The organism is Staphylococcus sp. FW104-15G4D, assembly GCF_058790135.1.
The window spans coordinates 344952-563935 of the sequence record NZ_JBYTCH010000001.1; the positions used below are offsets into that span (position 1 = coordinate 344952).

The 218984-nt window shown below is 32.7% G+C and carries 224 protein-coding genes, 2 tRNA genes, 6 pseudogenes and 2 riboswitches (1 of these 234 only partly in view); of the genes and pseudogenes, 174 read left to right on the forward strand and 58 right to left on the reverse strand.

Features of this window, described 5'->3' with window-relative positions:
* Together argH and AC3WQX_RS01750 are read right to left on the reverse strand one after the other, a co-directional pair.
* Window positions 1-1122, reverse strand: the 5' portion of a protein-coding gene (gene argH / locus AC3WQX_RS01745) for an argininosuccinate lyase (RefSeq protein ID WP_023350602.1). Its footprint begins 255 nt before the window's first position; only the first 1122 of its 1377 coding nucleotides appear in the window; it begins with the start codon at window positions 1120-1122; the stop codon falls past the left edge of the window.
* Window positions 1112-2317 carry an argininosuccinate synthase gene (locus tag AC3WQX_RS01750; RefSeq protein WP_002433255.1) on the reverse strand — a complete coding sequence of 402 codons (1206 nt, stop codon included), beginning with the start codon at window positions 2315-2317 and terminating at the stop codon, window positions 1112-1114. Before AC3WQX_RS01750 ends, argH begins: the two co-directional genes overlap by 11 nt.
* 350 nt (window positions 2318-2667) lie before the next feature.
* Here AC3WQX_RS01750 and AC3WQX_RS01755 point away from each other — a divergent pair, with 350 nt between their 5' ends.
* The 8 genes from AC3WQX_RS01755 (at window position 2668) to AC3WQX_RS01790 (ending at window position 14917) form a co-directional block, all read left to right on the forward strand.
* Window positions 2668-3999 carry a glucose-6-phosphate isomerase gene (locus tag AC3WQX_RS01755; RefSeq protein ID WP_023350601.1) on the forward strand — a complete coding sequence of 444 codons (1332 nt, stop codon included), beginning with the start codon at window positions 2668-2670 and terminating at the stop codon, window positions 3997-3999.
* A gap of 246 nt (window positions 4000-4245) precedes the next feature.
* A complete protein-coding gene (locus tag AC3WQX_RS01760; RefSeq protein WP_002433402.1) occupies window positions 4246-4821 on the forward strand; it encodes a TVP38/TMEM64 family protein in 576 nt (191 codons plus the stop codon).
* Window positions 4822-4825: 4 nt separating this feature from the next.
* Entirely contained in the window at window positions 4826-5344 is a 519-nt protein-coding gene (gene lepB, locus AC3WQX_RS01765) for a signal peptidase I (RefSeq protein WP_023350600.1), read from the forward strand.
* A gap of 21 nt (window positions 5345-5365) precedes the next feature.
* Complete coding sequence (gene lepB, locus AC3WQX_RS01770) at window positions 5366-5941, forward strand: signal peptidase I (RefSeq protein ID WP_002433408.1); 576 nt, start codon at window positions 5366-5368, stop codon at window positions 5939-5941.
* Between the two features lie 130 nt (window positions 5942-6071).
* The gene (addB, locus tag AC3WQX_RS01775) at window positions 6072-9539 is read left to right on the forward strand and encodes a helicase-exonuclease AddAB subunit AddB (protein WP_023350599.1); all 3468 of its coding nucleotides are present in this window, start codon (window positions 6072-6074) and stop codon (window positions 9537-9539) included.
* Window positions 9539-13195: a helicase-exonuclease AddAB subunit AddA gene (gene addA / locus AC3WQX_RS01780; protein ID WP_037560603.1), complete on the forward strand. Its 3657-nt coding sequence runs from the start codon at window positions 9539-9541 to the stop codon at window positions 13193-13195. Before addB ends, addA begins: the two co-directional genes overlap by 1 nt.
* Window positions 13196-13393: 198 nt before the next feature.
* Complete coding sequence (locus AC3WQX_RS01785) at window positions 13394-14299, forward strand: fumarylacetoacetate hydrolase family protein (protein WP_002433262.1); 906 nt, start codon at window positions 13394-13396, stop codon at window positions 14297-14299.
* A gap of 216 nt (window positions 14300-14515) precedes the next feature.
* Entirely contained in the window at window positions 14516-14917 is a 402-nt protein-coding gene (locus tag AC3WQX_RS01790) for a YisL family protein (RefSeq protein WP_002433419.1), read from the forward strand.
* Window positions 14918-15051: 134 nt separating this feature from the next.
* On the opposite strand, the gene AC3WQX_RS01795 is transcribed toward AC3WQX_RS01790, so the two are convergent.
* Both AC3WQX_RS01795 and AC3WQX_RS01800 read right to left on the reverse strand, forming a co-directional pair.
* A complete protein-coding gene (locus AC3WQX_RS01795; RefSeq protein ID WP_023350597.1) occupies window positions 15052-16368 on the reverse strand; it encodes a CoA-disulfide reductase in 1317 nt (438 codons plus the stop codon).
* Between the two features lie 81 nt (window positions 16369-16449).
* The gene (locus tag AC3WQX_RS01800; protein WP_023350596.1) at window positions 16450-17271 is read right to left on the reverse strand and encodes a Cof-type HAD-IIB family hydrolase; all 822 of its coding nucleotides are present in this window, start codon (window positions 17269-17271) and stop codon (window positions 16450-16452) included.
* A gap of 112 nt (window positions 17272-17383) precedes the next feature.
* Between AC3WQX_RS01800 and AC3WQX_RS01805 the strand changes: the two genes are divergently transcribed.
* From AC3WQX_RS01805 to AC3WQX_RS01820, 4 genes are all read left to right on the forward strand, one after another.
* Window positions 17384-17692, forward strand: a complete 309-nt coding sequence (locus AC3WQX_RS01805; protein ID WP_002433201.1) for a metal-sulfur cluster assembly factor — start codon at window positions 17384-17386, stop codon at window positions 17690-17692.
* Between the two features lie 461 nt (window positions 17693-18153).
* Window positions 18154-19974, forward strand: a complete 1821-nt coding sequence (locus AC3WQX_RS01810; protein ID WP_002433383.1) for an acyltransferase family protein — start codon at window positions 18154-18156, stop codon at window positions 19972-19974.
* Between the two features lie 233 nt (window positions 19975-20207).
* On the forward strand, window positions 20208-22820 hold the full coding sequence (gene clpB, locus AC3WQX_RS01815) for an ATP-dependent chaperone ClpB (protein WP_023350594.1): 2613 nt from the start codon (window positions 20208-20210) through the stop codon (window positions 22818-22820).
* Window positions 22821-23420: 600 nt separating this feature from the next.
* The gene (locus tag AC3WQX_RS01820; protein ID WP_023350592.1) at window positions 23421-23936 is read left to right on the forward strand and encodes a YbhB/YbcL family Raf kinase inhibitor-like protein; all 516 of its coding nucleotides are present in this window, start codon (window positions 23421-23423) and stop codon (window positions 23934-23936) included.
* A 111-nt stretch (window positions 23937-24047) separates the two neighbouring features.
* Here the strand turns inward: AC3WQX_RS01820 and AC3WQX_RS01825 are convergent, their stop codons facing one another.
* On the reverse strand, window positions 24048-24242 hold the full coding sequence (locus AC3WQX_RS01825; RefSeq protein ID WP_002433216.1) for a YjzD family protein: 195 nt from the start codon (window positions 24240-24242) through the stop codon (window positions 24048-24050).
* A gap of 305 nt (window positions 24243-24547) precedes the next feature.
* Between AC3WQX_RS01825 and AC3WQX_RS01830 the strand changes: the two genes are divergently transcribed.
* The 7 genes from AC3WQX_RS01830 to opp4C all read left to right on the forward strand — a co-directional run bounded on the left by AC3WQX_RS01830 (window position 24548) and on the right by opp4C (window position 32734).
* Window positions 24548-25489: a beta-ketoacyl-ACP synthase III gene (locus tag AC3WQX_RS01830; RefSeq protein WP_002433345.1), complete on the forward strand. Its 942-nt coding sequence runs from the start codon at window positions 24548-24550 to the stop codon at window positions 25487-25489.
* 11 nt (window positions 25490-25500) lie between these two features.
* Window positions 25501-26745 carry a beta-ketoacyl-ACP synthase II gene (fabF, locus tag AC3WQX_RS01835; RefSeq protein ID WP_023350591.1) on the forward strand — a complete coding sequence of 415 codons (1245 nt, stop codon included), beginning with the start codon at window positions 25501-25503 and terminating at the stop codon, window positions 26743-26745.
* Between the two features lie 402 nt (window positions 26746-27147).
* Window positions 27148-28860, forward strand: a complete 1713-nt coding sequence (opp4A, locus tag AC3WQX_RS01840) for an oligopeptide ABC transporter substrate-binding protein (protein WP_023350590.1) — start codon at window positions 27148-27150, stop codon at window positions 28858-28860.
* A gap of 52 nt (window positions 28861-28912) precedes the next feature.
* Window positions 28913-29905, forward strand: a complete 993-nt coding sequence (locus tag AC3WQX_RS01845) for an ABC transporter ATP-binding protein (protein ID WP_023350589.1) — start codon at window positions 28913-28915, stop codon at window positions 29903-29905.
* A complete protein-coding gene (locus AC3WQX_RS01850; RefSeq protein ID WP_023350588.1) occupies window positions 29898-30881 on the forward strand; it encodes an ABC transporter ATP-binding protein in 984 nt (327 codons plus the stop codon). The genes AC3WQX_RS01845 and AC3WQX_RS01850 overlap by 8 nt, the downstream gene beginning before the upstream one ends.
* Entirely contained in the window at window positions 30874-31836 is a 963-nt protein-coding gene (opp4B, locus tag AC3WQX_RS01855; RefSeq protein ID WP_023350587.1) for an oligopeptide ABC transporter permease, read from the forward strand. Before AC3WQX_RS01850 ends, opp4B begins: the two co-directional genes overlap by 8 nt.
* A gap of 7 nt (window positions 31837-31843) precedes the next feature.
* Entirely contained in the window at window positions 31844-32734 is an 891-nt protein-coding gene (gene opp4C / locus AC3WQX_RS01860) for an oligopeptide ABC transporter permease (protein WP_023350586.1), read from the forward strand.
* Window positions 32735-32790: 56 nt separating this feature from the next.
* Here opp4C and trpS read toward each other — a convergent pair whose 3' ends face one another.
* Window positions 32791-33780 (reverse strand): tryptophan--tRNA ligase, encoded by a 990-nt coding sequence (trpS, locus tag AC3WQX_RS01865; RefSeq protein WP_002433373.1) that lies wholly within the window; start codon window positions 33778-33780, stop codon window positions 32791-32793.
* A 290-nt stretch (window positions 33781-34070) separates the two neighbouring features.
* Between trpS and spxA the strand changes: the two genes are divergently transcribed.
* The 4 genes from spxA (at window position 34071) to pepF (ending at window position 38388) form a co-directional block, all read left to right on the forward strand.
* Complete coding sequence (spxA, locus tag AC3WQX_RS01870; protein WP_001829294.1) at window positions 34071-34466, forward strand: transcriptional regulator SpxA; 396 nt, start codon at window positions 34071-34073, stop codon at window positions 34464-34466.
* Between the two features lie 253 nt (window positions 34467-34719).
* On the forward strand, window positions 34720-35442 hold the full coding sequence (gene mecA, locus AC3WQX_RS01875; RefSeq protein ID WP_002433124.1) for an adaptor protein MecA: 723 nt from the start codon (window positions 34720-34722) through the stop codon (window positions 35440-35442).
* A gap of 103 nt (window positions 35443-35545) precedes the next feature.
* Window positions 35546-36535: a competence protein CoiA gene (locus AC3WQX_RS01880; protein ID WP_023350585.1), complete on the forward strand. Its 990-nt coding sequence runs from the start codon at window positions 35546-35548 to the stop codon at window positions 36533-36535.
* Between the two features lie 44 nt (window positions 36536-36579).
* Window positions 36580-38388, forward strand: coding sequence for an oligoendopeptidase F (gene pepF, locus AC3WQX_RS01885; protein WP_492739741.1), 1809 nt, complete (start codon window positions 36580-36582; stop codon window positions 38386-38388).
* Window positions 38389-38725: 337 nt separating this feature from the next.
* On the opposite strand, the gene yjbH is transcribed toward pepF, so the two are convergent.
* The 3 genes from yjbH to AC3WQX_RS01900 form a co-directional block, all read right to left on the reverse strand.
* Window positions 38726-39517: a protease adaptor protein YjbH gene (gene yjbH / locus AC3WQX_RS01890; RefSeq protein WP_002433191.1), complete on the reverse strand. Its 792-nt coding sequence runs from the start codon at window positions 39515-39517 to the stop codon at window positions 38726-38728.
* Window positions 39518-39533: 16 nt separating this feature from the next.
* Window positions 39534-39905 (reverse strand): truncated hemoglobin YjbI, encoded by a 372-nt coding sequence (locus AC3WQX_RS01895; protein ID WP_030065104.1) that lies wholly within the window; start codon window positions 39903-39905, stop codon window positions 39534-39536.
* 84 nt (window positions 39906-39989) lie between these two features.
* On the reverse strand, window positions 39990-40577 hold the full coding sequence (locus AC3WQX_RS01900; protein WP_023350582.1) for a CYTH domain-containing protein: 588 nt from the start codon (window positions 40575-40577) through the stop codon (window positions 39990-39992).
* A 290-nt stretch (window positions 40578-40867) separates the two neighbouring features.
* Here AC3WQX_RS01900 and AC3WQX_RS01905 point away from each other — a divergent pair, with 290 nt between their 5' ends.
* The 7 genes from AC3WQX_RS01905 (at window position 40868) to fabI (ending at window position 47932) form a co-directional block, all read left to right on the forward strand.
* Window positions 40868-41215, forward strand: a complete 348-nt coding sequence (locus tag AC3WQX_RS01905) for a UPF0738 family protein (protein ID WP_002433336.1) — start codon at window positions 40868-40870, stop codon at window positions 41213-41215.
* 16 nt (window positions 41216-41231) lie between these two features.
* Window positions 41232-41867 (forward strand): GTP diphosphokinase, encoded by a 636-nt coding sequence (gene yjbM, locus AC3WQX_RS01910; protein ID WP_002433078.1) that lies wholly within the window; start codon window positions 41232-41234, stop codon window positions 41865-41867.
* A 13-nt stretch (window positions 41868-41880) separates the two neighbouring features.
* Complete coding sequence (locus AC3WQX_RS01915; protein ID WP_030065108.1) at window positions 41881-42690, forward strand: NAD kinase; 810 nt, start codon at window positions 41881-41883, stop codon at window positions 42688-42690.
* Entirely contained in the window at window positions 42687-43541 is an 855-nt protein-coding gene (locus AC3WQX_RS01920) for an RluA family pseudouridine synthase (RefSeq protein WP_023350580.1), read from the forward strand. Before AC3WQX_RS01915 ends, AC3WQX_RS01920 begins: the two co-directional genes overlap by 4 nt.
* A 25-nt stretch (window positions 43542-43566) precedes the next feature.
* Window positions 43567-44952, forward strand: a complete 1386-nt coding sequence (gene mgtE / locus AC3WQX_RS01925) for a magnesium transporter (protein ID WP_023350579.1) — start codon at window positions 43567-43569, stop codon at window positions 44950-44952.
* Window positions 44953-44960: 8 nt separating this feature from the next.
* Window positions 44961-46805, forward strand: a complete 1845-nt coding sequence (locus tag AC3WQX_RS01930) for a monovalent cation:proton antiporter family protein (protein ID WP_049307386.1) — start codon at window positions 44961-44963, stop codon at window positions 46803-46805.
* A gap of 356 nt (window positions 46806-47161) precedes the next feature.
* Window positions 47162-47932, forward strand: coding sequence for an enoyl-ACP reductase FabI (gene fabI / locus AC3WQX_RS01935; RefSeq protein WP_002433356.1), 771 nt, complete (start codon window positions 47162-47164; stop codon window positions 47930-47932).
* Window positions 47933-48114: 182 nt separating this feature from the next.
* On the opposite strand, the gene cozEa is transcribed toward fabI, so the two are convergent.
* Window positions 48115-49206 (reverse strand): lipoteichoic acid biosynthesis protein CozEa, encoded by a 1092-nt coding sequence (gene cozEa / locus AC3WQX_RS01940; protein WP_002433349.1) that lies wholly within the window; start codon window positions 49204-49206, stop codon window positions 48115-48117.
* 263 nt (window positions 49207-49469) lie between these two features.
* Here cozEa and AC3WQX_RS01945 point away from each other — a divergent pair, with 263 nt between their 5' ends.
* Together AC3WQX_RS01945 and AC3WQX_RS01950 are read left to right on the forward strand one after the other, a co-directional pair.
* Window positions 49470-50216 (forward strand): esterase family protein, encoded by a 747-nt coding sequence (locus AC3WQX_RS01945; RefSeq protein WP_023350577.1) that lies wholly within the window; start codon window positions 49470-49472, stop codon window positions 50214-50216.
* 158 nt (window positions 50217-50374) lie between these two features.
* Window positions 50375-50884: a YjcG family protein gene (locus AC3WQX_RS01950; RefSeq protein ID WP_023350576.1), complete on the forward strand. Its 510-nt coding sequence runs from the start codon at window positions 50375-50377 to the stop codon at window positions 50882-50884.
* Between the two features lie 152 nt (window positions 50885-51036).
* Here AC3WQX_RS01950 and ltaA read toward each other — a convergent pair whose 3' ends face one another.
* A complete protein-coding gene (gene ltaA / locus AC3WQX_RS01955) occupies window positions 51037-52227 on the reverse strand; it encodes a lipoteichoic acid biosynthesis MFS flippase LtaA (protein WP_023350575.1) in 1191 nt (396 codons plus the stop codon).
* The gene (locus tag AC3WQX_RS01960) at window positions 52205-53380 is read right to left on the reverse strand and encodes a diglucosyl diacylglycerol synthase (protein ID WP_002433223.1); all 1176 of its coding nucleotides are present in this window, start codon (window positions 53378-53380) and stop codon (window positions 52205-52207) included. The genes ltaA and AC3WQX_RS01960 overlap by 23 nt, the downstream gene beginning before the upstream one ends.
* Before the next feature lie 538 nt (window positions 53381-53918).
* Between AC3WQX_RS01960 and AC3WQX_RS01965 the strand changes: the two genes are divergently transcribed.
* The 7 genes from AC3WQX_RS01965 (at window position 53919) to AC3WQX_RS01995 (ending at window position 63540) form a co-directional block, all read left to right on the forward strand.
* Window positions 53919-55403: a UDP-N-acetylmuramoyl-L-alanyl-D-glutamate--L-lysine ligase gene (locus AC3WQX_RS01965; RefSeq protein ID WP_023350574.1), complete on the forward strand. Its 1485-nt coding sequence runs from the start codon at window positions 53919-53921 to the stop codon at window positions 55401-55403.
* The gene (locus tag AC3WQX_RS01970; RefSeq protein WP_023350573.1) at window positions 55393-55632 is read left to right on the forward strand and encodes a YueH family protein; all 240 of its coding nucleotides are present in this window, start codon (window positions 55393-55395) and stop codon (window positions 55630-55632) included. The genes AC3WQX_RS01965 and AC3WQX_RS01970 overlap by 11 nt, the downstream gene beginning before the upstream one ends.
* A 14-nt stretch (window positions 55633-55646) precedes the next feature.
* Window positions 55647-57209, forward strand: a complete 1563-nt coding sequence (locus AC3WQX_RS01975; RefSeq protein ID WP_002433266.1) for a peptide chain release factor 3 — start codon at window positions 55647-55649, stop codon at window positions 57207-57209.
* Window positions 57210-57336: 127 nt separating this feature from the next.
* Window positions 57337-57457: riboswitch (yybP-ykoY riboswitch) on the forward strand.
* A gap of 69 nt (window positions 57458-57526) precedes the next feature.
* Complete coding sequence (locus tag AC3WQX_RS01980) at window positions 57527-58327, forward strand: TerC family protein (protein WP_002432975.1); 801 nt, start codon at window positions 57527-57529, stop codon at window positions 58325-58327.
* A gap of 215 nt (window positions 58328-58542) precedes the next feature.
* Window positions 58543-60477 carry a trypsin-like peptidase domain-containing protein gene (locus AC3WQX_RS01985; protein ID WP_023350572.1) on the forward strand — a complete coding sequence of 645 codons (1935 nt, stop codon included), beginning with the start codon at window positions 58543-58545 and terminating at the stop codon, window positions 60475-60477.
* Window positions 60478-60494: 17 nt separating this feature from the next.
* A complete protein-coding gene (locus AC3WQX_RS01990; RefSeq protein ID WP_002469916.1) occupies window positions 60495-61853 on the forward strand; it encodes a TrkH family potassium uptake protein in 1359 nt (452 codons plus the stop codon).
* Window positions 61854-62031: 178 nt separating this feature from the next.
* Entirely contained in the window at window positions 62032-63540 is a 1509-nt protein-coding gene (locus AC3WQX_RS01995; RefSeq protein ID WP_023350571.1) for a bifunctional metallophosphatase/5'-nucleotidase, read from the forward strand.
* A 96-nt stretch (window positions 63541-63636) separates the two neighbouring features.
* Here AC3WQX_RS01995 and AC3WQX_RS02000 read toward each other — a convergent pair whose 3' ends face one another.
* Both AC3WQX_RS02000 and AC3WQX_RS02005 read right to left on the reverse strand, forming a co-directional pair.
* Window positions 63637-64239 (reverse strand): CPBP family glutamic-type intramembrane protease, encoded by a 603-nt coding sequence (locus tag AC3WQX_RS02000; RefSeq protein WP_002433304.1) that lies wholly within the window; start codon window positions 64237-64239, stop codon window positions 63637-63639.
* A gap of 5 nt (window positions 64240-64244) precedes the next feature.
* Window positions 64245-64430 carry a YkvS family protein gene (locus AC3WQX_RS02005; protein WP_002433441.1) on the reverse strand — a complete coding sequence of 62 codons (186 nt, stop codon included), beginning with the start codon at window positions 64428-64430 and terminating at the stop codon, window positions 64245-64247.
* Window positions 64431-64634: 204 nt separating this feature from the next.
* Here AC3WQX_RS02005 and lplA point away from each other — a divergent pair, with 204 nt between their 5' ends.
* A complete protein-coding gene (gene lplA, locus AC3WQX_RS02010) occupies window positions 64635-65621 on the forward strand; it encodes a lipoate--protein ligase (protein ID WP_023350570.1) in 987 nt (328 codons plus the stop codon).
* 80 nt (window positions 65622-65701) lie between these two features.
* Here lplA and AC3WQX_RS02015 read toward each other — a convergent pair whose 3' ends face one another.
* Window positions 65702-65920: an IDEAL domain-containing protein gene (locus AC3WQX_RS02015; RefSeq protein ID WP_023350569.1), complete on the reverse strand. Its 219-nt coding sequence runs from the start codon at window positions 65918-65920 to the stop codon at window positions 65702-65704.
* Window positions 65921-66139: 219 nt separating this feature from the next.
* Between AC3WQX_RS02015 and AC3WQX_RS02020 the strand changes: the two genes are divergently transcribed.
* The 3 genes from AC3WQX_RS02020 to AC3WQX_RS02030 all read left to right on the forward strand — a co-directional run bounded on the left by AC3WQX_RS02020 (window position 66140) and on the right by AC3WQX_RS02030 (window position 67066).
* Window positions 66140-66715 (forward strand): competence protein ComK, encoded by a 576-nt coding sequence (locus tag AC3WQX_RS02020; RefSeq protein WP_023350568.1) that lies wholly within the window; start codon window positions 66140-66142, stop codon window positions 66713-66715.
* A 184-nt stretch (window positions 66716-66899) separates the two neighbouring features.
* Window positions 66900-66974 (forward strand) — tRNA-Asn (locus AC3WQX_RS02025).
* Between the two features lie 3 nt (window positions 66975-66977).
* Window positions 66978-67066, forward strand: a tRNA-Ser gene (locus tag AC3WQX_RS02030).
* Window positions 67067-67226: 160 nt separating this feature from the next.
* Here AC3WQX_RS02030 and AC3WQX_RS02035 read toward each other — a convergent pair.
* The 6 genes and pseudogenes from AC3WQX_RS02035 to AC3WQX_RS02060 form a co-directional block, all read right to left on the reverse strand.
* Window positions 67227-67784, reverse strand: coding sequence for a site-specific integrase (locus AC3WQX_RS02035; protein ID WP_413492055.1), 558 nt, complete (start codon window positions 67782-67784; stop codon window positions 67227-67229).
* 57 nt (window positions 67785-67841) lie between these two features.
* Window positions 67842-68288: pseudogene (locus AC3WQX_RS02040) on the reverse strand (phage integrase SAM-like domain-containing protein); the annotation flags it as partial.
* 59 nt (window positions 68289-68347) lie between these two features.
* Window positions 68348-68995, reverse strand: coding sequence for a hypothetical protein (locus tag AC3WQX_RS02045; protein ID WP_023350566.1), 648 nt, complete (start codon window positions 68993-68995; stop codon window positions 68348-68350).
* A gap of 14 nt (window positions 68996-69009) precedes the next feature.
* On the reverse strand, window positions 69010-69534 hold the full coding sequence (locus AC3WQX_RS02050) for an Ltp family lipoprotein (protein WP_023350565.1): 525 nt from the start codon (window positions 69532-69534) through the stop codon (window positions 69010-69012).
* An 18-nt stretch (window positions 69535-69552) separates the two neighbouring features.
* Window positions 69553-70014: an ImmA/IrrE family metallo-endopeptidase gene (locus tag AC3WQX_RS02055; protein ID WP_492739748.1), complete on the reverse strand. Its 462-nt coding sequence runs from the start codon at window positions 70012-70014 to the stop codon at window positions 69553-69555.
* A gap of 11 nt (window positions 70015-70025) precedes the next feature.
* Window positions 70026-70355 carry a helix-turn-helix domain-containing protein gene (locus AC3WQX_RS02060; RefSeq protein WP_002469947.1) on the reverse strand — a complete coding sequence of 110 codons (330 nt, stop codon included), beginning with the start codon at window positions 70353-70355 and terminating at the stop codon, window positions 70026-70028.
* Window positions 70356-70548: 193 nt separating this feature from the next.
* On the opposite strand from AC3WQX_RS02060, the gene AC3WQX_RS02065 reads away from it, so the two are divergent.
* From AC3WQX_RS02065 to AC3WQX_RS02080, 4 genes are all read left to right on the forward strand, one after another.
* The gene (locus tag AC3WQX_RS02065; protein ID WP_492739750.1) at window positions 70549-70788 is read left to right on the forward strand and encodes a helix-turn-helix domain-containing protein; all 240 of its coding nucleotides are present in this window, start codon (window positions 70549-70551) and stop codon (window positions 70786-70788) included.
* A 15-nt stretch (window positions 70789-70803) separates the two neighbouring features.
* Window positions 70804-71760, forward strand: coding sequence for a ParB N-terminal domain-containing protein (locus tag AC3WQX_RS02070; RefSeq protein WP_049307539.1), 957 nt, complete (start codon window positions 70804-70806; stop codon window positions 71758-71760).
* Entirely contained in the window at window positions 71757-72527 is a 771-nt protein-coding gene (locus AC3WQX_RS02075) for a DUF6551 family protein (RefSeq protein ID WP_023350560.1), read from the forward strand. The genes AC3WQX_RS02070 and AC3WQX_RS02075 overlap by 4 nt, the downstream gene beginning before the upstream one ends.
* Before the next feature lie 82 nt (window positions 72528-72609).
* Window positions 72610-72786 carry a hypothetical protein gene (locus tag AC3WQX_RS02080; protein ID WP_023350559.1) on the forward strand — a complete coding sequence of 59 codons (177 nt, stop codon included), beginning with the start codon at window positions 72610-72612 and terminating at the stop codon, window positions 72784-72786.
* 213 nt (window positions 72787-72999) lie between these two features.
* Here AC3WQX_RS02080 and AC3WQX_RS02085 read toward each other — a convergent pair whose 3' ends face one another.
* A complete protein-coding gene (locus AC3WQX_RS02085; protein ID WP_023350557.1) occupies window positions 73000-73176 on the reverse strand; it encodes a hypothetical protein in 177 nt (58 codons plus the stop codon).
* Window positions 73177-73258: 82 nt separating this feature from the next.
* On the opposite strand from AC3WQX_RS02085, the gene AC3WQX_RS02090 reads away from it, so the two are divergent.
* The 68 genes and pseudogenes from AC3WQX_RS02090 (at window position 73259) to AC3WQX_RS02425 (ending at window position 116096) form a co-directional block, all read left to right on the forward strand.
* A complete protein-coding gene (locus tag AC3WQX_RS02090; protein ID WP_023350556.1) occupies window positions 73259-73453 on the forward strand; it encodes a hypothetical protein in 195 nt (64 codons plus the stop codon).
* 101 nt (window positions 73454-73554) lie between these two features.
* Window positions 73555-73722 (forward strand): hypothetical protein, encoded by a 168-nt coding sequence (locus AC3WQX_RS02095; RefSeq protein ID WP_023350555.1) that lies wholly within the window; start codon window positions 73555-73557, stop codon window positions 73720-73722.
* Between the two features lie 3 nt (window positions 73723-73725).
* Window positions 73726-73938, forward strand: coding sequence for a DUF771 domain-containing protein (locus tag AC3WQX_RS02100; protein WP_002436465.1), 213 nt, complete (start codon window positions 73726-73728; stop codon window positions 73936-73938).
* A 477-nt stretch (window positions 73939-74415) separates the two neighbouring features.
* Window positions 74416-74634, forward strand: a complete 219-nt coding sequence (locus tag AC3WQX_RS02105) for a hypothetical protein (RefSeq protein ID WP_023350553.1) — start codon at window positions 74416-74418, stop codon at window positions 74632-74634.
* Between the two features lie 21 nt (window positions 74635-74655).
* Window positions 74656-74937, forward strand: a complete 282-nt coding sequence (locus tag AC3WQX_RS02110; RefSeq protein WP_023350552.1) for a hypothetical protein — start codon at window positions 74656-74658, stop codon at window positions 74935-74937.
* The gene (locus AC3WQX_RS02115; protein ID WP_023350551.1) at window positions 74903-75124 is read left to right on the forward strand and encodes a DUF2483 family protein; all 222 of its coding nucleotides are present in this window, start codon (window positions 74903-74905) and stop codon (window positions 75122-75124) included. The genes AC3WQX_RS02110 and AC3WQX_RS02115 overlap by 35 nt, the downstream gene beginning before the upstream one ends.
* Window positions 75117-75770: an ERF family protein gene (locus AC3WQX_RS02120; RefSeq protein WP_023350550.1), complete on the forward strand. Its 654-nt coding sequence runs from the start codon at window positions 75117-75119 to the stop codon at window positions 75768-75770. Before AC3WQX_RS02115 ends, AC3WQX_RS02120 begins: the two co-directional genes overlap by 8 nt.
* Window positions 75763-76176 (forward strand): single-stranded DNA-binding protein, encoded by a 414-nt coding sequence (ssb, locus tag AC3WQX_RS02125; protein ID WP_023350549.1) that lies wholly within the window; start codon window positions 75763-75765, stop codon window positions 76174-76176. The genes AC3WQX_RS02120 and ssb overlap by 8 nt, the downstream gene beginning before the upstream one ends.
* A gap of 13 nt (window positions 76177-76189) precedes the next feature.
* Window positions 76190-76870, forward strand: a complete 681-nt coding sequence (locus AC3WQX_RS02130) for a putative HNHc nuclease (protein WP_023350548.1) — start codon at window positions 76190-76192, stop codon at window positions 76868-76870.
* Window positions 76857-77612 carry a conserved phage C-terminal domain-containing protein gene (locus AC3WQX_RS02135; protein WP_037560596.1) on the forward strand — a complete coding sequence of 252 codons (756 nt, stop codon included), beginning with the start codon at window positions 76857-76859 and terminating at the stop codon, window positions 77610-77612. Before AC3WQX_RS02130 ends, AC3WQX_RS02135 begins: the two co-directional genes overlap by 14 nt.
* Before the next feature lie 10 nt (window positions 77613-77622).
* Window positions 77623-78393 (forward strand): ATP-binding protein, encoded by a 771-nt coding sequence (locus AC3WQX_RS02140; protein ID WP_002470008.1) that lies wholly within the window; start codon window positions 77623-77625, stop codon window positions 78391-78393.
* Window positions 78387-78542, forward strand: a complete 156-nt coding sequence (locus AC3WQX_RS02145; protein WP_002469952.1) for a hypothetical protein — start codon at window positions 78387-78389, stop codon at window positions 78540-78542. Before AC3WQX_RS02140 ends, AC3WQX_RS02145 begins: the two co-directional genes overlap by 7 nt.
* A gap of 2 nt (window positions 78543-78544) precedes the next feature.
* The gene (locus AC3WQX_RS02150) at window positions 78545-78790 is read left to right on the forward strand and encodes a DUF3269 family protein (protein ID WP_002469995.1); all 246 of its coding nucleotides are present in this window, start codon (window positions 78545-78547) and stop codon (window positions 78788-78790) included.
* 8 nt (window positions 78791-78798) lie between these two features.
* Window positions 78799-79209: a DUF1064 domain-containing protein gene (locus AC3WQX_RS02155; RefSeq protein ID WP_023350546.1), complete on the forward strand. Its 411-nt coding sequence runs from the start codon at window positions 78799-78801 to the stop codon at window positions 79207-79209.
* Window positions 79199-79390, forward strand: coding sequence for a hypothetical protein (locus AC3WQX_RS02160; RefSeq protein WP_023350545.1), 192 nt, complete (start codon window positions 79199-79201; stop codon window positions 79388-79390). Before AC3WQX_RS02155 ends, AC3WQX_RS02160 begins: the two co-directional genes overlap by 11 nt.
* Window positions 79391-79738: an SA1788 family PVL leukocidin-associated protein gene (locus AC3WQX_RS02165; protein WP_023350544.1), complete on the forward strand. Its 348-nt coding sequence runs from the start codon at window positions 79391-79393 to the stop codon at window positions 79736-79738.
* Window positions 79739-79936, forward strand: coding sequence for a hypothetical protein (locus tag AC3WQX_RS02170; RefSeq protein WP_023350543.1), 198 nt, complete (start codon window positions 79739-79741; stop codon window positions 79934-79936).
* Between the two features lie 2 nt (window positions 79937-79938).
* Entirely contained in the window at window positions 79939-80493 is a 555-nt protein-coding gene (locus AC3WQX_RS02175; protein WP_023350542.1) for a nucleoside 2-deoxyribosyltransferase, read from the forward strand.
* Entirely contained in the window at window positions 80477-80674 is a 198-nt protein-coding gene (locus AC3WQX_RS02180; protein ID WP_023350541.1) for a hypothetical protein, read from the forward strand. Before AC3WQX_RS02175 ends, AC3WQX_RS02180 begins: the two co-directional genes overlap by 17 nt.
* 1 nt (window position 80675) lies before the next feature.
* Window positions 80676-81101 (forward strand): dUTP diphosphatase, encoded by a 426-nt coding sequence (dut, locus tag AC3WQX_RS02185; protein WP_049388193.1) that lies wholly within the window; start codon window positions 80676-80678, stop codon window positions 81099-81101.
* A 36-nt stretch (window positions 81102-81137) separates the two neighbouring features.
* Window positions 81138-81314 (forward strand): hypothetical protein, encoded by a 177-nt coding sequence (locus AC3WQX_RS02190; protein WP_023350538.1) that lies wholly within the window; start codon window positions 81138-81140, stop codon window positions 81312-81314.
* Window position 81315: 1 nt separating this feature from the next.
* Complete coding sequence (locus AC3WQX_RS02195) at window positions 81316-81456, forward strand: DUF1381 domain-containing protein (RefSeq protein WP_002475527.1); 141 nt, start codon at window positions 81316-81318, stop codon at window positions 81454-81456.
* Window positions 81457-81461: 5 nt separating this feature from the next.
* Entirely contained in the window at window positions 81462-81632 is a 171-nt protein-coding gene (rinB, locus tag AC3WQX_RS02200) for a transcriptional activator RinB (RefSeq protein ID WP_002469957.1), read from the forward strand.
* A gap of 70 nt (window positions 81633-81702) precedes the next feature.
* Window positions 81703-82119, forward strand: coding sequence for a DUF722 domain-containing protein (locus AC3WQX_RS02205; RefSeq protein WP_492739757.1), 417 nt, complete (start codon window positions 81703-81705; stop codon window positions 82117-82119).
* Window positions 82120-82396: 277 nt separating this feature from the next.
* Window positions 82397-82738: a phBC6A51 family helix-turn-helix protein gene (locus tag AC3WQX_RS02210; protein WP_049307394.1), complete on the forward strand. Its 342-nt coding sequence runs from the start codon at window positions 82397-82399 to the stop codon at window positions 82736-82738.
* Window positions 82731-84023, forward strand: coding sequence for a PBSX family phage terminase large subunit (locus AC3WQX_RS02215; protein ID WP_023350535.1), 1293 nt, complete (start codon window positions 82731-82733; stop codon window positions 84021-84023). Before AC3WQX_RS02210 ends, AC3WQX_RS02215 begins: the two co-directional genes overlap by 8 nt.
* Window positions 84024-84036: 13 nt before the next feature.
* Entirely contained in the window at window positions 84037-85533 is a 1497-nt protein-coding gene (locus AC3WQX_RS02220) for a phage portal protein (RefSeq protein WP_492739759.1), read from the forward strand.
* 6 nt (window positions 85534-85539) lie between these two features.
* Window positions 85540-86490: a minor capsid protein gene (locus AC3WQX_RS02225; protein WP_049399435.1), complete on the forward strand. Its 951-nt coding sequence runs from the start codon at window positions 85540-85542 to the stop codon at window positions 86488-86490.
* Window positions 86491-86509: 19 nt separating this feature from the next.
* Entirely contained in the window at window positions 86510-87055 is a 546-nt protein-coding gene (locus tag AC3WQX_RS02230) for a hypothetical protein (protein ID WP_023350531.1), read from the forward strand.
* Entirely contained in the window at window positions 87048-87191 is a 144-nt protein-coding gene (locus AC3WQX_RS02235) for a hypothetical protein (RefSeq protein ID WP_002436512.1), read from the forward strand. Before AC3WQX_RS02230 ends, AC3WQX_RS02235 begins: the two co-directional genes overlap by 8 nt.
* 252 nt (window positions 87192-87443) lie before the next feature.
* On the forward strand, window positions 87444-88058 hold the full coding sequence (locus AC3WQX_RS02240; protein WP_023350530.1) for a capsid assembly scaffolding protein Gp46 family protein: 615 nt from the start codon (window positions 87444-87446) through the stop codon (window positions 88056-88058).
* 16 nt (window positions 88059-88074) lie between these two features.
* Entirely contained in the window at window positions 88075-88989 is a 915-nt protein-coding gene (locus AC3WQX_RS02245) for a phage major capsid protein (RefSeq protein ID WP_023350529.1), read from the forward strand.
* Window positions 88990-89011: 22 nt separating this feature from the next.
* Window positions 89012-89281 carry a hypothetical protein gene (locus tag AC3WQX_RS02250; protein WP_023350528.1) on the forward strand — a complete coding sequence of 90 codons (270 nt, stop codon included), beginning with the start codon at window positions 89012-89014 and terminating at the stop codon, window positions 89279-89281.
* 1 nt (window position 89282) lies between these two features.
* Entirely contained in the window at window positions 89283-89612 is a 330-nt protein-coding gene (locus AC3WQX_RS02255; RefSeq protein WP_002436519.1) for a phage head-tail connector protein, read from the forward strand.
* Window positions 89609-89911: a hypothetical protein gene (locus AC3WQX_RS02260; protein WP_492739763.1), complete on the forward strand. Its 303-nt coding sequence runs from the start codon at window positions 89609-89611 to the stop codon at window positions 89909-89911. The genes AC3WQX_RS02255 and AC3WQX_RS02260 overlap by 4 nt, the downstream gene beginning before the upstream one ends.
* Window positions 89911-90159, forward strand: a pseudogene (locus AC3WQX_RS02265) (HK97-gp10 family putative phage morphogenesis protein); the annotation flags it as partial. The gene AC3WQX_RS02260 and the pseudogene AC3WQX_RS02265, both read left to right, overlap by 1 nt.
* Window positions 90160-90282: 123 nt before the next feature.
* The gene (locus AC3WQX_RS02270; protein WP_023350525.1) at window positions 90283-90969 is read left to right on the forward strand and encodes a hypothetical protein; all 687 of its coding nucleotides are present in this window, start codon (window positions 90283-90285) and stop codon (window positions 90967-90969) included.
* Between the two features lie 172 nt (window positions 90970-91141).
* A pseudogene (locus AC3WQX_RS02275) lies at window positions 91142-91252 on the forward strand (HK97-gp10 family putative phage morphogenesis protein); the annotation flags it as partial.
* Between the two features lie 10 nt (window positions 91253-91262).
* Window positions 91263-91652: a hypothetical protein gene (locus AC3WQX_RS02280; protein ID WP_023350524.1), complete on the forward strand. Its 390-nt coding sequence runs from the start codon at window positions 91263-91265 to the stop codon at window positions 91650-91652.
* 46 nt (window positions 91653-91698) lie between these two features.
* Window positions 91699-92253 (forward strand): phage major tail protein, TP901-1 family, encoded by a 555-nt coding sequence (locus tag AC3WQX_RS02285; RefSeq protein WP_002436441.1) that lies wholly within the window; start codon window positions 91699-91701, stop codon window positions 92251-92253.
* A 62-nt stretch (window positions 92254-92315) separates the two neighbouring features.
* Window positions 92316-92675: a tail assembly chaperone gene (locus AC3WQX_RS02290; RefSeq protein ID WP_023350523.1), complete on the forward strand. Its 360-nt coding sequence runs from the start codon at window positions 92316-92318 to the stop codon at window positions 92673-92675.
* A 41-nt stretch (window positions 92676-92716) separates the two neighbouring features.
* Entirely contained in the window at window positions 92717-93061 is a 345-nt protein-coding gene (locus AC3WQX_RS02295) for a hypothetical protein (protein WP_023350522.1), read from the forward strand.
* 14 nt (window positions 93062-93075) lie between these two features.
* A complete protein-coding gene (locus tag AC3WQX_RS02300; protein WP_049399432.1) occupies window positions 93076-97005 on the forward strand; it encodes a tail protein in 3930 nt (1309 codons plus the stop codon).
* Window positions 97006-97016: 11 nt separating this feature from the next.
* A complete protein-coding gene (locus AC3WQX_RS02305; RefSeq protein ID WP_023350520.1) occupies window positions 97017-97973 on the forward strand; it encodes a phage tail domain-containing protein in 957 nt (318 codons plus the stop codon).
* Between the two features lie 11 nt (window positions 97974-97984).
* Window positions 97985-99445: a tail tube TT1 domain-containing protein gene (locus AC3WQX_RS02310; protein ID WP_023350519.1), complete on the forward strand. Its 1461-nt coding sequence runs from the start codon at window positions 97985-97987 to the stop codon at window positions 99443-99445.
* Window positions 99446-99447: 2 nt separating this feature from the next.
* Entirely contained in the window at window positions 99448-101334 is a 1887-nt protein-coding gene (locus AC3WQX_RS02315) for a M14 family metallopeptidase (RefSeq protein WP_023350518.1), read from the forward strand.
* A 12-nt stretch (window positions 101335-101346) separates the two neighbouring features.
* Complete coding sequence (locus AC3WQX_RS02320) at window positions 101347-102534, forward strand: BppU family phage baseplate upper protein (protein WP_023350517.1); 1188 nt, start codon at window positions 101347-101349, stop codon at window positions 102532-102534.
* Window positions 102535-102547: 13 nt separating this feature from the next.
* Window positions 102548-102970, forward strand: a complete 423-nt coding sequence (locus AC3WQX_RS02325) for a hypothetical protein (RefSeq protein WP_023350516.1) — start codon at window positions 102548-102550, stop codon at window positions 102968-102970.
* Entirely contained in the window at window positions 102951-103349 is a 399-nt protein-coding gene (locus AC3WQX_RS02330) for a hypothetical protein (RefSeq protein ID WP_492739926.1), read from the forward strand. The genes AC3WQX_RS02325 and AC3WQX_RS02330 overlap by 20 nt, the downstream gene beginning before the upstream one ends.
* Before the next feature lie 53 nt (window positions 103350-103402).
* Window positions 103403-103534: a hypothetical protein gene (locus tag AC3WQX_RS02335; RefSeq protein WP_023350514.1), complete on the forward strand. Its 132-nt coding sequence runs from the start codon at window positions 103403-103405 to the stop codon at window positions 103532-103534.
* A 311-nt stretch (window positions 103535-103845) separates the two neighbouring features.
* Window positions 103846-104085 (forward strand): annotated as a pseudogene (locus tag AC3WQX_RS02340) (CHAP domain-containing protein); the annotation flags it as partial.
* A gap of 648 nt (window positions 104086-104733) precedes the next feature.
* Complete coding sequence (locus AC3WQX_RS02345) at window positions 104734-105936, forward strand: N-acetylglucosaminidase (RefSeq protein WP_080978319.1); 1203 nt, start codon at window positions 104734-104736, stop codon at window positions 105934-105936.
* 52 nt (window positions 105937-105988) lie between these two features.
* Window positions 105989-107647 carry a BppU family phage baseplate upper protein gene (locus AC3WQX_RS02350; RefSeq protein ID WP_023350511.1) on the forward strand — a complete coding sequence of 553 codons (1659 nt, stop codon included), beginning with the start codon at window positions 105989-105991 and terminating at the stop codon, window positions 107645-107647.
* 11 nt (window positions 107648-107658) lie between these two features.
* Window positions 107659-108003, forward strand: a complete 345-nt coding sequence (locus AC3WQX_RS02355; RefSeq protein WP_023350510.1) for a hypothetical protein — start codon at window positions 107659-107661, stop codon at window positions 108001-108003.
* Window positions 107996-108142, forward strand: a complete 147-nt coding sequence (locus tag AC3WQX_RS02360; RefSeq protein WP_023350509.1) for an XkdX family protein — start codon at window positions 107996-107998, stop codon at window positions 108140-108142. The genes AC3WQX_RS02355 and AC3WQX_RS02360 overlap by 8 nt, the downstream gene beginning before the upstream one ends.
* A gap of 41 nt (window positions 108143-108183) precedes the next feature.
* The gene (locus AC3WQX_RS02365; protein WP_023350508.1) at window positions 108184-108699 is read left to right on the forward strand and encodes a hypothetical protein; all 516 of its coding nucleotides are present in this window, start codon (window positions 108184-108186) and stop codon (window positions 108697-108699) included.
* Window positions 108699-109232 (forward strand): hypothetical protein, encoded by a 534-nt coding sequence (locus AC3WQX_RS02370; protein ID WP_023350507.1) that lies wholly within the window; start codon window positions 108699-108701, stop codon window positions 109230-109232. The genes AC3WQX_RS02365 and AC3WQX_RS02370 overlap by 1 nt, the downstream gene beginning before the upstream one ends.
* A 44-nt stretch (window positions 109233-109276) precedes the next feature.
* Window positions 109277-109687 (forward strand): phage holin, encoded by a 411-nt coding sequence (locus tag AC3WQX_RS02375; RefSeq protein WP_023350506.1) that lies wholly within the window; start codon window positions 109277-109279, stop codon window positions 109685-109687.
* The gene (locus AC3WQX_RS02380; protein WP_023350505.1) at window positions 109662-111125 is read left to right on the forward strand and encodes an SH3 domain-containing protein; all 1464 of its coding nucleotides are present in this window, start codon (window positions 109662-109664) and stop codon (window positions 111123-111125) included. Before AC3WQX_RS02375 ends, AC3WQX_RS02380 begins: the two co-directional genes overlap by 26 nt.
* Window positions 111126-111271: 146 nt before the next feature.
* A pseudogene (locus AC3WQX_RS02385) lies at window positions 111272-111423 on the forward strand (hypothetical protein).
* A 70-nt stretch (window positions 111424-111493) separates the two neighbouring features.
* Window positions 111494-111604, forward strand: a complete 111-nt coding sequence (locus AC3WQX_RS02390; protein ID WP_049307399.1) for a hypothetical protein — start codon at window positions 111494-111496, stop codon at window positions 111602-111604.
* Between the two features lies 1 nt (window position 111605).
* Complete coding sequence (locus AC3WQX_RS02395; RefSeq protein ID WP_023350504.1) at window positions 111606-111791, forward strand: hypothetical protein; 186 nt, start codon at window positions 111606-111608, stop codon at window positions 111789-111791.
* A 949-nt stretch (window positions 111792-112740) separates the two neighbouring features.
* Entirely contained in the window at window positions 112741-112938 is a 198-nt protein-coding gene (locus tag AC3WQX_RS02400) for a hypothetical protein (protein WP_023350503.1), read from the forward strand.
* Between the two features lie 785 nt (window positions 112939-113723).
* Window positions 113724-114170: a hypothetical protein gene (locus AC3WQX_RS02405; RefSeq protein WP_023350501.1), complete on the forward strand. Its 447-nt coding sequence runs from the start codon at window positions 113724-113726 to the stop codon at window positions 114168-114170.
* A 461-nt stretch (window positions 114171-114631) separates the two neighbouring features.
* Window positions 114632-114820: a hypothetical protein gene (locus AC3WQX_RS02410; RefSeq protein WP_023350500.1), complete on the forward strand. Its 189-nt coding sequence runs from the start codon at window positions 114632-114634 to the stop codon at window positions 114818-114820.
* Between the two features lie 32 nt (window positions 114821-114852).
* Window positions 114853-115041 carry a hypothetical protein gene (locus tag AC3WQX_RS02415; RefSeq protein ID WP_023350499.1) on the forward strand — a complete coding sequence of 63 codons (189 nt, stop codon included), beginning with the start codon at window positions 114853-114855 and terminating at the stop codon, window positions 115039-115041.
* Between the two features lie 218 nt (window positions 115042-115259).
* The gene (locus tag AC3WQX_RS02420; protein ID WP_226859622.1) at window positions 115260-115799 is read left to right on the forward strand and encodes a hypothetical protein; all 540 of its coding nucleotides are present in this window, start codon (window positions 115260-115262) and stop codon (window positions 115797-115799) included.
* A 30-nt stretch (window positions 115800-115829) separates the two neighbouring features.
* Window positions 115830-116096 (forward strand): hypothetical protein, encoded by a 267-nt coding sequence (locus AC3WQX_RS02425; RefSeq protein ID WP_023350497.1) that lies wholly within the window; start codon window positions 115830-115832, stop codon window positions 116094-116096.
* Window positions 116097-116829: 733 nt separating this feature from the next.
* On the opposite strand, the gene AC3WQX_RS02430 is transcribed toward AC3WQX_RS02425, so the two are convergent.
* The gene (locus tag AC3WQX_RS02430; RefSeq protein ID WP_023350496.1) at window positions 116830-117414 is read right to left on the reverse strand and encodes a hypothetical protein; all 585 of its coding nucleotides are present in this window, start codon (window positions 117412-117414) and stop codon (window positions 116830-116832) included.
* A 537-nt stretch (window positions 117415-117951) separates the two neighbouring features.
* On the opposite strand from AC3WQX_RS02430, the gene AC3WQX_RS02435 reads away from it, so the two are divergent.
* From AC3WQX_RS02435 to AC3WQX_RS02445, 3 genes are all read left to right on the forward strand, one after another.
* A complete protein-coding gene (locus AC3WQX_RS02435) occupies window positions 117952-118086 on the forward strand; it encodes a gallidermin family lantibiotic (protein ID WP_002469996.1) in 135 nt (44 codons plus the stop codon).
* Window positions 118087-118182: 96 nt separating this feature from the next.
* Window positions 118183-121164, forward strand: coding sequence for a lantibiotic dehydratase (locus AC3WQX_RS02440; protein WP_023350494.1), 2982 nt, complete (start codon window positions 118183-118185; stop codon window positions 121162-121164).
* Window positions 121157-122401 carry a lanthionine synthetase C family protein gene (locus AC3WQX_RS02445; RefSeq protein ID WP_065423663.1) on the forward strand — a complete coding sequence of 415 codons (1245 nt, stop codon included), beginning with the start codon at window positions 121157-121159 and terminating at the stop codon, window positions 122399-122401. The genes AC3WQX_RS02440 and AC3WQX_RS02445 overlap by 8 nt, the downstream gene beginning before the upstream one ends.
* Before the next feature lie 136 nt (window positions 122402-122537).
* Here AC3WQX_RS02445 and AC3WQX_RS02450 read toward each other — a convergent pair whose 3' ends face one another.
* Both AC3WQX_RS02450 and AC3WQX_RS02455 read right to left on the reverse strand, forming a co-directional pair.
* Window positions 122538-123152, reverse strand: coding sequence for a winged helix-turn-helix domain-containing protein (locus AC3WQX_RS02450; protein ID WP_002435460.1), 615 nt, complete (start codon window positions 123150-123152; stop codon window positions 122538-122540).
* Between the two features lie 471 nt (window positions 123153-123623).
* A complete protein-coding gene (locus AC3WQX_RS02455; protein WP_002435341.1) occupies window positions 123624-123752 on the reverse strand; it encodes an SAR1012 family small protein in 129 nt (42 codons plus the stop codon).
* A 196-nt stretch (window positions 123753-123948) separates the two neighbouring features.
* Here AC3WQX_RS02455 and AC3WQX_RS02460 point away from each other — a divergent pair, with 196 nt between their 5' ends.
* Window positions 123949-124500 (forward strand): GNAT family N-acetyltransferase, encoded by a 552-nt coding sequence (locus AC3WQX_RS02460; protein WP_023350492.1) that lies wholly within the window; start codon window positions 123949-123951, stop codon window positions 124498-124500.
* 55 nt (window positions 124501-124555) lie between these two features.
* Here the strand turns inward: AC3WQX_RS02460 and AC3WQX_RS02465 are convergent, their stop codons facing one another.
* Window positions 124556-125494: a 1,4-dihydroxy-2-naphthoate polyprenyltransferase gene (locus AC3WQX_RS02465; protein ID WP_023350491.1), complete on the reverse strand. Its 939-nt coding sequence runs from the start codon at window positions 125492-125494 to the stop codon at window positions 124556-124558.
* Window positions 125495-125672: 178 nt separating this feature from the next.
* Here AC3WQX_RS02465 and AC3WQX_RS02470 point away from each other — a divergent pair, with 178 nt between their 5' ends.
* The 4 genes and pseudogenes from AC3WQX_RS02470 to menB all read left to right on the forward strand — a co-directional run bounded on the left by AC3WQX_RS02470 (window position 125673) and on the right by menB (window position 130294).
* On the forward strand, window positions 125673-127034 hold the full coding sequence (locus AC3WQX_RS02470) for an isochorismate synthase (RefSeq protein WP_037560647.1): 1362 nt from the start codon (window positions 125673-125675) through the stop codon (window positions 127032-127034).
* Window positions 127021-128694, forward strand: a complete 1674-nt coding sequence (gene menD / locus AC3WQX_RS02475) for a 2-succinyl-5-enolpyruvyl-6-hydroxy-3-cyclohexene-1-carboxylic-acid synthase (protein ID WP_023350489.1) — start codon at window positions 127021-127023, stop codon at window positions 128692-128694. Before AC3WQX_RS02470 ends, menD begins: the two co-directional genes overlap by 14 nt.
* Window positions 128695-128734: 40 nt before the next feature.
* Window positions 128735-129403: pseudogene (gene menH / locus AC3WQX_RS02480) on the forward strand (2-succinyl-6-hydroxy-2,4-cyclohexadiene-1-carboxylate synthase); the annotation flags it as partial.
* 72 nt (window positions 129404-129475) lie between these two features.
* Entirely contained in the window at window positions 129476-130294 is an 819-nt protein-coding gene (gene menB / locus AC3WQX_RS02485; protein ID WP_002435362.1) for a 1,4-dihydroxy-2-naphthoyl-CoA synthase, read from the forward strand.
* Window positions 130295-130401: 107 nt separating this feature from the next.
* On the opposite strand, the gene AC3WQX_RS02490 is transcribed toward menB, so the two are convergent.
* A complete protein-coding gene (locus AC3WQX_RS02490; protein WP_023350487.1) occupies window positions 130402-131574 on the reverse strand; it encodes an aminotransferase class I/II-fold pyridoxal phosphate-dependent enzyme in 1173 nt (390 codons plus the stop codon).
* Window positions 131575-131722: 148 nt separating this feature from the next.
* Window positions 131723-132730: an acyltransferase family protein gene (locus AC3WQX_RS02495; RefSeq protein ID WP_002435427.1), complete on the reverse strand. Its 1008-nt coding sequence runs from the start codon at window positions 132728-132730 to the stop codon at window positions 131723-131725.
* Window positions 132731-132885: 155 nt separating this feature from the next.
* Between AC3WQX_RS02495 and AC3WQX_RS02500 the strand changes: the two genes are divergently transcribed.
* Entirely contained in the window at window positions 132886-133305 is a 420-nt protein-coding gene (locus tag AC3WQX_RS02500) for a MarR family transcriptional regulator (protein WP_002435477.1), read from the forward strand.
* A gap of 216 nt (window positions 133306-133521) precedes the next feature.
* Here the strand turns inward: AC3WQX_RS02500 and AC3WQX_RS02505 are convergent, their stop codons facing one another.
* The 4 genes from AC3WQX_RS02505 to AC3WQX_RS02520 all read right to left on the reverse strand — a co-directional run bounded on the left by AC3WQX_RS02505 (window position 133522) and on the right by AC3WQX_RS02520 (window position 140589).
* Entirely contained in the window at window positions 133522-137553 is a 4032-nt protein-coding gene (locus tag AC3WQX_RS02505; protein WP_492739927.1) for a glucosaminidase domain-containing protein, read from the reverse strand.
* Between the two features lie 617 nt (window positions 137554-138170).
* Window positions 138171-138596 (reverse strand): GNAT family N-acetyltransferase, encoded by a 426-nt coding sequence (locus tag AC3WQX_RS02510; RefSeq protein ID WP_023350485.1) that lies wholly within the window; start codon window positions 138594-138596, stop codon window positions 138171-138173.
* A gap of 200 nt (window positions 138597-138796) precedes the next feature.
* Window positions 138797-139267: a DUF2538 family protein gene (locus AC3WQX_RS02515; RefSeq protein WP_002435360.1), complete on the reverse strand. Its 471-nt coding sequence runs from the start codon at window positions 139265-139267 to the stop codon at window positions 138797-138799.
* 56 nt (window positions 139268-139323) lie between these two features.
* Entirely contained in the window at window positions 139324-140589 is a 1266-nt protein-coding gene (locus AC3WQX_RS02520) for an LCP family protein (RefSeq protein WP_002435451.1), read from the reverse strand.
* Between the two features lie 440 nt (window positions 140590-141029).
* Here AC3WQX_RS02520 and AC3WQX_RS02525 point away from each other — a divergent pair, with 440 nt between their 5' ends.
* Together AC3WQX_RS02525 and AC3WQX_RS02530 are read left to right on the forward strand one after the other, a co-directional pair.
* Window positions 141030-142682, forward strand: coding sequence for a phospho-sugar mutase (locus AC3WQX_RS02525; protein ID WP_023350483.1), 1653 nt, complete (start codon window positions 141030-141032; stop codon window positions 142680-142682).
* A 30-nt stretch (window positions 142683-142712) separates the two neighbouring features.
* A complete protein-coding gene (locus AC3WQX_RS02530; RefSeq protein ID WP_023350482.1) occupies window positions 142713-143936 on the forward strand; it encodes a serine hydrolase domain-containing protein in 1224 nt (407 codons plus the stop codon).
* Window positions 143937-144078: 142 nt separating this feature from the next.
* On the opposite strand, the gene rihC is transcribed toward AC3WQX_RS02530, so the two are convergent.
* The 6 genes from rihC to AC3WQX_RS02560 form a co-directional block, all read right to left on the reverse strand.
* A complete protein-coding gene (gene rihC, locus AC3WQX_RS02535; RefSeq protein ID WP_049326399.1) occupies window positions 144079-144987 on the reverse strand; it encodes a ribonucleoside hydrolase RihC in 909 nt (302 codons plus the stop codon).
* 150 nt (window positions 144988-145137) lie between these two features.
* Entirely contained in the window at window positions 145138-145428 is a 291-nt protein-coding gene (qoxD, locus tag AC3WQX_RS02540; protein WP_002435478.1) for a cytochrome aa3 quinol oxidase subunit IV, read from the reverse strand.
* Complete coding sequence (qoxC, locus tag AC3WQX_RS02545) at window positions 145425-146030, reverse strand: cytochrome aa3 quinol oxidase subunit III (RefSeq protein WP_002435471.1); 606 nt, start codon at window positions 146028-146030, stop codon at window positions 145425-145427. Before qoxC ends, qoxD begins: the two co-directional genes overlap by 4 nt.
* A complete protein-coding gene (qoxB, locus tag AC3WQX_RS02550; RefSeq protein ID WP_002435303.1) occupies window positions 146020-148008 on the reverse strand; it encodes a cytochrome aa3 quinol oxidase subunit I in 1989 nt (662 codons plus the stop codon). Before qoxB ends, qoxC begins: the two co-directional genes overlap by 11 nt.
* Window positions 148008-149132 (reverse strand): cytochrome aa3 quinol oxidase subunit II, encoded by a 1125-nt coding sequence (qoxA, locus tag AC3WQX_RS02555; protein WP_002435296.1) that lies wholly within the window; start codon window positions 149130-149132, stop codon window positions 148008-148010. Before qoxA ends, qoxB begins: the two co-directional genes overlap by 1 nt.
* 304 nt (window positions 149133-149436) lie before the next feature.
* A complete protein-coding gene (locus AC3WQX_RS02560) occupies window positions 149437-149754 on the reverse strand; it encodes a DUF5011 domain-containing protein (protein ID WP_002435347.1) in 318 nt (105 codons plus the stop codon).
* Window positions 149755-150015: 261 nt separating this feature from the next.
* Here AC3WQX_RS02560 and AC3WQX_RS02565 point away from each other — a divergent pair, with 261 nt between their 5' ends.
* Complete coding sequence (locus AC3WQX_RS02565) at window positions 150016-151161, forward strand: globin domain-containing protein (protein WP_023350481.1); 1146 nt, start codon at window positions 150016-150018, stop codon at window positions 151159-151161.
* Between the two features lie 90 nt (window positions 151162-151251).
* Here AC3WQX_RS02565 and folD read toward each other — a convergent pair whose 3' ends face one another.
* Window positions 151252-152109, reverse strand: a complete 858-nt coding sequence (folD, locus tag AC3WQX_RS02570) for a bifunctional methylenetetrahydrofolate dehydrogenase/methenyltetrahydrofolate cyclohydrolase FolD (RefSeq protein WP_002435335.1) — start codon at window positions 152107-152109, stop codon at window positions 151252-151254.
* 203 nt (window positions 152110-152312) lie between these two features.
* On the opposite strand from folD, the gene purE reads away from it, so the two are divergent.
* Genes purE through purD form a run of 11 tightly spaced genes read left to right on the forward strand, consistent with a single transcriptional unit; the run spans window position 152313 to window position 163542 of the window.
* Window positions 152313-152795, forward strand: coding sequence for a 5-(carboxyamino)imidazole ribonucleotide mutase (gene purE / locus AC3WQX_RS02575; protein WP_002435312.1), 483 nt, complete (start codon window positions 152313-152315; stop codon window positions 152793-152795).
* Window positions 152782-153909 (forward strand): 5-(carboxyamino)imidazole ribonucleotide synthase, encoded by a 1128-nt coding sequence (gene purK / locus AC3WQX_RS02580; RefSeq protein ID WP_023350480.1) that lies wholly within the window; start codon window positions 152782-152784, stop codon window positions 153907-153909. Before purE ends, purK begins: the two co-directional genes overlap by 14 nt.
* Window positions 153910-154614, forward strand: a complete 705-nt coding sequence (gene purC / locus AC3WQX_RS02585; RefSeq protein ID WP_002435397.1) for a phosphoribosylaminoimidazolesuccinocarboxamide synthase — start codon at window positions 153910-153912, stop codon at window positions 154612-154614.
* A complete protein-coding gene (purS, locus tag AC3WQX_RS02590) occupies window positions 154614-154874 on the forward strand; it encodes a phosphoribosylformylglycinamidine synthase subunit PurS (RefSeq protein ID WP_002435433.1) in 261 nt (86 codons plus the stop codon). Before purC ends, purS begins: the two co-directional genes overlap by 1 nt.
* Before the next feature lies 1 nt (window position 154875).
* Window positions 154876-155547: a phosphoribosylformylglycinamidine synthase subunit PurQ gene (purQ, locus tag AC3WQX_RS02595; protein ID WP_023350479.1), complete on the forward strand. Its 672-nt coding sequence runs from the start codon at window positions 154876-154878 to the stop codon at window positions 155545-155547.
* Window positions 155540-157729, forward strand: a complete 2190-nt coding sequence (gene purL / locus AC3WQX_RS02600) for a phosphoribosylformylglycinamidine synthase subunit PurL (protein WP_023350478.1) — start codon at window positions 155540-155542, stop codon at window positions 157727-157729. The genes purQ and purL overlap by 8 nt, the downstream gene beginning before the upstream one ends.
* On the forward strand, window positions 157708-159192 hold the full coding sequence (gene purF, locus AC3WQX_RS02605; protein ID WP_002435420.1) for an amidophosphoribosyltransferase: 1485 nt from the start codon (window positions 157708-157710) through the stop codon (window positions 159190-159192). Before purL ends, purF begins: the two co-directional genes overlap by 22 nt.
* Complete coding sequence (gene purM / locus AC3WQX_RS02610; protein ID WP_037548668.1) at window positions 159185-160219, forward strand: phosphoribosylformylglycinamidine cyclo-ligase; 1035 nt, start codon at window positions 159185-159187, stop codon at window positions 160217-160219. Before purF ends, purM begins: the two co-directional genes overlap by 8 nt.
* Window positions 160216-160782, forward strand: coding sequence for a phosphoribosylglycinamide formyltransferase (gene purN, locus AC3WQX_RS02615; protein WP_023350476.1), 567 nt, complete (start codon window positions 160216-160218; stop codon window positions 160780-160782). Before purM ends, purN begins: the two co-directional genes overlap by 4 nt.
* Before the next feature lie 15 nt (window positions 160783-160797).
* A complete protein-coding gene (purH, locus tag AC3WQX_RS02620) occupies window positions 160798-162276 on the forward strand; it encodes a bifunctional phosphoribosylaminoimidazolecarboxamide formyltransferase/IMP cyclohydrolase (RefSeq protein ID WP_023350475.1) in 1479 nt (492 codons plus the stop codon).
* A gap of 27 nt (window positions 162277-162303) precedes the next feature.
* Window positions 162304-163542: a phosphoribosylamine--glycine ligase gene (gene purD / locus AC3WQX_RS02625; protein WP_002435343.1), complete on the forward strand. Its 1239-nt coding sequence runs from the start codon at window positions 162304-162306 to the stop codon at window positions 163540-163542.
* Between the two features lie 88 nt (window positions 163543-163630).
* Here purD and AC3WQX_RS02630 read toward each other — a convergent pair whose 3' ends face one another.
* The 4 genes from AC3WQX_RS02630 to graF form a co-directional block, all read right to left on the reverse strand.
* A complete protein-coding gene (locus AC3WQX_RS02630) occupies window positions 163631-164437 on the reverse strand; it encodes an energy-coupling factor transporter transmembrane component T family protein (RefSeq protein ID WP_002435305.1) in 807 nt (268 codons plus the stop codon).
* Window positions 164430-165833, reverse strand: a complete 1404-nt coding sequence (locus AC3WQX_RS02635; protein ID WP_030065184.1) for an ABC transporter ATP-binding protein — start codon at window positions 165831-165833, stop codon at window positions 164430-164432. Before AC3WQX_RS02635 ends, AC3WQX_RS02630 begins: the two co-directional genes overlap by 8 nt.
* Before the next feature lie 13 nt (window positions 165834-165846).
* Complete coding sequence (locus tag AC3WQX_RS02640) at window positions 165847-166422, reverse strand: ECF transporter S component (protein ID WP_002435415.1); 576 nt, start codon at window positions 166420-166422, stop codon at window positions 165847-165849.
* Between the two features lie 87 nt (window positions 166423-166509).
* Window positions 166510-166611, reverse strand: a riboswitch (TPP riboswitch).
* Between the two features lie 155 nt (window positions 166612-166766).
* Window positions 166767-166901 (reverse strand): glycopeptide resistance-associated protein GraF, encoded by a 135-nt coding sequence (gene graF, locus AC3WQX_RS02645; RefSeq protein WP_002435469.1) that lies wholly within the window; start codon window positions 166899-166901, stop codon window positions 166767-166769.
* Between the two features lie 155 nt (window positions 166902-167056).
* Between graF and auxA the strand changes: the two genes are divergently transcribed.
* The 5 genes from auxA to ptsP all read left to right on the forward strand — a co-directional run bounded on the left by auxA (window position 167057) and on the right by ptsP (window position 172420).
* A complete protein-coding gene (gene auxA, locus AC3WQX_RS02650) occupies window positions 167057-168352 on the forward strand; it encodes a lipoteichoic acid stability factor AuxA (protein WP_002435336.1) in 1296 nt (431 codons plus the stop codon).
* Window positions 168353-168503: 151 nt separating this feature from the next.
* Entirely contained in the window at window positions 168504-169676 is a 1173-nt protein-coding gene (locus AC3WQX_RS02655; protein WP_023350473.1) for a class I SAM-dependent rRNA methyltransferase, read from the forward strand.
* 59 nt (window positions 169677-169735) lie between these two features.
* Window positions 169736-170275: a hypothetical protein gene (locus AC3WQX_RS02660; protein ID WP_002435405.1), complete on the forward strand. Its 540-nt coding sequence runs from the start codon at window positions 169736-169738 to the stop codon at window positions 170273-170275.
* Between the two features lie 157 nt (window positions 170276-170432).
* On the forward strand, window positions 170433-170699 hold the full coding sequence (locus AC3WQX_RS02665) for a phosphocarrier protein HPr (protein WP_002435387.1): 267 nt from the start codon (window positions 170433-170435) through the stop codon (window positions 170697-170699).
* A 2-nt stretch (window positions 170700-170701) separates the two neighbouring features.
* Complete coding sequence (gene ptsP, locus AC3WQX_RS02670; protein ID WP_492739775.1) at window positions 170702-172420, forward strand: phosphoenolpyruvate--protein phosphotransferase; 1719 nt, start codon at window positions 170702-170704, stop codon at window positions 172418-172420.
* Window positions 172421-172562: 142 nt separating this feature from the next.
* On the opposite strand, the gene AC3WQX_RS02675 is transcribed toward ptsP, so the two are convergent.
* On the reverse strand, window positions 172563-172805 hold the full coding sequence (locus AC3WQX_RS02675) for a glutaredoxin family protein (RefSeq protein WP_002435401.1): 243 nt from the start codon (window positions 172803-172805) through the stop codon (window positions 172563-172565).
* 206 nt (window positions 172806-173011) lie between these two features.
* Here AC3WQX_RS02675 and AC3WQX_RS02680 point away from each other — a divergent pair, with 206 nt between their 5' ends.
* The 4 genes from AC3WQX_RS02680 to AC3WQX_RS02695 all read left to right on the forward strand — a co-directional run bounded on the left by AC3WQX_RS02680 (window position 173012) and on the right by AC3WQX_RS02695 (window position 177072).
* On the forward strand, window positions 173012-174367 hold the full coding sequence (locus AC3WQX_RS02680) for a cytochrome ubiquinol oxidase subunit I (RefSeq protein ID WP_023350472.1): 1356 nt from the start codon (window positions 173012-173014) through the stop codon (window positions 174365-174367).
* On the forward strand, window positions 174364-175380 hold the full coding sequence (locus AC3WQX_RS02685) for a cytochrome d ubiquinol oxidase subunit II (RefSeq protein WP_023350471.1): 1017 nt from the start codon (window positions 174364-174366) through the stop codon (window positions 175378-175380). Before AC3WQX_RS02680 ends, AC3WQX_RS02685 begins: the two co-directional genes overlap by 4 nt.
* A gap of 85 nt (window positions 175381-175465) precedes the next feature.
* Window positions 175466-176125: a potassium channel family protein gene (locus AC3WQX_RS02690; protein WP_002435479.1), complete on the forward strand. Its 660-nt coding sequence runs from the start codon at window positions 175466-175468 to the stop codon at window positions 176123-176125.
* 335 nt (window positions 176126-176460) lie between these two features.
* Window positions 176461-177072 (forward strand): DsbA family protein, encoded by a 612-nt coding sequence (locus tag AC3WQX_RS02695; protein ID WP_002435464.1) that lies wholly within the window; start codon window positions 176461-176463, stop codon window positions 177070-177072.
* A 290-nt stretch (window positions 177073-177362) separates the two neighbouring features.
* Here AC3WQX_RS02695 and rnjA read toward each other — a convergent pair whose 3' ends face one another.
* The 3 genes from rnjA to def form a co-directional block, all read right to left on the reverse strand.
* Window positions 177363-179102 carry a ribonuclease J1 gene (gene rnjA / locus AC3WQX_RS02700; protein WP_023350469.1) on the reverse strand — a complete coding sequence of 580 codons (1740 nt, stop codon included), beginning with the start codon at window positions 179100-179102 and terminating at the stop codon, window positions 177363-177365.
* Complete coding sequence (locus tag AC3WQX_RS02705; RefSeq protein WP_002435438.1) at window positions 179102-179320, reverse strand: DNA-dependent RNA polymerase subunit epsilon; 219 nt, start codon at window positions 179318-179320, stop codon at window positions 179102-179104. The genes rnjA and AC3WQX_RS02705 overlap by 1 nt, the downstream gene beginning before the upstream one ends.
* A gap of 432 nt (window positions 179321-179752) precedes the next feature.
* The gene (def, locus tag AC3WQX_RS02710; protein ID WP_023350468.1) at window positions 179753-180304 is read right to left on the reverse strand and encodes a peptide deformylase; all 552 of its coding nucleotides are present in this window, start codon (window positions 180302-180304) and stop codon (window positions 179753-179755) included.
* Between the two features lie 216 nt (window positions 180305-180520).
* Between def and AC3WQX_RS02715 the strand changes: the two genes are divergently transcribed.
* The 13 genes from AC3WQX_RS02715 to AC3WQX_RS02775 all read left to right on the forward strand — a co-directional run bounded on the left by AC3WQX_RS02715 (window position 180521) and on the right by AC3WQX_RS02775 (window position 193191).
* The gene (locus tag AC3WQX_RS02715; protein WP_023350467.1) at window positions 180521-181147 is read left to right on the forward strand and encodes a YkyA family protein; all 627 of its coding nucleotides are present in this window, start codon (window positions 180521-180523) and stop codon (window positions 181145-181147) included.
* Window positions 181148-181318: 171 nt separating this feature from the next.
* On the forward strand, window positions 181319-182431 hold the full coding sequence (pdhA, locus tag AC3WQX_RS02720; protein WP_002435429.1) for a pyruvate dehydrogenase (acetyl-transferring) E1 component subunit alpha: 1113 nt from the start codon (window positions 181319-181321) through the stop codon (window positions 182429-182431).
* A 3-nt stretch (window positions 182432-182434) separates the two neighbouring features.
* Window positions 182435-183412 carry an alpha-ketoacid dehydrogenase subunit beta gene (locus tag AC3WQX_RS02725; protein ID WP_002435445.1) on the forward strand — a complete coding sequence of 326 codons (978 nt, stop codon included), beginning with the start codon at window positions 182435-182437 and terminating at the stop codon, window positions 183410-183412.
* 149 nt (window positions 183413-183561) lie between these two features.
* Complete coding sequence (locus AC3WQX_RS02730) at window positions 183562-184887, forward strand: dihydrolipoamide acetyltransferase family protein (protein ID WP_002435418.1); 1326 nt, start codon at window positions 183562-183564, stop codon at window positions 184885-184887.
* Between the two features lie 4 nt (window positions 184888-184891).
* On the forward strand, window positions 184892-186298 hold the full coding sequence (gene lpdA / locus AC3WQX_RS02735; RefSeq protein WP_002435425.1) for a dihydrolipoyl dehydrogenase: 1407 nt from the start codon (window positions 184892-184894) through the stop codon (window positions 186296-186298).
* Between the two features lie 164 nt (window positions 186299-186462).
* A complete protein-coding gene (locus AC3WQX_RS02740) occupies window positions 186463-186738 on the forward strand; it encodes a UPF0223 family protein (RefSeq protein ID WP_002435331.1) in 276 nt (91 codons plus the stop codon).
* Between the two features lie 166 nt (window positions 186739-186904).
* Entirely contained in the window at window positions 186905-187444 is a 540-nt protein-coding gene (locus AC3WQX_RS02745; RefSeq protein ID WP_002435290.1) for a helix-turn-helix domain-containing protein, read from the forward strand.
* A 12-nt stretch (window positions 187445-187456) separates the two neighbouring features.
* Window positions 187457-188551, forward strand: coding sequence for an ABC transporter ATP-binding protein (locus tag AC3WQX_RS02750; protein WP_037548702.1), 1095 nt, complete (start codon window positions 187457-187459; stop codon window positions 188549-188551).
* Window positions 188544-189347 carry an ABC transporter permease gene (locus tag AC3WQX_RS02755; RefSeq protein WP_023350465.1) on the forward strand — a complete coding sequence of 268 codons (804 nt, stop codon included), beginning with the start codon at window positions 188544-188546 and terminating at the stop codon, window positions 189345-189347. Before AC3WQX_RS02750 ends, AC3WQX_RS02755 begins: the two co-directional genes overlap by 8 nt.
* Window positions 189348-189352: 5 nt before the next feature.
* Window positions 189353-190165: an ABC transporter permease gene (locus tag AC3WQX_RS02760; RefSeq protein WP_037560592.1), complete on the forward strand. Its 813-nt coding sequence runs from the start codon at window positions 189353-189355 to the stop codon at window positions 190163-190165.
* Window positions 190162-191235, forward strand: coding sequence for an ABC transporter substrate-binding protein (locus AC3WQX_RS02765; protein WP_049307288.1), 1074 nt, complete (start codon window positions 190162-190164; stop codon window positions 191233-191235). Before AC3WQX_RS02760 ends, AC3WQX_RS02765 begins: the two co-directional genes overlap by 4 nt.
* A gap of 75 nt (window positions 191236-191310) precedes the next feature.
* Entirely contained in the window at window positions 191311-192543 is a 1233-nt protein-coding gene (auxB, locus tag AC3WQX_RS02770; protein ID WP_023350462.1) for a lipoteichoic acid stability factor AuxB, read from the forward strand.
* Between the two features lie 120 nt (window positions 192544-192663).
* On the forward strand, window positions 192664-193191 hold the full coding sequence (locus tag AC3WQX_RS02775) for a DUF4064 domain-containing protein (protein ID WP_023350461.1): 528 nt from the start codon (window positions 192664-192666) through the stop codon (window positions 193189-193191).
* Between the two features lie 159 nt (window positions 193192-193350).
* On the opposite strand, the gene AC3WQX_RS02780 is transcribed toward AC3WQX_RS02775, so the two are convergent.
* Both AC3WQX_RS02780 and AC3WQX_RS02785 read right to left on the reverse strand, forming a co-directional pair.
* On the reverse strand, window positions 193351-194697 hold the full coding sequence (locus AC3WQX_RS02780) for an Nramp family divalent metal transporter (RefSeq protein ID WP_023350460.1): 1347 nt from the start codon (window positions 194695-194697) through the stop codon (window positions 193351-193353).
* 136 nt (window positions 194698-194833) lie between these two features.
* Window positions 194834-195445, reverse strand: coding sequence for a YktB family protein (locus AC3WQX_RS02785; protein WP_002435449.1), 612 nt, complete (start codon window positions 195443-195445; stop codon window positions 194834-194836).
* Between the two features lie 175 nt (window positions 195446-195620).
* On the opposite strand from AC3WQX_RS02785, the gene AC3WQX_RS02790 reads away from it, so the two are divergent.
* Window positions 195621-196451, forward strand: a complete 831-nt coding sequence (locus AC3WQX_RS02790) for an inositol monophosphatase family protein (RefSeq protein WP_002435395.1) — start codon at window positions 195621-195623, stop codon at window positions 196449-196451.
* 70 nt (window positions 196452-196521) lie between these two features.
* On the opposite strand, the gene AC3WQX_RS02795 is transcribed toward AC3WQX_RS02790, so the two are convergent.
* Window positions 196522-196713 (reverse strand): DUF5325 family protein, encoded by a 192-nt coding sequence (locus AC3WQX_RS02795; protein WP_002435391.1) that lies wholly within the window; start codon window positions 196711-196713, stop codon window positions 196522-196524.
* Between the two features lie 99 nt (window positions 196714-196812).
* Between AC3WQX_RS02795 and typA the strand changes: the two genes are divergently transcribed.
* Window positions 196813-198660 (forward strand): translational GTPase TypA, encoded by a 1848-nt coding sequence (gene typA / locus AC3WQX_RS02800; protein WP_023350459.1) that lies wholly within the window; start codon window positions 196813-196815, stop codon window positions 198658-198660.
* A 52-nt stretch (window positions 198661-198712) separates the two neighbouring features.
* Here the strand turns inward: typA and AC3WQX_RS02805 are convergent, their stop codons facing one another.
* Both AC3WQX_RS02805 and AC3WQX_RS02810 read right to left on the reverse strand, forming a co-directional pair.
* Window positions 198713-198922 (reverse strand): DUF2197 domain-containing protein, encoded by a 210-nt coding sequence (locus tag AC3WQX_RS02805; protein ID WP_002435364.1) that lies wholly within the window; start codon window positions 198920-198922, stop codon window positions 198713-198715.
* Window position 198923: 1 nt separating this feature from the next.
* Window positions 198924-199406 carry a hypothetical protein gene (locus AC3WQX_RS02810; protein ID WP_023350458.1) on the reverse strand — a complete coding sequence of 161 codons (483 nt, stop codon included), beginning with the start codon at window positions 199404-199406 and terminating at the stop codon, window positions 198924-198926.
* Between the two features lie 144 nt (window positions 199407-199550).
* On the opposite strand from AC3WQX_RS02810, the gene AC3WQX_RS02815 reads away from it, so the two are divergent.
* From AC3WQX_RS02815 to AC3WQX_RS02825, 3 genes are all read left to right on the forward strand, one after another.
* Window positions 199551-199826: an Fpa/YlaN family protein gene (locus AC3WQX_RS02815; protein WP_002435383.1), complete on the forward strand. Its 276-nt coding sequence runs from the start codon at window positions 199551-199553 to the stop codon at window positions 199824-199826.
* Window positions 199827-200161: 335 nt separating this feature from the next.
* The gene (ftsW, locus tag AC3WQX_RS02820; protein WP_002435326.1) at window positions 200162-201385 is read left to right on the forward strand and encodes a cell division peptidoglycan polymerase FtsW; all 1224 of its coding nucleotides are present in this window, start codon (window positions 200162-200164) and stop codon (window positions 201383-201385) included.
* Window positions 201386-201744: 359 nt separating this feature from the next.
* On the forward strand, window positions 201745-205194 hold the full coding sequence (locus AC3WQX_RS02825) for a pyruvate carboxylase (protein ID WP_023350457.1): 3450 nt from the start codon (window positions 201745-201747) through the stop codon (window positions 205192-205194).
* A gap of 213 nt (window positions 205195-205407) precedes the next feature.
* Here the strand turns inward: AC3WQX_RS02825 and AC3WQX_RS02830 are convergent, their stop codons facing one another.
* Window positions 205408-206316: a COX15/CtaA family protein gene (locus AC3WQX_RS02830; protein WP_002435308.1), complete on the reverse strand. Its 909-nt coding sequence runs from the start codon at window positions 206314-206316 to the stop codon at window positions 205408-205410.
* A gap of 326 nt (window positions 206317-206642) precedes the next feature.
* On the opposite strand from AC3WQX_RS02830, the gene cyoE reads away from it, so the two are divergent.
* The 4 genes from cyoE to AC3WQX_RS02850 all read left to right on the forward strand — a co-directional run bounded on the left by cyoE (window position 206643) and on the right by AC3WQX_RS02850 (window position 209732).
* The gene (cyoE, locus tag AC3WQX_RS02835; RefSeq protein WP_002435363.1) at window positions 206643-207554 is read left to right on the forward strand and encodes a heme o synthase; all 912 of its coding nucleotides are present in this window, start codon (window positions 206643-206645) and stop codon (window positions 207552-207554) included.
* A 25-nt stretch (window positions 207555-207579) separates the two neighbouring features.
* Window positions 207580-208041 carry a DUF420 domain-containing protein gene (locus AC3WQX_RS02840; RefSeq protein WP_492739780.1) on the forward strand — a complete coding sequence of 154 codons (462 nt, stop codon included), beginning with the start codon at window positions 207580-207582 and terminating at the stop codon, window positions 208039-208041.
* A gap of 190 nt (window positions 208042-208231) precedes the next feature.
* Window positions 208232-209278: a CAP-associated domain-containing protein gene (locus AC3WQX_RS02845; RefSeq protein ID WP_023350455.1), complete on the forward strand. Its 1047-nt coding sequence runs from the start codon at window positions 208232-208234 to the stop codon at window positions 209276-209278.
* A gap of 19 nt (window positions 209279-209297) precedes the next feature.
* Complete coding sequence (locus AC3WQX_RS02850) at window positions 209298-209732, forward strand: YlbF/YmcA family competence regulator (protein ID WP_002435434.1); 435 nt, start codon at window positions 209298-209300, stop codon at window positions 209730-209732.
* Window positions 209733-209960: 228 nt separating this feature from the next.
* Here the strand turns inward: AC3WQX_RS02850 and AC3WQX_RS02855 are convergent, their stop codons facing one another.
* Window positions 209961-210887: a lysophosphatidylglycerol phospholipase D gene (locus AC3WQX_RS02855; RefSeq protein ID WP_023350454.1), complete on the reverse strand. Its 927-nt coding sequence runs from the start codon at window positions 210885-210887 to the stop codon at window positions 209961-209963.
* Window positions 210888-211118: 231 nt separating this feature from the next.
* Here AC3WQX_RS02855 and AC3WQX_RS02860 point away from each other — a divergent pair, with 231 nt between their 5' ends.
* Window positions 211119-211370 (forward strand): DUF2129 domain-containing protein, encoded by a 252-nt coding sequence (locus AC3WQX_RS02860; protein WP_002435298.1) that lies wholly within the window; start codon window positions 211119-211121, stop codon window positions 211368-211370.
* An 11-nt stretch (window positions 211371-211381) separates the two neighbouring features.
* Here AC3WQX_RS02860 and AC3WQX_RS02865 read toward each other — a convergent pair whose 3' ends face one another.
* The gene (locus tag AC3WQX_RS02865) at window positions 211382-211771 is read right to left on the reverse strand and encodes a DUF7147 family protein (protein ID WP_002435389.1); all 390 of its coding nucleotides are present in this window, start codon (window positions 211769-211771) and stop codon (window positions 211382-211384) included.
* Window positions 211772-211838: 67 nt separating this feature from the next.
* Here AC3WQX_RS02865 and rsmD point away from each other — a divergent pair, with 67 nt between their 5' ends.
* Window positions 211839-212381 (forward strand): 16S rRNA (guanine(966)-N(2))-methyltransferase RsmD, encoded by a 543-nt coding sequence (gene rsmD / locus AC3WQX_RS02870; RefSeq protein WP_002435311.1) that lies wholly within the window; start codon window positions 211839-211841, stop codon window positions 212379-212381.
* A gap of 1 nt (window position 212382) precedes the next feature.
* On the forward strand, window positions 212383-212868 hold the full coding sequence (gene coaD, locus AC3WQX_RS02875) for a pantetheine-phosphate adenylyltransferase (protein ID WP_002435417.1): 486 nt from the start codon (window positions 212383-212385) through the stop codon (window positions 212866-212868).
* A gap of 68 nt (window positions 212869-212936) precedes the next feature.
* Here the strand turns inward: coaD and AC3WQX_RS02880 are convergent, their stop codons facing one another.
* Complete coding sequence (locus AC3WQX_RS02880) at window positions 212937-214070, reverse strand: nucleotidyltransferase (protein ID WP_002435309.1); 1134 nt, start codon at window positions 214068-214070, stop codon at window positions 212937-212939.
* A 126-nt stretch (window positions 214071-214196) separates the two neighbouring features.
* On the opposite strand from AC3WQX_RS02880, the gene AC3WQX_RS02885 reads away from it, so the two are divergent.
* Window positions 214197-214751, forward strand: a complete 555-nt coding sequence (locus AC3WQX_RS02885) for a YceD family protein (protein ID WP_002435440.1) — start codon at window positions 214197-214199, stop codon at window positions 214749-214751.
* Between the two features lie 76 nt (window positions 214752-214827).
* Window positions 214828-215001 carry a 50S ribosomal protein L32 gene (gene rpmF, locus AC3WQX_RS02890; protein ID WP_002435373.1) on the forward strand — a complete coding sequence of 58 codons (174 nt, stop codon included), beginning with the start codon at window positions 214828-214830 and terminating at the stop codon, window positions 214999-215001.
* Window positions 215002-215145: 144 nt separating this feature from the next.
* On the opposite strand, the gene AC3WQX_RS02895 is transcribed toward rpmF, so the two are convergent.
* Window positions 215146-218463, reverse strand: a complete 3318-nt coding sequence (locus tag AC3WQX_RS02895; RefSeq protein ID WP_023350453.1) for an NEAT domain-containing protein — start codon at window positions 218461-218463, stop codon at window positions 215146-215148.
* Between the two features lie 172 nt (window positions 218464-218635).
* On the reverse strand, window positions 218636-218984 hold a 349-nt coding region (locus AC3WQX_RS02900), incomplete at its 5' end, for an LPXTG cell wall anchor domain-containing protein (RefSeq protein ID WP_285158495.1).

The window sequence follows — 218984 nt, forward strand, 5'->3', positions numbered from 1 at the left end:
GTAATCTGCAAGCTCAGTGGCATTTGAAAAATCTTTTTTTACAGTTTCACTTAATCGATCAGTATTAACAGTCATTGAAGCTATCATACCTTCAAAGATACGTAGAGAACCTTTGACCGTATGAATTGCATCGAATAAACCTTCTTTATCTTCTTGTAAATCTTTGTTGTAAGCTAGAGGCAAACCTTTAAGCGTAACTAGCATACTCATTAAGTGACCTGCCGTTCGTCCAACTTTCCCTCTAATTAATTCTGCCATGTCTGGGTTCTTCTTTTGAGGCATAATAGATGATCCAGTTGAAAAAGCATCTGATAGTGTTATAAATTTAGCTTCATCCGTAGACCAGAAAATAATTTCTTCAGCAAAACGAGATAGATGAACCATAGTTAATGAAATATTATGCAACGTTTCGATAATGTAATCACGGTCGCTCACTGCATCGAGACTATTTTCATAAATATTAGCAAAATCTAAAAGGGCTTGTGTTTCATGTCTATCTATTGGGTGAGTTGTACCACTTAAAGCAGCAGCGCCTAGTGGTGATATATCGATACGTTTCAGACTATCATTGAAGCGTCCTTTATCACGCTCTAACATCCAGAAGTAAGTCATTACATGATGTGCAAAAGAAATAGGTTGTGCACGTTGGAGATGCGTATATCCTGGCATTATCGTATCTACATGTTCTTCAGCAAGTTTAATTATTTCATGTTGAAATGATTTGATTAATTCGATAATATTTTGAACTTCTTCTTTTGTATATAAATGCATATCTGTAGCAACCTGATCATTTCTACTACGTCCTGTATGCAATTTACCACCAGTTTCCCCAATACGTTGAATCAACTCATGCTCAATATTTAGATGTATATCTTCTAATGATGCTTTGAATTCAATATTACCTTCATTAAAATCCTTTTGAATATTTTTTAGTCCTTGAATGATAGACTGAGCTTCATCCTGTGTAATGATATGTTGATTCGCAAGCATTGTGGCATGTGCAATACTACCTTGAATATCTTGATTAATTAAATTTTTATCAAATTCGATTGAAGCATTAAAGTCATCAACCCAATCTTCTGGTTGAGCTTCAAATCTACCTCCCCAAGCTTTACTGCTCATCACTATAACCTCCATGTAACATTGCATTTACTTGTGTTGGTAATCCATAGATGTCAATAAATCCTACTGCCGCTTCTTGATTGAATGCATCTTCTTTAGTGTAAGTAGCAAGTTTCTCATCATATAAAGTAAATGGTGATTTTCTACCGTTCACTATTGAGTTGCCTTTAAATAATTTAACTCTTACGTCACCTTCTACATATTGTTGCGTACTATCAATAAAGAGTTTCAAACTATCTGTAAGAGGTGAGAACCATAGTCCATTATAGATTTGTTCTGAAAATTGCTTTTCAATAACTGGTTTAAAGTGAGCAACATCCTTTGTTAAAGTAATTGTTTCTAGCGCCTTGTGAGCTTTGAGTAATACTTCAGCACCAGGAGTCTCATAAATCTCTCTAGATTTAATACCCACCATTCTATTTTCAACGTGGTCAATTCTTCCAATACCATGTTTACCAGCTAATTCATTTAAGTAAAGAATAAGGTCATCGAGTTGATAATCTTTACCGTCAATTTGAACTGGAAGTCCTTTTTTAAATGAAATAATAATCTCATCTGCTTTATCAGGTGTCTGTTCTAGAGGTGTAGTTAAGTCAAATGCATCCTCAGGTGGAGCAGCATAAGGATCTTCTAAAATACCACATTCATTTGCTCTTCCCCATAGATTTTGGTCGATAGAGTAGGGAGAATCGTGATTGATTGAAACTGGAATGTTATGTTTGATTGCGTAATCAATTTCTTCTTCTCTACTCCAAGCCCACTCACGTACAGGTGCAAATGCTTTTAAATTAGGGTTTAATGCTTTAATAGCCACTTCAAAACGTACTTGATCATTTCCTTTACCAGTACATCCATGTGCAATTCCAATAGAATTAGTTTTCTCAGCGATTTCCACTAGCTTTTTAGCAATTAATGGACGAGAAAGTGCAGAAACTAGGGGATATGCATTTTCATACATTAAATTTCCTTTAATTGCATAACTTACATAATCTTCACTAAATTCTTTTGTTGCATCTATAATGTGACATTCAATAGCTCCCATATCTAATGCTTTTTGATATACAACATCAAGATCTTTACCTTCTCCTACGTCTAAGCAACATGCTACGACGTCGTATCCTTTATCAATTAACCATTGCACTGCAACGCTTGTATCTAAACCGCCAGAATAGGCTAAAACAATTTTTTCTTTCATAAGTTTACACCTCTAATAAATTTTCAGAATTTTAATATGGATACATCATAGCAGATTACAGATGAAAATAAAACCATTTTATTACATAAATATTCAAAATGCGATAATGATGTAATGGGTGTATCAATTATTAAACTTTGTAATAACGGTATTTTTAATATATTTAAAAATTCTGTAAAATGAATATAAGATTAATAAAGAAATTAATGATAAAAACTATAAATAACTTGTAATTTAACTTAAAAATTCACAGAACAATCATTTTTCAGTCATTGAGATAGTCTTTGGAATTGAATAGCTCATTTAAACTTAGTAGAATTAAAATAGTACACATCATAGGAGGCAATAAGATGACTCATATTCAATTAGATTATGGTAAAACCTTAGAATTTTTCGACAAACATGAATTAGAACAACAAAAAGAAATCGTTAAAACGATTCATCATACAATTCATAAAGGTAATGGTGCAGGTAATGACTTTTTAGGTTGGTTAGACTTACCAGTAGATTATGACAAAGAAGAATTTTCAAGAATAGTGGAAGCATCAAAACGTATTAAGTCTAATTCTGATGTACTTGTTGTAATTGGAATCGGTGGTTCATATCTAGGTGCGAGAGCAGCTATTGAAATGCTAACTTCATCATTCAGAACAAGTAATGAATATCCAGAGATTGTATTTGTAGGTAATCATTTATCATCAAGTTATACTCAAGAATTAGTAAATTATTTAGCTGATAAAGACTTTTCAGTAAATGTAATCTCTAAATCAGGAACAACTACTGAACCAGCAGTTGCATTTAGATTATTTAAACAATTAGTCGAAGATAAATATGGAAAAGATGAAGCGAAAAAACGAATTTTTGCGACTACAGATAAATCAAAAGGTGCTTTAAAACAATTAGCAGATAATGAAGGATACGAAACTTTTGTAGTACCTGACGATGTAGGTGGAAGATATTCAGTTTTAACTGCAGTAGGTTTATTACCAATCGCAACAGCTGGTATTAATATCGAATCAATTATGATTGGTGCAGCTAAAGCACGTGAAGAATTATCATCTGAAGATTTAGAACAAAATATTGCATATCAATACGCAACTATTCGCAATATTTTATATAGCAAAGGTTACACAACAGAAATGTTGATAAACTATGAGCCTTCTATGCAATATTTTAATGAATGGTGGAAACAATTATATGGTGAATCTGAAGGTAAAGATTTCAAAGGTATCTATCCTTCAAGTGCCAATTACACAACAGACTTGCACTCTTTAGGACAATACGTACAAGAGGGTCGTCGTTTCTTATTTGAAACAGTTGTGAAAGTTAATCATCCTAAACATGATATTACTATTGAACAAGATAGTGAAGATTTAGATGGATTAAATTATTTAGCTGGTAAAACAATTGATGAAGTTAATACGAAAGCTTTTGAAGGAACACTATTAGCGCACACTGATGGTGGTGTTCCTAATATCGTAGTTAACATACCTCAACTAGACGAAGAAACATTCGGCTATGTCGTGTATTTCTTTGAACTTGCGTGTGCAATGAGTGGTTATCAATTAGGAGTTAATCCATTCAACCAACCTGGTGTAGAAGCTTATAAACAAAATATGTTTGCATTACTAGGTAAACCAGGATATGAAGATAAGAAAAAAGAATTAGAAGATCGCTTATAATTTTTCGATTGTAAGTTATCATTCGAATATAGTAATTTTATAGCCAAGGCTTGAGAATATTTCTTAAGTTCTTGGCTTTTTTCATACTCTGTTTGAGATTTTATAATTAATTTTCATATAAATACCAAAAAGAGTATTTATCACTAAAATTTGATTTATGTTGTGAACAAAATTTAGTTGTTTCAAAAAGCGTAAAATACCACTATAATAATAAAGTAATATTAACCCTAGAAAGGATTTGATGTTTTGTCGTTTCATCAATTAGAAGAATGGTTTGACATATTTCGGCAATTCGGATACATTCCTGGGTTCATTATGCTCTATTTAAGAGCAATTGTACCTGTGTTACCTTTGACACTCTATGTTGTGTTATTAATGCACGCTTATGGGTCAATTCCGGGAATTATCATCAGTTGGTTAGGCATCGTAACTGGTACATTTACTGTATTTTTAGTGTGTAAGAAATTAATTAATACTGAAAAAATGAAAAATGTGAAGAAAAGAAAATCTGTACAAAGACTTATAAGTTTTATAGATAGACAAGGTTTAATACCTTTATTTATTTTACTATGTTTTCCATTTACACCTAATACATTGATTAATTTAGTAGCAAGTTTATCTCATATTAAGGTAAAGTATTATTTTATTGTTTTAACTATTTCAAAACTTATTTCAATTACTATTTTAGGAGTAATGGGAAGAGAAGTAACTACTATTTTTACTAATCCTATTCGCGCATTAATAATGTTATTATTACTCGTTGCACTTTGGTTTATTAGTAAAAAAGTGGAAAAATATTTTATGGGTTCTACTAAGGAGTGACAATGTGCAACGCACGATTAAATATTTGATTTCCTTAATTTTTGCAATTATTATTGTACTATTCATTCAAACATTTATTGTTGTTGGGGCGGTTATACCAAATCATGATATGTCTCCAACTATGAAGAAGGATGATAGAGTAATTGTTAATAAAATAAAGGTGACTTTCGATTTACTTAAAGATGGGGATGTTATCATGTATAGTCGTGACAATAAAATCCATTTTAGTAGAATTGTTGGTAAACCTGGAGAATCAATTGAAATTAAAAATCATAACTTATATAGAGATGATAGACGCGTCAATCAACAATATGGTGAAAATAGACAAATAAATAATATTGCATTACGAGATATTAAAGATTCAGATGGAGATACTGTACCACCTGATTCATATTTTGTATTAAATGATAATGATGATAAAAAATCAGACTCAAGACGCTATGGTTTAATTGATAAAAAAGATATCATTGGCGATGTGAGTTTAAAATATTATCCTTTTAAAGACTTTGCCTATGATTTTTAGAAATTAGAAGAGGTGTGAAAATTGAAAAAAGAAATAGTAGAATGGATTGTCGCCATTGCCGTAGCGCTAGCACTTATATTTGTAATTGGGAAATTTATTGCTAAGCCGTACACTATTAAAGGTGATTCAATGGATCCTACACTTAAAGATAGTCAACGTGTAATGGTAAATATTATTGGTTATAAAATTGGTGGCGTGAAAAAAGGTAACGTCATTGTTTTCCACGCTAATAAAAAGGATGACTATGTAAAACGTGTTATTGGAACGCCAGGCGATAGTGTTCAGTATAAAAATGACACTTTATACATCAATGGAAAGAAACAAAAAGAACCATATTTAAATTATAATGAAAAGCGAAAACAAACCGAATATATTACAGGAACATTTAAAGTTAAAGACTTACCAAATGCTAATCCTAAAACAAATGTAATACCTAAAGACAAATACTTAGTTTTAGGTGATAATCGTGAAGTAAGTAAGGATAGTCGCTCATTTGGTTTAATTGATAAAGATCAAATTGTTGGTAAAGTATCATTTAGATTCTGGCCGTTTAACGAATTTAAATCAAATTTTAATCCGGAAAATACCAAAAATTAAAAAGTATACAAAATGATTTTAATAATGGGGATGTCTATAATTAAAAATTATAGACGTCTCCATTTTTTTATTAATATTAGAACCTAACTTTGATGTGATAATATAAAGGATAAAGGAGTGAGGGAATGTTATGGAATTAAATACATATATCGGTAGAGCTGGTACGGGCAAATCAGCTTCGATGTTAAATTATATAAAGAATGAAATGAAACATGATCCTTTAGGCGATCCCATCGTATTAATCGCTCCAACTCAGAGTACGTTTCAATTAGAACAAGCTTTTGTAAATGATTCAGAACTTAATGGAAGTTTGAGAACAGAAGTCCTTCACTTTGAAAGATTAAGTCATCGTATTTTTCAAGAAGTAGGGGGATATACAGAACAAAAATTATCTAAAGCTGCTATGCAAATGATGATTTATCATATCGTTCAACAATATGATTCAGAACTTAAATTATACCGTTCTCAATCTAAATATTATGGCTTTAGTGAAAAACTTGCTGAACAGATTCAAGATTTTAAAAAATATAGTGTTACACCGGACCATTTAGATCAATTTATTACAGAACATCAATTACAAACAAGAACGCAACATAAACTAGAAGATATTACTCTAATTTATAAAGAATTAGAATCTCGCATGAGCGGTGAATTTATAACTACTGAGGATAGTTTAGAGCGTTTTATTGACCAAATGTCTAAATCTGAGTGGCTCAAACGGGCAGAAATATTTATCGATGGTTTCTACAACTTCTCAACACTTGAATATAGGATTATTGAAGCTTTAGTACAACATTCTAAGAGTGTCACAGTTCTACTAACAACAGATGGTAATCAAGACCCATTCAGTCTATTTAGAAAGCCATCAGAAGTTTTAACACATCTTGAAGACATTGCGAATCAATTAAATATTCACTTAAATAAAACCTTATTTCAACAAAAGTTTCGATTTGAAAATGATGATCTCAAACATTTAGAAAGTGATTTTGATGCTTTGCAAATGACACCTCAATCTCATTCAAATCATGTGGAAATACTTGAATCTTCAAATATGCGTGAAGAAGTAAATGAATTAGCAAGACGAATTATTAGAGATGTTCGTGATCATCATTTGAGATTTCAAGACATTGCTATCTTATATCGTGACGAATCATATGCATATTTATTCGAATCTATTTTTTCTTTATACGACATTCCCTTTAATATCGATACTAAAAAGTCAATGTCACACCATCCAATTATGGAAATGATTCGTTCTTTAATAGAGGTCATACAGTCAAATTGGAATATTAACGCAATGTTGCGTTTATTTAAAACAAATGTACTAACTTCACAATTTAAGAATAGTAGCTACTTAATAGATTTATTGGAGAATTTCGCATTAGAGCGCGGTGTATATGGTAAACGTTGGTTGGATGAGGAAGTATTTCATGTTGACCAATTTAATAAAATGGGACGTAAATCTCATGCTCTAACCCCTCAAGAAAAAGAAACTTACGAAGAGGTAGTTCGTTTAAAGAATAACGTCATTAATAAAGTTCTTTACTTTGAAAAAGCGATGAGTGACGCTACCACTGTGAGAGATTTCGCGACTGCTTTTTACGAAAGTATGGAATATTTTGAGCTGCCAAACCAACTCATGACTGAGAGAGATGAGTTAGATGTAGAAGGTAAGCATCAACAAGCGGAGGAAATCGATCAAATTTGGAACGGATTTATTCAAATTTTAGATGATTTGGTAACAGTTTTTGATACTCAAGAGATGACTTTGAAACAATTTCTTGAAGTGTTTGATATAGGATTAGAGCAACTAGAATTTGTCATGATACCACAGACCTTAGATCAGGTAAGTATTGGTACAATGGATTTGGCTAAGGTCGATAATAAACGACATATATACATGGTAGGTATGAATGATGGTTCATTACCTCAACCGGTATCTTCATCTAGCTTGATTACAGATGAAGAAAAGAAATATTTTGAACAAAATGCACAAATTGAACTAAGTCCGACATCAGATATTTTACAAATGGATGAAGCATTTGTTTGTTATATTGCTATGACACGCGCACGAGAAAAAGTAACTTTTTCATATAGTTTGATGGGAAATTCAGGCGATGAAAAAGAAATAAGTCCATTTTTATCACAAATTAAAGATTTATATCATCATTTAGATATAGTTAATATTCAACAAGAACATGAAGAACAACCAATAAGTCTTATGCAACATGTGCATCAAACTAAAATTGAATTATTTGATGCATTGCGTACATGGTTAGACCATGAGGACGTGGATATAAGATGGCTAGATGCATACCAAGTGATTCGAGATGATGAGCAATTAAATGATGGATTGGATTATCTTATCACTTCTCTAACTTATGATAATGAAACAGTACAATTAAATGAGACACTTACAAAGCAATTGTATGGAACAACTATTAATGCAAGTGTGTCACGTTTTGAAGGCTATCAACAATGTCCATTTAAGCATTATGCCTCCCATGGTTTAAGGTTAAATGAACGTTCGAAATATGAATTACAAAACTTTGATTTAGGAGATATATTCCATTCAGTGCTCAAACATATTTCTGACCGTGTAGAAGGTGACTTTAAAAACTTAGATCGTAAGAAGATTAAAGCGCTAACTGAAGAAGCATTAGAGTTGATACTGCCTAAAGTTCAATTCAACTTATTGAATTCAACAGCCTACTATAAGTATTTATCTAGAAGAATAGGTTCTATAGTAGAAACAACTTTAAATGCATTAAAGTATCAAACAGGCTTTTCAAAATTTATACCGCAAAGGTTTGAGACAGGATTCCGAAAATCACCTAGAAATAAAGATGAATTAGTTGCGCAACCTCTACATACTAAACAGGGAATCCCAATTAACATAAGAGGTCAAATCGATCGGATTGATACGTATACTAAAGGCGATCACAGTTATGTAAATATCATTGATTATAAATCTTCAACTGGTAGTGCGACTTTAGATTTAACGAAGGTGTACTATGGTTTGCAAATGCAAATGATGACTTACATGGACATCGTCTTACAAAATAAAGATAGATTAGAACTTACTGATATCGTTAAACCTGGTGGATTACTTTATTTCCATGTCCATGAACCACGTATTAAATTTGATAACTGGTCTAAAATTGATGAAGATAAATTAAATAAAGAACTAATTAAAAGTTTCAAAATGAGTGGTCTTGTAAATAGTGATGAGGAAGTAATAGATGCTTTAGATAAGCGTTTGGAACCAAGCTTTAATTCAGATATCGCCCCAATTGGTTTAACTACTAAAGGTGCCATAAGTAAGAATACGAGTCGTGTAGCGAATGAAAACGTTATTCGTCAATTTATTCAGCACAACAAAAATAACTTTATCGATACGGCTACTCACATTATGGATGGCCATACAGAGGTAGCCCCTTTAAAATACAAAAATACTTTACCATGTCAATTCTGTAGTTATCAGTCAGTATGCCATGTGGATAGTATGATAGATAGTAAACGCTATAGAACTGTAGACGAGTCTATTAAACCTATAGAATTAATCCAAAATATGATTGACGAAGGTGGTGACCAGTGATGATACCAACTAAACCTAATGACGTAATTTGGACTGACGCACAGTGGCGTAGTATATACGCTAAAGGTCAAGATGTACTCGTCGCTGCTGCCGCTGGTTCAGGTAAAACTGCCGTATTAGTTGAACGTATTATTCAACGTATTCTCCGAGATAATATGGACGTTGATCGTTTACTAGTTGTAACATTTACAAATTTAAGTGCGCGTGAAATGAAGCATCGCGTAGATCAACGTATTCAAGAAGCTTCTCTTGCAGAACCTGAAAATGAACATTTAAAAAATCAACGTGTTAAAATTCATCAGGCTCAAATTTCTACATTACACAGTTTTTGTTTAAAATTAATTCAACAACATTACGATGTTTTAGATATTGATCCTAATTTTAGAACAAGTAGTGAAGCTGAGAATGTCTTATTATTAGATCAAACAATTGACGATGTTCTTGAACGTCATTATGACATTTTAGACTCAGATTTTATCGAGTTAACTGAGCAATTATCCTCAGATAGAAATGATGACCAATTTAGAAATATTATTAAACGTTTGTACTTCTTTAGTATTGCGAATCCTAATCCATTCGAATGGTTAGATCAGTTATCTCAACCTTATAAAAATGAAGGCCAACAAGATCAATTGCTGAAATTACTTAATGATTTGGCAATGATATTTCTTAAAGCTGCTTATGAAGAGATTATAAAAAGTTTTAATTTGTTCTCAATGCTCGACAATGTGGAAAAGCAATTAGAGGTAGTGGAAGATGAACACCGCTTTGTTTCTAAAGTGATCGAAGGTGACATGATTAATTCTGAATTATTGGTCTCACATGAATTTGTGAGCCGTTTCCCTTCAATTACCAAAAAGATTAAAGAAGCAAATGAAGGTATGGAAGAAGCGTTAGATGACGCTAAGAAACATTACGATAAATACAAAAGTCTAGTTAGTGACGTAAAAAATGATTATTTTTCAAGAAGTGCGGATGATTTGAAGTTAGATATGCAGAAATTGGCTCCCAGAGTAGCCTATTTAGCTCAAATCGTAAAAGATGTGATAGAGGAATTTAGCAAGCAAAAACGAAGCCGTAATTTACTGGACTTTGCAGATTATGAGCATTTTGCCTTGCAAATACTCACTAATGATGATGGTACGCCTTCACATATCGCAAAAACGTATCAAGAACATTTTGAAGAAATCCTAGTGGATGAGTATCAAGATACAAACCGTGTTCAAGAAAAGATTTTATCTTGTATTAAAACAGGTGAAGAGTACAACGGAAACCTATTTATGGTAGGTGATGTTAAGCAATCAATCTATAAATTTAGACAAGCTGATCCAAGTCTATTTATTGAAAAATATAATCGGTTCACTAGTGAAGGGGAAGGTACAGGTATGGTCATCGACCTATCTCAAAACTTCCGTTCTAGACAAGAGGTACTTTCTACCACAAATTATTTATTCAAACATATGATGGACGATAACGTAGGAGAAATAATATATGATGATGCGGCTCAATTATATTATGGAGCACCATACGATCAAACTGATAATCCTGTACAACTTCGTGCATTAATTGAAGCGGATAAAGAAACGAGTGAATTGACTGGAAGTGAGCAAGAAGCCAACTACATCGTAGAACAAGTAAAAGATATAATTGCAAATGAACAAGTATTTGATATGAAGACTGGAACATATAGAAGTTCAACATTCAAAGATATTGTAATACTTGAGAGAAATACTGATAATGCGCGTAATTTGCAACAAGCTTTTAAAAATAGTGATATTCCCTTCCATGTTAAAAGTAAAAAAGGATATTTTGAACAAACTGAAGTACAACTTGTTTTATCATTTTTAAAAACTGTTGATAATCCCTTACAAGATATATATTTAGTAGGGCTCATGCGTTCAGTTATTTATCAATTTACTGAAGATGAATTAGCAGAAATTAGAGTAGTTAGTCCTAACGATATTTATTTTTATCAATCGATTCAAAATTATATTGAGGATGATAATTCTAAAACTCATTTAGTTCATAAACTACAAAGATTTATAAAAGATATAAAAAATTATCAAGATTATAGTCAAAATCAACCTGTTTATCAGCTAATAGATAAATTTTATAACGACCATTTCGTAATACAGTACTTTAGTGGTCTTATTGGTGGTAAAGGTCGACGTGCAAACCTTTATGGCTTAATTAATAAGGCTATCGAGTTTGAGAACTCTAGCTTTAGAGGTTTATTCCAATTTATTCGATTTATTGATGAATTGATTGATAGAGGAAGAGATTTCGGTGAAGAAAATATAGTTGGACCAAATGATAATGTTGTTAGAATGATGACCATTCATAGTAGTAAAGGATTAGAGTTTCCGTTCGTTATTTATTCAGGACTTTCTAAAAAATACAATGAAAAAGACCTGACTCAGCCTGTAATTCTAAACCAACAATACGGATTGGGAATGGATTATTATGATACTGATAAAGAAATGGTTTATCCATCATTATCCTCAGCAGCCTATCGCGCTATTAATAGAAAAGAGCATATTTCTGAAGAAATGCGTCTTATTTATGTAGCATTAACTCGCGCTAAAGAACAATTAATTTTAATAGGTAGAGTCAAAAAAGAACAAGAATTGACAGAACTTGAACAATTACCTATATCTGCAGATCTTATTGCAGTGAATGAGCGCTTGACGGCTAAAAATTCATTTAAATTTATTTACAGTATTTTATCCAAACATCAATCAGCATCTTTACCTGATGATCAGAAATTCGAACGAGATATTGAAACACTTAATTCTGAAGTGAAACCACGCGTAACGATTACAATTGATCACTACGAAGATGTATCTACAGAAGAGGTCACGCCTGAAAATGAACGTCGAACAGTTAACGATATTGACGACATTAACAGTGGAAATGATGACGTAAAAGCTAAGATTCACCATCAATTAGCATATAGATACCCTTATCAAGAAGATACTTTAAAACCTTCAAAGCAGTCTGTATCTGAACTTAAACGTCAACTTGAAACTGAGGAAAGTGACACAAATTATGATAGAGTTAGACAATACCGTATCGGCGTAGCGACATATGAGCGACCTAGATTTTTGAGTGAAAATAAGAAACGTAAAGCCAACGAAATTGGTACGTTAATGCACACAGTCATGCAACATCTCCCTTTTAATGAATCAGGATTAACAAGAGAAGAGCTAGATTCATATGTTGATAAGCTGATTCAACTTAATATCATTGAAGAGGATGCCAAAGCTGATATTAAATATGATGATATTATGAGATTTATTGAAAGTTCCTTGTATTTGCAAATTGCACAAGCAGACAAAGTGTATACTGAATTGCCGTTTGTAGTTAATCAAGCTATGGTCGATCAATTACCTGAAGATAATCAAGACGTTTCAATTATCCAAGGTATGATTGATTTAATTTTCCAAAAGGATGGAAAATACTATTTCGTTGATTATAAAACAGATGCATTTAATCGACGAAAAGGGATGACTGATGATGAGATTGGTCAACAACTCAAACAGAAATATCAAATCCAAATGGAGTATTACCGTAATACGTTAGAAACTATACTCAAACAGCCGGTTCAAGGTTATCTATATTTCTTTAAATTTGGTATGTTAAAGATAGATGAATAAAAATGTGTTTCAATTAGTTAGAATAAATATTCGCTATGTCAGTCATAAGTGTAAGGCTTATGATGACGTAGCGTTTTTATTTATTGATATCAAATATCCTATTAAGAAATTTCTTAATTTTCTTACTTATATGTTTGTTATTTGAACTTAGATATAGTTATAATATGTAATAAGATATAGATGAGGAGTTGATTATGAATGAAATTTTTATCATTCAAACACAATGACAGAACTTCATACGGGGTAAAAGTTAAACGTGAAGATGCTGTTTGGGATTTACCAATGGTTTTTGCTGAATTTGGTGAAGAAGATTTTCATCCCAAAACATTACTACAAGGATTACAACAAAACCAGACTTTAGATTTTCAAGAACAAGTACGTAAAGCAGTTGTGGCTGCTGAAGATAGCGGTAGAGAAACAGAGTTTAAAATTTCGTTTAATGATGTAGAGTTTTTACCTCCAGTTACACCTCCAAATAATGTTATTGCATTTGGGCGTAATTACCAAGATCATGCGAGCGAATTAAATCATGAAGTTGAACGTTTATATGTATTTACTAAAGCTGCTTCATCTTTAACTGGTGATGAATCAACAATTCCTAATCATAAAGATATTACAGACCAATTAGATTACGAAGGTGAACTTGGTATTGTCATTGGTAAATCAGGTGAGAAGATTCCTAAAGGTTTAGCTTTAGATTATATCTATGGTTATACAATTATTAATGATATAACTGACCGCACAGCTCAAAATGCGCATGACCAAGCATTCTTATCTAAAAGTTTAACTGGTGGCTGTCCAATGGGACCTTATATCGTCACTAAAGATGAATTACCAACCCCTGAAAATGTTAACATCGTAACTAAAGTGAACAACGATATCCGTCAAGATGGTAACACTGGACAAATGATTCTTAAAATTGATGAGTTAATTGAAGAAATTTCTAAATATGTAGCACTACATCCAGGTGATATTATCGCGACAGGTACACCAGCAGGCGTAGGAGCAGGTATGGAACCGCCACAATTCTTGCAACCTGGTGATGAAGTTAAAGTTACAATTGATAACATTGGTACGTTAACGACTTACATTTCAGAAAAATAATTAATTACTACTAAATTTTAAAAGCTTGTTGTATATAGATAGGCTGTCGATAAAATTACTTTTATCGACAGCTTTTTAGATTTGAGTTAACTCATCATTTATATTTCTTACTACATACAAAATGATAGAGTTATAAAATTTAAAAGTGCTGCTACATTTATAATTTCTAAATATGTTATGATAGTTGAGAAAATAAATATATGGGGGGACACAAGCATGTTACATGTCCATATCTTAAGTTGGGTATTAGCAATAGTATTATTTATCGCAACTTATTTAAACTTTTCAAAAATACAAGGTCCTTCACCTTACTTTAAACCATTACATATGGCATTAAGACTATTTATGTTACTCACATTATTTACTGGTTTCTGGGAATTAATTAAAGAATTTATCGCAGCAGCTCATGGCGATGGTGGAAACCATATGTTACTTACTTTGAAAATGCTATGTGGTTTAGCGGTTATTGCTTTAATGGAAGTAACCATAGCTAAAAGAAAGAAAAAAGAAGAAGGACATAAATTCTTTTGGATTACAATCGCGCTAATTATTATAACAATGGCTATTGGCATCATCTTGCCATGGGGCCCATTAACTAAAATGTTTGGTTTAGGTTAAAGTAATTAAAACAAGAAACTGCGTCTATACGTCATTGTATAGTACGCAGTTTTTTTATGTTCTTTTGGTTACATTATAGATTTTAAATATTACTTTATTAGATAGAGCAAGGTTATGAGCGATGTAAATGTGCTTTATCTAGCTTTGTAACCAATCATATTAATTAAATCTTTTGGGTGACTATATGGTGGAGCATAAGCAACTTCAAATTCTGTTAATTCATCAACTGTCATTTGGTTCATCATTGCTATAGACAAGACATCAATCCTTTTATCTACGCCTTCTTGTCCAACTGCAGCGGCGCGTAAAAGTTTACGTGAAGTTTTGTCATAATATACTCTTAAATGTAGGGGAGTATTTCCTGGGTAATAACCAGCATGAGCTCCTTGTTTAACTTCTACCATTTCATAATCAAAATGAGAAAGTTCATTTGGTTTAACACCCACACTTGCGAATGTATAATCAAAGAATTTAACAATATTAGATCCTAAATACCCTTTAAATGTAATTGATTTATCTCCAGCTAATTGTTCTGCAATAATGCTAGCCCCTCTGTGTGCTCCCCATGCCAATGGTACTTGAGCTTGTAAATCAACATGTCGATAAAATGAAGTTATAACATCACCTAAAGCGTAAATATTGGGTATATTTGTTTGAAATTTATCATTTACTGGTATGAAGCCGTGATCATCTAAGTGAATATTAGAAGATTGAATAAAGTTCGAATGCGGATGTGTTCCTACGCCTTCAATAATAAGGTCGTATTTTTCAGTTATCCCAGATGTAAAAGTAACTTCATTACCTTTAATTTGATGAATTTCTTCGTCAAATCTGTAAGAGATATTTCTTTTTTCTAATTCATCGATAATAGGGTGATTCATATCTTGATCCATTAGTTTATTAATTTGCTCTGAACGATGAATTAATGTGACGTCGAGCCCACGAGTATATAAGTTCTCTAATACTTCTAGTGATATATAACCAGCACCGACTACCAACGCATTTTTAGCATGGTTATTAGAGATAAACTGATCAATTGCATCAGTATCTTCTAAATTTCTTAAATTAAATGAAATATTGCTATCAAATCCTAGATTATTAGCCCCAGCACCAGGACTTAAAATAAGCGTGTCATATGATTCTTCAAATGTTTCTCCGGTTTGTCTATTCACAACAGTGACTGTTTGATGCTTATCATTAATTTCAGTTACTTCATGATAGGTTTTAACTTTAATTTGCTTTTTATCATAAAATGATTCTGGTGTATAAGCTAATACTTTTTCCCTTTCAGTAACAAGCTGACCAATATAATAAGGTAGGGCACAGTTAGCAAAGCTCATGTCTCTATCTTTCTCAAATACAATAATCTCGCTTTCTTTATCTAAACGACGAATCTGACTAGCGCAAGTTGCACCGCCTGCAACAGCACCAATAATGATTATTTTATTCAAATTGTGAACTCCTTTTATAAAAAATTAAAAAAATAAAAAGGGATACATCATCCATGTCATCCCCTTTAATACTTATCTTTATTAATAATAACGAATATTCAAATCAAAGAACTCATTTAAATAGCGACCTATACCATCTTCGTTATTACTATATGTCGTATCATTTGCGACATCTTTTAATTCCTGTAAACCGTTATTCATTGCAATACCATGTGATGCATATTTAATCATTTCTATATCATTATCTTCATCACCGAAAGCAATCACTCGTTCATCTGCGACATTAAGATACTGTTTAACGCATTTGATGCCTCGTGCTTTATTAATACCACGTTTAACGATTTCTATAACAGGAAATGGTGCACCCCAACGACGATGTTCAATATTCTCAGCGTAAAAATGAGTTAACATATCCTTTATTTTAGGAATATTATCTTCTTCTGCTTCAACAAGTAAAGAAGTTGGAGGTTCTGTTAGTTGCTCTAATAAATTACCTGTTTGTATTTTAGGATTCCCCATTGAAAATCCTTCAAATAGGCGTGGATCATGATTATTAATGAATACATAATCTTTTACTTCAGCTATGATATTTGTAACATGAGATTGTTGAAGGGCAGTTATTATATTTTTTGAAATTTCTACATCTAAAACTTCATGTATTGTAGTAAAATCGTTAGCTTTAGGATGATGGACGTAAGCGCCATTGAAATTGACAACCGGTGTATTCATATTTAATTCATGATAATAGATTTGACTTGCTCTATATGGACGACCAGTAGCAATCATAATATGATGGCCACGTTGTTGTAGTTCAGTTAAAACTTGTTTTGTATAGGATGAGATTTCTTTGTTGTCATTTAATAATGTTCCATCTAAATCTAGACAAATTAAATAAGGTTGCATATAAGACTCCTTGTGTATCAATTGTTCATGTAACAGTATCATAGCATTTTATTGGCGTTTTGTCGGATATTTGATATATTAGTATAAAGATAATTTTAAAGAGGTGATACTAATGGAGGAAGCATTAAAAGATAGTATCCTAGGGGCTCTTGAAATGGTAATCGACCCTGAATTAGGCATTGATATTGTCAATTTAGGTTTAGTATATAAAGTTGATGTAGACGATGAAGGTCTATGCACAGTTGAAATGACTTTAACTTCTATGGGCTGTCCTTTAGGACCACAAATTATTGAACAAATTAAAGGTGTATTAGCAGAAATTCCTGAGATTTCTGATACAGAAGTAAACATTGTTTGGAATCCGCCTTGGAATAAAGACATGATGTCTCGTTATGCTAAGATTGCTCTCGGTGTTGGATAACTAATAAATGACTAGGAATAGTTACACATTTTTACTTTTAAAATGTGTGTAGCTATTCTTTTTTGTTTAAACATATAAATTTTTTATGATAGCGCTATTTAAGATTAAAGTGAGTTAAGAAATTTTTAATAAATTGACATTACTATTTAAATTGAATTAATGTTACAAATATATTACAATACATAAGGCTTACTACATTTCGGGAAATGAAAATTCTTGCATAAAAGTGTTTAGATTTGCGCGTTATATAGTGCATGTTTAATGAAAATGTGAGGTATTTGACATAAATTTATTAAGTTAATAAGAATGAAACAGTAATTTTCAATATTTAATATGTATGGAAAATTGAATAAGAAGTGTATTAGATGAACTGAAAAGCATTTGTTTTATCATGGGAAATTATAAAAAACTCAATTTAACTGTCTAACGAATTAACTACTTATAGGGAATGAATGTTAACAATGGAAAAAGAATTAAAGAAAGGTCATCAACGCGGTAAAAAAATGCGTTATATGCCTGGACTTGATGGTTTGCGAGCAATTGCTGTTATTGGAATTATAATATATCACTTAAATAAAAAATGGCTTACTGGCGGTTTTTTAGGAGTGGATACATTCTTCGTAATTTCTGGTTATTTAATTACTAGTTTATTATTAAAAGAATACGAAGAAACTGGAATAATTAATCTCAAAAACTTCTGGATTAGACGTATAAAGAGATTGTTACCCGCAGTTTTAGCATTGCTAATTGTTGTTGGACTTGCAACACTGATACTTGAACCGGATAATATTGTAAGAGTTAAACATGATATTGTTGCAGCGATATTCTATGTTTCAAACTGGTGGTATATTGCTAAAGATGTTAATTACTTTGAACAATTTTCATTTATGCCATTAAAACATCTGTGGTCACTGGCTATTGAAGAACAATTCTATTTGTTCTTTCCTGCGATATTGATATTATTATTGCTTACGATTAAGAAATATAGAAATGTGGCAGTAATATTTTGGATTATATCATTAGTATCACTTTTATTGATGGTAATTATCTCACAGCCACATATGAATCACTCACGTGTCTATTTTGGTACAGATACCAGATTACAAACGCTTTTATTAGGTGTACTTCTTGCATTTATGTGGCCACCATTTAAACTCAAGACTCAACCACCTAAAGCATTAAGAGCAACAATTGATACTGCTGGAATAGTCGGGTTAATATTTTTATTCATTCTATTCCTTACCGTTAAAGATGATAGTGATTGGATTTATAACGGTGGATTTTATATTATTTCAACGATGACCTTGCTTATTATAGCAAGTGTAGTTCATCCTGCAACTTTAGTTTCTAAAGTATTAGGTAATCCAGTTTTTGTTTATATAGGCAAACGTTCATATAGCTTGTATTTATGGCATTTTGCAGTGATTAGTTTTATCCATAGTCACTATATAGATGGTCAAATACCAATATATGTCTATCTACTTGATATCATTTTAACGATAGCGTTAGCTGAGTTATCTTATCGATACGTCGAAACACCATTTAGAAAGCAAGGTTTCAAAGCATTTGCTATAAACAAACGTTTCAAGCCTCAGTTTATTAGAACAATTATTACTATTGTATTAGCTTTGCCACTTATTTTAATACTTGCAGGTGCGTTTGATAAATTAGGTAAAGATAACATTAATGATAAAGCGCAAACATTTAACACTAGCGAAAATGATAAATATCTTATCCGTATGTTACCTATCGATGACATTAAACTTACTGCTGACGGAAGAACTGAAGAGGGTAAAGAGGATGAAGTATATTCTAATATTAAACCATTGCTAATTGGTGACTCGGTCATGGTAGATATAGGTGAGCAATTTAAATCTAGAGTTCCTAAAGCAAATATTGATGGTAAAGTAGGAAGAAATTTATATCAAGCATTACCTTTAGTAGATAGTAATTATAAACATTATAATCAGCCTTCAGATCAAGTTGTCCTTGAATTAGGTACAAATGGTGATTTTACTGAAGATCAACTTGATAATTTAATCGAAAAATTTGGTAAAGCTCAAGTGTATCTCGTGAACACTAGAGTACCTCGTTCATATGAAGGCCATGTAAATGAATTAATGGCTGATGCTGCTAAAAAACATAAAAATGTAAAACTTGTTGATTGGTATCAACGGTCGGAGGGGCATACAGAGTATTTTGCTCCTGATGGTATTCACCTTGAAAATAGTGGTGTTGAAGCACTCACTGATGAAATTCTAAAAAATATGAAAAAGAAATAGCTTAAAATAAGGAACTAGTTTGACGTATAAATTACGTTAGGCTAGTTTCTTTTTGTGGTAAAAATGAGAGTGATGGATATAAATATCTACTTCAAGAAAAAAATAAAAAGGTCAAAAAGTAAGTGTAAATCATTGAATTAAAAGTAAAGAAGGTCTATAATGTAATTAAGGTCAAAGAAAGTCAAAGTCAAAAATCAATTTTGACCTACTCTAAATAATAGAGGTGATAACAATTGGATATTAATCAAATGACGTATGCTGTTCAAGGAGCTTTACAAAAAGCCGTTGAAGCAAGCAAAGAATATGAATTACAAAATATTGAAATCGAAGCTTTATTAAAAGCTGCTTTAGAAGAAAATGAAAGTTTGTTTAAAAGCGTATTAGAAAGAGCAAATATTGATGTTGATCAATTAACGAAAGCTTATGAAAATAAATTAAAAAATTATCCAACAGTACAAGGCGATAATGTTCAATATGGTCAGTATATAAGTCAAAAAGCGAATGATTTACTAAATAAAGCTGAAACTTATATGAAAGAATATGATGATGAATTTATTTCTATGGAACATTTATTGCGTGCTGCAATGGATATTGATGAAACGACTCAACAATATGTCGGAAATAAAACTGAAGTTATTAAAGAAATCATTACTAAAATTAGAGGAGGAAATCATGTGACATCTCAAAATCCTGAAGTAAATTACGAAGCTTTAGAAAAATATGGTCGCGACTTAGTAGAAGAAGTTCGCCAAGGAAAAATGGATCCTGTTATTGGTAGAGATGAAGAAATACGTAACTCTATCCGTATTTTAAGTCGTAAAACTAAAAACAATCCCGTACTTATTGGTGAGCCCGGTGTAGGTAAAACAGCTATAGTTGAAGGTCTAGCACAACGTATAGTTAAAAAAGACGTTCCTGAATCATTGTTAGATAAAACCATTTTCGAATTAGATTTAAGTGCCTTAGTAGCTGGAGCGAAATATAGAGGGGAATTCGAAGAACGACTTAAAGCTGTGCTTAAAGAAGTAAAAGAATCAGAAGGTCGAATTATTCTCTTCATTGACGAAATTCACATGTTAGTAGGCGCTGGTAAAACTGATGGCGCAATGGACGCTGGGAATATGCTTAAACCAATGTTAGCACGTGGTGAATTGCATTGTATTGGAGCAACTACACTTAATGAGTATCGAGAATATATTGAGAAAGATTCCGCTTTAGAACGTCGATTCCAAAAAGTTGGTGTGAGTGAACCTGATGTAGAAGATACTATATCCATTTTACGTGGTTTGAAAGAACGCTATGAAGTTTATCATGGTGTGCGTATTCAAGACCGCGCTTTAGTTGCAGCTGCAGAATTATCCGATAGATATATAACTGATAGATTCTTACCTGATAAAGCAATTGACTTAGTCGATCAAGCTTGCGCTACAATTCGCACTGAAATGGGATCTAACCCAACTGAATTAGATCAAGTCAACCGTCGTGTAATGCAATTAGAAATTGAAGAAAGTGCTTTAAAAAATGAATCAGACAACGCAAGTAAACATCGTTTAGAGGAATTGCAAGAAGAGTTATCTAATGAAAAAGAAAAACAAGCTTCTTTACAATCTCGTGTAGAACAAGAAAAAGAAAAAATTGCAAAAGTACAAGGAAAACGTGCAGAATTAGACCGTAGCCGACAAGCTCTAGAAGATGCTCAAACTAAAGGTAATCTTGAAAAAGCTGCCGAACTACAATATGGTACAATTCCTCAATTAGAAAAAGAATTAAAAGAATTCGAAGAGGCTTATCAAGATGAAACAGGTGAGGATAGCGAAAGAATGATTCGTGAAGTTGTATCAGATGAAGAAATTGGAGATATTGTAAGCCAATGGACAGGCATTCCAGTATCTAAACTTGTAGAAACTGAAAGAGAAAAACTTCTTAGCTTAAGTGACATCTTGCACGAACGTGTCGTAGGTCAAGATAAAGCAGTTGATTTAGTATCTGATGCCGTTGTTCGAGCACGTGCAGGTATCAAAGATCCTAATAGACCTATCGGTAGTTTCCTATTCTTAGGACCAACTGGGGTAGGTAAAACTGAATTAGCCAAATCACTTGCAGCATCATTATTTGATTCTGAAAAACACATGATTCGTATTGATATGAGTGAATATATGGAGAAACATGCTGTCTCTCGTTTAATTGGTGCGCCTCCAGGTTATGTAGGCCATGATGAAGGTGGACAATTAACTGAAGCAGTCAGACGAAATCCTTATTCAGTTATTTTATTAGATGAAGTAGAAAAAGCGCACAGCGATGTCTTCAATGTGCTACTTCAAATATTAGATGAAGGTCGACTTACTGACTCTAAAGGACGCAGTGTTGATTTCAAAAATACAATTATCATCATGACAAGTAATATTGGATCACAAGTGTTACTTGAAAACGTTAAAGACGCTGGAGAAATTAGCGAAAGTACTGAGAAAGCGGTAATGGATAGTTTACATGCTTATTTCAAACCTGAAATCTTAAACCGTATGGATGATATTGTATTATTTAAACCATTATCAGTTAGTGATATGAGTATGATTGTCGATAAAATCTTAACTCAATTAAACATTAGATTATTAGAGCAACGAATCTCAATTGAAGTATCTGATAAAGCTAAAAAATGGCTAGGTGAAGAGGCTTATGAACCACAATTCGGTGCTAGACCATTAAAACGCTTTGTTCAAAGACAAATCGAAACACCACTTGCCCGCATGATGATTAAAGAAAGCCTACCTGAAGGTACAACAATTAAAGTAGATTTAAATTCTGACAATGAATTACAATTTGACATTGAAAAACCAGAAAGAATTTAATTAAATAGAATGAATCAAACAAAGATCCAAGAAAGTGTGTGCAAGTCACTTTCTTGGATTTATTTTTTAAAGTTGCTCTTTCTTTATAAATGATTTAAATGTATCAATAAAATTCTCCAAATATTTGGTTTTCTTTCTATAATAAATATAAGTATAAGAGACAGGAGGAACAATATGTTCTGATTTATTAATTAATAAGTTGAAATCGTTTATATATTATCTTGCTATACTATATCTGGGTACTTAGCTTCTAAATATTTAATAGAATATTTAAACTTTAAATATCTTTCGGAGATATCTTTATTAGCGTTTTTAGTGTTATTTTTTACTGGTCAAATAAAATTAATTATAATAAGTATGGTATTTTTAGGTATATCTTCAGGATTAACCCGACCTCAAACTATAAAAGGAATATCAAATACTTCTTATTTAAAGCAAGTTTTAAATAATGCTGAAAACTTATACTTCATTATAAATACATCTTTTTTATATTAGGTGGTTATTTATATTCTCTCGGAACCATTCAATACGTTCTGTTGTATATATTGATGCTTTATATCATTTGTATAATAATAATTATATTACTAAGGAGAAGACAACATGATAATCAACACTAATTTTAAAAACAACATTATATCTTATGACTATGCTGCAGGTGCACAACCTACTCATCTAATACATAATAACCCAATTAAATCTTTTCCATTTACTGTAGAAGATTTACCATTCGGTACAAAATATATTGCTTGGACATTAATAGATTATGATGCTATTCCAGTATGTGGCTTCCCGTGGATTCATTGGGCAGTTGCTAACGTGAGTGTAAATAGCGATACAATAGATATTGTTGAAGACCTTTCTAGAATTAAAGGTGACTTTGTACAAAGTAAGAACAGCTTTGCAACAGGTTTATTAGCTGAAGACTTTTCAGATATTGATAATTATTATGTAGGGCCTACGCCTCCAGACAAAGATCATTACTATGAACTTGTAGTTTATGCTTTAAGTGAAAAGCTTAATTTAAAAAATACTTTCTATTTAAATGAATTATTACATCAAGTTGATTCTAAATTATTAGATAAAGCAAAAATTAATTTAGTAGGTAGAAAAGTTTAAGGGATAGGGCATCTTCCTCATAAACAATAATAAAACTCCATTTTGGTAAAAAAAAGACGAGAATACGTATGAACAATTAAGTCATCGTATCTCGTCTTTTTATAAATATTACTATGAATCGTATTGATCTGAACCTTTGCTTGGTTTCATAACCGCACCTAAAATAGCGATAAAAATTGTGAATACAACAGCCATAATGATTGGATTAATTACATTAAGCGCTGGACCACTGTTAAGGCTATTCAATACGAAGTTAACCATTTCAAGCAATAATACTGCCCAAATAAATGTCATGAGGTATTTCATTGCCTATAACCTCCGCTTATAAAATCGATAACTCTATTTTAAGTGAAATATTTAAGTTTGTATAGTAGTAATCAAGGATTAAGTCCTATAATTTTAACCTTTTTAGGATTAAGGATATCATACAATTATTATGAGCAAATTGTTGTTATTAATCACTTAAGCTATTTAAAGGTTTTGAGGTCATAGATAAGCCTAAAACGCTACTTTTGAAAAGAGGTATAAAAATGAATCTACTTGAGTTTGAAAACAAAAATGTGTTAAATTAATACCTGGTATTAAAAATTTATTTAAGAAGGTGTACGACCATGAACGTGGGTATTAAAGGTTTCGGTGCTTATGCTCCGGAAAACATTGTAGACAATGCCTATTTTGAACAATTTTTAGAAACTTCAGATGAATGGATTTCTAAAATGACTGGTATTAAAGAAAGACACTGGGCAGATGAAGATCAAGACACATCTGACTTAGCGTACAATGCGAGTGTTAAAGCAATTGAAGATGCTGGAATTCAACCAGAAGATATAGACATGATTATTGTAGCAACTGCAACAGGTGATATGCCGTTTCCTAGCGTAGCTAATATACTACAAGAACGTTTAGGAACTGGCAAAGTAGCAACTATGGATCAACTTGCTGCTTGTTCTGGATTTATGTATTCAATGATTACTGCTAAACAATATATTCAATCTGGTGATTATAAAAATATATTAGTTGTAGGTGCTGACAAACTATCCAAAATAACGGATTTAACTGACCGTTCAACTGCTGTCTTATTTGGTGATGGTGCTGGTGCAGTAGTGATGGGTGAAGTTTCTGAAGGCCGTGGAATCATCAGTTATGAAATGGGTTCTGATGGTAGCGGTGGAAAATATTTATATTTAGACAAAGAAACTGGTAAATTAAAAATGAATGGCAGAGAAGTATTTAAATTTGCTGTAAGAATCATGGGTGATGCATCAACACGTGTAGTAGATAAAGCAGGTTTAACGTCAGATGACATTGATTTATTTATCCCTCATCAAGCAAATATTCGCATTATGGAATCTGCGAGAGAGAGATTGGGTATAGAAAAAGAGAAAATGAGTGTTTCGGTGAATAAATATGGTAATACTTCAGCTGCTTCTATACCTTTAAGTATCAATCAAGAGTTACAAAACGGAAAAATTAAAGATGACGATACTTTAGTCTTAGTTGGCTTTGGCGGAGGCTTAACATGGGGCGCAATCGTTATCAAATGGGGAAAATAGGAGGATAACGTATGAGTAAAAATAATAGAGTTGTTATAACGGGTATCGGAGCCTTATCTCCAATCGGTAACGATGCTAAAACAACATGGGCAAACGCATTAAAAGGAGTAAATGGTATCGATAAAATTACACGTTTAGATACCGAAAAATATAATGTTCATCTTGCAGGTGAGCTAAAGGACTTTAATATTGAAGATCATATTGATAAAAAAGAAGCACGTCGTATGGATCGTTTCACACAATATGCCGTTGTTGCTGCGAGAGAAGCGGTACAAGATGCGAAGTTAGATATCAATGATCAAACAGCTAATAGAATTGGTGTTTGGATTGGTTCAGGTATTGGTGGCATGGAAACATTTGAAACTGCGCATACTACACTTGTTGAAAGAGGACCACGTCGCGTAAGCCCGTTCTTTGTACCAATGTTAATTCCTGACATGGCTACTGGACAAGTTTCAATAGACTTAGGTGCTAAAGGTCCGAATGGTGCTACGGTTACAGCTTGTGCAACTGGTACAAATTCAATTGGTGAAGCATTTAAAATCATCCAGCGTGGTGACGCTGATGCGATGATTACAGGTGGTACTGAAGCTCCAATTACTCACATGGCAATTGCTGGGTTTAGCGCAAGTCGAGCTTTATCTACAAATGATGATAAAGAAACAGCTTGTCGCCCATTCCAAGAAGGCCGTGATGGTTTTGTCATGGGTGAAGGTGCAGGTATCGTGGTTATAGAATCATTAGATTCTGCTAAAGCGCGTGGAGCTGAAATTTATGCTGAAATCGTTGGTTATGGTTCTACTGGAGATGCATATCATATCACAGCACCAGCTCCAGAAGGTGAAGGCGGTTCAAGAGCTATGCAAGCTGCCTTAGACGATGCAGGTATTGAAGCAAAAGACGTTCAATACTTAAACGCGCATGGTACGAGTACGCCTGTAGGCGATTTATATGAAGTTAAAGCTATCCAAAATACATTTGGAGAAGCTGCAAAATCTCTAAAAGTAAGTTCAACAAAATCAATGACCGGTCACTTATTAGGTGCAACAGGTGGTATTGAAGCCATCTTCTCAGCACTATCAATTAGAGACTCTAAAGTCGCACCTACCATTCACGCGGTCACACCAGATGAAGAATGCGATTTAGATTTCGTTCCTAATAAAGCTGAAGACTTAGATATTACTTATGCTATGAGTAATAGTTTAGGCTTCGGTGGACATAACGCTGTATTAGTATTTAAGAAATTTCAAGACTAATTGAACATAAATAAAAATCTTCAAGTGAGTTTATAGATGGCTCACTTGAAGATTTTTTATATGGAAAAAGAAATAACAATTTTAATTACCAAGGGCATATATTTTATAATTTAATAGGTTTCTCTTTATACTACAGTCTTATAATAAATCTTTCTACGAGTTTTGAATCTTTACATCTCACAAAATTATCAATCCTACAGGTTTCCTAAATATTAATGGAAACTAAGGAGAAATAAGTAGACTTATATTTAAACTATTCATATAAATTCAATGATTTTAATTTTAAAATTAGTGAAGATACTTAGTAAATAAATTAACAGAATATTCTAAAAATACACTTGTAATATAATTTATTAATAGTAAACTGTAAAAAGCAACTAAGAATCAACAGGAGGGAATTGGATGAAAAAATGCTTTAAGTATTTAAGTTTATTTTTAGTGATTATACTAGTGCTTAGTGGCTGTGGTAAAGGTAAACAAGAAGATGCATCTAGTGATGAGAGTAAGACAGCTTCGTCCGAGCATAAAGGCGGAGTCTTGAAAGTTGGAATGCCAGCCGCGCCAACTGGAGTTTATTCTTCTGTACTAAGTTCTGATCACACAGATTTTACAGTTGAAAGTTATTTCAATGAAGCTTTAATGAAAATTGATAAAAAAATTAAACCAAAACCATATATCGCATCATGGAAAGATATAGATCCTGGTAAAAAGATTGAGTTTAAGATTAAAAAAGGAATCAAATGGCATGATGGTAATAAATTTACTATAGATGATAGGATTTATACTTTAGATGTATTAGCTAATAAAGATTATGATGGTCAATACTATCCTTCTGTGGAAAATATTAAAGGAGCAAAAGAAGTACATGAAGGAAAAGCAGATCATATTAGTGGTTTAAAAAAATTAGACAACTATACTATGGAAGTTACATTTGATAAGAAAAAACTTAACTATCTTACAGGATTTGTTGGCGGACCGTTACTAAGTAAAAAATATCTTAGTGATATACCAGTAAAAGATTTGTCTAAATCTGACAAAATACGTAAGCATCCTATTGGAATTGGTCCTTACAAAGTTAAAAAAATAGTGGCTGGAGAAGCTATTCAGTTAGAAAGATTTGATGATTATTGGCAAGGAAAACCAGCTCTAGATAAGATTGAATTAAAAGTAGTAGATCAACCGCAAATGATTAAAGCTTTAGAAAAAGGAGATATTGATTTAGTTGATGACGCCACTGGACCCATGGCTAAAGAAGCTAAAAAATCTAAAAACAATTTAAAAGTTTTATCTACTCCAAGTCTAGATTATGCAATTATTGGCTTTGTTTCTCATGATTATGATAAAGCTAAAAACAAAACTGGAAAAGTTAGACCAAAATACGAGAATAAAGAGCTAAGACAGGCTTTATTATATGCGATAGACAGAGAAAAGAGGGTTAAAGCATTCTTTAATGGTTATGGTTCAGTAATTAACTCATTTGTTCCAAGTACGGAATGGATTGCAGCTGATCCTAAAGATTTAAAAGATTACAAATATGATCCTGAAAAATCTAAAAAAATCTTAGATAAGTTAGGTTATAAAGATAGAGATGGGGATGGTTTCAGAGAAGATCCAAATGGAAAACCTTTTGTAATTAACCTCAAACATTACGCTGGAACAAATCCTACTTTTGAACCTAGAACAGCAGCTATTAAAGATTTTTGGGAAAAAGTTGGTTTAAAAACTAAAGTAAAATTAGTTGAATTTGGTAAATATAATGATGACTTAGCCGATGCCTCTAAAAATATGGAAGTTTATTTCAGAAGTTGGGCGGGTGGAACTGATCCAGATCCTTCAGACTTATATCATACTGATAGACCTCAAAATGAAATGAGAACCGTTCTACCAAAATCAGATAAGCTTTTAGATGATGCTTTAGATTTCGATAAAGTTGGCACAGATGAAAAGAAACGTAAAGAACTTTATGTTAAATGGCAACAATATATGAATGAGGAACTACCAGCTCTGCCTATGCTACAGATGAAATCAATCGCTATAACTAATAATAAAGTACGCAATTATGATATTCAATTAGGTACTGAAGCACAATTCTATAAAGTGACAAAAGATAATTAATTTAAGTAAACCTCGACCAAATGTCGGGGTTTATTTTTAAGGGGGGATAAGAATGGAGCATCTTTTAGAAGTTAAGGAACTTGAAACATCACTTCTAATTAATAAGCAATGGTTTCCAACTATCGATAAAGTAAGCTTTAAATTAGATAAAGGAGAAGTTTTGGGTATCGTTGGTGAATCTGGATGTGGGAAATCTATACTAAATAAATCAATTATCAAATTATTACCTGAAAAGATTTCAAAAATTACTAATGGTGAAGTTCTTTTTGAAGGAAAAAGAATAGATAAATATAGCGAGAAGGAATTCTTAAATATTAGAGGTAACGATATTGGAATGATATTTCAAGAACCAATGACAGCATTAAACCCAGTTTTTAAAATAAAGAATCAAATAATTGAGAGTATATTAGTGCATCAGAAGAAATCTAAAAAAGAAGCCTATAAAGAAGCTAAGGAATTACTTTTGAAAGTTGGAATTTCTAGACAGGATGAGGTGCTTAATAGTTATCCTCATCAACTTTCAGGTGGTATGAGACAAAGGGTTATGATAGCTATGGCCATTTGTTGTTCACCTAAATTATTAATTGCAGATGAACCAACTACTGCATTAGATGTAACTATACAAGCTCAAATATTAGATTTATTAAAAAATATACAAAATGATACTCAAATGTCTATTATTTTAATTACTCACGATTTAAGTGTAGTTTCGGAATTTTGCGATAAAGTAATGGTAATGTACGCAGGTCAAATTGTAGAATATGGAGATTTAAAATCTATACTAAACAAGCCTAAACATCCTTATACAAAAAAATTATTAAAAACAATTCCTACTTTAGAAGATGAACGGGATAGATTAGAAACTATTGAAGGAATCGTACCATCTATCACTGATTTTCAGTTAGATAAGTGCAGATTTGCTAATAGATGTGATGAAAAGATTGAAGTATGTGACTCTCAATGTCCGAAAATGACTCATGTTGATAGTTCTCTAGTTCGTTGCCATTTATATCAAAATCAAAGTGAGGAAGAACATCATGAATAACATATTAGATGTGCAAAATGTAAAAAAATACTATGAATTAAAAACTGGTTTATTTCAAAAAAATCAATATGTTAAAGCTGTAGATGACATTTCATTTTCTATCAAAGAAGGACAAACATTTGGCTTAGTGGGAGAGTCAGGATGTGGGAAATCAACTATTGGTAAGACAATTGTGAGGTTAGAAAATGTTACGAGTGGAGACATTAAGTTATGTGGGGAAAATATTACTCATTTGAAAGGAAAGAATTTAAGAGAAGCTCGTCAAAATTTTCAAATGATATTTCAAGATCCCTATGCATCATTAAATCCTATGCAAATGGTTGGAAACATTATTGCTGAACCACTACTTAATTATAAAAAAGTCTCTAAAGCAGAAGTAAAGAAAGAAGTTGTGCATTTATTAAAATGTGTAGGTCTTAGTGAAGAAGCATACTTTAAGTATGCTCATGAATTTTCAGGAGGACAGCGACAACGTATTGGAATAGCAAGAGCTATTGCTCTAAGACCGAAGCTAATAGTTGCCGACGAACCGGTAAGTGCATTAGATGTGTCGGTTCAATCTCAAGTATTAAATATTTTAAAAGATTTACAAGATGAATTTAAATTAAGTTATCTTTTTATTGCACATGATTTAAGTGTAGTTAAACACATTAGTGACATCATAGGTGTCATGTATTTAGGTAATATGGTTGAAATAGCTTCTCATGAAGAAATTTATACAAAACCTTTACATCCTTATACACAAGCACTCATTTCTTCTATACCTCAATTTAATCAAGAAAAAAAGAACAGAGTAATCTTGAAGGGAGAGTTACCTTCACCAAGTAATCCACCAAGTGGATGTCCTTTCCAAACTAGATGCCCTTTGGTTCAAGATAAATGTAGGAGAGAGAAACCTAAACTGAAAGAAATAATTAAAGATCATCAAGTAGCTTGTTTTTATCCAAACCATGTAGGGAGTGTAGCTAATGTTTAAGTTAATAATAAAAAGACTAGGTCTAATGATTCCATTGCTCATTATAATTTCGATGGTAGTTTTTGCATTAGCAATTATACAACCGGGTGATCCTTTTTCAGGACAACATGGTACGAATATTAAACAAGAAGCATTAGATGCTCAACGAGAAAAATTAGGTCTTAATGACTCAATACCACAACAATATATTAGATGGGCAAATAATATTATTCATGGAGATTTTGGTGAATCAATCAAGTATAAAAGACCAGTAATGGATCTCATTAAAGAGAGACTACCCAATACCATTCTTTTAGGTAGTGTATCTCTCATTATTACCTATATTATTTCTTTTACTTTAGGAATAGTATCTGGAAGATATGCATATACGATTAGTGATTACTCAATACAAGTATTTAACTACATAATGCTAGCTATTCCTTCTTTTATAGCAGGTGTATTTGCAATATTTTTCTTTGCCTTTCAATTAAATTTATTTCCTTTCCAAGGTTCTGTTGATATTAATGTTCAAGAAGGTACGTTCTCATACTATATAAACAAGCTTTATCATACGATTTTACCAGCGGTTACATTGGGATTGTTATCTACTGCAGGTTATATACAATATTTACGTAATGATATTATTGAAAATTCGCAAAAAGATTATGTATTAACTGCTCGATCTAAAGGACTTTCTACAAATCGAATTTATATGAAGCATATTTTGAGAAATTCTTTAATTCCAATAATTACTTTTCTAGGGGCTGACATAGTTAGTATATTGGGTGGAGCTGTAATTACAGAAACTATTTTCTCTTATAACGGTATTGGAAAATTGTTTTTAGAGTCAGTAACAGGACAAGATTACCCAGTTATGATGGCAATGACATTATTTTTCTCATTTTTAGGTTTGCTAGGAAACTTAATTTCAGATATTACGTATGGCTTTGTTGATCCACGAATACGAAGTAATTAATGAGAGGATGATTATCTTGAAGAAAAAACCAAATTCACCTTTTAAAATTTCTATGAAGAAATTTTATCATAACAAACTTGCGATGATTTCTTTATCATTTTTAATAATTGTTGCAATCATATCTATTATTGCTCCTTTAATAGCTCCTTTACCAATTAATAAACAAGATTTATTAAATATAAAAGGTGATATGTCTATTGAAAATTTGCTTGGTACTGATGCTGGTGGCAGAGATAACTTCAGTAGATTGTTATATGCGGGTAGGATTTCTCTTACTATAGGGTTTACGTCTACGGTAGGAATGCTTTTAATTGGAATATCAATTGGCGTTATTTCTGGGTATTTTGGTGGAGTATTAGATACTGTTCTAATGAGAATTACAGAGTTTGTTATGTTATTTCCATTTCTAATTTTTGCAATAGTACTCAATGCAGCATTAGGAGATAAAATAAAAAATCCCTATGGTTCAGCAATTATTTTAGTATTTGTAATCATAATACTGAGTTGGGGTGGTATTGCTAGACTTGTTAGGGGAAAAGTTTTGCAAGAAAAAGAGAATGAATACTTTTTAGCTGCACAATCAATTGGAACACCTACCTATAAAATTATACTAAAGCATTTATTACCTAATATTTTAAGTGTCGTAATTGTACAAGCAACATTAACTTTTGCAGGTATGATAGTTGTAGAATCAGGGCTTAGCTTTCTAGGATTTGGTATAAGTAAGTCTATTCCTTCTTGGGGAAATATGTTGAGTGATGCACAAGAGGGAGATGTATTAAGTGGTAAACCATGGATATGGATGCCTCCTGCTTTAATGATAACTTTGACTATTTTGAGTATCAATTTTGTCGGAGAGGGACTCAAAGATGCATTTAATCCTAAAGGAAGAAAATAAAAGTTTATAAAAAAAGTTACTGGAACTTTCCTTTCCAGTAACTTTTTTATTTTATATTATCTTTTACGTCCTAATCCCATAGCTTTTTCCATTTTTTTCAATGTTTTAAATGAAGCTTTATGAGCTTTGTCTCGCCCTTTATCCAAGATGTCATCTAAATCATCAGAATTGTAAAAGTTCTCATATTTCTCTTGGAAATTAATCAAGAAGTCTTTAACGATCTCTGCTAAGTCACCTTTAAATTTGCCATAACCTTCACCTTCGTATCTAACTTCAATATCTTTAATAGGTTCATCAGTTAGACCTGAATATATAGATAAAAGATTTGAAACACCTGGTTTATTTTCACGATCGAATTTAATAATGCCATCAGAATCCGTTACGGCACTTTTAATTTTTTTTGCTGCCACATTTGGCTCATCGAGTAGTGAAATAAAGTTTTTCTGATTATCATCACTTTTACTCATTTTCTTAGTTGGGTCTTGTAAACTCATCACACGTCCTCCAACTTTAGGCATGCGAATTTCTGGTTTTACTAAGACATCATTATAACGACTATTAAAACGATCTACTAAATTACGGGTAAGTTCCATATGTTGCTTTTGATCATCGCCAACTGGAACAATGTTAGTGTTATAAATTACTATATCTGCAGCCATAAGAGGTGGATATGTTAATAATCCTGCTGGCACACCATCAACCCGTTTTTGTGCTTTATCTTTAAATTGTGTCATACGTTCAAGTTCACCAATAGAAGCAATTGTTGTAAGCATCCAACCAGCTTGTACGTGTGCAGGGACTTCAGATTGAATAAATAAAGTAGATTTATCTGAGTCAATTCCTGTAGCTAAATATATTGCTGCTAATTGACGAATTTGTTTACGTAATTTCAAACGATCTTGTGGTACCGTTATGGCATGTTGGTCAACAATACAGAAAAAACAATCATAGTCATCTTGTACATCTACAAATTGTTTTAACGCACCTATGTAGTTGCCGATAGTAGGAATACCACTCGGTTGAATTCCTGAAAATAAAGTTTCCATATTAGATGCCTACTTTCTAATTAATATTGTTTAGATAACATTATAACAGTATTTCGTTAAAATGTAAGTTGTGTTAAAATATTAATATAACTGGGTATATACTAAAAGCGAATTAAAAATTTGATGAATTTCAAGATTTCTCAGAAAAATTAGGATTTTCTCATTTAATTTTAATCTTAGATAGTTATACTATTAAGTGTAAGATTAAGAAAGCTTAAAAATTCAATTTCTTAAATCGATAATAATATTAAAATAATGAATTTAATTCATTCTATAGGAGAGTGAGATGTATGGTAACATTATTTACTTCACCAAGTTGCACATCTTGCCGTAAAGCGAAAGCATGGTTACAAGAACATGACATTCCATATACGGAGCGTAACATTTTTTCTGAACATTTAACAATTGATGAAATTAAACAAATTTTAAAAATGACTGAAGACGGAACAGATGAAATTATTTCAACTCGTTCTAAAACATATCAAAAATTGAATGTAGATATTGATTCTTTACCTTTACAAGATTTATATTCTATTATTCAAGATAACCCAGGATTATTACGTCGTCCTATTATCTTAGACGACAAACGCTTGCAAGTTGGATATAACGAAGATGAAATTAGACGTTTCTTACCAAGAAAAGTTCGTACGTTCCAATTACAAGAAGCACAACGTTTAGTTGATTAATAACTAACATAACTATGTGATATTATCACTTTACTTAAAGATTAAGAACAACACTATTCATTGTTAATAGTGTTGTTTTTTGCATGTTATATTACCTTCTAAAGTAGTAGTTTTTTGTTAAATAAATAGGGAATATGTTAATATAGATTACCGATTAAAATTAGTTAAATTTAATCAAACAAATAGATTGTAATTTACGTTCCGTTCTAATACAATATGGTTACTATTCATCGACTGTAAGGAGTGAGATGATATGAGAATAGAACGCGTTGATGACACAACAGTTAAATTGTTTATAACATATAGCGACATTGAAGCACGAGGATTTAATCGTGAAGACTTATGGACTAACCGTAAACGCGGTGAAGAATTCTTCTGGTCAATGATGGATGAAATTAACGAAGAAGAAGATTTCGTGGTAGAAGGTCCATTATGGATTCAAGTACATGCTTTTGAAAAAGGCGTGGAAGTGACCATCTCTAAATCTAAAAATGAAGACGCAATGAACATGTCAGATGAAGATACAAATGATCAATTTGATGATCAAGTGAATGAATTATTAGCACAAACCTTAGATGGTGAAGATAATTTAGAAGAATTATTTGAGCAACGTCAACAACAGAAAAAAGCTGAACAACAGGCAAATAATCAACGAACTCATAAACGTGCTAACGTAAGAACTGTAATTGTTAAATTTGATGATTTAGAACATGTTATTAATTATGCATATCATAATAACCAAAATACTACTGAATATGAAGATTTATTATATATGATTGATAATCACTACTATTATTCAGTTCATTTTGATGACTCTGTAAGCCAAGAAACTATTAATGATAGCTATAGTCAATTATTAGAGTTTGCTTATCCAACAGATAAAACGGAAGTATACTTAAATGACTATGCCAAAATTATCATGAGTCATAATGTTACTTCTCAAGTTCGTAGATATTTTACAGACTCAGAAGAATAACACGATTTATCTCACAAGGTACCAAATTAAGGTGCCTTGTTTTTTTTATAAATTTTTAAAGTAAAAATTTTGTTCTCCTCGTTGTTATATATGAGGTGATGAAATGTTAATAGCAATGAATAGAATGAATGAGCGAGTTTTAGCGAAAAATGCGAAGAGAAATCAAATATATCGGTGTCCTTATTGTCTAGGGGAAGTTATATTACGACATGGAGTTAAAGTTATACCTCATTTTGCACATAAAGTTAAAAGTACTAGACTTTGTTATAAAGCTGAAACGTATAATCATTACCAATTAAAAATGCTATTAGCACAAAAATTTGAAGCAATAAATTATGATGTTGATATTGAACCCTTTTTTAAATGTATCAAGCAATATCCTGATTTAGTGATTAACCAAAGACACGCCATCGAAATTCAGTGTTCCACAATTAGTACGACTGAAATAATTGAAAGAACCCTTGGTTTAAAAAGTATAGGCTTAAAGGTTTATTGGATAATCAATGATGTGAAAAAAAGAGGGGATTTTATTGAACTTACACAATTTCAAACTACTTTTATTAATCCTATTCATCGTACCCTAATAACCTGGGACTTCACAAAATCAAGACTCATAGTTTACACGCACCTTCAAAATATCGCTGGAAAAAAATTTATTTGCAAAAAACATACCATAAAAATTAAACAACTTTTCAATACATATCAATCAGAACAAGCACAAATCTATAAATTATCTAAAAGAACAATCAATAATTATATTCTACAGTGTAGAAGGAAAAATTCGGTTCTTGAACCAACTCTAAGTGCAATATATCAGCTACAAATGAATGATAATGAAGTATGTATAAATACAGGTTTTATATTTCCAAATCAAATATATATTGAAACACACCCAGTTGAATGGCAACTCAATTATCTATTATTAAGACGTAAATATGACAGACATCAAAGTTGTGACTTATTAATGTCTATCATTAAATTCAGATATTTCGCATACCATAAGTATCATAAGTTGACTATATTAAAAGATTTGTTAAATGACTTCGAGAAAATGTATTATAACAGATGTTTAAGCGTGCAAAACCAATCCTAAAATGAGAAAATTATATTATTGATATAATCAAGGAGGTTTACTTTATGAGTCAACAATTAACAAGAGAAGAGCAGGAACGTAAATATCCTGAGTATACATGGGACTTAACGACGATTTTCGAAAACGACGAGGCTTTTGAGGAGGCGTTCAAGGAAGTAGAGAATGAGTTAGGTAAGGAAGAACAATTCAAAGGACATTTAGGTGATAGTGCTGAAACTTTATATAATGCCTTAGCACTTGAAGATGAATTAGGAACTAAACTTGAAAAAGTCTATGTCTATGCTCATTTGAAGCAAGACCAAGATACTGCTAATGATAAATATACTGGTCTAGAAGCGCGTGCACATCAATTATTAATTAAATACAGTTCTGCATGGAGCTTTTTAGTGCCTGAAATTTTACAGTTAGATCAATCTACTATTGAACAATTTGTTTCCTCATTTGATAAATTAAAACAATATGAGTTCGACTTAAAATTAATTAACGAGAAACGTCCACACATTTTAGATGCAGACACAGAGAAACTATTAACAGAAGCACAAGATGCTTTATCTACACCTTCAAATGTTTATGGAATGTTTAGTAACGCAGACTTAGAATTTGAGGACGCCATTGATAAAGATGGGGAAGCACATCCGTTAACGCAAGGTACTTTTATAAAATATTTAGAGTCTGATGATCGTAAATTAAGAGAATCAGCATTTAGAAATGTATATAAAGCTTACGGTTCACATAACAATACACTAGGTGCAACGCTAGCAGGAGAAGTGAAGAAAAATGTATTTAATGCTCGAACTCATCATTATAATTCAGCTCGTGAGCGTGCTTTAAGTAACAATCATATCCCAGAGGCTGTATATGATAATTTAGTCAAAACAGTGCATAAGTATCTTCCATTACTTCACAGATACACTAAATTAAGAAAAGAGTTATTAGGTATTGAAGATTTAAAAATGTATGATCTCTACACACCTCTAGTTAAAGATGTGAAATTTGATATGCCATACGAAGAAGCTAAATCGTGGATGTTAAAAGCACTAGAACCAATGGGCGAAGAATATTTAAACGTTGTTAAAGAAGGTTTAGACAATCGATGGGTTGACGTCTATGAAAATAAAGGTAAACGCTCTGGAGGTTATTCTTCAGGAGCGCATCTTACAAATCCTTTCATTTTATTAAATTGGTCAGATACTGTTTCTGATTTATACACTTTAGTACATGAGTTTGGTCATTCAGCTCATAGTTATTTCAGTCGTCAAAATCAACCTTCAAACTTAAGTGATTATACGATATTCGTTGCAGAAGTCGCATCTACATGTAACGAAGCGCTTTTAAGTGACTATATGGATAAACATTTAGACGACCAGCGTCGATTGTTATTGTTAAATCAAGAATTAGAACGCTTTAGAGCTACTTTATTCCGTCAAACTATGTTCGCTGAATTTGAACATAAAATTCACCAAATCGAAGAGGCGGGCGAACCATTAACACCTAACCGAATGAATGAAGAGTATGCGAAGCTTAATAAGCAATACTTCGGAGATGCTGTTGAAACAGATGAAGATATTAGTAAAGAATGGTCACGTATACCACACTTCTATATGAATTATTATGTATATCAATACGCTACAGGTTATAGTGCAGCACAAAGTTTAAGTCATCAAATTTTATCAGAAGGTAAACCAGCTGTAGAAAGATATATTAATGAATTCTTGAAAAAAGGTAGCTCAAACTATCCAATAGAAATTCTAAAAAATGCAGGCGTAGATATGACTACACCTAAACCTATTGAAGAAGCGTGTGAAGTATTTGAACAAAAATTAAATGCATTTGAAAAACTTATGAAAGCTTAGTACGAGTGTATTCGCTTTCAATTTGAACAGATTGTGACAATTTATGTATATAATTAAACAAAGGTTGAAAAGGGGTATGCACCGTGTTATATTATGAACATGAAATTAATCACATAACAAACATACCCCTTTGTTTGAAGTGAAAAATTTCTCCCATCCCCTTTGTTTAGCGTCGTGTAATCAGACACGGCGTTTTTTTATATTTAATTTTAAAATACTATTTTCTGTTGTGTAAATTATACAGTTCCTATACATAAAAGAGTATAAGATGATTTTCAATATAAATACTAAAAGACGGCTAGTTTTATTTTACTAGCCGTCTTTTTGCATTAAATTATTAAGGCATTTTTGATTTCCAAAAATCGCCTTCTGGATATTGTAATTTCTCAACTTTTTGTTGTAAGGAAAGTTTTTTTAATTCTTTATTAAGTAACTTTTCTGGCCACTCGTAAATGGTTAAAAGTTCTTCCATCGTTACTAATTGTTTCTTTTGAATGTACACTTCTAATTTAGGTGGAAGATTCTTCTCAATAGGTTTTCCCATTAATTCGTTTATGATGTAAGTATAGATATGATATGGGTATAGACCTTCAACTTTTAAACCTTCTTCTTGGACGTCTTCACTAAAGAAAACAAGAGAGGGCGCTTGCTCAATGTCCATTTCTCTAGCAATATGGAGATCTACCTTTAGGCTATCAGTAAGCTTGCTCTTCTGTAAATCTTCCTTAAATACTTGATAATCAATACCTGCATTATTAATACAATCGCAAATCATATCTTCGGTAATGATATCGCGTTTAGGTATGATTTCATTTTGCATTAAATGAATAAATCTTTCAGCCCTCAAACGTCCTTGTAATTCAGCTGCTTTATATGCCAGAGCAATGTTATCGAAATCCGATGTACTTTGAGCCTGACACTTAGTTAAAACTTTCAAGGAAGGGTTTAAAATGTGTCTTACTCGGATATATTGATTATATTCAATTCTTAATTTTGATAATATAGCTGATAGCTTAAAACATTCTTTGCTAAAAGGATCAAAAAAAGAATAAATTTCTATTTTACTTACAGGTGATAGATTAGCATCTTCACGACTCTTGTTATCCAATATTCTTAATTCTTCAGCCATGTATTTTCACCTACAATTATTTTTCGGAATTTACCATGTGGTTTGCAGTTAAGCGTAATCTTTCAAATAAATACTCACCAACACCTGCAGGGAAATTTGCATATTGAATCGCAGTATACATATTTTCTAACCATGCATCTCGCTCATATTCAGTAATTGTAAATTCCATATGTCTTCTTTTTAACATGGGGTGTCCATGTTCTTGAGTATATAAGTCAGGGCCGCCAAGAAATTGAGTTAAAAACTGTTTCTGCTTTCGGCTTGTTTCATTAAAGTCCCCTGGAAATAAATAATTAATACGATTGTCTCTTTCGACTAGATAATAGAAATAGTCAATCATTTGATACAGAGCGTCTTGACCTACTAACTCATAAGGTGTTTTAGACATAATATCACCGTGTTCCATTAATATATATCTAATATAACATGAATTTTTACATTTGAAAGTAATTTGCCTTTTCTGAACATATTGCTATTTATCACTTGCTTTTTTCTTTTCTTCAAAGAATCTTTGTACTTTGTTTAAAGGTTTTTTATGTTTTATATCGAATTCCTGAAGTAATTGTTTAAACTTTTCATAACCTTCATCGTACGAACCAACTTCATATTCTAGTTCGTAGTCAACTTTATTTAGGTATTCACTTTTATCTAATACAAGTAATTCGTTTTGATATTGAGTTTCTATTCTATATGTTGTTAAATCCCCTAAAATAACTAATTCTTCGTCTAAAACATTAAATTGTTCTTCAATAATATTTCTTATATCATCTGGTAGTTTGGAGTTTGATATTGAATCATTCATCTTTGGTTTAATATCAGTTGCGTGGTTATACTCCATTAATCCAACTTCAGCAGGTACCTTCAAAGTCATTTCATATGTATTATCTTTAACTCTGATACGTAATGCTGAACGATGATCTTTAAGTTTAAAATCTATAGTATCAATATAATAATTAGTTTGGCTAAATGGTTTTTCATTTTTAAAATAAGTGTTAAAAATTTTATCGTACAAATCTTTGGTTAAGATTTGTTTGAACTCAATTTCATTATTTGTTGCCATTGTAAACACCTCAATCATTTACTTTTGTTCATATTTAAAGCATTTACAATTATGACGAATTTCTTCTATAAATTAAAGTAATTTAATAGCACATTTAAGTTTGTGAAAAATTTTGTGAGGTCGTTTTAACTCTGAAAATTAACTTATAACGTATGTAGACTTCGGAATATATAAATTACTTGAAAGAAAATGAAAATCTGTAATTTAATCTAAGATTTCAATGCAAGTTGTGGCGTGTTTTGTAAGCGTATATTATGTTAAACTAGTATGGAATAAGGAGGAAGACAGGCATGCGTATTTATATAAATGAAATTAAAGTTAAAGATGATGGCATTTATTGCTTCTCAGAGGACCCAACAGATGGTCTAGAGGAAGTTGGACAAATGCTTGTTGATAGTGATAATTATGGATTCGCATATCTATTAGATGACGGTGAATCGTATTCTTATCTAATCTTTGTGCAAGAGACATGGTCACTGTTACATGAAAATAGAGATAAGAAGATTATCATCAATAACGATTTAGAATTGAAACATTTCCAAGAAGAACTAGATTACATATTAGAAAATATTGAAGGAAATAATAACTATGGTAAGGAGTTTGTTTCAGCTGTTGAAAAAACTTTCGAACTAGAGTGAAGCGGAGTGAAACAAAATGAACCAGTGGGATCAATTTTTAACACCTTATAAACAAGCGGTAGATGAATTAAAGGTAAAACTTAAAGGTTTGCGTAAGCAATATGAAGTAGGTGAACACACGTCACCTATCGAGTTTGTTACAGGAAGAGTTAAACCTATATCAAGTGTTATCGATAAGGCAAATAAAAGAGGTATTCCGTTCGACCGCTTACATGAAGAAATGTATGACATTGCTGGATTAAGAATGATGTGCCAGTTCGTGGATGATATTGATATTGTTGTTAATATATTAAGGCAACGAAGAGACTTCAAAGTCGTAGAAGAACGAGATTATATCCGTAATACTAAAGAAAGTGGCTATCGTTCCTATCATGTAATTATTAAATATCCTATTGAAACATTAAACGGACAAAAACATATTCTAGCTGAGATTCAAATAAGAACATTAGCTATGAATTTCTGGGCTACAATAGAACATACTCTTCGTTATAAATACGATGGAGACTATCCTGATGAAATACAACATCGTTTGGAAAGAGCAGCTGAAGCAGCATATTTATTAGATGAAGAAATGTCTGAAATAAAAGATGAAATTCAAGAGGCACAGAAGTATTATACTCAGAAACGTGCGAAGAAACATGAAAATGACTAATGAGGTGTAGATGATGCGTTATACAATCCTAACTAAAGGTGATTCGAAATCGAATGCATTAAAGCATAAAATGATTAATCATATGAAGGATTTTCAAATGGTAGAGGATAGTGAAAATCCTGAAATTGTCATATCTGTTGGTGGTGATGGAACGTTACTACAGGCATTTCATCAATATAGTCATATGTTATCAAAAGTCGCCTTTGTAGGGATTCACACCGGTCATTTAGGTTTTTATGCAGACTGGTTACCTCATGAAGTTGAGAAGTTGATTATTGAAATAAATAATACTGAATTTCAAGTGATAGAATATCCATTATTAGAACTAATTGTGAGGTATAACGACAATGGATATGAAACACGATATCTTGCTTTAAATGAAGCTACAATGAAAACAGAAAATGGTTCAACATTAGTTGTGGACGTTAATATACGTGGTAAACATTTTGAGCGATTTAGGGGAGATGGATTATGTATATCAACACCGTCCGGTTCAACTGCTTACAATAAAGCCTTAGGTGGAGCGCTTATACATCCATCATTAGAAGCAATGCAAATTGCTGAAATAGCTTCTATTAATAATAGGGTGTTTAGAACAGTAGGATCTCCTTTAGTTCTACCTAAACATCATACTTGTTTAATTACGCCTGTTAATCATGACACGATTAGGACAACTATTGATCACGTAAGTATTAAACATAAAAATGTAAATGCCATTCAATTTAGAGTAGCAAATGAAAAAGTAAGGTTTGCTAGATTTCGACCATTTCCTTTTTGGAAAAGAGTTCATGATTCATTCATATCAAGTGATGATGAAAGATGATTTTCAAATATGTTATCGAGAAATCAGAAACTGTTAAATCTTTCTTACAAAGAAATGATTACTCTAAAAAGACGATTAGCGCCATTAAACATAATGGCGCTTTATCTGTAAATGGACGTTCTGTAACAGTTAGAAAAGAGATGGCTATCGGAGATCACTTTGAAGTTCATATGCCAATTGAAACACCGAGTTCAAATTTGTTACCTTATCCAAAACCTTTAGATATCGTATACGAAGATGAATTTATACTTATAGTTAATAAACCTCAATTACAAAATTGTGCACCTTCAAGGGAACATCCTCATGAGAGTTTAGTAGAGCAAGTATTAGCTTATTTGATGAATAAAGATGAGCAGACAAATCCGCACATTGTCACTAGATTAGATCGTAATACATCAGGGCTCGTCTTATTTGCCAAGTTTGGACACATTCATCATTTATTTTCAAAGGTGAAATTTGAAAAAGAATATATATGTTTAGCTTATGGTCGTACTCAATCTGAAGGTGTTATAGAAGCACCAATTGCTAGAGACAACGAAAGTATTATTACAAGAAAAGTCTCTGACAAAGGAAAATATGCTAAGACTAGTTATTACACTATCGCTCAAAATAATAACTTGAGTTTATGTAAAGTGAAACTTCATACAGGGCGAACCCATCAAATCAGAGTTCATTTCCAATTTATGGGTCACCCTATAGTAGGGGATGATTTATATGGTGGCATACATCCTCTAGTAAAGGGGCAAAGTTTACAATGTTGTTCACTTAAGTTCGTTCATCCCATAAAACATAATAAAATCACAATAAATGTTGATTACAAACAATTAATTCAATTATTTAACGTGCTATAATAAATATGCTTTGGAGGTGTGAATATTGTCTAACGACACAGAGATTAAAGATAAAGTGCGCGAAGACGTATATGATGAAGAATTATTAAATAGATTATTAGATGGAAATGACATCGACCAATTTAGAGATGAATTTTTAGCAATGCATAATTACGATCAAAGTGAATACTTTGAAGACACGGATGATAATAATAGACAAAAAATATTTGAATTCTTATCACCTAAAGAAGTTGCTAATTTCTTTGATCAATTAGATATTGATGACGAAGATTACGAAGAACTTTTCGATAAAATTAATGCCAATTATGCAAGTCATGTATTAGAGGAAATGTCTTATGATAACTCAGTTGATATTTTAAATAAATTATCAAAATCTAAAGTCGCTAGCTTACTAACATTAATGGATAAAGATGAAGCTAATGAAATAAAAGCTTTATTACATTACGAAGAAGATACAGCTGGCGGTATCATGACAACGGAATATATCTCATTAAAATCCACAACACCAGTGAAAGAAGCATTAATGCATGTAAAAGAACAAGCACCTGATGCTGAAACGATTTATGTTATTTTCGCTGTTAATGAAGCGGGACAACTGGTAGGAGTTTTCTCTTTAAGAGATTTGATAACTGCTGAAAATGATTCTTATATCGAAGATGTGATGAGCGAACGTGTCATTAGTGTGAATGTGGCTGATGACCAAGAAGATGTTGCTCAGGTCATAAGAGATTATGATTTTATTGCAGTGCCAGTTGTTGATTATCAGAACCACCTATTAGGTATCATTACTATTGATGATATTTTAGACGTAATGGATGAAGAGGCAAGTGAAGACTACTCTCGTTTAGCCGGTGTATCTGATATTGACTCTACAAGTGATTCAGTTATCAAAACAGCCAGTAAACGACTTCCTTGGCTAATTGTCTTAACTTTCTTAGGAATGATTACTGCTACTATTTTAGGAAGTTTTGAAGATACATTATCTCAAGTCGCTTTATTAGCTGCGTTTATTCCAATTATTAGTGGTATGTCTGGTAATTCAGGTACTCAATCCTTAGCTGTTTCAGTACGTAATATTTCTACTGGTGAAATTAATGAACAAAGTAAATTTAAAATAGCTTTAAGAGAAGCTGGAAGTGGATTTTTATCTGGTTTAGTTTGTTCAGTGGTACTATTCTTAATTATTGTAGTTATATATAGACAACCTTTATTAGCACTAATAGTTGGAGGCAGCCTTACATGTGCAATGACTGTCGGAACATTAGTTGGCTCTATGATTCCATTAATCATGAATAAATTTAAAATAGACCCAGCTGTTGCAAGTGGTCCTTTCATTACTACTATAAATGATATTGTAAGTATGTTAATTTACTTCGGTTTAGCAACATCATTTATGTCATATTTAACTTAGGAGGTCGCATGGAGTTTTTATCATTAGTTATCGTAGTTGTTGCTGCATTTTTAACTCCTATTATCGTTAACCGACTTAACATTAATTTTCTGCCTGTGGTAGTGGCAGAAATCTTAATGGGTATTGTCATAGGTCATTCTTTCCTTAATATTGTGGAAAGAGATTCTGTACTAAACATATTATCTACTTTAGGCTTTATATTTTTAATGTTTTTAAGTGGATTGGAAATTGATTTTAAAGCATTTAAAAAAGATTCACGTTCTAGACAAGGAAAGAATAAACAAGAAAAGAATTTACCAAGTCATTTAAATTTAGCTTTAACTGTATTTGGTTTTATCATGTTGATTTCTATCATCTTGGCTTACGCTTTTAAATGGTTAGGTTTAGTAGATGATGTATTATTAATGGTCATCATTATATCAACTATTTCTTTAGGCGTTGTCGTACCAACACTTAAAGAAATGAATATCATGCGTACAACAATAGGTCAATTTATACTTTTAGTTGCAGTTTTAGCTGATCTTGTAACGATGCTTTTATTAACTGTTTATGGCGCTATTAATGGCCATGGAGGCAGTACGATATGGTTAACTGGCATACTCATAGTATTTACAATTATTTTCTACATACTCGGTGGCGTATTTAAACGCATGTCATTTTTACAAAAGTTAATGGATGGCACAACTCAAATTGGGATTCGTGCAGTTTTTGCATTAATAATTTTATTAGTAGCACTTGCTGAAGGTGTAGGTGCAGAGTATATTTTAGGTGCATTCCTAGCCGGTGTTGTTGTCTCATTATTAAATCCCGATGAAGAAATGGTGGAAAAATTAGATTCATTTGGATATGGATTCTTTATTCCAATATTCTTTATTATGGTGGGTGTAGATCTCAATATACCATCTTTAATTAAAGAACCATCTCTGCTCTTAATTATTCCAGTGCTCATCATAGCTTTTGTAGTGTCAAAGCTTATCCCAGTTTTATTTATAAAACGTTGGTTTGATACTAAAACGACGATTGCTTCAGCATTTTTATTAACTTCAACTTTATCTTTAGTCATAGCGGCTGCGAAAATCGCAGAACAACTTAAAACGATTTCAGCTGAGACCTCAGGTATATTAATTTTAAGTGCGGTCATTACTTGTGTATTTGTGCCTATCGTTTTTAAAAAGTTGTTCCCAATACCCAATGAGGTTAATCGTCGAATTGAAGTGAGTTTAATTGGTAAGAATCAGTTAACTATTCCGATTGCTCAAAATTTAACATCACAGTTGTATAATATTTCGTTATATTACCGTAAGGATTTAAGTGATAGCAGAAAATTATCTGACGAAATTACAATGGTAGAAATTGCCGATTATGAAGAGAATTTATTAGCTCGTTTAGGTTTATTCGAAAAAGACATCGTAGTATGCGCAACTAATGATGATGAAATTAATAGGAATGTAGCATTAATGGCAAAGAAATACGGTGTCGACCGTGTGATTTGTAGATTAGAAAGCTCTAATGAAGACGCGAAAATTAAAGCGCAAGGTATTGAGGTGTTTAGTAATTATCTAAGTAATAAAATTTTACTAAAAGGTTTGATAGAAACTCCAAATATGCTAAACCTTTTAAGCAATGTAGAAACATCTCTTTACGAAATTCAAATGTTAAATCATCATTATGAAAATATACAACTGCGTAATTTCCCGTTTGGAGGCGACATCATATTCGTACGAATAGTACGTAATAATGAATCATTAGTACCTCATGGTGATACACAACTACGTTATAAAGATCGTCTTATTGTGACTGGTTCGAAAGAATATGTCGATGAACTTAAACAAGAATTAGAATTCTATTATTAAAACTACAGCTTTAAATATCTTTAAGGTGGAAGTTAGAAAACAAACATTAGTATTAACGCCTATAATTGGATTTTAAACCAATCCAATTGTAGGCTTAATTATTATTAATCCAGTTTCGATAATTTATTGCGTTATTAGGAGTGTAGAACTTGAGTTACAAACTTCTCGATTTTCAATATTTTTATGATTGTTTTATCAAAGAATAAACAGCATTGTCTAAACATTAATCAAGGTCTAAAATACTTTATTATCAGGTACTAAAAGTGTTAAACTAATTATGGTAGATGGGTTATTTAAGAAACAATTTTATAACCGTTGAAAAAAGAATTGATTTTTTATTAAGGAGTTATACTGTAATGTTAAATTTAGAGAACAAAACATATGTCATCATGGGTATTGCAAACAAACGTAGTATCGGATTTGGTGTAGCTAAGGTATTAGACAAATTAGGTGCAAAGTTAGTATTTACATATCGTAAAGATCGCAGCCGTAAAGAATTAGAAAAATTATTAGAACAATTAAATCAATCTGAACATTATTTATATCAAATTGACGTACAAAGTGATGAAGATGTTATTAACGGTTTCGCTAAAATAGGCGAAGAAGTAGGAAATATTGACGGCGTTTATCATTCAATTGCGTTTGCTAATATGGAAGACTTAAGAGGACGCTTCAATGAAACTTCACGTGACGGCTTCTTACTTGCACAAGATATTAGTTCTTATTCTTTAACAATCGTTGCGCATGAAGCTAAAAAGCTTATGCCAGAAGGTGGAAGTATCGTTGCAACAACTTATCTTGGTGGTGAGTTTGCTGTTCAAAACTACAACGTCATGGGTGTTGCTAAAGCAAGCTTAGAAGCAAATGTTAAATATTTAGCGCTTGATTTAGGTGAAGATAATATTCGTGTGAATGCTATTTCTGCAGGACCAATTCGTACTCTAAGCGCGAAGGGTGTAGGTGGCTTCAATACAATCCTTAAAGAGATTGAAGAACGTGCACCATTAAAACGAAACGTTGATCAGGAAGAAGTAGGTAAAACAGCAGCTTACTTATTAAGTGATTTATCAAGCGGTGTAACTGGTGAAAATATCCATGTTGACAGTGGATTCCACGCAATTAAATAACAATGCATAATATTTGAAGCGGTTGAGTAATTGACTCAATCGCTTTTTAATATTGCTTATTAACGATACATTAAGTATGCCGTTGTTAGATTGAAGTGTTAGTGATATTGCATTAGTGGGTTTAGACGTTTTCAATAAAAAAACATCACTTACTCGAAAAAAGTAAGCGATGTTGAAACTGTTTATTTAATATCTTTAACGTCACTGTTAGCTTTATCAATAATTCTTTGACGATATTTAAAGATGTTGCTAACTAATGTTTTAATTACTGCATATAATGGAACAGCTATTAGAATTAATGTAAATCCACCTAAATCTCCTGCAGCTAAGATAACAACAATAATTGTAAGTGGGTGAATACTTAATGATTTACCCATAACATTAGGAGTAATTACGTTTCCTTCAAGTTGTTGTGCTATTAATGTAACAACACAAACCCATATAAATGTTGTTGGGCCTTCAATGATGCCAAGAATAGCCGCGGGTGTAAATGAGAGCCATGGACCTAGGAAAGGAATTAAATTTGCCACACCTGCAAATAATACAAGTAATGGAGTGTATGGTAATCCTATGATTGTATAACCAATGTAAAGAATAATACCTAGAATCACACTGACTGTTACTTGACCTTGAATATATGATTTTAAAGTGAAGTTTAAATCTTTTAATAAATCTACGATGAATACTTTTCGTTCACCTTTAAAAAATTTCCCTATAGCTGGAATAAATTTCTCATGATCTTTCAACATATAAATTAAGAAGAAAGGTACCATGATTAATAAGAAAACTGTTGAAATGAATGATGTAATGTAAGTGACTGAGTTAGATAAAACTGATGTTGCGCCATCACCTACAGATCTAACAGCCTTATTAATACGATGAGTCACATCATCAGGTAATTTGTCCATTTGTTTTAAAGAGAAATTAATAATATGTTCAGCTTCTTTTTGTAACGCTGGTGTCTGTTTAATTAAATTATTAATATTCGAAATAATAATCGGTGCGATAAATGATACCACAATTGCTATAATTGCAATTAACCCGATAAATATCGTTAAAATACTAGCCCAACGTGGAAATCCCCATCTTTCCAAAATATTTTGAAAAGGTAAACATATGTAAAATAGAAAACCACTGATTAGGAATGGAAGGAATACAGAGCCGATAATCGTCGCAATAGGTGTAAATACTTCATGTACTTCCATAAATAGTTTGATGAGTATGAACAGCATGATAATAAATATGCCGGTTCTAAACCAAACTTTATTTAACATAAACCTCTTTCCTCCTATAGTAATACTTTTATTTATTCTTAATAAGTATATCTTAAAACCATATCTTAAAAAAGGGAAAATACTTTATAAATCATAGTTAAAGACGCTATGAAACAGCTTTCGCTTAATTTTTTTAAAGGTTCTCCATATTTTGAAAATTAGTAATAAGATACTGAGGATTCTGCTTAAAACCATTTTAGAGAATTTAAATGTGTTGCAAGTCTTGATACAATGATAATACTACTATGAGGGGGCATACGCATATGACAGAGTTTAACGCTGGAAAAATAAATAAAAAAGTAATACACAGTGACATTCTAGATAGAGATGTGACACTCTCCATTTATTTACCTGAAGAATATACTGAGTTGTTTAAGTATCAAGTTATTATATGCTTTGATGGATTAGATTTCTTAAGATTCGGTAGAATTCAACGTACATACGAACAGTTGAGAAAGGATAATTCTATTCAAAGAGCAATTATTGTCGGGTTTCATTATGAAGATGTTGATAAACGACGAGAAGAGTTTCATCCATCAGGCAGTCGTTCACATTTGACAGTTCAAGCAATTGGTAAAGAAATATTACCTTTTATTGATTCTACTTTTCCAACTTATAAAGTAGGTAATGCTCGATTGTTAATTGGAGATAGTTTGGCTGGTAGTATCGCTTTAATGACTGCTCTAACATATCCAACTATATTTAGTCAGGCAGCAATGCTAAGCCCAATGTATGACGATAATGTTAAACAAAAAGTAGTTAATTGTGATAATAGAAATCAACTTACACTGTGGCACGCAATTGGCTTAGAGGAGGAAGACTTCACATTACCTACAAATGGTAAACGTGCTAATTTTCTTACGCCTAACCGTGAATTAGCTGACCTTATTAAAGATTATGATGTTGATTATTACTATACTGAGTTCGAGGGTGGGCATAGTTGGAAATCATGGAAACCATTATTAGGAGATATTCTTGAATATTTCTTGAGTGATGTCATTCCAGATTAAGCGTTCTCCCTAATATTTATACTCTATTAGTGAAGTCTATAAATATAAATCTTACTAAATGTAGATATTTCAGAAATGTAATTGTTTTCACTTTAAAAGTAACGGTTTTCAAAAAATTTTGATATAATGGAAATATGTTAAACAAAGGAGGAATTTAAATGATTCTAGGATTAGCATTAGTTCCGTCTAAGTCATTCCAAGAAGAGGTGAATGCTTATCGTAAACGCTATGATACGCATTATGCACAAATCATGCCTCATATAACAATTAAATCTCAATTTGAAATTGATGATAATGAATTAGATTCTATTAAAGAAGAAGTGAAAAAACGTATTAGTGACATTCAACCAGTTGATGTTCATGCAACGAAAGCTTCAAGTTTTGCACCAACAACTAATGTTATTTACTTCAAAGTAGCTAAAACTGACTCTTTAGAAAAACTTTTTGATCAATTCAATACTGACGAGTTTTATGGTAAGGCTGAACATCCATTTGTTCCGCACTTTACAATTGCACAAGGCTTATCAAGTCAAGAATTTGAAGATATCTATGGTCAAGTAAAATTAGCAGGGGTAGACCATAAAGAGACAATTAACGAACTTTCTTTATTACAATATAGTGAAGAAGACGATAAATGGACAGTAGTAGAAACATTTGAGTTAGGATAATTAATATAAATGATTGGATGAATTGTACAAGGGTGTCGATTCATCCTTTTTTTGTAGCGGATTTTTATGTTTTATCTCAAATGAAAAAAAGAAGTACATTAAGCCAAAGAAAAGCCTATCAATGAAAATTCATCAATAGGCTTCGAAATACTTTATTTCCTTTTTTGTCTACTACTTATAAAGTAATAACCATAGAATACAGCTAAAGATAGGAAAATCATAGCTGAGAAGTAAAATGTATTATTTAAATTATTTGTAAATTGAGTGATTAATCCACCAACTAATGGTCCAATCATAGATCCAAATCCTTGAACACTATTAAATACGCCCCAAGTTTCTTCTTGTTCTTCGGGATTAATATGACCAGCCATAAAAGTATTCCACGCAGGTAAAAGTATTCCATACATTAATCCAATAAAGAGACCTATTACCCAAACTAAGTAGATATTAGTTAACAATGATAAAGCAAATATTAATAACGTATATAATATGAAACCACCAAAGATAATGGTATACATAAATCCACGACTATTATTATCAATAATCTTTGATAAGAACAACATTGAAAATGCACAACCAATACCACCTATAATGATTGCAATAGTGTATTCAACCGTAGAAACTTTGATTACTTTTGTAGCGTATTTAGGAAGTATAGGCACTAATGCTGAAATTGCTGCACCTTGTAGTAATATCCCAGGAAATAATACGAGATGTCGTTTTGTAACATCAACGATTTGTTTAAGCTGTTCTGAGACAGGTTTCGTATTATAATTCGTTAATTGTATATTAACAAAATAATATAATACCCATGCGATAAGAACTACGAGAGACATCATGAAAGCAAAGTGAGTAGGGTGTACTTTGATTAACAAGTTCATTACGACCATGCCGACTAATAAACCTAGTAACCATGAGAAGTATACATACCCCATTTGCTTACCACGATTATTCTCTTCAACACTTGATAACATGATGACCCATATCGGACTAACGGCTATTCCTAGCATAATAGAACTAAATATGATTACGAATGGTGATGCTGGGAACCAGATGACTAGAAACAAACTTACAAATGCGAGTAAAAAGCCTGCAGTTAAAACAATCTTTGCACCAAATTTCTTAAGTAAAAATCCGATAACAAAATTTGTTGCTGCATCAGCTATAAAATGTATAGAAAATGCAAATGAAGTAATTGCGATTGCAATCGACGTCACTGTTGGCAAGAAGTTAATATAGCTAAGTATGTACATGCCTCGTGCAAATTCCATTAAGAATAAAATAACTAACATAATAACAAAATTTTTGTTATTGGAGTAATTATTTAACGAAGAATCTTGCATATAAAGGAACCTTTCCGTAGATTTCTTCTGGTTGAGATGAGTGACCAATTAAATCTAATAAATCTCTACATAGCTTCTGAGTAGAATAACTTACTTTTGATAATCGCATTTGATTTGTCATAGCTTCTAGTCTGTCTTCATGGTTTGTTAAATGAGATACGATATCGATGGCTTCATTTGGTGTGTCAGCAATTTTACCGAACCCTTTATCTTCGAAATAATGAGCATTTTCAAGTTCTTGACCAGGTGCTGGATTTAAGAAAATCATTGGGATACAACGTGTGAGTCCTTCAGAAATTGTAATCCCACCTGGTTTAGTAATCATTAATTGACTTGAAGCCATCCATTCATTCATATAGTTGGTATAACCCAAAATTAAAACGTTTGGATTATGTTTGAATTTTGCTTTTAAAGAGCGTTTCAGTTCTTTACTACGTCCGCATATCATCACTATTTGAGAGTGAGGACTTTTTTCTAAGATTTCATTAATCATATAATCGAAACCTTTAGAAACTCCAAATGCACCTGCTGACATTAAGATAGTTGGTTTGTTTGGATCTAAATGATGCTTAGACAACCAAGCTTCTTTATCAATGGAGTCTTCAAACTTATCAGCAATAGGGATTCCAGTTACTTTTATATGAGAAGCTGGCACGCCTGCTTCAACGAAATCATCTTTAGTATCCTCTGTAGCAACGTAATATCTTTGAGAATCTGGGGTAATCCAATTTTTATGCATGCGATAATCTGTCATAACAGTTGCAATTGGAATATTAATATTAAATTGCTCAGTAAGTACTGACATGACAGGTGTAGGGAATGTTAAAAGTATTAAATCTGGTTTTTCTTTTATGAGTAAGTTGATTAATTTATTTAATCCGTAATATTTATAAAAACATTTATCAAGCTCGTTAGGGCGGCTATAATAAAAACGTTTATACATATTTCTAAAATATTTAAAGCTATTGATATACCATTTTTTACAAATAGAAGTCATAATTGGGTGAGCTTCCATAAATAAATCATGTTGTATTACTGATAAATGATCTAAATTCATTTCATTCAATTGGTTGACAATACTTTGTGTGACTTGCATATGACCGTTACCAAATGATCCAGTAATAATCAATATCTTTTTATTTTGAGTAACCATTTATAGCCACCCTCCATTAATTTTTAAAATTTATAATAAGTGTAACGTATTTTCATACATTATAAAAGGAATTAAGCGACATGAAGTTGTCGCTTCTTAGCATGATAAATACAGTGTGCAACACATTTCAAATTCATGAATTAACTATGTAAACTAAGTAATTTAAATTTTTATTTATGCATTATACCACACTCATCTTCAAAATAAATTTTTAATTACTCAATCTAAACTTCGTACTAACACAAAATAAACTTATTAAAAACTTTATATTTTCTTAATTTACTTTCATACTAGCATTAATTAAGGGAAATGTATTGGGATGATTGGGGCTATAGAAATATTTTTAAGATATTTTTACTTAAGCTTAATAAAAATTGACTTAATTTTACAATGAAGAATATTTTTAATTAAATTTTTACCTCCTATTAAATATAGAAGGACTTTATTTTAATAACGAACCTCAATAAATAAGAATAAATTTATCAACACTAGTAAAATGTGTATAATAGAATTATTGTAAAAAAAGGAGCGATACATTTTGAATGCGAGTGCGTTGTTCGAGAAAATAAGAGTGAAAAATGTAATTGGAACACTAGATAAAAATGTAGATGATATTACTACTGATTCACGTACAGCTAAAGAAGGAAGTATTTTCGTAGCATCTAAAGGATATACGGTAGATAGTCATAAATTTTGTCAAAATGTAATTGAACAAGGTTGTAGTATTGTAGTGGTAAACAGGGAACTTGAACTTGATGGGGAAGTGACTCAAGTTGTTGTTCCAGATACATTAAGAGTAGCTAGTTTACTAGCACATACGTTATTTGATTTTCCAAGTCATCAGTTGACTACATATGGTGTCACGGGGACTAACGGAAAAACATCAATTGCAACAATGATTCATCTCATTTATAGAAAATTAAATAAAAATAGTGCCTATTTAGGTACCAATGGATTCCAAATCAATGAAACAAAGACTAAAGGTGCCAACACAACGCCTGAAACAGTTTCATTAACTAAAAAGATTAAAGAAGCAGTTGATGCTGATGCCGAAGCTATGACAATGGAAGTATCGAGTCATGGTTTATCACTTGGTCGGTTAAGAGGTGTAGAATTTGATGTTGCGATTTTCTCAAATCTAACACAAGATCACTTAGATTTTCACGGCACTATGGAAGCATACGGCCACGCGAAATCATTATTATTTAGCCAACTTGGTGAAGATTTAGCTAAAGAAAAATACGTCGTACTTAATAATGACGATGATTTCTCTCATTATTTAGCAAGTGTGACACCTTATGAAGTGTTTACATATGGCATAGATAACGAAGCTCAATTTATGGCTAAGAATATTAATGAATCGTTACAGGGTGTGGAGTTTGATTTAAGTACACCATTTGGAGATTATCGAGTTAAATCACCATATGTAGGTCGATTCAATATCTCTAATATAATGGCTGCTATCATTGCAGTTTGGAGTAAAGGCGCTTCTATGGAAGAAATTATTAATGCGGTAACTTCTCTTGAACCCGTAGAAGGACGATTAGAGGTGCTCGATCCTTCATTACCAATTGATTTAATTATTGATTACGCTCATACAGCAGATGGTATGAATAAATTGATTGACGCTGTAAAACCTTTCGTTAAACAGAAATTGATTTTCTTAGTTGGTATGGCTGGAGAAAGAGACATGACTAAAACACCTGAGATGGGTAGCGTAGCATGTCGTGCAGATTATGTTATCTTTACTCCTGATAATCCTGCAAATGACGATCCTAAAATGCTTACAGCTGAGTTAGCTAAAGGTGCAACTCATGATAATTATGTCGAATTTGATGATCGCGCTGAAGGCATTAAACATGCAATAGATGTTGCTGAACCTGGAGATACAGTAGTATTGGCATCTAAAGGAAGAGAACCTTATCAAATTATGCCTGGCCATGTGAAAGTTCCTCATAGAGATGATTTAATTGGATTAGAAGCTGCTTATAAGAAATTCGGCGGTGGACCTGTTGAAGATTAAGCAACTTCAGTATAATGAACTAATAATAAATATTTATTTCTATCAAAATAGCGATAGAGGCGTTATGTTGATAGCGATTCCTGACTTATTTTGGTCTGTAGAACTGCCCCTCGACTTAACTATTAATGAGTTACATGAAGAATTGTTAATGCAATTTTTTAATTTTTATACTGAAAATGAAGCCGATGCACTCGCACGTGACATTTGTGATTGGATAGCAACAAACTAAAAGGAGAATGATGAATGAATTTAAAGGAAGAAGTAGAGTCAAGAAAAACATTTGCCATCATCTCGCATCCGGATGCTGGTAAAACTACCTTAACTGAAAAATTATTATACTTCAGTGGAGCGATTAGAGAAGCTGGTACTGTTAAAGGTAAGAAAACAGGGAAATTCGCTACAAGTGACTGGATGAAAGTAGAACAAGAACGTGGTATTTCTGTAACTAGTTCAGTGATGCAATTTGATTATGATGATTATAAAATTAACATTTTAGATACACCAGGACACGAAGACTTCTCTGAAGATACGTACCGTACTCTTATGGCAGTAGATAGTGCTGTCATGGTCATTGACTGCGCAAAAGGTATTGAACCTCAAACTTTAAAACTCTTCAAAGTATGTAAAATGAGAGGTATTCCTATATTTACGTTCATCAATAAACTTGACCGAGTTGGTAAAGAACCATTTGAATTGTTAGATGAAATTGAAGAAACATTAAATATTGAAACGTATCCAATGAACTGGCCTGTGGGTATGGGTCAAAATTTCTTCGGTATTATAGATAGAGCGACTAAAACTATTGAGCCATTTAGAGATGAAGAAAATTTATTACATCTCAATGATGATTACGAATTAGAAGAAGATCATGATATTAAAAATGATAGTGCCTTTGAACAAGCTATTGAAGAAATGATGCTTGTTGAAGAAGCGGGCGAAGAATTTGATAATGATGCGTTACTAAACGGTGAGCTCACACCAGTTTTCTTTGGTTCAGCTTTAGCTAACTTTGGTGTTCAAAACTTCTTAAACGCTTATGTTGACCACGCACCGATGCCTAACGCTCGTCAAACAAATGAAGATGTTGAAGTAAGTCCATTTGATACAGACTTCTCAGGATTTATTTTCAAAATACAAGCGAATATGGATCCTAAACACAGAGACCGAATTGCGTTTATGCGTGTTGTTAGTGGTGCCTTTGAACGTGGTATGGATGTAACATTACAGAGAACAAGTAAGAAACAAAAAATAACACGTTCTACTTCATTCATGGCGGATGATAAAGAAACTGTTAACCACGCTGTAGCTGGTGATATTATTGGTTTATACGATACAGGTAATTATCAAATAGGGGACACACTTGTCGGTGCTAAGCAAAAATATAGTTTCCAAGATTTACCTCAATTTACGCCTGAAATCTTTATGAAAGTTTCAGCTAAAAATGTAATGAAACAAAAGCATTTTCATAAAGGTATTGAACAACTTGTACAAGAAGGTGCAATCCAATATTATAAAACGCTACACACCAATCAAATTATTCTTGGTGCTGTAGGTCAATTACAATTTGAAGTGTTCGAGCACCGTATGAAGAATGAATACAATGTTGATGTAGTAATGGAACCAGTTGGAAGAAAAATCGCGCGTTGGATAGAAAATGAAGAAGATATTAAAGATAATATGAACACTTCACGTTCTATATTAGTGAAAGACCGCTATGACAACTTTGTCTTCTTATTTGAAAATGAATTTGCTACTCGTTGGTTTGAAGAGAAATTCCCTGATATTAAGTTATATAGTTTATTATAAGTTTTGAGTTTAACTTTATTGACAACGGGGTATTCTTTAAGAACGTATTAAACGAAGTAGATACGATTTAGATTGTGTTACTTGTACAATCTATGTATACTATTATTAACAAATGAATACCTATGACAACTTTGTCAGAGGGGAGTAACTAGAGGATAGTAGAACTTTAATTATTAGCAACTACTATTTAACACTTTATCGTCATTACGAAGGTAAGTCTTCCGGTAAAGTGGGCAATACAATTGCTTAGTGAGACCTTTGCTATTATTTAGCATAGGTCTCTTTATTTGTATTTTTTAATAAAGGAGTTGTCCACTATGGATCCAAGTTTGATTTTACCTTATTTATGGGTACTCTTAGTGCTTGTGTTCTTAGAAGGTTTATTAGCAGCTGATAACGCAATAGTTATGGCTGTAATGGTAAAACACTTACCACCAGAACAACGTAAGAAGGCATTGTTTTATGGTTTATTAGGAGCATTTATATTTAGATTTATAGCCTTATTCTTAATTAGTATTATTGCGAACTTCTGGTGGATTCAAGCTGCAGGTGCAATCTATTTAATCTATATGTCTATCAAGAATTTGTGGGATTTCTTCCATAAATCAGAAGAAGAGCATCATAAAGACTCAGGTGATGATCATCACTATGATGATTCAGGAAATGAAAAGAAAGTTGGGCCTAAAGCATTTTGGGGCACAGTTTTCAAAGTAGAATTTGCAGATATTGCCTTTGCTATTGATTCAATGTTAGCTGCTTTAGCTATAGCAGTGACATTACCTAAGATGGGGATTCACTTCGGTGGAATGGACTTAGGTCAATTTATAGTAATGTTCTTAGGTGGCATGATTGGTGTCATTCTTATGAGATTTGCTGCAAATTGGTTCGTTGAATTATTAAATAAATATCCAGGTTTAGAGGGAGCAGCCTTTGCCATCGTTGGTTGGGTTGGTATTAAATTAGTTGTAATGGTTCTTGCGCATCCAGATATTGGCGTTTTACCAGAAGAATTCCCTCATGGTGCTTTATGGCAATCCATTTTCTGGGCAGTGCTTATTTTACTAGTGATTATAGGATGGTTTACTTCCGTCATTAAAAACAAAAAGAAGAATAAATAGTTTATTATTTAAACATTGCTCCACTCATCTAACCTTTTGAGTGGAGTTTATTTTTAACTTTATTGTATTGAACATTGCAGTTTTATAGTTAAAATATTAAAATTTAAACTATAATCAAACTCGATAATACTGTATTGAAAACCTTAGAAATAACTAAAATTTAATAATTTTTACATATTTAACTAATATAAGTGAATATAGGAGTGGGTCATCAATTGGATAATGATAAAAAACAAGTCATACCCCGTAGTCAGTATCGTCGAAAGCGACGTGAATATTTTCATAATGAAGAAAGAGAAGAACGTATTAAACGTGAACGAGAAGCTCTAAAACAGCAAGTTGCTAAAGAAAAACAACAATCCAAGGTTAACGAAGAACGCGTTAAAGATAATTTACGTAAAGCAAGAATTGAGAAATTAACTCAAGAAGAAATTCAACAACAACACGAAATAGCAAATCAAAGGCAAAAAAATAAACATGAAGAGACCAATCAAACAGATGCATTAAAACCTTCTTCAATGAGCAAAAAATCTTCTAATTCTAAAGAATTAGGTGATCACACTCAAACACATTTAACTTCAGAGGATAGACCACGAAGTGAAGTTGAAGATGAACAAGTAAATCATAATCATAAAGAAACAAGAGTGCCATATTCAATCACTAACCAACCGAAGGACATAGAGGGTGAAGACAAAACCGTTAAAACCGCTAAAGAAAATGATGACAACGTTCAACAAGAACAGTCTAATATAAATGAAACAACAGATAAAAAAGAGGTTAGCACTAAAGATAGTGATTATGAGAACAATAATCAGATAGAAACTTCTAATAATATAACAGATAAGAGAAAAAATAATGATAAGCGTCATTTAGATTCTGAACAAAACAAAGAAAAGCCATATTCATCTATAAATCATCATTCAGATGATAAGGAAAATGATGATGACAAAGGTAATGATAAATATTCAAAGAAAGATTCTCTAAAAACGAGTAATAAAAATGATAATTTTGAATACATCAAGAACGCAATAATTGCTTTCTTTAAAGAACACTGGCCAAAACTTTTAATTATCATAGGTATTATCTTATTATTACTTATATTAAATGCTATATTTACAACAGTTAATAAAAATGATCATACTAATGATAGTGCTTTTAATGGAAATGACAAGAATTATACAACTACAATGAAAAACGCTAATAACTCTGTCAAATCAGTAGTAACTGTTCAAAACAATGTATCTAATAATACTACTATTCCTAAAAGTAAATCAGGTTCAGATAATGAAATTGGTTCGGGTGTCGTCTACAAAAAAGTAGGCGACTCTATTTATATTTTAACGAATGCTCACGTAGTCGGAGATAAAGATAAACAGAAAGTTACATACAATAATAATAAGTCTGTTGAAGGAAAAGTGGTTGGCAAAGACAAATGGTCTGATATTGCTGTTGTAAAAGCTAAGTTATCAGATGAAAGTATGAAACCAATAACTTTAGGTGATTCAAATAACTTAGTATTGGGACAATCAATATTAGTTGTTGGTAATCCTTTAGGAGTAGATTTCAAAGGTAGTGTTTCTAAAGGGATTATTTCAGGTTTAGATCGTCATGTACCTGTAGATATAGATAAAGACAATAGTTATGATGTGTTGATGAAAGCATTTCAAGTTGATGCCCCAGTTAATCCAGGTAACTCTGGAGGAGCTGTAGTTGATAAAGATGGTAGACTTATAGGTATTATTTCGTTGAAGATAGATATGGAAAATGTAGAGGGTATGGCCTTTGCAATTCCGATTAATGATGTACGTAAAATAGCACAACAATTAGAAGACAATGGAAAAGTGCAATACCCTAACACTGGTATAAAAATAAAAAATGTAGCAGATATTTCAAGTGAAGAACGAGAGGAAGCCAACCTTCCATCAAGTGTTAACAATGGTGTGCTTGTTAATGATATTAAAGAAAATAGCTTAGGTGAAAAATCAGGGTTGAAAAAAGATGATGTAATAGTAGAATTAGATGGTAAAACCGTTGAAGATAATTTACGCTATAGACAAATTATTTTTAGCCATAGAGATGATTTAAAAACTTTAACAGCTAAAATCTATAGAAATGGTACAGAAAAAACTATTCAAATTAAACTGAAATAAACGTTGAGGTGAAATTTATGTCTATATTAAGTCAATTACTTAAGAAATCAAGTCCTCAACAAGGGATTGTTCTTTATTACCTCTTTGCCATTGTGGTTGCATTTTTATTATTAAATTTACCTTTTGTACATAAACATGGAGTTGATGTTAATCCTATAGATACATTGTTTGTTGCGGTTTCTGGAATTAGTGTGACAGGATTAACACCAGTAAATATAGTTGATACTTATTCTACCTTTGGACAAATAATCATTTTGATTATTTTAAATATCGGTGGAATAGGTGTCATGGCTATCGGTACATTACTCTGGGTAGTGTTGGGTAAGCATATTGGTATAAGAGAACGACAACTTATCATGTTAGATAATAATAAAGACACGATGAGTGGTACTGTAAAATTGATTTTAGAGATTGTAAGAACAATATTTGTAATTGAACTTGTAGGCGCATTATTATTAGCATTTTACTTTTATCGAGATAATCCTGATTTAAAACACGCTTTTATGCAAGGTGTGTTTGTATCGGTTTCTGCTACAACAAATGGTGGTTTAGATATAACGGGAGAATCTCTTGTGCCATATGCAAAAGATTATTTTGTTCAAACAATAGTTATGTTTCTAATTGTTTTAGGTTCGATTGGATTTCCTGTTCTTCTCGAACTTAAAGCATACATAAAAAATAGAGTAACTAATTTTAGATTCTCATTATTCACTAAAATAACAACGTCTACATATCTATTTTTATTTGTATTCGGTGTACTATCTATATTGTTATTAGAACATAACCATGCCTTCAAGGGATTGAGTTGGCATCAGGCTCTATTTGATTCATTATTTCAGTCTGCGACTACACGTAGTGCTGGCTTACAAACAATTGATGTGTCACATTTCAGTGATGCCACAAATATTATAATGAGCATATTAATGTTTATTGGGTCCTCTCCAAGTTCGGTTGGTGGAGGTATCCGTACAACTACTTTTGCTATTCTTATTCTTTTTATTATTAATTTTAATAATACTGCTGATAAAACAGGTATCAAAGCCTTTAATAGAGAAATTCATATTATGGATATTCAACGTTCCTTTGCGGTATTTACAATGGCATCAATTCTAACTTTTGTAAGTATGATTATTATTGCTGCTACTGAACAAGGTAAATTGACATTTATACAAATCTTTTTTGAGGTAATGTCAGCATTCGGTACGTGTGGCTTAAGTTTAGGTGCAACTGATAATATTAGTAATTTAACTAAAATTGTACTAATGATTTTGATGTTTATCGGACGAGTCGGCTTGATATCATTTATTATTATTTTAGCTGGACGTAAAGAACCTGATAAATTTAGCTATCCTAAAGAACGAATTCAAATAGGATAATTTTTATAAAATACTTCTGGTAAATGAATACTATTTATCAGAAGTGTTTTTATGTTTAGATAAGTTTTTATTAATTATTGTGTTTTGTTTTCCAAAGGCATGATTTGAATTACTTTTATATTAATTACACTACAAGATATTTACATGTTAAACTTACTTTAATGAGAGGAGTGGCTAGATGGAAAAAAATGAAAATATTACTGTAGATGTGATTGCAACCTCAGATATGCATAGTCACTTCTTAAACGGGGACTATGGATCAAATATCTACAGAGCAGGCACATATGTCAAAGATGCTCGTAAACAAAATAAGCATGTTATTTTACTTGATAGTGGAGGTAGCTTAGCAGGTTCGTTAGCAGCATTTTATTATGCGGTAGTAGCTCCTTATAAGCGTCACCCTATGATTAAATTAATGAATGCTATGCAATACGATGCCAGTGGGATAAGCCCTAATGAATTTAAATTTGGTTTGTCATTCTTAACGCGTTCAGTTGCGTTAGCCCGTTTTCCTTGGTTATCAGCAAATATAGAGTACACAGTGACGCGTGAGCCATATTTTTCAACACCATATACAATTAAAAACTATGATGATTTAAAGATAGCTATTGTCGGATTAACAGCTGATGGTTTAATGAAAAATGAATATGCTGAAATGGAAAATGATGTCAGTATTGAAAAGACGCTTCTCTCAGCTAAGCGTTGGATTAGATATATTCATGAAGTTGAGGAGCCAGATTTTCTTATAGTTATTTATCATGGTGGTCTTAATAAAATTAGTAATAAGAGTAAACGAAACGAAAGAAATGCGAACGAAGCTGAAAAAATTATGGAAGAATTAGGTGTCATCGACTTAATTATTACAGCTCATCAACATCAAACTATTGTTGGTAAAGATCATGAAACAGTTTATGTACAAGCAGGTCAAAATGCTGAAGAGTTAGTACATTTATCAATTCATTTTAAAAAGCGTACGAGTTCATATGAAATAGAAAATATCGAATCAAAAGTGATAGATTTAAATGACTATAATGAAGATCAAGATTTACTAAATGAGACGCATTATGATCGTAAAGCTGTCGAGTACTGGGCAGATGAAATTATATCTAATAACAAATTTAATCTAATTATTGATAGTATTGAAGACATTATTTGTCAGCCACATCCATTTGCTCAATTACTTCATGATGGTATCAAAGCTGCGTATGATTATAAAATCTCATGTGTGCACCTACCTATAAACGGAGAGGAAGGACTAGGTGGAGTTATTCGCAATAGGGATTTATATGAGGCATATCCACATCCAGACAAACCTGTTGATCTAACGGTAAGAGGGAAAAACATAAAAGATATTCTAGAGTATAGCTATTCCCATATAGAATTCGAACAAGGAAAATTAAGTTTAACAATTATTGATGAAACGTTGTTTACATTCTGGCAAGGTATTAATTATACAGTCGATATGAAACAACAGCCATACCACAGAGTTAAAATAGATAATATAGATGAGAATCAAATGTATAGAATCACCATGACAGATTATTGTTATAGAAATTACAAAGATTACTTGAAAGATGCGATTGTTCATGAAACTCACGATGAAACAATGGGGGGACTGATTAGAAATAATCTGAAAAATGCAGATTACAATGTTAAAGTAATGAATAATTTTAAAGTTAATCTCTAATTTGTCTCTCAATATATAACAACGTTATGATTAATAAAATTACTTCAACAAAAAAAGCATTTCTTAACCCGCAAGAGAAGGGTTAAGAAATGCTTTTTATCCATGAAATATTAATAACAATATTATAGCAACAATTTGTGCTATTGAAGTAGTTGCTATTCGTCTAGTATATTCATAACTTAATGATAAAATGATTTGAGTTACAAAGATAAAGAATACAATCCACCAATTATCAAGGTAGATAAATAATGAACTTGAACAGATTGCAACTATTAATATGCTTACCCATTTAGGTAAGTTGAAACGAATTAATTCTTTTTGTAAAACAGTTCTCATATATAACTCATGACACGGAATTACGAATATTAACGTAATGAGCATTTGCCATTTGAAATAAACGCCTGTTCTTGATAATTCTTTGATTAATGATGCGTACGATAATTCTGATGAAATAAGTGAAAAAATGAGTTGTACGATTATAAGTACAATACTTGTGATTATACCAATTCCAATTGAAGTTAATAATCGTTTAGATGCAATGTCTCTTTGATAAAAAACATAACTTATTCCTGCTATTAGCATAATGCCAGTGTATAAGTACCAGTACTCTTGGTGTTCACCCCACATCACAAATAAAATTGCGTGAAAGACGATGAAGCTTATAATAAACCAAATTAAAGCTTTAGAAACATTTTTCATTATAATTAACCTTCTTGTTCAACGATTTTATATCGCTTATGATTAATGACAGTTTTCTCAGGTAAATCTAATTCATTAAAGTTTTCCATAATTGTTAAGTCTACAATAACAGAATTGTCATTAATTTTCTCTACACGGCCTCTTAAACCGTCATAAAATTCTACAATATTACCTACTTCTGCAACAGTCATAATGACTCCTCCCTTAAATCATAGCTAGATAATATTGTACTAAAATTTACATAACAAATAAACTAATATCCTTAAAAAACTAAGATTGTTATATATAAATATGAAAAGTAAGACATAAATGAGTAAATAATTGGAATTTTTAATATAAATCATTCATAACTAGGGTAAGGGCATATAGAAAGATACTTTAAGGAGAGGAATGTTATGAAGTTTATTAGTAATAATAATATTACTGATCCCACGCTCAATCTAGCAATGGAGGAGTACGTTCTTAAAAATCTTCCAGCTGAAGAAAGTTACTTTTTATTTTATATTAACAGACCTTCAATCATTGTAGGCAAGAATCAAAATACAATTGAGGAAGTTAATAAAGAATATATTGATAAGAACAGCATTGATGTTGTGCGTCGTATATCTGGAGGTGGTGCGGTATATCACGATACAGGTAATTTAAACTTTAGCTTTATTACTGATGATGATGGCAATAGTTTTCACAACTTTAAAAAGTTTACATTGCCGATTGTGCAAGCTTTACAATCTTTAGGAGTTAATGCTGAAATGACGGGCCGTAATGATATCCAAGTTGGTGAAGCTAAAATTTCAGGGAATGCAATGGTAAAGGTTAAAAATAGAATGTTTAGTCACGGCACTCTGATGTTAAATTGTGAACTTGATGAAGTTCAAAATGCGTTAAAAGTTAATCCTGCTAAAATTAAATCTAAAGGCGTTAAATCTGTAAGAAAACGTGTGGCTAACATTGATGAATTTTTAGAAGAACCACTAAATATTAATGAATTTAAGCAAATTATTCTAAAGACTATTTTTGGGGAAAATGAAGTAGAAGAATATGTATTAACTGATGACGATTGGACTAAAATCAAACAGTTAAGCAACGAAAAATACCGTACTTGGGAATGGAATTATGGTAAAAATCCTAAATATAATTTTGAGCGTGAAGAAAAATTTGAAAAGGGATTTATACAAATTAAATTTGATGTTAAAAAAGGACGTATTGAACATGCGAAAATATTTGGAGACTTCTTTGGAGAAGGCGATGTAACCGAACTTGAATATGCACTTGAAGGTTGTTTACATGACTTCGAGCATATTGAGGAAGCATTATCCAATTATAATCTATACCATTATTTTGGTGATATTGATAAATATGAAATTATAAGATTAATGTCTTAAATAAAATAAAAAAGGTCTATTCTCTAAACTTAAATTAAAGTAGGGAATAGACCTTTTATAATGAGTGACTCGAATCTAATTTATTCACTGAGAAAAGCCTCCAATTTTTTATATTCATCTATGTACTGTTTGAAATCTTTCTCATTCTTATTAACAAGTGCTTCGTCGATAAGAGTCTCAAGTTTTTTCTTCCTAGCTTCTCTTAATGCTTCATCAATTACAAGTTCTACACCTAAATCATTAACTGTTGTTACAAAGTCTTCAAGTGTAGTGTATTTTACATTTGTATTATGATTCATGAAAATCACTACCTTTCCTATTTATTGATATATGAGTATTATACAGTTTTTAATTTTTGAAATCAATGAATATTCTGACATTTTAAAAGAAATATGTGTAAAAAGAAAATAAAAGTAGAACTTGACTTAATTTAAGGCTCGTATAAAATAAAATTAAGTTATTATTATTAAAAGAAAATAGTAACAATAATTTATTTTTTTGTGAAGTGAGGTAATCGAATGACTAATTTTAGTGAATCAATCTATGTTATTAGAAAAGGTGACATGTTAATTCGACCAAGGTATGATGAATATCAGCAAACTTCAGGTGCAGAAATTATAAGATTTGATAAATCACGAAAGGAAAGTCCATTTAAAGTTCAAAGAATTATCGAGAGGTCCTGCAAATTCTATGGTAATAGCTACCTAAGCAAAAAATCTGAAACTAATAGAATTACAGGTATCTCTAGTAAACCACCTATTTTACTTACCCCTTTATTTCCAACTTATTTTTTCCCAACACATTCTGATCGACAAGACGAAAACATCTGGATAAACATGCATTATATCGACAACATCAAAGAACTTAAAAATCGTAAAAGTAAAGTGATATTTGCTAATGGTGAATCATTTATATTAAACGTTTCATATCATAGCTTATGGCATCAATATACAAATGCGATTATTTATTATTATATGGTAGATAAACATGCACGTATGAAATCAAATAATCCAGAACAACCCATTGATTATAATCAATCATCGTTAAATATATTTGAAGCTCTCTCAAGGTATTCTCTTTTAGATGATAAGTAGACACCATTTTAATATTTTTATCTACACAAATTAAGATTAAAATTGTTTGTTTAATTTTAAAATATGCGGGGCGTTAATATTAAATTAGTGTAAATGTTCCGTATATTTTTTTAAGATTTCTCTTGAAAAACTGAACAGGATTGATATAATAATATTTGTGCTTGATAGAGATAAATTAAATTAATCCGCAGTAGCTCAGTGGTAGAGCTATCGGCTGTTAACCGATCGGTCGTAGGTTCGAATCCTACCTGCGGAGCCATATGGAAACGTACTCAAGTTGGCTGAAGAGGCGCCCCTGCTAAGGGTGTAGGTCGCGAGAGCGGCGCGAGGGTTCGAATCCCTCCGTTTCCGTTATTTGCTTATACCTCGTTAAATCTCGTAAAACAAAACGTTGATTTGACGGGGTTTTGTTATATCTTGTTAATTTTCGTTGAACCTCGTAATTCAACCTGAACGTCCCCGAAACGTCCCCGAGATTTCATAAAATATCTATTTACGTCCCCGAAATTCATCAAAACGTCCCCGTCATATTTTCTAAAAGTTTTACAGCTTTAATTTTTTCTTTTTGTTCAATTTCATCTAATAAGTGCGAATATACATCCATTGTTGTTTTGATATTCTTATGACCCAATCTTTTTGAAATATAATAAATAGATATGTCATTGTGTAATAGATAAGAACAATGAGTGTGTCTAATACTGTGCAGCGTATATTTACCGATTTTATTTTCTAAACAGAATTTCTGTAAAACTTTAGATACTGCGTTATGTGTGATTAAAGATACTCCTGTATTAAATAGTCGTGTGGATAGATTTACTGGCATTTGAGCTAGTGTTTTTTGCAATATTTTCATATCAGTATGTGGAACATCTACGGTTCTATCTGATGTCTCTGTTTTAGTACCCGGAAGATGTATTGTGCATTCTCTATAATTTAAATCAGTTGTACATAGTCGCTGAACCTCCCCGAATCTTCCACCAGTAATAATTAAAATGTAGATAAATACATATGATTGAATAGGTGTGTTAGATACATATTGTTTTAGTTTAATAAAATTATCAATGCTCATAAATTTTTCTTCTTCACGTTGGGGTGGTATAGTTCCTTTAGTAACAACTTTATATGTAGGATCTTTGTGGATTAACCCTTCTTGTATAGCGTCATCTATCGACTGTTTTAAGCAGTTATGAATTTTTCTTACCGTCTCTGTTGAATGATTAGCACCATACCATTTAATAAATTTCCGATAAATAGTCATGTTTAGATCAGACATTAAAATATCTTTGAGATTTTCTTTTTCTAAAAACTTTTTGAATTGGTTAATTGCATTTTTGAATGTGGCATATGATTTTTCAGTAACAACATCTTCTTTATTAACAACGATCCAATCATTGTAATAATCTATAAAAGAAGTTTTATTATTGATTATGAAGCCTTTCATTAATTTGTTACGAGCTATAGATTCAGCCTCCGTAGCTTCACGTTTAGTCTTAAAACCTTTCTTTTTATATCTTTTGCCTTCATATCCAAAGTCGTAATACCATTTACCATTCGGTTGTTTTCTTACTGACATTTCATTTCCCCCTCAAAAAAAGTAAAAAAATAATAAGGGTAGGCGGGCTACCCATATAATTATTCAGCTACTGAGTTTTGGACTTCTTGTTGTCTTTTTGCCCAACTCTCATATCCTTCGTTTTTGCCAACCCAACGCGGACCACCTACGTGTGCGTTAGGATTGTTCCAAACCTTTTGGCTTTCCTTAAGTGCTTGTTCATAGTCTTCGCGACCATAACCCATTTGTGACTCGTCGTGTGTAGTAGGTTTATTTTTATTCCATTCATTTATTTGTTCTTGCGTCATATAACCATTGTTATTTTGAGATTGTTGATTACTATTTTGTTGTTGATTATTGTTAGATTGTTGTTGTTGATTATTGTTAGATTGTTGTTGGTGGTTTTGTTGCGTTGGTTGAACTGTCTTACCCTGTGGACGTTCATTATTACTGTTAGCACTTTGAGTTTTCTTATTATCGTTTTTAGATGCGCTTTCAGATTCATTGTTAGCAGTATTATTATTACTATCATCTGAACTAGCTTCTTGTTTATCATCATTAGTGTTTTTGTTTGATTTATCCTTGTTTTCTAATTTTTTATCTTTCTTTGGATCATTAGATTTTTTGTGTTCAGATGTTTTGTTATCTTCTTTCTTCTCACTATCGTTGTAACCACATGCTCCTAATACTAATAAACTTGCGAAAATTAAAAATAAAACCTTTTTCATTCTACATTTCTCCTTTATTTATCTAAATGGTCAACAGCATATTGTGCTTCTTCTTCAGTGAATTTCTCTCCAGCATCAGAAATCAATTGATTATAAACTGCGTCTTTTGACATATTTTGTTGTTCAACATAGTCATTAGCTTTTTTCTTAGCGTTTTCTTTATAGTTAGCTTTCAAATGTTTGATCGCATAATTAGCGTCTTTTTCTTTGAATTTTTCGCCTGCATCAGATGTTAATTGATTATATATACCTTGTTTTGACATGTGCATAGTATCTGAATATATTTTCGCTTTGTTAAGTGCTGCTCTTTCTTGTGATGTTGCATTACTATCATTAGTAGAAGAATTATTTGCTATGTTGCCACCCATGCTAGCAGTACAAGCAGACATACCGATTATTATTAATATAAACAAAACTAGACAACCGCCACAACCCCATAGCCAACCTTTCTTTTTCTTAAGTTTACTTTGTTGCTGTTGGTATTTTTGGAATTCTTCCCATTGTTTTCGTTTTTGCTCTTGATTATAATTTTCTTCCATTCTACAAATCTCCTTTGTTTATATTTCTTTATATTTAAAAACCCTCAACGGATCAAATGTAATTAAGTATTCTCCGTAGTGAGTTCCAATACCATATTTATTTTTGTAATGATTCAATATTTCTAATACGTGTTCTTCACTTAATTGAACATATTCAGCTAGTTCATATAAGTTATTAACACCATAGTTATGCGCCTCCACAATAATGCGTAAAGGTAGAGCAGCTTCATATCCGTAACGCCTAGCGTAGTTTTCAAATTTGCGGTTTATATCTTTAGATTGATCTAAGATGTTTCCATATGTAAGTTTGTGATGTGCTAGTTCTTCGTATAGCACTTCGGCTTTGCGTGTTTCGGAAAGGTTGCGTTTAATTAGAATTAAATCGCCTAACCATAAACCGTGTGAGTCATTAGGCATAACATCTGTTTCTCTGATTTCTATATAGTCATGCTCTATTAACATTTTTTCATATAACCCCATAAAAACACCCTTTATTTACGTTTACTTCTTATAAAATCAGCATAATCTAAAACTCGTTGCCATTCGTCATCAGTTAATTCGCCTTCAAGATGAGCTGCACGATGTTGTGGTTGTTCATGTTGTTGTTCACTTTTATCAAAACCAAGTAAATATTCTGTACTGATACTAAGTGCTTTTGCAAAATCTTCTGAACGATTTAATGGGAATTCTCTAGTTAAATTTAAATAACGTGATACAGCAGATTTAGCAACTCCAACACGACGAGCCAATTCACTAAGTGACATATCTTGTTCTTTCATAGCTGATTTAATTATTGTGATTATTTCATCATTATTTCTCATTTTAAGTATCTCCTGAATAAATATATTGTTCTTTCATGTGAACAATTAGATTATATCATCGTTCCCAAATGAATACAATATATAGGTAGAAAAAACTTTTTTGAATTTTTATAAGTAAAAAGTGTTGACTAACGGGAACGACACATGTTAAGTTATATACAGTTCTCAAACGAGAACGAACGGAGGTGACAATATGATACTCAACTTAAAAAGATTGAGAGCAGAAAGAATAGCTTGTGGAATAACGCAAGATGAGATGGCGCACAAGATGGGGTGGAAAACAAGAACTCCGTACGCTAAAAGAGAAAACGGTATTGTAGATATTGGAGCGAATGAGTTTATTAAAATGGCCAAAATATTAGGTTATGAAACAAACAATTTGGATATTTTTTTTACTCAATACGTTCCCGAAAAAGAACGACAAACGACTTAAAGGAGGTGAGTTTAATTGAAAGAAATAGAAAACATTGAAATAAGAAAACTTAAGTTTGATGAGTATATCAACCAACTGGTTCCAGAAATGACGAAAAAAGAATTTAATGACCTAGTAGCTAATATCGAAATGCAAGGTCAACATACACCAATCCACATCAACTGGGATAACACAGTTTTAGATGGTCGACATCGGATTAAGGCCTTAAAAGAATTAGATGTTAGTACAGTGAAAGCTATTAGAGAAAATCTTGAAAAAGATGAAGCACTTAAATTTGTGAGAGATACCGCAGTGGAACGTAGAAATCTAACAGCTAATCAAAAATTGAATATAGTTCTAAGTGCTAAGGATTTAATTAGTGACATTCAAGAAAGGGCGAAAGAAAAAAGACGAAAAGCAATGAGTAAAGCTCATCAAAACAATCCGAATAACCAAAAAAGTAACAGTTTTGGTTCAGCTGAACCAAAACAGTCAGAAATTGCAAAAGAAAAGGTTTTAGATACTGGTAAAAAACCTAAAGTTAATCAATTCGATAAACCAGTTCACGAGAACAATGAAATTGCAAAACTAGCTGGCGTTAGTAAATCAACGGTGGTTAGAGCGAAAAAAGTTAAACGTGAAGATCCTGAAACTTACGAAAGAGTCATCAAAGAAAATAGTGGCTGGAATAAGGCCTATAACGAACTGCCATCAGTTAAAAACAAAGAGTATCAAAAGAACCTCAAAAATAAACGTATAGAGGTGGAAAGCGAAGTGCCTAATGAAGAACTAGAACTATTAGCTCAATCTCAAACTTTAATAAAAAGATTTCAAGATTTAGCATTATGCACTAAAAATTCAAGTGACATTGAAAAAGTAATAAATAAAGCTTTAAAAACAGATTTTGAAGATATTAAAGAAGCTTATTTCAAAGTAGAAAGATTATTTTCATTAATTGGATTAAAAATTGAAACAAATGGAGGAACTAAATGATGAAAAAATTAAATGATTTTCCAAGCAGAACAGAAAAGGTAGTAATTAATCAATTGGGAGTAGATGAAACATATCAACGACCAGTATCAAAAGCTAAAGTAAATAAAATTGTTAAAAATTTCAATCCTATCGGAATGGGACCAATCCTAGTATCAGAAAGAGAAGATGGAAGTCTTTGGATATTTGATGGTCAACACAGAGTAGAAGCATTAAAAATTCTAGGTGAATTAGTTTGGGAAGTAACAATTTATTCTGGAATGACATTAAAAGATGAAGCCACTGCATTTAGATTATTACAAGAAGGTTCTAAAGCGAATGCAGCTGAACGTTATGTAAGTGAATTGGCTGCTGGTGTAAAAGAAACTATAGCAATCGAAAATCTATTAAATCAAAACGGATTTACCGTTAAAAGAGGTAGTTCAAAATACACTATCCAAGCTGCAGATACTGTTAAAGAAATTTACAGAAAATATGGCCCTAAAAATCTTAAAGACACAGTTTGTTTGATTAGAGATTCATTAGGAACTCAACAAAAAAATTATATAGCTGTAGTTTTATTAGGTGTTTCAGAATTTATCGAACAATATCCAGAACATGATAGAAAATGGATCGTCAGAAAGTTAAACGAAGAAGGTTTAAATTCTTTCAAATATAAAATCGAAGATTATCATCGTTCTACTGGAAAAACAAAAAAAGTTGCGACTGTAAAGACGCTGGTACGAATTTACAATCACAACAAAACTAAAAGACTACAATTAGCAGATTAAATAACAACCTAATTATACCACATGAGGTGGTGTAGAGCCACCTCTCACATTCGAACAAACAAATTAAAGGAGGAAATTATAAATGACTAAAAAATTAACAATCAATTACGGAGTATCTGACCATTCAGAAATTAAAAAGGAAGTTAAAGAAATCGAAGAAGCGACAAAAGATTTAGATTTTGATGATATTCACATCGAAATTGGTGTAGCACCAAAACCTATTGTTGATGATTATCAAAAGTTTGAGGAGGAGCAATAAATGTTTTCTATAATCATAAGTATTTTAGCGATAATTGTTTCGATAATGACAGTGCTAATGATTTTAAACGATAAGTAAGGAGGCATAACATGAATGTTTTATACAAAACAACCCTCCTCATCACAATGGCAGTTGTGACGTGGAAGGTCATGAAGATTGAAGTAAATACTAGAAAAACGACAATTAATTTTACAAACAATAAAAATGTTAAAACTACTCGTCGTTTTGGTTCTTCTCAACAAAAGCTCTAGCATGTTCAAACGCCATTAAATATACAGCAAATGCTTCATCAAGCATATCTTGTTCGCTTTCATAATTACTTGGTTTGAATTCTTGAGTACTTAAATATGCATTTGCAAATTGTTGAGGGTCGAAATAAATTTTGTCCACATTGTACACCTCCTTTCATAAGGAGATAAAAATATTATACCAAACTGCACAATCGAACAAACAAATTAAGGAGGGCTAATAAATGCATGAACAAAATAAAAAAGTCATCTATTACTACTATGACGAAGAAAGTAATAGACGACTACTCTCGATAGGAAATTTGGATACAAATTTGTTAATAGATATCAAAGCAATTATAAAGTTTTATAAACAGAAAAATCCTAATATGGATAATCTTTACATTCAGATAGACGGTGTTGAATTTAAATTATTCTAATCCAAGTAGTTTTTTAGAAATAGATGAAGCTAGTTGGAATATTCCAGGATTAGCAGAAGAATAACCCACATTCGAACAAACAACTTAAAGGAGCGAATAAAATGAAAAGCTTAAAAATTCAATACGGAGTACCTAAAGCATCAAAAATCAAAAATGCAGTAAATGAAATTGAAGAAGCTATCGAAGATTTAAATTATGACGCAATCGATATAGAGATAGGTATAGCGCCTAAACCAATCATCGAATTCGATGAAGAAGAAGAGGGATAACCTATGACAAAGACTTGGTGGAGTATGGAAGATTTGGAAAATGAAACAGGACGTCGAAGACGTTGGTTAAAAGATAACATCTTAGATATACCTGCATTTAAAGAAGAAATTAAAAAGTTTGGTCATTATCCAATAAACAAAAATGATGAATACAGATTCGTAGGTAGCAAGATGAAACAATTTCTTGAGGATAACTTCAAAAAGATATTTGGATAGGAGGATTAAAGTGAGTAAATTACAAATAATTAAAATAGCACTCCTAACAGCACTTTTGATCGAGGGAGTTAGGAATGCTAAGAAAACTAATCTAAGAAAGAAACAGCAGAAATCTTTTGAACGTCGATTGCAACAATATCTACATTGACGCGTTCATAATTACCAACTATTGATACATCTTTTAAAAACAAAGTATCAATTTCTAAAGAAGAAGTCGGTTTTTAACGTCTAATAACATAGCATTGATTAAATTTTGATAATAATCATCTTCTTTATCTTTTTTTTGAAGGAGTACCAATATACATTACACCATCGACAACAATAAAAATATCTTTATTGAGTTTTATCGCTAAATCAAAAGAGTTAATTATTGTTTTTAAATTCATTCTATTCACCACCCACTATCGCAGTAGCGATAAAAGAATTATAGCACGATAACATGGAACAAAAATTTAATCGTAAAAGGGAGGCTACAAGATGAAGTACTTACTAAGTTACATGACGATGTTTATCGCAATGATCATCACATTAATTTTAGGAGGTGGTTTTACAACAATTATAGGCGTTGCGATCTTAGTTTTTATCGCAAGTACATTCTTTTGGAATGAGTGGTTAAAAGAGAACGAAAAAAAGACTGAAAGACGCGTAAACGTCAAACAGTCGAAATTAAGTAATTGGGATATTTTACATTACTAATATACAAGTGGAGGAGAAAAAATGCAAGAGGTAATCACAGTCAAGATGACTAGAGAAGAATACTCTCAACTAATCAAGAGCCAAACAAATTTAGATTTCTTGCAAAGCGATTACGATTTTTTAAACAAACGTTACGAAGATATGTGCGATAGGTATTTTGAACTTAGAAAAGATTTCAGAAAAGCTATAGAATCGTGCAAAACACAAAGTGAAACAATCAAAGTCATGGAGAAAACAATAGACATGCTGCATAAAGGAGTGATTGGGATTGAAAGAGACAGTGACATATATCATCAAGCGTAAAGATAATGATCTATATATTACTAACATACCTAGCCATAATTTCCCTGCGATTAAATACTCAACAGAGTTCAGAGATGCTAAGGAATTCAACGGAATAGATAGAAGTTCAATAGATATGACTGAACACAAAGCTATCAAACGTACGCACATAGAACAAGATATATATGAGGAGATTGAGTATGACTGAACAACTTAATTTATACCAAAAAATAGCTGATGTTAAAGCTAACATAGATGGCTTTACAAAAGATACGAAGGGCTACAACTATTCATATGTTAGTGGATCACAAGTATTACACAGAATACGCAACAAGATGATTGAACATAACTTGCTGTTAGTGCCTTATACAGAAAATGAAGAAATAATCGAAACTATAAACGCAAAAGGCAAAACAGAACACATCGTTAAATTGAAATTAACTTATAAATGGATTAACGCAGATAACCCTCAAGAAGTATTGGAGGTTCCTTTCTTTGCAGTAGGCCAACAAGATGATGTATCTAAAGCGCACGGTACAGCACTAACATATGCAGAACGTTATTTCCTAATGAAATTCTTCAATATTCCAACTGATGAAGATGACGCAGACGCAAAACAAAAGCAAGAAAAGTACAACAAAGTAAGTAGTCAAACAGTCGGCGTTCTAAAACAAGAAGTACTTAACTTTGTTGACCTAATGAAATCGCTAAATAAAGAAGTATCTCAACAGCAAGCAGAACAAACTTTTGGCATACAAGACTACACATCAATGTCTGAACAACAGGCAGTGAACACAATTACAAAAATTCAAAATATGGCTAACAAATATAAGGAGGCAAAAACAAATGATTAATCGTTTTATAGGTGTAGGAAGATTAACAAAAGATCCAGAATTCAGAACAACGCCAAATGGTGTCAGTGTGACAACTTTTACAATCGCAGTGAATAGAACGTTCACTAATGCTCAAGGAGAGCGTGAGGCTGATTTTATTAACTGTGTAACGTTCAGAAAACAAGCTGATAACGTAAATAAGTTTTTAACAAAAGGGTCACTTGCAGGCGTTGAAGGTCGCATTCAAACGCGTAGTTACGAAAACAATGAAGGTAGACGCATTTTTGTCACTGAGGTTGTGTGTGATAGCGTTCAGTTTTTAGATACAAAAAATAACAACGGAAATAATAACCGACAACAAACAGAACAAACGCAACAAGAGAAACCATTTGATAATGGCAACGATTTTCCTGACCTTCCTTTTTAATGGACTGATATAGATGGCGAAAATCAAAAAATACATTACACAGGATGACGGAAATACAACCGTTGTCATAGAAGGTGTAAACCTAGGAGATAAAGAAACTTTATTTCTCGATAACGGCTTAGAAGTTCAGTGCGATGTTGTCATTGAAGACCTATACAAAATATCAAGTGAACAACGTAAAAAGATATTTGCAATGTGCCGTGACATTGAATTGTACTGGGGCGAGCCAGTCGAATCATTAAGACAGAGATTTCAAACTGAATTAGAAATTATGAACGGTTACGAACATATAAGTTTAAGTAACTGCTCAATGAAATTAGCACGTGAATTAATAGAATTAATCATTGCGTTTATGTTTCATCATCAAATACCTATGAGGGTGGAAACGAGCAAGTTATTAAGTGGCGATAAAGCAATGTTGTACTGGGCTACAGTTAACCGTAATTGTATTATATGCGGAAAGCCAAATTCAGACCTTGCACATCATTATGCGATTGGTAGAGGTAAGAACCGTAAGACAATGAACCATTATGGATATGAAGTGTTAGCGCTATGCAGAGAGCATCATTCAGAACAACACAACATAGGCGTAGACACATTCGATAAGAAATTCCACTTAGAAAATAGCTGGATAAAAGTTGATGATAAATTGAACGCAATGCTCAAGGGAGTGAAAGACAATAGCAATATTTAGAACTATTAAAGAAAGCGGTGACTTTGTTACTGTACACAAATCATTCATATTTGATAGTGAATTAAGTGCTAAAGCAAAAGGTATTCTACTTTACTTTTTAAGTAGACCAGATAACTGGCAAATATACACATCAGAAGTAGTAAAACATATGAATGACGGTCAGAAGTCAATAAACAGTGGCATACAAGAATTAATCAAAAGGAATTACGTTCATAGAATGCAAAAAAGAACTGAAAACGGCATATTTAACGGATATGAATATTTAGTTTATGAACGACCTACCGAAATGCCATTTTCGGAAAACGGATTATCGGAAAACGGATTATCGGAAAACCGAAAAAGGCGAACTACTAATAATAATAGAACTAATAATGATTTTAATAATAATGATGATACTTATAATGATGGAAGAATATTGTTGAGCACCTCGACTGCGGATCAAATCCCGTACAAAAAAATCATTGATTATTTAAACGATAAAACAAACAAACACTATAAACACACTACTGGTAAGACAAGACGATTTATAGAAGCGCGTTGGAATGAGGAATTTAATTTAGATGATTTCAAAAAAGTCATTGATGTTAAAACAACGGAGTGGTTAGGAACAGAACAAGAAAAGTATCTACGACCTGAAACGTTATTCGGTACTAAGTTTGAGGGTTACCTTAATCAAGAGTTACAACCTAGTGGCGTAGATCAACTCGAAAGAATGAAGTACGACCCTAGCTACTGGGATTAGGAGTGATTGAATGCAATCAATGGAAAGCCTAGCCAGAAATATAAAGCCCAATAAAAACATTGTTGAAGAACAGCACAACCTATTATGTGAGAAATGTGGCAATCGTTATGACTATTACAAGTTTAGTAACGGACATGAATTTAAACATGGTTGTGATTGCTCAATGATACAAGCTGGTAAAGAGGCAGAAAAAAAACGTAAACAAAAATACATCAATAGTATTTTTAATCAATCCAACGTTAACTACTCGTTACACGACGCAACAGTTAACAATTACAAACCACAAAACGAACAACAAGCACACGCTAAAAATACGGCTATAGAGTACGTCAAAACATTCTCGGTGGATAAACCTAAGTCATTAATATTACAGGGCTCGTATGGTACCGGAAAAAGCCATATAGCCTATGCCATAGCAAAGGCAATAAAAAATGAAGGTTATTCGGTGGCATTTATGCACATTCCAATGCTTATGGAACGTATTAAAGCGACTTACAACAAAAATGCGACTGAGACGACGGATGAACTCGTTAAGTTATTAAGCAATATAGATTTGCTTGTACTAGATGATGTAGGCGTAGAAAACACAGAACATACACTCAATAAGCTATTTAGCATTGTAGATAACAGAGTAGGTAAAAACAATATCTTTACTACTAACTTTAGTGATAAACATTTAAATCAAGATATGAATTGGCAACGTATCAATTCGAGAATGAAACATAACGCTAGGACAGTAAAAGTGCTAGGCGATGACTATAGGGAGCGTGACGCATGGTAACGAAAGAAAACATCAAAGAGATATTAAAATGCAGTGATCTATACGCTCAAAAAATGATTGATTGGGCAGAAGATGATGAGGAACTAAACAACTTAATCAATAGAAAGTTAGAAGAAAAAGCATACAGACAACCGATTGTGGAGGTGTAGTGATGGGGCTACGTGAGGGATATAAAGACAAATATTACTTATACACCATAGACGGTTGGAAAATGTGTAGTGTCATACCTTTAGCAGAAGATGTATTCAACATCGGCAACTATGCAGGTATGCACTTTCAAAAGGTATTCAATGGCAATGTAACAAAAGAAGAGCTTAACAAGTTAAAACGTAAATATAAATTGTATCGCAAGGAAGAATTACAACAACAAACCACGATTGATGACTATTTATTTTGAGGTGAATCATGAGTAAATACAACGCTAAGAAAGTTGAGTATAAAGGAATCGTATTCGATAGCAAAGTCGAATGTGAATATTACCAATATTTAGAAAAAAAGATGAATGGCGTGAGATATAACCGTATCGAGATACAACCGAGATATGAGTTAATCCCTAAGTTTGGGGATCAGAGAAAAACCGAATACATCGCAGACTTTGCTTTATATCTTGATAACGACTTAATAGAAGTCATTGATGTAAAAGGTATGGCAACAACTACAGCAAAGTTGAAAGCTAAGTTGTTCAGATATAAATATCCTGACGTCAAGCTCACATGGATATGTAAAGCACCTAAATATACAGGTCTTGAATGGATTGAATATGACGAATTAATAAAAGTCAGACGAAAGAGAAAGAGGGAGAAGAATGGAAATTAGAGAGGAAATAATCACAGTAAACGCTACAGTGAAAATCAAAGGCAAGTTTCCGGCACGGCTTAATAAGCATTCTAATTTAGAAGATGAAAAAGAGAAATTACTCGATGTGATTGCGGAGAACCCAGAAAAAGAATTGATGAACGAGAATTTTGAATTTGTAGATTTAATTGAGGTGGACTAAATGAAAAACATTAGAGTAGGTAAACAAACTTTTGTGATGACTGAAAAAGATGAAATGAAAATGGAAGAAAGCGGAATAAACATGTTCTCTTTGAGACAAAGAATAAATAAGGGCTGGGATTTTTACGACGCAATTGAAGCGCCAGTCGGTATGCGTCGCAAAGAGTGGAATGCATTAAAAAGAATGGAACGAGCCGAAAGTTTAAAAGAACATATCCAAAGACGAAGAATGGAAGAACTAAGACGTAAGAAACCTCACTTGTTCAATGTACCCCAAAAACATACGCGTAGTGATTATTGCAGTTACTTAATGGAAAATGACATATTTCCAAAAAAGGTGGTTGGGTAAATGGAGGGAGTTTCATTTCATGAATTGCAGGTTGGCGATAACATTTGGTTTAAAAGTCCATATACCTCATTTAGCCACTGGGGGACTGTAGAGAGCCTTAATTATAATTTTGAGGGTAAATCATACGTGAATGTAAAAGTGGGCGTAGAAACGGTTCTGAGAGCTTATGAGAACTACACATTTATTAAGGAGGATTAACAATGATCTATTTAGGTGGCGACATGCTGAGTATAGGACAACAAATGCGACGTGAGTGGGAGAAACAAGAGTTACAGCGATTAGGTTTTAAAGTCTACGCACCACATGACGATAAAGACATAAACGATAAAGAAAATGCTAAGCAAGATAAACTAGCAGAACGTATTGTGGCTAACGATACATTAGGCATGGAAACAAGCGATGTAATGATATTTGACTACTTACCACATGCACAAGGGACAATTTGCGAAATGGGGTATGCACAGCACCTTAAAAGAACAAGTGAGAAAGATATTAAAATTTATGTTCAATGTACTGACATCAGACAAGGAACAGGTCATATACCAGACGAACAAGACAGAATGGAGTTCAGTATCAATCAATATGTGTATGGCGTAATTATGGATATTACTGACGGTAGAGGTATTCAAACGTTTGATGAGATAGCAGTAACTGTATTATCTGAAGATAATGATGTAATAAAAAACATGAATAACATAGTAACTAAAATAGTTATTAATAATTTGGAGCGTGGTAGTGATGACAATCGAAACTGAACGAATTTATGAAATTAGTAGAGAACAATTTTACGGTGTGTTTCAAAATGCTTATCCATATACTGCAGTAATAAGAGGGGAACAATCAGGTCAAATATCATGCCCTATTGCGATTATAGAGTGGGAAAACGAATTGAAAGAAGTATCACCACACCAAGTCAAATTTAAGGAGGACGAATAAAATGACTAACACATTAGAATTTAAAAAATTATCAGATAACGCAACAAAACCAACACGAGCTAATGAATTTGACTCCGGTTTGGACTTATATGTATCAGAAACAATCACTATTCCAGCGCATACAACAACAATAGTTAAAACAGATATAGCAATTAATTTACCTTATGGGTATGAGGCACAGGTAAGACCTAGATCGGGTAAATCACTTAAAACTAAATTACGTGTAGCACTAGGAACAATAGACAAAACTTATCATAAAGAAATAGGTATCATCACAGACAATATAGGTGATGAAGACATCACAGTAGAAAAAGGTGAAAGACTAGCACAGTTAGTTGTAGTACCAGTTGTATATCCTACACCCAAAGAAGTTAAGGAGTTTGAAAATGAAAGTGACAGAGGCGCATATGGAAGTACAGGAGAATAAAGATATATTAGAAAAAGTAAAAGAGGTGTTAGGGAAATGATAGGGCTTATCAAAGAACTTACAGATACATTTAGTATGAGCGAATGGAATGTAGTGTGGATTGACGATGAAGGTAAATCGCATGGTAAACGTTTTTACTGGAAGACAGAAGCTAGAGAGTTTTATGACAGTTTACCATATTATCAAAAACGATTAGAAAGAGTGAGTTGGTAAAATGACACAATTCTTAATCAGAGAATTTACGGATAGCACAGGTCATATCCACACAAACATTGAGAAAGCGCGCACAAACGAAACTCTCTCTATTGTGGAGGCAGAGAGTAAAGAACAGGCAATTAATAAAATTAAGGAGTGAACAGAATGATTAAACGCATATTAAAGATTTGGTTTACTATTGCTATGTATGAGTTAGGTAAGTGGTTGGGTAGAGAGTTGTATTACAAATTGAGTGCGAATGACGAAGTGGATAAGGCGCCGAATGATTATGCGAATGAAAGTGACCAATATGATATTAACGGAGTGAGACAATGACAGGTTGGATTGTACTTATACCTATCGTTTATCTCATTTGGATTGTAGTTAAGTCGGAGGAGGGTAAGAAGTGATAACAATTGAAAAACACGATATAAAAAAGCTAGAAGAATATATTAAGCACGTAGAACGGTACAGAAAAGAAATGAAAATATATGAATATGAAATTTTGGAAAATCATGAGCCTGAAAACATCGGCGCAGGTAAAAGCAATTTGCCAGGTAATCCAGTTGAAAGAGAATCTGTCAAGAAATTAAGTAACAAGAGATATAACACGTTAAGAAATATTGTTAACGGTGTAGATAAACTTGTGAATGAGGCAGATGAAGATACACGTGATTTAATCAATAAGAGATATTGGGAGTGTCCTATTGGTTGTTATCACTGGGAGGACTTAGCAGCATACTTCGGAACAAATAAAACTAGCATTTTACGTAGACGTGACGCGATGATTGAAACACTAGCCAATTACATAGGCTATGTGTAAGTGGACTTTTGATATATATAAGTCCTCTAAAAAACGAGTTATTATGATATTGTGAAGATGAACACTTCACAACATAAATCACCCTTATTAGATATAAGTCTTAAACCTTTCTAACATTTTTACTCCTTGAAAAAGTGTATTGAGTTATTATTTTCTCCTAAGTAGCCTATCCGATAGAAAAGTCGGGTAGGTTTTTGTATGCTGATATGACATTCGAAACGTGTGATATGAGTGTATAAACGCTTTAATATTCTTTAATTTGGAGGTGATTTGAGAAGTGAACTCAAAACAATTGAAAGCAATCGCATTAATGGTGGAGGGCAACTTAAATCAAAAGCAAATTGCCGAAGAGTTAAATGTGTCCGTTCAATCTATAATAGCGTGGAAGAAGAAGCCAGAATTTCAAGAGGAGTTACTTAATGCTGAACGTAATCTACTAAAAGGACTGACAAGCAAAGCGATTAAGACGATGGAAGATTTATTGACTGCTAAAAGTGAGTTGGTTAGATACAACGCAGCAAGTGACATCTTAGACAGAACAGGGCATAAGCCTACCGATAAAGTTGAGGCAGAAGTAATTACTCCAACCTTCGTAAGTGATGTGCCAGCCGATGACTGATAACAAAGTAAGTATCGCTAAAACCATCGGCGGTGGGTACAACGAGTTCTGGCACAACAAAAACTTTTATCGTGTTGTAAAAGGTAGTCGTGGTAGTAAGAAATCTAAGACAACTGCGCTTAACTTTATTTATCGTTTAATGCAGTACGAGTGGGCTAACTTGCTTGTAGTCAGACGTTTCAGTAATACAAACAAACAATCAACATATACAGATTTGAAGTGGGCTACTAACCAATTAGGTGTAACCCACTTATTTAAGTTTAACGATAGTTTACCAGAGATTACTTACAAGCCAACTGGCCAGAAGATACTATTTCGCGGAATCGATGATCCGTTAAAGATTACATCAATCACTGTGGATAAAGGGATATTGAGTTGGTGTTGGATAGAAGAAGCGTATCAAGTTGAAACCTACGATAAATTTGCAACACTTGTTGAATCTATTCGTGGTAGCGTCGATAGTCCTGATTTCTTCAAACAAATTACAATTACATTCAACCCTTGGAGTGAGCGTCACTGGCTTAAACCTACATTCTTTGATGAAGATACTAAGCTAAACAATACCTTTTCATACACGACAACCTATCGAGTGAACGAATGGCTTGATGAGGTCGATATTGCACGTTATGAGGACTTGTATCGTACAAACCCTAGACGTGCAAGAATTGTATGCGATGGGGATTGGGGCGTTGCTGAGGGGCTTGTGTTTGATAATTTTGAAGTGAAAGAGTTTGATTGGTTGAAAGTGTATAAACGAACACAAGAGAAAGCGCACGGAAGTGATTTTGGGTTTACTCACGACCCGACAACATTAATCAGCACCGTTGTGGACATAAAGAACAAAGAATTGTGGATATACGACGAACACTATGAAAAAGGTATGCTCACTGATGAGATATATCAAATGTATGTAGATAAAGGATATAAAGATGCGCTTATTGTTGCAGATAGTGCAGAGAAACGTTTGATTGCAGAGATTAAGCGTAAAGGTATTCCTAACATTAAACCATCAATTAAAGGTCAAGGTTCAATCATGCAAGGTGTTCAGTTCATACAAGGTTTCAAGATATATGTACATCCAACTTGTGTGCATACGATTGAAGAATTGAACACTTACACGTTTGACCAAGACAAAGAAGGTAATTGGTTAAACCAACCTATCGACAGAAACAACCATTTGCTCGATGGATTACGCTATTCCCTAGAACGTTTCCATTTGCCTCATAAACAAACGAAAGCAAACGTTAGGAAGAATATTAGCACAATCAAATCAATGGGCTTATAAGGAGGGATAACGCTTGTTAAAAGTAAATGAATTTGAAAGAGATGCAGAGTACCGACAACATCGAGATAAGATATATAGACGTGATGCAGTAGAAACATATCGTTACGACGGTAACTTAAACGATTTATTAGATGATTACGATTTTATAAGTGAATGTATTGAACATCATTTAGAAGCGCAGGTACCTAGATTGCAAATGCTTGATGATTACTATCAAGGACTTAACTTCAACATCTTGCGTAATCGTAGACGTAGAGAAAGACATTTAGCAGATAACCGGGCAGCACATGATTTTGCGTCATATATTGCTGATTTCATTAATGGCTATTGTTTCGGCCATGCAGTACAAGTACAAACAGAAGATGAAAGTACACAAGAGAAGATTAACGGACTACATAAGCTGAACGACATCGACACACATAATCGTTCAATCGGTTTAGACTTATCTATCTTTGGTCGCGCTTATGAGTATATTATCCGTAATCAAGATGATGAAGTGAGATTATACAAATCTGATCCACGCAATACATTTGTGATTTACGATAATACGATTGAACAGAATAGCTTAATTGCAGTGAGATATTGGCAAACAGCCATAAGGGAACAAGAAGATACAGACATTTATAATGTGGATGTTATTACACCTAACGCAACTAACTTCTTTATTGCGAATAAATCTACTAACTTGAAGTTAGAAGAACGTAGACCAGCAGAACCGCATTCATTCGGTAAAGTTACAATCACAGAGTTTAGCAATAATGAAAAGCGTCGTGGAGACTTTGAGAAAGTTATCCCACTTATCGACTTATACGACAATGCACAATCAGACACAGCTAACTACATGAGCGATTTAAACGATGCGATGTTACTTGTTGTCGGCAATATAGAATTAGATAGCAATACAGCACAATTACAAAAAGATGCGAATGTGTTCCACCTAGTGCCGCCTGAATATACAACAATGGACGAGAAAACGACTGAGGGCAATGTAGACGCTAGATACATCTATAAAGAATACGATGTAAATGGCGTTGAGTCATATAAAGACAGAATTAGTCGTAACATTCATATGTTCACTAATACACCAGATATGACTGATGAGAACTTCTCAGGCAATCAATCAGGTGAAGCAATGAAATACAAGTTATTTGGCCTAGAACAACGTACAGCAATCAAAGAAGGTTTATTCCGAAAAGGTTTGCGTAGACGTTACAAATTAATCGGTCAAATTATGAGTATCAATCGAGAGTTAAATAGCGATGCTATTCGTGACCTTACATTTACATTCACTCGTAACATTCCTAAGTCAATTAAAGATGAAATGGATATGTACTTACAAGCTGGTGGAGAACTAAGTAATCAAACATTAATGTCGCTAGTATCATTTATAGATAACCCTCAACAAGAAATGGAACGCATCGAAAACGAAGAAGATATCCAACTTCAAAAGTCAGATGAACGTATCTATAACAGACAGGGTATAGACAACCAAACTGATATTAAGGAGTGATAGTCTATGTCCTACTGGCAAGATAGAGCGAATGAAATCATTGACGAAGAAAGTAAGTCGGATTATGAGATTGCTCAAGAGATACAACGTATTGTCGATGAAATGAATGAAGATATCGAAAATGAGATCCATCGTTTCTATGTGAGATACGCAACAAGCGAAGGTATCACATTAACTGAAGCTAAGAAGAAGATTGATGCAGTGGATGTACAGATGTTCCAACAGAAAGCGAAGCAGTATGTTGAGAATAAAGATTTTAGTGACAAAGCTAATGCTGAATTAAGAGCCTACAACACGAAGATGTATGTAAGTCGTGAAAAGTTATTACAAGCACAACTAGGACTTATCGTTACTTACGCATACGCTCAGATAGAACAATCTATGTATAACTACATGGAGAGTGCTTATTACAGAGCATTAGAGCAACAAGCAGGTATCTTAGGGGAAACACTCCGAGTATCTATCAATGACGTTAAAACAATCATATTCACACCTTTTGAAGGGCATAAATGGAGTACAAGACTTTGGTCAGATATGGACGTTGTTAGAAGACACGTACAAAAGACCACACGCCATGTATTACTACGTGGTAGACACCCTTATGAGTTTGTGAAAGACTTGCGCAAAGATACGGGAGCAACCACTTACAATATGAAACGTTTGTTAATCACTGAAACTGCTAGAGTACAAACACTAGCTTCTAAAAAGCACATGTTAGAGCAACATGGACAAGATGCAGAATATGAATATCATGCAAAACTAGATAGCAAAACAACAAAAACGTGTAGAGGTTTAAACGGTAAAGTATTCAAAGTTAAAGATATGCAACCGGGTGTAAATGCACCACCTATGCATCCATTTTGTAGGAGTGCTGTCGCACCATACATCGATCCTGATTGGCGTGATAAGTTCTTTGAAGAGCGCGAAGGAAGATATTTCGGAGGCGTTGTTAAATAATTAAAAGGAGGTGTCGTAATTGGCAGAAGATAATAATCTTACAAATACTCCGCCAGTTACTAACGAAGGTGTAGCAAAAGAAATCGTTGATAATTCCGTGGGGGATTATGAAGATGCTGATTGGGAAGAAGAAGAAGTGCTAGACACTGATTTCAGTGATGAAGAAGATGGCATGTATGAAGATGACTTCATGGAAGATGACGACGAATTTGAAGAAGATGAAAACTGGGAGGAAGAGTACGACTTTTCTGATGACTTTGATCAAGAGGATATAGAATTCTTAGAGGGTCTAGGCGGTCCTGAAGATGAATTAGAAGAAGAGTACGAAGAAGATTACGAAACAGAGGAAGGCTTATATGACGTCACTGAACTTGATGGTGATACAATCGACGAGTACGACAAGTATGACGAAAGTTACTTACAAGACAGGCTAGATGATGTTTACGATGAATACAATCAAATCTTCAACAAAGAGCCTTCTGACATCATTAAAGATAGTATGACAACACAAGAAAAGATAGACAAAATTGTAGAAGCTATACAAGAAGGTGACAGTGGTGTATAACGAACGTATTGCTGCAGCCCTTGAGGGCATTCACAAAGAACTCAAGCGTTTGAATGAAACAAACCCTAGTAACCGAGCACAAGAGAAAAAGAAAGAACCTGAGAAGAAAGAGTTTAAATCTAAAAACTTCATCTGAGGTGGTACTTATGTCAAAGCGTGAAGCAGTTGGTCCTGGCGTTACCGCGCCAATATCTCGTTGGTAGCATACGTTAGCTACTTGACCTTAGTACGTCATTAAACTGCTCAATACTAAAAATACTGAGCGGGCTTAAATGAAATGTGAATATCAAATAATATCTAGCGCACTAATCGGGCTTAATTGACTGATTGGGGCGCTATTTTTATGCGATTAAACATTGACTTTAGGACTGAACGGGAGGACTTAAAAATGAAATTAGATGACAAATACAAATTAAACTTACAATTCTTTGCTGAAGATGGCGAAGGCGATTCTGGAAAAGATAATGATGATAAAGTGCCAGAAAACGATGACGATAATCCGAATAAAGAAAGTAAGTTTACGCAAAGCGAAGTAGACTCACAAATCAGTAAAGCGGTTGAAACTGCACTTTCTAAACGTGAGCGTAAGCACCAGCAAGAACTAGAGAAAGCCAAAGAAGAAGCTAAAAAAGAGGCTGAAAGCTACGCAAAGCTAACTGAAAAAGAAAAGAAAGAAAAAGAGTACGAAAAACGTGAGAAAGCGCTAGCTGAAAAAGAAAAGCAATTCAAGTTACGTGAATTAAAAGCTGATGTAGAAAGTGACCTAAAAGAAAAAGGTTTGCCTACTTCGTTTGCTGAGTCTCTTATTCATTTAGAAGATGCAGAACAAATTAACGAAGTTGTTAAAGCAATCAAACAAGACTTTGATAACGCAGTACAAGAGCAAGTCAAAGAAGCTACACGTCAATCTACACCAAGTAATCAAAGTAGTAGTTTTGGCAGACAACAAGCAAGTGGCAAATCTATTCAAGAACTTGCGAACGAAAATAGAATTATAAAATAACGGAGGTAATTAATCTATGGCAGATGTTAAACCACAAGTATTTAACCCTGATCATGTAATGATGCACGAGCATAAGGAAGGGGAATTGTTAAACGACTTTAACCAACCTATCCTTTTAGACGTATTACAAAACTCAAAAATCATGCAATTAGGTAAATATGAAGATATGAACGGAAAATCAGAAAAGGAGTTCACGTATTGGGCCGATAAACCGGGTGCTTACTGGGTTGGTGAAGGTCAAAAAATCAGAACTACTAAACCTAGCTTAGTAAGTGCTAAAATGCGTTCTCATAAATTAGGTGTCATTGTTGTTACATCTCGTGAGTTCTTAAACTACACATACTCACAATTCTTCGAGGCAATGAAACCACAAATCGCTGAACAATTCTACAAAAAGTTTGATGAAGCTGGTTTATTAAACGTTGATAATCCATTCACTCAATCAGTAGCTCAATCTGTTGAAACTTCTGGAAACAAAGTAACTGGAGAAATCAACTTAGATAACGTATTAAAATTAGAGGATAAATTATTAGAACACGATGTAGAAGCGAACGCATTCTTATCTAAAACACAAAACCGTACAGCGTTACGTGGCGTTCGTGATGAAAACACTAACGAAAGTTATTATGATCGTTCATCTAATTCATTAGACGGACTTCCAGTAGTCGACTTAAAATCTGATGAAATCAAAAAAGGTGATTTATACGCTGGAGACTTTAACAAAATGTTCTACGGTATTCCTTACAATATGTCTTATAAAATTTCAGAAGATGGTCAATTATCTACTGTACAAAATGAAGATGGCTCACCAGTAAACTTATTCGAACAAGAATTAATTGCTTTACGTGTGACTATGGATGTTGCATTCCACATTGCAGACGATAATGCATTCGCTAAATTAACAGGCGGTAAAGCAGCTGAAACTGTCTAATTAATCTAAGGAGGTCTGACACATGGCTTATTCATACGAAGTGGTACGACCGTTTGTAGATGCAGATAGTAAAAAGCCTTATGAAGTTGGCGATATCTACCCTACTGACATTACAGATGAACGTATTACTCAATTGCTACATGCTGATAATAAATTCAACAAACAATATATTAAATTAGTTGTAGATGATAAGAATACAAAAGCAGAATTAATTGAAATCGCACAAAAACATGGTATTGAAGTATCTGAAAAAGATACGAAAGCAGACATCTTAGACACATTGGAGGGATAATATGGCGACATTAGAGAATGTTAAGCTATTACTCTCTATCAACGATAATGTTCAAGATGAACTATTAAAAAGAATAATAGATAACACTGAAAAGCGTTTGATTAGCTTACTTCCTAGCGATATGGAAACTATCCCGGATAGATTGGAATACATCGTGGAAGAAGTAGCAGTCAAGCGCTTTAATCGTGTTGGTGCTGAAGGTATGTCACAAGAAAGCGTAGACGGGCGTTCTAATACGTTTCAAGCAAACGACTTTGATGAATATATGGATGTAATAGATCAATATACGCCACGAAACTCAGATAAACGTGGGGCAGGTATTTTCTATTGAGATATAACAAGAGAGTCGTGTTTGCTAAGGAAACAAAAGGACAGTACAACCCTAAAACAAGTAGAACTGAGACATACGAAAAGCGCTATGATGCAATATCATGTAACATCAGTCCGTTAAGTCCACAAAAAACAGTGGTGCAATACGGAGACATCAACAAAGACATCAATGTCATACGTTTAAACGGTCATTTTGAGCCTACTGTGACACATGCTTATATCAATGATGCTAAGTATCAAATAACGAAACGAATTGACTATGAACACGATACAGTGTTCTACGTTGAGGAGGTTAAGTGATGCGTTTTAAGAGTGGTGGAGATTTAGACGACTTAATCAGAGAATTTGACCGAATGAACAACACTATTGATGACAATGTAGATGAAGTATTGCACGATAATGCGGTGAAATTTAGTACAGACACAGTTAAAACTGCTAAAGAAGTAATGAACAAAGGTTATTGGACTGGTAACTTAGCGAGAATGGTCGAAGATGCTAAAGAAGGACATCTCAAGTATGGTATCACTTCAAAAGCTGGATATTCGGGAAACGGAATCCCGCCTATGTTGGCAACAGCATAGTGAACAACCGGGCAATATCGGGGGAACTCTTTAATGTATTGGTGTTTTTTGAAGTCGGAACATGGTATAATATACCTAAGAGGTGATACCATGATCAAAAGAGATGAAAAAGGAAATATTGTTGATAACCCTAGAATTAAAGACAAGACAGGTCAGAGATTCGGGAGATTGGTAGTTAAGGAAATAGATTTGAATAAAGCATCACGAAAAACATTTTGGATATGTGAATGTGATTGTGGAAATGTTGTTTCGATTAGAAGTGATACTTTAGGTTCAACAAAATCATGTGGATGTTTAAAGAAAGAACAAGATTTTAAGAACTTACAATTAAAAGACAAACAGCTACACGGATTGACAAATCACCCAGCATATACACGATGGAATGCTATGATGCAACGCTGTTATAGAGCTAATTCTGAAAGATATCCAAGATATGGTGGACGAGGTATTAAAGTTTGTGATGAATGGCATGATGTTAAAACTTTTATAAAGTGGGCTGAAGAAAACGGTTTTTCAGAAGAATTAAGCATCGAAAGAATTGATTTAAATGGTGATTATGAGCCTAGTAATTGTAAATGGATACCTTTAGAAGAACAACGATGGAATACTTCTTATAATGTTTGGTATGAATATAAAGGTTTGAGATTAACAACTATGCAATGGACAAGAAAATTAAACATACCTATTAAAGAAACATCTAGCTACCGAAAGAATGATATTCCTTTTACTGACATTATTAAAAAATACTGGAAAGACAACCCCGAGATAACTGACTAGATTGCGAAAGGCTAGTCAGCATCGTAGAGCATACCAGATGAATAAATATAATTCTGGCACGAGTGTCCGGCAACCAATAATGGTTGCTTTTTTTATTGGTTGAAAAGATATGCCGACCTTACTGGTGACAGTAAGAAGTAGAGGATAAAAAGCCTTTACGATAACAATATGATTCCTTGAATACGGCACCAGATACATGGAACCGGAGACGTTTATGTTCCCGGTCTACCAAGAGTACACAAAGAAAGTCAGAGCAGACCTCGAAAGATTAATTAACGGTTAGGAGGTATGCGATGCGTCAATCAGTTAGTCTACAACTGTTTAACTTTCTGTACTCAAAATTCACTGATCTAGGTGTTCCAGTTATCCGTACGAGTGAACTCAATCAAGAATTACCTTATCCATTCATCGCTATTCAAGATATTAAAGACGATATCAATCGTTTAACTTTTGACAGTTACGGTGGCAGCCCTACTGCAACTATCCATATCTGGTGCAAAGATGATGATAAAGGTAAGAATGATGAACTTTATATGCAGGTTCAGTCAATTCTGCTAGATGAGATACAACTAGACGGATATACATTAACTACACCTCACATGAATGTGAACGAAAGTACAGAGCAAGATACAAACCAAGTGTTGTCACATACAACGATAAATGTAGAGTACGCAAGTCATTAAGTTGGCTTGCGTTTTTTAATACAAAAAATTAGGAGGTAGAGAACCTATGGCAATTAAACAAGGTACTGATGAATTAGTCTTAATCCGTAAAGCCGGAGACCGTAAAGATGCAAATAAAGTAATGTGGGTAACAGAATTAGAACGTGAAACAGAAAAAGACAGAGATACAGAAGCTACTGTAGATGGTCCTGTTAACTCTGGAGGTACATTAGAGTCAACAGTTACGATTAACTGCTACATGAATCAAGATGACACGTTATGTGATGAAATTGAAGATGCTACCGAAGAGGATATCCCTTATGAGTTATGGGTTATCAACAAAAGAGTTAAAAACAAAGATGGAAAATATAAAGCAGAGTATCGTCAAGGATACTGGAATAGTATTGATCGTACTAACGACGCTGAAGATATCGCAGAATTTGAAACTGAATTTGGTGTATATCTTAGAAAAGTTCGTGGTTGGGCAACATTACCAGAACAAATCGAGAAAAACAAAGCTGCTTATGGCTTCCACGATACTGTTGCTGCAGATCCAGCTGATGATGGTCTTGTGTCAGAAATTCCTCAACCTAACGAACCAAGCACAGCAGAAACTGTATAATATCGAGGGCTAAATGCCCTCTTTTTCTTTTTGACTAAATTTAAAGTGAGGTTATTAAAAATATGGAAATCAAATTTAACGGTAAAACAATTAAACTATCATTCGGATTAAAGTTTTTAAACATCATTGATAAAGAAATGGGCATGGAAGCAGAACAAGTTAATTTTGGTAAAGGTACAGAAATGTTAGTACCTGCACTAGAAAGCCACAGTGTAGTAGATGTCGCTAAAGTTATTAAAGCTGCAACTGCACAAGAAAAAGGAGCACCTAAAACTGAAGAAGATTTAGAAGTTGTTGTTGAAGATATTATTGAAAATACAGGGCTTGAAGAGTTTTGTAACGAAGTCATCGAGGAACTGGGAAAGCGTGTTTTAACCCAAAACCTCGTTCCGAAAAAATACAAAAAGAACAGCAAGAAGTAGACGAAGAAAGATTAACGTTTGATCGTATAGTTATCTTGTGCATGAGCAAACTGAAAATTTATGACCTAGATGTTATTGAGCAAATGACACTTAGAGAATTCAACTATCGTATGTATGCATTAGAGTATGAACAACTAGATAAAGATATGGATATGTACAAACTCGCTTTTGCTATTAGAGACGCAGCTGCAGAGAAAAAGAAACGTGGCGGCAAAAAAGGCGAGACAGAATATCGTTTCAAAAGCGCAAACGATATCATGCATTATCAAGAAAACATTAAACGATTAGACAGGGGCGAACCTATGAAATTCGCTTCTGAAAGCAAATTTGAGGAGAATATGCCTCCTAAAGATTTACTTCAACAAATTGCAGAACTTAATAAATAAGGAGGTGGGAACACGTGGCAGAAGCTAACTATAGTATTAAAGCAACGATTGAAGCTAACGCTAAAAAGTTCAAAAGCGCTATACAAGTAGCTAAAAACACAGCAGAGCGTTTTAAAGGCACTATGGACAAAATTAAAGATAATGAAATTGATGCAGATGCATCAGGTGTAACTAGCGCAGTAAACAAAGCTAAAAAAGAAATAGAGTCATTTAATAACACTCGTGCAGAAGCTGACCTTGATATAGATATTGACGAAGTTAAAAGCAAAGTACAAATAGCTGAAGAATATGTACGCAAATTCGATGCATACAGAGGCGACGCAGAGTTAGACGCTAATATAGCAAGCGCGAAAGCTAATATTGAAGAAGCACAAGCATATTTAGAACGTTTCGACGGATCAAATGCTAATGCACATGCTGATGTTGACGCAAGAAGAGCTATATCAACGTTATCTAAGCTACAGATTGATTTAGATATGTTTGACGGAAATTCTTATAGTGCTCATTTAGATGCAGACGCAACTAAAGCACGTGTCGCTATAGCTGAAGCTAAAAAGTCGCTTAATAGCTTTGCGAGACAAAAAGCAAAAGCTACCGTCGAAGTTAACGAAGGCGCTGCTGTATCTAAGATTTTAGCGCTTAAAGCAATGTTACGTTCAATTCCTAACCGAATACACACTAGGATAGATGTTGATTCAGATAAAGCGCAAGGTGCATTTAGAGCAATGGTAGCTGGTATTGATAGTTCTATGAACTCATGGGACGCTTTAGCTACACGTATCAGAACAATTGGTACTGTAATTTCTAACATGATAAAGGGTTCTTTAATTTCCAATATAACGTTGGTAGTTCCTATCATTGCTTCGATGGTTCCTGCATTATTTGCTGTTCTTAACGCTATCGGGGTTGTAGCTGGTGGAGCTGCAGGATTAGCAGCTGCATTTGGTGTTGCTGCAGGTGGAGTTATGGGATTTGGAGTTATGGCTGCAAGTGCTATTAAAATGCTTAACGATGGAACTCTACAAGCTACAGCTGAAACGAAAAAGTACGAAAGTGCCTTACAAGGCGTTCAAGATGCTTGGCAAGGTATTATAGAGAAAAACCAAAGTCAAATCTTTAATACAATGGCTAATGGCTTAAACACGATTAAAGTGGCATTATCTGGTTTGTCTCCTTTCATTAGTGGCGTGTCAAAAGGAATGGAACAAGCGAGCGCTAAAATGCTTGATTGGGCTAAAAATTCTCAAGTAGCACAACAGTTTTTCGAAATGATGGGAACAACAGGCGTCAGAATATTCAATAATATGTTAAGCGCAGCCGGTCAATTTGGTAGCGGTATTATTAGTGTTCTCACACAACTAGCACCACTTGCCGAATGGGTTTCCGCAGGCTTCAAAAAAATGGGTGCTGCATTTAACCAATGGGCACAATCTACAAAAGGCCAAGAGGCTATTAAGTCGTTTATCGAATATACTAAACAGAATTTACCGTTAATCGGACAAATATTTGGAAATACCTTCAAGGGTATTTTTAACCTCATGAAAGCATTTGCGCCGAATACACACTCTATATTAGAATCTCTAGCGCAAATGTCTGAAAAGTTTGCTTCTTGGAGTGCTACGGTAGCGCAATCAGACGGATTTAAAAAGTTTATGGACTATATCAATACAAACGGTCCTAAACTCATAACATTATTAGGCAATATAATTAAAATCATCATTAATGTGGGAACGGCTATGGCACCACTAGCTGCAGCTGTATTAGATGTTGCTGTTGCGATTACAGATTTTATCGCTAAATTAACTGAGGCGCACCCTGCTATTGGTATATTGTTAGGCTTAATCGCTACATTAGCTGGTGTATTCATGACTTTAGGACCTCCTATCTTAGGTGTTATCGACTTTATCGGAACGTTCATTAAAGTATTTACGGGTGCTGGAACAGTAATAGAAGCACTTATGTCAGTAGCTTCGGCACTAGCCCCTGTTTTTGAAGCTATTGGAGTTGCCATTGCCGCAATAGATGCACCAATACTATTAATTATTGCAGGAGTAGCAGCACTTATAGCTATATTCGTTGCTTTGTGGAATTCATCTGAAACATTGCGTAATGCTTTAACAGACGCATGGAATGCAATAGCTAGTTCAGTTGGTGCTGCGATTCAAGCAGTGCTTGGTTTCTTAGGAGACTTGTTCGGTCGTGCTCAAGAAATATTAGCACCATTAGCACCTATGTTCCAACAAGTGTGGAGCCAAATTGTAGCAATTGTAGACGCTGCAGTTAATGTTATAGCACCAATGGTTAGACAAGCCTTTAATACGGTTGTTGCAGTCGTTAAAGTAGCTTGGGAAATCATTAAAGCAGTTATTAAAATCGCTATGGAAGTTATTTTAAGCACAATAGTTGCTTTACTTCAGTTGTTAACTGGAGATTGGCGTGGTGCTTGGCAAACAATGTCTAAAGCAGGTGCTGAAATTTGGAAAGCTATTGTTGAAATGGCTAAAAATATCTGGAGTATCTTAGGCGATTATTTAAAACAAACATGGCAAAATATTGTTGATGGCTTTAGTGCAATATTTGGTCCATTAGCAGGCATAGCAGGCTCGATTTGGAATGGAATAGTTAATATTGTAAAAACAGTTGTTTCTGGTTTAGGCGCATTCTTGACAGGTATTTGGACAGCTATAGTTACAAGTGCTCAAGTCCAATGGAGTATCATTGCTACAGTGGCACAAACTATTTGGTCTGCAATTGTGAACGTCATTGTAACGGTCGTGACAACGTTAGTAAGTATCTTAGCTACCATTTGGACGACTATTGTTACAGTAGCATCTACTATCTGGACAACGCTAGTTACAGTTGCGCAGACGATTTGGACAATAATTGTTACGACTATTACAACAATTGTTACTACGTTAGGAACAATTCTATCGGCAATCTGGACTGGAATAGTAACTGTAGCCACTACGATTTGGACTACATTAGTTACTGTAGCTCAAAATATTTGGACTTTAATAGTCACTACTATTACTACAATTATTTCTACATTAGTAACAATCATCACTACTGTGTGGACAACTATAGTCAGTGTTACATCGACGATTTGGTCGTCTTTAGCTTCAATCGCACAAACAATCTGGTCAAGCGTTTTAAGTATTATATCTGGAATTGTTGGTGTTATTGTTGCAATCGTCACTGGGAATTGGTCGTTATTACGATCTTCTACTGCATCTATAATGAGTGGCATTGCAGGGTTAATCTCAGCAGTGTGGAATTCAATTACAAGCGTAATATCAAGCGCTGTTTCAAACGCTGTTAGTACTGCAGTCAGTGGTTTCTTTAATATGTTAAGTTCAATTGGATCGGCTATGCACGGAATAGTAAGTTCGGTATTAAGTGGAATGATGAGTGTTGTCAATTCAGTTAGAAGTGGTGTATCAAACGCAGTAAATGCTGTTCGTAGTTTTGTAGGTGGAATGATAAGTGCAGGTCTTGATTTAATGCACGGATTAGTTAACGGAATTATGAGTGGTATGTCTTGGGTAGTCAATGCAGCGCGTAGCGTTGCAGAGAGAGCAGTGAGTGCTGCTAAAAGTGCATTAGGTATTCATTCTCCGTCACGTGTGTTTAAAGAAATCGGAGCCTATACAATGGAAGGTTTCGGAATTGGTATAAACAATGAAGGAAGAAACGTTATATCTGGAATGGGATCTATGGCTAAATCTGTAACAGATGCTTTCAACCCTCAACTTAATGTGCCTAATATACAAAGAGACATTAAAAACGCTAGTGCATCAGCTAATGCACAAGTTACACATACTCATGAATATAAGACAAATCCATCGCAACGTGTTGTAACCGTTAAAATGGACGTTAACAACGACGCTTTAACTCATATAGTCAACGGACAAAATGCAGATAGAGATGCCACATTCACATTCTAGGAGGTCAGGCAATGGATTTAGAAATTAAACAAAAAGATGGCACTAAATACAAGTTGTCTGACTTCGGTTTTCGAGTGAAAGATATTGTCATCGAAAGCCCGGAGATAGAGGACAACTACGAAACAAAAGAAAACACAAGTGGTCGTATGTTACTTAGTAGTCAGTACCGTAAAAGGAAAATTACGGTGCCTTGCTATGTTGTTAGTACAAAACTTAATGATATACCAAGATTACGAGATAAATTCTATGATTTAACAGTAAACACTGAGCCTGTATGGATTAGAGAACTTAGATATGCCGAAGAGCATAATTACAAATTTTTACAACCGACGGAAGATGACTATCAATCGTATGATAAATATGGTTATCCAGTATTCGATCATAATATGATGAACGATAATTACTATACTAGTGGTAAACAGTATCAAGTTAAATGTTCATCAGTAATAACACCTGATAACAAAGGCAATGTGATTAACTTCGACTTAGTTTTTGAAACAATTGAAATACCTTTTGCCGAGAGTATTGGTACTTCTTTAGATTTAGAGAACAAACCCAAAAAAGCGTTATGGTCTAATGACATGTTAGTACCATTTGACGAAGAAAGTGAAAAAAGAACATACACTTTTACTAATGCCTGGAATAACAGTGTTTATTACCACGGAAATGTACCTAACAACGAATTTAAACTCTATAAGAAAGTAACTATCGTTTTAGGTAAAAATGTAAGCAGTAAAGAAAGTTTCCAATTTACGTTGGGGAAATCTGATTATATGAAAATCAGTAATATTAGTTTAAAAAAAGGCGACAAGATAGTGTATGACGGAGTTCAAACGTGGAGAAACGGCACTCCAATTAATCATCGCTGTACAAACGCTCAACCTAAATTCTATCCTGGTTGGAATGATTTTGCTTTCAATCAACAGGTTAAGTCAGTAACTTTTGATATGAAATTTTATTATAAGTAGGTGGTTATTAAATGCCAGTATTATTTAGCCCTATAAGAGGAATAGGTGAGCCAGTTTATGTCACTACTACAACAACATCAAAATTAGGTTCTGAAACAGTTGTACAATGCAAATTACTTGAAGATAAATATAACTATAACGTTATACGAGGTATTGATAAACGCTGGACACTGACGCAGTTAACAGGACCTAATGACAAGAGAGAATACGTCGCTTATATTATCGATAGACAAACACATGGTAGAAATCAAGAAGTGTCTGTAACCCTTCGAGAAAAGCCGATTGATATTATCAAAAGAAAAAGAGTGTATGACAAAATAGATGGCCCTCATAAACCACCCGACTTTTTTGAAAAGATATTTAAAGGAACTGGACTTAAATTCAAAGTGCCTGACAATTTGTTTGTTTCTGAAATCAAAGATTCTGGCGAAGGAGAAAGTGTTGAGGATTTATTAAAAAAAGGATTAGAAGCATGGGATTTAGAGTTTGATATACATCATGATTACAAAACAAACACGTATACTTTTAAATTCACCCCGTATTTAGAGAAACAAGCAACTTATCATATCGATGATGAAATTAACGCAAACAATATGAAATTAGAAGAAGATAGCGGTCAGATGTATACCTATGTTAAAGGGTACGGTTCTTATACTGATGAAGAAGGTTTAGACGGTGCAGGTCTTATTGTTGAATTTGAGCACCCTAATATGAAAGATTACGGTAGATTTGATGCACCACCTGTTAAAGATGGTTCAATTACTGATCCTGATATTATGCGAGCTAGATTGCAAGCCGTTATTAGTGCATCTATAAAACGTTCTTTAACTTTGGATTTTATAGCCTTGCGAAAACATTATACTAATGCAGTTCCTAGAGTTGCAGACATTGTAAAAGTTAAGCACTCTATACTTGGCATCAATGAGTTTATGAGAATAGTTGAAGTTAAGACCATTAGAGACGCTGAAAATAAGATAGTAAAACAAGACGTAACTTTAGGAGATTTCAACCGTCACAACCGCTATTTAGAACGAATTAGTCAAGCAGCACAAGTTGTAGGTGGTTTAGGTGGAGGATTTGCTAATTCATATCGAACAACATACGCAAAAGCAAACGCAGCTATCACTTCTACAAGAAAGTCCATTGACTCTAACAAAGCATTGCATGGAAACGCTAATGGAATAAGAGCAATTGTAGAAAAAGACCACATACTAGAATACAACAGAAATGGTAAATTCCGAGTGTCTCATGATCGTGGTAAAACATGGCAAGTTATCGCAAGTGCTAAAAGTGGATTTAACAAATACGTAATACCAAAAGCAACAGATAAAGTGTCTGGACTGATGAGTAATAATGATAAAAGGAAAGTTGATAGACTTCATTATAATCGTCTCAAAATGCAAGGTGAAGATGGTAAGTATTACAATATTACAATAGATAAAGAAGGAAAACTACAAGTTAAGGAGGCGTAGCAATGCGAAAGACTATCTACACAAAACTAGATACTTTATTTAGTGCACGTTATGTTAGAGAAAATGAACTCAATTACATTGCTATAAGAGATATGCTTACTAATATCGAAGAAATATTAGAAAAGCATGGAAAAACTGAAAAGCGAGCACATAACGCTGAACAAATTGTATATACATTGCCTACTGGACCTAATGTTACTGTAGGTCAAGAGTTAGGTTATCAAAGTAAACGAATAAGAAACTTAGTTTTAGGGACTATCGGTAATGGGCTTCAAGAAGTGAGAGATAGTCGTACATCAATTGACGCTCAAAATTTCCCTATACTTTCAGAAAGACTAAGACATGATTTCACTAAAATAGATGGAAAAATAGATAAAGAACTAAATGTGGCTGATGACGCTACTTATCTATTTACCCCACCATTTATCGCTAGCGCAGAACAAGGTGTTAATGAAACACCTAATAATAACGATCCCGATGACAACAGAAAAGTGTTTTACGACAAATTTGTTGACAACAAGTATGTTACGAAAAAATATGTAGGTAAAGACCAAAGTAACCAGTATAATGTTTATGCTTATGATTTCAAACCTCAAAACTATACAAAAACCTTACTTATCACATCGTGTATACACGGGAATGAATACAGCGCATTTTATGCTTTAAGTCGCTTTATGGATTTAGTTGTCAATGAATGGAACAAGTATTCACAACTTGCTTATATACGTAAAAACGTTAGAGTGGTTATTGTTCCTATTGTTAACCCTTGGGGCTTTGCTAATCGAGAACGTGAAAATGTAAATAACGTCGATTTAAATCGTAACTTTGACTATCATTGGTCAAATGGTAGTGGTACACGTTCTACTGGTAAAAACTACAAAGGGTCTAAGCCATTTAGCGAGAGAGAAAGTAGAAATATGAAAGCGCTAGTGGAAAGTTTAGGTGATATTACTGCTCACGTAGATTGTCATAACATCGTTTCTCAGGTAAGTGACTATTGCTTATTCTATCCACGTTTCGCTAACCAACCTAACAATGTAATGACTGAATTACTATCTGAAATTTCAGATCATGGAGATTATGTCACATGGGGTTCAAGTACCTTAGCTTCTTTTAGTAACTGGGTAGGCATTAATCATGGTACAACTTCTTTCTTGCCTGAAGTATATGAAGGTAGAGCTGGAAAACCTAGAGGAGCACAAGAAATGTGGCGCTCGGTTTACTATTTAGGAAACATCATTGTTAAATTAGCTAAATTGGATACTAACAAAGAAGGGAGAATTGCTAATCAACCTATTGTGAAATCTTTGGTTTATAGTAGTAGATTTGATAAAAAGGATACTAAACCATTCTCTCTTATTGCAAAAAAAGATTACCAACGTATGCTAATGACACAACAAAGGTTCCAAGTTACAGCTAATGGGTTTGTAGAGTTAAACGGTTCTATAACTGTTGAAGTAGATAGAAACACAACTATTGCCGTTGCGCCTTATGTTGTTCAGAACTATCATCCATATAGTGGTAATGGTAAGAGTAGAAGGCGCCACTTATACAGAGTTAGAATGCCGGTTAAAAAAGGCTGGCATACTATACCATTACATGCTATCGCACCAGTTCAATATTCTACAACAAGTCCAGCTAAAGTTCACAGATCTAATGAAGTGATGGGGGTTGTAGATATTTTAAGAACAAAAGGTGTAGCTAAAGTTAGAAACATGATTATCAACCTCACTTTCACACCATCACATACACACACAGCAGTTCAAATTCTTAAATCTGGTGGTTATGGTAACCAAAAAGAAAAAACATTCCATCAAGTTTATCCTGATAAGCCAAGCGCATATACTAAGACAAACAAAATTATTCATAAAACTAAAAAGAAAAAATAAGGAGGCTTCATAATGGATGGATTTTACAAAGAAGCAAGAATAACGACTGTCGATGAACCTTATTTAAAACCGATATCTGACGAAGGTATCGGTTTTTATAATATGGATATAAATACTGCGGTATTAACCTTTCAAGTGCGTAGAGAAATAAACGGGGAAAGTTATCCCCTAGAGATTAGCGAAGCTAACACTGAGATAACAGCTTATTTTGTTTCCGATAACGGTTCTTCAACCGGAAGGGTTAAAGTTGAATATGTTAATCCTATGAAAGGCATTATACGTTTAACTTTAGACAGTAATTTTCTAAAAGCTTCTACCGACACTCATGTGACTGGTCAAATTTACATCAAAGCAGTTGGACGTAAAGACACAGTTGTACTTAACGAGTTTCGATTTTACGTAAAAGATGCATTAATTAATCAAATAGATGCTGATATTAAAATCAGATATATTAGAGAGATTGATGATCTTGTTGATTTAGTAAAAGACAGAATTGATACTGTATCAAAAGAATTAGAAAACGTTCAAAATGCTGAAGATGAATTCATGAATTTTGTAAATACTCAAAAGACAGAATTTGTTAAACAAGTTAAAGATTTGCGAGAACAAATGGAAGGTTTCGCAAAACAAACAGAAACAGAGTTAACAGACCATCTAAATAATATTAACGATAAAATTTTAGAGGTCAATGAACGACTAAACTCGGCAACTGAAGGAGTTATAACAGAAGAAAACTTAGACGAGCACCTTATCAACTACGCTAAAAAAGATGAAGTTAATCAGCAGTTATCTAAGAAGGCAAACGAAGATGAATTTAAGACGCTTTCTGATGGTTTAGATGAATTAATACAAAACAAAGTTAATGAAGCTATAAAGAGCGCTACAGGCCAATTATCAGCACTTACAGAAGCCGAAGGTTTTGCTATTAGGTTAGATAATGTTGACTTATCTACTATGGACAAAATTGATAAAACTGGTTTTTACTACCTTTACAACCCTACAAATTCTCCAGATCCCGATAATCAAAGCGGCTATGCTATCGTTATTGCAAGAAGTGACACATTCAAAAAAGTATTGTTTATGCCTTACAACAGACACAGAATATACTCTCGTAATATGATGGGCGAAACTACAAGATGGGGTTCTTGGTATGACGCTACAAAAGGTGTAGTTATTCCAGGATCTAATCCAGTTGTTTAGGAGGTAAGTTATAATGAATAAAAACTCAATAACTTATTCGTTAACCTTTTTAATGGTTTTAGGTTTTGGCGTTCTAATGTTTGAAAGAGGCTTCTTTTGGACAAGAGAACAAGAAGCTGTTATTAGAGACAGCGATTTTTATTTAGCACTACACCACATTATGCCTATTTGGATTTGGGGCGTACTTGCAATGATGTTTAGTGTTTTTATAATTGTTGCACCTTTCTTTTTGCCAACGCAAAAGATGAACAATGTGTTTAATTACCTAATTTGCATTGGGGGCTGGGGTAACGCGATTTTCTATTTTCTAATGACGTCAGCAAGTATGTTTCATGCTATTAATTGGCTTTCTCCTTTGCAATTTTCTACTTTCACTATGATTTGTGGAATTATAGGATTCTATGGGGGTGTGGAGATTGTCGGAAAAAGAAGATAAATATGTATTGCGTAGCGAGTGGTTACACAACACCGGTAAGATTTATGAACGGATCAACGAAAACGACAGAAAACATCTAGAGGCCTACAATTCTTTAAATTCGAAGATAGAACGACAAACAGGACTGCAAGAAAAACAATTTGAATCTCAAGAACGACAAGAAAAACACTTAGAAAAAATCAGTGATGTTGTCGAAAGGTTTGGCGATGAATTTAAAGACGTACAATACACCGTTCGTTCACATGATACTCAATTAAAAAACATCAATAAATCAATTTCCGACAAACAAAAAGGAAATGTACAAGTTGTTGTTGCGTTAATTAGTGGTGGTTGTGCAATTATTGCAGCAGCATTCGGTTTAGCCTCCGTAGTATTTTAAGCTGACACTTCGGTGTTGGCTTTTTATTTTGATTGAAGAAAGTAGGTGTGTGAATGGCTATACTACCTAAAAGCGGAAAACCAACAGCCTCGCAAGTTGTAGATTGGGCTAAATGGATGGCTAAAAATCATAAAGGTGTCGACATTGACGGTAGGTATGGGTTAAAGATAGCTCATGTAAAATAACGTGAATTGCTGGGAAACCCTTAGAACCTTAATAACTACAACGTAATCGGTAACGGTAAGCGTGATAGTTCAAAAATATTAAGGATTGGGTAATCAGCAGCGAAGCCTCTATGGTAACAGTAGAGGAACGTTCAACGACTAAGTGCTTGTAATTACAAGACAGTGCGTTAGAGAATAACCAACACGAAATACATCGGAAGATATAGTCTAGTCTCATGTGAAAGCATGAGGCTCTTTTTATAGAGCAATTTAACGTTATACAAGCGTATTAAGAAATTGATACAGGGAAAGGCGTTAAATTAAATATAAACGTTCAATGTTGGGATTTGCCTAACTATATTTTTCAAAGATATTGGCATTTTAGAACTTGGGGAAATGCAAATGCTATGGCAAATCGCAGTCAATACCCTAATAGATCATGGAAAATTTATAGAAATACTCCTAGTTTCGTTGCAAAGCCTGGAGATATAGCTGTATGGACCTATGGTTGGGCTGGACATACTGCAATAGTTGTTGGACCTAGTGACAAATCACACTTTAAATGCGTTGAATTAAAATTACTTAAACAGCGCCTATATTCAGAAATGAATATTAGCAAACCTCTCTAATTCATGGGAAACCTAAACAAGTAATGTTGTAGGCAATCATGAGCGAATCCTAGGAATAGGAACGTGCAACGACTATCGAAAACACACTAGACACTCGTTTGAGTGTCTTTTTTAGTGGAAGTGAGTAGAGTACATTCAAGTGAATGGAAATGGGAGGCAACCTTAAAGGTTGATGATATAGTCTAGTCTTCTATGGAAACATAGAGCAGTTCATAAGAGAACGGGCAATGATTAACGACCATTGTCGAATATAAACGAGATCAAAACTGGGTTGGATCAAACCAATGGAGTGGTTCGAGAGCAGCGTTTGTTAATCATAACTACAACGGTAATGGCGGGAACATTTATTTTGTTAGACCACCTTATAAAGCTGAGAAAAAACCTCCTAAACCAAGTGGTGGTTCTGACACTTCAAGCACCACAACAAAAGATAATAATAAAACAGTAACGATTAAGAAGAAACAAAAACATATCAATTTCACTATAGATGATGGCGAACCAACTTATCCTGAATTTATCCTGCACGATATTGTCCAAGGTAAAGATAGAGGTCATAACCCTAAAAAGGTGACTATAAGAAACGCAAATACAATGTGTTCAGTCCTCGACCTATACTTTGATAGAGAAAAATACCTTACTGATAAAGAGTATCCTCACTATTTCGTAGATAGAAACCATATATGGCAGACTAGATTAGAAATGTACGAAGTACCTAGTCACCCTGATAATATCGTTATTGAAGTGTGTCAAGATTTATCAGCAAGTAAAGATGATTTTATTGTCAACGAGATACACACAATGCTGCAAACAGTGTTCAGAATGAAATATCAAGGTATACCAGTCAAGCCATCTTCTATTGAAGTTGACACATCTAATATTTGGCGAAGCGTATACGAGCATGGAGATTGGGATATATCACTCAATGGATTGCCGCCTAAGAAAAACATAGACAAAACAATCAATGGATTACTATATCTATATAAAAACAGTAAGAAGTTACTTTCTGAAATTCCTAAAGATAAAGTTAAAACTAAAACTATTAAAGTTACAGTTCCAGCATCTAGTGTTAAGAAGAATACAACTACAACGACAAACAAAAAAGGAAGCAAAGAGCCTACTGTGGTTGTTTCAAGAAGTGCTTACTCATTCAAGAGAGCGGTAGCTATCCAAATGACTAAATCTCCTCAAATTAACTACGGTAACGGTTGGTATGGCGCAAGTTACTCGGCAACACTTAATGCTATGAATTCGCTTAAGATTTGGAATAGTAAAACTCAAAAATATCAAATGCTCAATCTTGGTAAATATCAAGGCGTATCAGTTTCAGCACTTAATAAGATATTACGCGGTAAAGGTTCTTTATCCGGGCAAGGTAAAGCAGTTGCTTATGCTTGTAAGAAGTATAACCTTAATGAAATATACTTAATTGCACATGCCTTCCTTGAGAGTGGTTATGGTACATCTTACTTCTCAAGTGGTCGTGCTGGTGTTTATAACTACTTCGGTATAGGAGCGTACGATTGGAATCCTAATTATGCAATTACTTACGCTAGAAATAGAGGGTGGACTACTCCCGCTAAAGGTATTATTGGTGGCGCTAAGTTTGTAAGACAAGGTTTTATTAGCAAAGGCCAAAATACACTTTATCGTATGCGTTGGAACCCTAGACATCCAGGTAATCATCAATATGCAACTGATGTACGCTGGGCACAAGTTCAAGCGACAACTATAAAAAATCTATATGACAAAATCGGTATAAAAGGTGTCTATTTCATTAGAGATAGATATAAATAGGGATAAGGCTGACAGCTCTTATCCCTAAATTTATTGTTGGAGAGGTGTTTTTATGGAAACGTACAAAACCGGTACAGTTAATACAATCATCAATGAAAATGGCGTTGATTTAGGCAGTATAAACGTTAATCTGTACACAATGGATAACAAGACATCTGTTATTGATATCCATATTAAGAAAAAGAACATTATTAATGAAAATCAAGAATACATCTCTGTGAATTTTAATCAGACGAAGTTCGAACCTGTATTACATGTTTTTGCCCAAGATGGTTCTATATTCACTAATGAGCCATTAGAAATAGTTAAAGCTGAAGAAGGCTTTGTAAGATATATTATCCCTGAATATATCACTAAACATGTAGGGCAAATGCAATGTAAATTATTCTTAGAAAATCCTGAAAATAACGATAGCACACATGTTGCTAACTTTTATTTTACTGTTAACGACAGCGGTATAACTAAAAGTGTAGGCAAAGAAATACGTGTGGAATTACTAGATGATATCGTAGAAAAAGTAATGAAAGACAATGTAGATATCTTCAAAGGACCTAAAGGAGATACTGGAGAACAAGGTCCAGCAGGACAAGACGGTAAAGATGGTAAAAATGGCATTAATGGTATCGATGGTATAAATGGTAATCCAGGACCTCAAGGTCCACCAGGACGAGATGGGAAAGATGGTGTTGACGGACAAGATGGTTCAGATGGAAAGTCGTTTGACTTTGAAAGTCTTACAGAAGAACAAAAAGCTGAAATTACACCTAAACTACCTGACTTTAGTAATTGGCAACAATATCAATTTACAAATAGTGATGGAACTAGAAAATGGCTTGGCACTTTGTCTCAACCTATAGAAACACTTGAACCTGGATTATATGAATGTTCCATACCAAGCGACTATAAATCTGTAAATGCCCCTGCTGATCCAAGCGGTGCGGGGTATATAGCAGAAATTAATGTTACAAAAGGACAGAGTGGAAGAAAGCATATTATTCTTATCCACAATTATCAAAATGATATTTGGTCTAAAACAATTCACACAGACGGTGACGACAGGGGCTGGGTTGCTGTTAATCCACAAGGTCAAAAATACAAACTGACAAACGATGATGGGACTAACTTTTCCAAAGGATATACAACGATAAATTTAAACAATGAAGACGAAATTAAAAAGATACCTCCAGGGATACGTTATATAACCAAAACGACTGGTTTGCCAACTGACGTAAGTTCTACAAATGGTTGGCTTTTTAAATTGGTTTGGTCAGACTCTCAACTATCTACAATATATTTCCAACCTTATAATTCTAGTCAATTATTACAAAGAGTAACTTATAACGGTTTGTCAGAATGGCGTTATATTAACCAACCATCAACTGACACAGGTTGGGTTCCATTACCTCTAGTTAACGGTGCAACTCCTGATGTATATAGTAACGTATATTTACCGGTTTCATATAGAGTTAGAAAGAATGGAGATAACAAGACAGTCCAAATCATTGGTAACATCAAAAATTTATCTACAGGCTTAGTGTTCGCTCAAATGCCTTCTGACATTACACCAGTCAGAAATATTGAATATAAATTAAATCAAAGAATAGGAACAAACAGTGCGGCAGCATATTTGGCTAGTGACGGTACTATGAAAGTTATAGGTGCTTTAGATTCGGAAAGCACTTATATGATTAATCTAACTTATATGGTTTAGGAGGACGAAAAATGATACAAATCTTTAGAAAAAGAGATGGTAAACCCTTTCTTATAGATGAAAGTAAAGAAGGTTACGACAAAGATTTATATACAGATATTATGCCACCAAGCAATTTATATTTGCCGGTTAAATTTGACGGTGGCGAATGGGTTGGTACACCATACGAGGAATGGAAAAAACAACAAATTGAAGATGATGAGCAACCTAAAAAAGAAGAACCAGACAACAATAAAGATGAATTGATCGCCGATTTATCACTCGAATTGTTACAAACACAAGAAGAACTTAAAGCAACACAAGAAGATGTCGCAAATTTAACACTAACAATCATGGGAGGGTCTGTTAATGCGTAATATCGGCATTAGATACTATAAAATGGGTTTCTATACAAATGAACAATTTGCATTATTTGTTAAAAGAGGATTTGTAACACCAGAGGAATATAAAGAAATGACTGGCGTCGACTATGACCCAGAAAAAGCACATGTATAAACCAGCCTATTAAGGTTGGTTTTTTATCATGGAGGTATTATATGTTAACAAATGTACTTAATTTAAATGATTCAAACGATGGTAATCGCATTAAGCAAGGTGACTTATCTATTATGCGTTACATTTTAACTGATTCAAATGATGATGACTTAGAAATTAAAGATAAACCTGCAAAGGCTTATCTGATCAACTCTAAAGGTGTTCAATACATCTATGAAACAAAAGTCAATAAAGAAAAATCTAGCTATGTAGTCGATTTAGTGATTGATAAAATTCTACCTTCAGACGTCTACACATTAGAAATATGGGTTGATAACCAATATTGTTTCCCTAGTGATAGTAAAACAAAAATACAAGTTGAGGAGAGTGCTATAGGCATGGGGTTCATAAATGTTGAAACTCACGACCTTTGGAAAGAGTTGACTGAATATGCTATACAACACGGATATTTAAAACAAACAGAAGTAAAAGGAGATTCATCTGACTTTGTGGTCAGTGACAAAGCACCTGAAGATACGAATAAAATTTGGATTGATACAAATGGAGGTCAAGAATAATGCAAGCGATACCTAAAATTTTTGATAAAGAAACGAACACATGGATTGAGCTTTTAGCTAAACCAGTAGCTGAAGAAGTAGTAAAAATTATGAAAGAGGACTATCTATCTAACAAAAAAACACTTGATTATTGGTTGTTAGAAAATTTAGATGTTCCAACAACGCCAATTAGACTTGCAGTATTCACTGACGGCAATGAATTAGATGAGTACATGAAAGGCTCTTTTGAAGTCGCTTTTAATAATTATATATTTGACTTACCTAATAGAAAAATATTCAATGTAGATAAGTTTTTAGAATTTTGTTCAGATACCGCAACGCCTAAACCAACTCAATTCCAAGTCAATGCAACTGTTACGATTCATGAAGATGAAGAAGATACAGTGATAACCTTGCCTAAATTAGACAACATTACAAATAATGTGGATATTTGCGAAATGTTAGCTAAAACATCTACTGGAACACTAGAAGCTAAATACATTTATAACGATCACCCAATTGAAGATAAAAAACTATTCTTTGAAAGTAAATAACATTTAACCGGCTTAGATGCCGGTTTTTTTATGGAGGTAATGAGATGAAAATAAATTGGTCTAACAGACTAAAAAACGGTGCAATTGTTTCAAGTTTAGTAGGGACAGTATTATTGCTTATCAAACAAGTTAGTGAAATTTTTGGTGTTGATTTATCACATCAATTAGAAAGCGTCAGTGGCATTTTAGGCACTATTCTAACGCTTTTAGCAGGTTTAGGCATTATTACTAATCCAAACACTAAAGGTGTGTCAGACGCGGGTATAGACCTAGATTTAAATGCACCACGAAATGAAGAAACACACCCAGTACAGTTTAAAAGTGAGTCAGGCGCAGTGAAACCTGAAGTTTTCGACACTAACGAACCGTTTACTGACGATTCTGATGAAGAAGAATTCGAATTTGATAATGGTGGAGGAGGAGCTCCAGATGAAAACACAATCTCAAATCAATAAACGTTTAAGAGATTATAAAAATGGTGTAGTAGATAGTCCATACAGAGTAAAACGTTGGACGAGTTATGACGCTTCCTTTGGTGCTATGGAACCAGGAGCAATTGACGTAGATAGATCTTATCACGCGCAATGTGCAGATTTACCTACGGACTATATATTATGGCTAACTGATAATAAGTATAGAGCATGGGGGAACGCTAAAGATTTCCCTAACAACAAATTCCCTAAAGGGTGGAAGATTGTAGAGAACAAGCCATCTACAATACCTAAAAAGGGTTGGATTGCAGTATTTACAAGTGGCACGTATGCTCAATATGGACATATAGGTATTGTATACAATGGCGGTAATACTACCAGCTTCCAAATACTTGAACAAAATTGGAATGGTTGGGCTAATAAAAAACCTAGCTTACGATGGGATAACTATTATGGTTTAACACACTTTATAGTTCCACCTATAGCAAAAGAAATAGAAGAACCTAAAAAAGATGTAAAATCAGCTCCTAAACAGTCAATTAAGAAAAGCAGTATCATCAAAGTTAACACTAATCATATAAAAGGCTGGACTATGACTAAAAGAGGCCGTAAACCTAAAGCTATAGTTATTCATAACGATGCTGGTACCATGAACTCAAAACAATACTATAACAATCTAGTAAACGCTGATTACAATAGATTAGCTAGAGGTATAGCTCACGCATACGCTGATAGAAACGGTATTTGGGAAGCTATATCAGAAGATAGAATTGCTTGGCATGTTTCTGATGGCGTTCAACCGGGTTCAGGTAATTTTGAAACTTATGGAATTGAAGTTAATCAATCATTGTATGTAAGTGATAAAGATTTCCTTAAAAATGAACAAGCAGCTCTTAAATTCGCAGCGCATAAACTTAAAAAGTGGGGGTTACCAGCTAACAGAAATACTGTTCGTTTACACAACGAATTTAGTTATACAGCTTGTCCTCATCGTTCTGCTAAATTGCATACTGGTATTGATCCAACAAAACAAGCATGGACTAAAGCGACACAACTTAAGTTAAAAGATTACTTCATTAAACAAATTAGGGCGTATATGAAAGGTGATACACCTAAGGTTACTACGGTCAAAAATAAACCTGGCAGTGCTTCTACTCCTGCTAACAGACGAGATATGAACGGTTGGAAAATCAACAAGTATGGAACTTATTACAAATCAGAAAAAGGTACATTTACTCCTAATACTGCAATTATCACAAGACGTGTTGGTCCATTTACTACGTGTCCACAATCAGGAGTTTTACAAGCTGGTCAGAGTATAATTTTCGATACAGAATGTCTCCAAGACGGCTTTAGATGGCTTTCTTACACTGCTTATGATGGTACAGATATTTGGTTACCTATAAGTACATGGAATAAAACAAATGATAGTTTAGGGAAATTGTGGGGGACAATTAGCTAATATGTTAAAATAAATATACCATCACGTCATTAAGGGTGGTCCTAGAGACTGCCCTATTTTTTTATGTAAAAGTTAAGTAAAAAACTTTCTATATAAACAATTGTGTAGTATGGTTATATTTGTAAGTTGTTGATTACTTACAAGTTATGTGTAAGGAGGTGAAAGCCTCGTGATAGACATAATAAAAACACTCCTAGAAAATCCAGTATTGGCAGTACTGGTTGTTCCAGAAGTGTTAAAACAACTTAGAAAATGGCATCTCGGTTATCTAGACCGAAAGCCAAACAACAAAGAATAAAATTATGTTCGGAGCCTAAAGGCTCCTCCTTACGCTTATATATTATAATATTATTTGGAGGTTTTCAATAATGACGTGGCAAATGTGTACATCTTTGCTGATATTAAGCCTACCATTATTACTCTTTATAGGAAGAAAGGCACACTTTTATTATTTAGATAAAAAGAATGGACGTAGATAATATGAGTGAATATAAAACAAAGATAATCGAATTGATCGAAAGTAATATAACGGGATATCAAATCCATAAAAAAACTGGTGTATCACAATATGTTATTTCGCAATTAAGACAGGGTAAGCGCGAGGTTGACAATTTGACATTAAACACTACCGAAAAGTTATATAAATATTCTAAAAAAACGTTATAATAAAATTGATTAATAACAATATTCGTATCGCTGAATTAGATAGTGAAGAGAACACATTTAAACACTACAAATAGCAAAATCATAAATTGTTATGGTTGAATAGATAATAAAATTTGGTATAATGATTACTAGGTTGTTATAACCTTTTTCAGTGTGATTGTTGAATTTTATATAATTTAACTTGCGCTACGGTTTACTTTAAAACCGTAGCGTTTTTTTATTTGAAAAACTAAAGTATTGTGTTATTATGTTAATCACGAACTTCATGATTCATACCTATTACTCCCTAAAAATTTTATATTTATTTGTCAAGTTTAATTCCCCTATAGTAAAAATATTGATCCCAATAAAGTATATTTTTATATTAAGCTTGATTCAATAAATAAGACTGCCTTACAAGGTGGTCTTATTTTTATTAGAAAATCACTTTAATAATATTAGCTACAAAATGAAATAAAATGCGTAATAATTATGGTATAATATACCTAGTATTAAAGTAATCGTTATGATTAGTGACATTTATTTTCTAATAAATTATATTTCCTAACCACGTCAATAAAAGGCGTGGTTATTTTTTATGTAAAAAAAGCGAAATTAATTTAAGAAAAATCAAAAAAGTGTTGATTTTATAGCTCAAACGAGCTATAATATATTTAGGAGGTGAGGGGATGAGACGAAAACGGAGAATAAAAAAAGAGCGTCACGACAAAAGAATGATGATAATAGCTTTAGCAGGACTTATTATTCAAATCATTTCAATCATCGTAACGCTACTAAAATAGGGAAGGGCGAAAGCCCTTTACCTCATTATATTATGGAGGTGTTAATTATGACAAGTAAAACTATTAGAAACATAACATTGATCTTAATGATAGCGACGATCATATTAGCATTAATCAATATAGCAATTTTAATTTTAAAATAATAAAAACCGTCTCATCCTAAATAAATGAACGCATACAATGAATTATATAAAGCTATTGAAAAATTAATTAAAAACACCGATATTTCAAGTTATCAAATAAACAAAGATACTGGCGTTAGCTATGGAAATATAAATGCTATGCGTCGAGGAGAAAGAAGTATTGAAAACCTCACTTTAAAAAATGCTAAAAAGCTTTATGATTATCAAACTCAAATAAAATAATAGACTAAGTAATAAATCTAAATAACGTTAATAAAAAGTTTAGTTTTATTTATAAAAAAGGAACGTTCCTGCGACGTTCCCGACAAGCTGTAATGACTACGGTTATAGTGTTTATAAACACCCTCCGTTTCCGTACAGACGCTTATAATGGTATAAATCCATTATAAGCGTTATTTTTTTGCCTTCTTATAAATCCTTTTGTATCAACGCTTTGAATGTGTTTTTTTTAAATTTTACTTCTTAATAGTTTTTATCCGTTTAAAAATTTTTAGTCAAATTGTGACTATGAGTATGATAATTAAGCTTTATTTTAGTCACAACATTTTCTGATTTAGTCACCAGAAAATCTCATTTAAATATTTAACTACTTCTTTATCTTCTTCGTTCTCAAATTCTTTAATTAAATTTGAATATATCTTGAGTGTTGTATGTATATTAGCATGACCAAATCTTTTTGAAATATATTGGATTGAAACGCCTTTAGTTAATAGGTAACCACAATGTGTAATCTCATTAAAGATAAATTATTAATAAGGCTTTAGTGAGGGATGAGTAATATGCTAAATAGTATTGATGAGTTAGTAGAGTGGACAATCTATATATGCACTAAGCGAAAATATCTTGAAACTAGATTAGATAAAATAAAAACATTAAGAATCTATAAGGGTTATTCCTATAAGCAAATGGGGATTACATTCAAGTATAAAAAAGCAGATGAAAGTATTCATCATCAAATGAGTATATTTGATATAATATAATAAATTTATTTAATTGGAGTGATTTTCATGAGGTATTTTAAATCAATAAAAAGAGTTTTAATTCCGATCAGTATTTGTACTTTGGTTATATTATTAATTGGATGTGGAAAAAGTAGCGATGGTCTTGCTGGCAGAGAGTTTAAAGGTGTAGTAGATGGAAAAACAGATGCGATATTTACTTTTAAAGATGATGGTACATTCAAAGTGGTTTCAGCACAAGGAAAACCAAATGCTGGGGAAGAATTTACAGGAAAATATGAAGTAAAAGAAGAAAATAGCAAAAAATATTTAATACTATCTTATTTTTCTAAATATATTTTTGGGTCAGATATAAAAAATAAAGAATATGTTGTAGTAGATGGAAAAAATAGTTATGTATACGAATTAGAAAAAGATGGAGATAATTATAAGTTGGAAGCTCCTAAAGAGGAAAAACTAAAAAATGATGTAAGACTTATTAGCGACGATAATTAATAGTATCTAAAATTTATAAAATAAAAGAATTTTTAACTTGACAAGCAACTTATTTATCGGCTACATTATCATTAATCAAATAAGTATTTTTATTTGTTTACAGAGTAAATAACTGTAGACAAATAAAAAAGGGGAATAAAGAAGATATATTGGCGTATATCATCTTTACATCATCTAACCACTAGGATAGTAGTGACTAGACTTATCCCCATAACAACAGAGTTTTGCTCAATCTTATATTGGCGTATAAGTTGAACAATAAGCACTTATATAAATATATTATATAGTTAAACGGCTTGCAATAGCTGTCATGAAATATATTATAAATAATTTTTCTATATTATATTTAAGGTTATGGATATAAATTTTACATTTATGGATAGGATTTAGCAATCACATGAAGTGGTTGTTAAGTCCTTTTTTTGTTCCTCTTTTTTATTTGTTTAACTGGGAGGTTGATTATGAGTAATACTGAAAGTGAAAATTTGTCCAAGGTTAGACAATTAATCTTGAATCAAAATAATCTAACCACTGAAGAAAAAGAAACATTATTAAACGAATTAGAAAACATGTATGAACTAAAAAAGAAAATGTCAAATTATGAGTTGATGCAGAGTAATGTAAATTTGTTAAAAATTTCCAAGGATTAATTTCAAATCGCTCAGGTAAAGAAATTAATATTGTGTCTGAACAACCCCAAAGTGAAGATTGTAAAGATTGGAACGATGTATTAGTGGAGAACCATTTTAATAATAAAGGAAGTCAACAAACTAAAGACTATTCAAATGTAATTGTTTCTGAGAAAAATGAATATACAGAATCATCTAAGCCTAAAAAGAATAAAAAAGATTTACAAACAATGAAATTATAACTTGATTTATAATATAAAAATGTTATAATATAATTAATCAGCGACTACGCGCGGATTTAAAACAATGAATACGTATATCATCAGTAGCCTTTACGATGGGTGAGCGGAGGCATCATAATTATAATACTCTATCCCCAACAGCTAGATATTAAATCTAGCTGTTTTTTTATTTTATTGAGGTAATACAAAATGAAAATATGCATCATAGAAACGATTTTTTGATAGAAAATTTATTAAATGGGAAAGCAAAACAGATTTTATACAACTATAAAAAAGGCTCTGGAAACAAACCATATTACTATAATCTAAAATATAATGATAATAATATTTTAATACCGTTTAGATCTAATTCAGAAAGGATTTCAACTAAATATAAACTAGAAACAAACCATATACAAACAGACCGTAAAAAACCTGCTATTGATTGTAGTAAAGTTTTAATATTAAAGGATAGCGAAATTGTAAATTTTACTAAATCTATATTTATCGAAGAAAAGCTATTTAAATTTGTAAAACGAAATAAAAAGGCTATCACTAAAAAATTTAATAATCATTTACGTGATTATATAGATCAAAAATCTAAACTTATAGATAATAAGACAGTACAATTTTCCACATTGCAATATTTTCATAAAGAATTAAATCTTGATGAAAAAATTATGAGTAAAAGAAAATCTGTTTTAATAAATGAACTAGAAAAAAATGGGGAGAGTAAGTTTTTTAAAAAACTAGTTAATACTGTCGAAAAAACTGAGTAAGTCACAAAACTATATAACTATAAATCTCTTTTGGAAATAGATGGTCGTTTAGACCCTAAAAGTAATTTTGATAATCCTAAACTGATATTAAATACTAAAGATAGTAAGAAGAAAATTGAAATAACTTTTGATGTATTCAATAAACTAATTGAAAATAATCCATATACTATTTTAGATAATTTAGAAGATGAAAAGAAAATCTTTGATATTAAACTCAGTGATAAAGAAGAATTAAATGATACAGTTAATGTTAAACCTATTAAACGAAAAAGTAGTGATTTATCTATAGATATATAAATAAAAGAAATTCTTTTTTCAGGGTAATATGAAATTTAAAATAGAACAGGTCTAAATAATCAAAACTATAAAGCACTAAAAGTAAGGTAACATTATTAAATTGCCCCATTATTAGTTTGGGGAACCGTAGAATACATTTATTTTACGAGTTGATCGCATACTAGCAATCATGGATTGCCTATTACAAGCCAGTTTAATCACGCAAGGGCATAAAATCTTTTTCTTAGTGGCGTAAAAGCCAGACGAAAAAATTTTTATGCAATTAACCTTGCATGAATTAAACGATAGGCTTGTTTTTTATGCTTATCAACAATGAAAAATAAATCATAAATTTCAAAAAATAAGGAGTGTTTGATATGTGTGAAGATAAAAATGTATTATATGTAATTTATGCAGATTGCCTAAATATTTTAAGATTAAGTCCTAACTGTTGATTATTAGTTCATAAATGTCTATATCAACTATTTAACCACGCCAATTAAAGGAGTGTTTTTTTGTCCTTGTATCAATTCATGTCAAAATAGTTATTTTTTTAATACTTAGTTACAAAACAAAACGCTAAAAACAGCATAATTGAGCCGTTTTAGCGTTTATTAAAAATCAACTTTTATTTTCCCTTTCCAAAATAGAATATTGCTTGCTACATCACGTGATTTTAAACATTGATATAACGAGTTTTATTATAATTTGCAAAAATAAAAGGGTAGCCATGCTTGTACTGAGCCCCCAAAAATTAATCGCCGTATTTTTGTTCATAATAGTTAATAGCGTCAAGTTTTTGTTGTGCGTCATTACCATCATAGGTACCTTGTAAAATTGCATTTCTTGTTTGTATTTCACCTGAAGATAAGCCACCTGCATTTTTACGCCATTCTTGGTTGGGTAAATTCATGTAAGGATTGTTAGGGTCGTAGTCGGCACCTTGTGAAGATTGCTGCATGCGATGTTTTTCTTCAGATGTTAAATCACTATCAGTTGATACAGGATTGTTTGCTAAGTATTCTTTATTGTTTTGTTGTTGATAATTAGCTTGTGATTCAGTATTTTGATATTGATTATCTGTATGTTGAATTTGTGACTGTTCATTACTATTTTGTTTATTTTCTTTATCTTTGATTAAAGATGTATCTTTATTATCTTTATTTTGGTCTTCAGACTTTTTATCTTTTGATTTATTTTTATTTGAATCTTTAGATTTTTTACTTGAGTTAGTTTCTGATATTTTATCAGAATTTTCTTTACTTGATGAATCATTATTATTGCTACAAGCACCTAATATTAATAAACTACTAAACAATAAAACTAAAAACTTTTTCATTTCTAAACTCCCTTAAATTTACATTTTATATATTCAACCACATGTAGTGGCTCTAAAGTAATTTAGTCATCACCCCAATGTGTGTAAACACCATACTTTTATTAATTATACACTAAATTTTGTTATATATAATCTTCAAGTATGTAAAACTTTAAAACAAAAGCTTTTTTAATGCCATTAGCTACATATTTATTAAATCCATATTGTATATTTAATAACTTACGTATAGCTTTCTTATTTTTAATATACATACTTCTAAACATTTATAAATATTAATATTAATTTATAGAATATAATGCTCAAAATAGCATGGTTAAGTTAATTTAGTGTTTGGTGAAACAATATTCATATTTTCATTCTATTTGAATAACGAAAATGAGTGGATTTTCTAATTTTTAGAAGATTATATAAAATTTACATTATATTATTACACATATGTAATAATAATGATAAAATATAGAAATATTTTTAAACTCGTATTAATATGTAACTGAAAAGAATTTAAATATTCTTTTAAAAAATTAAGGAGTGATTCGAATGAAAGTTGTTAAAGAAAAGAAAGAACTTTTTGATCTTGACGTTAAAGTAAATGCGAGAGACATGAATAATTCAGAATCAGGTCCACCTAATACAAGTTTAATATGGTGTACGGATGGATGCGCTAAACGGTAAAAACTTGTAATTCTCTAGTAAAAAGTGTTGATTTAAGTGCAATGTTTGAGCAGAGTTCCTTATAAAGGGCTCTGCTTTATTTTTAGAGGTGAATAAATGAAAAGTATTTTTAATACGTCTAGCTATTACATTATTAGAGCTCCTTTACTTCCTGTTTCCATTTATAATACTTATTTAAAAAATGATGAAATAGATTATTCCTCTTTTTTCCAAAACAAAATTATTGAAGAAACCATTTTGACTACGACATATCACTTATATCAAAGCTTAACTAATATCTCATTTGATAGTGAGAAGAAGAAAGCGCGTAATGCTAAAGAGAGCTTTTTAAAATATCTTATTAGAATGAGTACGAGGGGCACGCCATATGGATTGTTAAGTGGTGTATCATTGGGACAACTTGCTGAAAAAACAAATATACAAATACAAGAAGATGTTAATTACTATTATAAAAGCGTAAAAATAGATGGGTCTTGGTTAAGCAAATTAATTCATTTTTTAGAAAGTAATTATGATTATTATCAAGATAGTTACGTTATTTGGAATGAAAGAAATTACATTACCGACCAGCGTATATATTTGGATAATCAAACATGTCTCATTCAGGAAAATAATAAAGAACTAGTCTCAATCAAAAATAATGATTTGCTTAAATTCATTAAACAAAGCTTGCAAGAGGATTTAACATTTAAAGATCTAATAAAATTAATTTCAGAAAAATTTTTAATTAATGACGAGCAGGAAATAAAAAGTTTTATACAAAATCTATTAGACAAAGAAATAATATTTACTAGCTTAAGAACTGCTTTAAAAAAAGAAAACCCGTTAGATTATTTATTATGCTTTTATAGAGACTTTGATAATGATTTTATTAGATCACTTCAACTTATACATTTTGAAATGATGAAGTACCAAATTATGGAAATTGGGAAAGGTAAGAAAACCTTTTTAAGAATTCGAGAGTTGATGAGTCATTTATTTAAAGCTAAAGAGTATATTCAAATTGATACTAAAATTCAAACTAAAAATAATTATTTAAGTAAGAAAATTGCTAGAAATATTAGTGAAGCTGCATATCTACTATGGTTACTTTCTCCAGATGATTTGGGTATTAGCACTAATCATGATTTTCATTATAGTTTTTTAGAAAAATATGGTTTAGAACAAATTGTAAATTTAAAGGAATTACTTTCTGATATCAATGGTATGGGTTATTGCACTAAAGAAGATAAATCTATAAAAAATAATAGTCCTTTTTTGAAAGAAAAATATTATTACGCACTTTCTCATAATGAAGAGATAGAAATCACTGAAAATGAATTCTTAGACTTAGAAAAGAAAGACACTATTCCTATCGAGAGAGCGCCTTTATCTTCAGAAATATATAGTGAGTTTTATTATGGTAATAATATAAAAGGATATGATGAATTTTTGGTAATTAGTCCTATTGTATCTTCTTTCAATGCTGGCGCGACGATGGGGCGCTTTTCTCAGGAAATTGATAGGGACATACGTAAGCAATTAGATAACGAAATATATGAACAATATATTGAATATAGTAATGAAAATAACACTGAAGTTATTCATATAAATGAAATTCCTAAATATGCCAGAAATTTAAATATTAATCATTCTGGTACTACAAAATTTAAAGAACTTGACCTAGATATGCCATGTAGTTCAATTACATTAGACGATTTATATGTTGGAAGTACTTTTGATAAATTATATTTATTTTCTAAAACTTTAAATTCAAGAATCTTATTTATTACTCATTCTATGTTGAATTATGTTTTATGTTCTAATTTATATAGGTTTCTCAGAGAGGTGTCCTTAGGTAATACAAAATTTATCCAACCTATTAAAGACGATGGAATTGAAGGATTTAATTATTGTCCTAGAATTAGATATAAAAATGTAATTTTAAAGCCCGCAACATGGAAATTAAATAAAGATATGTTTTCAAGTAGTGAAAAAGAAAATTGGATTGAACAATTTCATAAGATCCAACAATTTTATAATATCCCTAATGATGTCAATATGGCTTTTGGCGATAATAGGTTAACGATTAATTTGTCTAATGATGCGCATATATCTATATTAAAAAAAGAAATTGAAAAGCAAGGTAGAGTTTGTCTTTTAGAGGATTTTATATCTAAGTCTAACAATGATAGAGTGATAGAAATTGTGACGCCAATATATAGAAAAGCTAAATCTAATGAAAAAAGTTTAATGATTCCTAAAAATATATATAAGCGATTGGAAACTAAAAGGGAATGGCTTTCAATACATTTGTATATTGATGAAAGCTATCAAAATGAATTTTTAATTCAATATATATTACCGTGTTTAAGAGAACTTTTTGATAATAATCACTTAGAAAGTTTCTTTTTCATTAAATATAGAGAAAATGATCATTTCATTAAGCTTCGTTTATTAAGTAAATCAAATGATTCAATACATTTATATCATGAGATGATGCAACTTAAACAAAAGTGGCTTAAAGAATCTGAATTATCTACTTATGCTATTGTAGATTATCAACCCGAAATCAACAGATATGGTGGTATTGAAACAATTGAGATCATTGAGGATTATTTTATGTATGATAGTTGGTTGGCAATTTATATCATTGATCAAACATTTAATTATCCTAAGGAATTTATTGTAGCAATAACTATTATTTTTTTAATAAATGAATTAAATATAAGCCAAGAAGAAATTGATGAAATTAGACATAACAATGTTGAAAATTTATATCGTAATAATGAGATAAGAGAATATAAAAATGAGATGGTTAAACTTACTAACCCTAGAGATAATTATTGCTATTTACATGCAAAGCTACCCAAACTTCATCAAATTTTATATAACAATTATAAAGAAATTGAAAAATTAAAAGTCGCTTTAAGTAGAGGTTTATCTACTCCTAGAGCACATATTATTGGCAGTTTGATTCATATGAGATGTAATAGAGTATTTGGCGTTAATCGAGATAAAGAGAAATTTGTACTTTCTATTTTTAATGAAATAGAGAAGACAAAGAAATACTGGTGTGGTGATATTATCAATGAATAAAGTCGAGGCAATGATGAAAAAAGAAGTTGAATTTTTATCACACTATGAAAATGCTACAGTACTAATTGAGAATAAGAGTGATTGTTGGAGTTCTTATACATTGTCCCATGGTTATCCTGGAGTGATATTGTTTTTAAATGAATTTCAAAATTTATACCACGTTAACTTTGATGAATTAATACATAAATATGTGTTGAGGATAGGCAAAGAATTAGAAAGAGGAATAGAAGGTTATTCTTTGTATAGTGGTATATCAGGTATAGCATTCTCAATTGATGTGGTATCTGATGGTCATTTACATTATCGAAATATTTTGCAGACACTAGATGATTATTTAATCGAGTTTATCAATAGAAAAATGACGTGTATAAATACAGAAGCTAATCCTAGAGAATATGATGTGGTAAGAGGTTTAGCGGGTATTGGTAGGTATTTGTTAAACAGAGTAGAAGCAAATCCGAAGGTTATTTCTAGTTTGATAGAAATAATGAATCATTTTAGAGATATACATTATTCAAAAAGACACTGGATTGTTTCTAAGGATAATCAATTTTTAAATATAGATAAAGAAAGGTTTTCTTTAGGAAATATAAATTTAGGTTTAGCACATGGCATATTAGGTCCATTCTCATTGTTGGCACTTAGTAAAATTAAAGGAGTGGAAATTGATAATCATTCAAGTTTACTTTCGGATATTACGGAATATTTATTTAAGACTGAATTTCAATATAATCAAAGTTGGCTTGATCGCTATGATTTAGCAGAAAAGTATTATCCTTCATACTCTATCAGAAATGGCTGGTGTTACGGGGATACTGGGATAATGAATACAATTTGGCTATTAGGTTTAGCTTTAAATAATGAAAATCTCATTGAGAAAGCTAAAAATTTAATAATTAAAATTATTAGATTGAATAATGATAATTTATTGAGTCCAACGTTTTGTCATGGTCTATCGTCTCATTTAACTATTCTAAATAATGTAAATAGATACTTTAATATACAAGAAGTTAATAGTTATCTAGAATTAATCCAGGAAAAGATATTGTCACATTATTCTTCTGAAAATCAGTTTATGTTTTATGATATCGAATTAGAAAATAACCAAAAACGTTTTAAAAATAAGGTAGGATTACTAGAAGGACAGATAGGTATTCTTTTATCATTATTAGATTATCAAGCCACTCATAGTAATTATTTAGAAAAAAGTTGGAAAAATATGTTTTTAATTAGCTAATAATTTCGTCTCGTTAAAGCGTTAACCAATAGTAAACATTTAAGATTTTAATCGTAGTATAATATTAAATCCTCAAAGTAATAGAATTTATAATACTTTGAGGATTGTTTCGTGTTTGTACTGACTATGAATTTAATTATCTATCTTTGATAACTAATTTGTAGCCTGTAGATCTTTTATTTATAATTTCCAAATTATCGCAATTTTGAAGATGGTATCTTAATCTGTGAATGTAAACATTTATAGTATTAGAATCTACATATTCTAAGGTATCCCAAACTTGAATTTTTAGATCTTTGCTGGAGACGTATTGGTTCACATTTTGGTATAGATAATTTAGAATTTGCAATTCAATGTGGGAGAGTGCATATTTTTTGTCCTTAAAAATAAATAATTGCTTTTCAAAATCGATGAGCAGCTTAGGTCGAAGGTAATGTAAGTGCTTCTTTATTTCGTTAATAATGAGACACTCTATGAAATAATGGTCTTCGTCATTGAGGATGACATATAAAGCTACACCTTTTTCATAAAAGTAATACTTTCGGTCTTTGTTATTATTTTTAGTGATTACTATGATAGGTATTGAACTTACTTTATTTTCTATCATCTGATTATATTCGTTACTAGTTTCCCAAATGATAAGCAAATCGGGTTTGGACTTCTTTGAATTAATAACAATGCAGTCATTAATGTCTAGTATTTTTTCTTTTTCTATTTCATTTATAGAAGGTAAAATTTGGATATTAAACACTTATAACTACTCACTCCTTTAATATATTGTAAAATATTTAATATGACTCTATAGAACTTACTTTCTCTATCTTTTTCTTTTAGCATATATTTCACCTCGATCATTTAAAGTAATTTTAATCATTCTTGCTATAAAAAGGAGACAAAACATTATATTTAGAAAATTCTGATTATTAATCATAATGACTACTTTTTTAGAATTATTAATTTGATTTTATGGATTATTTTACCTTAGTTTTTTATCTGAATTTCACATTATATATTGTAAGGGTTTTCACTACAATATTCCATAAAATTTTAAATAAAGATTTCGACATTTTTATTACATTACTATAATGAATATCTTTTAATTATTAATAGAAGTTTTTATTTAATAAAAAGTCGAACTAACCGTACGTGATTAGTTCGACATATTTAAAATATAGTGCTTCTCAAACAAATGTAATGTCCCCATTAATAAACTTCTTAGTATTTATTTTTCTTTATTCTCATTGTCATTGCCATTGTTAGATTTTCCTGATTTACCAGATATGAGGTTTCTAATGGCTTTAACAATATAGCCTGTGATTAAAATTCTAAAAACTCTTCTAATGATATCCATAATTATTCTCCCTTTATGATTGATTTATTATACATATTTACCCTTGATTGTAGCTTATTAAAAGTAATTTTAAGAATTTTTAAACATTCAACATTGAATTTACTCATCAACTTGATGCCCAGTTAGTAATAATTTTATTAAATCACAGAGATTATATATAATAACAGTGCAACCTATTTAAAAAGGGGAATGAATGATGATTAGAAGAGCGCGTCCAAGTGATAATAGGCAAATTGCTAAATTATGCTATATCATATGGAAAGATATGGAGTTAGAACTGACTCAAACGTTTACTAAAAAACGTGTGATTGAGGCGATAGAATTAAGCATTGTAAATGTTAAATATCGTACGTATTATGAGCATATTTGGGTATATGAAAAAGAAGGTGTCGTGGCTGGTTGTATTATAGCTTATCCAGGTGAAAAGGAGCTAGATTTAGAGAGACAATGGTTGAATTTACCACTTGAAGAGGATATTCGTGAACTAGGTACACCATTACCTCAACAAGAAGCTTACAATGATGAATTCTATATTGAAGCGGTGGCTACTTTTCCTGAATACAGAGGTCAAGGCATCGCTACGCAATTGTTAAAACATTTAATTGAGACTGATAAAAATGCGAAATGGAGTTTGAATTGTGATTATGAGAATGAGGGCGCTTTAAAACTCTATACTAAATTAGGATTTAAACAAAATGGAGATATTGATTTGTATGGGCATCAGTATCATCATATGACATTAAATTAAAAACTCGACATTGAAATGTAATTTCATTGCCGAGTTCATTTTCAAAAGTATTAAATTAAAGCCCACCTAAAAGTGCGCTAATATATATTCCTAATGCATATAAAAGACCAAATATTGTGTTGGTCTTGCCTGTAGCTGCCATAGCTGGCATCATAGTAGCTGGTGTATCGTTCTTATTAAAACGTCTTACAGCTTTAATTGGCATAGGGAATGATAATAACACTAATAAGTAAAATAGTGATCCTGGTGCTTTGAATAATGCTGTGAAAATAACGAATACATAAGCAACTATATACATGGCTGCCATGAAAATCACAGAGGCACGTTTACCTAATAAAATAGGTAAAGTTTTTCTGCCACTTTCTTTATCTTTAACACGGTCACGGATATTGTTTGCCATATTAATAAGTCCAATTGTAATAACGATTGGAATGCTAATCCAGAAAGCATAACCTTGAACATTTCCTGTTTGAATAAAGAATGATAACACTATAATAATCATTCCCATGAATAAGCCGGAAAATAGTTCGCCAAATGGTGTCCATGAGATTGGAATAGGTCCACCAGTGTAAAGATAACCAATTGCCATACAAACGATGCCGACTGGAATAATCCAGAATGAACTTTGTATAGCTAAAAAGATACCTAATAATGCTGCGATAATATAAAATGCAATCGCTATGTTCATGACAAGTTTTGGACTCATACCATTACGCACGATAGCGCCACCAATACCTACAGAGTTATGATCATCAAGACCTTTTTTGAAATCATAATATTCATTAAACATGTTTGTTGCAGCTTGTATTAATAAACATGCAAGAAGCATGGCTAAGAATAAACTAAATTTCAAATGGTCTTCACTACCTAGTAGATAAAGCTTTGCAGTAGCTGTTCCGACTAAAACTGGGATGACTGCTGCGGTTAAAGTATGAGGTCTCATCAATTGCCAGTATTTCTTAACAGTTGAATATTGTTGATATTGATCTGCCATAATATGCATAACCTCTTATTTATATAGTTTTAACATAAACATTTTAAAGGAATCGTAGATAAAGGTCAATTGACGTGAAAAATTGCATGTTTAGTTTAAGCAAGAATGATAACACATGAATTCAAAAATGATACAATATACTAATGAGTAAAATTCGAAGGAGAAAGAAGTGAAAAGAATGGCTGTGAATGTTAAAGAAGAAGACATTGTCGATAAATTATATGCGAGCACCAAGGACTGGGTGTCTGTTGAAACTGAATTAAATAGAACAATTGATCCAAGTACTTTATTTTATTTAACAGAACAAGATGCTGGCGATCGCTTTTATATGCGCTTAAATGACAATCATTCTTCATATTTTGGATATCATGCAGTTCAAAGGTTTAAAAATAACTTTGAAAATAAGCAGTCTATCTTTAAGGAATGGGAAAATTTAAAAAATGAGATCGAATTAATACATCCTAATACCAGTCAACATCACCTAAGATTATGTGGTGGATTTCAATTTTCAAGTCATAAATCAGATGATGAGTGGCGAGAGTACGGGTTAAATCACTTTGTATTACCTAAAGTATTGATATCTATTGAAGGGGACCGCACATTCATCACTTATACTACTGAACGCCAAGATTTTAATATTGAAACTTTTAAAGAGGTAGTTTCATATTTTGAAAATACAGAAGTTAATGAAACAGAAGATAGTCTTGGAGATGTTACACGTGTGGAAGACATCTACAAAGACGATTGGCGAGAACTTGTTGAAGAAGCGATAGAAACAATTGATGAAACTAAAAAAATTGTACTCGCGCGTAGACGTTTAATAAAATTTAATAAAGATATTAATATTCCTTACGTTCTAAATCAAGCTTTAAAAAATGAAAAGAATAGCTATATGTTCTTATTAGAATCTAATCAATCTATATTCTTTTCACAAACGCCTGAACAACTCATTAAAGTTCAGGATGGTGTACTATCGACAAAGGCTGTCGCGGGAACAATTAAACGTTCTCACAACGAAGTAGAAGACGAAGCGAATATTAAAGCTTTCTTAAAAGATAAGAAAAACTTAGGTGAACATCAATTTGTAGTGGAAAGTATCTTGAATGATATTAAACCTTTCGTACAAGATGTAGAGTACAATGAAACACCTAATATTTTAAAAAACGATCATTTATATCATTTATATACAGAGATCAAAGCCCATTTAAACGAAAAATCATACATTGGTTTAATTGATTGCTTACATCCTACACCAGCTCTAGGTGGTTATCCAAAGGATGAGGCATTAGAATTTATTGAGAATAAAGAATTTGGAACTCGAGGACTTTATGGTTCTCCAGTAGGTTTCATTGACGTTTATGATGATTGCGAATTTATTGTTGCGATTCGTTCGATGTTAATCAAAGGAGACCAAGCTACATTATTCGCAGGTTGCGGTATAGTTAAGAATTCTGATCCTGATAGCGAAGTCGCTGAAACAGCAGTCAAATTTTCACCAATGATGAATGCATTAGGAGTAGATAATTATGACAAATCATAGCGACGCATTGACGCAACAAGTTTTCACGTTCGCATCTGAATTATATGCATATGGCGTACGTGAAGTGGTAATTAGTCCAGGATCACGATCAACGCCGCTAGCCCTTGCATTAGAGGCACATCCGAAAATTAAAACCTGGATACATCCTGATGAACGAAGCGCAGCATTCTTCGCATTAGGACTTATTAAAGGTAGTAAAAAACCAGTTGCAATATTGTGTACGTCAGGTACAGCAGCAGCGAACTATACACCAGCAATCGCTGAAAGCCAAATTAGTAGATTGCCTTTAATCGTATTGACGAGCGATAGACCACATGAATTACGTAGTGTAGGCGCACCTCAAGCGATTAATCAAGTGAATATGTTTAGTAATTATGTCAATTTCCAATTTGATTTACCTATCGCAGATGGTAGTGAGCAATTGCTAGATACGATACATTATCAGATGCAAATTGCGAGCCAATATCTATATGGGCCGCATCGTGGTCCGATTCATTTCAACATGCCATTTAGAGAGCCATTGACACCTGATATGGATCGTGTTGATTTACTCACATCTGAGAATAAAACATTACCGCATTACCAGAAGAGTATTGCTGTTCATGATATTAGCGCAACATTACAGAAGAAAAAAGGCCTTATTATCGTAGGTGACTTGCAACATCAAGAGGTTGATCAAATTCTGACGTATTCTACAATTTATGACTTGCCTATTTTGGCTGATCCACTAAGCCAATTACGTAAAAATAATCATCCTAATGTGATTACCACGTATGATTTACTTTATCGTGCAGGTTTAGATTTAGATGTAGATTTTGTTATTCGAGTGGGCAAACCCGTCATTTCTAAAAAGTTAAATCAATGGCTTAAACGCACATCAGCTTATCAAATATTAGTACAAAATAACGACAAAATTGATGTCTTTCCAACACCACCGGATATTTCTTATGAAATTTCAGCGAATGATTTCTTTAGATCTTTAATAGAGGAAGAGAATGTTCAACGTAAAGATTGGCTAGAATTGTGGCAATCATTAGAAAGACAATCCCGCATTGAAATTAAAGATTACTTGAACCATGCATCTGACGAAGCAGCTTATGTGGGCGAACTTATTCATAAATTATCAAATGAAGATGCGCTTTTCGTTGGAAATAGCATGCCTATTCGAGATGTTGATAATTTAATGTTTGAAACCGAAGCGGAAGTTTATGCTAATCGTGGTGCAAACGGTATAGATGGAGTGGTATCAACTGCGATAGGTATGGCGGTTCATAAGAATGTGACACTTTTAATTGGAGATTTATCTTTTTATCATGATATGAATGGTTTATTAATGGCGAAGTTAAATGATATTCATATTAATATTGTGCTTGTGAATAACGATGGTGGTGGCATCTTTTCTTATTTACCTCAAAAAGATTCAGCTAGTGAATATTTCGAAAGACTATTCGGTACACCAACAGGTTTAGATTTCGAGCACACTGCATTATTATATGATTTTACTTTTGAACGCTTTGAAAACTTAACAGACTTTAAATATATGGAATTATCAGCGATGGGTTCTCATATATATGAAGTTTTAACGAGTCGAGAGAATAATTTGCAACAACATCAAATTTTATATAAGAAGTTGAGTGATATCGTTAATGTTACATTATAATTTTTTTAAATCTCAAAATGATAGCAAACAATTGCTTGTGATGTTGCATGGCTTTATTAGTGATTCGACAACGTATGACAGTCATATTGAGCAACTTCGTCAACATGTAAATGTATTAACCATTGATTTACCCGGACATGGTCAGGATACTTCAGACATGAGTGATACTTGGGATTTCCCGTATATTGCTCATGCGCTTGATGAGGTACTGAGTCAATATAGCATGTATGACGTGTGCCTTCTTGGTTATTCTATGGGCGGCCGCGTAGCGCTATACTATGCTTTAAATGGCAGTGTAGCGCTGCGTGGGTTGCTCTTAGAAAGTACTTCAGCGGGGATTCAATCGGAAGCGGATAAAGTGGAACGTGTTCAAGTGGATGCGGCTCGTGCGAAGGTACTTGAAATTGCTGGATTGGAAATCTTCGTGAATGATTGGGAGAAGTTGCCGCTTTTCCGGTCGCAGTATGAATTGGATGCTGAGGTACGGAAGGCTATTAGGGCGAATCGAATGAGTCAGAATCCTGTGAGGTTGGCTAAAGCGCTTCGGGATTATGGTACGGGCAATATGCCGAATCTTTGGCCACAAGTGTCGTCGCTTCGTGTTCGTACGTTAATTTTGACAGGTGAAAAAGATGAAAAGTTTGTTCAAATAGGACAGAAATTAAAAGAAGAGATACCTAATAGTCGAACTGTACAAGTTTCAGGTGTTGGACATACAATTCATGTGGAAGATAGTACGGAATTTGATACAATAATATTAGGTTTTTTAAGGAGGAGCAAAATGACTAGACAGTGGGAAACACTTAGAGAATATGATGAAATAAAATATGAATTTTTCGAAGGGATTGCTAAGGTAACGATTAATCGTCCTGAAGTACGTAATGCGTTTACACCTAAAACAGTAGCTGAAATGATTGATGCATTTTCACGTGCGCGTGATGATCAAAATATTTCAGTTATTATCTTAACTGGTGAAGGCGACAAAGCGTTCTGTTCAGGCGGAGATCAAAAGAAACGTGGTCACGGTGGTTACGTAGGTGACGATGAGATTCCTCGTTTAAATGTGCTAGATTTACAACGTTTAATTCGCGTTATTCCAAAACCTGTTATCGCAATGGTTAGAGGCTATGCCATTGGTGGCGGTAACGTATTAAATGTAGTTTGTGATTTAACAATCGCGGCAGACAATGCAATCTTTGGTCAAACTGGACCTAAAGTAGGTTCATTCGATGCTGGTTATGGTTCTGGTTACTTAGCACGTATCGTTGGTCATAAAAAAGCGAGAGAAATTTGGTACTTATGTCGTCAATACAATGCTCAAGAAGCTCTAGATATGGGCTTAGTTAATACGGTAGTACCTTTAGATAAAGTTGAAGACGAAACAGTTCAATGGTGTAAAGACATGATGAAACATTCTCCAACTGCTTTACGTTTCTTAAAAGCAGCAATGAATGCCGATACAGATGGCTTAGCTGGTTTACAACAAATGGCTGGAGACGCAACACTACTTTACTACACAACTGATGAAGCGAAAGAAGGACGCGATGCTTTCAAAGAAAAACGTGATCCTGACTTCGACCAATTCCCTAAATTCCCATAAGCGTTTAGTGAGAATATAGATAAATCCACTTGATTGATGTCGATCAAGTGGATTTTTATATTCATAGTTATCTTTTTTAGTTGAGAAATGCTTACCCTACAAGTATTTTATTTCATCTTATCAGGATAATTTTGGTTTAAATAGTTCTCTAGACGACGCATTCCTTCTTTGAGCATATCCATCTCATAAGCATATGAAATTCTAATATATCCTTTACCCATATCTGTGAACGATGAGCCAGGAACCATTGCGACATGTGCTTGTTCAAGTACATCTACGCAAAAATCGAAATCATTTTCAGTGAATTTCTTTATACTTGGAAAAATATAAAATGCGCCTTCCGGTTGAGCTGTTAATTCAAAACCAAGTGATTCAAGTTTATTTTTTAAATAATCACGACGTTTAATGTAAGCATCATTCATGTATTGTGGTGCCTCTAATCCTTCATTTAAAGCAGCGATACAAGCAATTTGAGCGGGAACATTGGCACAAATACAATTATACGCGTGCATAAACGTTAACTTTTCAATTAAGTATTCTGGACCAATGAGGAAACCTATACGAATACCTGTAGCTGAATGCGATTTACTTAAGCCTCCAATGAGTAACAATTGATCTCGAATTTCTTCGAATTCCGCGAAGGATGTATGAGCGCCTTTAAATGTATTTTCAGCGTAGATTTCATCGCTAATAATAAAAAGGTTTTTATCTACAAGTGTATCTACTATGGCTTTTACCTCTGAGCGTTCAAGTATAACGCCTGTAGGGTTAGTAGGGTAGTTAAGTAGAATAGCTTTGGTTTTCTCTGTAATATGTTTATTAATGAGTTCCGGTGTCACTTTAAATTCTGATTGTGTGGTATCCATGTAAATAGGAATGCCACCTAATGTTTCAATAAGTGGTATATATCCTGCGTATACTGGCCCTGGAATTAAAATTTCATCGCCGGGTTCAATAATACTTCTCAAAGATGTATCTAGCGCTTCACTAGCTCCATTAGTAATAATAATTTCTTCTTCACTATATTCGAACCCATATTTATTCTTGAAATAGTTACTAATTGCTTGTCGTGTTTCAGAGAGGCCTTTATTGTGCGAATAACTTGTCTTATCTTCTCTAATTGCACTGATGTAAGCTTCTTTAACAACGTCAGGCATTGGAAAATCTGGTTGTCCAATAGTTAAGTTCACACAATCATCAATGTGTTTCATTCTGTTTGAAAATTGACGTATACTTGGCGCTCTTAAAAATTTTGAATTTGTATTTAATGATAACTTCATTTTCGAAAAACACCTCTAAAAAAATACCAAAATGTAGTATTTGAATTGTTAAAATAGTCTCATAATTCTTTCAAATTATTACTATCATAACATATTTTAAGTACTACATTTCGGTATAAAAATACATCTATGAGTTATAATGAAATTGTTAGTCTTTGAAATCCGCTGGTTTGCGCAAGTTGATGACTGGATTAGTCCATTTACACACAAATCTTGATGATATTACGAACACGATAATCAGTGAAGTAACGATTAAGAATAAATATGTGAATATCGAAACTGTATCTTTAAATGGATAAATAGCAAAGCCTCTTAATATACCAATGACAATGCCATGTAACAAATATACAAACATCGTTCTACGTCCAATATATGTGTAGAAACGCTTCTTCTGTGATGTCAGATTTAAGAATGCACTCATAGTTATTAGAATAATGATGTAGTGTATTAATCGTTTAAATGGACTATACATATCACCACCATGGTTTTCAAGTGATATATAAGGCGAACTGCCAAGTAACCAATCGCCATTAATAGGGTGCAGAACATACCCTATAAAGAAACCAATAAGTATAATGATTGATAAGGGTACCCATTTTTTATTTCTTACTTTCATTGTTTGTTCTTTAGTGACTAAATGTCCTATATAGAAGATAGGAAAGAAGACGATTGTTCTAGAAATACTCATATAACTATCTATATTACCTGAAAATCCTGCAAGCACAGAAACTAATATAGCAACAGATAAAACAATATATGGATTGTATCTACGCACGATAACTAATACAACATGGAAGAAGAATAGCGTGAGTAAGAACCATAGGGCAAAGACCGGGTTAAATGGATCTAACTGTATAGCGTCTTCCTTGCCAGTTAAGTAATAATATATTGAAAAGAATGCGAAAAAAATGATATAAGGTACTAGTAATTTTTTAGCGATCTTCTCTAGGTAGTGTGGTTTATCAAGATTTTTCGCAAAATATCCCGAAATAAATAAGAATGTAGGCATATGAAAACTATAAATGAGTAGGTATAATGCTGATAAAAATTTATCTTCGGAAGTATAAGGTTGTAAAAGATGTCCAAAGACAACTAGAAATATTAAAAATGCACGGGCATTATCGAAAAAATAATCCCTATCTTTGATAGCTGTCATAAAGCGTCTCCTTTTTCTCTCTGAATAGACTTATTATAATTTAGTATACTTTTAGGTAGATATGCAACGAATTTGTGCAAAGTGTATAATAGTATTGTATATTTTATAAATAAAGCATATAATATTAACAACCTTAAATAGTGGAGTAGAACAACATGTATAAACAACTTGAAAAACTTATCACACTCACAAATAATGATTTAAATTTAGTAAACAGACGTTTCGGTCAACGTACAGATATAACCGCTGAACAGTTAGAATTATTACGTATTTTATATAATTATGATCGCTTATCACAATATGATTTAACTATGAAGATTAGCCGAGAGCAATCTATCGTTTCAAGATGGATTAAAAAGCTAGTACTTAAAGGTTATATTACAAGTCAACAATCTCATGAAGACTTACGTTGTAAAGAGTTAATATTAACTGATGAGGCTCGCGCACTTATTCAACAAATTAATACAGCAAGATGTGAATTAATCGAAGCGAGATGCCAATGTTTAACACCTAAAGAAATAGAAAGTCTTAATCAATTATTAGATAAACTGAACAGTAGACATATTTATATTTAGTTTAGTAATTATTTTAATTTTTGCTTTAAAGTGCAATATACATCTAAACAAATATTTGACTAAAAAGGTAAGTAACTTATAAGTAATATTTTATTACTGATATAAGTTGCTTATTTTTTTATTCATAACGAGACGTAAGTTCAAAATGAGTTAAAAATGGAAAAAGGGCACCTCTAAGTTATTTTACTTAAGAGATGCCCTAATTAGAATTACTAATTATTTATTGTATTGTGGGATTTCAAAGTATTTACCAACTTCACCCATTTTATCGTAGAAACCTTTAATAACTTGAGCGTTTAAATTAGCCCAGTTAATATCTGTAGCGTATTGATGTGTACCTGGATGTGCAGGGTTCCAACGCATTTTATAAAGCGTATTTTGTCCTGCTTTGACATAAGATTGACCAATAAATTTAGCTCCGCCAACAATAGCTTTGGAAACTGAATCCCAACCAGCTTCTTTTGCATATTTAATGCCTTCTATTAAAGGATTATCATCGTATGCGCCTATACCAAATACATTGTGATATTTTTTAGCTGATTTATTAGTGAATTTACCGTTAACAATGTCTCCACCTTTAGCTAAATCAGAAGTACCATTACCAGTTTCTATTAAAGCGTGAGATATTAAATAAATCTCATTAATACCATACTTTTTAGCAGCTTGGCTAAATGACGCGCCTTGTCCTTCTAGAACACCTTTACCTTCTAGCAATTTATTAAGTGCTGAAACTGGTAAATATTGTGGTTGGTCTAAAAGTAAGAATTGATATTTATACTCATCGTCTTTAGCTAATCTAATAGGATCCATAGCGTTTTTAATTTCATCATAATTAGCATCTTCCCATTTTCCTGCTGTTCTTTGAACTTGAGGGTTATAGTATGAATTATTTTGAATATTTGCTGCTTTTGTTAAAGTCATACCAGTTTTAACGTATCTGATTGACTCTTTAGACAAGTCAGTTGATTTAATCCATACATATTTACCATTTGTTAATTGACCATAATACCAAGTTACACCGTCGACTTTCATTTGTTTCGATACAAAGAATGGTTGATTGTAATAAGAGTTGAGTGAATAATGGGCGTTATTTGCAACATCATTATAGTAGTAACCCTTATTATTATTTACAACAAACGTGTAATGATATGGAGTAGCTTGAGCATCAGTACTATTTTGAGTTAAGTCTTTAGCTGCTATCCAACCTGTTCTGTTATCAACTGTTCCATATAAGAATAATTCTTTTCCAACATATACCGATCTAGCAGCACTAAACGCTTTATTTGAAATCATTTTTGATGAAAGAAGTTGTTGGTTCTTCGTGCCCCAAGCAATAGAATATAATCCGTTGTTTTCTGAATTAACTTTATATTTACCTGTAGATTTTGTTTGTTTACCTAAGTTTTGGCTTGTAACATCTTTAATGTTTACCCAACCTAAAGGTGTATTTTGAGTGCTGTCTTGAAGTAAAACATAAGTGTTGTTACCTTCAGTACGTTGTTTGCTAATAACAAAGGTACGGTTAGCATATTTAGCGCCGCTTTTAGCTGTTTTATCATAAACAGATGTTCTGATACCTGAATTATTAGCTTTAACCTGTGCTACTTTATTTATAGTTTGAGTTGTTGCACTTTGAGTTGCTTTAGATGTTGATTGAGTTGAAGCAGCTCTATTCGCAGTTGTGACTTTACTGCTCGTTTCAACTTTAGATTGAGTTGGTGCAGTTAAATAATATTTACTTACCCAACCAGATTTACCATTGACCGTTCCATATAAATAAGTAGCTTTGTCGATTTGTTGTTGTTTCGTAGCTTTGAATGTTTGGTTGCCAGAACCTGAAACTTTACTAGCTTCTTGATTAAATGTACCCCAAGGTACCGTATATAATTTAACGCCAGGTTTAATAGTATAAGTTGCGTTCACTTTAACAGGTGATTTCGCTGTGTTATACACTACATCACTTTGTTTAACCCAACCATATTTTTTACCAGTGTTATAGTCTTCAACTAGGTAGAATTTATCATTACCTAAAGTAGCTGATTTTGTAACAGCTAAAGTACGTTGTACTTGGTCTGTTTTTTTACCTTTATTGTCATAAACAGTTGTATAAACGCCATTATTTTTAGATTTAATTTGAGCAACACCGCTATTTGCAGATACAGTTAATTTATTATTACTAGTTGATGAAGAACTTGAACCACTTGATGGTTTAGTTGAATTGCTACTTGATGATGGAGTAGTTAAATAATACTTACTAATCCAACCAGATTTACCATTTACTGTACCGTATAAATAAATAGCTTTATCAATTTGTTGTTGTTTTGTAGCTTTAAATGTTTGGTTACCAGAACCTGAAACTTTACTAGCTACTTGGCTTGGTGTCCCCCATGGTACAGTGTAAAGTGTTGAACCTGCTTTCACATTGAAAGTTTGGTTTACTTTAACAGGTGATTTCGCTGTGTTGTAAACGACATCGCTTTGTTTAACCCAACCATACTTTTTACCGCTATTATAATCTCCAACAAGATAAAATTTATTATTACCTAAAGTTGCAGATTTAGTTACAGATAAAGTTTTTTGAGCTTGATCAGTAGAATGTCCTTTAGAATCGTAGACTGTAGTATATAATCCACTGTTGCTAGGTTTGATTTGAGCGACACCACTATTAGCTTTTACAGTTAATTTATCGCTACTTGATGAACTTGAACCACCTGATGGTTTAGTTGAACTTGAAGAAGTAGTACCCCAAGGTGCAACTTGTCCAGTTTTAATTAAGTATTTTTCATTAATTAGATCATAAAGTTCAGCATAACTGTAATTATGATTACTGAAATATTGATGAGGGTCTGCATGGTCTGTACCACCTAACCATCGGCTAATTGCATAGTGAGTCCATACTGTACCTTGACCATCATTCTCAGCGCTATCTGGTTTTAAACCATAATAAACAAGTTGAGTTGCAGCATAGTCTGCGTAGTTATTCATAGAGCGCGCAAATGAAGCGTAATCATGTGTATGAACAATTTCAACATTAATAAAACGCTCGTTACCAGCTGGACCTGCGCCCCAAGATAAATAATCAGTTGGCGCAGTTTCAACAATTCTATTGCCGTCAACAAATGCATGTACAAATGCTGATTCATAATTATTCTTCATAAAATTAATTTCGCCATCAATTGTAGAGTTCTCATTTGCAGTGTCATGTACTACGATTCCCTCAGGACGACCTACACCATATCTATAACCATATTTAGGGAAATATGAAGTATAGTTTTCTTCAATTTGAGGTGCTTTGAAATTGTTCTTACGAATATAATTATTGATTGACGAATTAACTTGAGGTGTGTATTTAGGTAAAGAAGAAGTGGCTTTAGATGTCGTTTTCTTATTTACTGAATACATCATTCTAGGTTTAGCTACTGAACTAAATGTAGTCACTTTTTTATCATTATTAGAAGTAGCTTTTTCATTAGTTGATTTGTTTGAACTAGTAGTAGCGGTACTGTTAGTTGATTTCACACTAGTTGTTGTAGCTTTATTAGTTGATTCATTATTTTTAGATTTATTAGATTCAGCTTTAGGCTCTGAACTATTGTCCTCTTTAGCTTGAGCAGTTAATGACGTGATTTGAGGCTGCTTATCATTATTAGTTCGAGTTGTATGAGAATCTGCTTCATTAGATGTTGAAGCTTGAACATTAGATACATCTGTATCTTCAGTCTCATCATCTTCGTCATAGTCAAAATTATACCCTGATTGATTAGTGCTACTTACTTTAGCGCTTGATTGATTAGTTTCTTCATCAGTTGGTTGTTGACTATTAGAATTTTTAGTTGTTTGATGATTAGAATGACTTGAATTAGAAATAGAAGTCTCACTATTGTCCTTTTCATTAGTTTTGTTTAATGATGATTGAGTAGTATCTAACTCTTTATTGTCATTACTTTGTGTTTGAGATGCATATTGCTCGTTTGTAGATGAGTTGTCTACTTGTTGACTCTCATTTGATTTTGAATCTTCAGTATTTGATGGGTGAGCTACTTCTTCAGATTGTGAAGTAACTTCATTTTTGTCCAAGCTAGATTCATGATTTTGTTGTTCAGGTTGTGAAACATCTTCATTATTATCTGATTTTAAGTCTTCTTTAGTAGAAGGACTAGTTGCATCTTGTTCATGTTGTTCATGTTGTTCAGATTGTGAAGCTTCCTTATGATCATCTTGTGTGCTAGCATCTTCTTTATTTGAAATTGTTACGTTAGCATCTTGAGTTTGTTGGTCAGTTTGAGCTGAATTGTTCGATTGATCTTGAGAAGTTTTACTTGAAGAACCGTTTAATTCATCTAGTGAGGCATCGTATGTATTTGAAGTGGTATCATCATTTGATTGAACTTTCGTAGGATCTTGATAAGTTTGAGTTCCTGAAACATTTTGTGCTGGTTGAAAGACTTTCTCTTTAACTTGTTCAGCTTGTTTAAGAGTAGCTTGGTCATCCAATACGTTTTTATTGTTTGTTTGATCTTGAGTGTTTTCTGCGGCGTGTGCGTGGTGAGCAGTGAAGGCAGTTCCAAATAACGTTAATGCAACCATTGACGGTAATTTGTAGTTGAATTTCTTCGTCATATTTTTATTTACTCCTCATAATATATTTTATTTTGTACCAATTATAATATTAGTTGTAATATCTGTATTACTTTTAACAGTTTTGTAATCAAACTTTAACCTATGACTAACTGATAATTATTTTAGTATTTATACAGTTAAAGCATTAATTACGCGTTTTCTATTCATTTTCATTAGTGTAAAATGCATATTAAATATTACATTTTTAAGTTTGTGCAAAGTTGAAAATTGAATATAAAAAGTTGTTATATTGCTTTATTCATTCTGATGTGTTCGATATTTTCTTCAATGAAAGTATTCCCGAATGCTTTATAACCGATTTTTTCGTAAAAAGTTTGCGCATGTGTTTGTGCATGCATAGTTAATTCGTCAAAGTTTAAATCATTAGCTAATTCTTCAATAGAGTTCATTAATAGTTTACCGTAACCCAATCCTCTATGTTCTTTAATGATAGCTACACGTTCCACTTTTCCTAACTTTTCTTTAATAGGTCTAATTCTAGCGGTAGCAAACGGATCACCATCTTTTGTATAACCAATTATGTGATATGATATTTCTTCAAAATTATCTATTTCATTCTCCTCAGGGACGTGTTGTTCTTTGACGAAAACTTTTTTTCTTATCATAAAACAATCATTCAACATGTCTTCATTAATAACTTTCTTAAACATTTAAAACCTCCAGTATCTCTAATAATTCCCAAAATCATGTAATTAAATCACAAATTGAACAGTTTTTTAATAAAAATTTCATTCTAGAAGAGATGGCACATCCAAGAATCAAAAAATTATTTATAAAAAAACCGCTAACATAGTTAAAAGCAATGTTAGCGGAAAGTTAGAGTTATATTAAAACACTCTGAATGTTTCATTTATAGAGCTTCTTTTCGTACAATGGCGCAATATTGCCAAAAAATTCTTAATTGCGCTATATTCCAGTTATTCATGCCCATCGTAAAGCCAGATGGTTTAAACAAGTTAACGTCTGTCACTTCAAGTGCAGCAGCGATTAGGTATTGTAAAGGTACGCTAATACTTTTCATAGTTTCAGTTATACCATTTTCATCATAAACCCATGTGAAAGGTAAGTCAGATTCGAATACATCTACTTTATTGAAAATCTCAGGAAGGGCGACAATATAACAAGCGCCGTCGACGACTGGATTATCGAAACTGTTTTTATAGTAAACAAGTAATGCTTCGTAGTTTTCTCTATGCTCATGATTGACATAGAAGAATTCATTACGAAATAGGGCCATGTCTTTACTATGAACAATTTGTTGTTCCAACATATTAAACATGCCATTAATATTAGCGACCTTTTCATATGTTTTGCGACTCATTGTATAAGCTCCTCTCCTAATTAAATAACTGCGATGTAAACATGATTAATAAATAGTTATTGAACATTCATATTAGCATCATCATTTAATGTGTTATTTTGCTCATTATTTTGTTGATATTGATTTTGGTAATTGTTGTCATCAGTTGTTTGATTATTATTACTTGTATCTTCTTGACCATCATTTTGATCGTTATTGTTGAATGTTGCTTCGTTATTTGAGTTATCATTCATTGTATCGTTGTTATTATTGTCATCATCGCTTGTTGTGTCTTTTTGATTTTGACGTAATAAACTATCACTTAACTCTGTTAATGGGACGAGTGAACCATAATGTTTGATAACTCTATGGTCTAAAAAGTCGTCTTTATCTGTTATTTTAGATAAGCCTAAATCAGAGCGCAAGATATTTGAATATTTCATTATACTTTTAACACTTGGATTATAGTAATAAATACCATCTAAATAATCGTCTTTACCTTCAAGTTGAGATGTTTTTATATCTGTGTTGCCTGTAAGATACATCTTAGCTAATGATTGAATTTCCTTTTTAGTGAGATTATGTTTAGCATTTTTACCAACGATTTCAACTACATTATCTAATTTATCAATTGAATCTAAACTTTGGGCTTTTTGGAAAAGAATTTTTATTAAGTCCATTTGTCTTTGACCACGTTTTAAATCTGAATCATGATGTCTTGTTCGAGCTACAGCTAAAGCTTGGTCACCATTTAATTTTTGATAGCCTTTTTTAATTTTTATTCTGCCGGTATCGTCACTATTTGGTTCATTTAAATTATAAGGCACATCATAATAAATACCGCCTAATTCATCAACAGCTTCAACAAATGCTTTCATATTAATTCGAACATAGTAATCTACTGGTACATTCATTGTCGCTTCAACAGAGTCCATAGCAGCTATAGGACCACCGTATGCATGAGCGTGAGTGATTTTATCATAATAGCCTACTTTTGGTATATAACTAATTGTATCGCGTGGAATACTTAACATTCTAATTTGATGTTTCTTTTGATTAAATGTTGATAAAATCATTGCATCTGATCTAGAGTGTTCAATACTTTGTCCGTTCTTTTCTCTGCCTTCATTATCATCTATTCCTAAAAATAAAATAGAAATAGGTTGCTTTTCAGGATTTACTTTTGAATCTCTTAAAGTGGATTGACGTTGCGCATTATGTTGATCTTGAGACTTTTCAAAAGCAGATTCTGAACTTTTATATAATTGAGTAGCAAATATGATTGGAACGACGACAAGAACGAATGTTAATAATATTAAAAAATACTTTAAAAATTTGTTCATCGTAAGTGCTCCTATTTTATTATTAAAATTTATATTTATGTGCTGAAATTTGTATATAGTTATGAGATACGTTTTTACTTTTGTATTTATGCACTATAGCCTTAAATTGTATTACTTTATAAGCAAAATTACAACTCATAGCTTCACATTAATTTTACAATCTTAAAACTAAATTTACATTATTTTTTCTATAAGTATGGAAATAAATTTCTGTAAAACCCTTTATGGTACTAAAGTACTATAGAATTATTTTTAAATAAGCGTATTATCTAATTAAAGTGATTTATCTATGTCATTAAGTTATAATAATGCATAGCTAATCAAATATATAAAATTTGTAAAAACAATTATCAAATACAATTTCAATTATCAAATTTTCACCATAGATTCGACGTGCTACTTTCCTTTACATTGATTGTTTATAAGAAAGGAGATTACTAATGAAACAAGAATGGATAAAACGTTTGGATGAAAGTTTAATTCAATCGTTTTATGAGCAACAGAACGAAAGAGAAATAGAAGAAGGGTTAACAACACAGTTATCTTTTGGGACTGCTGGAATTAGAGGGAAGTTTGGCATTGGTCCTGGTAGAATGAACGCTTTCACGGTAAGAAAAGTAGCTTTAGGCTTAGCAAAATTTATAAAAGCAAATTCTAATGAAGCAACTATTGTTGTCTTTTACGATTCTAGATTACTTTCAGAAGCTTTCTCTAAAGAACTATCTACAATATTAGCTGATAACGGAGTTAAAGTTATCACTGCAGAAAGCTATAAATCTACACCTGAACTCTCTCATGCTATAAGATATTACGGGGCAGATGGTGGGGTAATGATAACAGCAAGCCACAATCCCAAAAATTATAATGGTATTAAAGTTTATAATGAATATGGTGGGCAACTATTACCTAAAGACTCTGAAATTTTAAGTAGTTATATAGACGAAATTGAAAATCCATTAGATATAGAAATCGGTAGCTTTGATAAGTTAGTAGCTAAAGATCAAATTAATTTTGCAAGCAAAGATGTTAGAAATAATTACATAAATGAAGTTATTAGGGCTACGGGAAACATTGAAAAAAAGAATGCTAAAACAGTACTAACTAGTCTACATGGAACAAGTTTGCCTATAGTTTCTGACATTTTGGACAAACTCAATTATGATAATTATGTTATTGCTCAATCACAATCTATTCCTGACGGAACATTTCCTACACTAAATAGTCCTAACCCTGAGGACGAATCCGCATTTGAAGTAGGGAAGAAGCTAGCTGAAGAAAGTGATGCACAACTCATTATTGCTACTGATCCTGACGCAGATAGATTAGGGATAGTAGAACGTTTAGATAATGGAGAATATAAATTTTTCAATGGTAATGAATTAGGACTTATATTAATGAAATTAAGGTATCAAGACCTAATTGATGCTTCATATGAAGATTTATATATTGTTAAGTCCATAGTAACTAGTGAACTAAGTGAAAAATTGGCGGATGTTTTAAATGTTAATGTTTATAATGTGCTTACAGGATTTAAGTATATTTCGGAAATTTTAAATGATAAGAGCCATACTAATGAAAAACTATTGTTAGCATTTGAAGAAAGTAATGGCTATATGGTTGAACCATTTGTAAGAGATAAAGATGCTCTTCAAATCGTACCTTTAATCATCAAATTTAAAAATCTACTTTACGAAAATAATATTACTTTAAAAGATACACTTGATGATATATATCGTACAGTCGGTCATTATCAAAATGTTAATTTAAGTCCTGTATTTGAAGGTGCGGATGGGCAGCGTAAAATAGAAACAATTATAAATTCATTTAGAAATAAAGAAATACATCAAGTGTGTGGGTTAGATGTAAAAGCAATTGAGGATTATCAATTAGGAACAATTAAGTATATAGAAAGTGGGAAAGAAAAAGCCACTTACTTACCTAATGCAAACTTAATACGTCTAATATTTGATGAAGGTTTTATAGCTATTAGGCCATCAGGTACAGAGCCTAAAATTAAGATATATTTTTCACTAAACGTAAATAACATTGATAGTTTAATTAAAGAATTCCAAGAGACTTATATTGAATATTAAAGACATGAATGTGTGAGGCTAACAAGAAAAATGAAACTTAATAAATTTAAAATAATCTTTTTTATAATCGTACTAGTTACACTGATTGTATTAGTTGGAATATTAGGATTTAAATGGAGTAAACATCATGAAGTAGAAACGCAAGTATTAAAGAATCAAAGCGATAACACTAATTATATTGAAAAAAGAGATAAGTCAGTTAAAGCGCCTGAGAAGTTAAAAACAATAGTTGATAAAAAAGAACCAATGTATGGCCAAATTGATAAGTATTTAAAAGAAACGCATTTCAATGGTACAGTAGCTATATTTGATAATGGTAAATTGAAAATGAATAAAGGATATGGTTATAAAGACATTGAAAAAGGTAAGAAAAATACTGCTAATACAATGTATCTTATTGGTTCTTCTCAAAAATTCACAACGGGATTAATGCTTAAACAATTAGAGCTAGAACATAAGGTGGATTTAAATGCACCTGTAACGAAATATTTACCTTGGTTTAAAACAGATAAAGAAATAACAATTAAAGATTTAATGTTACATAAAAGTGGATTATACAAATACGAAGCTTCAACAAACATTAAAAACTTAGATCAAGCAGTATTATCTATTCAGAAACGTGGAATTGATGATAAAGTTTATCATAAACATAGTTATAATGATGCAAACTATTTAGTCCTAGCTAAAGTGATTGAGAAGGTAACAGGGAAACCATACGTACAAAATTATTACGAACGTCTTGGTAATAAATTTCATCTAGAGCATTCTGCTTTTTACGATGAGAAGCCATTACAAAATGAAATGGCTAAAGGTTATAAATTTAAGAATGATTCATTTTCATTCTTACGTCCTAATGTACTAGATCAATATTTTGGTGCAGGGAACCTATATATGGCACCTTACGATATGGGTAAACTTATTAATAAGTTACAACAAGATAAATTATTTAGCTCTAATGTGACAAATCCAATGCTACATGAATTTGGTACTGAAGAGTATCCTGAAGAATATCGATATGGCTTCTATGTTACGCCATATCTTAATAGAGTGAATGGCGTGTTCTTTGGCCAAACATTTACTGTATACTTTAATGACCGTTATGTTGCTATATTAGGTACTAATATTAAAAATACTAACGGCTTCGTGCCTAATGAAGATAAAATGAGACATATTTTCTATAATATTCTTAATCAAAAGAAACCTTATAATACACCAGGTGTTAAAGTTCAAGAAAAACAGCGTACAAATCATTAGATATTCACCTAAAAAGACGATTAGAATAAAAACCACGCATATTCAATAAAGATATTTTTAGCCAATATATTAAATCAGACTGAGAAATTAACTATTATCTCAGTCTGATTTTTTTAATATATAGTTCAATATATATACCTTACTATTTACAATAGCTCAGTGCGTTAAGGAATAAATCTTCGTAATCTTTATCTACAGGTGAGAGTACAACTGTACAATTAGGATATTGAGATTCGAAATCTACAACAGTTGCTCCTTTAGTGTAATGACCAGCTAATTCTATTTGAACATCTGCTTCTTTGACATTAAATGCTTGAGGTTGCAGTAAATACAAAATAGTAAACACATCATAAATTTTAACGCCATATTCGAAGTCTTCGCTTCGATAGTGTTGAAATAAATCATGTAACATTTGTCCTGTTTCATTTTGATTTTTAAAGCTTTTAACGTAATCATGTGTAAATATGGCTTCTCTAGCTAAGTCTAATCCTATCATTGTCAGAGGCAATCCAGAGTTAAATACCACTTGCGCAGCTTCAGGATCACAATAAATATTAAATTCTGCTAGAGGCGTGACGTTTCCTCTTCCTGTACTACCACCCATAAGAACAATTTCTTTAATGTAATCAGTTACTTCAGGATATGTAGAAAGGAGTATTGCTATATTAGTCAATGGACCAATTGCAATGATAGTCATAGGATTCTCGCTCTTTAAAATTGTTTCTTTCATAGCTTCAACAGCGTGGGTAGATGCCAAATCCTTTTGCGCAAGTGGGGGAAAGTCATAGCCATCCATACCAGATTCTCCATGAACTGGTGCAGCGTCGACAATTTCGTTTAATAAGGGTTTTGATGCACCTCTATGAACAGGCACATCACTATTAAAGAAATGTTTAAGCTTTAAAGCATTTGCGGTAGTCTTCTCAATACCTACATTCCCATTCACAGTAGTAATCATTTTTACATCAAATTCTGGATGACATAAACCCAAACTGATTGCTGCAGCATCATCTATACCAGGATCAGTATCAATAATTATTGGGGTTACCATTATATTAATTCGCCTCCTAAAAATGAACTTCCCATTAAGCGTATCATTGTATCATCATAATTTCGACAATAAAAAAAGCAAGCTAACATATATATGCTAGCTTGCGTGTTGATTAACTAAGCCATGAGCTTGATAATCTTTACCTCAGTTTTATAAGTGGTGAGAGTGACCACCTTGCATTACCCAATACGTACCAATAACGATAGCTAGGGTAATGATGATTGCGAAGATAACTTTGAATGATTGAACTCGACCATCTTTACCTTCAGTTAAGTGCATGAACATTAATAATTGAACTGCAGCTTGGATAAAAGCAAAACCAAAGATAATTGTTACCTTAGCATGGAATGTCATTGATGTGTATAGTGTTACGAAAACTGCTAAAAGCGTTAAAACGATTGAAGCAATGAAACCGACAGTATGTTTTACGATTGTATTCATCCGCTATACACCATCCCTATCATATATACGGCAGTGAAGATGAAGATCCAAACAACATCTAAGAAGTGCCAGTATAAACTTACTATAAATAATTTAGGAGCATTGTATGAATCTAAACCGCGAGTTCCGATTTGGATTAATAAACAAATGATCCAAACAATACCTACTGATACGTGACATCCGTGCGTACCTAATAGGATGAAGAAACTAGACCAGAAGGAACCGATAGTAGGATTTACTCCTTCTTGTGCATAGTGTGCGAATTCGTAAATTTCAAAACCTACGAATACAAGCCCTAATAATACAGTGATAATCATCCAAATCATCATTAAGTTCTGTTTCTCTTTACGCATGTAGTAAATTGCAATACCACAAGTGTAAGAACTTAATAATAATGAGAATGTCATAATTAGTACAAGAGGCAATTCAAATAACTCTGTAGTCATTTTGTGAGCGTAATCGCCACCGTGTTGCAAAGTTAATAACGTTGCGAATAGGGTACCGAATAACGCGAATTCAGCTGTAAGGAAAATCCAGAAGCCAAGTTTATTTAATTCGCCTTCATGACTACGTGAATCGATTGTATTAGTATCATGACTCATGACTTACAGCCTCCCTTTCTTTAATACGAGCTTCTCTTAAACGTTTTTCAGTTTCTGCAACTTCAGAAGCATGGATGTGGTAACCATGATCAATTTGGAAACTTCTCCAAATCATAGTTCCAAAGATACCTGCTAAGCAGATAATTGCAGGAACGAGTGTTTCAAAGATTAAGAAGAAACCACCGATTGTAAAGAAGATACCCATCCAGAAACCTACTGGAGTATCGTTAGGCATATGAATATCTTTGTAATTATGGTTGTCTAAGTAATGACGACCATGTTCTTTCATATCAACAAAAGTATCGTAGTCATTCCAATCTGGAGTGATTGCAAAGTTGTATTTAGGTGGAATAGCTGAAGCTGTTGACCACTCTAAAGTACGACCAAGTCCATCCCAGTTATCACCAGTTGCTTCACGTGGTGCTTTGATATGAGCATAGACGATACTTGCAACTAAGAATAGGAAACCAATTCCCATTAATAATGCACCGATAGTTGAGATGAAGTTTAATAACCACCAACCATCAGAAGGCATGTAAGTGTATAAACGACGTGGCATACCATCTAATCCGAGTACGAATTGAGGTAAGAAACAAACGTTAAATCCGATCATGAATAACCAGAAGCACCATTTGTTTAATGTTTCGTTTAATTTGTAACCCATCATTTTTGGATACCAGAAGATTAAACCAGCTAAGCAGGCAAATACTACACCAGTAACCAATGTATAGTGGAAGTGGGCTACTAAGAAATAAGTGTTGTGATATTGATAGTCAGCAGATGCCATCGCTAACATTACACCTGTAACCCCACCTAATAGGAAGTTAGGGATGAATGCTAGTGAGAATAACATAGGTGACTCGAATGTAATTCTACCTTTATACAATGTTAGTAACCAGTTAAATAATTTAACTCCGGTAGGCACACCGATTAACATTGTTGAAATTGAGAAGAATGAGTTGATTAACGCACCATTACCCATAGTGAAGAAATGGTGAACCCAAACTAAGAAACTTAAGAACGCGATACCTGCAGTCGCCCAAACCATGCTTTGGTGACCGAATAGGCGTTTACGTGCGAAAGTTGGGATAATTTCTGAATAAATACCGAATGCTGGCAAGATAACGATGTATACCTCAGGGTGCCCCCATACCCAGAAGAAGTTTGCCCATAACATCGGCATACCGCCATCTGCTACTGTGAAGAAGTGTGTACCGAACACTCTATCTGTAGTCATTAATGCTAACGCAACTGTTAAAACAGGGAAAGCTAAAATGACGATAAGCGTAGTAATAAATGTTGTTACAGTAAACATTGGCATTTGCATGAACTTCATTGTAGGAGTTTTACATCTAAGTATTGTTACAAAGAAGTTAATACCAGTCATTAATGTACCAAGACCAGAAATTTGTATTGCAACTAAATAGTAGTTGACTCCTGGTCCAGGACTAAATTCACCAGCAAGTGGTGCATAGTTAGTCCAACCTGCAGCTGGAGATCCACCTACGATAAATGATAGGTTGAATAAAATCATACCAGCAAAGAATAGCCAGAAACTAACGTTGTTCATTACAGGGAAGGCAACATCACGTGCACCGATTTGTAATGGAACGACGATATTCCATAAACCAAAGATGAAAGGCATCGCCATGAAAATAATCATGATTACACCGTGCGTACTGAAAATTTCATCATAGTGGTTTGCTTCCAAGAATTTATTATCTGGAATAGTTAATTGAGTACGAATTAATAACGCGTCAATACCACCACGTACGAACATTAATACGGCACAGATTAAATACATTACACCGATTTTTTTATGGTCTACGGATGTGAACCATTCTTTGTATAGATATTTCCATAATTTAAAATAGCTAATTACTGCGATAAGTCCGATAACTAAGAATGGGGCAGCAATTTGCGCCATGATAATCATCCAGTTACCTTTAACGAGTAATTCATCCCATGGAAAATTCATTAATGTCCACCTCCATGATCATCATGTTCTTTTTTTTGAAGTTTAGACGCATTTTCGTCTTTTGCTCCTTTAGAAATTTTTTCCATTTCTTTAGAGTTATGGTCCTCTTCTTTTTTGAACTCATTGTCATATTTTTCATTGTTGCCGAGAATAATAGGTTTCATACCATGACGTTCATAGTTCGCGTTTGTCACTTTGACCTTACGAGCTGGTTTAACAGGTTTATCTTTTACATCTTTATAAAGATCTTTTTCTTCAGTGAAGTTAGGATCTTTCTGAACGAAATTATAACGTTTATAAGCGTAGAAGATATATTCTGGATCAGCTGCTGGGTCAACAAACGCCATATGAGTACCATTGAATGTTAATTCTTTATTAGGTGTGCTTGGTAAGAGTTGTTTATCAAATGTATCTTGATTTAATGTTTTCTTACCTTTAGCTTCTTTAACCCATTTATCGAAATCATTTTGGCTTACAGAGTGAACTTTAAATGTTTGACGAGCAAATCCGTCACCATTGAAGTTAGAGTTACGACCTCTGAAGGTACCTAATTGATCTGCTGTTAAAGTCCAATTCATTGTCATACCAGTCATAGCATATTTCTGACCACCTAATTGTGGAATCCAGAAACTTGTCATAGTATCCATAGCTTGAAGCTTGAATACGACTGGACGATCTTTAGGAATTGTTAATGTATTAACAGTCTCGATGTGTTGATCTGGGTAAGCAAAGAACCATTTGTAACCAGCGCTTACTGCGTAAACCACAAGTGGGTCTTTGTCTTTTTGAGGTGGTTTCTCATAATCATATAATGTTTTAACTGTTGGTACAGCTAAAGCAATAACGATTAGGATAGGTACCACAAACCAAATTGTTTCTATTAAAGAATTGTGGTGCATCTTGCCTGATACTTCATTCTTATTATAACTGTACTTATAAATAAAGAATGCAAACATGGCAAGCACAACGACAACAATAACAAGCATGAAGATGATTGAGTAGATGATCAAGAACTTCTGACTACTTGCTACTGGCCCTTTTGCATTAAAAACTTCTATATTTGAACAGCCACTAAGTAAAATTAGTGTGCCAAATAATAGAAGCAAAGACTTAAATTTTGACACTTTTTTTGACCTCCTAATACTACAAATGTAGGGCTTACCACTAATTTTAGTTTATTACACAATATTTACAAGTACCTGTAAAAAAAAATTTGTTGTTATATGTAAAGAATAAGCATTGATATAAGGTATGACGGGGATTTTAAGATTTGTTAAAATTATGTGTACATTTTGTGAAATTAGACAAATTTAACAAAATTGCATGTAATACAACTTATGTATTGAGAAGTGTTATCAATTGAAGGGTTGAGGGGGATTTTGCAAATAAAAAAGTTGAGAAAATTCTCAACTTTAAATAGGAAAGATTCTATTTTACTTCAATATATCTCGTAGATGTTTTTTCTGCTCCATCAGAGTCAGTTACTATATATTTAACTTCATATTTTCCAACTTTAGATGTATCTACCTGACCGTCGACTTTGATTTTATGAGTTAAGTCACCATCTTCTTTATCATATGCGCTTATACCATTTAATAAATTATAATCTTGGCCTTTTTCAATTACAATATCATTGACCCCGCGTAGTTGAGGTTCGGTATTAGTAGTCGCTTCTGCATTCAAATTAGGCGTTACTAAGGTAGCTGAAACACCAAGCGCTGATAATGACTGTAGTAATTTATTCATAACTTAACCTCCGTCTGATAGTCATCTATGATTTAAATCTAATATACTTTATATTTAAGATTTATACATCATACTATGGTCTTAATATACCCCAGTTTTAATAAAAATTAAATATATTTTAAGTAAATTTCATTAAAGATTATGTAAATTGAAAGTTTTGTGAAGGTTTTAGCATTTTATTTATTTTTTAGAAAAATAGGAATAGAATTAACTTGCAATAAATTAATAGGCCTTTTGAGACCTTATGTGGGAGTGGAAATAATGTTAACGGAAAAAGAAAAAAGTATCATTAAAGAAACTGTTCCTGTATTACAGGATAAAGGTGAAATAATTACATCACATTTCTATAAAAGAATGTTTAAACAACATCCTGAATTAAAAAATATGTTTAATCAAACGAACCAACAAAAGGGTCTTCAATCAACTGCACTTGCACAAAGTGTTTTAGCTGCGGCAGTTAACATTGAGCATTTGGAAAATATTATGCCAGTAGTTAAAGAAATCGCTTATAAACACTGTGCATTACAAGTACCACCTGCTGGATATGATATTGTTGGTGAAAATCTGATTGCAGCTATAAAAGAAGTAGTGGGATTAGATGATGATCATGAAATTATTAAAACATGGAAGAAAGCCTATCAAGATATCGCTGATGTATTTATTTCAGTTGAAAAGGATATTTATAGTCAAATGGCTTGGGACGGTTTCCAACCATTTAAAATAGAAGAAATTAAACATATTTCTTCAGATATTAAGTCTTTCACAGTTGTTTCAGATAAACATGATTTAAGTCAATTTGTTCCAGGTCAATACATTACCGTAGATGTAAGTAGCGAAAAGATGCCGTATCGTGCAAAACGTCATTATTCAATAGTAAAAGGTGACAAACAACATTTAACATTTGCAGTTAAACGAGATGTGACAACTGAGCATGAAGGAGAGGTATCTACTATATTACATGATGAGTTAGTAGAAGGTGATTCAATTAATTTATCTGCACCAGTAGGTCCATTTAAAGTAGAAAACTTGAATAACGAACAATTATTCTTAGGATCTGGTATAGGAGTTACCCCTTTAGTACCAATGTTTAATGAAGCAGTTACAAATGGGTCTAAAGCTCAATTTATTCAGGTTACTAATGATGTTAACGATGCACCGTTTGAATCATTAATTAATGAAATTGCAACTACTAAAGAATCTGTTGATTATCACCTACATGATAAAAACTCAGAAGGCTATCTAGATGAAGAAAAACTTAAAGACTATATTAATGAAGAAACAGAAATTTATATTTGTGGAGGTACTCACTTCTTACAATCAATTATAAAAGCATTAAAAGAAATGAATGTAGATACAAATAAAATTCATTACGAAACATTCATTCCTAAATTAAGTGTAACTGTATAATATAATGAAGAAACCATCTCAGTATTTAAATGATTACTGAGATGGTTAATTTTTTTATTTAAAGAATGGAAAGTTATAGAGCGTAGAGATTTATTCAATTCCTCTGCGCATTTTTTCTGCTATAAGTGTATTATTTAGTACCATAGTAATTGTTAATGGTCCTACACCACCTGGAACAGGTGTAATTGCTCCGGCGATTTCTTTCACTTCTTCATATTCTACATCGCCTTTTAATTTGCCATTTTCATCAGGTGTATTACCAACATCAATAATTACTGCACCTTCTTTAACCACGTCTTTAGTTACAAGGCCAGGTTTACCTACTGCACTGACGATAACGTCTGCATCTTTTAAGTGTTTACTCATATCTTTTGATCGTGAATGTAAAATAGTTACAGTTGCATTCTTTTGTAGTAATAGTTTTGAAACAGGTTGACCAACAATATGACTTCTGCCTATTACAACAGCATGTTTACCTTCTAGATTAATATCCGCATGTTTTAAAATTTCCATAATTCCTAATGGTGTACAAGGTACAAAAGTTTGCTCATCAATATAGAGTTTACCAATATTTGAAGGATGGAAACCATCTACGTCTTTATCAGGATTAATAGATTCTAAAACTTTTTGTTCACTCACTTGTTCCGGTAGAGGAACTTGAACAAGAATTCCACTCACAGAATCATCGTTGTTAAGTCTGTCTAACTCTTTTAGAACGTCTTCTTCTGATGTTGATTCATCTAAATGTACAATTTCGGAAATCATTCCTATTTTTTCAGCAGCTTTCTTTTTAGATTTTACATAACTTTGACTTGCGCCATCATTACCAACTAGAATAACTGATAATTTTGGAGTGAAACCACGTTCTTTTAAAGATTCAACTTGTTCTTGTAATCCTTGACGATATTCCTTAGCTATTTGTTTTCCATCTAATACTTTAGCAACCACTTAAAACTCCTCCTTTAATTTCTTTAATATCTTAACTTTAACATTAATTATAAAGTAATTGATAGTCAAAAGACGTAAATTAAATTTAAAAATATAATTAAAGTTCGATTTTTGATTGAAAAACTATCCTATGATTGTTATGCTATATCTGTAATATACAACTAATTCTTATCACAATCCAAACTTTTGAAAGGGTGTAAAACGTGAGAGTAGCAGTCATTATGGGTAGTTCTTCAGACTGGGAGATTATGAAAGAGAGTTGCTTGATGTTAGATGAATTTGATATTCCGTACGATAAAAAAGTGGTTTCTGCTCATCGTACGCCACAACTTATGTTTGAATTCGCTAGTCAAGCAAAGCAAAACGGCTATGACATTATTATTGCTGGAGCCGGTGGAGCAGCACATTTACCTGGTATGGTAGCGTCAATGACTACTTTACCTGTCATAGGTGTGCCAATAGAGTCAAAAAGTTTAAAAGGGTTAGATTCTTTATTATCTATAGTACAAATGCCTGGTGGAATACCGGTAGCAACTACGGCTATAGGTAAATCAGGTGCAAAAAATGCTGGAATATTAGCAGCTAGAATGATTGGTATGACTGATAACACAGTTCATAAGAATTTGGAAAATTATGAAAAAACATTAGTGAATAAAGTGGAGGCAATGCAAAATGAGCTTCAATAAACTGAAATTCGGTTCAACAATCGGAATTATTGGTGGAGGACAATTAGGGAAAATGATGGCACAGTCCGCACAAAAAATGGGCTTTAAGGTTATTGTCCTTGATCCAAACGAAGACAGTCCATGTCGCTATGTTGCACATCAATTTATTCATGCTAATTATGACGACGAACAAGCATTAAAAGAACTAGGTGAAAGTTCAGACGTCATCACTTATGAATTTGAAAATATTTCTTCACAACAACTTAAACAACTTACAGAAAACTACAATATACCTCAAGGCTATCAAGCAATTCAGTTACTTCAAGATCGTCTTACTGAAAAGCAAACACTAAAAGATGCTGGAACACAAATCGTTCCTTTTCTACAAATAAAAAATAAACAAGATTTATATCAAGCTTCTAAGGAACTAGGGTATCCATTCATCGTTAAAACTCGCTTTGGTGGATATGATGGGAAAGGACAAATCCTAGTTGAAAATGAGTCAAATTTAGATGAAGCGATTGATTTAATTTCTAATCAAGAGTGTGTAGCGGAACAATACCTTGATATTGATAAGGAAGTTTCTCTTACAGTAACTATCGGAAATGAGCAACAAACAACTTATTTTCCATTACAAGAAAATGAACATAGAAATCAAATCTTATTTAAAACAGTCGTACCTGCTAGATCCAATAAAGAAAATGAAGCGCGTAAAGAAGTGGATAAGATAACCAATGCAATTCATTTTGTAGGTACATTTACTGTTGAATTTTTTATAGATAAAGAAAATAATCTTTACGTTAATGAGATAGCACCACGCCCTCATAATTCTGGACACTATTCAATAGAAGCATGTGACTTTTCTCAATTTGATACCCATATTTTAGCAGTAACAGGACAGAGACTCCCACAACAAATTGAAGTCTTGAAACCAGCAGTAATGATGAATTTACTCGGACGCGACTTAGATTTACTTGAAAATGAATTTGCAAATCATCCTGAATGGCACGTTCATATCTATGGTAAATCACAACGCAAACCAGATAGAAAAATGGGGCATATGACATTACTTACTGATGATGTGAATCAAACTGAACAATACATGTTAATGAAGTTCGAAGGGAGAGATAAATAAGTGTCATTATTATATGAAGGAAAAGCAAAACGCGTTTATACTACTGATACAGAATATCAATTGCGAGTAGAATACAAAGATGAAGTAACCGCAGGCAACGGAGCCAAAAAAGACACAATGGCCGGCAAAGGAAAGTTAAATAATCAAATCACATCAATTATATTTGATTATTTAACTCGTAACGACATCAATAACCATTTCATTAAGCAACTTTCAGAGACAGAACAAATAGTACAACAAGTTGATATTATCCCATTAGAAGTCGTAGTGAGAAACATCGCCACTGGTTCTATTACTAAGCGATTAGGATTTGAAAAAGGGCACGTGTTTGAAGAACCATTAGTCGAATTTTTCTATAAGAATGATGACCTTAACGATCCTTTAATTACTGATGATCATGTAAAACTACTTCATATTGCTAAAGATGATGAAATAGACAAGTTAAAACATATGGCAAAAGAAATTAATAAAGTATTGGTTCAACTTATGGAAGAAATGGAGCTAAGACTTGTCGATTTTAAAGTTGAATTTGGTAAAACACATGATGGCGAAATTTTACTAGCTGATGAAATTTCTCCTGATACATGTCGTATATGGGACAAATTTTCAGATACAAACTTTGATAAAGACGTTTATAGAAATGATACTGGCTCACTCATTGAAACTTATCAAACATTCTTGAATAAATTGGAGGATCTTAAATAATGAAAACAATCGAATTGCACATCACTTTACAACCACAAGTATTAGATACTCAAGGACAAGCTTTAAACAGAGCTGTACATGATTTAGGTTATACACAAGTGAATGACATACGCGTAGGCAAAGTTCTATACATGACGGTTGATGAAGCAACAGATGAAGCGGTTGATAATATCATTACGACATTAAGTGAAAAGTTATTCGCTAACACAGTGATAGAAGAATATAGCTATAAAGTGATTGAAGAAAAGGAGAATGCATAAGATGAAATTCGCAGTTCTCGTATTCCCTGGCTCTAACTGTGATAGAGACATGTTTAATGCCGCAATTAAATCTGGCGTTGACGCAGCTTACGTCGATTATCGTGAAACGAGCCTCGAAGGATTTGATGGAGTTCTGATCCCTGGTGGCTTTTCATTTGGTGATTATTTAAGATCTGGAGCAATGGCAAGTGTGGCTCCTATTATTAATGAGGTTAAACGTCTTGCAAAAGAAGGAAAACCAGTGCTTGGAGTATGTAATGGTTTCCAAATATTAACAGAAATTGGATTACTTCCTGGTGCGTTGCTTCATAATGATTCTCATCTTTTCATAAGTAGAAATGAAACTTTAAAAATTGTTAATAATCAAACTCCATTTACTCATTTATATGAAGCTAATCAAGAAGTCGTTTATCCTGTTGCTCATGGTGAGGGGCATTACTATTGTACAGAAGAGATCTTTAATGAACTTGAACAAAATAATCAAATTATCCTTAAGTATATTGATAATCCTAATGGTTCTTATGAAGATATCGCAGGCATTGTTAATAAAGAAGGAAATGTTTGTGGAATGATGCCTCATCCTGAACGCGCATTAGAAACACTACTAGGCACTGACAGTGGAGTGAAATTGTTTGAATCAATGGTTAAAAGTTGGAGGGAACAACATGTCTAAATTTATCGAACCAAGTGTTGAAGAAATTAAACTTGAAAAGCTTTATCAAGATATGGGACTTAGTGATAAAGAATACGATAAAGTAGTTGAAATTCTTGGTAGAGAACCCAACTTTACTGAGGTAGGAATCTTTTCAGTAATGTGGAGTGAACATTGTTCATATAAACATTCTAAACCATTCTTGAAACAGTTTCCGACTACTGGTGAGCATGTCTTAATGGGCCCTGGTGAAGGGGCAGGTGTAGTGGATATTGGAGATAATCAAGCAGTCGTATTTAAGGTGGAATCACACAATCATCCATCAGCTATAGAACCTTATCAAGGCGCTGCAACAGGTGTAGGTGGAATTATTAGAGATATCGTCTCAATAGGAGCGAGACCTATTAACTTGTTAAATAGTCTACGTTTCGGTGAACTATCAGTCAAACAAAATCAACGACTTTTAAAAGGAGTTGTGAGCGGGATTGGTGGTTACGGAAATTGTATCGGTATTCCGACTACAGCTGGTGAAATTGAATTTGATGATCGATACGATGGCAATCCACTTGTAAATGCAATGTGTGTAGGTGTCATCGACCATGACATGGTCCAAAAAGGTACTGCTAAAGGCGTTGGTAACTCAGTTATTTATGTTGGTCTGAAAACTGGTCGCGATGGTATTCACGGTGCAACATTCGCTTCTGAAGAACTAACTGAAGAAAGTGAAAGTAAACGACCTTCAGTTCAAATCGGTGATCCATTTGTAGGTAAGAAGCTCATGGAAGCAACACTTGAAGCTATTACGTTCGATGAACTGGTAGGAATTCAAGATATGGGAGCAGCAGGTTTAACATCTTCTTCATCTGAAATGGCTGCTAAAGGTGGAAGTGGTCTTCATTTAAAACTTGACCAAGTTCCTACTCGAGAACCTAATATTTCACCATATGAAATGATGCTTTCTGAAACACAAGAAAGAATGCTACTTGTAGTTGAGAAAGGTACTGAACAAAAATTCTTAGACTTATTTGATAAACATGAACTTGATAGTGCAGTGATTGGTGAAGTTACTGATACAGATCGATTCGTATTAACTTATGAAGATGAGGTATTTGCAGATATCCCAGTTCAACCACTTTCTGACGAAGCACCAGTTTATATACTTGAAGGTGAAGACAAAGAATACAATACGTCTAAAAATGATTATAGCAATATTGATGTAGAAGATGTATTTTCAAAATTATTAAAGCATCCAACGATTGCTTCAAAACGTTATTTATATGAGCAATACGATCAACAAGTTGGAGCAAACACGATAGTGAAGCCGGGTCTTCAATCTTCAGTTGTACGAGTAGAAGGAACTAATAAGGTAATCGCTTCAACAATTGATGGTGAAGCACGTTATGTTTTTAATCAACCATATGAGGGTGGAAAGATGGTTGTTGCAGAGGCATATCGTAATTTAATTGCGGTTGGTGCGACACCACTTGCAATGACAGATTGCTTAAATTATGGTTCACCGGAAAAGAAAGAAATTTACCAACAATTAATTGATTCAACTAAAGGCATGTCTGAAGCGTGTGAAGTTTTAAATACACCTGTTGTATCAGGTAACGTTTCGCTTTATAACGAAACGCGTGGTACGTCTATTTTCCCAACGCCAGTTGTAGGAATGGTCGGTCTTATTGAAGATATTAATTATTTAAACGATTTCCATCCCAAAGCTGGAGAAAAACTTTATTTAGTTGGCGATACGCGTAATGATTTCGGTGGAAGTCAAATCGAAAAGTTATTATATGGTTCTGTGAACCATGAATTTGAAGAGATTGATTTAAGCGATGAAGTTGAGAAGGGTGAATCCATTAAACAGGCAATTCGTAACGGCGTGGCTTCTCATGTTCAAACAGTAGGTAAAGGTGGTTTACTTCTTACCCTAGCTAAAATAAGTACATACTATAATCTTGGACTTCATGCACAACTTGATATGACTAATGCACAATTATTTAGTGAAACTCAAGGTCGTTATATTATCTCAGTTAAAGACGGTCAGACTTTAGATATGAATCAAGCTATAGAGATTGGTCAATTAACAAGTGATGGCACATTTAAGGTCTCTAATTCAGAAGTTACAATTTCGGAAAAGGTTTCAGACATTAAACATACATGGGAAGGAGCAATCGCTCAATGTTTAACAACTCAGGATTAAATGAGGAATGTGGCGTATTTGGAATCTGGAATCATCCTGAAGCAGCACAATTAACTTACATGGGTCTTCATAGTTTACAACATCGTGGTCAAGAAGGTGCAGGGATTGTAGTTTCGGATGATCAAACACTTAAAGGAGAAAGAGGACTAGGTTTACTGACTGAAGCAATTAAAGATACTAATATGGAAAATTTAAAAGGGTATCCACATGCAATTGGTCATGTACGATATGCAACATCTGGTAATAAAGGGATTGAAAATATACAACCCTTTTTATATCACTTTTATGACATGAGTGTCGGTATTTGTCATAACGGTAATTTAATTAATGCTGAATCTTTACGTCAAAATTTAGAAAAGCATGGTGCAATATTCCATTCATCATCTGATACTGAAGTCATCATGCACTTAATTCGTCGCAGTAAAGCACCAACCTTTGAAGAAGCACTTAAAGAAAGCTTACGCCAAATTAAAGGTGGTTTCACATTTGCGATACTTACTGAAGATGCACTCTATGGCGCAGTTGACCCTAATGCGATTCGTCCACTTGTAGTCGGTAGAATGGAAAATGGTGCATATATCTTAGCTAGCGAAACTTGCGCTATTGATGTTCTGGGTGCAGAGTTTGTACAAGATATCCATGCAGGAGAGTATGTCATTATCAACGATGATGGAATCGTTGTCAAAAATTATACACGTCATGTAAATACAGCTATTTCGGCTATGGAATATATTTATTTTGCAAGACCAGATTCTACAATAGCTGGAAAAAATGTTCATGCTGTGAGAAAAGCATCTGGTAAAAGACTCGCTGAAGAAAGCCCTGCAAAAGCTGATATGGTTATTGGAGTACCTAATTCTTCACTGTCTGCAGCGAGTGGTTATGCTGAACAAATTGGCCTTCCTTATGAGATGGGTCTCGTTAAAAACCAATATGTTGCACGTACATTTATTCAACCGACACAAGAATTACGTGAACAGGGCGTACGTGTTAAATTATCGGCAGTTAAAGATATTGTCGAAGGTAAAAAAATTATTCTTGTAGATGATTCAATCGTGCGTGGCACTACGTGTAAAAGAATTGTGAAAATGCTTAAAGATTCAGGAGCTGATGAAGTGCATGTGAGAATCGCTTCTCCAGAGTTCATGTTCCCTAGTTTCTATGGTATTGATGTGTCGACTACTGCAGAGTTAATTTCAGCAAGTAAATCACCAGAAGAAATTAAAGATTACATTGGTGCTGATTCACTAGCATATCTAAGTGTTGATGGGCTCATTGACTCAATTGGTTTAAATTATGATGCACCGTATCGTGGATTATGTGTTGAAAGTTTCACAGGAGATTATCCAGCAGGTCTTTACGATTATGAAAAGAATTACAAATCACATTTAAGCGATCGTCAGAAAGCTTATATAGCTAATAATAAACATTATTTTGATAGTGAGGGAAACTTACATGTCTAAAGCGTATGAACAATCAGGTGTAAATATTCATGCAGGTTATGAAGCGGTAGAGAGAATATCAAGTCATGTTGAACGTACAATGCGTAAAGAAGTCTTAGGTGGACTTGGAGGTTTTGGTGCTACTTTTGATTTATCTCAACTTAATATGAAAGCACCCGTACTCGTTTCTGGTACAGATGGTGTAGGTACGAAATTAAAACTTGCTATTGATCATGGCAAGCACGATACGATTGGTATTGATGCTGTAGCCATGTGTGTGAATGATATTTTAACGACTGGAGCAGAACCTCTATATTTCTTAGACTACATTGCTACAAATAAGGTAGTTCCATCAATTATTGAACAAATCGTCAAAGGTGTGAGTGATGGGTGTGAACAAACGAATACCGCATTAATTGGTGGAGAAACTGCTGAGATGGGTGAAATGTATCACGAAGGTGAGTACGATATTGCAGGTTTTGCAGTGGGCGCTGTTGAAAAAGATGAGTACATAGATGGTTCTAAAGTAGAAGCAGGACAAGCAATTATAGGTTTAGCATCGAATGGTATTCATTCTAATGGCTATAGTTTAGTTAGAAAGCTTATTAAAGAATCTGGCATCAATTTACATGATAACTTTAATGGAAAGACTTACTTAGAAACGTTTTTAGCACCCACTGAATTATATGTAAAACCAATTCTAGAATTGAAAAAACATGTAGATATTAAAGCAATGAATCATATTACTGGTGGCGGATTCTATGAAAATATACCAAGAGCTTTACCTAAAGGGTTGTCGGCTAGAATAGATACAACTTCGTTCCCAACATTAGACGTTTTTAATTGGTTACAGCAACAAGGGAACATTAGTACAGATGAAATGTATAATATCTTCAATATGGGTATAGGCTATACCGTTATAGTAGATAAAAAAGATGTATCAACAGCTTTAGCGGCTTTACAAGAGCTTGATGTGAAAGCTTATGAAATTGGTGAAGTGATTGAAGACGCTGATACGCCACTTCATTTAATGGGGGTAGAATCGTGATTAAAATAGCGATTTTTGCCTCAGGTTCAGGTAGTAACTTTGAAAATATCGTTAAACGTGTTAAAGATGGCGATTTGCAGAACATAGAAGTGACTGCACTATATACTGATAAAGCTAATGCTCAGTGTATAGAACGAGCTAGAAAATTAAATATACCTGTTCATGTTAACCAACCTAAAGACTTTGCTTCAAAGTCATCTTATGAACAACAGTTGCTTAAACATTTATCCGATGAAGGGGTTCAATGGATAGTTTTAGCAGGTTACATGAGATTGGTTGGTCAAGATTTACTTCAAGCCTTTGAAGGACGAATGTTAAATATACATCCTTCACTATTGCCTAAATATAAGGGGTTAGATGCAATAGGCCAAGCATTTGATAGTGGAGATACAGTGACAGGTTCAACCGTGCATTATGTAGATAGTGGCATGGATACGGGAGAAATTATTGAACAACAACAATGTGATATTAGAACGGACGACACGAAAGAAGATTTAGAAGAGAGAGTCAAAAATTTAGAATATGAACTTTATCCTAGAGTTATCGCTAAAATCATTAAATAGAGGAGTATCTAAGAAATGAAAAAAGCAATTTTAAGTGTTTCAAATAAAAGTGGAATTGTAGAATTCGCTAAATCATTAACTTCATTAGATTATGAATTATATTCTACAGGTGGCACTAAACGTGCGCTAGAAGATGCGGGTATCGCTGTAAAGTCAGTATCTGAATTAACTCAATTTCCTGAAATAATGGATGGTCGAGTAAAAACATTACATCCAGCTGTCCATGGGGGGATCCTAGCAGATCGTGATAAACAAGAACATCTCGATCAATTGAATGAACAACATATCGACCTTATCGATATGGTTGTCGTCAACTTATATCCTTTCCAAAAAACAGTAGAAAATCCGGATGTTACTGAAGCAGATGCTATTGAAAATATTGATATTGGCGGACCAACGATGTTGCGTGCTGCAGCTAAAAACTTTAAACATGTAACAACAATAGTACATCCTTCAGATTACAATGAAGTCATTGATAGAATTAAAAATAATCAATTAGATGAAGATTATAAAAAATCCTTAATGATTAAAGTATTTGAACATACAAATCAATATGATCATGCCATTGTAAGTTTCTTTAAAGGTGATAAAGAAACTCTTAGATATGGTGAGAACCCTCAACAATCTGCATACTTTGTAAGAACATCAAATAGTAAACACACAATTGCTGGTGCAAAACAATTACATGGTAAACAGTTAAGCTTTAATAACATTAAAGATGCGGATGCGGCTTTAAGTTTGGTTAAAAAATTTGAAGAACCTACAGCAGTAGCAGTTAAACATATGAATCCTTGTGGCGTAGGTGTTGGAGAAACGATTGAAGATGCATTTAAAAATGCATATGATGCTGATAATCAATCCATTTTCGGTGGAATTATTGCATTGAACCGTACTATAGATGCTAAATTAGCAGAAACATTACATTCAATTTTCTTAGAAGTAGTTATTGCTCCTAAATTTACTGAAGAAGCACTTGAAATTTTAACTCAAAAGAAAAATATACGTTTACTTGAAATAGATATGACCATTGATAACGCTGAACAAGAATTTGTTTCTGTTTCTGGTGGTTATTTAGTGCAAGATAAAGATAATAAGGATGTCACTCGTGAAGACATGACTGTTGCTACTGAAGTACGTCCAACTGAATCACAGTGGGAAGCAATGTTATTAGGATGGAAAGTTGTAAGTTCTGTAAAAAGTAACGCTGTGATTCTAAGTAATGATAAACAAACTGTTGGTATAGGTGCAGGGCAAATGAATCGCGTAGGTTCAGCTAAAATTGCTATCGAGAGAGCAATTGAAATTAATGATAATGTTGCGCTAATTTCTGATGGTTTCTTCCCAATGGGGGATACAGTAGAATATGCGGCAGAACATGGTATTAAAGCCATTATTCAACCTGGTGGCTCTATTAAAGATCAAGAATCTATTGATATGGCTAATAAATATGGTATCACAATGGTTATGACTGGAATGCGTCACTTTAAGCACTAAGTTTTACTTAAAGAAAGGAGTAAACTTATGAAAGTTTTAGTTATCGGAGCAGGTGGACGTGAACACGCATTAGCTTCTAAAATTAATCAATCCTCACTCGTTGAAAAGGTCTATGCTATACCAGGTAATGAAGCAATGGTTAACGTTGCTGAAATTCATAATGAAATAGCCGAGTCAAGTCATCAAGAGATAATAGATTTCGCTATAAATAATAACATTGACTGGGTGGTCATAGGACCTGAACAACCATTAATTGATGGCCTAGGAGATTTACTTAGACAACAAGGAATAAAAGTGTTTGGCCCAGGGCAAGCTGCTGCTCAAATTGAGGGTTCGAAGCTCTTTGCGAAACAACTTATGGAGAAGTATGACATTCCTACTGCAGATTATAAAGAAGTAACGAATCGATCTGACGCGCTAACGTATGTTAAAACGTGTGAATTGCCGGTAGTTATTAAGAAGGATGGTTTAGCAGCTGGGAAAGGAGTAATAATTGCCAAAACCCGAGATGAAGCTATCGAAGGTGTAGAAACGCTTTACACTAAAGAGCAAGGGCAAGTGGTTTTTGAGAGCTTTTTAGAGGGTGAAGAGTTTTCATTAATGACATTTGTTAATGGTGATTATGCAGTTCCTTTTGATTGTATCGCTCAGGATCATAAACGTGCTTATGATAATGATGAAGGTCCTAATACTGGAGGCATGGGGGCATATTGTCCTGTTCCGCATATTAGTGAGGATGTACTTCATCAAACCAATGAGCGCATTGCTCAACCTATTGCTCAAGCGATGAGTAAAGAAGGGTATCATTTCTTTGGCTTGCTCTATATTGGTGCTATTTTAACAAAAGAGGGTCCTAAAGTGATAGAGTTCAATGCAAGATTTGGTGATCCAGAAGCGCAAGTGTTACTCACGCGTTTAGAAAGTGATTTAATGCAACATATTATTGATTTAGAACAACGTCAACCAATTCATTTTAAATGGAAAGATGAAGCAGTTGTAGGAGTCATGTTAGCATCTAAAGGGTATCCAGGATCATATGATAAAGGATATAAAGTTAGTGGTTTCGACCCAGATTCTCATTATTTTGTTAGTGGTTTAAAGAAAGAGAGAGACCATTTTGTTAATGCTGGTGGTCGTGTGATCCTAGCCATTGGTGAAGGAGCTACGGTTAAGGATGCACAAGCTGCTGCATATAACAACGCTGAAAAAATTAAAAGCGATAATCTTTTCTATCGTAATGATATAGGCAATAAAGCAATAAAATAGTAAAAAAGGAGATGCACAATAAATGTTGCATCTCCTTTTTAATGTCTATCATTTAATTGATTAAACTTTATTAAATATAGTGAAATTTTTATCCTAATTTTCCAAAACGTACATCATGAATGCCAGTTAATGGTAAATAGCCTGATAGTATGAAAGATAGACCAATAATCATTAACACACAAACAATAAATACTACATCTTTATATGAGAAAGGTGTCTCGTAGTAATACGTTCTAGGGCCATCTTTAAAACCTTTAGATTCCATAGCAACTGAGAGTTGATGTGCACGTCGTATGTTTTGACTCAATAATGGAATAACTAAATGATTTAATCTTTTTAGTCCTTTATAATTTGAGGCATCAATCATTTGGTATCTCATTTTTAATGAGCGTCTCAATTGGATTAATGAACTTATAATTAAAGGAACCATTCGTATTGCTGCCATGAAGGCATAGGCAATTTTGGGTTTGATTTTTAGATGTTGCATTAAACTATAAAAAATCATAACTATTTGAGATGTTAATGCTATAAGAATCCCGAACATTGATACTGTGATTGTTCTTAAAGAGAGATGTAAGCCTCGTACTATACTTTCTTCACTAATTTGAACGATTCCAAATTTAACTAACATATGCTCACCATCACCATAAAGTATCATAAATAATGAGGATAGTAAGGCGAATAGGGTGGTAACTAGTATGAATATACCTGTAATTTTAAATTCTGTACCATTAAATAATAGTAAGAAAATAAACATGAGTAACACGATATAAATCATAAAATCGAAATTATGAATGAAGATAATAAAGAAAAAAAGTGCGATTCCTAGTATTAATTTCGTTATAATATTTACATCATCAACAAAGGTGTGACGTTTCTTCCATCTTTCAAACAACGTGCTCACCTTCAATCTCTTTAAGTATTCCATCTTCAACATGTAAACGACGTGTTGGATATCGACGAATGATTTCCGAATCATGTGTGACCATAACTATTGTTTGCCCTTGTTTAACGCGTTCTTGAAAAAGTTTAATAAGTTGGAACGTATTATGACTATCTAAACCAAATGTAGGTTCATCTAACAATACAATTTCTGCCTTTGAACTAAGGGCAGTTGCTACGCTTAATCGGCGTTTTTGTCCCGTTGATATTTCAAAGGGATGATGATTTTTAACCTGATCTAGATGAAGTAATTTAAGCAATTGAATAGTTTCTTGTTCAGCATTTTCAGGGTCTAAATGGTTATAATGAATGTAAACTTCATCATAAACTGAATTCGTAATAAATTGTAATTCTGGATTTTGATACACGAGATACATGTGTTTTGCTGCTTGTTTAATCTTTTTCAGTTCTTCATTATTATAAGTCATTCGACCTTTATATTTTATTAATTGAAGTATTGATTCGAGCAAAGATGTTTTACCAGCACCATTTTCTCCTGTTATAGTTAGCCATTCTCCTTTATGTAATTCAAAGTCATCAACAGAGAAGAGCGTTTGTTTACCACGTACGATTTGGCCTTGTTGAAATTCAAATAAACTATTGGAAGGTTGAATATCTAGTTTAATAGGACGTGGCGCATAATTCCAGGCTTTAGGATGCCACACGCCATACTCAGTTAATAAATGTTCGTAGTCATTAAGAATGTGTTGAGGAGTATCATCAGCTATGATTTTTCCTTCATAATTCATTAGTAGTACGCGATCGACATGTTGCCAAATATGTTCAACCTTATGTTCGACGATTAATACTGTTTGTTCATCCCACAATTCTATTAATTTCTTCCATAAATCCTCAGTTGCTTGAACATCTAACATAGCAGTTGGTTCATCTAAGAATAAGGTTTCCGCTCTTTGTAAAATGGTTTCTACGATAGCTAACTTCTGCTTCATACCTCCGCTTAGTTGATTTACATAAGTTTGGTCAGAGACTTTAAGATTTACAGATTCAAGTGCTTTTTTAATTTCATTATCCATTTCACTACGAGGGATTTTGCGGTTCTCTAACACAAAAGCTAACTCTTCATATACTTTAGGCATACAGAATTGTGTATCAGGATTTTGGAAAATGACACCACTTTGATGATCGACATGTAATTCATCATATTTCATTGGTAGTTCAATTAAATTAGGAACAATACCACTTAGTACATTAAGTAATGTGCTTTTACCCGACCCTGATGGGCCGAGTAAAAGCACTTTTTCCTTATCATTAATCTCTATATTTAAGTTATCAAAAATTTTTCTATCCCCGTTAGGGTATTTCAAGCGTAAATTTTTTACTTTTAACAATTAAAAAATCCCCTTATAGGTTATCGTAGTCATGTTTAGAAGCTGGTCTAAAGAGTTTAGTAACTCCCGTTTTATCAAGTGCTCTAACAAGCCAATAGGACACTAATCCTGTGATAACAATTCCGCTAATTGATCGGAATAGAATGAATAAGAATAAGTTCCATCCCGCGACTTCATTTAAGTAACCGTAAAAATAATCTACTGGGAAAGTGGCCAGTGCAGTGACCAAACCAGCAAGCATTGCTACTGCTGCAGAACGAGATTGATATTTAAAAATTGCGAAGATAATTTCGCATGCTACACCTTGTAATAAAGCATAGATAATTGTAGGTATATCAAATTTACCCATGACAATTGTTTCGCCAGCCCCTGCAGCTAGTTCAGCTAAGATTGCGATACCTGGTTTTGGAATAATTAAGTAGCAAACAACTGCTGCCATAAACCAAACACCATATGTAAGCTGCTCTAAGTGAATACCAGCAACTTGTGTAATATTGTAGAAGAACCACCATAAGTTATAGATGATTGCGAAGACTACAGATATTAATACAGTTACAAGTATTTCTGATAGTTTTAAACCTTTTGACATTGTGTCTCCTCCTAAAAAAACGCACAACCCTCCCTAGGAAAGTTGTGCGTCAGAAGATATATCTTAATGAAGTAAGTTCATCAGATTCTATAGTTAACTACACTTTCCTACGCTAGTATCTAGCTAGATCAGGTTCGAAGGGTTTGAGGATTTCCTCATCTCAGTAAATATACACCCCTAGTGCGTCGATATTTTAATTTAAATTAAATGTATGATTTTTCTATTGTATTGTCAAGGTAGTTTGAGGATTTTGAGGATATGGATAAATAAGTTAATAAAGTTTTTATAAAAAGCTCTCAAAGTATAAACTTTGAGAGCTTTTCAATGGCAAATATTTATAGTAATTAATCTAATGTATCTTGTACATCTTTTTTCGTTTGTTCAATATCATCAGTTTTTTCTTCATTTTGTTCTTTTAGTTTTTCTTCTGCCTCTTTAGCTTTTTCAGCAGATTTCTTTTCGAATTCTTCTTTTCCCATAGTATTTCCACCCCTTAAATAGGAATAATTGTTTACACAACAACTTTACCCCGTTATTCTATAGATAAACCCTAATAGGTCTATAGACGTATTTCATGGTTAATTTAAAGACAATTAGAAAATCTTCATATATAATAACGTTTGAGGTGAACAGTATGTCTTTTCTTAGGAAACACACCGAGATCATATTTAGCTACATTATCGGTATCGTTTCACTTTTCACAGGTCTCATCATTCTAATTAACTTACCATTGATTAAACAATTTAATGGTGATAAAAAAGTTAATACTCATGTACATAATGTATGGGAATTTCTTAATGCATTCTTCGCTGAAATTATAAAAGTGATGAGTAGGTTTATAGGTAGTTTCCCAGTTATAAGTGCCATTATTATTATTTTGTTTGGTATCTTAGTTATGCTTTTAGGTCATACTTTATTCAGAACTATTAAATATGACTATGACATATCCATTTTCTTCTTAGTTATTGGTATTATGTATTTTATTATTACACTAATATTAATGACTCAAGTTTATGGTTTCTTCGCAATTGTGTTTATTATACCGTTCATCGTTCACATCGGATACATTGTTTATAAAGATGAATTAAATAAAAATAATCGTAAAAGTCATTATATGTGGATTATCGTGACATATGGTATTAGTTATTTAATTACACAAATTTCTTTATACGGACGTATAGATGCGAATGAAATTGAATCTATAGATATTTTAAGTGTGAACACATTCTTCATTATTATGTGGTTATTAGGACAGATGTCTATATGGAATTTCTTATTCTTAAGACGATCATTACCATTAACTAAAGAAGAGTTAGGCGAGGAAGAACCTGAACTTTCTAGAACAAATAAAGGAAACGTATCTAATCAAACTAAAGTTCACTTAAAACAACTACAAGATAAGACAACAGAATATGCACGTAAGACTAGAAGAAGTGTAGATTTAGATAAAATAAGAGCTAAAAGAGATAAATTTAAGGAAAAAGTTAAAAATATTGTAGATATTCAAGAAGATGATATTCCTAATTGGATGAGAAAGCCAAAATGGATTAAACCAATGTATGTTGAGTTGTTCTGTGGAGCTGTTATTTTATTCTTTACATTTCTTGAATTTAATAACCGCAACGCCCTATTCTTATCAGGAGAATGGGAACTTTCTCAAACGCAATATGTAGTAGAGTGGGTCACACTCATATTATTACTATTCATAATCATCATCTTTATTGCTACAACTTTAACTTATTATTTAAGAAATAAATTTTATTACTTACAGCTCTTCATGGGTAGTATTTTATTCTTTAAATTCTTAACTGAATTTATCAATATTATGATTCACGGTCTATTGTTATCAATTTTCATCACACCAATTTTACTGTTAATGTTAATTGCAATGATTGTTGCTTATTCATTACAGTTAAGAGAGAAACCATAATTGATTACTAAAAGTCATTGTTATTGTTTATTCAATAACAGTGGCTTTTTTACATATAATTAAAGACTGATATTTGTTAAAATGATTTTGAAATTGTGCTTACGTATTAATTTTTGAAAAAAGAGAATAGAAAGTGAGGTAAAAGTAAAAAATGAAAATAGCAACATTGAATAGAGGTAAAGAAACTAAATATCTTAATCAATATCCTTTAATTGATGAGGAAGATATTTACCAACATGACCACCTTAAAGAAGGGGATTTAGTTAAAATTGTGACTGATCAACAACAGTATATCGCAACTGGCTATGTTGGCCGTCAACATAAAGGATTAGGTTGGGTATTAAGTTATGATGAAAATGAGGACATTAACACTCAATTCTTCGTAAAATTATTTGAAAGTGCATTAGAGGAAAGAGAATATTATTTCAACATTGATGGTACAAATGCTTTTAGACTTTTTAATGCTGAGGGTGACGGCGTAGGAGGCCTCACAATTGATAATTATGATAGTCATTTATTAATTCAATGGTATTCCAAAGGCATTTATAAATTTAGATATCTTATCATAGAAGCAATTAAAACAGTATTTGGTTATACGTCTTTATATGAAAAAATGAGATTTAAGGATACAACATACACAGGTGGATTTGTTGATGGTGAAGCCCCTGAGTTTCCAATTACTATTGAAGAAAATTTCACATTTTATAATGTAGATTTAGAAGATGGTTTAATGACTGGTATCTTTTTAGATCAAAAGGAAGTACGTAAAAAATTAAGAGACCAATTTTCTGAAGATAGAGATGTATTAAATTTATTTAGTTATACAGGAGCGTTTTCAGTTATAGCAGCTCAGAATGCACGTTCAACTACAAGTGTTGACTTAGCAAATCGTTCAAGAGGCTTAACGGAAGAAAACTTTGGTTTAAATGGTATTGATCCTAAATCTCAATACATTTATGTGATGGATACGTTTGACTATTATAATTACGCGGCACGTCATGGTCTTCAGTATGAAACGGTAGTCATTGATCCGCCAAGTTTTGCACGCAATAAGAAAAAGACATTCTCAGTTCAGAAAGACTATGGTTCACTCGTTAAAGGCGCCTTAAGTGTATTAGCTCCAGAGGGTTCACTGCTATTATGTACAAATTCAAGTGCATTTTCTTTAAAAGCGTTCAAAAATGTGATTAAAAAGACATTAGATGAAGAGGGGGTAGAGTTTGAAATAAGAGAGGTCATGGGACTTCCTAAAGATTTCAAGACTCATCCACATTACAAACCTTCAAAATATTTAAAAGCTGTATTTATAGATATTAAGCATTAAATTTTTAAATATTGGGTATAAGATTTTATTGAAACAATACTAAGAAAGGATGTATGAATTTGGGTATTAGAAGTAAATTCACAAATGATATCACTAATAAAGTGGGCAATGAACTTTTAAATATAGAAGAAATTAAAGAAAAAAATAATTTACCTAAGACTAAAGAAGAATTAGCGCGTCGCCGAGAACAGGCGTTAACGTTAGTTAAAAAGAAATCAATACTTTCATCAGGCGCAAGTATTGTACCTATCCCAGGATTAGACTTCGGTGTAGATATTAAATTAATGAGAGACATTATTGAGGATGTTAACAAAATTTATGGTTTAGATCATAAAGAAGTGAATTCGTTAGGGGATGATGTAAGAGAGAGAGTGATGTCTGCTGCAGCGATTCAAGGGAGTCAATTTGTAGGAAGAAAAGTTTCAGAAGCACTCTTAAAAGTTGTTATTAAAGATGTAGCGAAACGAGCAGCTGCTAAACAAACAAAATGGTTCCCAGTAATCGGTCAAGCTGTTTCAGCTTCAATTAGTTACTACTTTATGAATAAACTTGGTAAAGATCACGTTGAAAAATGTGAAAAAGTTATCAATAACCTATAGTAAGTGATATAATTTCTAATGTAACGTAAATAATGATATTGAAACCGGTTTTAAACGAATTGAATTTAACAATCGGTTTTGGTAAAGTTATTGTATAAAATATATGTTAGATTGTAATAATATTGAAGATTCTAACTATACGAAGGAGAATATAACTATGGAACAAAAATCATATGTAATTATCGACGAAACAGGGATTCACGCTCGCCCTGCTACAATGCTAGTTCAAACTGCATCAAAATTTGATTCAGATATTCAATTAGAATATAACGGTAAAAAAGTTAACTTAAAATCAATCATGGGTGTTATGAGTTTAGGTGTAGGTAAAGATGCTGAAATCACTATTTATGCTGACGGTAGCGATGAAACTGATGCTATTGAATCTATCAGTGATGTCTTATCAAAAGAAGGATTAACTAAATAATTATGTCTAACTTAATTAAAGGGATTGCTGCCTCTGATGGTGTAGCAATCGCAAAAGCTTACTTATTAGTAGAGCCAGATTTATCTTTTGACAGTAACGAACAGGTCACTGATGTAGAAGGCGAAGTTAATAAATTCAATAAAGCTATCGAAGCATCTAAAGTTGAATTAACTAAGATTAGAAATAATGCAGAAGTTCAATTAGGCGCTGATAAAGCAGCTATTTTTGATGCTCATTTATTAGTTCTAGATGATCCAGAATTAATTCAACCTATCCAAGATAAAATTAGAAATGATAAAGTTAATGCGGCTACAGCATTAAACGATGTGACAACTCAATTTGTTACTATTTTCGAATCTATGGATAATGAATACATGAAAGAACGTGCAGCAGATATTAGAGACGTTTCTAAACGTGTTTTAGCGCACATTCTAGGTGTAGAATTACCAAACCCAAGTATGATTGATGAAAGCGTTGTTATAATTGGTAACGATTTAACACCTTCAGATACTGCACAATTAAACAAGGAATTCGTCCAAGGCTTTGTAACTAACATCGGTGGTAGAACGAGCCACTCTGCAATAATGAGTCGTTCACTTGAAATTGCAGCAGTTGTAGGTACGCAAACTATTACTCAGCAAGTTAAACAAGGTGATATGATTGTTGTAGATGGAATTACAGGTGATGTAATTATCGATCCAACTGAAGACGAATTAATCGCTTATCAAAACAAACGTGAACGTTTCTTTGAAGATAAGAAGGAACTACAAAAATTACGTGACGCGGATACGGTAACTGTTGATGGTGTGCATGCTGAATTAGCAGCGAATATTGGTACGCCAAATGATTTACCAGGAGTTATTGAAAACGGTGCTCAAGGTATAGGTTTATACCGTACAGAATTCCTTTATATGGGAAGAGACCAAATGCCAACTGAGGAAGAACAATTTGAAGCCTACAAACAAGTACTAGAAACAATGGATGGTAAACGTGTTGTTGTACGTACTTTAGATATCGGTGGAGATAAAGAGCTTCCTTACTTAAATTTACCTGAAGAAATGAATCCATTCTTAGGTTATAGAGCAATTCGTTTATGTTTAGCTCAACAAGATATTTTTAGACCGCAATTACGTGCATTATTACGTGTATCTGCTTACGGTAAATTAAATATCATGTTCCCAATGGTTGCTACTATCAAAGAATTCCGTGATGCTAAAGCGATTCTTTTAGAAGAAAAGAAAAACCTTGAAAATGAAGGTTATGACATTTCTGACGATATCGAATTAGGTATCATGGTTGAAATTCCAGCAACTGCTGCATTAGCAGATGTCTTTGCGAAGGAAGTAGACTTCTTTAGTATCGGTACTAATGACTTAATTCAATACACACTAGCTGCTGATCGTATGTCAGAACGTGTATCTTATTTATATCAACCATATAATCCTTCTATTTTACGTCTTGTTAAGCAAGTAATAGAGGCTTCTCATAAAGAAGGTAAATGGACTGGTATGTGTGGTGAAATGGCCGGAGATGAAACAGCTATTCCATTATTACTAGGTTTAGGATTAGATGAGTTCTCAATGAGTGCAACTTCTATTCTTAAAGCTAGAAGACAAATTAATGGTTTAAGTAAAAATGAAATGGCTGAATTAGCTAATCGCGCTATTGAATGTGCTACACAAGAAGAAGTTATGGAATTAGTTAACAATAAAGCAAAATAATATAGCTTAATAATACAGCATGAGAGAGTGAATGCAACATTGCATTTACTCTCTTTTTAATCTGTAATTGAAATAAGCTGGCCTCAATTATTAAAAAATCACTCAACATCCTAGAAAAGATAATGTTGAGTGATTTTTATGACTAATTTTTACTATTTAAATTCAATGTAGAATTTATTTTGTCCATGTCTACACTATACATTGGTTCATTATTTAATAAAATAAAAGGCGTTGCAAATGCATCATAATCAATCATTTCATTACGATATTGATTATTTTTAATATTCTTTTCAATAAAATCAACGCCTTGCTCTGATAAATAATTTTTCACGAAAGTGCATGGTGGACAATCATCTTGGGTATAAATGACAATGTTCGAAGTCATATAGGTCGTCCTTTCATTAGTATTTCTCAAAATACTATATAGAAAAATGTTGAGAATTTCAAACATGTGAACATTATGTGTCTTGTCAAAAAATGTACATATAAATTTAAAGCAATTTAATTTTGTTCAAAGTCATGAGGTTTTATAATTTTAGACACTTGTGACTCCAATTATTAATAAAAATAGATAAAAAAGGTGATTTATATATGGATTCAGTTGAAATTAGCCGATTTCTCACTGGTATGACATTAGCAGTGCATATTATATTTGCCACAATCGGCGTAGGTATGCCTTTAATGTTTGCGATTGCAGAATTTATCGGTATTAGAAAGAATGATGCAAACTACATTGCATTAGCGAAAAGATGGTCAAAAGGGTACACAATTACAGTAGCCGTTGGAGTCGTGACAGGTACTATTATAGGCTTACAACTTTCGCTTGTGTGGCCAACATTTATGAAAATGGGTGGGCATGTTATTGCTTTACCTTTATTTATGGAAACTTTCGCTTTCTTCTTTGAAGCAATCTTCTTAAGTATTTATCTGTATACTTGGGATAGATTTAAAAATAAATGGACGCATTTTATTATTTCATTACCTGTAATTATTGGTGGTTCATTCTCGGCGTTTTTTATTACATCAGTTAACTCATTTATGAATACACCAGCAGGTTTTGAAATGAAAAATGGACGCATGGTTAATGTACAACCATTAGAGGCAATGTTTAACTCCTCATTTATTGTCAGAGCATTCCATGTAGTAGCTACTGCTGGCATGACGATGGCATTTATATTGGCTGCAATAGCGGCGTTTAAATTATTACGTAATAAACACTCTGAAGATAAAACTTATCATAAAAAAGCATTGAAAATGACAATGATAGTTGGTTTCTTATCAACGATATTATCGATGGTAGCTGGAGATCTTTCCGCTAAATTCTTGCACAAAGTGCAACCAGAAAAACTAGCTGCTTATGAGTGGCATTATGATACTCAATCACATGCTAACTTAGTATTCTTTGGTGTGCTCAATGAGAAGACACATGAAGTAACTGGTGCTATTGAGATTCCGGGATTACTTAGTTTCTTAGCAGATGACAGTTTCAAAACAAAAGTTAAAGGATTAACTGATTTTCCTAAAAATGATTTACCACCTATGATTGTTCATTATTTCTTTGATTTGATGGTTTCTATGGGTGTGTTCTGTTTCATTATTTCAGGACTATATATGTTAATTTTATTCTTCAAGAAATTACGTAAATTTAAAGTTAATAAAGCTATGCTATATGCAATACTTTTAACTGGCCCAGCCTCATTACTTGCAATAGAATTTGGTTGGTTCTTAACTGAAATGGGTCGTCAACCTTGGATCATTAGAGGTTATATGCGTGTGTCTCAGGCTGCTACACAAGCAGGTGGTATCACGTTAGTTACGATTCTCTTCGGTATATTGTATCTCGTGCTTATGGTAACAGCAGCTTATGTACTTATTCGTATGTATCGAAATAAACCTGCTTATCAAGATGTAGACAAAGTGATTGAAGAAAGAGGTGGAGCAAAATGATTTACGCATATATTGGGATAACAGTATTATGGATATTTTTATTTTGTTACATCATCGTAGCATCAATTGACTTTGGTGCTGGATTTTTCGCTTTACATTCTAGAATTACTGGTGAAGAGAAGAAGATCAATCACTTAATTCATCGTTATCTTAATCCAGTGTGGGAAGTTACAAATGTTTTCTTCGTCTTTTTCTTCGTTGGATTTATTGGGTTCTTCCCTGATTCTGCAAAGTATTTGGGAACCGTTTTATTAGTTCCAGGTTCAATAGCATTAATTCTTATCTCCATTAGAAGTAGTTTTTATGCTTTTGAAAATTACGGACAAGATACGAAGTTACCATGGATAGTTCTCTACGGTTTTACAGGATTACTTATTCCAGCATCATTAGCTACTGCACTAACTATCTCGGAAGGTGGATATATCAGAGAACATGGGTCTCATATAGATTTGAACTGGGTACAATTACTATTAAGTCCATTTGCCTGGTCTGTGGTATTCTTGGCTATCATTTCGGTTCTATATATTTCTTCAGGTTTCTTAACATTTTATGCTAGTAAAGCGAAAGATAAACCTGCATACCACTTAACAAGACAATGGCATATTTTCTGGGGCCCGCCTATGATTGTTATTTCATTGTTTGTATTTTTATCTTTAAGAATACAAAATGCAGATCATTTCAATAATGCTGTATTTAACTATTGGTGGATGTTTGTAATCAGTTTTATCTTCTTTTTAATTGCAGGTGTATTAACGATTCTTAAGAAAAATCATGGATTAGCTTTTGTCATGGTCATATTACAGATGTTCTTTGCATTCTTTGGCTATGGTATGAGTAAATTGCCATTTTTATTACATCCATTTGTGAAAATCACAAGTTCTCATGTTAATCCAGAAATGGGATTAGCATTAGTTATAGCCTTTATTTTAGGTTTACTTTTATTAATTCCATCGTTAATATTATTATTAAGATTATTTGTATTCGATAAAGAGTACGTAGAAGGAAAGAAATAATATAACCTTTGAGTATAAGGGGAGATATGTTGATATATTTTATCATCAAACTCTCTTTTTCTCTTTTATTTAATGGAGGACGCATATGGATAAAGAATACGTCGTTATTGGACTAGGTCGTTTTGGTGGCAGTATTGTTAGAGAACTTAACGCTTTAGATATGGATGTCATGGCAATTGATAATGATGAAAATCGTGTTAATGAATATAGTGATATCGCAACACATGCAGTTGTAGCTGATACGACTGATGAAGCGGTCATGAAAAGTTTAGGTATACGTAACTTTGATCATGTCATTGTGGCCATTGGTGAAAACATTCAATCAAGTACGTTAACTACTTTAATTTTAAAAGAGTTAGGTGTTAAAAAGGTAACTGCAAAAGCACAAAACGACTACCATGCTAAAATATTAAATAAAATAGGTGCAGACACTGTCGTTCACCCAGAACGTGATATGGGTAGACGTATAGCGCATAATGTAGCAAGTGCGAGTGTATTAGATTATTTAGAACTTGCTGATGAGCATTCAATTGTAGAGCTTAAAGCGACTGAAAAAATGGCTGGACAGACTATAATTAATTTAGACATCCGAGCACAATATGGCATAAATATCATTGCAATTAAACGAGCGAAAGAATTTATCGTTTCCCCAGATCCGAATCTTAGTATAGAGATTGGTGATATTTTAATCATGATTGGTCATGATAATGATTTAGGTCGTTTCGAGAAAAATATAGCCAAATAATCGGTGACGATAAATTAAGATATACGTTTTTTCTTTTAGCTTATAAATGAATTGAGTTAAAATTCATTTATAAGCTTTTTTGTATAGAATTATTTAATTGAGTCGGTTATACCCATCATACGATTTCATGCTAATCTATACATAAAAAAATAATAAAGCTTCAATCAATTTAAAAACAAAATAAAATATGAAATATTGTGATTGATTAAATCTATAATTTATTAAGTTTTGCGTAAACACTTGAGAAATAGAATATATCAATTAGGGAAGATAACAAAAATTTTAAAACAATGATGTTAACATTAAATTTGAAAAAATTAATAAGGAGAGTGGATATGTGTAAATTTGTTTTAAAATGCACATCATTGTTAGTAATTGTTTTGTTATTATGTAGTTGTTCGAACATAAAAAATGGCTCATTTAATAATCATTCAAACCGCACTAAATGCATAACAATTTATGGTGATTACAAATGTGCCTATTGTAAAAAAATTGAAAATACTATCGTTCCTAAATTGAAAAAAGATTATATAAAAAAAGACAAAGCGGAAGTTAATTTTGTTAATCTCGGTTTCTTAGGTAAAGACTCTATGAAAGCTGGACGAGCAGCATTAGCAGTCAAACTCATATCTGATAAAGAGTATTTAAAATTTAATCACTTAATTTTTAACGAACAACCTAAAAATAGCCATAAAACTTGGATTACTAATAGATTATTAGATAAGCAAATAGATAAACTTAACTTGAATGATGAAGAAATAAAAAAAGTTAAGAAAATGTATAAAGAAAAAGATAGTAAAGCATGGGAAATGGCTAATGATGATAAAAAAGTTGCTAAAAAGAAAAAAGTTAAGAAAGTTCCTTTAGTATACATAAATGGTGAAAAAGTAAAAAACCCATATAAATATAAAGAATATCAACGCATATTAGACAAAAAGACATCGTAAAATTATATATTCATGCAACAACTAGAGTGAAAACTAAAGGAGAAAAAAAGTTAATTAAAAACAAGCAATATATACTTAGTATTATCACACTCATGATTATAGACATTATCTAATTTAATAATGATAATGTTATCAAAAGCCCAATTGGTTACAGACTTATTTATTTAATTATGTTTATTTCATTTCTAATGATTGTAATAGGAACTACTGTTAGAAAGAGAAATAAATAAAAGGCAAGGACATGTGTCCTTGCCTTAAATATTTAAACAGATAAATTTTATAAGTTAAAATTATTTAGATTCATTTTTATCTTGTTTGTTATTTTTCTTATTAGAAGGTTTATTGTTACCTTTATCTTCATTCACTTTCATAATTACTGGTAAAATCATCGGTCTACGAGCTGTCTTTTCATATAGATAAGGTTGAAGTGTTTCAATAATTGATGATTTAATCTGATGCCATTGAATATCTTTGTTACCATTTAATTTAGATATCACGTCTGTTTTAATTTTACGTTGTGCGTCATAAATTAGTTGACCGGATTCGCGCATATAAACAAAGCCACGTGAAATGATATCAGGTCCTGATAATAACTTATTAGTATTAAAATCGATACTTACAACAACAATGACTAAACCTTCTTCAGAAAGTAGTTTACGATCTCTAATAACTACATTTCCGATATCTCCAATACCGCTACCGTCTACTAACACATTACCTGATGGGATTCTTCCAGCTTTACGAGCTGAATCATGTGTTAAAGCTAAGACATCACCGATATCGAAAATGAATACCTTATCCTCATCTACACCACATTCAACACCCGTTTGACCATGTGCTTTCAACATACGATATTCACCATGAATAGGTAAGAAATACTTAGGTTGAATTAAACGTAGCATCAATTGTTGGTCACCTTGTGAACCATGACCTGACGTGTGAATATTTGAAATCTTACTGTGAATGACATCCGCACCAGCTTTATATAAAGCATTTATAGTGCGATTGATACTTTTGGTGTTACCTGGAATAGGAGATGAACTGAATACTACAGTATCTTCAGGTATAATTTTGATTTGTTTATGTGTACCATTTGCAATTCTTGATAATGCAGCCATTGGTTCACCTTGTGAACCAGTACAAAGAATTAACAATTCGTGTTTAGGTATATTGTTAATTTTATTAGGTTCAACAAATGTTTCAGGTGGAGCTTTAATATATCCAAGCTCCATACCAATTTTTATGTTATTTTCCATTGAACGACCAAAAGTAACGATTTTACGATTATATTTTATCGCTGCTTCAACTGCTTGTTGTACACGATAAATATTAGATGCGAAGGTCGCAAAAATGATACGGCCCTTGCAATTTCTAAAAATCTTATCAACGTTTTGTCCAACTTCACGTTCGCTAAGCGTAAAATCAGGTACTAGTGAATTTGTTGAGTCAGATAACAAACATAGTACGCCTTCTTCTCCAAGTTTAGCCATTTTAGCTATATTAGCTGGCTCTCCAACTGGAGTGAAATCAAACTTAAAGTCACCAGTATGAACAATTTTACCTTCTGGTGTATCAACGATAACTCCGTATGCTTCAGGAATACTATGAGTAGTTAAATAGAATGATATTTCAAAATGCTTAGATTTTATTACACTACTCTCATCAATTTCATGTAACTCAGTAGTTCTAAGTAAATGATGTTCTTCTAATTTATTGCGTATGAGACCTAATGCTAATGGACCACCGTAAATAGGTACATTAATTTGTTTTAATAGGAAGGGCACACCACCTATATGGTCTTCGTGTCCATGAGTAATAAACAGACCTACAATTTTGTCTTGGTTCTGTTCTAAGTAAGTGTAGTCAGGAATAACATAATCTATTCCTAGTAAGTTATCATCTGGGAATTTAATACCTGCATCAATGATAACAATTTCATTCTTGTACTCGATGGCGTAGGTATTTTTACCAACTTCACCTAAACCACCAAGTGCATACACACCTACTTCATTAGAATGTAATTGCTTCATTATTCAGCATTCTCCACATTGAAGTGAGTTGAGTGTTCTTTCTCATAGTCTAAATGTGCGCCCTCTAATTTAGTAATAAACTCAATATTATAATTACGATCTTTCAAATAACGTCGAACCTGTTCTTCAGTTTGTCCTTCAACATAAATTGTTTGAGTGTTCTCACGAACGATGACTTCGTCTTTATTATGTTGATAAAATACTTTAAATACTGCCATTTTATATATTTCCTCCTAGAATAATTTCCATAATTTATTTACGACCCTAGTCATTAATACTCGGGTTATTAAAGAATATTCATGCGTACAATTAAGTCTTCAATAATCTAGTGTTCTAATATTTTATTTAGAAACATACCAGCTCAATCTAAACTTTAATATATATGTTCGTTTAATTTCACTGCCCAGTATGTTTTCTAGGGTAATAGTGTCGTTCCTAATTAGAAATTAGTATTGATATACTAAGATTTCAGTTAAGTTATATTTTACATGATGTATTTGAATAAATAAAGCAGTTTTATCTTACTAATTATTGAGTCATACGTATTATTATATATAGTAATATTTTTATTTTGAAAAATAAAAAATACACTTCATCAAGCGTGATAAGTTGTCAACTTGATAAAGTGTATATAAGTTTAATAATTTTACTTAAACTTCGACTGCATCGTCGTGAGGTTTAAGTGGTTCATTAGCGTCAATATAATCATAAAACATAACGCCATTTAAATGATCAATTTCGTGTTGAAACACAATTGCTGGATAGCCTTTTAATCTTAGTTTAACTTCATTACCGTCTATATCTTGAGCTTTAATTGTCACTCTATTATGACGGTGTACTAATCCTGGAATGTTTTCGTCAACACTCAAACAACCTTCGCCAGTTGGTAGATAAGCTTCCTGCACACTGTAGCTCATAACTTTAGGATTGACGAGCATATAATCATAAGATTTTCCATTACCATCGTCTGGTAAATAAACTGCTATCATTCTTTTAGCCACATCAATTTGTGGAGCTGCCAAACCAACGCCAGAACGTAATCCATAACGTTTTGCAGTTTCTTCATCTTGACTATTAATTAAAAACTCTCGCATAGAGCGTAAAGTTTCTTTATCTTCTTCAGAAAGAGGAAAACTTAATTCTTTAGCCTTCTCACGAAGCGTTGGATGACCGTCTCTAATAATATCTTTCATAGTTAACATGTCATACACCTTCCTTAAGTAATAATATATCAGATACCATAGAGATTAGTACATTAATAGGTATTTGATTTTGAATGAAGGTTTTATATTATATGTGGAACAGACATTTTAGACTATTCCATTTAGCTTCAATGAATCGTTTTATTAGTGTATATTGATTTATGAACAATAATTATTTAATATTACAAGCGAACAACTATGAGGAGGTAACAGTTAATGAAGTTCGGTAAAACTGTCGCAATTGTCCTAACATCAACAGTGTTATTAGCTGGATGTACAACTGACAAAAAAGAAATTAAAAAATATGACAACCAAGTTCAAAAAGCTTTTGACCAAGAAAAATCAGTAAATAGTACTAGTAAAAAAATAAATGATTTAGAAGAAAAGAAACAAAAATTATTTAAAAAAGTAAATGGTAAAGATCAGAATACAAGAAAACAAGCTGCAGAAGATATCGTAAAAAATGTAGAGAAGCGTCAAAAAGAATTTAAAAACGAAGAACAAGCATTGAATAATTCTGAAAAAGAATTTAAAAAAGCTAAACAGTATATGAATCATATTGATAACTCGGCTAAGAAAAAAGAAGTAACTCAACTTAATGATGCACTCAAAGAAAAATACGAAGCACATGATGCATATGCAAAGGCTTACAAAAAAGCTTTAAACAAAGAAAAAGAACTGTTTACATTCTTGAACCAAGATGGTGCTACACAATCAGAAGTAGACAGTAAATCTAAAGATTTATCAAAAGCATATAAAGATATGAATAAAAAATTCAATACCTACTCAAAAGCGATGAGAAAGGTTACTCAAGAGAAACAAGACGTAGATCAATTGAAATAAATTATCAGACTGATACAGTTGTGCGGAAAGTACTATAACAGACCGTGCAACTGTATCTTTTTCTATTGAAACAGAACTTTATGAAATCGTTTAACAGGAAAAATCATTTGTGATACAATTAGGGAGGATAAAATGAATTTCTATTTACATGGGAAAGGTATGGTGAATTGAATGGCTCCTAAGTTACAAGCCCAATTCGATGCAGTTAAAGTATTAAATGAAACTCAATCGAAATTTGAAATGGTTCAAATTTTGGATGAGGATGGTAATGTCGTAAATGAAGACTTAGTACCTGATTTAACAGATGAACAATTAGTAGAATTAATGGAAAGAATGGTATGGACGCGTATTCTTGACCAACGTTCTATCTCATTAAACAGACAAGGACGTTTAGGTTTCTATGCACCTACAGCAGGTCAAGAAGCATCTCAACTTGCTTCACAATATGCTTTAGAAAAAGAAGACTTCATCCTACCTGGTTATCGTGATGTTCCTCAAATTATTTGGCATGGTTTACCACTTACAGAAGCTTTCTTATTCTCTAGAGGACACTTCAAAGGTAACCAATTCCCTGAAGGCGTTAATGCACTAAGTCCACAAATTATTATCGGTGCTCAATATGTACAAACAGCTGGAGTAGCATTCGGTCTTAAAAAACGTGGTAAAAACGCAGTAGCAATTACTTATACTGGTGATGGTGGTTCTTCACAAGGTGACTTCTATGAAGGTATCAATTTTGCATCAGCGTATAAAGCGCCTGCTATTTTTGTAATTCAAAATAATAATTACGCTATTTCAACACCACGTAGTAAACAAACTGCTGCAACAACATTAGCTCAAAAAGCTATCGCAGTTGGTGTACCAGGTATTCAAGTAGATGGTATGGATGCTTTAGCTGTATATCAAGCTACATTAGAAGCGCGTGAAAGAGCTGTTGCAGGTGAAGGTCCAACAGTAATTGAAACATTAACTTATCGTTATGGACCACATACAATGGCTGGTGATGATCCAACTCGTTACAGAACCTCAGATGAAGACGCAGAGTGGGAGAAAAAAGACCCATTAGTACGTTTTAGAAAATATTTAGAAGCAAAAGGTCTTTGGAATGAAGATAAAGAAAATGAAGTCATTGAACGTGCTAAATCTGAAATTAAAACAGCTATTAAAGAGGCTGACAATACAGACAAACAAACTGTTACTTCTCTAATGGATATTATGTATGAAGATATGCCTCAAAATTTATCAGAACAATATGAAATTTACAAAGAGAAGGAGTCGAAGTAAGCCATGGCACAAATGACAATGGTTCAAGCGATTAACGACGCGCTTAAAAGTGAACTTAAAAGAGACGAAGACGTTTTAGTTTTCGGTGAAGACGTTGGTGTTAACGGCGGTGTATTCCGTGTTACTGAAGGTTTACAAAAAGAATTTGGTGAAGATCGAGTATTTGACACACCATTAGCGGAATCTGGTATTGGTGGTTTAGCGTTAGGATTAGCTGTAACAGGTTATCGCCCAGTTATGGAAATCCAATTCTTAGGATTCGTATTTGAAGTATTTGACGAAGTTGCAGGTCAAATTGCTCGTACACGTTTCCGTTCAGGCGGGTCTAAACCAGCACCAGTTACTATTCGTGCACCATTTGGTGGTGGAGTACACACTCCAGAATTACACGCCGATAATTTAGAAGGTATCTTAGCACAATCACCTGGTTTAAAAGTGATTATTCCATCTGGGCCATATGATGCGAAAGGCTTATTAATTTCAGCAATTCAAAGTAATGACCCTGTTGTCTACTTAGAACATATGAAATTGTATCGTTCTTTCCGTGAAGAGGTACCGGAAGAAGAATATACAATTGACATTGGTAAAGCTAATGTTAAAAAAGAAGGTAATGATATATCTCTAATTGCGTACGGTGCTATGGTTCAAGAATCTATCAAAGCAGCTGAAGAGCTTGAAAAAGATGGATACTCTGTCGAAGTCATCGACTTACGTACAGTTCAACCAATTGACATTGATACATTAGTTGCATCAGTAGAAAAAACTGGTCGTGCAGTAGTTGTTCAAGAAGCACAACGCCAAGCTGGTGTAGGTGCACAGGTTGCTGCAGAATTAGCTGAGCGTGCAATTCTTTCATTAGAAGCACCTATCGCTCGTGTAGCTGCAGCTGATACTGTATATCCATTCACTCAAGCTGAGAATGTTTGGTTACCAAACAAAAATGACATCGTTGAACAAGCTAAAGCTACATTAGAGTTCTAATTTAAACTCATTAATAAATTAAGTAGCTAACTATAGCAATGAGTAATGAATAAGTGTAAACTAGGTTGTAAGGGCTTCCTTAACTTGCAACTTTAGTATATAAGTATTTGAAATGATTTGATTAAGTAAAATCTTAGGAGGACAAGAACGTGGCATTTGAATTTAGATTACCCGATATCGGGGAAGGTATCCACGAAGGTGAAATTGTAAAATGGTTTGTTAAAGCTGGAGATACCATCGAAGAAGATGATGTCTTAGCAGAAGTGCAAAACGACAAATCTGTAGTAGAAATCCCATCGCCTGTTAGCGGAACTGTTGAAGAAGTTTTAGTAGATGAAGGAACTGTTGCAGTAGTTGGTGACGTTATTGTAAAAATTGATGCTCCTGATGCTGAAGAAATGCAATTTAAAGGTAGCCATAGTGATGACTCTTCTAAACAAGAAGAGAAACAAGAAGAAGCACCAGCTGAAAAAGAATCAACTTCATCATCACAATCTCAGGAAGCTTCAACAGCTTCTACTCAAGAAGCAGAAGTTGATGAGAATAAAACAGTTAAGGCTATGCCTTCTGTACGTAAATACGCTCGTGAGAATGGTGTAAACATTAAAGCTGTTACAGGCTCTGGTAAAAACGGACGTATTACTAAAGAAGACGTAGACGCATACTTAAATGGTGGAAGCACGGATTCAGCTTCTAACGAAAGTGCAGCTGCATCATCTACAGGTAGTGAAGAAACTAGTGCTTCAGCTAGTCAATCAGTACCAGAAGGTGACTTCCCAGAAACAACTGAGAAAATCCCTGCAATGCGTAAAGCAATTGCTAAAGCAATGGTTAACTCAAAACATACAGCACCTCATGTTACATTAATGGATGAAATTGATGTACAAGAATTATGGGATCACCGTAAAAAATTCAAAGAAATTGCAGCTGAACAAGGTACTAAACTAACGTTCTTACCATATGTTGTTAAGGCTTTAGTTTCTGCACTTAAAAAATATCCAGCACTTAACACTTCATTTAATGAAGAAGCTGGCGAAGTTGTACACAAACATTATTGGAATATCGGTATCGCAGCTGACACAGATAAAGGTTTATTAGTTCCTGTTGTTAAACATGCGGATCGTAAATCAATCTTCGAAATTTCAGATGAAATCAATGAACTTGCAGTTAAAGCTCGTGACGGTAAATTGACTTCAGATGAAATGAAAGGTGCAACTTGTACAATCAGTAATATCGGTTCAGCTGGTGGACAATGGTTCACTCCAGTTATCAATCACCCAGAAGTAGCCATCTTAGGAATTGGCCGTATTGCTCAAAAACCTATTGTTAAGGATGGAGAAATTATAGCAGCTCCAGTATTAGCGTTATCACTAAGCTTTGACCACAGACAAATTGATGGCGCAACTGGTCAAAATGCTATGAATCACATTAAACGTTTATTAAATAATCCAGAACTATTATTAATGGAGGGGTAAAAACATGGTAGTTGGAGATTTCCCAATTGAAACAGATACTATTGTAATCGGAGCAGGTCCTGGCGGATACGTTGCAGCAATTCGCGCAGCGCAATTAGGACAAAAAGTAACAATCGTTGAGAAAGGTAATTTAGGTGGTGTGTGCTTAAACGTTGGTTGTATTCCATCTAAAGCATTATTACACGCGTCTCATCGTTTTGTTGAAGCGCAACATTCAGAAAACTTAGGGGTTATTGCTGAAAGCGTGTCTTTAAACTACGAGAAAGTCCAAGAATTCAAATCATCAGTAGTAAATAAATTAACTGGTGGTGTTGAAGGATTACTAAAAGGTAACAAAGTTGAAATCGTTAAAGGTGAAGCATACTTTGTTGATAATAATAGCCTTCGCGTTATGGACGAAAAAAGTGCTCAAACTTACAATTTCAAACATGCTATTATCGCAACTGGTTCTAGACCAATTGAAATTCCTAATTTTGAATTTGGTGAGCGTGTTATCGATTCAACTGGCGCTTTAAATTTACAAGAAGTTCCTGGTAAACTTGTTGTTGTTGGTGGCGGTTATATCGGCTCTGAATTAGGTACAGCATTTGCTAACTTCGGTTCAGAAGTAACAATCCTTGAAGGTGCTAAAGACATCTTAGGTGGATTCGAAAAACAAATGACTCAACCAGTTAAAAAAGGCATGAAAGAAAAAGGTATCGAAATTGTCACTGAAGCTATGGCTAAATCTGCTGAAGAAACTGACAATGGCGTTAAAGTTACGTATGAAGCTAATGGTGAAGAACAAACTATTGAAGCTGACTACGTATTAGTTACTGTAGGACGTCGTCCAAACACTGATGAATTAGGCTTAGAGGAATTAGGTCTTAAATTCGCAGATCGTGGTTTATTAGAAGTAGATAAACAAAGCCGTACTTCTATTGAGAATATCTTTGCAATTGGTGATATCGTTCCTGGTTTACCACTTGCACATAAAGCAAGTTACGAAGCTAAAGTAGCTGCTGAAGCAATTGATGGTCAAGCTGCTGAAGTTGATTACATTGGTATGCCTGCAGTATGCTTCACTGAACCAGAATTAGCTCAAGTAGGTTACACTGAGGCTCAAGCTAAAGAAGAAGGTTTATCAATTAAAGCTTCTAAATTCCCATATGCAGCTAATGGACGTGCGTTATCATTAGATGATACTAATGGTTTTGTTAAATTAATTACACTTAAAGAAGATGATACTTTAATTGGTGCTCAAGTTGTTGGTACTGGCGCATCTGATATCATCTCTGAATTAGGTTTAGCAATTGAATCAGGTATGAATGCAGAAGATATCGCATTAACTGTTCATGCTCACCCAACTTTAGGTGAAATGTCAATGGAAGCTGCTGAAAAAGCAATTGGTTATCCAATCCATACTATGTAATTATTAAACCTTAATCACAATAGTTAAAGATTAATCATTATATACTGCTGAGACTCGTCATGTGCGGGTCTCAGCTTTTTTAATTATTTTTTGTATCGGTTGTTTTATAAAAATGGCTCCGATACACTGTACTTACATAATTATTACAGGAGGTTATTAAGACAATGGAATATCAATATCCTTTAGATTTAGATTGGACGAATGAAGAAATGATGCAAGTCATTCATTTTTTTAATAAAATTGAAAATTACTATGAATCTTCTGTTAAAGGTGAAGATGTAAAAAAAGCTTATAAAAAATTTAAAGACATTGTACCTGGCAAAGCTGAAGAAAAACAAATCTTTAAAGAATTTGAAAATAAAAGCGGATATAATAGTTATAAAGTTGTTCAAGAGGTAAATAAATATCCTGAACAGCAGAGATTTGGTAAAGAATCTTAATTGATTTTAGATACACTTATTATCTAAAAATTTATACTTACTTGTTTTCTAAAACAATTGAATAAAACTATTGCTTACAAAGCTATATTCTGTTACTTTTATAAAGCACTAAACAAAATGTTTGATATTAGTAAACTTAATGTAGCTTTTTTAGGTGGTTAAAAATATGGATATAGGATATAAATTAAGAAATTTAAGACGTATTAAAAATTTTACTCAGGAAGAACTTGCTGAACGTACGGATTTGTCAAAAGGGTATATCTCTCAGATTGAGAGTCAACATGCGTCTCCAAGTATAGAGACGTTTTTAAACATTTTAGAAGTTCTTGGGACATCAGCTAGTGACTTTTTTCAAGAGCGCCCAAGTGAGAAAGTGTTATATAAAAAGAAAGATCAAATTACATATGATGAATACGATCGGGGTTATATTCTAAATTGGCTAGTTACAGATTCAAATGAATTTGAAATGGAACCATTGATCCTTACATTGAAACCTGGAGCATCCTATAAAAATTTTAAACCATCTGAGTCAGACACGTTTATATACTGCTTAGAAGGTGAAGTGTCATTGCTACTTGGTAATCAAACTTATAAAGCGAGTACTGAAGATGTACTTTATTTTAAGGCTAGAGATAAACATCGCTTATACAATGAAACTCATGAAGAAGTGAAAATATTAATTGTTGCCACAGCTTCATATTTATAGGGAGGAATGTTTATGAATCCGTTACTTTCATTCAAATCTGTAAGTAAAGGCTTTGATGATGTACAAATTTTAGATGAAATTGATTTAGATATTGAATCAGGTTATTTTTATACATTATTAGGACCTTCTGGCTGTGGAAAAACAACAATATTAAAGTTGATTGCTGGGTTCGAGTATCCTGACAGTGGAGAAGTGATATACCAAAATAAACCTATCGGAAAGTTACCCCCAAATAAACGTAAAGTAAATACAGTATTCCAAGATTATGCGCTCTTTCCACATCTTAACGTTTATGACAATATTGCCTATGGCTTAAAATTAAAAAAATTAAGCAAGTCTGAGATAGATGAAAAGGTCATAGAAGCTTTAAAACTAGTGAAGTTACAAGGTTATGAACAACGACAAATTGAAGGCATGAGTGGGGGACAAAAACAACGTGTAGCGATTGCTCGAGCGATAGTAAACGAACCTGAAATACTTTTACTTGATGAATCATTATCTGCATTAGATTTAAAATTGCGTACGGAAATGCAATATGAGTTACGTGAACTTCAATCTCGTTTAGGAATCACTTTCATATTTGTGACCCATGATCAAGAAGAGGCTTTAGCATTAAGTGATTATATCTTTGTTATGAAAGATGGGAAAATTCAACAGTTTGGTACGCCTATTGATATATATGATGAACCAGTTAATCGTTATGTCGCTGATTTTATTGGTGAATCAAATATCGTTGAAGGAAGAATGGTTAAAGATTTCGTGGTGAATATTTATGGTCAAAACTTTGAATGTGTAGATATGGGGATACCTGAAAATAAAAAAGTAGAAGTTGTAATTAGACCAGAAGACATATCACTCATTGATAAAGAACAAGGACTTTTTAAAGCAACTGTAGATTCAATGCTATTTAGAGGTGTACATTACGAAATTTGTTGTATTGATAGAAAAGGCTACGAATGGGTTATTCAATCTACTAAGAAAGCTGAAGTTGGAAGTGAAGTAGGTCTATTCTTTGAACCAGAAGCAATTCATATTATGGTACCTGGTGAAACTGAGGAAGAATTTGATAAGCGTATAGAGAGTTATGAGGATGTAGACCATGCGTAATATCAATAAATTACTACTTGTTCCATATTTATTATGGATGGTTATTTTTATTATTATACCTGTAATTTTACTTGTTTATTTCTCATTCACTGACGTGCATGGTCATTTTAGTTTTACAAATTATGAACAAATTTTTTCGTTGCGTTATTTTAAAATGTTTGCGGATTCCATATGGTATGCATTTCTAATCACTCTCATTACTTTATTGATCAGTTATCCAGCAGCATACTTTATTGCTCAATCTAGATTTCAGAATATATTACTAATGGTAATGATTATTCCAACGTGGATTAATTTACTTCTGAAGACCTATGCTTTTATAGGGTTATTAAGTCATGATGGTATTATAAATCAAGCACTACATGTTTTTCACTTACCAGTATTTAATATGCTTTTCACAAGTGGAGCGTTTTTATTGGTTGCAAGTTATATTTATATCCCTTTTATGATTTTACCTATATTCAATAGTATGAAAGCAATACCTAATAACTTATTACAAGCCTCTAGTGATTTAGGTGCTAGTCCGTTAATTACTTTCAGAAAGGTCATCATTCCTTTAACTAAAGAGGGAGTAATGACGGGGATTCAAGTGACCTTTATACCTGCGTTATCACTATTCATGATTACGCGATTGATTGCAGGTAATAAAGTTATTAATATAGGTACATCGATTGAAGAGCAATTTCTAACAATTCAAAATTACGGTATGGGCTCTACAATTGCGTTATTCCTAATTATATTTATGGCCTTTATCTTAATCTTAACTAAATCTAAGTCATCTAATGGGAAGGGGTGAACGACGTGAAATGGTATGGAAAGATGTACATAGGTATTTTAATAGCAATACTTTATATACCGATATTTTTCTTGATGATATATTCATTTAACTCAGCTGGAAATATGATTCATTTTGAGCATTTCTCGTTAGAACATTATCGTACTCTCTTCCAAGATGATCGATTAATATCTGTAATATTTAACACGGTCGCGGTTGCCCTATTAGCTGCATCAGTGTCTACGGTAATTGGTACGTTTGGCGCGATTGCTTTATATTATTTACGCAATAAAAAATTCAAAGTAACATTATTGACTTTGAATAATGTACTCATGGTCTCATCGGATGTAGTTATTGGTGCATCATTTTTAATTATGTTTACCGCAATTGGACATTTTACTGGTTTAGGTTTAGGATTCTTTACTGTATTAGCATCACATATCGCATTTTGTATACCTATCGTAGTGATTATTGTGTTACCACAACTTTATGAAATGAACGATAACATGTTGAACGCAGCTAGAGATTTAGGAGCTAATGAATCGCAATTATTGAGTAGCGTCATTATACCTAATATCATGCCTTCAATTATTGGTGGATTTTTCATGGCTCTAACATATTCTTTAGATGACTTTACAGTTAGCTTTTTCGTAACAGGAAACGGATTTAGTGTCTTATCTGTGGAAGTTTATGCAATGGCTAGAAAAGGTATAAGTATGGAAATTAATGCTATATCGACTATATTATTTATAGTTATTTTATTAGGTATCATTGGATATTATTTAATGCAACACTTTGTTAAATGTCAAAAGACGGTGAAACGGGGTGTAAGTGAATGAAACGATTTCTACAACTTATCTTTTCTGCAGTAATTATTGGTATTTTATGTTTAGTTATGAGTCATTGGTTTAAATCTAAAGAGAACACCCATACGCAAGAAAAGATTTATGTTTATAACTGGGGAGAATACATTGATCCTAGTTTGATTAAAAAGTTCGAAAAACAAACAGGCATACAAGTTGTATATGAAACGTTTGATTCAAATGAAGCCATGGAGGCCAAAATACGTAATGGGGGTACACATTATGATGTGGCATTTCCAAGTGAGTACACCGTGCAAAAGCTTAAGCGTTCCAATTTGTTAGTTCCTTTAGATCATACTAAAATACCCAATATCAAAAATCTTGATTCTGATTATATGAATATGTCTTATGATCCTCATAATAAATATTCATTACCTTATTTCTTTGGTACAGTGGGTATTTTATATAATAAAGATAAATATCCTCATGATAATTTCAATAGTTGGAGTGATTTGTATCAATCTAAGTATAAAAATGATATTTTATTAGTAGATGGTGCTCGTGAAATGATGGGAATGGGATTAAACAAATTAGGTTATAGTTTGAATGATAACCATTCTTCTCATATTAAAAGAGCTGAAGTGGATTTGAAAAAGTTAGTTCCGCAAGTAAGAGGTGTCGTTGGTGATGAGATAACAATGATGCTTCAACAACATGAAGGTAACATCGCTGTAGTTTGGAGTGGTGTGGCAGCACCTTTAGTTCAAGGTAGTAATAAGTATAACTATGTCATTCCCAAAGAGGGATCTAATCTTTGGTTTGATAACATGGTTATTCCTAAAACTGCTCAGAATAAAGAAGGCGCATATAAATTTATGAACTTCTTATTAGATGAGAAAAATAATAAACAGAATACAGAGTGGGTAGGCTATGCAACGCCTAATAAAGCAGCTAGAGATAAGCTACCTAAAGAAGTTAGAGAAGACCATAGATTTTACCCAACAAAAAAAGAACAAAATCGTTTGGAAGTTTATAAGGACTTAGGCCAGAAAACACTTAGCGAATATAACGAAAGCTTTTTAAATTTTAAAATGAACTTAAAATAGATTGATGATAAATAGTAGTTATTTACTCATATTTCTTATATAATGATTTGATAGTAAAGTAAGGAGTTGTAGCGGATGTCAGGAGAGCAATACACACAAATTAAGCGTCCAGTCGGTCGGCTAACTGAAAAAGTACTAGGTTGGTTTAGTTGGGTATTTTTACTCATATTAACGATTGTAACGATGTTTATTGCACTTGTATCATTTAGTAATGATACATCGATTGCTAATTTAGAAAATTCATTAAATAATAATGAGTTGGTTCAACAAATTTTAGGTAACAATGATTTAAGTACAACTCAATTTGTTATATGGTTACAAAATGGTGTTTGGGCTATCATTGTTTACTTCATCATTTGTTTATTGATTTCATTCTTAGCTTTAATTTCAATGAATATTAGAATACTTTCAGGTTTCTTATTTCTATTAGCAGCTATAGTTACGATTCCATTGGTATTATTAGTTGTCACATTAATTATTCCAATTTTATTCTTTATCGTCGCTATCATGATGTTTGCTAGAAAAGATCGGGTAGAAACCGTACCAGCATACTATAATGATGATTATGGACAACCATACTATGATAATTATGAATACTATGATAAACGTAGACCACAGTCTACCTCTCATAATGACTATTACGAAGATGGGTACAATCACGGTTATTACGATGATTACGAACAACCACGTGATAATAAAGAATATAGAAACACACGTCGTAAACGCAGAAAAGAACGTCAACAAAGAGAAGCCTATGAAGCAGAGCACCAATATGAACCTCAACAACATGACGCTTATATGAATGATGAGTCAGAGAGTCATAATTATGATGAGACAGATGATAAATATGCTCAATTTCCAAAACGCGCTGTAGAAAGTGAATACAAGTCCACTCAGCAGGAAGAAGAAGAACCGGCGATTATGTCTAGACAGGCGAAATACAATAAGAAATCTAAAAAAGCTAAGCGTGATGAACAATTCCAAGAAGATTATTATCAAAATGAAGATGATAGTTACGGTTATGAGGATGGTTATGCTTACAACCAAGAGCCACAAGAACCTCAAGTTGATCCTAGAGAACTTAAGGCTCAACGCAAGAAAGAAAAAGCTGAAATTCGTGCGAAGAAAAGAGAAAAGAAAAAAGCTTATAATAAACGCATGAAAGAAAGAAGAAAGAATCAACCTAGTGCAGTCAATCAACGGAGAATGAATTACGAGGAACGTCGTCAAATGTTCCAAGGTGAACAACCTCAAGAAGATAATCAAGAGAACCAAGTTGAACACAAAGACGACACGGAAAATAAATAACACTATATAAGTGATTGACTTAGAATGAAAAGTCAATCACTTTTTTTTATGTGTTCGCTATAAGTTCTAATTTTTAGTATTATTGTTTTAAGAATGTAACTAAGAGGAGTGTAGCCTAATATGAATAGAAAAACAGAAACTATCTTAGCATGGATAGCTAATGGTTTAAGTATTATATATTTATTATTAACTTGTTTATCACTTTTAGTAATGAAAAGTGGTCAAAATCAACAACAATATAAAGATATAATGAAACAAATGTATGGCAATAATCAAAATGTATCCTCTGATATTTTGTTAGCCTCAATGATGATTTCAATTGGATTTTTAGCATTCTCTACAATATTAGGGATATTTGGAGCCTTAACAATCAAAGGGCGTAAAAATTTAGCAGGGGCCTTACTTATAGCTGCTGCAGTAACAGGTTTAATAACTATGAATTTCATTGCAATGATTTTATGGATTATTGCTGCTATTATGTTGTTTAGTAAAAAGAAAGACCACAACAATCATGCACATTATAATCAATCTCATAATAGAGATCAATTTAACGATAATTACCATGAAAACAAACAATCACATAATGAAGAATGGGATCCAGACAAAGAACTAAAAAATCACAAGAAAGATGATCCATACATTTATTAGGATTAAAAAAGGTAGAAATTTTACAATTTAAAATCTTTTTAAAGTAGATTATTTAAAGATGTAAATTATTCGACATACTTAATCTACTAAAAAGCACAAAGATGATTTTTAATTGAATCATCTTTGTGCTTCTTTTTATGAGTATATTGTATAAATTTTTTATAATTCTTGGAACGTTTGAATGATTAAGTAAACATTTAATCCACTTAGAATGACAATTAGCGTCCATGAAATAATATTAACCCACGTTTTATTAATAAAAGGTCCCATTAATTTTTTATTACTTGTAGCAAGTTGAAGCGGTATTAATGAGAAAGGTAATGCGATACTTAGAAATACTTGCGAAAATACAAGAAGTTGTTCAATTTTTTCAGAGTTGCCTTTAAAAATAATTAAACAAATGATAACTGGGATGACTGCAAGCGCTCGAGTAATCAAACGACGTAACCAGTTAGGAATTGATAATCGTAAAAATCCTTCCATCACAATTTGACCAGCCAAAGTACCTGTAATAGTAGAATTTTGTCCAGAAGCTAATAAAGCTACTGCAAATAGTGTACTCATCACGCCGCCTAAAGTTGCGCCTAATACGGGTTCAGTTTTTAAGGCATGATATAAATCGTAGAAACCACCTAAATCATTTGTTTTAGTTCCAAAAAATAGAGCTGCACCTAAAGTTAATAATAAACAATTAACTACAAAAGCTATAGATAATTGAAGGTTTGAATCAATTGTAGCGTACTTAATTGCTTGGGCTTTCTCTTCATTGTCATGTCGATCATATTTACGTGATTGAACAATTGAAGAATGTAGATATAAATTGTGAGGCATGATTGTCGCTCCAATAATACCTAAAGCAATATATAAAATGCCTTGATTAGTAACAATTTCTTTATGTGGTACAAAGCCATTCAATATATCAGTTAATTGTGGAGAAGATATAAAAACTTCAAATACAAATATCGCTAATACAGTAAATATCAATGTTCCAACGATGGCTTCAATTTTTCTGAAACCGAAGCGCATAATGAATAACAATAAGAAAACGTCGAATACGGTAATTAAGGCGCCGACAATTAATGGAATACCAAAAATTAAGTCTAACGCGATAGCACTACCAATAACTTCTGCGATGTCAGTAGCTATGATGGCTAATTCAGCGATAATCCAAAATATGATAGCTACAGGTTTACTTAAAAAATGACGTGTCATTTGCGCAAGATCTTTACCGGTTGCTATTCCTAATCTAACCGTCATACTTTGTAATAACATTGCTGCTAAACTTGAGATTAAAATCACGAATAGCAAGGTATAGCCATATTGTGCGCCACCCTGCATGGATGTAATCCAGTTGCCGGGGTCCATATAACCTACTGCCACGAGTAAACCAGGACCTAAAAATGCTAAAAACTTCTGACTTGCACTACTTTTATGGTCAAAATGAATAGTATTATTTATTTCGTCTAAACTTTGTTGTTGTTCATAGTTGTCGTCTTTTAACTTCAATCATATCACTCCTAAAATCTTATGAAAATATATTAACCTAAACAAAAAGTTAGGTCAACCTAAAAATATTGTGCGACTATAAAAAAGCTTGAATAGAATTGTAATCATTCCATTCAAGCTTAAAAATGAAGATGTATTATTGGTAAAATCTTAAAAACGCATCAAATGTTTCTTCAATAAACTGTAGAAAGGCTTTATCACTTTTTAATCTTTGATCAGAAGGCTGAATTTCTCGTGCTATGAAAAATTCACCTTTCTTAACATTAATTGCGCGATCAATAGCTTTGTGAAGATCGTCATCGTTCATATCTTTAATAAGTGTCTTTTCAGGTTTCATATGATCTAAGCAAACACTATAGTCTTCAGGTAAGTCTTTAATTTTATCGAAATGCTTTTTAAAGACTTTCATCTGATTGGCTTTATTTTTAGCCTCATGCATTACGCCGAACATTACAAATAATTGGTCTCTAAATAATCCAATTTGAAAATGTGGCAACATCTTATATCCACGTTTATTAGGAGCAAATGCTACCCACGTATCTTTTGGTGGATTAACACTACGACGCGCATGTTTAGCTACATGAGGGTAGAACTCTTCGCCAGTTTGAGTACTAAAATAATCTGCAAAGTATGTTCCTAAATTATTTAATTGAGGTCTAACATATTCATTGAGTGCTTCCATACGATTGTCTAGACCTTCGACATCGAAAGCTTTAAAATCTTTTGGAGCAAATGTATATTGAGTCATTTTATGCCTCCTAATAATTGATTACATATATTGTAGCATAGTTAAGGATTTCTAACCTAAAGTATAAGCTTGTTAATTAGGCGTTTGAATTCTTTAAAATAAGGTAAATCTATGTGTATTAATATAATTTTGAAGATGACATCATGTATAATGGTAAGTAATAGGAGATGATACGATGGCATTATATGATTTTGCAAAGGGAATAATACTAGAGGCTGGTAATAAAGTTCGTCATATGATGAAAGATGATCTGGATATAGAAATGAAATCTAATCCGAATGATTTAGTCACGAATGTTGATAAGGCCACTGAAAATTATCTTTATGAAACGATTCATCACAATTATCCTGAACACCGAGTTATAGGTGAAGAAGGGCACGGACATAATTTAAAAGATACACAAGGCATCATTTGGGTCATAGATCCCATAGACGGTACGCTAAACTTCGTTCATCAAAAAGAAAATTTTGCGATATCAATTGGTATTTACCATGATGGTAAACCATACGCTGGGTTCGTATATGATGTAATGAGAGACGTTCTATACCACACTAAAGTTGGTGAAGGTGCCTTTGAAAATAGCCATCAATTAAAGCCACTAGAAGATTCCGAACTTAAAACAAGTATCATTGGTATAAATCCTAACTGGTTAACTAAACCAATAATGGGCAAAGTGTTTGCGCCAATAGTAGAGGACGCTAGAAGTGCAAGAGCTTATGGTAGTGCTGCATTAGAAATTATAAGTGTGGCTAAAGGTCAACTCGCTGCGTACCTTACACCAAGATTACAACCATGGGATTTTGCTGGAGGCTTAATGATATTGAATGAAGTGGGAGGCGTAGGTAGTAACTTATTAGGGGACAGACTTGAAATGAACCACCCTAATTCTATTTTAATGGCTAACGCAAAACTTCATCGAGAGATCCTTAATAACTATTTAAGTGAATTTGAAGAGACGATTGCTAAACATCATGAACAACGATTTGGTAGAAAACGAGAAAAATAAAAGCAGAGACGACATTGAATCGTCTCTGCTTTAACTTGTTGATCTAACATTATAATGTTAGATTTCTATGTTACAGCCAGTTGTTTTCTCTGTATTTCTTTTTAACAGTGAAACCAACGCCAAATGTTGCAATGAGTAATATAAATGTTAAAATCATCCATGGAACATTAGCAGCACCTAATGCAAAACTAAAAGATACTAAGAAAATGACTGCTAAAATAGAGAATATCCAGAAGATGCCTTTTGATTTTTTTTGTTGCATCCCATACCCCACCTTTTACTTATCTTTTCACTAATATATGATATAATAAAACAGTTGTAATTAAAAGTGGGAGTTTACTCAAGAAAGGAAATTTATAAAATGACTAATTTAAGAGAAGATGTTCGTAATATAGCGATTATTGCGCACGTTGACCATGGTAAAACAACTTTAGTAGATGAGTTGCTTAAACAGTCTGGTATTTTCAGAGAAAATGAACATGTAGACGAACGTGCAATGGATTCAAACGATTTAGAAAGAGAACGTGGTATTACGATTCTTGCTAAAAATACAGCAATTGATTATAAAGGCACACGTATTAATATCTTAGACACACCTGGCCATGCCGATTTCGGTGGGGAAGTTGAACGTATTATGAAAATGGTTGATGGTGTTGTTCTTGTAGTTGATGCATATGAAGGTACAATGCCACAAACTCGTTTTGTTCTTAAGAAAGCATTAGAACAAAATTTAAAACCAGTAGTAGTTGTAAATAAAATTGATAAACCAGCTGCACGTCCTGAAGGCGTAGTAGATGAAGTATTAGACTTATTTATTGAATTAGAAGCAAATGATGAACAGTTAGATTTTCCAGTTGTTTATGCTTCAGCGGTAAACGGTACAGCAAGCCTTGAATCAGATAACCAAGATGAAAACATGCAATCATTATTTGAAACAATAATTGATTATGTTCCCGCTCCAATTGATAATCAAGATGAACCGTTACAATTCCAAGTCGCATTATTAGATTATAACGACTATGTTGGACGTATTGGAGTTGGTCGCGTATTTAGAGGTAAAATGCGTGTTGGAGATAACGTATCATTAATCAAGTTAGATGGCTCAATCAAGAATTTCCGAGTAACTAAAATATTTGGTTACTTTGGTTTGAAACGTGAAGAAATTGAAGAAGCACAAGCTGGAGACTTAATCGCTGTGTCAGGAATGGAAGATATCAATGTTGGTGAAACTGTGACACCTCATGATCATCAAGAAGCGTTACCTGTGTTACGTATTGACGAACCAACACTTGAAATGACTTTCCGAGTAAATAATTCACCATTTGCTGGTCGAGAAGGTGACTATGTCACTGCACGTCAAATTCAAGAAAGATTAGAGCAACAACTTGAAACAGACGTTTCATTAAAAGTAACTCCAACAGACCAACCAGATGCTTGGATTGTAGCTGGACGCGGTGAGTTACACCTTTCAATCTTAATTGAAAATATGAGACGTGAAGGTTTTGAATTACAAGTTTCTAAACCTCAAGTTATTTTAAGAGAAATCGACGGCGTGTTAAGCGAACCATTTGAACGTGTACAATGTGAGGTACCTTCTGAAAACGCTGGTGCAGTAATTGAATCTCTAGGTGCACGTAAAGGTGAAATGTTAGATATGATGACTACTGATAATGGTCTTACGCGTCTTATCTTTATGGTACCAGCACGTGGTATGATTGGTTATACTACAGAATTTATGTCTATGACACGTGGTTATGGTATTATTAACCATACTTTCGAAGAATTTAGACCTCGTGTTAAAGCTCAAATAGGTGGGCGTCGTAACGGTGCTTTAATCTCAATGGACCAAGGTCAAGCTACATCATATGCAATTATTAACTTAGAAGACCGTGGTGTAAACTTCATGGAACCAGGTACAGAAGTTTATGAAGGTATGATAGTTGGTGAACATAACCGTGAAAATGATTTAACAGTTAATATTACGAAAGCGAAGCATCAAACTAACGTACGCTCTGCTACGAAAGATCAAACTCAAACGATGAATCGTCCTAGAATTTTAACTTTAGAAGAAGCATTACAATTTATCAATGACGATGAATTAGTTGAAGTTACACCAGAAAATATTAGATTAAGAAAGAAAATCTTAAACAAATCAGCACGTGAAAAAGAAGCAAAACGCGTTAAACAAATGATGCAAGAAGATCAATAATATAGATAAAAGGTGCGGCTTAAGTTATGGGTAACTTAAACCGCACCTTTTTTTATAATTCATCTTTATCGATTGAATGATTTTCTGTTTTAGAAATGTATTCCATCACTTGTGGTTTGCGTTGTTTAGGTGTATCTAAACGACTTTTACAATCATCGCACATAAAGGTGCGAATAGGATTGTTTCTTAAGCGTTTAGCCTCAACTGTTTGTTCATCAATAAACACTTTTGTATCACAAATGATACATTGAACTTCTAGCACATTAAATCACCTCTATATGAGTTACATATTTGAATTCATATGTATACCCATCCTCTGGCACATAAACAAAGCTATCAACGGCATTGTCGCTATATAATCGTTTGCCATCTTTCGCGAATTGGAAGAATAAGTAAGGTAATAATTCAATTGGTATTTCGATAGCATCATTATCATTATAAAGTTTTATTGCTGTTGCTTTATCGTGTGGTTCAGCATTTTTGAAAAATGGTGTCATATTAATGACGAAAGATCCTTCTAAAACTGAACGCTTTTTATATTTAATTTCTGAATCAAGTGTAGGTGGATTGGTTTGTCCTTCTAAAATAGCTCGATTCCATTCAGTGTTATCTTCGAAGTTAACAGGTCTAGTACCGTCGAAAACCCCACGCTCTAAATCATCGATACTCACTTTTCTGTCATCGAAAATCCAAGTTGTACTATCCAAAGAGATAGGAAACTTAACTGCACCCTTAATTTGGATCATATATGCCCACTCCCTCATTTTTTATCTTTAATTATTTTAACATAAAATCATAGTGACTTAATTTAAATTCACTTGCTTTTTAATACCTATTAAGATAAACTTCTAATGTGAAGATATTAATTGAAATGATAGGGGGAGTATGTCATGGCTAACCAATCGAAATTAAATAATGCGGCATATGACCAGTTGAATAAAGATGCTGATAGAATCTTACATCTTATTAAAGTTCAGATGGATAACTTAACTTTACCTTCTTGTCCGCTTTATGAAGAAGTGTTAGATACTCAAATGTTTGGCCTTCAAAAAGAGGTTGATTTCGCTGTTCAACTTGGTTTAGTTGATAAAGAAGATGGTAAGCAATTAATGTTAAGATTAGAAAAAGAACTTTCTAAATTACATGAAGCTTTCACAAATGTTTAATGTTTTACTTCCAATAGATTTAGCATAACGCACGTATTTAAAGTGTCAATATGAATGCGTTAATAACATATATATTTACGACAACGTATAGACTTAATCGTACATATACGTCATCGTATGAGTGACTGAGATGATATCTGAACGTGATATCTTTCTCAGTCATTTTTGTTTCAGGCTTATCCTATAAAATAAGTTGATGCTTAACCTAATAATATTTGTTTAATTGAAGGGTTCAAGTATATAATAGGTAAGACAGCTTTTTAAAAAGTGAAGATAAATGAATTAAGTCAACGAAGTGATTAACTTTAAAAATTTAGAATTGGATGATCTAGTATATGAATAATTTTAAAAATATAATGCGGTATATTGGAAAAACTTCTAAATTTATCGATTATCCATTATTAATTACATACGTACTCCTGTGTTTGATTGGATTAGTAATGGTATACAGCGCAAGTATGGTAGCTGCAACTAAAGGTACTTTAACTGGTGGTGTAGCCGTTGCAGGAACTTACTTCTATAATAGACAACTTTTATACGTTATTATGAGTTTCGCTATAGTCTTTTTTATGGCATTTATTATGAATGTAAAAGTCCTAAAGAAGCCTAATGTTCAAAAAGGAATGATGATTGGTATTTTCGTACTACTATTACTGACTTTAGTTATTGGTAAAAATATCAATGGTTCCAAGAGTTGGATTAATTTAGGTTTTATGAATCTACAAGCATCAGAGTTACTAAAAATTGCCATCATTCTTTACATACCATTTATGATTGAAAAGAAAATGCCTGCAGTAAGACAGAACATCAAGTTAATCTTAGGTCCAATTCTATTCGTAGTAACGTGTTTGGTTCTTGTTCTTTTCCAAAAGGACGTTGGGCAAACGATGTTAATACTAATCATCTTTTTCTCAATTATTTTCTATTCTGGTATTGGTGTTCAGAATATGTTGAAGTGGGGATTATTAGTAGCTTTAGGATTTGTTATTATTGCATCGTTTATGTTGATACTACATATGGTTCCTAGTTATTTAGAAGCACGTTTTAGTACGTTAACAAATCCATTTGGACAAGAATCAGGAACAGGGTATCATATTTCTAATTCCTTAATGGCGATAGGTAATGGTGGGCTATTTGGACGTGGATTAGGTAACAGTATAATGAAATTGGGTTACTTGCCAGAACCTCATACTGATTTTATCTTTGCGGTGATATGCGAAGAGTTAGGTTTAGTGGGTGGCTTATTAGTAATTATTTTAGAATATTTCATTGTATATCGAGCATTCCAATTAGCTAATAAAACAAATTCTTATTTTTACAAATTAGTTTGCGTCGGTATCGCAAGTTATATAGGAAGCCAAACATTTGTTAATATCGGTGGTATTTCAGCTACAATCCCATTAACAGGTGTACCGTTACCATTTATTAGTTTTGGTGGTTCAGCAATGATTAGTTTAAGTATTGCCATGGGTCTTTTATTAATTACTGCTAAACAAATCAAACAAGATGATAAACGCCAAAAGCAACGTAAAATCGATATGAAACGCCGTTATAATTAAATAAGTTATTAAAGACAATCTATAGTTAAATGATTTTCAAGAAGTTGAGATCAAGCTACTATAGATTGTCTTTTTTATTATTTTAAAAATTAAAATAATGTAAAGCTTTTATTCTAAACTAGCACATATGTACTATTAATGATAAAATTATGTTATCGATAATAATAAGATTATCTGAAGTTATAGATTTGATAGTGTAGAGAAATTTCATGATCATTTTGTTGCATTGTAAAGTGTTACAAAAAATTAAATTATCTTTAACTTTGTAAATTACTATAGAATTATTCAATCATTTAAGATAAAATCTTATTATCTAATTAGTTAGAAAATTCAAAAAATATGAGGGGGTGTCTTCGCTTTTGAAACATATAAAGAAGTTACTTGTTGCTAACCGTGGTGAAATTGCCATCAGGATTTTTAGAGCAGCAGCAGAGTTAAATATCAATACAGTAGCAATATATTCTAATGAAGATAAAAGTTCATTACATAGATATAAGGCAGACGAATCTTACTTAGTTGGTAGTGATTTGGGACCTGCTGAAAGTTATTTAAACATTGAACGCATCATCGAGGTAGCGAAACGTGCAGGTGTAGATGCGATTCACCCTGGATATGGTTTTCTAAGTGAAAATGAACAGTTCGCACGTCGTTGTGCGGAAGAAAATATTAAATTTATAGGTCCCCATCTTGAACATTTAGATATGTTTGGAGATAAGGTCAAAGCGAGAACAACTGCTATTAAAGCCGATTTGCCTGTTATTCCAGGTACAGATGGGCCTATTGAAAGTTTTGAAGCAGCCAAACAATTCGCAGAAGAAGCTGGCTTTCCACTAATGATTAAAGCAACTAGTGGTGGAGGCGGTAAAGGTATGCGTATTGTACGTGAAGAAAGTGAACTTGAAGATGCTTTCCACCGTGCTAAATCAGAAGCTGAAAAGTCTTTTGGCAATAGCGAAGTTTATATTGAAAGATATATTGATAATCCTAAACATATTGAAGTACAAGTTATTGGTGATGAATTAGGCAATATTATACATTTGTATGAAAGAGATTGTTCGGTACAACGACGCCATCAGAAAGTTGTTGAAGTTGCGCCTTCAGTAGGATTATCAAACAGTTTAAGAGAACGTATTTGTGAAGCAGCTATTCAGTTGATGGAGAATATTAAATACGTAAATGCCGGAACAGTTGAATTTTTAGTCTCAGGTGATGAATTCTTCTTTATTGAAGTCAATCCACGTGTACAAGTTGAACATACAATTACTGAGATGATCACAGGTATAGATATTGTTAAAACTCAAATTTTAGTGGCTGATGGCGAGTCACTTTTTGGTGATAGAATTGCTATGCCAAAACAACAAGATATTCAAACGCTTGGATATGCGATTCAATGTCGTATTACTACTGAAGACCCATTGAATGATTTTATGCCAGATTCAGGAACAATCATCGCATACCGTTCGAGCGGTGGATTTGGAGTTAGATTGGATGCTGGCGATGGTTTCCAAGGAGCTGAAATCTCACCATATTATGATTCTCTATTGGTTAAATTATCTACACATGCGTTTTCTTATAAACAAGCTGAAGAAAAAATGGAACGTTCACTACGAGAAATGCGTATACGTGGAGTTAAAACCAACATTCCGTTTTTAATCAACGTGATGCGAAATGATAAATTTAGAAGTGGAGATTATACAACTAAATTTATAGAAGAAACACCAGAATTATTCGATATTGCACCTACACTTGATAGAGGTACTAAGACACTGGAATATATTGGGAATGTAACTATAAATGGCTTCCCTAATGTGGAACAACGTCCTAAACCAGATTACGAATCAACATCAATCCCGAGAGTATCTCAAGATCGTATTAATCAATTATCTGGAACGAAACAAATTTTAGATGACCAAGGACCTAGGGGGCTTGCTGATTGGGTACGAGCACAGGAAGACGTACTCATTACAGATACCACATTCAGAGATGCGCATCAGTCATTATTAGCTACTCGTGTAAGAACGAAAGACATGATGAATATTGCATCTAAAACTGCTGAAGTATTTAAAGATAGCTTTTCATTAGAAATGTGGGGTGGCGCAACCTTTGATGTGGCATATAATTTCTTAAAAGAGAATCCTTGGGAACGTTTAGAAAGATTGCGTAAAGCAATACCTAATGTCTTGTTCCAAATGTTATTACGTGCATCTAACGCCGTTGGTTACAAAAACTATCCTGATAATGTAATTAAGAAATTTGTACATGAAAGTGCTAACGCAGGTGTAGATGTCTTCCGTATCTTCGACTCATTAAACTGGGTCGATCAAATGAAAATTGCTAATGAAGCCGTGCAAGAAGCAGGTAAAATATCTGAAGGTGCAATTTGTTACACAGGCGATATTTTAAATGTCGAACGTTCTAATATCTATACATTAGATTACTACGTGAAAATGGCTAAAGAATTAGAAAGAGAAGGATTCCATATTTTAGCAATTAAAGACATGGCTGGACTGCTGAAACCAAAAGCAGCAAATGAATTAATCGGTGAATTACGTGCAGCAGTTAATTTACCAATTCATCTCCATACACATGATACAAGTGGAAATGGTTTGCTAACTTATAAACAAGCTATTGACGCAGGTGTAGATATCATAGATACAGCTGTTGCTTCAATGAGTGGATTGACAAGTCAGCCTAGTGCGAATTCTTTATATTATGCACTTAATGGTTTCCCACGCAACTTAAGAACTGATATTGAAGGTTTAGAAGAATTAAGTCATTACTGGGCTACTGTTCGTCCTTATTATGCTGACTTTGAAAGTGATATTAAATCACCTAATACTGAAATATATCAACACGAAATGCCTGGAGGTCAGTACTCTAATTTAAGTCAACAAGCTAAAAGTTTAGGTTTAGGTGGGCGCTTTGACGAAGTAAAAGATATGTATCGTAGAGTGAATTTCTTATTTGGTGATATAGTTAAGGTAACACCATCTTCTAAAGTAGTGGGAGATATGGCGCTCTACATGGTTCAGAATGATTTAGATGAATCATCAGTACTTAGCGATGGGTATAAACTTGATTTTCCTGAATCAGTGGTTTCATTCTTTAAAGGTGAAATTGGTCAGCCAGTAAATGGGTTTAATCGAAAATTACAAGAAGTTATTCTCAAAGGTCAACAACCACTTACTGAGAGACCTGGAGAATATTTAGAGCCTGTTGACTTTGACGAGATTCGTGAAGAGTTAGCTGAAAAGCAACAGGGTGAAGTGACAGAACAAGATGTTATAAGCTATGTCCTATATCCGAAAGTGTATAACCAATATATTCAAACAAAAGAGCAATATGGTGATCTATCATTACTTGATACACCGACCTTCTTGTTTGGTATGCGTAATGGTGAAACCGTTGAAATAGAAATTGATACGGGTAAACGTTTAATAATTAAACTCGAAACAATTAGTGAACCTGATGAAAATGGTAATCGTACAATTTATTATGCTATGAATGGTCAAGCACGTCGAATTTATATTAAAGACGAAAATGTGAAGACAAATGCTAATGTGAAACCTAAAGCTGATAAAACTAATCCTAGCCATATAGGAGCTCAAATGCCTGGATCTGTCACTGAGGTTAAAGTTGCTGTAGGTGATGAAGTTAAAGCAAATCAACCATTGTTGATTACTGAAGCTATGAAGATGGAAACTACTATACAAGCACCATTTGATGGTGTAATTAAACAAGTTACTGTAGTAAGTGGTGATGCCATTGCAACCGGCGATCTACTTATTGAAATAGAAAAGCTATCATAATATGCGAAACCCGCCCAATTGTGTGATGATTAAAAGTTTACACAATCGGGCGGCTTTTATATACGCTGGCAATAATGTATGACATATGTGTGGGTATACAGAACGCGCCCTTCAAGGTAAACTTATACTCATTATCCTTGAAGGGCGCGGGTAGCAAATAAATTTGTATTTTCCATTTAACTTAGAAATGAAGGTTAAAAATTTATAGTAATACTATTTCATACTACGTGTTGTTCTTAACATCAATAAGATGAAGTAGGCAATCATTCCAAATAAATATGTGATAAATAATGCATGGAATAATGCAATAATTAAATTTACATTTGTTATAACAGATAGCGCACCTGTAATAACTTGTAAAATAACTAAAATAAATGCAGCAGTATAACCATAGCGTACTGTGCGATTGTCTGAATAATTTTTAATAGCATGAATAAATGTGAACATAATCCACATAAATGTGATAAATGCCATACCTCTATGGGCGAATTGTACCCAATCATGCGCATTATGTGGCACAATATCATTAAATGGCACTGGCCATGCACCATAAGCAAGACTCGACTTAGTATGTCTTACTAATGCACCAGTATAAATTGTAAGGTACACAATAATTGCCATCAGCCATGTTAATGTACGAAGTGGCTTCTTAATAAATAATTCATCAGCTTCATATTTTTGGTCAACAGAAAATATGATTAGAGTCATTACGAATACTGATGAAAAACTAATTAAAGAAATACCAAAATGTAATGCAAGAACATAAGCATTCTGTTGCCATATTACGGCTGCGGCTCCTATTAGTGCTTGGACAAGTAAGAAAGCAACACTAATGATTGAAAGTGGTTTGATTTCTTTAATATATCCAATATTCTTCCATGCTGTGATGACTAACCAAAGCACGACGATAAGAGATAGACCTGATACAGCTCTGTGACTTAATTCAATAATCGTCTGAATTGGTAAATTTTGAGGAAGAAGTGCACCATTACATAATGGCCATGATGATCCACAACCATCTTCTGATCCTGTTTTAGTTACGAGGGCGCCACCCAATTGAACAAAGGTCATAATAATCGTAGCTAAAACACCTAACCATTTAAGGTTCTGCTTTCTAAACAATGATAAACACCCCATCATTAATTAAAGTACGCATTTTTTGCCATCTTTTGTCATTCATTTTAACGTTATTTATTGCATCACATATTGTGGTTATAAGACAAAAAAGACAATATAAATTGTTTTGACACTTGTTATTTTAGTACTTTAAATTAATGTACATATTTTTACTTTTAACTCATTATAACAAGAATACCATTTTTAATTGTGTCACAAAATCGACGATTTATAATGTCGCTAAAGTGTCACAATTTAATTTTATAAAACCTAGTCTTTTAATAAAATATACTATATCATTGTACTATATGAAAAATTCAAGGAGGGGAACTATGAGCAAAGAACACACTTTGTCACAGGATACGGGCCGAGTAACCTTCAAAGAATTACAACAAATCATTAAAATGGGCCTCGTTCAAGGTAACTTGATACCTGCATTTGCAGGCGCATGGCTTGCAGTTGTAATGACAAACCATTCCTTCCTATCGTCTATACCTCAAATATTATTGATGATTGTTGGCTCTACTTTAATCATGGGGGGCGCATGTGCTTTAAATAATTATTATGATCAAGATATTGATAGCATCATGCCTAGTAAACAAAGTAGACCGACTGTAAACGATAGAATCTCAGATAGAAACTTATTAATATTAAGCTTTGGTATGATGTTAATTGGTGAAGCTAGTCTTTTCCTATTGAACGTACCTTCAGGCGTTTTAGGTTTAATAGGTATTGTAGGATATGTTTCTTATTATTCAATTTGGTCTAAGCGACATACAACTTGGAATACAGTTGTTGGAAGTTTTCCTGGTGCTGTACCACCTTTAATTGGTTGGGTAGCTATCGATGGCAATATTAGCTTAGCAGCCATTGCACTATTTTTAGTTGTCTTTTGTTGGCAACCCGTTCACTTTTATGCACTTGCTATTAAAAGAAGTGACGAATATTCATTAGCTAATATTCCGATGTTACCATCAGTTAAAGGTTTTAAACGCACTAGAATTAGCATGTTCATTTGGTTAGTATTCTTATTACCTTTACCATTCTTATTGTCTGGCTTAGGTGTAACATTTGTAGTCATCGCTACATTACTTAATCTAGGATGGTTGGCATTAGGATTGACTACCTTCAAGAAAGATTCTGACCAAACAAAATGGGCGACAAAAATGTTCATTTATTCATTGAACTACTTAGTTGTATTTTTCGTACTTGTTGTTGTCGTTTCATTAATTAAAATGATCTAAATTTACTTAAGTAAGGATGAAACTTATGAGCGTACCCATTTTACCCACGATAAGTACTTCATGTATCGTCATTAGTGCAATCTTAGTGGCTATCGGATGGAGATTAATTTGGAAACGTCAAAATGATAAACATAAAAAAGTCATGTTATGGGCAGCAGTTTTTGCATTAACTTTCTTTATTATTTATGCTAGTAGAACAATTTTCATAGGGAATACTGCCTTTGGTGGTCCAGATTCAGTGAAAATCTACTACACCATCTTTTTAGTTTTCCATATCAACTTAGCTACTATTGGCGGTGTATTAGGATTAGTACAAATTATTTTAGCTTTTAATGATAAATTTAATATTCATAGAAAGATTGGACCGGTTGCATCGATTATTTGGTTCTTCACAGCAATTACTGGCGTGGCGGTGTACATTCTATTGTATGTACTTTACCCAGGCGGAGAAACAACCTCATTAATTAAAGCAACTCTAGGACTATAATTTATTTATTCGTTCTTTCTATTCAACTATACTGATAAAACTTCATTGTAGGTTTTGTCAGTTTTTTTAATTTTAGCTACAATACTAAACTAGAAAACTATAAATTAGCGTTGAAGGTTTAATCGCTTGTCTTGATAAATAATAGACTATTTTTGTACAATAAACTTAATTCTGTAGAGGTGGGTGAGTAATGAAAAAGCTAGTTATCAAAGTAGTAGGTGTTATTTTTTTAATTACTTTTTTAATTTATTTATTTTACTCACCACGTCTTAAATTTGATGTATTAGAGAATCCAAATAAAAGTAATAAAAGTAATCATTCAGAACAATTCCAAAAGTCTAATAAGAATGTTGAAAATCCTAAACCTAAACATGGCATTGGTACTTGGATTGGTAAGGATATTAAATTTATGACTAAACACTATGGTCAAGCTGATCGTACATATCCATTTAAATATGGTTATAAAAATTACATATTCAAAAAAGATAATGAATATTATATCGTAAGTACTAAGAAAGATATTATTACTTCAGTTTATGCAACCGGAAAAGACGTCAAAGTTGATCCGTTAACTATCGGTGAGAGTGCCTCACATCTATTTGAAAATACAAGCATTAACCCGGAACCAACGATACAATCTAATGGTAAGACGTATCGATTTGAAATGTCGGATGAAGACATGAAAACTCAAACATTAATTAAATATGGTAATGTCTACGCGCAAGTTTATTCTGACCAAGAATCAAACAAAATCTTAGCAGTTCGATTCTTAGATTCAGATACATTAGCGGCACTACAACCATATAAATTAAATACCGATGAAGGTGACACTTCAGATTCTAAAGATAAAGCAACACCGTTTGAACAGAACCCGAATCAACTCATTACACTTTATGAAGTAACTAATCAAATGAGAGAGTTAAAGGGGTTAAAACCTCTAAAAATTAATGACGATATTGCACATATAGCTTCAATTAACTTGTATGAAGCAACTGAAAAGGGTACTGATAGTGCCGAATTCACTGAGAATGCATTGACACAACAACTCGATGAAAACAATGTGTCCTACACATCAACGAGTCAGAACGTAGGGTATGATTTTGATGATGTACCAACTTTAATTCATAGTTGGATGAACTCAGATATCCACCGCTCTCGTATGTTAAATAATAAGTATGACGAAATGGGCGGAGAGGTTATGAAAGATTATTATTCATTAATTTTCTTGGAAAAGTAAAATACGAAAGGGTGAGAATATGATTACTGAAGAAACATTATCCATTTTAGATGAGATAGAAAATTTATCTGATATGATTGTTCAATCAGATGTATATCAAACTTATCAATATGCTAAAGATAATTTAGAAAATGATGACGAAGCACATTTACTTTATCAAGCATTTTTAAAGTCAAAAGATCAATACGATGATGTCATGAGATTTGGTAAATATCACCCTGACTATAAAAGAATTATGATGGAGACACGTCAACGTAAGCGTACATATGAAATGTTACCTGTTGTCATGGAATATAAGACAAAGGAAGTCGCATTACAGAATTTAATTGATGAAGTACTGACAAAAATTGCATTTGCAGTTTCGGAAAATGTGAAAATTGAAGCGGGGAATCCATTCTTCCAAACAGGTCATAATGGGTGTGCAACTGGTGGATCTTGCAATTGTTCATTATAAATATAGATAAAAAGAAGATACGAAGAGAGTATTTAATCTAGCAATAAAAACACTTTCGATGAATAAAAAAATGTCATCGAAAGTGTTTTTTAATTATGATTTGATTTATGATGATGCGTCTATGTGAAATGAAATGCTTTTATACAATGAGTTGAAAATCTAACTTTAGGATGCATATTATTTTATATAAAGTCTCTACTGTATCGATAAGTTTAAAGCAATAGTGTTTTACTTATTAAGTAAGGTTTCTTTAAATTGTTTAGCTAAGTCAGGGCGGTCTGTAACTAAGGTGTGAACGCCTTTATTATAAAGGTCTGTCATTAAATCAATACTGTTCACACCATAGAAACCTGGAACAATATTATTTAAATTTAGCCAGTCGATAAAGCGTTTAGACGTTAACGGCACACCTTTAAACTCAGTTGGCATTTGAAATGTATCAGCTTGAGGCGTGAATGTATTTCCAAGCATACTATTAAATTTCAAGAAACATTCAGCTACTTCAGCTTGACTAGCACCGACGGCTATTTCATCATTGCTATACTCAACAAAGCGTCGAATTTGAGTTTTATGAAAACTTGTTACGAGCACACGATCTTGCGCTTGATGTTTAACAATAGTATTGTACATCACCTCAGGAGCAAGTCGACCTTCATACGTATTAGGTGCATCTTTTAAATCAACATTGATATACATGTTTGGGTACATCTCTAATAATTCTTCAAATGAAAGTATTTTGGCATGAGGATCATTGCGATAAGGCGTAGCGCCATTAATATCTGTAAAATGATAGCCTGCGTCTAGACGTTTCAATTCTTCTAAAGTATGTTCGCTGACTTTACCTGAACCATTAGTAGTACGGTCGACAAGCGCATCATGAAAGACAATTAATTTACCATCTTGAGTTAAACGTACATCTGTTTCAAAACCGTCTAGTCCATATTCTACTGCATTGTCGAATGCTAATTGAGTTTGTTCAGGACGAACTGCCATCCCGCCTCTATGGGCAAATAAATAGGGTGCTTGTCCTGAAAAGAATGCTGGAATAGACTTAACTTGTTTAGGTGCTTTATTTTTATTAAAGTAAAACAAACTTCCTAAGATACCAGCGGTTGCTAAAGAACCTTTGACTAACCATCTTTTATTATTACTCATCTATGAGCCTCCTCTTTATTATTAGACATAGCTTAACAAATATTATCTTATTATTAAAAGTATAGTATCTTCATCTTGTATTATCATAATAGTATTCATTTTCATAAATAGTGTGCGTAAGGATAAACTTACATAGAGTGGTTAGGGTGTTTCAAGAACAATCATAGTCATTTCAATACAAACATAGACGTGATATGATTACTTATGTATGAATAATGGAGTGAGCAAGATATGAATTTAATTCCTAGAGTAAGTTTAATTATTTATTTAAAACATATTAAGCACGAACGACAAATAAGAAAATATGGACATATTGTTCATTCAAATAGACAAAGAAAATATGTGGTGATGTACGTCAATGAAGCAGATGCTGATTATGTAGTACATAAACTCATGCAGCTTAAATATGTGAGAGATATTGATGGGTCACCATATAAGTTTTTAAAGAAAACTTATGAGAAGGAAAAACATGAAGTGCTATAAACACTCATGTTTTATTGTAATGGTGGAATCCAACGTTGTAGACGTAAAACGCTGATAAGATAATTAAAATATAAGTCTATATCAGGATAAGTTTCTGGTGGTTGAACATCAATGCCTACAATTGGGATATTATACTTTTCAGCTTCAGTATTAATGATTTCAAATTTCTTATTTCCATCTGGATATGGATAGTTTAAAGCATTAACCATGATATACATAGCTTGGAAGTGGTTGCCAGATGTCGGATTCATAATCATTGCTACTGAAGATAGTTGTTTCTCAGATTGTGGCGAATGAAAGTAAATGATGCGATTGATACGAGGGTGATTGAACTCGATAAGGGTAGTGAATTCAAATAAATCTGTTAAACCTTCACCGATTTTGATAAACGATTGTTTCATAAATTAATCAGTCTCCTTTAATACAACAAATTATATTAAATAACTTATTGAAATGGAAGTGTGAGCGATGCGCGTAATTGCAGGTAAACATAAAAGTAAAGCGTTAGAAAGTCTTGAAGGACGAAATACAAGACCTACTATGGATAAAGTAAAAGAAGGCATTTTTAACAGTTTGCATGAAGTTTCAGGTTTAGGATTAGATTTATTCGCAGGAAGCGGAGCATTAGGCATAGAAGCTTTATCACGTGGTATGGAAAAAGTTATTTTTGTAGATCAAAACTTTAAGGCTGTTAAAGTCATCAAAGCTAATCTAAATCAATTGGATTTAATGCCTCAAGCTGAAGTATATAAAAATAATGCCGATAGAGCGTTAAAAGCACTTGCTAAACGTGATATTCAATTTGATGTCATTTTCTTAGATCCTCCTTACAAAAAGGGGTTAATTGATGAAGCAATTGAGCGAATTTCGGAGTTTAATTTATTAAAAGAAAATGGTATTATCGTTTGTGAGTTTAGTAATCATGAGGATATTAAATTTGAGCCGTTCCAAGTGATTAAGCGTTATCATTACGGTTTGACAGATACTTTGTTACTTGAAAAAGGAGAATAAAATGAGTAAGACGAGAGCAGTTATTCCCGGTAGTTTCGATCCTATTACATATGGACACTTAGACATTATAGAGCGAAGCGCCGATCGCTTTGATGAAATTCATGTATGTGTGTTAAAAAATAGCAGCAAAGGTGGAACATTTGATTTAGAAGAACGAATTGATTTAATAAGAGATTCTGTTCAACATTTATCAAATGTAGAAGTTCATCACTTTAATGGATTGTTAGTCGACTTCTGTGATCAAGTAGGAGCAAGAACGATTATCAGAGGTCTACGTGCAGTCAGTGACTTTGAATATGAATTACGTTTAACCTCCATGAATAAGAAGTTAAACAATAATATTGAAACAATGTACATGATGACAAGCACGAATTATTCATTTATTAGTTCAAGCATTGTAAAAGAGGTAGCAGCCTATAAAGCAGATATTTCAGCATTTGTACCACCAAATGTTGAGAAAGCATTAAAAGATAAATTTGATGTTTAAAAAATAACCATTTCAACAATTTTTACTGAACGAAATTCAATCAGTAAGGGTATGTGTTGAAATGGTTTTTATTTGCGTATGATAGGTGTGTTGAAATCTGTTTGAGATTGTTTGCTGATAAGATTATACACTTGTGTAGCTTTAATTTCATTTTGGAAATAGTGTGCATTTTTTTTATTTATATTAGTGATAAATTGACGCTCAGGAAATTTATTTTTTAAATATTTTAAGTAATTTCTACCAGTATCGTTCATTCCTAAAATTCTAACAGCGGGGATGTCTTTTTTTACATTATGAGCACGTACATTGATTAATACATTCATAAGCACACGTTGTATATGAGTATAAGTGTAACGTTTCGTTTTAAGCTTCTCCATTAGTTCTTTGAACGAGTAACTTTCTTGAACTATAGATTTTAAACGATTCTCAAAGCCTTCATTTACAGTGTATATTGATGCTAAAGCCTCAGTATCTTGCACCATAAGTTGATACTTAATGAAAGGGAATGTATCTTCGATTGAAGCATGAGGTTTATGATACAAAGCGTGTACTGATTCAGGAACCACACGTTTCCACTCATTATCGTTCTTTATTAAAGACTGACGAATAGATGTTCCACTTGCAAAGGTAGGATGCTGTATTTCAGAGTGGTGATGATGTGAACCTTCACGTTTAATTGTCATTGCTTTTATAATTGGTGCAAATCGTTTGATTGCCTTAAGATAACTTATACCTAACATGTTGTTCGGCGATTGAATAAGTTCATGATGATCAGTGAGTTCACTCAATATACGAGGGTAACTCTTTCCTTCTTTAAGTTTACTTTTAAAATCGGGGTGGCTTTCTAAAGTTGAAATAGTAGACGCAAGTTGTTGTAATTCTTCTATATTTGCACTTTCACTACCAAAAGAAATTTCATCAATATCTAAATAATGAGCTACTTTAATAGCCATTTCAGCAAATGTATCTCCTGAAGAGAGACTAGCTATTAACGGTAATTCCACGACTAAATCAACGCCAGTGAGGGCCATTTCAGCACGAGTAAATTTATTATAAATTGCAGGTTCTCCACGCATAACAAAGTTGCCACTCATCAACGCAATTGTTACATTTGAATTGGAGTGAAGTTGAGTTTGTTGTGAGTGATATAAATGTCCGTTATGAAATGGATTATATTCAGTTATGAGCCCAACACTTTTCATTTGCATTTCGTCCTTTCAATATTCATCATTAGTATTGTAACAGAACAATATATGTTAAGAAAAAATCTTGACAACTTTTGTTGGGAAAGTTAAAATAAATTTTGTGCTTGTTAGAGGTGAAGCCATATGAAATGGTCAATAACACAATTGAGAAAGTATCAAGGTAAGCCGTTTGAGTTTAACCAAAAGGCTCATTTTGATCATTTGAAAGAGTCATTAGATTTAATTGATCTATCAGAAATAAATGTTGAAGGCCTATTAACAGTGAAATCTAATGAAGTGATTGCAGATATGCATGTTACTGGTACATATACTATGCCATGTGCACGTACGCTAGAGCCAGTAGATGTGCCTCTAGATGTAACTACTTCAGAAGTATTTGACTTAGAAGGCTACGATGATTATACCGATGATGACGATCAAGAAGATGAACATTATCATCTTGTCACTGATGGTATGATTAATATCAAAGACATTGCTGAAGAACTTGTAATTATTGAAAAGCCTATGCGCGCCTTTTCTGAAAATAGTGATCAAATGCTAACAGAAGGTAATGGCTGGGAAGTCATTGATGAAGATCAATTAATTGAAGTTCAAAAAGAACAAGAAGATGATTCTGAAACTAAGCAAGTTGATCCAAGGCTTCAGAAATTACAACAATTATATGATAAAGAGCAATAGCAGTTTAATTAATGGTATAATAGTATTAATTGAACTGACATTTTAATTAAGTGTCTATTCTTAAGGAGGATTAATCATGGCAGTACCAAAAAGAAGAACGTCTAAAACAAGAAAAAATAAACGCCGTACGCATTTCAAAATTTCAGTACCTGGTATGACTGAATGCCCAAGCTGTGGCGAATACAAATTATCTCACCGCGTATGTAAAAACTGTGGTTCTTACAACGGTGAAGAAGTCGTTTCTAAATAATAAATTTATATATTTATTTTTATCCAGTAATCTGTCTAAGGTTACTGGATTTTTTATTTATTATAAACATCGACCTACAGCATTGTAGGGGATTGCTGTAGGCCGACGATAAATTATTGATTAATATTTTGTAAGATAGTGCTATTAATGTTTGTCACTTTTACGGTTCTTTCTATTTATGAGTAACGTACTACCTAAGAATGCTATTAAGCTTGCCCATATTGTTGTTTGAGAAGAATCTAAACCAGTATTAGGTAAAGTTTTAGATTTGTCAGTTGATTGAGATTTGTTTGACTTACTATCTTTAATAACTGTTACTGTTTGAGATTGGTCAGATTTTCTATCTTTAGTAACTGTTAAAGTTTTAGTTTTTGAAGAAGTCTTTGTAAGTTTTGTTGGACGCTTAGGATTTGGTTTTTCTTTTTTAGGAATTGGAATAGGTTCGAATTCTTTATTAGGTTCATCATTAATTATTCTAATATCATAATTTCCTTTATAGCCGATTTTGGGTACTTCAATACTTACAAATGCGTTATAAACCTTTTGACCCTTTACATAAGGGAACGCAACAGTACGCGTATCATGTTCTTTATCTCTTGCTATTGTAGTTACACGTTGGCCCTCAACTTTAAATTCTTTCCAATAAGAATCATTTTTAATTGTAAGAACTACAAGTTTGTTGCCTTTTTCATCTACAGCTACTTTGATAGGTTTTTGAACGTAATTTTCTATTGCAGAAGGTTGATCTTTTAATTTTTTCAGTATAGAAAAATCAACGGCTTTTTCATCTTTTAATACTGTAGGTGTAGTAATAGCACTTTCAAACTCTGTTGAATTTGGTTTTACTGATGATGTTGTGTTTTGAGTTTCCGCAGGTTTAGCTGTTGGTGTTTCTACAGGGTTAGTCGTTGCATTATTATTGTTTGGATTATTATTTGTAGGATTGTTCGTTTGGTTAGAATCAGCTTTTGGTTTCTCTATAACAGGGAAGTCAAGTGCAAGAGTTGTATCTACTTCATTACCAGTTTTATCTTGTTTAGAAACGACAGTTGTTTTAAGTTGGATTTTATCTAGTAATTTATCAGTAGTTAAAACTGCTTCTTTAACTTTATTACCTTGATCAGTTAATATTATGTTTTCACCATTATGGGTAATTTTAGAGAATTGATATTTAGTTCTCTTAGTGATAAGTGAATTACCATTTGCTTCTTTGACTTTAAAAGTATATTGATATTTGTCTCCAACTTTTTCTACTTTTACATCCTTTTCAAATAAATTAGCGTATGTTGAATCTTGGGCATTGTCTTTTTGATATTTCAAATCTCCTTTGATAGTTACAGGGAAAGCAGTTGGAACTTTAGCTGTTTCAACTTCATGATCTGGAACTGATGATTGGTCATTATTGTTTGTTTGAGTAGTAGTTTGTTGATTCTGTGATGATGGTGCCGGTTTAGTTGTTTTAGCTGGTTTAGATGGACGCTCTTTAGGGTCATTCCATAAGTCATTATTAAATTGACGCGCACTATCATAGTATAATTGAAGTGTTACGTCATGAGCTTGATCTCTACTTTTATTAGGATTATTAATATTTTCAGGATATTTAGTTGTTCCTGTGAGTTGAATTTTCTCTAATAAATCTTTAGAGGTTACGGTGAATTCCTTAATTTTATTCTTTTCATTAATTGTTTTAAGTTCTAATGGTTGGTCTTTATATTCTACTCTGAAAAGTTCAAAATCATAGAATTCTCCGCCGACATCAGCAATTCCAGGATGTAAGTGAACAGTATATTTATATAAATCATTTAATTTTTCAATTTTTACATTAGGATTTAAAGCACCTTCGTATAAAGATGATTCCTCATTATTAATTGCATTTCTAAAATGTCCACTTACAAAAATTGGTAATTCTTTATGTAATTTATTTTTATCATACACAACATCTTTATAAATATTTTTATACGTTGTTGCTTGATAATCTTTAGCAGTTACTTTTTTAGATGAATCACTGTTTTGTGATACATTTGAAGTACTCGTGTCTGTAGAAGTTGATTTATTTTCCGTTGAATCACTTGAAACACGTTTCTTCGCAAATTCATTATTTTGAATTCTTACATGATATTGACCATCATAACCAATATTTTTAACTACAACTTTTACAATCGCATTGTATACATCTTTACCATCTTCATAAGGGAAAATGATTGTACGTGTATCATTCGTTTTATCACGAGAAATAGTCACCACACGTTTACCTTCAACTTTTAAATCTTTCCAATATGAGTCAGTTTTAGTTTGCATTACAACGTATTTTTTACCATCAATAGTCGCTGTTTTAAAAGGATGTTGAACAAAGCCGTCCATAACTGAAGGATTATCTTCAGTACTTTCAAGTACTACGAAATCAGCATTTTTTTCGTCAGTTAAAGTTTTGGGAGTAGGTTTTACATTTTCAAACTCAGGTTTAGCGGACGTTACTTCTTGTTCTAAATCACTTTTAGCTTTGGCAAGTTTTTCCTTGTATTCTTGTTTTAAATTATCAGGTAGTTTATCTTGAATCTTTTCTAATTCATAAACTTGTCTTTCCAATGTTTTAGATTTTCTATAAGGTTCTAATAACTTCTCAGTATCATATTCCTGTTGAGTTTGGAATTGGGATGTATCATTCTGAATTGGCTTTTTAAATACTAATCTTGCGTCATAATATTCTTTGTTGGTACCACCACCCCATACTACTGTAGCAAGAACTCTGACTTCTTTAGTTCCATCTGTAACTGGAAATCTTACATATGCATAATCTTTTTCTGAATCAAATGAAACAAGGTTAACGGGTAATTTAGTATCGCCATTATATACTTCAAATTTTTCAAATGAATCTGCGGTCTGAACTTCAAATTCAACTTTTGCGCCATCTCTTGTAAATATGACATCAGCCGGGTTTTTTGTGCTCGCTTCTATATAGAAAGTTTTTTCACTACTACCTTCTAAACTAAATTCTATAGGGCGTCTGGGCCCTTCATCATGTGGTTGATTTGCGACTGCTGGATCTTTAATTGCTTCTTTTAAATTATCAGCAGAGTGAAATTTAGTTTGTGCATTTTGGCTAGTGTTTGAAGTGGATTGAGTTGTATTACTAGCATTATTATTTGAATTATTTTGAGAAGTTGATGTGCTCTGTGTATCAGATGAAGCTTGAGTAGTATTTTTCGGTTGAGCTTGATCACTTTGATTAGTTGAACTTGAGGTAGAAGCCCCAGTTGGGTGAGCTGTATTAGTGTTTTGTCCAGAAGAAGCAGCCGAATTAGTAATAGCTTGGGAAGTAGTATCTTCAGCAGCTTGAGCTTCATGATTGGTACCTAAGAAGATGGCAGTTCCTAACGTGATTGAAGCTACTCCTACGGTTAATTTACGTATTGAAAAGTAATTGGCATACCTCAATGAATGATTCTTATGTTGTTTGTTCATGGTGTTAACCACTCCTGAAAATAAATTTATAATTGATAAACCTTATCAATTAGCTTAGGGTTATTATACACTATTTATTTTTAATTTGAATACTATTTTAAAAATATTTTATTGATTTAATTTTATAATAAAAAACAAGTACATCGTATAATGATGTACTTGTAGTAAGTCATTAGATATTTTTATTGTTTTTTCTTTTAAGAAGTAATAATGAAGATAATAGGGCGATAAGACTAAATACTAGACTGTTACTATTTGATTCTTGTTTTGAACCTGTTTCTGGTAATTCTTTTGAAGTTTTAGATTTACTATTGTCTTTAACTACAGAATCTTTTCCTTTGGTTTCTTTAGAATCTTTATCATGTTTTTGGTCTTTCTTAGGTTTAGGGCCGTTGGAGTCTTTATGTATTTTATCGAGTTTTTCAGAATGTTTAGCAGCATCAAGTTGTTTATCTTTAGAAGTATCATCTTTTTTATTAGTTTTTACATCTTGCTTTTTAGTAGTATCGCTTACTTGAGCT

Bases quoted from the DNA above. Each gene is read 5' to 3' on its own strand.
- AC3WQX_RS01750 (WP_002433255.1), bottom strand. From the start codon at position 2,317: ATGAAAGAAAAAATTGTTTTAGCCTATTCTGGCGGTTTAGATACAAGC.
- AC3WQX_RS01755 (WP_023350601.1), top strand. From the start codon at position 2,668: ATGACTCATATTCAATTAGATTATGGTAAAACCTTAGAATTTTTCGAC.
- addB (WP_023350599.1), top strand. From the start codon at position 6,072: ATGGAATTAAATACATATATCGGTAGAGCTGGTACGGGCAAATCAGCT.
- addA (WP_037560603.1), top strand. From the start codon at position 9,539: ATGATACCAACTAAACCTAATGACGTAATTTGGACTGACGCACAGTGG.
- AC3WQX_RS01785 (WP_002433262.1), top strand. From the start codon at position 13,394: ATGAAATTTTTATCATTCAAACACAATGACAGAACTTCATACGGGGTA.
- AC3WQX_RS01790 (WP_002433419.1), top strand. From the start codon at position 14,516: ATGTTACATGTCCATATCTTAAGTTGGGTATTAGCAATAGTATTATTT.
- AC3WQX_RS01800 (WP_023350596.1), bottom strand. From the start codon at position 17,271: ATGCAACCTTATTTAATTTGTCTAGATTTAGATGGAACATTATTAAAT.
- AC3WQX_RS01805 (WP_002433201.1), top strand. From the start codon at position 17,384: ATGGAGGAAGCATTAAAAGATAGTATCCTAGGGGCTCTTGAAATGGTA.
- AC3WQX_RS01810 (WP_002433383.1), top strand. From the start codon at position 18,154: ATGGAAAAAGAATTAAAGAAAGGTCATCAACGCGGTAAAAAAATGCGT.
- AC3WQX_RS01820 (WP_023350592.1), top strand. From the start codon at position 23,421: ATGATAATCAACACTAATTTTAAAAACAACATTATATCTTATGACTAT.
- AC3WQX_RS01825 (WP_002433216.1), bottom strand. From the start codon at position 24,242: ATGAAATACCTCATGACATTTATTTGGGCAGTATTATTGCTTGAAATG.
- AC3WQX_RS01830 (WP_002433345.1), top strand. From the start codon at position 24,548: ATGAACGTGGGTATTAAAGGTTTCGGTGCTTATGCTCCGGAAAACATT.
- fabF (WP_023350591.1), top strand. From the start codon at position 25,501: ATGAGTAAAAATAATAGAGTTGTTATAACGGGTATCGGAGCCTTATCT.
- opp4A (WP_023350590.1), top strand. From the start codon at position 27,148: ATGAAAAAATGCTTTAAGTATTTAAGTTTATTTTTAGTGATTATACTA.
- AC3WQX_RS01845 (WP_023350589.1), top strand. From the start codon at position 28,913: ATGGAGCATCTTTTAGAAGTTAAGGAACTTGAAACATCACTTCTAATT.
- AC3WQX_RS01850 (WP_023350588.1), top strand. From the start codon at position 29,898: ATGAATAACATATTAGATGTGCAAAATGTAAAAAAATACTATGAATTA.
- opp4B (WP_023350587.1), top strand. From the start codon at position 30,874: ATGTTTAAGTTAATAATAAAAAGACTAGGTCTAATGATTCCATTGCTC.
- opp4C (WP_023350586.1), top strand. From the start codon at position 31,844: ATGATTATCTTGAAGAAAAAACCAAATTCACCTTTTAAAATTTCTATG.
- trpS (WP_002433373.1), bottom strand. From the start codon at position 33,780: ATGGAAACTTTATTTTCAGGAATTCAACCGAGTGGTATTCCTACTATC.
- spxA (WP_001829294.1), top strand. From the start codon at position 34,071: ATGGTAACATTATTTACTTCACCAAGTTGCACATCTTGCCGTAAAGCG.
- mecA (WP_002433124.1), top strand. From the start codon at position 34,720: ATGAGAATAGAACGCGTTGATGACACAACAGTTAAATTGTTTATAACA.
- AC3WQX_RS01880 (WP_023350585.1), top strand. From the start codon at position 35,546: ATGTTAATAGCAATGAATAGAATGAATGAGCGAGTTTTAGCGAAAAAT.
- pepF (WP_492739741.1), top strand. From the start codon at position 36,580: ATGAGTCAACAATTAACAAGAGAAGAGCAGGAACGTAAATATCCTGAG.
- yjbH (WP_002433191.1), bottom strand. From the start codon at position 39,517: ATGGCTGAAGAATTAAGAATATTGGATAACAAGAGTCGTGAAGATGCT.
- AC3WQX_RS01895 (WP_030065104.1), bottom strand. From the start codon at position 39,905: ATGTCTAAAACACCTTATGAGTTAGTAGGTCAAGACGCTCTGTATCAA.
- AC3WQX_RS01900 (WP_023350582.1), bottom strand. From the start codon at position 40,577: ATGGCAACAAATAATGAAATTGAGTTCAAACAAATCTTAACCAAAGAT.
- AC3WQX_RS01905 (WP_002433336.1), top strand. From the start codon at position 40,868: ATGCGTATTTATATAAATGAAATTAAAGTTAAAGATGATGGCATTTAT.
- yjbM (WP_002433078.1), top strand. From the start codon at position 41,232: ATGAACCAGTGGGATCAATTTTTAACACCTTATAAACAAGCGGTAGAT.
- AC3WQX_RS01915 (WP_030065108.1), top strand. From the start codon at position 41,881: ATGCGTTATACAATCCTAACTAAAGGTGATTCGAAATCGAATGCATTA.
- AC3WQX_RS01920 (WP_023350580.1), top strand. From the start codon at position 42,687: ATGATTTTCAAATATGTTATCGAGAAATCAGAAACTGTTAAATCTTTC.
- AC3WQX_RS01930 (WP_049307386.1), top strand. From the start codon at position 44,961: ATGGAGTTTTTATCATTAGTTATCGTAGTTGTTGCTGCATTTTTAACT.
- fabI (WP_002433356.1), top strand. From the start codon at position 47,162: ATGTTAAATTTAGAGAACAAAACATATGTCATCATGGGTATTGCAAAC.
- cozEa (WP_002433349.1), bottom strand. From the start codon at position 49,206: ATGTTAAATAAAGTTTGGTTTAGAACCGGCATATTTATTATCATGCTG.
- AC3WQX_RS01945 (WP_023350577.1), top strand. From the start codon at position 49,470: ATGACAGAGTTTAACGCTGGAAAAATAAATAAAAAAGTAATACACAGT.
- AC3WQX_RS01950 (WP_023350576.1), top strand. From the start codon at position 50,375: ATGATTCTAGGATTAGCATTAGTTCCGTCTAAGTCATTCCAAGAAGAG.
- ltaA (WP_023350575.1), bottom strand. From the start codon at position 52,227: ATGCAAGATTCTTCGTTAAATAATTACTCCAATAACAAAAATTTTGTT.
- AC3WQX_RS01960 (WP_002433223.1), bottom strand. From the start codon at position 53,380: ATGGTTACTCAAAATAAAAAGATATTGATTATTACTGGATCATTTGGT.
- AC3WQX_RS01975 (WP_002433266.1), top strand. From the start codon at position 55,647: ATGAATTTAAAGGAAGAAGTAGAGTCAAGAAAAACATTTGCCATCATC.
- AC3WQX_RS01980 (WP_002432975.1), top strand. From the start codon at position 57,527: ATGGATCCAAGTTTGATTTTACCTTATTTATGGGTACTCTTAGTGCTT.
- AC3WQX_RS01990 (WP_002469916.1), top strand. From the start codon at position 60,495: ATGTCTATATTAAGTCAATTACTTAAGAAATCAAGTCCTCAACAAGGG.
- AC3WQX_RS01995 (WP_023350571.1), top strand. From the start codon at position 62,032: ATGGAAAAAAATGAAAATATTACTGTAGATGTGATTGCAACCTCAGAT.
- AC3WQX_RS02000 (WP_002433304.1), bottom strand. From the start codon at position 64,239: ATGAAAAATGTTTCTAAAGCTTTAATTTGGTTTATTATAAGCTTCATC.
- AC3WQX_RS02005 (WP_002433441.1), bottom strand. From the start codon at position 64,430: ATGACTGTTGCAGAAGTAGGTAATATTGTAGAATTTTATGACGGTTTA.
- lplA (WP_023350570.1), top strand. From the start codon at position 64,635: ATGAAGTTTATTAGTAATAATAATATTACTGATCCCACGCTCAATCTA.
- AC3WQX_RS02015 (WP_023350569.1), bottom strand. From the start codon at position 65,920: ATGAATCATAATACAAATGTAAAATACACTACACTTGAAGACTTTGTA.
- AC3WQX_RS02020 (WP_023350568.1), top strand. From the start codon at position 66,140: ATGACTAATTTTAGTGAATCAATCTATGTTATTAGAAAAGGTGACATG.
- AC3WQX_RS02035 (WP_413492055.1), bottom strand. From the start codon at position 67,784: ATGAGCATTGATAATTTTATTAAACTAAAACAATATGTATCTAACACA.
- AC3WQX_RS02045 (WP_023350566.1), bottom strand. From the start codon at position 68,995: ATGAAAAAGGTTTTATTTTTAATTTTCGCAAGTTTATTAGTATTAGGA.
- AC3WQX_RS02050 (WP_023350565.1), bottom strand. From the start codon at position 69,534: ATGGAAGAAAATTATAATCAAGAGCAAAAACGAAAACAATGGGAAGAA.
- AC3WQX_RS02055 (WP_492739748.1), bottom strand. From the start codon at position 70,014: ATGGGGTTATATGAAAAAATGTTAATAGAGCATGACTATATAGAAATC.
- AC3WQX_RS02060 (WP_002469947.1), bottom strand. From the start codon at position 70,355: ATGAGAAATAATGATGAAATAATCACAATAATTAAATCAGCTATGAAA.
- AC3WQX_RS02065 (WP_492739750.1), top strand. From the start codon at position 70,549: ATGATACTCAACTTAAAAAGATTGAGAGCAGAAAGAATAGCTTGTGGA.
- AC3WQX_RS02075 (WP_023350560.1), top strand. From the start codon at position 71,757: ATGATGAAAAAATTAAATGATTTTCCAAGCAGAACAGAAAAGGTAGTA.
- AC3WQX_RS02080 (WP_023350559.1), top strand. From the start codon at position 72,610: ATGACTAAAAAATTAACAATCAATTACGGAGTATCTGACCATTCAGAA.
- AC3WQX_RS02090 (WP_023350556.1), top strand. From the start codon at position 73,259: ATGCATGAACAAAATAAAAAAGTCATCTATTACTACTATGACGAAGAA.
- AC3WQX_RS02095 (WP_023350555.1), top strand. From the start codon at position 73,555: ATGAAAAGCTTAAAAATTCAATACGGAGTACCTAAAGCATCAAAAATC.
- AC3WQX_RS02100 (WP_002436465.1), top strand. From the start codon at position 73,726: ATGACAAAGACTTGGTGGAGTATGGAAGATTTGGAAAATGAAACAGGA.
- AC3WQX_RS02105 (WP_023350553.1), top strand. From the start codon at position 74,416: ATGAAGTACTTACTAAGTTACATGACGATGTTTATCGCAATGATCATC.
- AC3WQX_RS02110 (WP_023350552.1), top strand. From the start codon at position 74,656: ATGCAAGAGGTAATCACAGTCAAGATGACTAGAGAAGAATACTCTCAA.
- AC3WQX_RS02120 (WP_023350550.1), top strand. From the start codon at position 75,117: ATGACTGAACAACTTAATTTATACCAAAAAATAGCTGATGTTAAAGCT.
- ssb (WP_023350549.1), top strand. From the start codon at position 75,763: ATGATTAATCGTTTTATAGGTGTAGGAAGATTAACAAAAGATCCAGAA.
- AC3WQX_RS02130 (WP_023350548.1), top strand. From the start codon at position 76,190: ATGGCGAAAATCAAAAAATACATTACACAGGATGACGGAAATACAACC.
- AC3WQX_RS02140 (WP_002470008.1), top strand. From the start codon at position 77,623: ATGCAATCAATGGAAAGCCTAGCCAGAAATATAAAGCCCAATAAAAAC.
- AC3WQX_RS02145 (WP_002469952.1), top strand. From the start codon at position 78,387: ATGGTAACGAAAGAAAACATCAAAGAGATATTAAAATGCAGTGATCTA.
- AC3WQX_RS02150 (WP_002469995.1), top strand. From the start codon at position 78,545: ATGGGGCTACGTGAGGGATATAAAGACAAATATTACTTATACACCATA.
- AC3WQX_RS02155 (WP_023350546.1), top strand. From the start codon at position 78,799: ATGAGTAAATACAACGCTAAGAAAGTTGAGTATAAAGGAATCGTATTC.
- AC3WQX_RS02160 (WP_023350545.1), top strand. From the start codon at position 79,199: ATGGAAATTAGAGAGGAAATAATCACAGTAAACGCTACAGTGAAAATC.
- AC3WQX_RS02165 (WP_023350544.1), top strand. From the start codon at position 79,391: ATGAAAAACATTAGAGTAGGTAAACAAACTTTTGTGATGACTGAAAAA.
- AC3WQX_RS02170 (WP_023350543.1), top strand. From the start codon at position 79,739: ATGGAGGGAGTTTCATTTCATGAATTGCAGGTTGGCGATAACATTTGG.
- AC3WQX_RS02175 (WP_023350542.1), top strand. From the start codon at position 79,939: ATGATCTATTTAGGTGGCGACATGCTGAGTATAGGACAACAAATGCGA.
- AC3WQX_RS02180 (WP_023350541.1), top strand. From the start codon at position 80,477: ATGACAATCGAAACTGAACGAATTTATGAAATTAGTAGAGAACAATTT.
- dut (WP_049388193.1), top strand. From the start codon at position 80,676: ATGACTAACACATTAGAATTTAAAAAATTATCAGATAACGCAACAAAA.
- AC3WQX_RS02190 (WP_023350538.1), top strand. From the start codon at position 81,138: ATGATAGGGCTTATCAAAGAACTTACAGATACATTTAGTATGAGCGAA.
- AC3WQX_RS02195 (WP_002475527.1), top strand. From the start codon at position 81,316: ATGACACAATTCTTAATCAGAGAATTTACGGATAGCACAGGTCATATC.
- rinB (WP_002469957.1), top strand. From the start codon at position 81,462: ATGATTAAACGCATATTAAAGATTTGGTTTACTATTGCTATGTATGAG.
- AC3WQX_RS02215 (WP_023350535.1), top strand. From the start codon at position 82,731: ATGACTGATAACAAAGTAAGTATCGCTAAAACCATCGGCGGTGGGTAC.
- AC3WQX_RS02225 (WP_049399435.1), top strand. From the start codon at position 85,540: ATGTCCTACTGGCAAGATAGAGCGAATGAAATCATTGACGAAGAAAGT.
- AC3WQX_RS02240 (WP_023350530.1), top strand. From the start codon at position 87,444: ATGAAATTAGATGACAAATACAAATTAAACTTACAATTCTTTGCTGAA.
- AC3WQX_RS02245 (WP_023350529.1), top strand. From the start codon at position 88,075: ATGGCAGATGTTAAACCACAAGTATTTAACCCTGATCATGTAATGATG.
- AC3WQX_RS02250 (WP_023350528.1), top strand. From the start codon at position 89,012: ATGGCTTATTCATACGAAGTGGTACGACCGTTTGTAGATGCAGATAGT.
- AC3WQX_RS02255 (WP_002436519.1), top strand. From the start codon at position 89,283: ATGGCGACATTAGAGAATGTTAAGCTATTACTCTCTATCAACGATAAT.
- AC3WQX_RS02270 (WP_023350525.1), top strand. From the start codon at position 90,283: ATGATCAAAAGAGATGAAAAAGGAAATATTGTTGATAACCCTAGAATT.
- AC3WQX_RS02280 (WP_023350524.1), top strand. From the start codon at position 91,263: ATGCGTCAATCAGTTAGTCTACAACTGTTTAACTTTCTGTACTCAAAA.
- AC3WQX_RS02285 (WP_002436441.1), top strand. From the start codon at position 91,699: ATGGCAATTAAACAAGGTACTGATGAATTAGTCTTAATCCGTAAAGCC.
- AC3WQX_RS02290 (WP_023350523.1), top strand. From the start codon at position 92,316: ATGGAAATCAAATTTAACGGTAAAACAATTAAACTATCATTCGGATTA.
- AC3WQX_RS02295 (WP_023350522.1), top strand. From the start codon at position 92,717: ATGAGCAAACTGAAAATTTATGACCTAGATGTTATTGAGCAAATGACA.
- AC3WQX_RS02305 (WP_023350520.1), top strand. From the start codon at position 97,017: ATGGATTTAGAAATTAAACAAAAAGATGGCACTAAATACAAGTTGTCT.
- AC3WQX_RS02310 (WP_023350519.1), top strand. From the start codon at position 97,985: ATGCCAGTATTATTTAGCCCTATAAGAGGAATAGGTGAGCCAGTTTAT.
- AC3WQX_RS02315 (WP_023350518.1), top strand. From the start codon at position 99,448: ATGCGAAAGACTATCTACACAAAACTAGATACTTTATTTAGTGCACGT.
- AC3WQX_RS02320 (WP_023350517.1), top strand. From the start codon at position 101,347: ATGGATGGATTTTACAAAGAAGCAAGAATAACGACTGTCGATGAACCT.
- AC3WQX_RS02325 (WP_023350516.1), top strand. From the start codon at position 102,548: ATGAATAAAAACTCAATAACTTATTCGTTAACCTTTTTAATGGTTTTA.
- AC3WQX_RS02335 (WP_023350514.1), top strand. From the start codon at position 103,403: ATGGCTATACTACCTAAAAGCGGAAAACCAACAGCCTCGCAAGTTGTA.
- AC3WQX_RS02345 (WP_080978319.1), top strand. From the start codon at position 104,734: ATGTGTTCAGTCCTCGACCTATACTTTGATAGAGAAAAATACCTTACT.
- AC3WQX_RS02350 (WP_023350511.1), top strand. From the start codon at position 105,989: ATGGAAACGTACAAAACCGGTACAGTTAATACAATCATCAATGAAAAT.
- AC3WQX_RS02355 (WP_023350510.1), top strand. From the start codon at position 107,659: ATGATACAAATCTTTAGAAAAAGAGATGGTAAACCCTTTCTTATAGAT.
- AC3WQX_RS02360 (WP_023350509.1), top strand. From the start codon at position 107,996: ATGCGTAATATCGGCATTAGATACTATAAAATGGGTTTCTATACAAAT.
- AC3WQX_RS02365 (WP_023350508.1), top strand. From the start codon at position 108,184: ATGTTAACAAATGTACTTAATTTAAATGATTCAAACGATGGTAATCGC.
- AC3WQX_RS02370 (WP_023350507.1), top strand. From the start codon at position 108,699: ATGCAAGCGATACCTAAAATTTTTGATAAAGAAACGAACACATGGATT.
- AC3WQX_RS02375 (WP_023350506.1), top strand. From the start codon at position 109,277: ATGAAAATAAATTGGTCTAACAGACTAAAAAACGGTGCAATTGTTTCA.
- AC3WQX_RS02380 (WP_023350505.1), top strand. From the start codon at position 109,662: ATGAAAACACAATCTCAAATCAATAAACGTTTAAGAGATTATAAAAAT.
- AC3WQX_RS02390 (WP_049307399.1), top strand. From the start codon at position 111,494: ATGACGTGGCAAATGTGTACATCTTTGCTGATATTAAGCCTACCATTA.
- AC3WQX_RS02395 (WP_023350504.1), top strand. From the start codon at position 111,606: ATGAGTGAATATAAAACAAAGATAATCGAATTGATCGAAAGTAATATA.
- AC3WQX_RS02400 (WP_023350503.1), top strand. From the start codon at position 112,741: ATGAACGCATACAATGAATTATATAAAGCTATTGAAAAATTAATTAAA.
- AC3WQX_RS02405 (WP_023350501.1), top strand. From the start codon at position 113,724: ATGAGGTATTTTAAATCAATAAAAAGAGTTTTAATTCCGATCAGTATT.
- AC3WQX_RS02410 (WP_023350500.1), top strand. From the start codon at position 114,632: ATGAGTAATACTGAAAGTGAAAATTTGTCCAAGGTTAGACAATTAATC.
- AC3WQX_RS02430 (WP_023350496.1), bottom strand. From the start codon at position 117,414: ATGAAAAAGTTTTTAGTTTTATTGTTTAGTAGTTTATTAATATTAGGT.
- AC3WQX_RS02435 (WP_002469996.1), top strand. From the start codon at position 117,952: ATGAAAGTTGTTAAAGAAAAGAAAGAACTTTTTGATCTTGACGTTAAA.
- AC3WQX_RS02440 (WP_023350494.1), top strand. From the start codon at position 118,183: ATGAAAAGTATTTTTAATACGTCTAGCTATTACATTATTAGAGCTCCT.
- AC3WQX_RS02445 (WP_065423663.1), top strand. From the start codon at position 121,157: ATGAATAAAGTCGAGGCAATGATGAAAAAAGAAGTTGAATTTTTATCA.
- AC3WQX_RS02455 (WP_002435341.1), bottom strand. From the start codon at position 123,752: ATGGATATCATTAGAAGAGTTTTTAGAATTTTAATCACAGGCTATATT.
- AC3WQX_RS02460 (WP_023350492.1), top strand. From the start codon at position 123,949: ATGATTAGAAGAGCGCGTCCAAGTGATAATAGGCAAATTGCTAAATTA.
- AC3WQX_RS02465 (WP_023350491.1), bottom strand. From the start codon at position 125,494: ATGGCAGATCAATATCAACAATATTCAACTGTTAAGAAATACTGGCAA.
- AC3WQX_RS02470 (WP_037560647.1), top strand. From the start codon at position 125,673: ATGGCTGTGAATGTTAAAGAAGAAGACATTGTCGATAAATTATATGCG.
- menD (WP_023350489.1), top strand. From the start codon at position 127,021: ATGACAAATCATAGCGACGCATTGACGCAACAAGTTTTCACGTTCGCA.
- menB (WP_002435362.1), top strand. From the start codon at position 129,476: ATGACTAGACAGTGGGAAACACTTAGAGAATATGATGAAATAAAATAT.
- AC3WQX_RS02490 (WP_023350487.1), bottom strand. From the start codon at position 131,574: ATGAAGTTATCATTAAATACAAATTCAAAATTTTTAAGAGCGCCAAGT.
- AC3WQX_RS02495 (WP_002435427.1), bottom strand. From the start codon at position 132,730: ATGACAGCTATCAAAGATAGGGATTATTTTTTCGATAATGCCCGTGCA.
- AC3WQX_RS02500 (WP_002435477.1), top strand. From the start codon at position 132,886: ATGTATAAACAACTTGAAAAACTTATCACACTCACAAATAATGATTTA.
- AC3WQX_RS02510 (WP_023350485.1), bottom strand. From the start codon at position 138,596: ATGTTTAAGAAAGTTATTAATGAAGACATGTTGAATGATTGTTTTATG.
- AC3WQX_RS02515 (WP_002435360.1), bottom strand. From the start codon at position 139,267: ATGAGTCGCAAAACATATGAAAAGGTCGCTAATATTAATGGCATGTTT.
- AC3WQX_RS02520 (WP_002435451.1), bottom strand. From the start codon at position 140,589: ATGAACAAATTTTTAAAGTATTTTTTAATATTATTAACATTCGTTCTT.
- AC3WQX_RS02525 (WP_023350483.1), top strand. From the start codon at position 141,030: ATGAAACAAGAATGGATAAAACGTTTGGATGAAAGTTTAATTCAATCG.
- AC3WQX_RS02530 (WP_023350482.1), top strand. From the start codon at position 142,713: ATGAAACTTAATAAATTTAAAATAATCTTTTTTATAATCGTACTAGTT.
- rihC (WP_049326399.1), bottom strand. From the start codon at position 144,987: ATGGTAACCCCAATAATTATTGATACTGATCCTGGTATAGATGATGCT.
- qoxD (WP_002435478.1), bottom strand. From the start codon at position 145,428: ATGAATACAATCGTAAAACATACTGTCGGTTTCATTGCTTCAATCGTT.
- qoxC (WP_002435471.1), bottom strand. From the start codon at position 146,030: ATGAGTCATGATACTAATACAATCGATTCACGTAGTCATGAAGGCGAA.
- qoxB (WP_002435303.1), bottom strand. From the start codon at position 148,008: ATGAATTTTCCATGGGATGAATTACTCGTTAAAGGTAACTGGATGATT.
- AC3WQX_RS02560 (WP_002435347.1), bottom strand. From the start codon at position 149,754: ATGAATAAATTACTACAGTCATTATCAGCGCTTGGTGTTTCAGCTACC.
- AC3WQX_RS02565 (WP_023350481.1), top strand. From the start codon at position 150,016: ATGTTAACGGAAAAAGAAAAAAGTATCATTAAAGAAACTGTTCCTGTA.
- purK (WP_023350480.1), top strand. From the start codon at position 152,782: ATGAGCTTCAATAAACTGAAATTCGGTTCAACAATCGGAATTATTGGT.
- purS (WP_002435433.1), top strand. From the start codon at position 154,614: ATGAAAACAATCGAATTGCACATCACTTTACAACCACAAGTATTAGAT.
- purQ (WP_023350479.1), top strand. From the start codon at position 154,876: ATGAAATTCGCAGTTCTCGTATTCCCTGGCTCTAACTGTGATAGAGAC.
- purL (WP_023350478.1), top strand. From the start codon at position 155,540: ATGTCTAAATTTATCGAACCAAGTGTTGAAGAAATTAAACTTGAAAAG.
- purF (WP_002435420.1), top strand. From the start codon at position 157,708: ATGTTTAACAACTCAGGATTAAATGAGGAATGTGGCGTATTTGGAATC.
- purM (WP_037548668.1), top strand. From the start codon at position 159,185: ATGTCTAAAGCGTATGAACAATCAGGTGTAAATATTCATGCAGGTTAT.
- purH (WP_023350475.1), top strand. From the start codon at position 160,798: ATGAAAAAAGCAATTTTAAGTGTTTCAAATAAAAGTGGAATTGTAGAA.
- purD (WP_002435343.1), top strand. From the start codon at position 162,304: ATGAAAGTTTTAGTTATCGGAGCAGGTGGACGTGAACACGCATTAGCT.
- AC3WQX_RS02640 (WP_002435415.1), bottom strand. From the start codon at position 166,422: ATGTCAAAAGGTTTAAAACTATCAGAAATACTTGTAACTGTATTAATA.
- graF (WP_002435469.1), bottom strand. From the start codon at position 166,901: ATGGGAAAAGAAGAATTCGAAAAGAAATCTGCTGAAAAAGCTAAAGAG.
- auxA (WP_002435336.1), top strand. From the start codon at position 167,057: ATGTCTTTTCTTAGGAAACACACCGAGATCATATTTAGCTACATTATC.
- AC3WQX_RS02655 (WP_023350473.1), top strand. From the start codon at position 168,504: ATGAAAATAGCAACATTGAATAGAGGTAAAGAAACTAAATATCTTAAT.
- AC3WQX_RS02665 (WP_002435387.1), top strand. From the start codon at position 170,433: ATGGAACAAAAATCATATGTAATTATCGACGAAACAGGGATTCACGCT.
- ptsP (WP_492739775.1), top strand. From the start codon at position 170,702: ATGTCTAACTTAATTAAAGGGATTGCTGCCTCTGATGGTGTAGCAATC.
- AC3WQX_RS02675 (WP_002435401.1), bottom strand. From the start codon at position 172,805: ATGACTTCGAACATTGTCATTTATACCCAAGATGATTGTCCACCATGC.
- AC3WQX_RS02680 (WP_023350472.1), top strand. From the start codon at position 173,012: ATGGATTCAGTTGAAATTAGCCGATTTCTCACTGGTATGACATTAGCA.
- AC3WQX_RS02685 (WP_023350471.1), top strand. From the start codon at position 174,364: ATGATTTACGCATATATTGGGATAACAGTATTATGGATATTTTTATTT.
- AC3WQX_RS02690 (WP_002435479.1), top strand. From the start codon at position 175,466: ATGGATAAAGAATACGTCGTTATTGGACTAGGTCGTTTTGGTGGCAGT.
- AC3WQX_RS02695 (WP_002435464.1), top strand. From the start codon at position 176,461: ATGTGTAAATTTGTTTTAAAATGCACATCATTGTTAGTAATTGTTTTG.
- rnjA (WP_023350469.1), bottom strand. From the start codon at position 179,102: ATGAAGCAATTACATTCTAATGAAGTAGGTGTGTATGCACTTGGTGGT.
- AC3WQX_RS02705 (WP_002435438.1), bottom strand. From the start codon at position 179,320: ATGGCAGTATTTAAAGTATTTTATCAACATAATAAAGACGAAGTCATC.
- def (WP_023350468.1), bottom strand. From the start codon at position 180,304: ATGTTAACTATGAAAGATATTATTAGAGACGGTCATCCAACGCTTCGT.
- AC3WQX_RS02715 (WP_023350467.1), top strand. From the start codon at position 180,521: ATGAAGTTCGGTAAAACTGTCGCAATTGTCCTAACATCAACAGTGTTA.
- pdhA (WP_002435429.1), top strand. From the start codon at position 181,319: ATGGCTCCTAAGTTACAAGCCCAATTCGATGCAGTTAAAGTATTAAAT.
- AC3WQX_RS02725 (WP_002435445.1), top strand. From the start codon at position 182,435: ATGGCACAAATGACAATGGTTCAAGCGATTAACGACGCGCTTAAAAGT.
- lpdA (WP_002435425.1), top strand. From the start codon at position 184,892: ATGGTAGTTGGAGATTTCCCAATTGAAACAGATACTATTGTAATCGGA.
- AC3WQX_RS02740 (WP_002435331.1), top strand. From the start codon at position 186,463: ATGGAATATCAATATCCTTTAGATTTAGATTGGACGAATGAAGAAATG.
- AC3WQX_RS02745 (WP_002435290.1), top strand. From the start codon at position 186,905: ATGGATATAGGATATAAATTAAGAAATTTAAGACGTATTAAAAATTTT.
- AC3WQX_RS02750 (WP_037548702.1), top strand. From the start codon at position 187,457: ATGAATCCGTTACTTTCATTCAAATCTGTAAGTAAAGGCTTTGATGAT.
- AC3WQX_RS02755 (WP_023350465.1), top strand. From the start codon at position 188,544: ATGCGTAATATCAATAAATTACTACTTGTTCCATATTTATTATGGATG.
- AC3WQX_RS02765 (WP_049307288.1), top strand. From the start codon at position 190,162: ATGAAACGATTTCTACAACTTATCTTTTCTGCAGTAATTATTGGTATT.
- auxB (WP_023350462.1), top strand. From the start codon at position 191,311: ATGTCAGGAGAGCAATACACACAAATTAAGCGTCCAGTCGGTCGGCTA.
- AC3WQX_RS02775 (WP_023350461.1), top strand. From the start codon at position 192,664: ATGAATAGAAAAACAGAAACTATCTTAGCATGGATAGCTAATGGTTTA.
- AC3WQX_RS02785 (WP_002435449.1), bottom strand. From the start codon at position 195,445: ATGACTCAATATACATTTGCTCCAAAAGATTTTAAAGCTTTCGATGTC.
- AC3WQX_RS02790 (WP_002435395.1), top strand. From the start codon at position 195,621: ATGGCATTATATGATTTTGCAAAGGGAATAATACTAGAGGCTGGTAAT.
- AC3WQX_RS02795 (WP_002435391.1), bottom strand. From the start codon at position 196,713: ATGCAACAAAAAAAATCAAAAGGCATCTTCTGGATATTCTCTATTTTA.
- typA (WP_023350459.1), top strand. From the start codon at position 196,813: ATGACTAATTTAAGAGAAGATGTTCGTAATATAGCGATTATTGCGCAC.
- AC3WQX_RS02810 (WP_023350458.1), bottom strand. From the start codon at position 199,406: ATGATCCAAATTAAGGGTGCAGTTAAGTTTCCTATCTCTTTGGATAGT.
- AC3WQX_RS02815 (WP_002435383.1), top strand. From the start codon at position 199,551: ATGGCTAACCAATCGAAATTAAATAATGCGGCATATGACCAGTTGAAT.
- ftsW (WP_002435326.1), top strand. From the start codon at position 200,162: ATGAATAATTTTAAAAATATAATGCGGTATATTGGAAAAACTTCTAAA.
- cyoE (WP_002435363.1), top strand. From the start codon at position 206,643: ATGAGCAAAGAACACACTTTGTCACAGGATACGGGCCGAGTAACCTTC.
- AC3WQX_RS02840 (WP_492739780.1), top strand. From the start codon at position 207,580: ATGAGCGTACCCATTTTACCCACGATAAGTACTTCATGTATCGTCATT.
- AC3WQX_RS02845 (WP_023350455.1), top strand. From the start codon at position 208,232: ATGAAAAAGCTAGTTATCAAAGTAGTAGGTGTTATTTTTTTAATTACT.
- AC3WQX_RS02850 (WP_002435434.1), top strand. From the start codon at position 209,298: ATGATTACTGAAGAAACATTATCCATTTTAGATGAGATAGAAAATTTA.
- AC3WQX_RS02855 (WP_023350454.1), bottom strand. From the start codon at position 210,887: ATGAGTAATAATAAAAGATGGTTAGTCAAAGGTTCTTTAGCAACCGCT.
- AC3WQX_RS02860 (WP_002435298.1), top strand. From the start codon at position 211,119: ATGAATTTAATTCCTAGAGTAAGTTTAATTATTTATTTAAAACATATT.
- AC3WQX_RS02865 (WP_002435389.1), bottom strand. From the start codon at position 211,771: ATGAAACAATCGTTTATCAAAATCGGTGAAGGTTTAACAGATTTATTT.
- rsmD (WP_002435311.1), top strand. From the start codon at position 211,839: ATGCGCGTAATTGCAGGTAAACATAAAAGTAAAGCGTTAGAAAGTCTT.
- coaD (WP_002435417.1), top strand. From the start codon at position 212,383: ATGAGTAAGACGAGAGCAGTTATTCCCGGTAGTTTCGATCCTATTACA.
- AC3WQX_RS02880 (WP_002435309.1), bottom strand. From the start codon at position 214,070: ATGAAAAGTGTTGGGCTCATAACTGAATATAATCCATTTCATAACGGA.
- AC3WQX_RS02885 (WP_002435440.1), top strand. From the start codon at position 214,197: ATGAAATGGTCAATAACACAATTGAGAAAGTATCAAGGTAAGCCGTTT.
- rpmF (WP_002435373.1), top strand. From the start codon at position 214,828: ATGGCAGTACCAAAAAGAAGAACGTCTAAAACAAGAAAAAATAAACGC.
- AC3WQX_RS02895 (WP_023350453.1), bottom strand. From the start codon at position 218,463: ATGAACAAACAACATAAGAATCATTCATTGAGGTATGCCAATTACTTT.